Raw genomic sequence first — 229,053 nt, 5'->3', positions numbered from 1 at the left:
ACCGCCTGCAGATCAAACTGCGCGAAGGCATCGTCTTCCATGACGGCAAGCCGTTCAAGGCTGAAGATGTCAAGGCAACCTTTGAATACGGCTCGGGCGCAGATCGTCCGGCACAATGGTATCCCGGCCCGACCGAAACCCTGACTATCGAGACGCCGGACGATTACACGGTCATCGTCGACACATCGAAAGGCGGCTATCCGGCCCACCTCTTCATATTCCTCGCATCCTTCTTGCCAATCATGTCGGCCAAGGATATCGCCGGTGGGGCCGGTGGACCACTCTCCCAGCGGCTAAACGGCACCGGCCCGTTCAAGTTTGTCGAACAGCGCGGCAACGACACCGTGATGGAGGCCTATGACGGCTATTTCAAAGGCAAACCCGTTATTCCCGGTATCAATTTCACCTTCACCGGCGACTCTACCACCCGAATGCTGTCGTTGATGAATGGTCAGGCTTCGATTGTCGAGCGGCTGGAGCCGGAACAGGTGGACTCGATCAAGGACAATCCAGCGATATTCATCAACAAGGTCGTTTCGGTTGAAAACAAGTATCTGTGGTTCCGCTGCTCGAAACCTCCTTTTGACGATCCGCGTATCCGTCTAGCAGCCTGCCATTCAATCGATCGGGACATGATTATGGAATTGATGGGTTCGGCCGGCCACGCTTCATCCAACTTCGTATCTCCGGTCAAGTTCGGTTACGTCGACCTGCCTGACTACCCGAAATTCGACCCGGAAAAAGCACAGGCCATGCTGGCCGAAGCCGGTTTCCCGAACGGCAAAGGTCTACCGCCGCTGGAATATATCACCTCCGTCGGCTTCTACCCGAAGACCAAGGAGTACGGCGAAATGATCACCGCCATGTTGCAGGAGCAGGGCTTCAACGTCAGCCTGACCGTGCTTGAGCCCGCGGCCTGGAATGAGCAGCTTTATCACCGCCCCGGTGGCGGCCCAGGTCATATGGTCGATTGCGGCTGGTCGACGGCATCTCCGGAACCGGACCTCGTGCTGCGCACCCATTTCCACTCCACCTCTCACCGCATCTGCGGCATCGAGGATAAGGATATCGATGCCAGCCTCGACAAGGAGCGTTCGGCACCGACACTGGAGGAACGCAAGAAAATCCTCCAGGAAGAAACCATGCCGCTCATCGCCTCAAAAATGCCGGCGCTTTCTTTGTTTACCTCGGTGATGATCCACGCCATGCAGAAGGACTTTGAAGGCATGTACATCTATCCGGACGGATCGATAGACGCCGCCAAACCGGCTGCCTGATGGCGTATATCTGCACGCCACCTGACCTTGGGGCGGCGTGCAGACTTCCACGTGAATTTCCGAGCGGAGTGGCTGAATGTTTGCCATCAACTTCTTGATGCGGCGCCTTTTCCAAGGCGTCATCATCATATTCCTCGTCTCCCTGCTGATCTTTACCCTATTGCGGGTGGTGCCGGGAGATCCGGTACGCCTGATGGCGGGTGGCATGGCACCCGAGGCACTAATTGAGAAGATCGCAACTGATATGGGCCTGCGCGATCCTATCCCGGTGCAGTTCGGCAGGTATATGAACGGCGTCGTTCGCGGCGATCTTGGTCAGTCCTTCGTGCGCCCGGCGAACGGCGCTTCAACAGGCGGGGCGACGTTCAACGACACGACGCGTGGTGAGCGTGCGAAGGTCTTCGACCTGGTTTTCGATGCCCTGCCGATGACGCTCCAGCTTGCGGCTGTCACGCTGGTGATCGCTCTGATCTTTTCGGCAATTGTCGGCATTGCCGGCGGACTGTCGATCGGCAGATGGCCCGACAAACTGGCATTCTACATTTCCTCGGTCTTCATCTCACTGCCGAATTTCTGGCTCAGCATCGTTCTGGCACTGCTGTTCTCAGTCAAGCTCGGCTGGCTGCCTGCGATCGGCTATCAGGGCTTTGCCTACACGATCCTGCCCGCCATCGTACTGGCGGTGGAATTGTCGCCGGTTCTGATCCGCACGCTGGTCAGTTCCGTGTCGGGGCAGATGATGGAGCCTTATGTTTCGGTTGGCCGCGTGCGCGGCTTGAGCAAGGCGCGGATCATTTCCAACCACGCGCTACGCAATGCCTCGGTGCCATTGCTCAATCTGCTCGGCGTGCAGTTCTCCGGCCTCCTCGGCGGCGTCATTATCGTCGAATACATCTTCGATTATCCGGGACTTGGTCTTCTAACCATCAACGCTGTGCTGCAGCGCGACTTTCCCCTGATCCAGGGCATTGCCATCGTGACCAGTGCGATTTTCGTGCTGATCAACATCATCGTTGATCTTGTCGCAACCACCATCGATCCGAGGCTAGAATACTGATGTCCATCACATCTGCACTCGACACCCCGCTCGTATCGAAGGCCGCAAGCCGCTCTATTGCACGGCGCATCTTTGACCGCGCCGCCTCGACGCCCGGTTTTCGCATCGGCCTTGCAATCTTCCTTCTGCTTGCGATTGCAGCCGCTCTTTACCCTGAAATCAGCGGCATCGATCCCACCAAGATGGATGTGAAGGCGCGTCTCCTGCCACCGCTTTTCATCGGAGACAACTGGAGCTGGGCCCATCCGCTCGGCACTGACCAGATCGGCCGCGACATGCTGGTTCGCTCGCTTGTCGGCCTGCGCTATTCTTTCCTGATCGGCATCGCTTCTGTTGCCGTGACGCTCATCATTGGTTGCGCTCTCGGAACCATCGCCGGATATTTCGGTGGCCGCATAGACATGCTGATCATGCGCCTCACCGACGCGCAACTTTCAATACCGATGATCATTCTGGCAATCGCCGTCCTGGGCGTCTCACGCCCGACGATTCCCGCTATCGTTCTTGTTCTTGGCCTCTCGAGCTGGCCGGTCTATGCGCGCATCATGCGCAGTATCGTCATGACGGAGAGACAACGGGAATACGTGCGCGCCGCAAAACTGGGTGGCTCGACCGATATCCGCATTATCGTGGGCTTGCTCCTGCCACTGCTCCTCCCGCCGGTAATCTTCACCTCCGTGCTTGATGTGGCCCGAATGATGATTTTTGAATCGACCCTCGGCTTCTTGGGCCTGGGCGTCCAGCCACCGACTCCGACCTTCGGCAACATCATTGCGGATGGCCGAAAGTATCTGCTCAATGCCTGGTGGATCGCCACCATGCCCGGCGTGTTCCTCGGCCTGACATTGACCAGCATCAATCTTATCGGTGCCTCGCTGGAGCGCGCCCGAAACACCATTCACGGAGGATCAGAGTGATGAGCCAGCCTCTTCTCCAACTCAGGAATGTCACGGTTGCTGCCCGACGCGGGGCCCAGGCGAAGATCATTCTCGATGATATTTCTTTCAACATCGCACCGCGCGAAATCGTTGGCGTCGTCGGCGCCAGCGGTGCTGGCAAGACGGTTCTGTCAAAAGCCGTCGTCAACTGGCTGGAAGCGCCACTCGCCCTGCAATCCGGCAGCGTGCTCTTCGAAGGCAAGGATATTTACGCCATTACTGAGAGCGAGATGCGCGTCCTGCGCCGGCGTGTCGCCTATGTTGGCGCCAACCCAATGGGCGCCTTGGATCCAACCTTGCCAGTCGGTTACCAGATCGTGGAGAAACTGCGTGCCGTCGCGCCAGGCACCTCCCGGCAGGAAGCGGAAAAAAGAACAATCGAGTTACTTGAGGCGGTCCGTATTCCATCTGCCCGCAGCCGTTTCAGCGATTACCCCTCGCAGTTTTCCGGTGGTATGATGCAGCGCGCCCTGATCGTCGATGCTCTGGTTACCAATCCCGCGCTTCTCATCGCCGACAACGTGACTCAACCGCTCGACGTCACCGTTGCCGCTCAGGTCATCCGTCTGATGAAGGAACTGACTTCGAGCTTCGACACGGCCGTCTTGTTCGTCTCCTCTTCCCTGCCGGTTGCCCGCGAAGCCTGCGACCGTATGCTCGTGATGGAGGAAGGCCGCATCATCGAAGAACAGGAGACCGAACGACTGATCGCGGCGCCCGCCCACGCCTACACGAAGGACCTCGTCCAGCAGACACCGAAGATCTGGATCGAGAAAAGCGAAATCCCACGCCTGAACGACAAGCGCGAAACTGTCCTGAGTTTGCGCGACGCATCGCAAATCTACAAGGTTAGAAAGAAAACCGGCTTTGGCGGCTTCAATCACGTGTGCGCCGTCAGAAACGTCACCTTTGATGTCCGTCGCGGCGACAGCTTTGCGATCGTCGGTGAATCCGGTTGTGGCAAATCCACCCTGATGAGGCTTCTCAGCCGGTTGGAATTGCCAAGTTCCGGTCAGGTCCTGTGTGGTGACAAGGATATCGCAACCCTTAGCGGCAAGGACCTTCTTTCGTTCCGCAAGAAGCTTCAGATGGTTCTGCAGGATCCCTTCGGCTCGCTTCCGCCACGCACTTCTGTCGGCAAGATGCTGGAAGGCCCGCTTCGCACCCACGGGTGGAAAGACGGCGCCAAAATTCGAGAACGTGTACTCAAGGTGATGGGCGAGGTCGGCCTGTCCACCGATCTCTATGAAGAGCTGCCGATTGGGCTGAGTGCCGGCCACCGGCAGCGGATCAATGTCGCCCGAGCGCTCGTTCTGGAGCCGGAAATCCTCATCATGGACGAAACATTGTCTGCACTGGACCAGACGGAACAATTCAAGCTTCTCGATCTTTTCCAGAAGCTGCAGAAAGAATACGACCTCACCTACATCTTCATCTCCCACGACCTCGCTATGGTCCGCAAGGTTTGTAACCGTGTCGCTGTGATGTACCTCGGTGAGGTCTTCGAACTGGCTGACAATGAGCGGTTGTTCTTTGATCCTGGCCATCCCTATACCATGGCGCTTTTAAGCGCGATGCCGACGCTTGAGGAACGCCGTTACCAGCCGGAAGATTGCCTTCTCGAGGGCGAGCCGCCAAGCCCGATCGACATTCCCACTGGCTGCAGCTTCAAGTCGCGCTGTCCGCATGCAATGGAGAAATGTGGCAATCTTCAGCCTGTTCTGACTGTAAGAGGCAGCCAGGACTTCGCCGCCTGTCATCTGGTACCGTCACTCGCCGGCGGTGATACGCAAATACCTCAAATGGCTTCGGCCTGAACGTGGTCGCGCGCCCGGCAATGTGGTTCCGACCGTCGCTAGCATCCAGGGAATATTCATGAGTTTCACGGAACATCGCCTCAAGCTTATCCTCGACACGCTGAAACAGTCCCAGCGCGTCAACGTGAAGGAACTCTCCGATCATCTGCATGTCAGTCAGGAATCAATCCGGCGTGACCTGAAGGAACTGGAGGCGCGCGGCTACGCCCGCCGGGTTTATGGTGGAGCAGTTCTCGACCAGCAGGAAAGCGATCAACCCTTTACCGAGCGCCTGCGCGTCGCATCTCGGGAAAAAGCAAGGATCGGCGAGGCAACAGCGGCCCTGGTCGAAGACGGGATGAAGGTGTTCATCGATACCGGTACGACGACCCTTGCCTGCCTGAAACATCTCGAAAGCCGCAAGGATATCACCGTCGTCAGCAATTCTTTGGCTGTCGCTGCCCATTTTTTCCACCTGCCGCAGGCGAGCGTCCGCGTTCTCGGTGGACGTATGCGGCCCGAATACCAGGCGACTTACGGACACGAAACCGTTGCCGCTCTGAAAGAGCATTTCTTTGATCTGGCCATCATCGCCATTAGTGCGATCCACTCCGACCGGGGCTTCATGGACTTCGGTGAAGACGAGGCCGTCTTGCGCCGCGTTGCCAAGGCGCAGGCAAAACGCTCGGTGGTCGTTGCCGACAGCTCGAAATTCGGCCGCCTCGGCTCCATTCACACCTTTGGTCTCAATGACATCGATGCGGTCGTGACCAGTGGCGTGGTGGCCCGGGAATTCTCGGAACAATTCAATCAATCAAACGTGGAAATCATACATGCCTGACGCTCCTTCCTCACCTGCCCCAATCAATCCCAATCGTCTTCAGGCGCTGATGGAGGCTGTGTCCACCTTTGGCGGTGGTCCCGACGGATCGATGACACGCCTTACACTGTCCAGAGAAGACGGCATGGCGCGCGATTGGCTGGGTCGCTGGTTTGCCGATAACGGCTTCACGCAGTCCATCGATGCCATTGGCAACCAGTTTGGCAAGATGACGCTGGCTGGCGCCAATGCTCCGGTGATCATGGTCGGTTCGCACATTGACAGTCAGCCGAACGGCGGGCGCTTCGACGGCGCGCTTGGCGTTATTGCCGGCTGCGAAGCGGTTCTCGCCGTGACCGAGCGCCTCAAGGCTGAGGGCCGGCTTTCCGCCTGCAACTTTCAGATCGTCAACTGGACAAACGAGGAGGGTGCACGTTTCCAGCCCAGCCTTTTGGGCAGCAGTGTTTTTGCCGGCGCAGCGGAACTCGAATGGGCGCTCGACAGGGCAGACGGGGACGGCATCACCGTGCGCCAGTCGCTGGAAGAGATCGGTTATGCGGGAAGAGACAAGGTCGAGATTCCCGACGCCCTGATCGAGCTGCATATCGAGGGAGACACGACACTCAGCAACGCCGGCGAGCGGTTCGGTATCTTTACGCGCTTCTGGGGCGCCACGAAATATCGCCTCGCCTTCCTCGGCCGTCAGGCCCACACGGGCGCTACTCCGATGGCAGACCGCAAGGATGCGTTGCTTGCTGCTGCCTATCTGATCGCCGACCTTAAACAACTTTCGACCGAGCATGGCCTCGACCTGCATACCTCGGTTGGGCGACTGGAAGTCTTTCCCAATTCGCCGAATGTGGTGCCAGCGGAGGCAGTGCTGTTCATTGAACTGCGTTCAGCGTCGCCAGAAGTGCTGGCGGATGCAGAGCGCAAGATGAAAATCAAGATCGACGAGGCCGCGTTAAAGGCCGGAGTAACCTCCGAAGTGCGCTCGATTGACCGCCGCAAGGCTGGAAAATTCGCGCCTGGACTAATTGCCCTGGCTGAAAGTGCAGCAGCAAATCTCGGGTTGAGCGCTCGCCACCTCGATACGATCGGCGGCCATGACTCCGTTGCGATGTCAGCGGTTTGCCCGGCGGTGGTACTTGCGGTGCACAGCCGTGATGGCGTTATCCATCATCCAACCGAATACACCTCTCCGGAAGACCAAGCCGTTGGCACGCAGATTCTTGCCGACATGCTCTACCGGATCGCTTGTGAAGGCCTGCAGGCGGCAGAACTCGTCGAGGCTGCAGAATGAAGAAAGTGGGATCGCCGCAAAACCCGGTGGAAGAACGCGCAGAAAACGCGCTTCTTGCGTTTTCTGCCGTGGTCGGAACCAGACCGGCCTACACTCCGTCAACGGCTGCTGTCGCATCACCGTCTTACCACGCCGTCGAGTCCAGCGGCTTTGCAGTCGCAAGCCCCGAAGGGGAAGCGGAATATTTCCTGCGGCTTGGTGCTGATGAAGTCGCCGATCTGGTCGATGGCGAAGTGGCGTTTGCTGCCGCAACCCGTTTTCACGAGCTCGGCTTCTCTCCTGAACCTATCGTGTACGATAGTAAGACCCGTGCAGCGCTGTTTTGCCGACTTGGAGACGGCTGGCGGACGGCCAAGATCGACGATCTCATGCAACTGGCAAGGGCTGCCCGACTGTTAGAGATGCAGAAAACAATCGCAGCCGGTGTGCCCTTCGGGCACACATGGTCGGTCTTTGAAGGGATCGACGAGCTATGGTCGATCGTCTCGGCTGGCGATGCCGATCTGCCCGGTGATGCAGAGTGGATGCTGTCCTGGATGAGGCCGATCCGCGAGGCCGTTACGGCAGCAGGGGTGGATGTGAAACCGGCCCACGGGGATCCGCAAGCTTCGAATGTCATGCTTGGCCCCAACGGGTCTTTGCAACTCGTTGATTTCGACATGGCCGCTGATATCGACCCCTATTATCAGCTTGGTGTGCAGATGAACGAGCTTTACCAGTTCGAAAGCCAGATGAAGCCGCTGCTCGAGATGCATGATGGCGCGTTCACCGAAAAGGCGTTCAGTCGCTGCCGTGTCTATGCTGCGGCGGACGATCTCTACTGGGCCCTGCGCAGCCTCGTGTTGGAGCTTCGGTCACCACCGAAGGGTGTTGAATTCCTGAAACATGCTGGCTGGCGTTTTCTGCGCTGCCGAATGCTGCTTGGCCATCCGGACTTCGAGGCTAGACTACGGGCGCTCTAAGCAGAGACTTATAACAACGGGCTAAAAACGATAACGGGAACAAGCCTATGAACGAACTGGGAACGGCACGATCCGATGCCGAACGGGCGCTGGAGGCCGCAATCATCCAGGTTAAACCATGGGAAGGCAGGCGGTTGCGCTACCGTCCGGTCTCCGGAGGCATCAGCAACACCAATTTTCGCATCGAGGTCGAAGGTGACGACCTGGGGTATTTTCTGAAAATCCCTGGCCGGGGCACGGAGATGTTCATCAACCGCAAGGCTGCGGCTGCGGCGAGCAAGCAGGCTGAAGCGATCGGCGTCGGGCCGAAGACATTCGATTATCTCGATCACCTCGATATCGAAATCGCTGAATTTATCGACGGCCGCCGCGCCTCGACCCATAAGGATTTCGCAGACCCCGCGATCAGAAACGAGGCGGTGCGTGTGTACAGGCAGTTTCACGAAGCCCCTACGCTGCCACTGACAAAAACCGTCTTCGACATGATTGAAGAGCATTTTGATCAAGTGAGAGCACTTGGCGGCCATTGGCCACTCGACCACGACTGGCTGTTCCGGTCCTACAAGCATGCGCGCGCGGCACTTGAGGCTTCCGGGCTTGATCTCGTTCCGTGCTTTAACGATCCGATGCCAGGAAACTTCCTGATCGGCGACGACAAGTCGATCAAACTCATCGACTTCGAATACGCCTCGAACAATGAACGTCTCTACGATCTGGCGATCTGGAGCGGTGAAATGTTCTATTCGGAGGACATCGACTGCGAAATCATCGAGGAATATTTCGGCCTCTACAACAAGGCATCTCACGCCCGTTTCATTGTGCACAAGGCGCTGGCAGACATCAAGTGGAGCACATGGGCGATGGTGCAGAACCGGATTTCGACACTTGATTTTGACTTTTACAAATACGGGATATGGAAACACATGCGCGCCCGCTCGATCATCCATGACCCTCGCTGGCCCCTTTTCCTGAAAGCGCTCTGATGACCACCCAAGATATCCACCTGCGAGAAGTCGCACCTTACATCGCCTTTGCCGAAGCGCTCGCCAACGCCGCACGCCCGCTGGCGCTTTCTTATTTCAGGACGCCACTGGACGTCATCTCAAAACTCGACGACAGCCCGGTCACGATCGCCGACCGCGCAATCGAGAAACATCTGCGCGAGATGATCGAGGCGCGTTTTCCAGACCATGGAATTTATGGCGAAGAGTTTGGCGTCAAGCAAGGCGACGCCTTTACATGGGTGCTCGACCCAATCGACGGTACAAAGAGCTTTATCACCGGCTTTCCGCTGTTTGGCACGCTCATCTCGCTAGCCTATCAGGGAAAACCATACTGTGGCGTAATCGATATTCCCGCAACCGGCGAGCGGTGGCTGGGACGGCCGGGAGGAACAGTATTTGCCGGAAAACCGGCACGAACCAGCAGCAACGAAAACCTTTCTGACGCCCGGTTCTATACGACCTCACCCGACATGTTCGTAGGCGCCGACATTGCGTGCTTCGAACGCCTGTCCAGGACAACGAAGCTGCGACGCTTTGGAGGCGACTGCTACATTTACGGCCTCCTCGCATCGGGCCATTGCGACATTGCGCTCGAAACGGGTCTGCAGCCCTATGACTACATGGCTCTCGTGCCGATCGTGACCGGTGCAGGCGGTTCTATCACCGACTGGCAGGGCAACGCGCTGTCATTTCATTCGGATGGACGGGTTTTGGCATCGGCCAACGCAAAGCTCCACCATAAAACCCTGGCACTCATCAACCGGTAATCCATTCGATGCCCTACACTATGACGATCGAAAAAACTGTTTTTCGTTTTGATAACCTGAAGGTTCTCATGGCGAAGGCAACGCCGGAGCGTTCCGGCGATCAACTGGCACGAATCGCCGCAGAAGGTCCTGTCGAGAGGCTTGCCGCACAGATGGCGCTGGCCGAACTGCCGCTCAAGGCATTTCTTGGCGAAGAACTGATCTCATCCGATAAAGACGAGGTGTCACGGCTGATCGCTGACCGGCATGATGCGGCGGCGTTTGGGCCGGTCTCTTCGCTCACCGTTGGCGAATTCCGCGAGTGGCTGCTGAGGCCCGAGACGACGCAGGACCAGCTTGAGGCGGTGACATGGGGCCTCACCCCGGAAATGGTCGCTGCGGTGTCTAAAATCATGCGGCTGCAGGACATGATTACTGTTTCGGCCAAGCGACGTGTAGTGACGCGTTTCCGAAACACGATAGGTCTGACGGGCCGGCTTTCCACTCGAAATCAGCCCAACCACCCGACGGATGACAGCCGCGGCATCATCGCCTCTGCAATCGACGGACTCCTTATGGGGTCCGGAGATGCCGTGATTGGTGTCAACCCGGCAACCGACGCGACCGATGACTACATTCGTATCGTCTCTCTGCTCGACGAATTGCGGGAAAAGCTTGCTATCCCAACCCAGACCTGTTGCCTTGGACATATCACGACTGCGATGCAGGCAATGGAAAGAGGCGCGCCCCTCGACCTCGTCTTCCAGTCGGTGGCCGGTTCGGAAAAGGCAAATCGCGGTTTTGGCATCGATCTGGCGTTGCTCAAGGAAGCGCATGAGGCGGCGCGATCGCTCAAACGCAGCCCACCCGGTGCCAATGTCATGTATTTTGAGACAGGTCAGGGAGCTGCTCTTTCGGCGGATGCACATTTTGGCATCGACCAGCAGACGATGGAGGCACGCGCCTATGCGGTCGCCCGCGAGTTCGACCCGCTGCTCGTCAACACGGTCGTTGGCTTCATCGGACCGGAATATCTGTTCAACGGCAAGCAGATTATCAGAGCTGGCATTGAAGACCATTTCTGCGGAAAGCTCCTTGGCCTGCCGATGGGTGTTGACGTTTGTTACACAAATCACGCGGACGCCGATCAAGAGGATATGGACACGCTGCTTACTCTGCTTTGCGCCGCGAATGTCAACTTCGTCATCACCGTTCCTGGCGCCGACGACATCATGCTCAACTATCAGTCGCTATCGCATCACGATGCCGTCTATTGCCGGGAGACGCTGAAGCGACCACCCGCACCGGAATTCGAGAAATGGCTGTTTGATATCGGGCTGACCGATCGCCACGGTGCGATGTTTGGCGAGCCTGTTGCGCTGTCCAATTATGTCCGAAACAGCGAACTGATTGGAGGCTAAGATGGTGAAAATGTTCAAACCGGCAGCCAGCGATAAAACTGTAAACCTCAAGGACATGACCGATGCGCGTGTTTCGCTTGGCCGCCATGGGGCAGGCCTTCCGACACGCGCACAGCTCGCCTTTCTTCTCGACCACGCGCGGGCGCGTGAAGCAGTCTGGACAAGCGTCGACCGGCGCTCGCTAGCGGATAGGCTCGATCGCCTTGGCCTTTCGGTTGTCAATGTTGACAGCATGGCACGTGACCGCAGCATCTATGTGCGGCGGCCTGACCTTGGACGGCAGCTTTCAGCAGAATCTACGGCCCGTCTCAAACAGAAAAGGACAATCGAAGGCTACGATGTCGCAATCATCGTCGCGGACGGCCTTTCGTCTAGCGCGGTTGACCTCAATGCAGTGCCTTTGATCGAGGCGCTTGTTCCGAGGCTGGCATCTCTTAACCTGGCGTCCTCGCCAATTGTCCTTGCTAATCAGGCGCGCGTCGCAATTGGTGATCCTATCGGTGAGGCATTAGGCGCAGAATTGACGATCGTGCTTGTGGGCGAACGTCCCGGGCTTTCATCTGCCGACAGTCTCGGTGCCTACATCACTTTTGGCCCGGCGTCGGGAAACCCGGATTCCAACCGCAACTGTGTCTCCAACATCAGGGATGGCGGCTTACCAACCCGCGAAGCTGCCGACATTATTACCGCCCTTACAAGGGATATGATGAGCACCCGAGTCAGCGGTGTAGGCCTCAAGGCTGCCATCACAGCGCTTCTTGAAAACCAGAACGGTGCGGTGCCGCCTAAAGAGCTGGTGATAATTGCCGGAACTCCTTCAAGCCAGCAAAAATGAGTACCGTTGCTTTTTCACGAAACTCGTCATTTGATATGAGTCCGACGCGGATTGGGGGGGCATATGGACGGCACGCATCTGTTCGAACTCGTGATCGCGATGTTTCTCGCCATTATCGTGCTGCATTACATCGCCCATCGCATGAGCCTGCCGCCATCCGTAGCGCTTCTGATGGGCGGAGGAACGTTGGCATTCGTCCCCGGTTTGCCCACGATCTCCGTCAATCCGGAACTGGTTCTGGTGATTTTCTTACCGCCACTGCTGCTCGATGGAGCGTGGTCGATCGCCGTGGACCGTTTGAAACGGCATGTCTTCGGCATTGCGTCCCTCGCAATCGGCGCGGTGTTGTTCACGACAGTCGTCATTACCGTTGTTGTTCACCTCCTCATGCCGTCCCTGCCGTGGGCTGCCTGCGCTGCCCTTGGGGCTATCGTCTCACCTCCTGACGCAGTTTCGGCTCGTGCCGTGCTGGAAAGGGTCAAGATACCCAGACGCCTCCAGATCCTTCTGGAAGGAGAAAGCCTCCTGAATGATGCCAGCGGGCTCGTACTCTTTCGTTTTGCCGTGGCAGCTGCGGCCGGCAGTACATTCAGCACCACCGAAGCACTCGCTGCATTCGTCTTTCTGGCTGCAGGTGGCGCGGCAATCGGTGCGGTTGTCGGTTTCGCGTGGGTAAAGCTGGTCCGGCATCTAGGCGACGAATATCTGATGATTGCTGCGACGGCCATTCTATCGTGGGCCGCCTATCTTTTGGCGGAACAGATGCATGCGTCCGGTGTGATCGCTACGGTGACCGCCGGATTGATTGCATCATGGCATCAGCATACTGTGCTGTCTGCCGCGACGCGTATGCGCGGGACGTCATTCTGGAACGTTCTTGTTTTCCTCATGGAGGCAATGGTTTTCATCCTGATAGGACTGTCGCTACGGGACGTCGTTGAACGTGGCGGTGGCTTTGGCTCACTGGTTGGCTCGATGGCCCTCCCCGCGGTGACGATCCTCGTTACGCTCGTCATCGCGCGGTTCGTGTGGATATGCGCATCGGATTTCGTCATCAGGTTATTTCATGGCTTGCAACTCGCTCGCTCGAAACCCCTCGGACCAGGAGGGGTGACAGCGCTCGGTTGGGCAGGCATGCGCGGCGTCGTCACGCTGGCGCTTGCTCTCAGCCTGCCGGAAGATTTCCCGGGACGCGACTTCATTCTGGTCATGGCCTTCGCGGTGATTGTGGGAACGGTCCTCATACAAGGAACGACGCTCGGACGGATTATAGCTTGGGTTGGGCTTGGCAATATCGAACCAGAGAGCGCACCGATGACGATGAGTGAGGCCGAAGCCTCAATGGCGCAGGTCCAGTTTGCAACTGTTCAGGGGCTTGCTTATGATGGAAACGGAGAACTGATCCATCCGCAACTCCTGAAGAGATACGAACATCGACTGGCGGCAAGTGTCAAATATGCCGAAAGCACCGAGAAATATTCGCCACTTCTTCATGCCCATTTCGATGTCGTTCTTCAGGCTGTCGCCGCCGGCAGAACGGAACTCATTCGCTTGCGCCGAGAAGGAAAGATCGATGACGAAACGCTAAGAGAGCTTGAGCATGATCTCGATCTTGAAGAGCTCAGCGCAATTTCTGCGAAGGCGTGACTCAGGGGCGACTCCTGCGTCCCTCTCCAGCGAAGCTTATTACTTTTACGACTTCCCCGAATTATCGTCTATCGCTCTTACGGGTGACCCAGAAGGTGTCGACCGCGTTTACATCGACCCTAATATTCCACTTGAAAAATCTTTTCAACATACTGATAAATATTAAAACAATATTGTAATTATAACCGAAACATCGATATCGCCCCTGTTCGATTCTGATGCAGCAGCATGACAGCATGTTCTCAAGATGTGGCTTTGATCTTCCGTTGACCCCGTTGGTCGACCCAGCAACCTCATGCCATGATCCTAACCGAACACGCCGAACTTGTCCGCGATCGAACAGGCTGGATCACCTCCATGGCTATCAGAAGCGACGTATACTCGAACGGGCAGTCACAACTATCCGCGACATGCGCGAAACAATAGCCATTCCCTCCGGTCCCGGCCGTGACTGTCTACTCGACATCCACACCATCGCTATCTCCTTCTTCGTGCGGAGAAAAGACCAGACGCAATCGTCGACTACAACTTGAAATTTAGCAAATGTGGCCAGCCCTAATACCGTTGTCGTTGTCCCCATGGGTCGGCAATCGAATACGACGTTCCAAGCTTGGGCCATGTCGGCACAGCAAATAGGAATAATAAGACCATCGGCGACAGCTTAAACAAACAAGCCGTCTGTGACCGCGAAACCGCTCTTTTGCAAATCGCTCAGTGTGGTGTCGAGGAACTGGATCGAACCGCCATCCGGCGTCGCAACCAACAGTTCATTTGCCGAAACCACCGTTACGGCCGCCAGCAAAGCGGCCTTGGACACAAAAAGATCGCTGGTGAATACCAGGGTGTCATCGGCCCGCAGCTGATGCACGATATCGGCACCGTGACCGCTGCCGAACCAGAAGGCATCGGCACCCGCACCACCCTTCATTTGGTCATTGCCGGTTCCGCCATAAAGTACATCGTTGCCTTCATTGCCCTCCATCGTGTCGTTGCCGGAGCCGCCAACGAGTACGTCATCGCCGAGCCTGCCCTTGATGACATCATTGCCGCCCCTGCCTTCGATGATATCGTTGCCCGCCAGGCCGGATATCGTTTCGCCCGCGTCTGTCCCGACGATGGTCGGGGTTCCATATCCCGTTCCGCCGCCAGCCGGCGCGCCCTTGACCGTTAGGGACAGCGTCGCCGTCGCGGTTGCCCCCTGGCTGTCCCGGATCGTGTAGCGAAAGGTATCTGTGAGACTGGAGGTTTCCGACAGGCTTGCAACTGAAGGATTGGTCTCGTTTACATCGTAACTCCAGCTCCCATCCGCTTTCAGAAGAAGCGTTCCGAAGCTGCCGGAAATTGTGCTGCCCGCGCCCGTGATGTTGACGGCTGCGCCGGTGCCGCTGGCAGACAGGACCGTCAATGCGTCTCCGGTATCGACGTCGCTATCGTTGCCGAGAACAGTTCCTGTCGCATTGGTCGCGGCTGCCGTCGCTGTCGCCGTATCGTCGGCGGCAACCGGCGCGTGGTTCGCTCCCTTGATGGTGAAAACCAGACTGGCCGTCGATTGCAGACCCGTCTCATCGCGAATGGTGTAGCTGAAGGTCTCGGTCAGCGTCGAACCGCCAGAAAGGCCGGAAACCGCCGGGTTGGAAACATTGGGAACGTAACTGTACGTTCCGTCGGAATCGATGACCAACAGGCCGTATGTACCCGCCAATTGTGTGTCGTTTTCGGTGACGGCTACGCTTAACGAGCCATGCATCACGCGGGTCACCGCCATGAAATCACCGGCATCGGGATCTGTGTCGTTGGCGACGACGTTGCCGGTCACGCTGGCATTGACAGACACGGTGCCGGTGTCGCTGACCGCCACCGGCGCATCGTTGCTGCCTGCAATCGTGATCGAGAGGCTCGCCTTTGCGGTTCCGCCGCGACCATCCGAAACGGTGTATTCAAAACTCTCGACCAGATTATCGAAATATAGCGCGTTGACGATCGGATTGGTTGCGGATGGCGTAAAGCTATAGTCACCATTGGGTGCAATCGTCAGCGCGCCATAACTGGTCTGAATGCTTTGCGACGCGCCAAGCGAATAGGCCACGCCCTTGATCACGATCGAGGCGACCGAGAGGATATCGTCGTCGCTATCCTGATCGTTGGCAAGCAGGTTGCCAGAAACCGTGTTGCCCGGACCATCTTCCGAAACGGATCGGGCCTCGCCTGTCGCGGACGGCGCGGTATTGGCAGGCCCGGACGGAACCGATGGCGTGACGATGAACTGCGCCGGCTTTACACTCGACGCCGTAATCCCGCTGAGCGTCGCAACCGTTGCGAAGGCGCCGGGACCGGAGGCGCCGTCCACGTCCACCTCGACGAGGGTATCCGCGCCCGATTGTGAAAGACGGATATAGCCCGCCGCAAGTGCGCTCGCGCCCGTCGTTCCGGTCGGCATTGCCAGAATGCCGGAAAGATCGAGGAAGTCGTCGGACCGAAAATCGGAAACGATATCTCCTATCTCGCTCATGCTGCTGATAACGAAGGTATCCGCACCCGCACCACCTTTCAGCGTATCGACACCTGCACCACCGACAAGCCGGTCGTTGCCCTCGTTACCCTCCAGATAATCGTTTCCGTCGCCACCGATGAGGATATCGTCTCCGGTAAGCCCCTTGATCGTATCGTTGCCGCCCAGGCCGGCAATCACGTCTGCGCCTGCCGTGCCGCGCAGCGTATCGGCTGCCGCCGTTCCGCTGATCGTCGGTTGGGGCTCGCCACCTGTGGAGGAGGCGCGAATGGAAACCGTCAGCGATGCCGAGGACTGGAGACCCGCGCCGTCGCGGACGGTATAGTTGAAGACTTCCGACAACGATGCGGAGCCCGAAAGTGCTGCGACGGCAGCATTGCTCTGGTTCGGTTGATAGATCCAGCTTCCGTCGCTTTTCAGGATCAGCGATCCGTAACTGCCGACAATAGTGGTTCCGCCGGTCGTCACGCTCTGCATCGCTCCGCCGGCGGCGCTGCCGGAAAGCACGGAAAGAACGTCGCCGGTATCGGGATCGAGATCGTTGGTCAGAAGATTGCCATTGCCCGAAACGGTTTTGACGATCGAGGCGGTGTCGGCAACCGCCGTCGGCGCATCGTTCAGACCGGTGATCGTCACCGTGACGACGGCGCTGGCTGTTCCACCGCGCCCGTCGGAAATTCGATAGGTGAGATTGTCTTCCGCGGTCTGCCCGGCCGCGATGGCGTTGGTGGCGGCGAGGGTCGGGTCCACCTTGTAATAATAGCTGCCATTCGGACTGATATAAAAAGTGCCGTATTTGCCGGCGACGGCGGTTTCCGCTGCCTGAATGGCGGAAGCCTTGGAGCCATGGGTTGCCTGCGTCACCCGCAGGACGTCACCATCCACATCACTGTCATTGGCAAGCAGATTGAACGTGCTGCTGACCGTCGTCCGGTTCTCGGTCACGGTAATGTGGCTGTCGGCAACGGCAACAGGCGCCGTATCGCCGGGCTCCATCACCTCATCCGGGTCCGGCGAAGGACGCGGCCCTGAAATGGTGCCGGTCAACCCTTCCGTATAAGCGATGTAATTGGCAAGCCGGCCTCCAACCACTTCGTAGGATTCGTTATCCGTATGGACCTGATCCTTCAGCGGCAGATCTTCGGTGATCGAACCGATATAGATGTCGTCGCGACTGGCCGCGATTTCGCGCTGCGCCTCGCGAACGATATCCTGCCCTCCGTTCCAGCGGGCATCAGAACCCGTATAGGCCGTATCGGCGACCTCCTGTATGAAAACCGGTGCGGCAGGATCGGTCTGGGCGCGGATGTAATCCAGCACCTCGACCGTCGCTTCCTTATAGGTCTCGACGTCGCTCGTGCCGTCCATGATGCGCTTGGCATCCGCCTCGCCCTGCGCCCAGACGATTTTCAGCTCGACCGTATAGCCTTGCGCCTCAAGGGCGGCAATCGAGGCATTGATGCCCTGTATCGCAGCCTGTGCCAGTGCTCCGGGCGTGTTCGTGTCGGGATACCACCAGAGAAGATCCGCGCCCGGCGCATCGGAAGCATTGCCATCGACGCCGCTTGCCCCCTTGGCAAAATCCTGGACCACCACATTGTTGGCGGTCGTAAATTTCGACGACGTTCCCGTGCCCTGGATCGTTGTTTTCAGCGTGGACGCCGAAACACCGCCGGAGATGCCGAGATAGGACGAAAGCTCGGCCGCAAGAACCGAAGCGCCGGAATCGTTGTCCCCATAGAGGTTGAACATATTGTCCGCGTTGGATTGCCCCATAAACGCAATAAACTGGATAGCTGCCATGGACCCCTCCGGGCAAACGCCTTTTTCGTTAACTGATTGCCTTGTCTGATACCGGGCGGAAATGATTTCTCTTGTCCCGGCTCAGTCCTCCCTGAAAACATGATTGAGCTGATCCGTCAGCGGCTTGACAAGATAGGAGATCACGCGCCGCTCCGCCGCCGGCATCAACACATCCGTTGGCATTCCCGGATAGAGTTTCAGGCCTCCCAACCCTTCCAGGCTCTCTGTCTCAGGCCTGATCCGCACCGCGTAAAACGGCTGTCCGGTTCTTTGATCGGTCAGCACATCCGGCGAAATGGAGACAACCTCGCCCACCACCATCGGTGTCGTCGTGCGGTCGAAAGCGCTAAAGTGCACCTGTGCCCTTTGACCTGGCGTCACCTGATCGATATTGCGCGGCGAGATTTTCGCCTCCACTATCAGGCCATCGCCACGCGGCGCGACCAGCATCAACGTCTCCCCTGGCTGAACGATGCCGCCGACGGTGTGAAGCTGCAGTTCGAAAATACGACCGCTGACGGGAGAACGGATGTCCAATCGGCCAAACTGTTCTGTCACATCGACACGTCGCGCTTCCATTTCGGTGATCTTCGCTTCGGTCTCCGCCAACTCCTTGGCATTTTCTCCACGGCGGTTTTCATCGAGCTGAAGAATTTGTAGTTCCACTTCGCTGATGCGCCCCTCGGCCTGCGCTCTCGATGCCAGTCGTTCACCCAGATTGCCCTGCAACTCGGCGCGACGCTGTTTGAGCGACGTCAGGCGCTGCAGCGTGACAAGCTGTTGCCGGTACAATCCGTCGACAGAGGCAAACTCCTCATCAACCGCCGCAATCGACGCTTTAACCGCCTCGATCTGGACGTTTTCGCCCTCGATCTCATTTGCAAGCTGGCCCTTGCGTTCGGCGAGCTGGCGCTTCATGCCTTCAATGCCGTCTCGCCGTGTTTCGAGAAGGTTCTGCTCCAATGCAACGAGCTGGCCATAGGCAGGCCTGGTCAGCCGCTTCTCTCCCAGAAAATCCGCCTCGAACGTTCTTGTGCCGGCAAGCTCCGCTCTGAGGCGCGCAGCGCGTACCAGAGACTGCACCAGCGCATTCTCGACAATTGCCAGATTGGCTTCGACAGTCGTTCGGCTGAGACGCAACAAAACATCGCCGGCCGCAACCTCACTGCCCTCTTGCACCAAAAGTTCGGACACCGTGCCGCCGCTGAGATGCTGTATTTTCTTGACGTCGTTTTCGATGACGATGAAGCCCTGACCGCTGACGGCTCCCGCCAGCTTCGTCGTGGCCGCCCAGCCGCCAACACCGCCGAACAGGGCAAGCCCCAGTCCGATAACAACCGCGATATGTCGCCGGAGTGAACGGCGCCAGAAGGCGATAGAAAGCTCATCGCTCATCGCGACACCTCCAGCTTTCCGGTTGCCCCGACAACCTTCAGGATCTTTGCAGAGCGCGCAACCGGTTTGCGAAGGACCTGCCCCATGATCGCCTCACGCGGGCCGAAGGCTGCCATCTTGCCCTCTTTCAAGACCAGAATCTCGTCCGCTTGAGCAAGAATACCGGGTCTATGGGTGATGACGACTGCAATGCCTCCGCGCATCTTGATGCTGTCGATGGCGCGAGACAAAGCCTCTTCCCCCTCAGCGTCGAGATTGGCGTTCGGCTCATCGAGAACGACAAGGAATGGTTGGCCGTAAAGCGCACGCGCCAGAGCGATACGCTGCCGCTGACCGGCCGAGAGTATCGGAAACTGGGGATCGATCAGGGTGTCGTAGCCATCCGGCAATTGCAAAATCAGATCGTGCACGCCGGCCGTTTTCGCTGCAGCAATGACTTCCGCAGAGGGAATGTTCTTGCGAAACCGGGCAATATTCTGGGCGATGGTTCCTCCAAACAGCCCCACCTCCTGCGGAAGGTAACCCATATGGCTGCCAAGCCGATCAACGTGCCACTGGTCCATCGTCGCTCCGTCGAAACGCAGCGTGCCGGAACTGACGGGCCAGATACCCAGAAGTAAACGGGCAAGCACCGTCTTGCCGGATCCGCTATGTCCGATCACTCCGAGAACCGTTCCCGCCTCCAGCGAAAACCCGATCTCCGATATGATGGGTTTTTGGGTTTCCGGCGGACCTCCCGCCATGGCCTCGACCGTAATGTTGCGGGATGGCAGCGGTAACTCCGACAGGATTTCCCGGTCCGTCTCTGCCGCAACGATAGCCTCGAGGCGGAGCCAGCTATGTCTTGCTGCGGCAAAACTCCGCCAGTGGACAATAGCCGCCTCAACCGGCGCAAGCGCCCGCGACGTCAAAATCGAGGACGCCAGAATGATACCGCCGGACGCATCCCCCCTTATGACAAGAACGGCTCCAACCGCCAAAACGGCAGATTGCAGGGCAAGCCGGAGAATTTTCGTCAGTGTCGCGTAAGTATTGGCCACATCGGCATGACGGGTGCCGAACAGCCGGAATGCCGCATTATGGGCGGCCCACCTTTCCGCCACATCGCCAGTCATGCCCATGGCCCTCAGCGTCCCGAAATTCAGCCTGACGGAATCTGAAAAGCCCCTGCGGTTTGCGGTCAGCACCGCGAGATCGCGTTGAGATTGCTGTAGGCTGAAATGTGCAAGTGCGGTTAAAACCATCAAGACCAGCACGCCTGCCAGCGCCACGAAACCAATGACGGGATGAAGCAGAAAACAGATCGCCAGATAGACGGGCAGCCAGGGAAGATCAAAAAGCGCCGATGGCCCCGGCCCGGAGAGAAAACCGCGCACCATGTCGAGATCGTCACTTGTCGAGACGAGTGCTTGTCTGCCGCACAGCAGCAGCGATCGCCGATAAAGGACCCGATCGAGAGTGACTTCGAACAAGGCGGCGAGACGTGACAACATGCGACTTCTGACGATTTCAAACGCGCCCTGACAGACGAACAGCATGCCCGCCAGCAGACACAGTGCAATGAGCGAGCCGATGCTGCCGCTTGGGATGATGCGGTCATAGACCTGCAACATGAAAAACGGGCTCGTCAGATATAGCAGATTGATGAAACCGCTGACGACGGCAACGACGGCAAGCCCGCCCCTGCACCGGGCAAAAGCCTGATGCAGGAGCGAGGCGCGGGCGATTCCCCCACCCGTTTCACGATCAAACGCGCCGTCTTTCGGCATACTCATTCGCCTGCTGCTGTTATTATTGCACAAAATCCGCGTTACCCGGCGTGCCGCAAAGCCTCGTCAATTGGCGGGATGGGGCTCGTCATGGAGGGTGCTTTCCGGCACCATGTTGAGATCGAAGGCTGACACATCGGCCTCGACGGGGATGAGGTCGAGAACCGTGTCTGCGGTAAAACTCTGCGGCGCGATGGCCAAATTCCGCCCGGAACTGCGCTGCCGGGTGACGACGATGGTGGTTTCCCTGGCCGCGCCGTTATAAAGCGACAAAATCTCGCCTTCTGTCGGCGAAAGGCTGGCCATCGGCACCAGATGGCGAACGAAGCCACTGAGGATGATGTCGATCTTGCCGGAGGATACCGCCCAGTTCTCCCAATAACCATCGGGAATGCGCAGCGCTATCGTCGCGTTGCTGCGCAACGTCACCGTGAATACCGTCAGGTCGCCCTCATCGCTGAGCAGCCGGACCTTTCCCCAGCCATATAGTTGTTCTCGCGTGGCGCGCGATTCCGGCATCTCGTTCTGCTTAAGAAGATTGACGGCATCCTTGACCTTCTGCGCCAGCGACATTTTCGTAACAAGGATGGCATCGCCGTCATCAATCACGATCATGTCTTCAAGCCCGATCAGGACGACCTTTCTGCCACCGCGCGCATAAGCAAGGGTGTTGCTGGAGCCGATCGACAGCACCGGCCCGGAAAGGGCGTTGCCGTTGGCATCCTTGTTGCGGGCGATCTCATGCAGGGCCGAAAGAGAGCCGATGTCAGACCAGCCGATGCCCTCGCAGCGCACCACCGCACCGCGCGACGTGCGTTCCATGATCGCCGTGTCGATGGGAACATCTGGTGGCGAAGCCCCAAACGCCGAAGCTTCCAGCATGATCGCGTGTATGTCATCGAACATGTCGATGGCGGCATTTTCAAACGCCTCTTCCGCAGCCTGCAGGGTTTCCGGCGCGTGACGCGCCAGTTCTTCCAGCATGACGCCGGCCCGGAACATGAAGATGCCGGCGTTCCAGCAAAAACCCTCCTCCACGTAACGCTTCGCATTTTCAAGCGATGGTTTTTCCAGAAAATCGCCGGCGCCGATGGCGTATCCCCTGACCTCACCGTCTATTTCGATTGCATCGCCCGGGCGGATATAACCAAAGCCGGTTTCAGGATGCTCGGGACTGATACCGAAGGTGACGATACGGTCGGCGAAACGTGCAATCGGCAGAGCGTCCGCGACGATCCTGTTGAAGATTTCGGGTTCCGCAATGATATGATCCGAAGGGGCGACGAGAAGAACGGCGTTGCTTCCCGCTGCATCGATGCGCGAGATGGTGACGGTCAGCGCGGCAATCGCCGCGGCCGTTCCCTGCATCGATGGTTCAACAATAAGTCCGTCGACGGAAAATCCGCCGCTGGCGACCTGTTCTTCCGCATGAACCAATGTGTCGCGTGCACACATCAGCCATGGCAGACTATATCCGGGTACAGCAAAACGGCGCAGCGCCTGCTGGAAAAAGCTGTCATGCCCGTCGCCACCCAGCGTGAGAAACTGCTTCGGTTTGTTCGAGCGGGACAGCGGCCAGAGCCGGGTTCCGGACCCACCGATCATGATGGCGGGAACGATCCGGGTGTTCTCGCCTGCAACAGCGGTCAAATCCTGACGCATATGAAACCCTCGCAAAACCATAAAATATATTTTCGCAAAAAATCGGCCCGCGCTGTCGCCAACTCACCAGCAAAGTCCGTGATAGACAATGTGACCGCTGCGATTGGGCACCTCCACGCGCGCAAGATCCACCACCACAAGCGGTCTGCCGGCCGCTTCGATCGCCCCGGTCAGACCCGCATATTTGTGGCCGACCACCAGAATATCAGCGTTGTCGATGACATCGTTGATCGACGGCCGGACCCGTGGCGCAATATGGCGCAGATAGGTTCGGCCTTCGCTTTCATCCCTCACAACGTTTGGATCGAAGATCGACACTTCTTTGCCGTTGCCGATAAAATTCTCCACAAGGCTCAGCATCGGGCTTTCGCGCATATCATCGGTGTCGGTCTTGAACGTAATGCCGATGAAGCCGATGCGATCCTTGCGCGCATCGGAGATGAGCTGTTTCGCGCGATCGATCTGCACCAGGTTTGCCGCCTTTGCGGCGTCAAGCATCGGTGTCGCAACGTTCATTCGCCGTCCGAAGCCGGACAGAGCCCGCAGATCCTTGGGAAGGCACGAGCCGCCGTAAGCAAAACCCGGTTTCATGTAGGCCTTGGAAATATTCAGCCGGGTATCCGCGCACACGACATCCATGACCACATGGCTGTCGATGCCCTTGGCCTTGCAGAGATTGCCAATCTCGTTGGCAAAGCTGATTTTTACCGCATGCCAGCAATTGTTGACATATTTGACGATCTCGGCGCTCCGCAGCGGAATAACATGTGGAACGACGCTAATATGGGCGACCATTGCCTTAAGAACGTCGATCGAGCGCGTATCATCGCCATACTGACCGAAAACGATGGCGCCTGGCCGGTAGTAGTCCGCAATCGCCGAGCTCTCGCGCAGGAATTCGGGATAATAGGCGACGCCGAAATCCACTCCGGCGATTTTCCCGGACGCCTCCTCGAGTGCCGGTATGACAACCTCCTCCATCGTGCCGGGCAGGATAGTGGAACGCATGACGACAACGTGGAATTCGCTCTTATTGCGCAAGGCTCTGCCGATCTCAAAAGAGACCTGACGCACGTAGTCGGTATTGAGTGTGCCGTCGAGAAGGCTGGGCGTACCCACGCAGCAGAGCGACACATTCGTCATTTCGACCGCTTCATCCGCCGAGGTTGTCGCGGTCAGCATGCCGTTGAGGTTGGCTTTTTCCAGAAACTCGGCAAGGTCAGGTTCAATGATCGGCGCTTCGCCACGGGCAAGGCACGAAACCTTGAAACTATCCGGATCGACCGCCACGACACGGAAACCGTCGTTGCTCAGACAGGCGGCTGACACGCAGCCGACATAACCGGCCCCGAAAACACTGACCCTGAGACCCATTGCACTGACGTTAATATCAATTTTGGTCATGTGAACCCCTGAAAGCAACTAAGGAAATACTTAAATAACCATGAGAAAAATCTGAAAATTCAGAATACACGCGCCACCGGACCGAGCAGGAATGAGGCGATCAAAAGCAATGCAGGACCAGGCTCGGCAGAATCCGCTGGCAACATAAAACTTATATTTTATCGCAAAAGTGCTTCGCCGAAAGCAAATGAGCAAACAGCACAAATCTAACAAAACATGACAACGTATTCATATGACTGCACAAAAATGTGTACATCATTGAAACAGCCAAATTGGCAAAATTTCAAATAAACATATATGAAGGCAAAACCGACGGTTCACAAAGAATGATACGAGCTTGCCGGCTCCGCTATTAATTACAAAAACATTAAATATGAATATACAAAGCAGTCAACAAATATTTAACGAAGAATACAAAATAAATCCGAAATTCCATAATATTCGCAACTATTTACCCGCCCGTTGCTTAGGCGCGTCAATCAATCCGCCTCATTAACCGGACGTTTCCTTGAATCTGCTTCAATGGCCGCTTTCCTTGTCGGGAAGTGAACCATGTTGCGTTTTGCGTTGATTGCCTTTTCCGCCTCCTTTCTGTTCAGCTTGCCTATGCTGGGCGTCGGCAACGATTCAGGCTCAAGTAAAGCCGCACATCAAATCCTCAAACCGGACACCTCGTCTGTACGCACGCCCACCGTTCAGGTGAAACTGGAAAGATCCGGCAGCGCAACGATCTCGAACGGCAAGAAGGAAACGGGCATGAGTTGCGGCGTGGCGGCTTCCCAAATCGAAACACCGCCGCAAAAAATTGCCACAAGCTCGAAATATCTTCCGCGAGATGCGATGGAGAGCGAGCGGCAGGACGCTTCCCATATCGCCGTTTTCAAGCCGATCTGGCGTTCTATTCGTGAGCTGGAAAACATTGAGACGCGCTTTGGAGCTGAATGCGCCATGCGTGTCCTTCATCAATGGGCCACCTCCCGCGCCCTGATCGACGCTGCGACGCCCGACGCCAAACTGACCCGCGCTCGCGTGCTTGCAGAAATATCCGGTCTTGTCGCCGCTTGGGGTGTTGCAGGCGATCTCGACAGACAGAAATCCATAACGGATTGGCTGAACATCATGGCAGACGATACCATGGTGTTTTTCGACGTCGAGGCCGGCCCCAGGAGCGCCCGCAACAACCACCGCTATTGGGCAGCACTTGCCCTTGCCACAGTCGGGAGCCTGACGGGAGACCAAAAAAAGATCGACTGGGCCCGCCAGTCTTACCGGATAGGCGTGTGCCAGGTCACGGAAGACGGCACTTTGCCGCTTGAAATGCAAAGGGGAGCGCTTGCGCGCAACTACCATCTCTATGCTTTTCGTCCGCTGGCTGGCACATTCGTCACGTTCCGCAAGATCGGTCAACCACTCGATGACATTTGCTCCGGATCTCTCGAAAGACTGGCCAAAGCCGCGTTGAGGGGTGTTGATGACGCCACGCTGTTCGAGGCGGCGACCATGAAACAGCAAATCAAGCCGCCGCGTGAAGACAGCTACCCCGCCCATCTGAGGCTGGATACGCTTAAACGCGACCTCCAACAGGGATGACACCGGCAACACCATCATCATCTACCTCGCCATGCCGTCTAGCGAAATAAGCGCGGATCGCGCCAAAAGGTAGCCGCCGTCGGCCGATTGGGTCAGCCAATATTTGGCCTGTCCGATATCCTTGACGACGCCGGTCGCCTGCGCATACATCAGACCAAGCAGGTATTGCGCCTCGCTATCCCCCTGCGTTGCAGCCAGTTTTCGATAGGCGGCTGCCTTTTCGAACGACCGGCTCGTACCGCGCCCCACGAAATAGGCCTCGGAGACCGCACGGATGGCCTCCATATCCCCCCGGTCGGCATAGGGTTCGAGAATCTGCAAAATCCGGTCATGCATGGTCGCCGGCACGCCAGAACGGTTCAATGCCTTGGCCAGGAAAGGCACGGCTTTTTCGTCGCCCGCCCTGGCGGCCTCGGCAAACATGTCCACACCCTTGCGGATTTCAGCCGGGTCGTTGCTGTTCCACAAAGCGCGGGCGATCTTGCCTTCCTCTGAAATAGGGCCGCCCTTCGGCGCGGCGGCGATGACTGCCTGCGCCTTTTCCCGTGCCGCCGCGCTGAACCGCCCGTCGGAAAGTTTCGTGGCAGCGGAAAGGCTTCGCTCGGGTGAGAGATCGATCGCCGAGAGCAGGAGCTTCTCGGCGCGTGCCGTTGCGTCCGGGTCGGCGCCTTGCATGAGCAGGGACGCGGTTTCGACATAACGGGCTCCGCGCCGCGCCGGCTGCAACTTGTCCAGCAAGGCAATCGCTTCGTTCACATCCCGGGTGACGCCGCGCCCTTCCAGCAAGGCAAGCGAGGTCTCCTCAATGCCGCGGAGATTGCCCACCAGCGCTGCCCACCTGTACCATTTGTAGGCAAGGGCATCGTTTTTGGGAACATCGATGCCGAGCTGCATGCGCGCCCAGGCGATGACGCAGCTGGAAGACCCGCGCATGGCCTCCTTCGCCAGCAGGTTCATGACCTTGCCGGTATTAGCGCCAAACGAATAATCGTTATTGACGATCCCCTTGGCCAGCAGGCGCACCGCCTCGCGGCTCCTGGGGGCCGCCGATATCAGAAGGGAAAAACCGAGGTCAGGGTTACGAAGATCGCGGCGGGTTTCATTCAGGGCGGCCGTCGCGATTTCCAGCTGTCTGGCGACAGGAAGCTTTTTTGCCGCTTCAAGCGAAGGCAAGCGCGTTGCCGGTAAAGCCTGCGGGCTGACGGTGATCGTCGCGCGCACCTTTGGAACAGGCACACTGCTCTTTCCTGCAGCCTGAGCCACCATCGTCGCTGCCGGCAAAACCGTAACCAGGGTGAAAATGACTGAAAGTTTCATCGAGCGGTCCTTTCTCCACCATCCGAATATCGTGACGGAGGTTTTGCTATTGAGTGATGGTTGCAGCCTTACCCAGCCACCGTTCCGCTTCTTTCGGATCGGAGGGGATGCCGTAACCAATCTGCAGTGCAATGGCGTAAGGTTCGAAAGCCTGGCGATAACCGGAGATCGCCGCCCGCGCGAGCCAACCCGTACTGTCAGTGGCCGAAAGGGGAAAACCACTGGTGCCAGTCGCAAAAGCGTCGGCGACCGTCACCATGGCAGCGCCGTCGCCGGTTTCAGCGGCTTTTATCATCCAGACCCTGGCCTTCTCCGAATAGGCCGCGTCCTCTTTGGCCAATGTCGAAAGAACGCGCGCCAAAGCCTGAATGGCATTACCGGAGCCTGCCTTCGCGGCATCTTCAAGCGCCGGCACGGCTTCGGCAACCATTGACGGATTTGTCGATGTCTTCGGCGCGTCGTCGCCCACCAACTGCTCGACGAGCGTCTTCAAAGCTCCGTCGTCTCCGGCGCGAACCGCAGCAAGCAACCACCGCGTCGCTTGCCGCGGATCGGCGTGGGGCGGCAGGAGGTACATGCGACCGGCTTCGCGCATCGCTTCCACCTTGCCCGCCTCCGCAGCCTTGACCATCGTCGCAAGCGCCAGTCCGGGGTTGGCAACGCCGCGTTTGTCGTCGTTGAGCAAATTTGCGAGTTGATAAAGTGTGCTCGCGTCATCCGTTTCGGAAGCAATCGCCCGTTCAACCAGGGTGCGGGTCTGTATCGCGTAATTGGCATCCCGCGATATGGCATCGGCCAGCGCAACCTCGTCCTTGGCACTGCACAGCGGTTGTTTCAGGGCCATGTCGAACATGGCGCGGCGCGATGTCTGGTCGCTCGCACGGTCGGCTGTTTTCAGTATCGCGCGGATATCTCCGTCGTCCACGGCCTGCCTCAACCACAAATCCGCTGCCCTGCCGCCACCGGTTTTTGTGTCCACGCCGAGATCGGCGAGCTGGATCATTGAAGCCGTGTGACCCAAACGTGCAGCCTCGACAAGAAGTTTGACCCCTTCCTCGGGTTGAGGCGTGAAACCTGCCGCCCCCTTCAGATAAAGCTTGGCAAGATCATACCGCACCGAGGTATCGCCGGTTGACAAACCATCTCTGAGAAGTTCGACCGCCGCCTTCACGTTCGCCTTGTCGGCGTTTTCAGATGAAAGCTGCAATCGCGCCAGCAGAACCAGCGCCTGGCCGCGTTCCTGACCCGCCGCCAATGCCTTTTCGTACCATTGGCCGGCCTCACGGGTATCGACAACGGTGCCGACGCCGTCGCGATAGGCCAGCGACAGGAGAACCATAGCCCGCCGGTCCCCAAGAGCCGCCGCGCGACGAATATTGCGGAAATACATCAGCTTTCCATCATCACCGGACTGCTCCGCCAACGCCTGTCTGGCGACCGCGATCAGGCTGGGACGGTTACCGGCGGCAGCGGCACGCTCCTGCCAGCGTCGCCCGATACCCACGTTGCGTTCGACACCGATACCGCAGCCATAGGCGTCGGCCAGTGTGGCCATCGCTTCGCTCAGGCCGTTATTGGCGGCGCGCCGCAATATCGCAACCGGATTGACGCTTTTTGAAATATTGTGCGTGCTGTCGACCATCAGTTGGTAAAGCTCGAGAGCGGCCGTATCGGAGCCCAGAGCAACCGCACGCGTCAGATATTCCACGGCCTTTTCCGTGTTGCGCGCCGTTCCCGTGCCGCTGGCATAAGCACTGCCCAACTGCTTCAGAATATCCGTATCAACGACAGGATTGCGCGCGGCCTGTTCGAGATAGCCCACCATGGCGGAATAGTTGGGCTTGCCGCCAAAATCTCCATGGGAGATTTGCGCCAGAAGTTCCAAAGCGCGTACGTTTCCGCGCTGAGCCTCCTGTTTAAGCACCTGTGTCGCCTTTGGAAGTGCATCCTTGAGATCGAGGTTTGCCAGCAACAGGCGAGCCAGCGAAATGCGACTACCTGGGTGTCCTTTCGCAGCAGCGGTTTCCAGAAGTTCCACCGCCTTGTTGCGATCCACCGGAACGCCGTCGCCGATCACGTAACGCTGTGAAAGACGTTCGACCGCAACGAAATTTCCGGCCTTTGCGGCAGCCATCAGCCACCTCGCGGAAAGCTGGGGATTATAAAGGCCGAATTCTTCATTGGCATAAATGCCGGAAAACAGGTTGAGAACGTCGCATTCCCCGGCGCCGAGCGACTGGCTAAGTCTGTCGATCGCCTGATTGAAAAGAAGCTGAGGCGCATTCTCCGATGGCGCCAGATCCGGATTGTTGCGATATAGCCGCGCAAGCAACAGAGCCGCATCCGGGTCACCGTTTTGCGCACCCATCTTGAGGTATTTTTCGCCCTTCAACTTGTCCTGCGGCACCACTTCGCCCGTGGCATAAAGACGACCCAGAAAGGTCGCCCCTTCCATGAATCCACGCGCTATCGCCTCATCCTGGAGTGAGAGACCCCGGCCAAGATCGGGCGAGCCTGACGTAGCGTCGAACATCAGGCGACCCAATGTGTGGGAGGCGCGGCCAGCCAGTTCATAATTGGCGTTTTTCAGATATTCGAGCATGCGGCGCGCAAGCACCCTGTCACGCGGGGCATTGCCGGTTCCGCCGATATAAGCCTGCGCATCCAGCAGCATATCGTCCAGATTGCTCGAAACCGACCCGCCGTCCCACTTGCTCCAGTCGAAGGAGAGATTGCGCTGTTGTTCCCTGACCCTGCAGATCGGCGCGTAGTCGAAATCAGGACTAGGCATAAGACCGTCCTGCAGCGGCAAGGTCGTCTGCGCCTGCGCCGGCTGCGCCGCAAACACCAGCGCGACAAACAACATGCCGGCGCCAAACCCCGTCTTTTCCCGCCGACCGGAGAGGAGGGATGCCAAGCTTTTGAATGTTGTCATGTACCTGATCCCTCTCATCTTTCTGCTCCCGATCAGGCTTTCGCCGAAACGGATGTGAGAACGATATCGTTCGGTCCGCTGCCCAGAACAAAGATGGACGTCACCGAACGGCGTTTCAGCGTCGTTTTTTCGAAAGTCCTGGCAATCGCCCCTGAAATCTCGACGTTCAGATCGATTGCAACCGCATTGACCTCGATGGAGACGCCACTCATCGGTGCGACGGCCTTGATGACGGGCGAGCGTTTGGCGAGCGCCGTCAGTGAAACCGGCGATGTCGTGAGGTTGTAGAGCGCAAGCGCACATTTCGCCGGGTCCGACGTAAATACATCCGCGACGACGACCGGCTCTTTTGTGTTCGCGCCCGCGAGAACCGTCAGATATTGTCCCTGCCCCACCGAAAGCGGCGAGGACTGTCCTTTGACCAGCAGGGTGTAGTCCCCGGGAGCTCTGGCGACATAGTCCGAAATCCCGCCTGCAGAAACCTTGAACGGCGTCTCGCCAATAGTCGCTGTTGCAACGGCCGACGGATCGGTCGCGGCAATACGGATGAAGCTCCAGTCTTTCGGAACATCCGCATCATAGATGCCGGCATCGTCGCCAGCCGCCAAAACGGACCGGTTTGCCGCCAGCAGACCCGCAAAAGCGGTAACAAGGCGAACGAACCGGCGTCGATCTATTTTAAAGGCAATCTCATCCGAAAACATCTGCTTCAGCCCTGCTTCTTGATGAATTGATCGGGAACGCGGCACAGACGTGCGGTAACCGTGGTGTCGCCGAAGTTTCCGTTGACGGAGACGCCCGTAATCGGCGTCGGAAACTCGTCGTTCAGCATCAGGTAAAACGTGCCGTCATCGACGAAACGGGGAAAGCCGCCTAGTGTCAGCGTATCCTCATCGCCATCGCGATAACGCACCGTGACAGTCATCTGGTTCAGGCCAGCCTGGGAGGCAGCGAACTCCAGATACGCCTCTCCATATTGCTGCACCTTGAGTTCTCCGGCGGCAAGCAGCACTGTCTCGCCGTCAATTTTCTTCGGCTGAGAGTTCGCGATACTGCCATTACCCTCACAGGAGCCGTAGACCGCCGCCAGCAGTTGGCGCGATGCCTGGAACATGGTCTGGTCCACGGCATAATATGACGGCGCCTCCCAGATGATCAGCGGGGCCGGCTTTTCGTGAAAGCCTTTGGAGAAGACGAGAGTCGCAAGAGATGAGATGAACTGCGCGCCGTTTTCGGCATAGTTCGTAATGTCCAGACCGGTTTCCTGCGCAAGAAATCCCGCAAAGTTGAATTCAGGCGTAGCGCTGAAGGAGGAGCCGACAAGAGCAACCGGTGGCGAGGTTTCCGCCGCATTTCCCAGAAGATCGCTGGCATCATCTGCCGATCTCGTTGTCTGCCAGACCGTTTCTTTCTCAGGCTCCACCGCACTGCCGCACAATGCCTGAATTTCGTGACCCATCGGCGCGATGTAATCGAGACTTCCGACAGCCTTTGTCTCGAAATTGTAGGTAGACAGGGATGGGTATCCAGCGAGCTTCTTCATCGTTTCCGCCGCGGCGGAAGCAACCAGATGGGCGCCGGATGACGTCCAGTGATGATCCCGCGCAAAGAAGAAATTGCCCCTTGCCTGATGATCGTCAATCGCCTTGAGAACATCTACCGTCGTGATGCCGTTCTTTTGCAGCTGCATGACATAGTGACGGAACTCCTGTTCTGCGACGGGGGCGTTGTAGCGCGCCTGGATCTCGTCGCTATCATCGAGTTTCGCTTGCTGCACGATGCCGCGGGACGGCAGCGGCAGGAAAACAAGTTCCGTTCCCTTGACGCGCAACGCATCGGAAATGGCGCGCAGGGAGGCCATCGTTTCCGACGTTCTGACGAAGAACTCCTCAAAATCCGTATTGGTACGGAAAAACACGCCATCGAGCCCTTCGGCCAGATTGAATTCAGATTTTTTGTTGCCGATATCCGGGCAGGCCATGCCCGCAAAGGCTGGCGTTGCGGCGAAAACGAACAGAGCACTCATGAAGCGGAGGGCAAACCGGCTCACCTCACCTGTACCGCACAGATGGAAAACCTCAAGGCTCTTCGTTTTCATCGACCACCTCCATCTTAGGTATCTCGAAATGGGGATCAGCCGCCGCCATCTTCGTGAGAATTTTGTTGGCCTGATTGTGCTTGAGCACCTGCGCGCGCCTCAGCCAGAGGAGCCCCTCTGCCTGAAGGGCCTGCGAACTGTCTGCGCGAAGGACGAGCGCCGTCTGAAACATGGCGGACGGATTGTTGGCGGCGGCGGCTCGGGCGAGCCATTCATTCGCCTTGTCCGCGTCCCGTTCGACGCCTTGCCCCGACCTGTACGCCTCATAGAGCCGATACATGGCAAGCGGACCTTCTTCCGTGCGTGTCGCCGCGGCTTTCTCCAACCAGCCAATGCCCGCCTCACCATCATGCGGAACACCGAAGCCGGAAAGCAGGGACAGCCCGACGTCGATCATCGCTGCCGCGTCGCCGCGCTTTGCACCCTTGTAATTAAAGGCAAATGCCGCTTCCGGATCGACAGGCGCGGCGAAACCGGAGCTTTCCAGCGCCGCGAGATCGTGCCATGCACGATCAAAACCGGCATCTGCCGCCGCCTGTAAATTCTCCTTTGCAAGCTCCCTGCTCTGCGGCACGCCTGCACCCCAGAGATAAGCGAGACCGAGTTCGCGCTGCGCCGAACGGCTGCCAGCGTCGCTTGCGGTGCGCAGGTAGTCGGCGGCGCGTTTCTTGTCGATGTCGACGCCAACGCCATCGGCATACATGCGGGCAAGTTTCAGGTTGAGCGATGGGTTTTTCGGCTGCACTGCAAGTGCCCGATCGTAATAGGACAAGGCCTTGGACGGATCGGCAGGTGTATGAACGCCATCAAGGAGAAGATCGGCCATCATGATCGTCGCTTCGACGTCGCCATTGGCGATCCCTTCTTCGAGAACACGCTGTGCCTCTCCAAAATTCCGTTCGCTTTTCCCTCCTTCGAGATATGTTGAAGCCAGCATGGCGGCCGCACCCGGATATCCCGCACCTGCCATCTCCCTGGCGAGGTTGGCGCCCCGCAGGCTCAACAGCGGATCTGTTGATTTCAGCAGAGCACCGGCGAGCAGGAAACGGTCGGCAGACGAGAGATCGGGAATGTTGGCAGCAAGTTCCAGAAACTCCCTCGCCTTGCCGCTCTCTCCATCTTCCAGCGAAAGAACATCGAAGAGATCGATCGCCGCAGAGAAACTCCCGGCTCGCGCCGCTGTTTCCAGAAGCGGAACTGCTTCTTCCAGACGGCCATTTGCCCTCAGAAAGCGTGCCATCTCGACCGATGCCTCGACATCGCCCCTATCGACCGCTCTCTGGAAAATCGCATGTGCCTTTTCAAACGCATTCGGGCCGCCGACGCGCATGTGCAGATTTGCAAGTTCGATCAGACCATCCGTCCTGCCCCTTGCAGCCGATCTTTCCAGATATTCCGTCGCCTTGCCAATATCGACCGGAACGACCTGCCCTTCTGCGTAAAGCTTGCCGAGCTTCAGCATCGCCGCATCGCTGCCAAGGGCCTCGGCCTTCTCCAGCCATTCCACGGCGAAAATTTTTCGTTTCGGGTCTGAAGAAAGAAGAGCAGCCTCCGCCAGCCTGTTCAGCACGCGAACCGACGGCCGCACCGCAAGCGCTTTCGAATACCACGCCATGGCATCGTCGATATCGACCGTCTGGCCAATACCATGAAGACTGAAATCGCCCCGCAGCACGATTGCGTTGATGCTGCCGGCGGCTGCGGTGGCGACAAGCCCGTTGCGTGCCGCTGTCAGACTTTCTTCCGTTCGCAATTCAGGCTTTTCGAGAAGCAATTGTGCTAAAAGGGTAGTGCCATCCTTGGATTGTCGCGCCAGCGTCAACCCATAGATATCCAGAGCTTTTCGCGCATCGGCGATAACGCCATCGCCATCACGGAACATCGTGCCGATGCGCAGAAGCGCATCCACGTCGCGCGTTTCGCCATTCATGACCTGGGCGAACAGATCGTCAGAAAGCTTCTTGCGGTTTTCCAACGTGTTCTGAAGCTGCACGGAGAAATAGAGCACGGCCTTGGCATCTTTGATGCCAGCAAGACGCCGCATCCATTTATCGAAGATCGGTTGATCGACATTGATGTCGCCGCTCTCGGTAAAGTCCTTGACCAGTTCCTGCGCCGCTTCTATATCGCCGGCTTCGGCTGCCCGGTTAAGATAATCCGCCGCCTCAGCGGAATTGAACAGGCCGGTCGCGGGATCCATTTGCAGGCGCGCGATCCAGAAGATCGATCGCTTATGCCCGAGCTCGCTGGCTTTCCGATACCAATTGAGTGCCGCGTGCAATGCCTCGTCGGAATTCGCATTTTCCCGGTAGTAGGTCGCAAGGTCGTAAGCCGCGCGCCCATCGCCGGACGCCGCACGCCGCTCAAGCAGCCCGATGCCGAAGCGGGTCATCGACTGTGCTTCGGCCTCAGGCGTTCCGGCCAGACCGGCCAACTCGAAAGCAGCCCCGCCATAACCCAGCCTCAGCGCCAGTTGCAGCCGGGCCTTCGCATCGGCGGCACCCAGCTGCCGCTCCACCATCGTTCGCCCGGCAATATAGGCTGCCTCGGCGACCCCCGCCCGGCCAGCCTCTTCCAGGAGCGACAAGGCGCGATTGATATCGAATGAACCGCCCTCTCCGGCAAGCAGCATCTTCGCCAGCGTCAATTTGGCTTCAGACTGGTGCGGGCCGGGTATCGTCAGCGCGGCTTCGAGGACTGTGCGCGCCTTGCCGAAGTCAGACACGAGCAAGGGATTTTGCGCATCGACCGGCACGCCGGCCCGTAGCACTCTTGCATAATCCAGCATGCCCTGCCCGTCGCTGCGCTGCGAAAGCGCGGTCGCGGCTTCGATAAGCCTGCCCGCCACCTGCGCTTCAGCGGCAGATACTGGAAAGCCGTTCAAAAACGTCGATCCGACCGTAAGAGCAAGGGTGAAAAGGTGACGCTTCATCATCACTTCCCCCAGAAACAGGTGGCGTTGCCACCGACAAATTCATCGATCAACGGTCGTTCGGTCGCGGCATCCTTTTGCAGCAGCGCAATCGCACGCTGCACGGAGATATTCTCGGCAGGAACCGCCGCCAGAGCTTCAAGGAATGCGAGATAGTGGCGACCATTGCCACGGTTATCGAGAAAGCCCGTATCCTGGTGAAGATAATCACGGCTTGGACCGGGAATGTAATTCTCGGCCGCATAGGCATTGACGAGCACCGGATCGTTGATGCCGTTCAGCCAATAACCAAAAATCGTCCAGATCGACCGTTTGACGGGGCTGGCATCGCCGGATGTCTTCACATAGAGATTTTCGCCGTGTCCGCGGGCAACCTCTGCCATCACCACCATGCTGGTCAGCGACTGCCGCATATACCAGAGCGCCCGCGCACCCCGGCGCGTTTCAAGCGGTAGTCCGCCATTAGCGCGGGCCTCATCGAGAATGGAGAGAAAGCGCGACCTGCCTTTTTCATAAAGACCGTCATCCCCGACGATCCCGCCCCATGTCATCAGCACGCTATCGGCCAGATACCGGTGGTTGTTGACGTCGACGTCACCGTTGAATGTTTGGTCGACCCGTCGAACCAGCGGATCGAGCCATTTCTGGATTTTCGACCGTTCCGCGTCCGGCAGCTCGTCGCGGATGATCGAAAAAGCCGTGATGGTCGGCAAGAGTGCGCGCTTCAGCGCATAATAAGCGTCGTGCCCGACCTCCGTTTTTTTCGAAGGCGCCTCGATCCGCCCAGGTGTTCAGAAGGCTACGCAGCATCGTGGTCGATGAGGCGTCACCGCCAAGCGCACGCCCGGAAAGTACCATCACGGCCCAGGCGAACTGGGCACCGGCACGATCGCTACCGTAACCGGCGGTCGGACGAAATCCTTCGACGACCTCGAGATCAAGCCATTTGCTATCGGCCTTGATCGCAAGGCATTGTTTGCGAAGACGTCCCGATGTATCGGCCGCGATTGCCGCCTTGCGGGCCGAAACATCGAAAAGACCGTCATAGGCAGGTGCTGCGGTTGCGGCAGAGGTGGTGCAAAACCAGACACCGAAGGCTACAAGGATACCGCGTCTCAGGGGGATTTTTGGGCCCAGAATCCCGGAAAACATTGCCATCAGCTTCGGCCTCCCGTCCCGTTGAAGTTCTCGTACTGAACGGAGTTTGAAACATTCGTGCAGGTGTCGGTCAGTGCATCTTCCGCGAAGATTGCGGATTGACCGTCGCCATTGAAAAACCCTGCGTCGCGGAAACGGCAGCTATAGGCTTCCGGGCGTTTCGGTCGGCACACCGTCGAGGTTATCAACACGCTTTCGCGCTCGTTGAAGCGCAGCATATGGCCTTCCATCGCCCGACCATCGCCATCGATCAGCCGGCCGACCTGATTGAGATAATCGTTGCCGGAAAGGCTGAAACCCGACGTCCCGTCAACCTTGATGCCGCCGCCATTTCCGTGGATGCGGTTGCCGCTGGCCGCGAAGGTCGTCAGCGGCAGATAGGGATCAAACTCGAAATCGCGCAATGCGTTAGCAGGAGATGCTCGCAAGTTACTTATATAGCCGTGGATCGCATCCTGAGCGTTGTTTTCCAGAATATTCTCATGAACGCCAACGTCCCAACTGTTGCGAATCTTGATGCCCGCACGCTTGTTGTCGAAGAACCGGTTGCCGACAGCCAGATTGCAGCTGCTCTCAAAGAGGGTCAGGCCATCCTGATTGTTGTCGAAGGCGACATTGGCATAGATGAAATTGTCGACGCTGTTGCGGTCGATCATGAAGCCCGAGCCGGCATTGGTGTGGGATACATTGCCGACGATCCAGGAAAAATTCACCTCACGCGAGACGATGATGCCGTGTTTGGCCTTGGTGTCATAGGCAGTGTTGAGGGCAATCAGCAGCCGATGGGAGCGATCGTGCGGGTCGATCGCGTAGAGCACGTTGTCGCGATATTCGTTGCCCACGAGACTGACATCGTCGGCCTCATAGGAGTAGAATCCATATTCGAAATTGTGGAAGAAATTGTCGACAACGATCCCCGTAGGCGCACGCGCGCCACTTATCCGCTGCGCCACGGTCTTGGGACCGGCAGAAAAGGCCAGGCCGAAGGACTTGGGTGCCGCGTAACCCAGCGCGTCCAGCACGGAGCCACCGATCATCAGCCGTGAATTGCTCCAGCCGATGATATAGGGCCGGAAAACATGACGCTTTTCTTTATCCGAGTAACGCGGCGTCCCGGTCACCTCGTCCCAGGATGTGACGGTCGTATCCTGGACGTAAAGCGTTCCAGCCACGGAAATGAAACTGCCGGCCGTCGCAGAAAGACGATAGGTGGCCGCCTCCTGTCCGGAAAGGATCAACGTCGCGCCCTCCGCCACCAGAACCGGCGCGCGCAGCGTCACGACATCGTTTTCGCGCGTTACCAACGGAAAACCGTCGCCAGCATCCAGTTCACTTGCCAGACTGCCAAGAGTGTAGACGCCGCTCTGGATAACGATGATGCGCGGATAAGGAATGCCCTGCGCTTCAGCCGCGAAAGACAGCCCCGTATTGCCCGCAGCGAGATCCTCCATGAATTTGTCGCTATAGGGACTGAGATTGGCAAGCGTAACGGCAGCATGACCGGGCTGCGGCAAGGGCACATTCTCCCGCACCATGCCGGCACGCACGGAAATGTCGGAATAGGTGTAGGTCTCGGGAAGGCTCATCCTGCCTTCCTGCCGGGCAAGTGTCAGCCTGCCATCGCTGAAGGCGGCAGCGGGTGTTGCTTCTGCCGCAGCCTGAAGCTTCGGTGCCTGTTGCATGGCCAGGTAATCGACCGGGCTTCCTTTGCCCCAACCGAGATTACGCACATCGAGAGACCGGAAATTGGCTTCCGCGATGGCACGCGCCGTGCGGACACGCAACATGTGATCCTTCAGGGTCCTCGCCTGAACCGATGCGAATTTGAGCATCGCCGGATTTGCCGCAGCCGCAACCAGAACGTCGGCCTTGAGCGTCTCATCGTCCGCTGCACCGGAAAATGACGCGAGATAAGTCAATGCCTCACCGCCGAAGCCATCCAGCGCAGCACGTTTTCCAATCATGCTGGCGGCCCGCGCCTTGATCTTCTCGTCGGCAATACGATCAATCAGTTGCTTGGCTGCATCGGTCTTGCGCGCGTCGGTCAGCACTTCGACGATCTTCAGATACCCCTTGTCGCGGCTATCTTTTTTGTCCTCACCGGCTGCAACTTTCACCGCTTCGCCGACCAGCGCATCGAAATCACCGTTACCCTTGCTGTCATTGGCAACCGAAGCCAGCCGCAGCAACGCCTCTATCCGGAATTCCGTGTCCTGAATGGAAAGGGCGACTGACTTCGCATCATCCGTCTCGCCCTTTTTGGCGAGCGTACGCGCCAGTTCGGACTGTACGCGTCCCCTGTCACGGCTATTGGCGATGATTTCGAGTGCACTCTGGGCCGCCGCAATATCACCTTCCCGCGCCTTCACGCGGGCGATCCCGGCAACAGCCTTGTCGCGGTCATTGCCGCCCTGGAGAAAGGGCAGCAGCGTCTCTGCGTCCTTCACCCTGTCGGCATCTGCCAGGCTTTTGGCAAGATTGGCAATCGTGTTGCCGCCGTCCTTGGCCGCGCGCAATTCCTGCACCAGCGCCAAGGCATCATCCAGTCGCTGCAGGCTGATGGCGCTCTCGGCCGCCGCCACTACCGCCACTCCCCGCTCAGGGTCGGACAGGCCGGCAAGAACGGCGTTTCCATTGGCATAAGAAGCATCGGCCATCTTCGTCAGATCGTTTTTGGCGAACACGGTTGCCAGCGTGAAATCAAGCTCGGCGCGCAACGCGCTTTCCGGCAAATATTCTGCCAACTTTGCTGCATCCAGCCCACGCCCGGCCTCGATACGCTGCTTGACGATCTTCTCGATCAGATCTTCCTGATCGCTGTTGTCCGCAAGGCTGGTGGCCAGCACTGGCATCCATTCCAGCTTGCCTTCGCTGACGGCCAGATCCGCTACATTGTCGATTGCCTTTTTACGCGCTTCGGAATCTTCCGGATTGATCGCCAGCGCCCACAACAATGCCGACTCCAGATCGTCTTTCTTGAGGGCGCCGGCGCTCTGCGCCACAATGGCATCCGTGGCAGCGCCGCTGACCGGTTTACCGTCGATCTGCTTGCCCGCAAGAATTCGCAAGGCCAGATCGTAGCGGGCATAGCCACGCATGCGTGTCGGCCACATGCGCGAAATCGCCTTGTCGGCAAGGACAGAGGACATTTGAGGATCGATGATCGTCGCCGTTTGCGCCAGAGTGTTCAGCGCCGCGTTCTTTGCCGTCTCGTCCTTGATGAGATCGACACGGTCGGCCGCCTTCTCCATCAGGCTTATGGCATTCGGCTTGTCGCCCTTGGCAACGAGAGCCGCATAGCCCCCCAAGGCCGCGACCTGCAATTCCGGCAGAGAAAGGGCCTCGATCAGCTCCATTATCCGCACACGCATCTCGGTTCTTTGCTCCGGGTCCGCGATACGGCCCTTCATCTGCTCCTGCAATGCGGAGATACTGGCGGAAACCAGACTGTCGGCATCTATTCCATCGGAGGCCAGCCTGCTCAATGCAGTCTTTGCCTCGACGGAATCCGCCGCCACCCACGATTTCAACTGTGTCATGCCAGCATGCGCCGCATCGAGAAATGCGAGGCGCTGCCGGGCGTCCGTCGCACCATCGGCCTTCAGAACATTCGCGGTAATGTCCGACATGACGGCATCGGCTTTGGCCAGCGCCGATGATGGCGTGGCCGGGGACTGCTGGGCGAAAGCGACCGAGGAGGCGCCCGGCCAGTGTCCGGAGGGAAAGACCAGCCAGATCGACAACGCCGCCACGCGCAGCGATACCAGGGTGCTCCCCGTTTTCGGCAGCCGCCGGCGATTGTAACTTGATAGGTGGATGATGTCGCGTGTCATCATGCTTCCTTCGTCAGGTCTGTGTCGTAAAAGCTGCTCGATAATTGCGTTCAGAGAACCGGAATGCAGGCAACGGATCGCCGTCGGAGACCGAGACGGTCCCGCCTGCACATGAATTTCCTGCAACTGTCATTCAATATGGCAGCCGACCAGCCGCCATTGGCAGAGGGAGGTATAACCTCCCACGACCACTTACTTCGGCAGGATTCTGCCCGTCATATCCGCAATCCATTGGTTCAGGCCGAACCATGGTCCGTTGTCGAAGCGAACGACAGCGGGTGTACCAATTTCGGCCGTCAGGTCATGTCCGCCAAGATCGATCTTTACTGCGACCCGGTCGCTGGTCGCAGCGGACTGTTCGCTGACTTTCGGCAGTTGAGACACCGCCACATCATGCAGAACCGTGCCTTGCGGCAGGTCGACGCTGACATGCGGCGCCTTATAGAGCGCCATCAGATGGGAGCGATCCACCATGGCAACCACATGCGGTTTGGCATCCGCATGACGCAGCCCCAACACCTGCGCTCCGACCTTGATCTGCGTATCGACAGCCGGACCTATGGGCTCGGCGGTGCAATCGCATGATGCGACGACCGACGTGCTCTGTCCGCTCTCGGTCAGAACAGTCAAAATCCGCTCACCACTTTTTACCGGACCGGTCACCAGATTGGTGATGATGCCGTTGGCAGGTGCAAGAACCGGAACCGTATCGACCGTAACAACCGCACTATCGGCCTCGAAAACCCAGAGACGTGTATAGAGACTGCTTGCCAGAAACGCTGCAAGCGCGAGCGACAGGACCAGCGTGGCGACAATGCCCACGGCCTTTCGGAAGTTGCCAGCGCCCGGTACCGCCTCGCCCGATTTTCGTGGCCGCAGTTTGACCTCGCCGGAAGCGCGCCTGGCGAAATCGAGAATATCGTTACCCTCGACGAGCTCACCACTGATGTAGGAATCGTGAATATAACGCAGCATACGCTGCGCGGCCGGAGACGTACCGACAAATTTGAAACCCGTACGGCCGGTTTCCACGCTGGAATGACGGACTTCCGCTTTCACGGGCAACATCATGTCGAAACCATCGAGAGGTATCTGCAACTGCAGGGGCAGCACTTGTCCTTCTTCGAAGGTGGCATCGCCTGTTGCGACGCCCACCCCGCCCAAAGACCAGTCGATCGATGAATATCTGTGCTGATCGATGACGCATTTCAGCGGCAACTTATAGCGCGCATGCTGGCGTTGCTCATCCGCTTCGAAACTCACGATGCTCATGTTCATTTTGGGCTCCTTCGCGGGTCAGCGCATACCGAAAATCGCAGTGGTCGCCTCAATGCCTGGGACCGACAATTGACCGACGAGCAACGATATGAGGGTTACAAAAAGGGTAATCGATAAAACATGCATGTAGGTGGAAGAGGCGTTTTTTAGCGCTGCGGCTCGGCCGGAGCCATTGGCGGACAGTGTCGTTTTCTGCCGCGTCCACTTCTGGCGATCGAGGTGGAAGAAAATGTAGGTTTTTATGATCGAGCCGAAAACCTGATTGAAATAGATGAAGAAGGGATAGAAAATCGAAACCCGCGGTCGGGAATTGAACAACATCAGCGTCATGATGTAACGGGTCAGCAGAACCCAGGCGAAATAGGCCGGGAAAATGAACGGGTTGTCGAAAAGCCCGATCAGGATGACCATGACGAGGCCGGCAAGCGACGTCCACATCGAGATGCGCTGATCGAAAATCGTCCACCACGTAAAATAACCGATATGCCAGGGACCAAGCGCCAGTGCGCGGCTGTTCGTTCGCAGCATGTTGCCGAACCATCGCGTCATCAATTGCGCCGCGGCCTGGAAAAAGCCTGAGGTCGGTGGGTCTTCGACTGTCGCGACGGTGACGTCGGGCACATACAGCATGTGATAATTGTTGCGCAGCAGCCAATACCAGCTCGACTTGTCGTCGCCGGTCAGGAACTTCAACCTGCCAAGACGCCAATGCTCGATATAGTCCCGTTCCACCTGCAGAATGAAATCGGAATTGGTGACGACCGAGGCGCGGAACATCGACATTCTCCCGGTCAGTGTCAGAACGCGTCTTGAAAGCCCGTTCGACGACATGAGAATATGGCGTTGCGCAAACCGCAACGAATACCAGACGTGAAACGACGATTTTCCACGCACCCGCGAGGTTTCATCCGTGGTCAACGCACCAACGCGACCATCCGCGAAAAAACCGGCGCACCGATCGACGAGGTTTTCGGGCACGATGGAATCGCCGTCGATCACTGCCACGACGTCATCGCCTCGCGGCTCCAGCTTGGAGACGGCCCGAAAAGCGTAGGCCAGCGCATCCCGCTTGCCGCTGCCATTGATGCGGACGATCACCAGACGGATATCCGTGTTCTCGCCGCAAATAAGGCGGTGCATCGAACGGATCAGGCGCTGGTCGGACATTTCGACGATGGATGCGATGACCGTCGCCCCGCCGCGAGAAGCAAGCGCTGCCCGGAACGCGGCGCGATACACCTCGGCTGTCGTGTCGCCGTCGATGCGAAAACTGGTGACGATGAGATAGGCATGAGGCGCTTGGCCGTTTTCCGCACTGTGCTCGAGATGACGATCCGCTCGAATGCGCATTTTCGGGAAGACAGTGCGACGATAGATGTTGGACCGCACGAAATGCAGGACACCCCAGAAATACCGCCAAACGGCCAGTGCGCCCAGACCGAACAAAAGACCCGCGTTCGCCCCAAAAAGCACGCCCTCCGGGACGATCACGATCAAGCTGGCGAGGCCAAGCACAAACAGCAAATGGGCCGGAAAGCTCTCGCTCCAATCGACGATAGCGGATTGCTCTCCTGCCCGAGAAACCGGCACTGTCGACAATCTATCGACAGGCAATACTTCATCAGGAAGACCGAGCACTCTCTTTTCGAGATAGTGTCTCATCCAATAATCCATCAATGAAATAAAGTTACGATCAAAAATCGAAGTAAGTTACATATAATACGATATATATATCCACATTATATATTTTTTTGACTTAATCAAACTCTAAATTACAATATATATGCGTAAAATGGATATATTTATACGATATCATCCAGATAACGTACCGGTATCTCCCACAACACGACTTTTGGCGCCGCTTGCGAGCGAAGTTTCTCCAGAAAATCCTGCATGGGCACAAAAGGCCCCTTTCCTTCCCTGGCGTAGTTGAGAACATCCACCTCGCACGTCGTTTTCAACTGATCTTCAAAAGACCAAAGTGGGTTCGCGCTATAGCTCGTCCCGACCAGGACGACCTGATCCGCCGGTGCAGCTCCAGCCTCGCCATCACCAAACAACGCATCGGCGTTATCCGCCCTGGCGGCAGCCGATATCGGCTGGATGATGTCGAAGCCCGTACCGGCTCCGGGCAACATCCAGCCGGCATCGACGAACTTTGCGAGGTCGCCGACATGGTTGACATCGTTTTGGGATACGCTGTCAAAAGCAGTTTTCATCAACTGATCGCGACGGGGAATGGCGGCGCACGCCGCCTTTGCCGCCAGACCGCTGCCTTTGACCGTCCAGTGCGTATCCGATCGCAGAAAAAGTTCTTCAGGCTTTGCGGAACCGAACGTCGCGGCCACGTCCGCGGCCGCTATCCCCTTCTTGTTCAGGAAGGCCATGAATCTCTCATAGAGATCGGCATTGGTTTCAGGCAAAACGTTACTGCCCAGCTGCCCGGCCACGACCTGCGCTTTAGGCGGGATCGGCACGATAACCAGAGTAGTGCCTTTTTCCGCCAATCTGGAGCGAACATCCACAATCGTCTGGAAAGAGGTTGCAAGATTGGCCTCCGATGTCCGGCTCCAGGCAAACTCCTCTGCCGTGAAAAGCCAGCCGCTCCGGCCAACGATTGCACCTTTCCTCGCCTCCCCGAAAACACCGAGAGAAACTGCATTAAAAAACTCGACAGCGAAATTGCTGAACGGCAATTCCCGTTCGTAGCCTTCTTCAAGCCGACTGGCGACCTTCCCGGTCCAGATATCGGCGAGTTCATCCACTTTCAGGTCTTCATCCGGGATAGTAACCACATAATTCGCGGTAATTCCGGCACCGGCCAGCAAAAGAAAGAGAACCGACGCGGTTGAAAGCAAACGTGGTGAGATCATGCGCCGTACTCCCTAAAACTGAAAATAGAGGAAGGGTGAATCATTGTCGGCCGTCAGCTTCAATATCGAAATCAGACCAAAAAAGCAGACGATGCCCGTTGCCGCCAAAGCTACGCCCGCGGTCGATGGACGAAGCGGCATATGGATCAATCGCTCGGCCGGGAAAGTCCGGTTGAACCACGGCTCAATAAACACCACCGCCACGCCAACGGCCAGCGAAGCAAGAGCGAAGTTCTTGATCTGCCACGCAATATCCGGCTGGATATGAAATCCGTTGAAGCCTGACATTCCGCGATACATGTCGACCGCGCTGTGCACGTCGAGCGATCGGAACATGACCCAACCGAGCATGACCAGCATCAGAGTACCAACCAACGCCACGAAAGAGCGCTTATCGGACGGCTTGATCCCGAGCAGACGCTCCAATGCCAGAAGCCCGCCGTGCCAGACACCCCATAGGATGAAGGTCCAGTTGGCGCCATGCCAAAGCCCGCCCAGCACCATGGTAATGAACAGGTTGAAGTAAGTCCTTGCGGTCCCGAACCGGTTTCCGCCGAGCGGAATATAGAGATAATCCCGCAGCCAGGCCGACAGGCTGAGATGCCAGCGACGCCAGAATTCCGTGATGGAACGGGACACATAGGGACAGTCGAAATTTTCGATAAAGCGGAATCCCATCATCATTCCCAATCCGATAGCCATGCTGGAATAGCCCGAAAAATCGAAATACAGCTGTATCGAATAAGCGATGGTTCCAAGCCAGGCCTCGGCAAATGTCGGGTCGGCTTTGGCGAATATCGCATCCGCTATGGGTGCCACGGAATCCGCAATCAGTACTTTCTTCGCCAGGCCGGAAAAAAACCGAATGCCGCCTTCGGCAAAAAGCTCAAGCGAATGCTGGCGATAGGTGAACTGATGGGCAAGGTCCTTGTAACGCAGGACCGGGCCGGCAACCAATTGCGGAAACAGAGCCTTGAATGCTGCAAAATCGAAGAAGTTCTGCGCCGGTGGCGCGTCTTCTCTATAAATGTCGATCAAATAAGAGATCGCCTGAAATATATAAAACGAGATGCCAATCGGTAGCAGGATTCGCGCATGCCACGACGTGAATGGGTCACCGCCGTTGAAGAGGTCGGCGAGGCTGTCCATGAAGAAATTGCAGTATTTGAAATAACCGAGCACAAGTAGAGGCCCGGAAATCGCAACAATCAGCAATCTTTTTCGCGCTTGCGCCGTCCGCTCCACATCGATCAGCTTTCCGAAGATATAGCTCCAGAGCGTCACGAGAAAAAGCAGGGCAAGGTAATCTATCCTCCACCATCCGTAGAACAGGTAGGAAAACAGAAGTATAACGAGCGATTTGTACCGGAATGGAACGGAAAAATAGACACCGAGCGCAATCGGTAGAAACATAAATATGAATAAACTTGATGAAAAAACCATCTTTATCGACTTTCTTCATGAAGGTCGAACTTAATATTCACATATAAGAATATGAATTCATGCAGGAGTCAATAAGCTGTTAATAAAAAATTAAACCACTTGATGTGTCGGGCAGACTTTCGAATCACAGTTGTGAAGGGAGATGGGACGAGCGTTTCGATCACAACACCAACCACTCTCATGACCCACGATATCGGGACGGTTTTATCCCGCCACGAAAGAAGCACCCCAGAGACGACGGGCGTATATTTTGCGGGACAACATCCCGACCACGCGTGCCGATTGCCGCTCGCTATCTATTGAGACCGCGAAACGTGACACTTTCGAAAGTCACCCCTTGTTGGCAACTTGCCCCGAGAGGACCATCAAGCCTTGTGGGGGCCGCGCTTAGACGGTACTATTATGGCGTCGTATTCATTTAGAGAGAGCACTATGGCAACAGGTACGGTTAAATTTTTCGCACAGGACAAGGGCTTCGGCTTTATCACTCCCGACAACGGTGGCCCGGACGTTTTCGTCCACATCTCGGCTGTAGGGTTTGGTGGTTCGCTTCAGGATGGCCAAAAGGTCAGCTACGATGTGGGACAAGACCGGAAGACGGGAAAGTCCAAGGCCGAAAACGTCAGCGTCCTGTGATTGGTTTCTTGGCTCAAAGATTCCCACGGGCAAGAATCCGTCACCGACTTGAGCCTTGATGGGAACGGAACGCGACCAACATCTCGGATCCGCTAAGCAACCATAATTACGATGAGTAATGCAAAGCGCCGTATGTAGGCTGATGGCCTGCCGAGATATCGCTCGGCAGGCCATTTCTCGTTAATTTACGAGATCAGCTCTCAAATGAGTACGCGAAGAAGCAGGCATCGCATACCCGACAGCAATACGGCTCGCCATCTTGCTACCACATGGCCAGTTGCAGCGTTCACTGGGACCGCAATCGGAACTGAACCGCAGTTCACTACCGTCACGGAGCCAAAGTCCGCGACAACCGTCGATCAAACTGATGTTCTTTTTGTATACCATTTCAAATCGCTCACCTATTGCAGCCACTCGCAACGATAGGCCAGCACCGGCTCGGCAAATCCTTTCAGCCGGTAACGATCACCATGCACGAGGACATCGGCGCTGCCATATTCCTGCAAGGTCTTGTCCGATATCAGGATCTGATCACTCTCAGCGGCGGCACAAAGCCTTGCTGCCAATTGCACGGTCGTACCGAAGAAATCATTGCTGTCTTCGATTGGCTCACCACAATCCAGCCCAATGCGGATGTGAATGGGCTCGCCTCTGTCGCTGTTGTAGCGATGGAACTCACGTTGGATATCAATGGCGCAGTCCACCGCAAATGGCGTGCAGGAGAACACTGCCATTATGCCATCACCGGTGTGCTTGACCTCCCGTCCCGAGCGTCGCCCCAGACAACCACGAACAAGAGCATCGTGCGCCCGGACGAGTTCAGCCGACATACGATCACCGAGGCGGGCGGTCATTTCGGTTGAGCCGACGATATCAGTGAAAAGGATCGCACGGTGGCCGGCGTCCATATCTTTCGCGACAGGCCCGGCCGCTACCGGATCCTGTATTCGCCCGAGAAATGCTTCTACGGCCGAGAGAGCGACTTCCACCACTTCACTGGCGATAAAGCCGTGCGCTTCCCGATGCACGCACTGCGCGGTTTCAGCATCCGGGGCATCGATCAGGCAAAAGGCAGTACCACGCCTTTCATCAAACCAATAGGTTAAGAACCTGACGCCATACTGATCCTGAATGTTGAGATCTTTAAGGTGTGCCGCGGCAATATCCGCCGCTGAAACTCCGGCAAGCTCGTGCCGGTCCATGAAGATAGGCATTGGTTTCCTCCCGAGAGTATATCGTTGCCTGCTCTTCCAGCCAGTTTACGACTTCCCCGAATTATCGTCTATCGCTCTTACGGGTGACCCTGGACAGGAGCGGACCACCAAAAAGAGCGATGTTCGTTTGCGTGACAATTTCGGGGCATTCGGCTATGTTACATGGCCTACGAGCATTCACTGACGCATCAATTTGCGGTCAGCCTTTGCCCGCCAACGAAGCGATTTGGGGGGAATGCGATGACACAGCTCGACGAGACAAAACTACATTCTTTCATTGGCAAAATGCTGGGCGACCTTGGAGGAGCCTTCAGCGTTCCAACCGTCAGGATCGGCTTGAGACTGGGCCTGTTCGATGCGCTGCATCGCGTTGGACCGGTAACGCCCGCAGGCCTGGCGGCGGCCTCTGGTGGCCTTTCGGAGCGATATGTCAGGGAGTGGGCGCTGGCACAGGCGGCAAACGGCTATATCGACTACGACAGCGGTTCCGAGATGTTCAGCCTCTCACCCGAGCAGGCGATGGTGTTCGTCAACAGGGACAGCCCCGTCTATCTGGAAGGCGCTTTCGATCTGGTGGCCGCGATGATCGAGGGAGAGCCGAAGGTTGAGCACAGTTTTCGGACCGGTGGCGGGGTGCGGTGGGGAGACACCGCAGGTTGCCTGTTCTGCGCAACGGGCGCGTTCTTTCGTCCGGGATATGTGAACAATATCGTGCAATCTTGGCTGCCTGCCCTTCAGGGCGTTGAGGAAAAACTGGAGACCGGGGCCAAGGTGGCCGATGTGGGATGTGGCGTTGGCTTCTCGACAATTCTTATGGCCGAGGCATACCGCAACGCCAGATTCATCGGCTACGACTTCCACGAGCCCTCCATAGAAGAGGCAAACAGGCATGCCAAAAGCCATGGGGTGGACGACCGGGTGAAGTTCGTGGCGGCGACGGCCAAAGACATCAAGGATACGGATTTCGATCTCATCACCAGTTACGACTGTCTGCACGATATGGGCGATCCGCGCGGGTGCGCGGGGCACATGTCCCGCATTCTCAAGAAGGACGGCACCTGGATGATCGTCGAGCCCATCGCGGGCGATCGCCCGGCGGACAATATGAACCCTGTCGGCCGCCTCTACTACAATGCGTCAACCATGATCTGCGTGCCGACGTCGCTTGACCAGGAGGTTGGGGAAGGATTGGGGGCGCAGGCCGGCGAAGCGAAGCTTTCCGAGGTCATTCGCTCGGGTGGTTTTACCCACGTCAGGCGAGCCTTTACGGGGCCTTTCAACATGGTGCTGGAGGCGCGGGCTTAAGAGGTTCCGCAGGCGGGAACCGTGCGGTATCTGCCTTGAGCCCGGCCTCAGCCGCCTTGCCGGGAGCGCCGGGGAAGACGTCGTCCCGACGCGAATCGATCGCGGCCAACGCTTCGATTGCGACCTCCAATGGCTGCACCTTGGGACTAGGCCACCGTAGAGCGTGGCAGGATTGAGATCGGAGAGAGGTGCGCCGGTCATCAGACGCTCTACGAGGTCGGGATTGGCGATAAAGGGATGGCCGAAGGCGATCAGGTCGGCCTTGCCTTCTTTCTTACGGCTGTGCGTGCAGGGCACGCCTTGAGGAACGCGTTTTCTTCTGAGGTGCCATTCGGGACTGGAGGCGCTGAGCGGCCCAGCAATTCACAACATGGCTAGGTGTTGACATCGACCACAGTGCGGCCCTGAACCTTGCCTTCGAGGACACGCTTCGCGACGTCCGGCACTTCGGCCAGACCAATCACCCTGGTCGTCCGAGCAAGCTTCTTGAGATCAAGATCGCGCGCCAGGCGTGACCAGGCCTCAATGCGAACCACCTGCGGTGCATTGACGGAATCGATGCCGGCAAGCGTGACGTTGCGCAGGATGAAGGGTAGTACCGTTACAGGAAGATCGACACCCTGAGCAAGGCCGCAGGCGGTGACCACGCCGCGATACTGGGTCTGCGCCAACACGTTCGCGAGCGTATGGCTGCCGACGGAATCGACCGCGCCAGCCCAACGCTCGGTCGTGATGGGCTGACCCGGTTCAGAAAGCGTACGGCGATCAATAATCTCCGCCGCTCCGAGCTCGCGCAGATAATCGGACTCTTCAAGACGCCCCGTAGACGCGACGACACGATAACCAAGTTCGGACAGAAGAGCGATTGCAACGGATCCGACGCCGCCATTGGCGCCGGTGACAAGGATATCGCCCCGGTCGGGCGTGATACCGCCATGCTCGAGTGCCAGGACACTCAGCATGGCCGTGTAGCCTGCCGTACCGATGGCCATGGCGTCCTGTGTCGAAAGGGGTTCGGGGATTTTTACCAGCCAGTCGCCGCTTATACGTGCTTTTTGGGCATAGCCGCCATGATGCGTCTGGCTGAGACCCCAGCTGTTGGCGACAACCCGATCACCAACCTCAATGCCGGGGTAAGACGAGGCTTCGACAACGCCGGACAAATCCACGCCGGGGATCAGCGGGAATTTCTGAATGATCCCCCTGTTGCCCGCCAAGGCAAGCCCGTCCTTGTAGTTCACGGTCGAGTAGTCAACGGCGATCGTGACGTCGCCGGGCATGAGGTCTTTCTCATTCAATTCGACCAGGTCGGTCGAAAGCGTGTCACCGTCCTTGGTGGCCAGAAGTGCTTTGAAGCTCATGGGCTTTTCCTCCGATATTCGATTACTGACTGCGTCGAGCCGGATCAGCCGGCCGACCGATACCGCTCGGCCGCATTCGCCTGTCTGACGTTGGGAAGCATGGCCTGCCGCGCCGCCTGATAGGCGTCCCACTGTCCGGCATCGGGAAGCGGCGGAATGGTGACGAGTTCGCGGCGATCGAAGCCGACCAGTGCTGCATCGACAAGCTCGTCGACCTCCATAACCCCGGTCATCGTATTCACATCGACACCCGAATGCTCCCATATCTCGGTGCGTGTTGCCGAAGGAAGTACTGCCTGAACGTAGACACCCCTTGGACCAAGCTCCAGGCTAAGCCCTTGGGACAGAAATGTGACGAATGCTTTGGTGGCGCCATATACCGACAGGCCAAACTCCGGCGCGAACCCGACAACCGAGGAAATATTGACGATCGCCCCCTCACCCGCCTCGACAAACCGCGGCGCCACAGCCGTGGTGAGCCGAAGGACAGCGGTGGCGTTCAAGGCGACCAGCCTTGAAACGTCCTCGACCTTTTGCTCGACGAAGCTTCCGGGAAGGTTTCCCCCGGCATTGTTGATGAGGACACCAATATGGCGATCGTCGCGCAGCCGGGTCTCGACCGCTACAAGATCATCAAGGTCGGTGAGGTCGGCCTGCAGGATATCGATAGCGACACCCGTTTCATCGCGCAGCCGCGCCGCGACCGCCTCCAGCCGGACCTTGTTGCGAGCGACCAGAACCAGGTTATGGCCGCGACGGGCAAAACGATCCGCATAGGCGGCGCCGATGCCGGTTGACGCTCCGGTGATAAGGACTGCAGGACGCTCGGTCACGATATGGATCTCACTTTCGCTTGGCAATTAATAAACATGATAACTGTCATCATTAATACCCAATATGATAGGCATCATCAAAATGTCAACGCCGTAGCGAATTTTTTTGGAGCGTTAGACGCACGCTGAAAACCGACAGACAATCTCGCCGCGCTAAACAACTGATTGGGTGGGCCGCGGCGTGGAGCGCGATCCTGCGCGCATGCCCGGTCGGCCAGTTCTACGCCAAACCCACACATCGCAGACTGCCGAAGCGTCTCTCGCGACGAGCCCCAACATGAATAGCGCCCGGCATTGCTCTTTTGCACGCCGGAGCCTATATATATGACGGTAATCATGATTGATCGAGAACATGATCGCCATCATGACAACGTGAACGGCGGTCGCGGAGTTATTTGAAATGAAAGTCAGTCGGGAGCAGATGGCGGAAAACCGCCTGCGGATTCTGGATTCGGCCAGCCGGTTATTTCGCGAGAAAGGTTTTGAGGCGGTCACCGTCGCTGAAGTGATGAAGGAGGTCGGCCTCACACATGGCGGCTTTTACGGCCACTTTAAATCCAAGGACGAACTGGTCGCCCAGTCGCTCGCCCATAGCCTCGCAATAGACCCGGACAGCAAATTCAACCTCGATAGCTTTATCGACAGCTATCTGTCGCCCCGTCATCGCAATAACCCCGCCACGGGCTGTCCGACTGCCAGCCTGGTTGCGGACACGCGCCATCAGAGCCCGGCAGCACGGGCGGCGATGACAGAAGGATTCCAGGCGCAGGTTGACCGGATCAGCAAAGCCTGCACGGGAAGAACCGCGGCCGACAAACGCCGCGCAGCCATAGGAAGTTGGGCCGCCATGGTCGGCGCGGTGATCCTCGCCCGCGCGCTTGATGATCCTGCGCTTTCTGACGAAGTGCTCGAGCAGACACATGCCTGGATCGATTCCGCCGCCGGCCAGAAACCCACTGCACGGTAGGTCCGCGCCGCGAAAGGGAGCATGGGGCAAAAGCTAGGCCGCTGGCCTGCCACAAGGATTGTCGAATGTCCGTCCCAATGCCTCCAAGCCCGCAATGCCCCGATTACCGGCAACAATAAGGATATTCGGTGCAATCGGCAGAGCCCCACGAAGTTCTTCGAAGCGGGAAAGGCCTATATCGATGTCATTGATGACGTGGGGCGACCAGTAATCGCAGACGATCGATGCGGCTAGAGATATTTCATAGGTGGTTATCGAGCCGCGTCACCCGCAGAAATCTGCGCAACTGGTTGGAGCAGGCCTTTTCATTTGCCATGTTCGAAGATCAGCAAGGTCGATGTTGCCGTCGCACATAACCGGCCCGCCCCATCATGAAGCGTGGCCTCAGCGAACGCGACGCGCCTGCCCATCGACGTAACGCGCCCGACGGCACGCACCGTACCGCTGTCAGTGCTCAAACCGCGAAGATACGAAATCTTCAATTCAAGCGTCGTATAACCCTGCTCCGCGGTTAGCTTTGAATGAACAGCAACCCCGCAGGCGCTGTCCAGCAGGGTGGCAGCATAGCCACCATGGACAGATCCAATCGGATTATAGACGCTATCATCCGGCGCGCCCTCGAAAACAGCATGACCGCGCTCAACCTCGACCAGGGAAAAATCAAGCTTTCTGCCGATAGGAGGCTGATGCCCTTCCCTCAGCATCGCCTGAAGTTGTTGAAGTCCGTCTGCGGGAGAAGGGATAATCGCATCCATTTGATTCACCATGGCTCTTTGAAGGGACGCACCTCTGCGAGGAACGACCACGCATCGCGTGGCTGGTGCGCCAGATGGAAGACCTCGGCCGCAATCGAGGCCGGGGAAATGAAGAAATCATCGGGGGCATCGGGCAGACGCTCGCGCTGCCAGGGCACGTCGATCACCGCGTCGATGATGAGATACGCGACATGAACGCCTTTGGGGCCAAGCTCGCGCGCGAGCGATTCTGTCAGGATGCGCTGCGCGGCCTTGGTCGGCGCGAACCCCGCAAAATTGGGTTTGCCCCGCAAGGCGGCGGTGTTTCCCGTCACGATCAAGGCGCCCTCACCAGCCTCGATCATCGCCGGCGCCGTCAATCTGGCCAGATGCAGCAGCGCCGTAACATTGGTCGCAAGATTGCGATCCAGCACCACAGGGTCGATGTCCATGAAACTGCCGAACGCCCCGCCGACTGCATTGTGAACTACGATCTTTGGCGATCCGACGCCGGCAATGGCGCGCTCGAGCGCAGCAGGGTCGGAAACATCGCAGGCTATCGCTATCGACTCCGGGATTTCGCTTTCCAACACGGCAAGCCGCGTCACGTCGCGCGCAATCATGGCGACACGATAGCCGCCTGCTGAAAAACGCCGCACCACTGCGGCTCTCGTTCCCGGCCCGACACCCGTGACGAGCGCAAGCGGTTTCGTCGCTGACGTGCTCATAGGGCTCTCTCCTCCCCGAACGATGCTGTCAGGCCCCGTGGGGCGGTCATCGGACGGCATTCGCGTTGAAGCGGTCTACGAGAGTTCGGACATCGTCATCCGCGCCCTCCAGAGCGCGCAGCCGCGCGCACTCACTCGGAACGACCCTGCCAGTTTCCGAATCGACCAGCGCAAGGCTGAGCGCATGTCCGGTTTTATCGTCGATCGTTTCGATCGCTGGAGCGCCTAGTCCTGTGGCATCCCATCGATCACCCCATTCCCGCAGAGCCAATATAACCTTCGACAGATCAAGTCCCTTAGCCGTCAGCCGATATTCGTCCCGAGGCGGGCGATCCTGGTATCGCACTCGCGCAACAAGACCGTGATCGATCATGTGCTTGAGACGCGCTGTCAACGTGGCGGTCGGTATGCCGACCTCGCCACAAAGCTCATCAAACCGGCTAAGGCCAAGCGACAGGTCCCTGATCAGCAGCAACGTCCAGCGATCTCCGACCAGGTTCAAGGCGCCAGCGACCGAGCAGCGCGTTCCCGCGAACGATTTAGGCCTCATATGCCCTCGGCATTTCGTTGACTTCAATAATTAAAGTAACGTAGATGCGCTTCCATCGCAACCGTTGTGACACTGGTGCCCGGCCGCCATCGCTCGGCAAGCAAAAGATCGATGCGCACGTATGGCACACCGCGTCGATCCCTTAACTTTTGGCCCTTGACCGAACATTTATTCTCGTACTGATGCTACTGGCGGTACGTCGCTTGCCTTTTTAGCAGCAATGCCCCGCGCGTACGCAAAGCCTTCAGGGCCTCATCAACGTTTTGTCCAGGTGCTTTCTATAAAGCGAACCGCGTCTCCGACGGTGCGAATAGTCTCGCTGGCACTATCCGGAATCTCAATTCCGAATTCCCCTTCGAACGCGATGACCATCTCCATCATCTCCAGTGAGTCGGCGCCAAGGTCGTCCGAGAAGCTGGCATCCTCCGAGATTTTATCAATCTCGACGCCGAGTTGCTCGGCAACGATCTTATACAGGCGACTTGTGATCTCACTCATGAAAATTCCTTGCAATCTGGTAGCTCATCATCCAGCGCTTAAATTGGCAACCATGCCATCAATCAGCAAGACGCTTGGCATTTTTTTGTTGCTGCAATTCGTGGGAGTTCACCCGAATGGCGACACCTCGGTTTTTTATGTGGTAGCAGCTTGAACGCTGTCGCAGGCCGCCTGTCACACGCGAAAAGACAAATGCTGGCTGCCCCCACTAAGTCCCTGCGAAACCTCCGCTAGACCCTTTAACCCCATACCGGACGCATAAAGGACCTCTCGTAGCTGACGATGCTACGATTGCGCTTGTCCAATTCATAGGCTGCGATGCACTCGGGGTCAGACGCCATCCTGATCCGATAGTCCTCGTAGGCCGCAAGACTTGGGAAGCTGAACAGAGCCAGCGCAATATTGCTGGCACCCTCGCTCGGCAGAAAATACCCATGATGCGTCCCGCCCATACGATTGACGATCGGGATCCACAGCCGCGCATAATCCTCGAACGCGGAAAGCTTGTGCGGGTCAATGGTGTATCTGAGGTAACAGGTAATCAATCAAGAAACTCCTTCGATATATATTCGCGTCAGGCATGCGCCTCTCTGCTTTTGGGCCCGTCGCCGGCTAAGAGCAAGCCGGAAATCGAGTTGCCGATTGTTCGGTCCAGCGCTGTCTTGACAGGACATGCAGAGGGCGTTGCGCAAGATAGCATTGACCTGACCCAGTTCGCGGTTCTCCGGCTACAGAGCCTGATCCCCTGCATCCATCGCTGCGTCACGAATACGGGATAATATTTGTTTTTCGACCCTCGGCTGCTCCGAACTCAGCCTGTATGAGGCGGCCGATCTGGCAGAGCGCCATGGCATCGCAAGCGTGGAACTGCGCGGTCGGCGACCTGGTAAACATTCTTCTCTGCCATGCCATGTCCTCGTTCTGATCCGCTCTTTAACCGGGCTATCGCCCCGCGTGGTCGTTGCCACCGTGCGCGGCGATGAACATGGCAACGGCTGAGCGGCAATAGGATTCGATTTCGTTGTCGTCCGCGGCTCTCGCCTCATCGAAACGTGCGATAATCAGGAGATCCGATCCCTTGAAAAGCGCGCCAAACAAACGGGCGGATCGGAGGGGATCCGGTACGTTCAGAACCGCTTTGGCGTGCAACTGACGCAACAGGGCTTCGATTTGGGCGATCACATGGGCGGGACCGGCTTCGTAAAAGAGCTTGCTTAACGACCTTTGGTTCGTCTTGTCGGCCATGACCATAGCTTCGACACTGCGGACATCCGGGCTCAGCAACGTGCGCAGCAGCGATGATCCCGCCGCCATGAGTCGCTCTTCGGCCGAACCGCCGACGCCATCAGAAAGGGCCAGTGGTGCAAACTGATGGCAGCGGGCCGCCATGGCAGCGCTGAACAGCGCCTCCTTGTTCTCGAAGTGCTTGTAGATGCTGAGCTTGGATATCTTCGCCCGCTGGGCGACCTTATCCAATGTCGTCGCTTGAAAACCCAATTCCACAAAGAGTTCGTATGCGGCGTCGACAATCGTTTGGCCAAGCGCTTCGTTGACGGGCCGGCCGCGCCGGGCCTGGCTGTTTTTTTCGGTCACAGTTATTACGGTCCTTGACAGTATCCTAATTACTGAATAACGATACCACATAGTTTCCAAAATGTGCAAGCCATTGAATAGGTTTCAACCATGTTCTCCAAATTCCGGCCGCCCGGCGGTATCGAATGCGGCAACATCCGGTCGGCCAACACAGTGATGGGCGACTTTCTCGCCGATGCCGAAGCTCTGCTCGCTGCCCGTCTCGCGCGCATATCGCTGGACGATATTGCGCCGACCAAAACACAAGGTGACTTCCATGCAACGACGAGCCCTGCTGAAGTTGGCCGCGCTTTCCACCATCGGCCTCGCCGGCGCCCAGGCCGCCGCCAGCGCCGGCCTATCCCCCTCCACCCACAACAAGGAACCCATCACCATGAATGACGTCATCATCATCGGCGGCAGCTTTGCCGGTCTCGCCGCCGCCCTGCAGCTCGGCCGTGCCCGCCGCAAGGTCACCGTTCTCGATACCGGCCTGCCGCGCAACCGCTTCGCCGGCCACTCGCATGGCCTGCTCGGCCACGATCATAAGCCGCCGCTGAACATCCTGGCCGAAGCGCGCCAGCAGCTGGCGCGTTATCCCACGATCAAGCTGGTCAATGCCCGGGCCGACAGCATCTCCGGCACCATCGACGATTTCTCCGTCCTCACCGGCGATGGCGAAAGCCTTGGCGCGCGCCGCCTGATCCTGAGCTATGGCGTTACCGACCAGATGCCTGCTGTTTCGGGTTTTGCCGAAAGCTGGGGCACGTCCATCGTACCCTGCCCCTATTGCGATGGCTTTGAAGTCGCCGGGCAGCATTGGGGCCTCGTCTGGTCCGGCCCGCAGTCGCACACTTATGTCAGGCTGTACCACGACTGGACCGACACGTTGACGGTCTTCGCCGATGGCCACGACATCGCACCCGATATCCGGGCCGATCTGGCACGCCGCAACATACCTGTCGTTGATGGCCGGATCACTGAAATCGTCCGTCACGGGGGCCATAACGCCACCGTCAAGCTCGATACCGCCCCCAATGTCGCAGTCGATATCCTGTTCGCGCATCCGCGCAACAAGCCATCCGCAGTCCTGCATGAATCCCTGGGCCTCGCCACCGTCAATACACCCCTCGGCATCGCCCTCAAGGTCGATGAGCGCCGCGAAACCAGCATACCCGGCATCTACGCCGCCGGCGATCTTGCCAACCCAGCGATGGCGTCGGTCACAACGGCAATATCGCACGGCGCGACGGCGGGTATCTCCGCCCAGCAGTCGATGCTGGTTTGAGGACCATCCGCCGGCCACGAAACCCTTCCTTGCCGAACTTGGCCGCCGTGGTCGTCACCTCCTCCCGCCCTGGCCCCGCGTTCTTGCGGTTGGATGAGCAGGACGGACATGCGGGATCGGAATATCCGACCCCGACATCTGCGTGCGTGATCCGTACCTCAATTGGTCGGGATATGCCCGACCTCAGATCGCCGCGCTGACGGCCTTCTCCAGGTAGATTTCGCGCAACCGGCGGCTGACGGGACCGATCGTTCCGTTGCCGATGACATGACCGTCGATCGACAGGACCGCGGTAACAAAGGACGTCGCCGAGGTAATGAATGTCTCTTTCGCCTCGAGCGCCTCGGCAATCGTGAACGAACGCTCCTCCAGGGTGTAGCCCTCTTCCGCCGCAAAACGCAGCACTGCGGCGCGGGTAATCCCGTGCAGGATATCGCTGGAGAGCCGGCGGGTAACGATCTTGCCCTCGGAGGTGACGATATAGGCGTTTGCCGATGAAGCTTCCGTCACATATCCGTCCTGCACCAGCCAGGCGTCGTCTGCGCCAGCTTCGCTCGCCGCATTCTTGGCCATGGTCGGATAGAGCAGCTGTACGGTCTTGATGTCGCGGCGGCCCCAGCGGATATCCGGCAGCGAGATGACCTTTAGTCCACGCTTGGCAAGCGGGCTCTCGATGACAGGCCGTGCCTGGGTGAACAGGACGACCACCGGCGGCGTATCCCTGGGCGGAAAGTTGAAATCGCGATCCGCGTTGCCGCGCGATATCTGCATGTAGATCAGGCCTTCATCGACCTGGTTTTCGATGACCAGCTTACGGTGGATCGCCAGCAGCTCTTCGTTGCTCATGGGCGTCGGGATATCGAGTTCTTTAAGCGATCGCTGCAGCCGCACCATGTGCCCTTCGAAATCGACGAGCTTTCCGCCGATCACGCAGGTAACCTCGTAGATGGCATCTGCAAACAGGTAGCCACGATCGAAGATCGAAACCTTGCCTTCGGATTCCGGGCAATAGCGTCCATCGACATAGACGATACGTTCAGGTGAAGTCATGTTCATTCAATTCCCTAGAAAATTCGTGGTTGATCGTTCGGGATGACGCACAAGCGTCAATATCCCCGAACCAGATCGACGGTGGGTGGAAGTTCGCCGGTGTCGCGGTAGTTCCGGATGTTGGTGGCAACGATCGCGGCCGCCGTTTCCCGGTCTGTGGGAGCGGAGATATGGGGCAACACAGTGACACACGGATGATCCCAGTACGCAGCCTGTGCCGGCAGGGGCTCGACATCGAAGACATCGAGTACTGCATGTTTCAGCTTTCCGGCGTCCAGTGCGTTCAGCAGATCGTCTGCGACCACGATGGGGCCGCGGGCGAAATTGATCAGCGAGGCATTCTTCGGCAGCTGTGAAAGCCGTTCGGCATTCAGCAGCCCCCTGGTGTCTTCCGTCAACGGCAGAAGGCAGACGAGTATTTCCGATCGGCTTAGAACCTCGTTCAGGCCACTTTCGCCGTCAAAGGTCTCGACACCTTCCAAGGTTTTGGCCGACCGGCTCCAGCCGATAACGTTGAAACCCGCTTGCGTCAGACGATCCGCTGATGCGGCGCCCAGTGCGCCGAGGCCGAGAAGGCCTATCGTGACCTGCTGCGGCCGCCTGTAGGCGAGCTGCTGCCATACATGCTGTCGCTGAAGCCGGGCATAGGCAGGCATGTCGCGAAACAGGTAGTAGGTCCAGGCGAGCACCGCTTCCGCCATGGTGCTGCTAAGCTGCGGATCGACCAGCCGCACGATCGGCACACGGCTTTCCCCGAGCTCGGCGACCATGCGTTCGACACCGGCCCACACGCTGTGTATCCATTTCAGGCGTGGCAGCAGAGCTATATCGGCCGGTGCCGGATTGGCGACGATAGCGATGTCGATCCCGGATCGAGATCGCTCATCGATCTGCCGGAACGGGACGATCGTCTCGCCCGGCATAGTCTCCGATAAGGCCTTCAGCCAGAGCTGTTCTGCCTCATCGGGCATTCGCGTTACAAGCGCAATCATGGTGCGACCCTCGCTCTCCCGGTTAGTGCGCGAAAACGCTGTCGAAATCCTTGAAACCCTTGACTTCGATCGGATTGCCGCTCGGATCGAAGAAGAACATCGTGCGCTGTTCGCCCGGCTCGCCTTCGAAGCGCACCACGGGAGGGATATCGAATGCAATTTTCGCATCCTCAAGCCGCTTGGCGAGAGCCAACCACGCATCCAGTTCGAGAACGACCCCGAGATGCGGCATCATCACCATGTGATTGCCGACCTTGCCGGTCCGCGTCGTTTCGAATGGCTTGCCGAGATGCATGGAAATCTGATGCCCGAAGAAATCGAAATCGACCCAGGTGTCGGTACTGCGTCCCTCCTTGCAGCCGAGAACACCGCCGTAAAAGCGGCGGGTTTCATCGAGATCGGTGACATGATAGGCGAGATGGAAAAGTGAGCGCATGGATGTTTCCTTTATTTGTATGGTTGATTGCGTGGTTTACGATGCAGTTGACTGGTAATTGCGCGTCGCCGCCTGAAGGAAGGCAATGATCAGCGGATGAGGTGCGCCCGAGCGCGAAGAGAGTTCCGGATGGCCCTGCATGCCCATGAAAAAGACATGCCCAGGCACTTCGATCGCATCGACAACGGCACCGGACAGGCCTCGCGCGGACACCCGCAGGCCATTGGTCTCCAGGTCCGGAACAATCGTTGGGTTCAGTCTGAACCGATGATTGCAGCGCACCGGCGCGACGGATGAGATGACTTCGGACAAATATGTATTGGCCATCGTCTCCATGGTCTGATCGCCGGTGCGATGCGAAGGCAAGCTCATGCCGCTCGCATCCGTTTCGCCTGCCATGGCGACAAACGTCTTTATGGCGACGTCGGGATCGGCCTCGGCCAGATTGGCATTGCGCCGGCCGAAGGTCTTCCATGCCACCGCCGTTGCCATTGTTTGCATGCCGAGGCAAAGACCCACCGTCGGCAGCGCGTTTTCGAGAGCAAACGCCGCGACTGCCGTCTGTCCGGGCACATTCTTCATGTCGGCACCGCCGGGCAGCAGAACACCGGAAAGGTCCCGCAAGGTTTCCGGGTCGTCGCTCCGGGCGAATTCCACCGGGTCGATGAAGCGTATGTCGATCGCCAGGGAAAGTGCGTCGGCCGCGTCGGCCAGGCAGGCAAGCACTGCCGGATAGACATCGTGGTGATCGGTTTCCGCACCAACAATACCGATCGTCAGATCCGTCGGCGGCTTACCGGAAGACTTAATCAGCGTGATGCGGCCGAACCGGTCACGCCAAGCCAGGACGGATTGCGTCGAAACATCCCGGAATGTGTCCCCATCATCGACGACCGTAATGGTTTCCACGTCAATTCCCCGAGCTTTCGCGCCGGAGGACAGGGCCGCAACGATATTCTGCTCCACAAGAAATACGGGATGGATCGGTACGACGATATCGGCGGAACGGGCCGCATCGAGGATCGCGTCGGAGGTGGCCTCGGGCGAAACGGGCTTTCCCGACAGTCTTTCGAACCAGCAGAGGCCGCTCGCCGCAAGCCCACCGCTTGCGACCACATGCTGTATGGCATCCGCATGGCGTATCGTATCGAACCGGGCGGAGACATGCATGAAGCCGCTTCCCCTGGCCGCTGCGACCGCTGCCGCGGCCGCTCCGTAAAGTGCGGGGACTTCGGTATCGTGATAAACGAGGATCAGGCTCATCATCAGCTCCGTTCGATCCGATCGTCTTACACGATCAGGAGATCGCGATCGATCGTTCCCAGAGCGCGATAGCCCGTTTCCGTGATGACGATCGTTTCGCTGACACCGACCGTGAAGCGACCGTAAATGCGCAGCGCCGGCGGCAGGTGGAAGGTCATGCCGGGCTGAAGTTCCGCCGTCACGCCTGCATTCAGGCTGAGGATGGCGCCCTCGCCCCAGTCGGGCGCGAAGGAAATGCCGACGCTGTAACCCAGCCGCTTCTTGAAATTCTCGGTATAACCGGCGCGATCGATGACCTTCTGGCAGGCGATATGCGGCACTTCGCAGGCCACGCCCGGACGGATCGTGTCAAGCGAGACCTGAAGCGCCTCCTGGCAGACCTTCATCATGTCCGCTGCTTCCTTCGGCGGCTCGCCGATCCAGGCGGAACGCATCAGCGCCGCGTGGTATCGGTCATGGCACGCGGCCATTTCCAGGAACGCCGGATCACCCGCATTGATCTGGCGGCGGCGCCAGGTGCCATGCGGCACGCCGGTGCGCGGACCGACCGAGACGAGCGGCTCCATGCCGAGATATTCCGAGCCCGCAGCGATTGCCGAGCCCATCATTGCGGCCACGAGATCATTCTCCGTCGCCCCGATGCGGACGGCAGAAAGACCGGCGCGCATGCCTTCATCGACATAGGATGCGGCGCGCTCGAGCTTCTCTACCTCGAGCGGCGACTTGATCGCACGCTGCTTCTCGATGACGCCCGCACCATCGCCGATCGTGCCCAGCCGCGCCTGCAGCGCCTCATAGACCGCAATCGGCAGGAACCATCCCCGCTTGTCGATGGCAATACGCTTGGAAGCCAGGCCGCGGCTCTCGATCAGCTTTACCAGAAGGCCGAGCGGGTCCTCTCCATCCTGATAAACGACGGCATCGGAGATGAACGTATTGGCGATGAAATTGAAATATTCAAGCTGGCGGATCAGGAAGACGGGATCGCCATCAGCCGGCAATATCAGCGCCTGGAACGTGTAATAGCCGGGGGTCTGCTGGCCGGTGAGATAAAAGATGTTCTCAGGCCCGGTCACGACCATCGCATCGATGCCCGCTGCCGAAAGCGCTTCGCGGGCAGACGCCTGCCGACGGGCATATTCCTCCCGCGGGAATGCCGATTCCTGTCCCTGAACGATATCGCTGGGTATGCTCATAATCCAAACTCCTTGACGAGATGCGCCTTCGACGCATCGAATTTCAAACCCAACCCGCTTGTGGCTGGTCCCTCGACGTCGCCGTTTGCATAAACGAGACCGGCTGCGGCATCGTTCTCCAGCCCGTCGGCACCATAAAGTTCGGCAAAGCGGGGCTGCACCGCGCAGCTGAGATGAAGTGCGGCTGCCGTTGCGACCGCGCCTTCGTTCATCTGGCCCACCATGAACGGAATGCCCGCATCCGAAAGGCGCTTGGCAGCCGCAAGGCTTGCGGTGAGACCGCCGAGTTTCACAAGCTTCAGGTGCCCCCACAGCCGGCCGCCGGCAACGATGATCGCATCGATGTCGGATGGGGTGGCGACGCTTTCGTCGAGCATCAACGGCAGCGGGCTTTTCTCGGCCAGCCGGTTCAGCATGTCCCAGTCACCTGGCGCCACCGGCTGCTCGACATACGTCAGCCCGAAACGGGCAAGTGTTTTCAGGTTCTCTTCCGCTTCCGCCTCGCCCCATGAGCCGTTGGCATCGATCGCCAGTTTGACGCCGTCGCCGAAACGCTGCCGCAGAGCTGCCAGGCGCGCAAGATCATCGGCAAAATCACCGCCGCCGACGCGCACTTTCAGGTCGTGAAAACCTCTGTTCACGTAAGCTTCGGCCTGCATGAGAAACTGCTCGGCCGAAGATATGAAAAGCGTCTGATTGGTGGCATAGCGGACCGGCTGACCAGCCTCGCCGCCGAGTATCGCACTGACGGGAACATTGCTCTCGCGCGCCATCAGGTCATGGAGAGCCATGTCGATCAGCATGCGCACCGGCGCGATGACATCCGTCCGTTTCGAAAGGACAGCCTGGATTATCGACGACCCGACCGACCAGTTGATATCCTCCAGAACGGCCAGAGCCTGCTCAAGGCACATCTCCGGGCTGAGGCCGTTCAGATAGGCGATATTGATGCGGACTTCACCGATACCGACATGTTCGCCGCGCTCCAGCCTCAGATAAAGTGTGTCCAGACCGCCCACCGGTCCCGACGACGCGGTATGGAGAAGCAGGCCGCCGCCATATTGCAACATGGCTCTGTAGAGAGTGGCTCTCATTGGTTCGGCTGCAGCATTTTTCTGGCGACGTCGCGATAGATGACGCTGCAGGTGACGAATTCGTCCAACGGCACGAACTCGTCAGGCTTGTGCGCCACCGAAAGACTGCCCGGACCGATCACCGTGCCCTGAGCGCCGAGCGAGCGGAAATGCACCAGGTCACAGCCACCCTGGAAGCCGAAGGGACCGGGATCGGTAGTTCCATTTTCCCTGCATGCCTCAAGGCTCGCGACGACGATCGGCTGGTCACCGGCCGTTTCCGTCGCGCTTCCGGTCGTCGCCTTGTAGTCTACGATCTCGGCCTTGACGCCAAAGCGATCGTAGGCGTCCTTGAGAAGACCGGCAAACTCCTGCTTCACCGCATCCTCGTTTTCGCCAGGCACCATGCGGCGGTCGAGGAGAATTTCGCATGAGCCCGGCAAGACGTTGTCGGCATGGCCGCCGGAGATGCGGGTCACGGTCAGGCTCGCCTCGCCGACAAGCGGGCGCGTGCGGGTGCGGACGACCTCGTTGTGATAGGCCTCCACCAGTGTCAGCAACTGGCCTGCACGGTAGATGGCATTGTCGCCGAGGTGAGGCGTGCCGGAATGCGCCACGACGCCATGGACACGCACGACCGGTCGCAGACTGCCCTTGTGGGCGGAATAGGTGGTGTTGGACGTCGGCTCCCCAACCACGGCGAAATCGATTTTCGGACGGGTCGAAGCATAATATTTGGCACCTTCGCTGGCGATTTCCTCGTCGCCGACAAACACACCGAGAAGCGTGCCTGACCATGCCGTGCGATCGGCGACCAGCATGCGCATGGCCTCGATCATCGCGATCAGCGGACCCTTGCAATCGCAGGCACCACGGCCGAACAGCTTGCCATCCGTTTCGCGCAGCGTGAAGGCGTCGGAGGTCCAGCCTTCGCCGGCAGGCACGGTATCCATATGGGTGTTGAAGGCAAAGACGGGGCCCGGACCATTTTCCAGCCTCGCTTCGACGTTGAAGCGGCCCGGCTTGTACTCGGTCACCGACACGGCGAAGCCTTCGGCCTTCAGAAGCCGCTCGACATAAGCCGCGACCGCAGCTTCGCCACCTGGCGGATTTTCGCTGGGAATGGCGATGATTTCGGCAAGCTCACGCTTCATGCGTGCGATGTCTGGCATATTTGTCATAATGGCATTTCACCTAGTGCAGGATTTGGTCGAGGAAGTGTGTCGCCCGCTCATTGACGGCTCCACCGAAGAAGGCGTCACGCGGGGCATTCTCGATCACTTCGCCGTTCTCCATGAAGACGATCTGATCGGCCGCGCGTTTGGCGAAGCCCATTTCGTGGGTCACGACGATGCTGGTCATGCCTTCACTGCTGAGGTCGGTCATGACATCCAGCACTTCACGGATCATCTCCGGGTCCAGCGCGGACGTCGGCTCGTCGTAGAGCATCAGCTTTGGCTTCATGGCGAGGGCGCGGGCGATCGCGATACGCTGCTGCTGGCCGCCGGACAGTTCGTCGGGAAAGAAGTCGGCACGCTCGGGTATACGGACCTTGCGCAACAGGTCCATGGCAATATCGTGGGCATCGCTACGGCTCATGCCGAGCACTTTCATCGGTGCCAGCATGATGTTTTCGATCGCCGTCAGGTGCTGGAACAGCTCGAAGTTCTGGAAGACCATGCCGATCTCACGGCGGATTTCCGGAGCGCGCCTGATCTCACCCGCAATGTCACGGCCCTCGAAAAAGATGTTACCGTCATCGGCGGGTTCCAGCAGGTTGATGCAGCGCAGCAGGGTGGACTTGCCGGACCCCGACGGACCGATGATGACCATGGTTTCGCGGCTGCGCACATTCAGGCTGCAGGCCTTCAGGATCTGAAGATCGCCGAAGCTTTTGTTGATCCCCATGATCTCGAGAACTGGCTTGTCTTCGGAAGGTCTCATGATTGTCTCCTTCAGCTGGATTAGCTTTTTGCAGTAAGCCTGGTGAGACGCGCAGTCAGCGAAACGGGTCGGCGTCTTTCACGGGTCCGCTTGCGGTCCAGCGAGCGTTCGAGGAGATATTGCAAGACCATGAAGATGGTCGTCAGCAGCAGGTAATAGATGCCGGCAGCCGTCAGAGCCTCGAAATATTTGAAATTGGAACTCGCCGTCTGGTTGGCGACCAGCAACAGTTCCTCGACGGCGACGACCGATACAAGCGCACTTGTTTTCAGCATGCCGATCATCTGGTTACCCGTTGGCGGCAGAACGATGCGGGCGGCTTGCGGAATGACGATATGGCGCATCACGGCGAAACGGCTCATACCAAGCGCAAGGCCCGCCGTACGCTGTCCCTTCTTAACCGCCTGAAGGCCGGAGCGAATGATCTCTGCCATGTAGGCCCCTTCATTCAGCGACAGGGCGATCACCGCGCTGACGAAGGCCGACAACATGATGCCGAAGGTTGGCAGGACATTGTAGATGAAGATGATCTGGAACAGGACCGGCGTGCCGCGGAACAGCCAGAGATAGATGAGCGTGACGACCTGCAATACCTTGATGCCGGATTCCTGCAGCAAGGCCACGAGCAGACCCGCCACCATGCCGAAGAACAACGACACCACGGTGATGAGAAGCGTCAGAAGAGCGCCGTGAAAGAAAGCGGGCGAGAAGACGTAGCCGAAGACCAGATCAAGTGACATCCCGCTCTCCTTTTCCTGTGGTTTCGAAACGTGTCACTTGAAGATCGCAACCGATGCCGGCAGCTTCCACTTTTCGATCAGCGACTTGTAGGTACCGTCGCTGACGACCTCGCTGAGAGCATCCTTGATGGACGTCTGCAGCGCCGTATCGCCCTTGCGTGTTGCCATGCCGATGCTGGTGTTGGACTCGAACTCTTCGCCGACCGTCTCGTAAACGCCGGGAACCTCGGTCTGCAGGACGACTGCACCCGGCGTTGAGTCAAACGTTGCGTCGGCGCGCCCCTGGCGCAACGTCAACGCGGAATCCTGTGCCGTCGGGAAGGTCAGGACCTTTACGCCTTCAAGGTTCTTCGCCTTGCAGCGCACATCGTCGGCACGCGCCTGGCTCTCCTGAATGCCGCCCAGCGTGACGGCGACGGTTTTACCGCACAGGCTATCGTCACGACCGGTGATCTTCTTCGGGTTGCCCGCCTGAACGATCACCATGTTGCCGATCTTCAGGTACGGAATGAAATCGACCTGCTCCGAGCGCGCCGGATTGATGTACATCGCCGAGTTGATGAGATCGATGCGACCGCCGATCAGGGCGGGAATAAGCCCCTTGAATTCCATGTTCATCGGCTTGGCCTGCGCCTTCAGCTTTGCCGAAAGCGCTGCGATCAGATCGATATCGAAGCCCGTAAGTTTGGCGTCTTTCTGAAACTCGAAAGGCGCAAACGTCGCGGCGACGCCATAGGTGATGGCCGTCGCCTCGACGAGCCCCGACTTGGGAAGCTCCGCCGCGGAAACCGCTTGAGCGAGCGTGAAGGACAATGCGAATGCGGCCACTGCAGATCGAAGCATGACGGTTCCCCTTATCTATTTATCAGGCTATGATTGCTCTGATTGACAACATCAGTACAATGCAAATTCAGGGCTAGTCAAGCATCAAAACCTAAAAAATCAGCACATCAAACAGATGGCTATTTTTTGAGCTTTATGTGCGTTTTTGAAGCATCTTTTGATCGAAAAATCCCTTGACGCGCCAGACAGTACACAACATCCATCGATACGATTTCTATTCTTACGGAAATTTGTGCGTGTTAACGCCAATCAAGGATTGCCAGAAATATCGATTATATCGTACTAGTGGTGTGTATTTAGTACAATTTACGGATATTCCGGTGACCAGCATTCCGCGGCAAGGTCGATATCGACTTGCAAATCAAATTCTTGACCTCGCCCGTGATGCGCGCTTTGAGCCGGGGCATCATATGCGTGAGCAACAGCTCGGCGATATGATCGGCGTATCGCGAACGCCGGTGCGCTCAGCGCTGCTGCTTCTTGCCGAGCGCGGCATTGTCGAGGCGCGCAAGAATCAGGGTTTTTTCCTCAAGGCTCTGCCGGAGGAATTGCAACGTATCGAAGTCGAGATTCCAACGACGGCTGATCAGGATCTTTATTCGCGTATCGTGGAGGAACGCCTGTCCGGCGCGCTTGCCGAAACCTTCACCCAATCAGACATTGCACGTCGCTTCGATGTCGACCGGATCCTGCTGCAGAAAACGCTCACCAATCTCGTCAATGACGGCCTTCTGGCACGCAACAGTGGCCGCGGCTGGACTTTCCTACCGACACTGGACACGCAGGTAGCCCTGCGCAACAGCTACGATTTTCGCAAGACGATAGAGCCTTCAGGTTTTCTGCTAAGCAGTTTCCGGCACGATCCGGCGGCGCTTGAGCGATCCCGGTTGCAGCATCTGTATCTGGAAGCGCATCCCGACATAGGCTCTGTCGATCCGCGCCAACTGTTCGAAACCGATGCAAATTTTCACGAGATGATCGCCGAATTCAGCGGCAATATATTCTTCCTGCAGGCGATTCAGCAGCAGAACCGGCTGCGCCGACTGCTGGAATTCGGCGGCTACACCAACCGCCGGCGGGTCAAGGACTGGTGCCGCGAGCACGTCGCCATCATAGAAGCGGTTGGTCTGGGGGAGCTTGAGCGCGCAGCGGAACTTATGGCGGCACATCTGAAAACGGCCCTGTCCGCCGCGCCTCAATACTCAGCAAAATGAGGCCAAAGCCTCAGCGGTTCGACATCGTGCGGGTTCAGAGCAACTGCCCGCCGGAGATATCGAAGGTCGTTCCGTTCGCCCACGCCAGATCATCGGAAAGAATGGCTGCGACCGCGCCACCGATATCGTCCGGCTGCCCGACACGACCAAGGGCGATGCCCTGAGCGACGTAGGCATTAACGCCTTCATTGTCGCGCACCGCTCCGCCGCCAAAGTCAGTCGCGATGGCTCCTGGTGAAATTGCGTTTACGCGGATCTGTCGTGCTCCAAGCTCGACTGCCAGGAAGCGGGTCAGCACCTCAATCCCGGCCTTTGCCGCCGCATAAAGACTGTATCCGGGGAGCGTGAAACGCGTGAAGCCCGAGGAAACGTTGAGGATACGTCCACCATCTTCAATGAGGGGCAACAGCTTCTGCGTGAGGAACACAGGCCCACGCAGGTGTGTCGCTATCAAGGATTCGAATTGTTCTTCCGTCGCTTCCGTGAAGTTGGCGAACAAACCGTTTCCGGCATTGTTGACGAGGAAGTCGAAGCGCTCACGGCCGAACTCCGCCACGAGAGCATTTGCCACCTGCCCCGCGAATGCAGCAAAGCTCGCCACATCAGTGACATCGAGCGCCAGCATCACAGCCTTGCCGCCCAGAGCTTCGATCTCGTGACGCAATGCCTCCGCTTCTGCCGAGCCGCTGCGATAGGTGCCGATGATATGGACACCACGTTTTGCGAGATGAAGCGCGATGTTACGGCCAAGGCCGCGGCTGGCGCCGGTAATAAGTGCGATCTGGTTGGTCATGGTTGGGTCCTTTCAAGTCATCCAATTGTGAGACGGCGACAAGAAGCGCCCTCTCCATGCCGCCAACCTACTTGATGACGCTTCTTCAAACCCACCTGATCCTCTCAACGTTTTGCCTGATTGTCTCAATCACTTTACGCATACGAACAACGATGCCATAATATCGAAATGACAGACGAGCTTCCTCAGCACATCGACATTGCACTTCGCCACGCATCTCCAGGTTTGGTCGTCACATCGATCCCGCGGCTGGAGCTCAGCATAGGACGGGCCACGACCGGCAAAGCACCATGTCTCTACCGTTCCATGATTTGCTTCATTCTGCAGGGGTCGAAGCACGTCGCGATTAACGACCAGCGTTTGTCCTACGATCCCTCACATTACCTGATCAGCGCGCTCGATTTGCCGCTAATCGGCCAAGTTATGGATGCGGGCGACGGCAAACCCTATATTGCCGTCTCGCTGATCCTCGATCCTGCGATCCTGGCGGACGTCGCGTCCACAATGCCGCAGGTCCGGGACGCCGATCCGCGCGGTGTCGGCATATCGATCAACCCGATGACCCCTGCGTTGCGCGATACCCTGCTGCGCCTGCTGTCGTTGCTCGATACCCCTGCCGACATTCCCGTTCTTGCTCCGATGGCTGAGCGGGAATTGCTCTATCGTCTCCTGCAAGGTCCGCAGGGTCGTCTATTGCGTCAGATTGCCCAGCCCGAGGGCCCACTGGATCGCATCAGGCGCGCGGTAGCCTGGATAAGGGACAACTACAACGCGCAGCTGCGGATTGAAGAGCTTTGCAATGCAAGCGGAATGAGTCGAGCAAGCCTGCATCGGCACTTTCTGGCCATGACTGGCCTTAGCCCTCTTCAATATCAAAAGCAGCTCCGATTACAGGAAGCACGCCAGTTATTGCTCGCAGGCGATCGCAACGCATCGGACGTCGCCTTCGCGGTGGGCTACGAGAGCCCGTCCCAGTTTAGCCGCGAGTATCTGCGGCAATTTGGTACGCCTCCCGCCCGGAGTGCTCGCCAGATAAGACAGTCCATTGGACACTCGGCAATGAGTTGATCTGGAGGAGTGCCGGCGGGGTAGCTGATTCGCACTGAAAGACCGAAATAAGCGCCCGACATCGTGTCGAGCGCTTCTTCTGTTTTGCTTGATGGAGCGGTGACCTAGCTGCGATCCAAACCAGTCGCGACTTGTTTGAACAAGCTGTCATCGCAGGCCGAAATTATGCGGCTGCCACGTTCTCCGCTACGGGATCATGGACACTGAGCCCTCCAGATTTCCTGAGAACCCAGGAAGCGACGATCGGAGCCAGAACCGCCGTTACCAGAACTGCCGTCGCGGTTTGCGCCGTTGCCGACTCGACGAATGGCAGAAAGCGCGGATCGGCGACGGCCACCGCCATCGGCACGGCCACGGCGTTTCCGGCAGTGGTGCCCGCGGCGAAACCGATACCGCTTTTGGGACCGCGACGCAGTATATGACGATATCCGAGATATGTGAGGCCGCCGGTGAACAGGACCACACCGACGCCGAGGAAAAGACCCTGCAACCCACCAGTAAGAACGGCGCCCAGGCTGATGCCGGTGCCCACGGCGAACGACATGAAGGGGATTGTAATGCTCGGCACACTATCGAGCACTCGAGTCCACTCGCGATCGACAGCGCCGACAAGCAAACCCAACGCAAACGGTACGATCGCTGCCACCAGAGCCATGACGGGGATCTGGCCAAGCCCCGAAGCCCCAAGGAAAATCATGGCGAGGAAGGGGCCATCATCGAAAGCGCTGGCAACGTAGGCGCCTGTGTCCCGTTCGTCTCCGTACTCACCGGCGAAAGCCAACCACAAGGCTCCATTGCTGTTCCCCATGATCGCAAGCAACGCCAGGATGGATATTCCCCAGAAGCCCTCCAGACCGAAGATCAGCCCCAGAATGACGGCGATCGCGGCGGGAATGAGCGTCTTGCAGACCAGCACCACGCCGGTGGTAGCGGCGGCCGCCTTGCCGCTGTGGCTTCCGGTAATCTGTGCACCGGTGGCAAAAATCAGCAAGCCTATGAGCGCCAGAGCGCCGTCCTTGAACAAGGCTTGGGTGAAGCCGCCAATCTTCAGCGCGTCCGGCGCAAACGAGTTGATGAGCACGCCCATAATGAGTGGAATGAGCATCATCCCCGCCGGGACTGCCTGCATGGTCTTGAAGAATGGAACTGATGAAGAGCCTTTTCTGAATTGCAGCTTTTCCATAAGGCATACTCCTTTTGCGCGCGATACCTCCCAGGTTACGCACGTCGATGAGTTGATCTTGAAACTTGGCTAGGTTTTCCGCCACTTGAGCGGATGCATGTCATCTAAAGTACCGGCCAACCGGGGAACCTTCTGAAAGGTCGGACGGCTGGCTCATCCGGGCAGCGGATGCCGACCTCTAGACCGGAAGCGCACCGGCTGCGAGAAAGCCGCCGTCTACGGGAATGACCGCGCCATTCACATAACCCGCCCCATCGGAAGCGAGGAAGGAAACCGCCGCCGCAATCTCGCTGGGCTTCCCATATCTTTTTGCGGGAATTGCTGCGGTGTATGTTGCCCGGAACTCCGCGGAATGCAGAACTTCCGTCAGCGGAGTATCCACTGGCCCTGGCGCAACGGCATTGCTGGTTATCCCATAGGTCGCCAGCTCAGCAGACATCTGCCGCGTGAGCCCGATGACCGCCGCCTTTGAAACACCATAAGCGGTTCGACCATGGCCCACGGCGCGTTCGCCCGCGACCGACGCAATGTTGATGATCCTGCCCCAGCGTGAGCTCTGCATTAATCTGGCGGCATGTTGACTGCACAGAAACGTGCCCGTGACGTTGATGTTGAGCGTCGCGGCCCAGTTGTCGTACGGAAAGTCGATGAACGGAAAGGTCTTTGCTATCCCGGCATTATTAACGAGGACATCGCAACGACCATACTCTCTCGCAACGACGTCGAAGGCGTTCGCGATCGAATCGGGGTTGCCGACATCCATCACGACGGACCGGGCTTTTAAATTTACCGCTCCAAGCTCGCTAGCAGCTTTATCTGCTGCCTCCTCGTTTATGTCGGCAATAATGACGGTGTATCCATCCGACGCAAGCTGATGAGCAATGGCGTAACCAATCCCCATTGCGGAACCCGTTACAAGGGCAACCCTCGTTTTCTTCTCTTGCGGCATGTCGTTCTCCTCCCAAAAGCCAAAAAATATGCGCCAACTCCGGCCGTGATCGCACAGGCTCACCCGCTCGCCAGGGGCCTAGGTCCGGCCGTTCCTTGCCGCGACGAAGTAATCGGCCGCTCCCACCTGCCCACCCTTCATTGCAATCTCAATCCCGTTCCTCGACGGGTCCGTGGAATGAGCCCGGCACAAGGGACCGCCCGGAGCGAGCTTCGCCACACTGGTCAACGCGTCAATTTTCAGGTGCAATGCGGCGTGGCTCGAAGTGTCGCCTCCAGACAGCACCACCCGAGTAAGGCCGGTTTCCGTGATCAGCCTATCCAATATCTGGCCAAGGCTGCTGCCAATGAGATCATTCACCGCTTCGGCGGTTTTCCGATCGCTGTAGAATTTCTCCCTGAACTGCCGCACTGCCGGGTCGTCAGGCCCTCTCGCCGTGAACACCAGCGGATCCCGGCCGGCGGACAACACAGCCTTTGACTTGTCCACCGCCTGGTTGATTTCCGCGTTCCATGCATTCCGGTCGGACACCCGGTCCAAATCGAGCCGTATTGCTTCATAACCATGCGACGTTGCGTGCTCGATCTGTGTAGCGGTCATGGGGGAAACGGAACCAGAGACCACCGCAATCCGGTCAACGGCCCGGATCGACGTTTCGACAGGCGGATCCGTCAAGAGTCCTTCCGAACGCCAGTAAGATGCAAGAGCCGCTTGAACGCCCTGGGATCCTATGACGAATTTTTGCGCCTTCCCCATGGTCCAGATGGCTTGCCCTGCGGCGCGCAGTGTCTCCACATCGAGCAAATCGATCGAGTAAATTTGCGAGTTTTCCGGAAGCTCCCAATTCGCGGGGTCATCGGCATCCCGCCTTAACTGGTGCATGTCGATGTTCGACACCGGCAAGTTTGTCTGGGAAGCCAGATGGCGCGCCAGATCCGATTCCCGCATAGGTGTTGATGGATGTTCTGCCATCGTTGGATGGCGATCCAACCGATAATAAACGCCATCGGCCTGAGCAAAGAGATTTCCAAAAATCTGCACTCGCCCCATTCCAAGATCCCCCACCAACATCGGTATCGGACCGGGGAACAGCTTTGCACCTATATCGGCGGCCCTTCCGATGGAGCCGATATGCGGGGCAGAGTCAAAGGTTGAGCAGACTTTATACTGTATGACGGGTGCGCCAGTCTGCGCCAGTCGTTCGAAGATGGCCGGCAAGTGAGCGTCCATCCAGGACGGGCTCTTTGATCGTGCAATGCCAGCAATACCGATGCAGCGATAGTCGGGAAACTCGGCGAGGCGTTCCGCTGAAGGAACCCCCAGAAAGAGCACCGTCTTGATCCCCTGCCAGGCGAATGCTTCCATCGACGCGGACGATCCCGTAAAGTCATCGCCATAAAAGGACACCAGGGGGCCTGGCGGGAGTGGTGAAATGGCGCGCTTCATGCTCGCATTTCCATAGCAAGCTTGAGTTCGTCGCTCCGTCTGGCGGCAGACTCCAGGCTTTCTCCAGTGATGGCTGCCTGATAAGCATCTCGAAGAGCTTGAACGCCTGCCGCAGGTCCTTTCGGATGAGCGACGATCCCTCCTCCCGCAGTTACGATCAAGTCCTCCGACTGCAACCCCGCATATGTGCCATGGGCCTGACGCGCGGTCTGACCGCTCGAGAAAACCGGCACGGCCAGACATGGCTTGTCGGCGGACATTGGTGTCAGGCATTCGCGCGCCGACCGAAGTACGGAGTCATTGTCTTCTGAAAACTTGTTGTCGATGCCGTTGACGTGCATATGGTCGGCGCCAGCGAGGCGCCAGATCTTTTGCCACGCTATGTAAGACCAGCCGAGCGAAGGATGCCGGCTCAGATAGCCCCATCCATTTCGATGCGCGTGGATGGGAAGCTCACTGCTCGACCTTAGATCCAGAAAGCCCGCAAGGCCCACCGAGTTCAGGCTTACCATCATGCATGTCGCACCGGCCGCCACGAGTTTGTCGTGACGATGACGCATCTCATCCATATCACCGGTAAGGTTGAACGCATACATGACCTTCTTGCCGGTTCGGTCAGCAGCATTATTGATTACACGCATGACACTATCGACGCGGGCGTCAAAGGGGCAGATCGTGGAGTCGCTCTGAAGCTCGTCATCCTTGATGAAGTCGATGCCACCATCCACGAGTTCCTTCACAAGTGAAGCGGTCTGCTCGGCGGTCAGGCCGACACTTGGCTTGACGATGGTCCCGATGAGCGGTCCTTTGGCAACGCCACTTAGGTCTCGCGTACCCGCGATCCCGAAGGCCGGGCCTTTGTATTTCTGGAAGAAGGGAGGCGGAAGCCTTATGTCGGTGATGCGAAGTCCAGTGACGCAGGCGAGTTCAAACAGATTTCCGGCGACCGTTGCGATCACGTTGGGAAGCGAGGTTCCGACGGTCTCACAGGGCCAGGAAAGGGTCATTTCGACACGATGCAACGACATGGTCTCGTTCGCCGCATAACGCCCTTCGAGAGCGGGGGTGCCGTTGTACGTGGCGATCGGCTCCAGACGTTCCACCCTTGCTGCCGATCGAGCTTTCAACTCGGGCGTTTCGCCTGGCACCGCGACAAACGTGCCGCTCGACTGTTCGCCGGCAATGATTGCCGCTGCCTGCTCCGGCGGCAGATATGTTTCGAGGACGTAATCGGCCTCGATGCGTGTTGGACTTGTCAAGATGTCTCCTCCTCGACCGGGAAGCAGCGGACCCTCCTCCGCACTTCCTTGATCAGTATCGTCAAAATATAGGCCTCGAGCGAAAAAAACATGCATAATGCGCGCATGATGATGTGAGTTTTACTCACAGGTGGAAGATCATAAGCGAGTTAGAACATGATGATTGACGCGATTTTACGAGGATTTTTGCATGAAAAAGCGGCTCTGCAATATTTTCGGGCTGGACGCTCTGCATTAAAATGACATGACTGTCGCAGGCCGAAGGGCAGACCTGCGGCTAAACCGGAGGGCTTTCATGTCGTATTCAAATCTTCCATTGCATGCGTTGCGGGCGTTTGAGGCGACGGCGCGGTTGGGAAGCATGACCAAGGCGGCTCGGGAGCTGGAGGTAAGCCACGGGGCCATAAGCCGTCATATCCGCGAATTGGAGCGGCTGTACGGTACAAGACTGCTCGAGCGCCTTTCCAAGTCATCAGAGCCGACACCCGCCGGGGCCGAGATGGCGCAAAGTCTAAGTGAGGGATTTCGCACCCTGAACCTCGCAGTGGCGCGTCTGTCCGTTGGTCCGCTCACCCTGTCCTGCTCCGCAACCATCATGCAACACTGGTTGATCCCGAAACTCCCTGATTTTCGAATGCAGCATCCCAACGTCCAGTTTCGTCTTAACGTGAATTACGGAGAGGTCGATTTCGCAAAGGACGGCATCAGCGTTGCGATACGAAACACCATGTATACTCCTCCCGACGATGTGGTGATTGTGGACATGATCGCAGAGGAAATCGGACCGGTCTGTAGTCCCGAATACCTCTCACGGAACCAGTTGCGATCATCGAACGATCTGAAATCGGCAAGAATACTGGGAACAGCCACACGGAAAGGCGCTTGGGCGGAGTGGCTCGTGGCCTTTGGGGAAGACACGCCTGAGATCGAGATCAGCGAAGAGTATGAGCATTTCTATCTCATGCTTCAAGCCGCGGCCTTCGGTGCGGGGGTTGCGATCGCACCAAGATATCTCGTTCAAAGAGAGATTTCAGCCGGACTGCTCGTTGCTCCGTTCGGGTTTGTCCTTGGACCCCACAAATTGCAATTATGGATCGCCCATCATCTGAGGCTCAACCACGAGGTCAAAGCTTTGGCGAGATGGATTGAGGCGAAAATGATGGAAGCGCTATAGCCGTGCAGGAAGGGAGCTCGCACTTATTCGTCTCGAAGGACGGAATGCTCCCCCTCTGCTCTTGATGCAAATTAGAGTGTACACCCCAACAGATTTCAATTTTCAGCGAGATGTCGACCCTTCGACATGATGGACATGCCGCGAAACGGCGACCATAGTGCCCCAAAAGAGCAGCATGCCCGTCTCACATTAACGGGTTGCGCCGCTCTGGAGGATAAGGCCATGAAGATGAGATTTCTCGGTGAGGCTGTTCTCGCCTTAGTATTTTCCACCGCAATCGCCTCCGCGCAGCAGGCGTCTGACACGGTGGCGCCCGAGAAAGCGACCGACGTTGCGACAGCCAGACGTGTCGAGTCAAAAAGCTTCATGGTCGCAGCGGCCAATCCGCTGGCGGCCGAGGCGGGGCGCGACGTGATCGCCGCGGGCGGCAACGCCATCGATGCGATGGTGGCGGTGCAGACCGTGCTGGGCCTCGTTGAACCGCAGAGTTCCGGGCTCGGCGGCGGTGCCTTCCTCGTCTATTACAATGCGAAAACCGGCAAGCTGACGACGTTGGACGGCCGGGAGACGGCGCCGATGGAGGCCACGCCAAAGCTGTTCCTGGACGACAAAGGTCAGCCGCTCAAATTCATGGACGCAGTAATCGGCGGCCGCTCCGTTGGTACGCCGGGAACGGTGCGACTTATGGATGAGGCCCATAAACGCTATGGAAAGGCGGAGTGGGCAAATCTGCTCAAGCCGGCGGAAAAGCTGGCAACCGAGGGCTTCAAAGTGTCGCCGCGCCTCGCCTCCCTCATCGCGTCCGAAGGCGACCGGTTGAAGAAATATCCAGAGGCCCGGTCCTATTTTTTTGACACCTCCGGCGCAGCCCTGCAGACCGGTGCCCTGTTGAAAAACCCTGACTATGCCGAGACGCTTTCGGCCCTCGCCAAAGGCGGCGCAGACGCCTTTTACAAGGGGAGAATTGCCGAAGCGCTCGTTAAGACTGTGCGCGAGGCCACCGACAATCCCGGCGTGCTGTCGCTTTCCGATCTTTCCAACTATCGCGTCATCGAGCGCGAGCCTGTCTGCTTCATCTATCGTGCGCTTGACGTTTGCGGCATGGGACCGCCATCGTCGGGCGCCATCGCCATCGGCCAGATGCTCGGCATGGCGGAGAATTTTGATCTCAAGTCACTGGGGCCGAAAAATGTCGAAAGCTGGCGCATTATCGGCGATGCGCAACGTCTCGCCTTCGCCGACCGCGAGCGTTACGTCGCTGACACCGGTTTCGTGCCGCTACCGGCCAAGGGCCTGCTGGACAAGACCTATCTGGGCGAGAGAGCAAAGCTGCTCGACGGCGACAAGGCACTGGCCAAGGATGCCGTCAAGGCCGGCGAGCCGGAATGGGACCACGCGCTGCTTTTCGGCCGGGATGCCGCGCTCGAATTGCCCTCTACCAGCCATTTCGTCATTGTCGACAGAGAAGGCAACGTGGTCTCGATGACGACGACGATCGAAAACGGCTTCGGTTCGCGTCTGATGACGAACGGATTCCTGCTCAATAACGAGTTGACGGATTTTTCCTTCAAGACCCATGACGGCGGCTTGCCGATCGCCAACCGCGTCGAACCCGGCAAACGGCCGCGCTCCTCCATGGCGCCGACCATCGTGATGAAGGATGGCAAGCCACTGCTCGCCATTGGTTCACCCGGCGGTAGCCAGATCATCGGCTACGTGGCGCAGGCGCTGATCGCCTATATTGACTGGGGCATGCCGGTTGAGGCGATCGTCGCCCAGCCGCATCTCATCAACCGGTTCGGCATCTACGACATCGAGGCCGGCACCAGCGCGGAAGAACTGGCCGGGCCGCTGAAGGCGCTGGGTTACGAGGTGAAACCGGGTGAGATGAATTCCGGTTTGCATGCCATCGAAATAACTGCCCAAGGTTTGGCCGGCAGCGCCGATCCACGACGCGAGGGGGCGGTTACAGGGGGCGGGATCTGAAACTTCGGCTCCAAGGCTTTAACCCTGAAGGCGACTATCCATGCATTCCGACCGCTCGGTCCACAGGCCGCTTACGGACTGCATAACCTGGCAAGCTGCGGATCGCTTCCGGCGCAATTTGGTCCGGCTGCGACCGAACGGCAACAAGCGATCCAACTTACGCCAATCAAAAGTTGCATAAATGATTGACTCTTTGAACCGCGTGGGCGAGCTTCGGTCAGAAAATGACGGGGAACATAACAAATCATCATGTCGCCAGATCGCTTCAACGAATGCCTGCGGGTGATCCGCTGGACGCCAATCAATATTGCCTCTGCCTTGCAATGCGAGCTCTCATGGATCGAAGCGCTGGAGACCGGCAATGAAGCCGTTCCTGAGGGGCTGGCAACATGGCTGGAGACGCTGGCACAAGCCCATGAAGCCCTGCCGCCGCCCACGACCTACCGGGGAAAACGGTCGTCGTTCTGACGCGGGCAACAGCTGAAAACCTTCACCAACAATCGGATCATACCCATGAAATCTCTTATCGCAGCCCTTGGCCTCATCGCCTTCTCAAGCCCTGCCTTCGCGGCGTCCTGCGAGAAAAACTTCACCGTTTCGGGCGTGCCAATGGTGACGGCCGTCTCTTACAAATCCTGGCAGGAACTGCCGAAAGCCAAGGCACCCGCGGTGCTTCAAAAGCTTGCCCAGGCCGTCGCAGCGGAAGGTTTCTCCGGCATCCAGATCAACAAGGCACTTTCGTCGATCGATGCCCATCAGGAAACCAGCGGTAGCGGCAGAATCCAGACGTTGCGGGTGGTCGCGCGGCAGAAGGGCAATGCTGTCCGGATCGACGCCGTTTTCAATATCCAGGCAGGACAGATCGCCGACAAGAACGTTATTCGCGAGGGCATCTGCAATATCATGAAGGGCGTGTAAGGCGCTGCTCAACCCCATCTGACGTCGGTGGCATGATGCCTTTTATGCACCAGGGCACGTCTTTGCGTTGGCCAAAGGCACTCGCTGGCCCCTTCTCGCAGACCGAACACGACAGCGCTAGAACAGCCCTGTCGCAAAAGGCAGACTTGGTTTGGCAAGCCCAAGTCCTTCTGGTAACGGAAGCTCTGGTCTTTGGCCTCTGGTCGGAGATTCCCACGACGAACGAAGGATTGCTTTGTGCATCCATCTGTTCGTCCGTGTGGGTCTCAGCTTGGAGAAAGGCTCCGGTCGAACATCGACTTGAAGGAGCCCGACCGTGCATACACCCCTATTTATCTTCATGACGTGCTGATTAAAGCCAATCGAGAGCCTTCGCTGCACGAATGGCTTCGGAACGCCGCTTGCAATCAAGCTTACGGAAAAGGTTGCCCAAGTGAAACTTTACCGTCACTTCCGAGATGTTCAGCGTCTGGGCGATCTTCTTGTTCGACATACCGCTGGCAAGCAGCTGCAGCATCTGCGCTTCCCGCTGGGAAAGCCCGCCATGCAGGGCGCGTGCCTGCGGGGAGTTTACCGAGTCGGCGAATATCGACAGCGCGGTACGGACATCGGAAGAGGTCTCGATGAAACTGCGGATGCGACGGTTGTTCAAAAGCGGTGACAGGAAGATACGCTCCTCCGACAATACACCTCTGCAGCCAAGGCGGGTCGCAGATTCAAGGGCTGTGAGGATATGCGCGCGGGCAGCGGCATTGTCGCGGCGCTGATGCGCGGCATAGCTCTGCCATATCCTGAGCGCGACTTTTTCCCGGTTGGTAACTTTGGGGTTGGCGATCATCGCGTCTATCTGGCGAGAGAGATAGGCGCGCGGCGTGAAAAGATGCACGGCGTCACGCAGCCACGCCATGACGTAGGCGATTTCGTCTCGGCGCGCGAGCCTTGAAAGGTCCTCATGCGCGCTTTCCACCCAGTTGCGGCCCATCGGCATGCGGATTGCCGAAAGAGTGGCGGCAGCATCCGCCCAGCGATTGGCATTCTGGTAGGCGATCGCCGTCCTGATCTCCATCATCGCATGGAATTGAAGGCCTTCCGACAGGTGGATCCAGAGACCATCCAGAAAACCCGCACGAACGGTCATCGGAAAATGGTCGATGAGCACCTGCGAGGCGTAAAACAACGCAAATTGCATCAGGCTTGGCCAGATTTCGGCGGCGGCGAAGTGATCGAATTCGTGCTCAACGAAATGCAGCAGATCGCGCGGCTTTCCCGCTTCATAGGCGAGACAGGCTTCTGCAAGCCGCAACATCCGGAACTCCTGCGCGGCATCATGCGGCACCTGTTCCAGCCTTGCGCGAGCATCCTGCGCCGCCCGGCGCGCCAGAAGCACGTCACCGCTCATCATCCGCAGCACGATCTGATGCAGATGGATGAAGAATTCAAGCAGGGGCTGCCCACCCATCTTGCGCAGATAGATGAGGGCGCGGGCGGCAGCCGCCTCCGCCTCGCGAAAATTGCGGCGGCGGATTTCGAATTCAAGCAACGCATTGTAGTAGGACGCCCACTTGCCATGATCGTCCAACGGATAATCGGCCATGAACTCGCCGAGGCGCGTTATCATCGCGTCATTGGGCGTCAGGTCCTCGGCGATCATCAGGTTCAGCCGGAAGGTTCGGGCAGCGAAGGAAAACCTTGAGTCCCGGGCAAGCACCTTCAGCGGATCGAGATAGTCCGATCCAAGGCTTTTGCCGACCAGATGTCGCACGCGCTGCAACTCGCCCTGTTTCAGCAGGGCGCGGGTCACAGCGAAAAGCACGGTTTCATTCGTTGCAATCATGTCCTGTGAGAACCGCATGATGATCTCGCGAAACCTGTCGATGCTGCTTCGGTAGATCAGTTCACGGCCGTGGGCGCGTTCAAGCATTTGTGCGGCGTGGGTCTCATAACCCCGGTCGAGCAGTATCGCCATTGCCGCGAGCGAGTTCCCTGCCCTTTCAAAAGCGGACGCGACCTCCACCACGGCGCTGCCAGCCTGCAAGGTGGCGAGGCGGTCCCGTGCCGCCAGGGTCAAAAGCCGTATGAGCGTGGGATGTTGTTCGGGGCGTCCGGTAAGGAAAGGAGGGAGCAATTCCCTCCACCCCGCCTTGGGTTCCGCAGACGGATTTTCGAGCCAGAAGCAAAGCTCGACTGTCTGAGCAGGAGAAAGATGCGGCAGATAGTTCTCCCGCAGATACTCTGCGCACAGTGTGTCGTCCGGGTGCCGGGCCAACGCCAGGAAGGCTGGCCATCCCGCAAAATCTTCAAGAGCAATACGTCGCTGTTCAGCTGGGAGGCTTTCGGCTTCATCGTTCCCCAGCGCCAGTTCATCCGGCCCGATGGTGCGCGATCCGCGATGCAGGATTTGTCGCGCCAGCCCGCTGATCCGTTGATCGGGACGGCAGGCGATGACCACAAAACGCACCGATTCCAGAATGCCGGCAGGCATGCGCACTGCCCGCGCAAAAACCGGGACGTCCCAAAGAAGGCAGCCGTCGACCACCTCGTCGCTTCGCGGCTGGTGGGTGTGGCATATGGTGGCGCCCAACTCTTTCGCGAGCATCTCCAGCAGCACACTTTTTCCCGCTCCCGCCGGGGCACGCAGAAAAATGACACCGGCGGTTTCGCGGGCGATATGACGGCAAAGGCGGGCTCGGGGCAAAAGCATCATTCGCGAGGGATAAGAGATTTAAGCACCAAAACCTATACCAATCTTCCAAAAAACTATACCTTTTAGAGATTGTTGAAATGTGTTGACGATGAAAACTTGGGCTCAGGCAACTGATGCACAAGGAACGTTCCACCGATGCAGCAACATCCGCTGGTCGCGATTTTGAACAGGCTCGGCACCTTCATGCTGGTCATGATCGCCCTGTCCATCATGATTTTCGCTCTGGCCCGTGTGGTGCCGGGTGACCCCGCCCGCATGGCGCTCGGCCCTGCGGCAACGCAGGAGCAGGTGGACGCGTTGCGCGGCGAGATGGGTCTCGACAAGCCGCTCGCCGTCCAATATCTCGATTATATCGGCAATGCACTGCATGGCGATCTTGGTTTCTCGCTGGTGTCGCAGCGTCCCGTCACCACCGATCTGGCGCAGACCGTTCCTGCGACCGTCGAACTGGTTCTGGTGTCGGTTGTCTTCATGTTTGCCGTCGCCATCCCGCTCGGCGTCATCACCGCGCATTACCGTGACCGGCCGCTCGACCATATCGGTCGCATTTTGTCGCTCACCGGCGTGACGATCCCGAGCTTCCTCTTCGCCATCACGCTGCAATTGCTGGCCGCCCGCTTTATTTCCGGCTGGCCGATCATCGGCAGGCTTGATCACGGGCTCGGCTGGCAGGGTGGTCCGACCGGTTTCATCCTGATCGACGGCATGCTGGCCGGACGTTTCGACGTCGTACTCGATGCGCTAAAACATCTTGCGCTGCCGGCATTTGCGCTTTCCATGGCCGGCATCGGCCAGATTACCCGCATCACGCGTTCCTCGATGATTGAAAACCAGCGCAAGGACCATGTTCTCACCCTGCAGAGCTTCGGCGTGCCGGAACGGGTGATCATCTTCCGTTATTTGCTGAAGCTCTCCTCCATCGCGCCGCTGACGATCATGGGGCTCGAATTCGCCTCGCTGATCGGCAATGCCTTCGTGATCGAGATGGTCTTCGCTTGGGGCGGTTTCGCTTCCTACGGGCTGAACGCCATCCTGCAGAAAGACCTCAATGCCGTCACCGCCGTGGTGCTGGTGGCCGGCCTGTTCTTCATCGTTGCGAACCTGATCGTGGATGTCCTGATCTCGATCATCGACCCGCGCCTGCGCCGCAAGGAGGCTCGCTGATGGCTGATATGAAAATGCTCGAACCCACCGATCGGGGCTTAAGCGCCGGTTACATGATGTGGTATCGCTTCAGCCGTAATCCGGCAGCCGTCATCGGTTCGCTGATCCTGCTATCGGTGCTGGTGCTGGCGGTCTTTGCGCCTTGGCTCACGCCCTATCCGAAACATATCGGTGCAGTGGTCGATTTCCGCGCCCGCCATATGCCGCCGGATTTGGAGCACTGGTTCGGCACCGACAAGGCCGGGCGCGATATCTTTTCCCGCACCATCTTCGGGCTGCGTGTTTCCCTCCTTCTCGTCATCGGCGTGCTCGGTATTTCCGTGCCAGTCGGCACCGTGCTTGGCCTCGTCGCCGGTTATTTCGGTGGCTGGACTGAAAAGCTCATCAGCGGCCTGACGAATGTGATGCTGGCCATGCCGCCGCTCGTCATGGCGCTCGCGGTTTCCAACCTCCTGGAACCGACACTGATGAATGCCATGATCGCGATCACGCTGCTGTGGTGGACCTGGCATGCGCGGCTGATCTATTCGGTGTCGAAGTCCATCGCCTCGGAAGACTATATCGAGGCCGCACGCCTTGCCGGTGCAGGCCCGCTGCACATTCTCTTTCGCGAAATCCTGCCCAATTGCGTCTCGGTCATATCGGTCAAGACGACGCTGGATGCCGCCTTTGTCATCCTGTTCGGTGCGACGCTGAGCTTCCTCGGTTTCGGCGTTAAACCGCCGACCCCCGACCTCGGATCGATGGTTGCCGACGGTCGCCAGTTCATGCCGGATTTCTGGTGGGAAGTGCTCTGCCCCGGCGCGGCTGTGCTTTACGTGACGCTTGGTTTCAATCTGCTGGGCGACGGCCTGCGCGACATGTTCGACGTGGAAAGCTAAAGTCATGACTGAACCGCTTCTCAAGGTCGAAAACCTCAACGTCACCTTCACCAATTATGGCCGCACCCGGCAGGTGCTGCGCGATGTCGCCTTCACGGTTGCCGCCGGCGAACGCGTGGCGCTGATCGGCGAAACCGGATCGGGCAAATCGGTCACCGCCAAGGCCATCATCGGCACTTTGCCGAAGAATGCCGCGATCACGTCAGGTGCGATCGCCATCGATGGCCGGGATGTGCTGTCCATGCCGCGAAGGGAGCGTGAGGCGCTGAAGGGCACGGCGTTTTCGCTGATCATGCAGGACCCGCTGTCCTCCTTCAATCCGGTCTTCAAGATCGGCACGCATCTCGATGATGTCATGCGCTTTGCCGACAAACGCGATGGCATCTACTCGTCGAAAGCGGAGCGACGCAACCGCATCGCCGCGGTGCTGCGCCGGGTGCAGCTTGCCGATACCGAGCGGGTGATGAATGCCTATCCCTCCGAGCTTTCGGGTGGCATGCGCCAGCGTGTGCTGATCGGGCTTGCGCTGCTGCACCAGCCGAAGCTCCTGATCGCCGATGAGCCCGGCACCGCGCTCGACGTGACGACGCAGGATGAAATCCTCAATCTCATCAACCAGCTGGTTGCCGAAGAAAACATGGCGCTGCTGATGATAACCCACAATCTCGGTGTCGTGCGCAAGGTGGCAGACAGGGTCGTGGTCATGCATCACGGTGACATCGTGGAGACCGGCCCATGCACGCAAATCCTGCATGCCCCTGCTGCGGATTATACGCGTTCGCTGCTGGATGCGGTGCCGCCGCTCTACGGCGAGCGCGTCACCGATCTGGCGCAAAGCACGCGCTCGCCGATCGTCACCATCGAAGGACTGAACAAGATTTATGGCAGACGCAACGGTTATCACGCCGTGCGCGATGTGAACCTGACACTGAAGGAAGGTGAAGTTTTCGGGCTCGCGGGTGAATCCGGTTCGGGAAAAACCTCGGTCGCGCGTATGATCATGGGTCTTTCACGCCCCACCTCCGGCAATCTCTTGATAGACGGCCCGGCGCCTGAGCGCGGCAAGCGGCTGACGCAGATCGTTTATCAAAATCCCGGCACGTCCCTCAATCCGAAGCGCACTGTCAAACAGACGCTGGCACTGCCGCTGAAATCCATCGGCCTGGACGGTGAAGCGCGCGAAAACAGGATGCAGGAACTGTTGGGGCTGGTGCGATTGCCGCAATCTTATCTCGGCAAATACCCGCATGAGCTTTCCGGCGGACAGAAGCAGCGTGTGGCGATCGCCCGTGCGCTGGCCGCCGAGCCGAAAATCCTCATCCTCGATGAGCCGACGGCGGCACTCGATGTCTCCGTGCAGAAGACGGTGATCGATCTTCTGCTGCAGCTGCGCGAGGAGCTTGGCCTCACCTATCTGATGATCTCGCACGACCTGTCGCTGATGCGCAATTTCTGTTCGCGTATCGCCATCATGCTGCGCGGCGAGATCGTTGAGGAGGGCGTGACATCCGCGGTCTTCGCCGAACCGTCCCATCCCTATACCCGCGCCCTGATCGCGGCCATCCCCGTCGTCACCGACGAGGAAGAGCGTCTGAAACCCACCGTGACCGAGGAAGAGCGCATGCGCTTCCTCGTAAAAACGACCGATTGATGAAAGAGGAGCCTGACGTGTATCGCGTTGGAATTGACGTCGGCGGCACGAATACCGATGCCGTTGTGTTGCAGGAAAAGACCGTTCTGGCGGGGGTGAAGGCCTCCACGACAGAGGATGTGACGTCCGGTGTCATCGAAGCCCTTGAAAAGGTCATCGAGGCGTCGGGCATCGACCGGGCGCGCATTGGCGCCGTGATGATCGGCACCACGCATTTCACCAATGCGGTGATCGAGCGCCGGCATATGGATGAGGTGGCCGCCATCCGTCTCGGGCTGCCTTCCGGCGCCGGCCTGCCGCCCATGGTCGACTGGCCCGATGATCTGAAGGAAATCGTCGGCAACCACGGTTACCAGGTGCGCGGCGGTTACGAATTCGACGGCCGCGAAATTTCGCCGCTCGATGAGGACGAAATTATCCGCATCGCCGCCGATATCCGTGCCAAGGGCCTGAAGGCCGCCGCCGTCACCTGCGTTTTCAGCGGCATCAACGATGCGATGGAACTGCGGGCGAAGGAAATCCTGCAGGAGCGTTGCCCCGGCCTGCCGGTGGTGATGTCCAAGGATATTGGCCGTCACGGTCTGCTTGCGCGTGAAAGTGCTGCGATCATGAATGCCAGCCTTCTCTCGCTTGCCGACCGCACCGTCGCCGCTTTTGGCGAGGCGCTGAAGGCAGCGGACATAACCTGCCCGTTCTACATCACCCAGAACGACGGCACGCTGATGGCGGCGGATGTGGTGCGCGGTTTCCCCGTGCTCACCTTCGCTTCCGGCCCGACGAATTCCATGCGTGGTGCGGCTTTCCTCACCGGCCTCAAGGATGCCGTGGTCGTGGATGTGGGCGGCACCACCTCCGATGTCGGCTCGCTGTCGCACGGCTTTCCGCGCCAGGCGTCCACGACGGTGGATATTGGCGGCGTGCGCACCAATTTCCGCATGCCTGATGTTTTCTCCATCGGTCTTGGCGGCGGTTCGCTGGTGGTCAATGGCGATCATGGCCTGACCGTCGGTCCCAAATCCGTCGGTTACCGGGTTCGCCGCGAGGCGCTCTGCTTCGGCGGATCGACCCTGACGGCGACCGATATCGCGGTTGCATCCGGCAAGGCGGATGTGGGCGAAAAGGCACTGGTCTCCAGTCTCGACAAAAAGCTCGTGGATGCGGCGGTCGACAAGATCAACGACATGCTCGAGGCTTGCGTGGAGCGCAGCCGGATCTCGTCCTCACCGGTGCCGGTGATTGCTGTTGGCGGCGGTTCCATCCTGATGCCGGATCGTATTGGCGATCTGGAGGTCATTCGGCCTGAGAATTTCGCGGTGGCCAATGCTGTAGGTGCAGCGATCGCGCAGATCAGCGGTGAGACGGACCGGGTCTTCTCGCTGATCGAGGGCCGCACGCGTGAAAGTGCGCTTGCCGAGGCCGAGGCCGAGGCACGCGAAAAGGCGATTGCCGCCGGCGCGGTTGCCGAAACGCTTGAGGTCATCGAGCGCGAGGATATGCCGCTGGCTTACCTGCCCGGCAATGCCACCCGCATTCATGTGAAAGTTGTTGGAGAAATGGGAGCCAATCATGGCTGAGACACGCAAGCTGAAATATGACGACGCGGCATTGCGGACGCTGACCCGTGAAGATCTCGACGCGCTGGAAATCGGCGCAGGCATTCTCGGCACGGGCGGCGGCGGCAACCCCTATCTCGGCAAGCTTCTGGCGCTGGAGGCCATGAAGGCCGGTTATGAGATGAAGATCCTCGCAACCGATGCCATCGAGCCGGATGCGCTCTGCATGTCCATCGGTGGCATCGGCGCACCCGTCGTCGGCGTCGAGCGCATTCGCGAAGGCCGCGAAGGCCTGCGCTGCCTGCGCGCGATGGAAGAGCTGATCCGCACACCCGTTGACGCCATCGTCTGCGAGGAAATCGGCGGTTCCAATTCCATGAACCCGCTGGTGACGGCGGCGCTCGGTGGCCTGCCGATCCTCGATTGCGACGGCATGGGCCGGGCATTTCCGGAAATGCAGATGACCACATTCTCCATCTACGGCCATAGTTCCACGCCATCGGTGATGTGCGATCTGCACGGCAATGCCGTCATTTTCAGCCATGCCGTTTCCGAGGTCTGGCACGAGCGCATGGCACGCGCCTGCGTCGTCTCGCAGGGCGGTGGCGCGATGCTGGCGACCGCGCCGATGCAGGCGCACTACGTGCACCAGTATGGCATTCCGAAAACCTATACCAAGGCGATCGCCATCGGTGAGGCGGTGATCCGTGCCCGCAAACAGCAGGAAGACCCGATTGCCGCGGTCTGCGCACTGGAAGGCGGACGGCGCATCTTCAACGGCAAGATCACCGATCTGAAGCGCCATCTGCGCGGCGGTTTCGCGGTCGGCGATCTCACGCTGTCCGGTTTCGACGATTGCGCCGGCCAAACGGCGGGCGTCGCCATCCAGAACGAATTCCTGCTGTTTTCCCGTGACGGCAAGGTGGAGGTGACGGTTCCCGACCTGATCGTCCTGCTCGATGTGGACACGGGTTATCCGATCACCACTGAAGTCCTGCGTTATGGCCAGCGCGTGGCCGTCATCGCCATCCCCTGCCATGACCTGCTGCGCAGCGCCCGCGCTCTAGAGGTCGTCGGGCCGGCGGCCTTCGGTTACCCGGACATTCCTTTCTCACCGCTGCCCGTTCCGGTCAGCAAGGCCGCCTAACCATAAGCGGGGCCAATGACCCGCAATAAAGAGGAGAACAAAAATGAAAATGCCTGTACTTTCTTCCCGTCTCGCCGCACTGGCGCTCGGCACGGCGCTCGCGTTGCCGGTCCTTTCTTCTGCGGCCCTTGCGGAAGACAAGGTGTCGGTCGCGGTCAACACCATGCAGATATTCAGCTCGCTCGACCCGGCGAAAGTGACTGACTACACCGGCTACATGGCCATCGTGAATATGTATGACGGTCTGACCACGGTGAACGCCAAGGGTGAAATTGTGCCACATCTGGCGAAATCCTGGGAGATTTCCGACGACGGCCTGATCTACACCTTCCACCTGCGCGACGATGCGAAATTCCAGGACGGCACGGCGGTGAAGGCTGCCGATCTTGCCTGGTCGATCCAGCGCCTGCTCGGCATCAACAAGGGCCCGTCGAACCTCATCGTTGGCGTGCTCAAGCCCGAAAACGTCACTGCCCCTGACGATGCGACGCTGGTGATGAAGATCGAGCGCCAGTTCTCGCCCTTCATGGCGGCAACGCCGCTGATGATGGCGATGAACAAGACGCTGATCGAAGCCAATGCCAAGCCCGAGGACAAATGGGGCGAGGCTTATGTCGGTGAACATTCCGCCGGTTCCGGCCCCTACAAGCTCGTCAGCTACAATCGTTCCGCCGATATGGTCATTGCCCGCAATGCCGATTATTTCCTCGGCTGGACCAAGGGCAAGCCGATTGACGAAGTGCGCTTCGTGCAGACCAGCGACGACGCCACCGTCAAGGCGTTGGCGGAAAAGGGTGAACTCGGCCTTTCCTCGCACGGTCTTGGCAACGACACCTATGAATCCATCGGCCGGATGAAGGGTTACAAGCTGATCCAGACCCGTACCGCCGGCGGTTTCGTCATCAAGCTCAACACCAAGGTCTATCCGACCGACGACGTCCACGTCCGCCGCGCCATCGCCTATGCGACCGACTACAAGACGATCCAGGAAGTGATCTATCCGGGCTTCGATATGAAGGGCCCGCTCTCTGACGCGTTCAAGGATGCGCATAACGGCGATATCCAGCCGGGCGTCTACGATCTGGAAAAGGCCAAGGAAGAACTGGCGAAGTCGAAATATGCCGGCCAGAAGATCACGCTGGTCAACAGCTATGTCGCGTCGCTCGCCTTCGAGGCGGAAGTGGCGTTGCTTCTGCAATCGAGCCTCGAGCAGATCGGCATCACGCTCGATATCAAGCCGGAGCCTTGGAACCGTATCGTCGAGCTTTCTTCCAAGCCCGAAACGACGCCTGCATCGACGCAGGTGAACATCTCGCCGACCTATCCGTCGCCGGATTCGATGTTCTACAACCAGTATCATTCCAAGGCGTCCGGTACCTGGATGTCGATGGAATGGTTGCAGAATGCGGAGATCGACGGGCTGATCGACAAGGTCCGCGCCACAACCGATGTCAACGAGCAGAACGCCACCTACAAGGAGCTGCAGACGAAGATCGTTGACCTTCAGCCTGACGTCTGGGCGGTTGCGCCGAACCGCCGTTATGCGGCGAACAAGTGCCTTCAGGGTTACGAGTTCATTCCCATGCAGAGCTGGGACCTGAACTTCTCCAACTTCCATTGGGACTGCAAGGCGGAGTGATCTCCGCCTCAGGAAAACCGGCCCCGCCTCAGGGCGGGACCGATGAGACCAGAACGACAAAGGGAAGGAGCATCGCCTGCGGCCGGAACGGCTGTGGCATGCCCGAGGATGACGCATGATCGAGGAATTTTCCGAAGACGATATCGAACCTCTGGCCACCGGTGCCTGGATTCTGGGAACGGGTGGCGGCGGCAACCCCTATATCTCGACGCTCAATCTGCGGCGTCTCTATGCCGAGGGCAGACGGGTGAAGGTCATGGATCCCATGGCGCTTGCCGATGACGACATGGTGGCCGTCGTCTCCAAGATGGGTGCGCCGCTTGTCGGTCAGGAGCGGCTGGGAGACCCCGTGCATCTCGCCCGCGCTGTTGAGGTCATGGAGGATTATCTCGGCAAGCCGTTCCGGGCGATCATGAGCGTGGAGATCGGCGGCTCCAATGCGCTGTCGTCTTTCCTCGCCGCCGCCGTGCTCGACCGGCCGGTCGTTAACGCAGACGCCATGGGACGGGCCTATCCGGAAGCGCAGATGACGTCCTTCGCCATCGGCAACCTGCCGATGTTTCCGCTGTCGCTGGTCGATGTGCGCGACAATGAGGTAATCGTGACGCGCGCCGCTTCATGGAAATGGATGGAGCGCATTTCGCGCAAGGTCTGCACCGAGGTCGGTTCCACCGCCGCCACGTGCAAGGCCCCGCGCACCGGCAAGGAAGTGAAGGAGTGGGGCATTCATTACACCGTCACCAAGGCGACCGAACTCGGGCGCGCGGTGATGGAGGCGCGTGCGCGCCATGACGATCCGGTTCAGGCGGTTCTCGGCCACGAGGGCGGCAAGCAGCTGTTCCGCGGCAAGGTGGTGGATGTAGCTCGCGAGACCACGGGTGGTTTCCTGCGCGGCAGCACGACCATTGAAGGTATCGATGCCGACCGTGGTTCGCGCATGGAACTCGCATTCCAGAACGAATGGGCGGTCGCCTTCCGAGATGGCCAGCCAGTCGGCATGACGCCTGACCTGCTCTGCCTTCTCGACACGGTTTCCGGCGGCGCCATCGGCACGGAATCCGTGCGTTACGGCCAGCGTGTCACGGTTGTCGCCCTGCCCGCGCCGGAACTTTTGACGACGCCTGCCGGCATCGCCGCCGTCGGCCCGCGCGCCTTCGGTTATGACATTGACTTCAGATCGGTATTCCCATGAAACGCATCGGTATTGACGTTGGCGGCACCAATACGGATGCCGTTTTGATCGATGGAGACACCATTGTCGCCTCCATCAAGGTTCCGACCACGCAGGATGTTCTGTCGGGCGTAAAGGCCGCGCTCGCGCATGTGTCTGGCCATGTCGGCGCGGCGGACCGACCGATCGATGCGGTGATGATCGGCACCACCCATTTCACCAATGCGGTGGTGGAGCGCGCCCGGCTGGAACGGATTGCCGCCATCCGCATCGCTCTGCCGACCGGTTCTTCGCTGCCGCCCATGTGCGACTGGCCAAAAGATTTATACGATGCTGTCGATCCGTTGATCTTCATGGTCCATGGTGGCCATGAATATGACGGCAGCCCGTTGGTGCCGATGATCCCCGATGAAATTCGGGAGGCCGCGATGAAAATCCGCGATGCGGGCATCACCTCCATCGCTATTTCGGCAACCTTCTCGCCGCTGACAACCGCATGCGAAGTGCGGGCAGCGGAAATCGTTCGCTCGGTCATCCCCGACGCGCGTATCACGCTCTCCCATACGCTTGGCCGCATCGGGCTTCTGGAGCGGGAAAATGTCGCCCTGCTGAACGCGGCACTCCAAACACTTGGCAAGACAACCGTCCAGGCATTTTCGGATGCGTTGCGCGAAGCCGGTGTGAAGGCCCCGTTCTATCTGACCCAGAATGACGGCACCGTGGCGCTCGCGAATGTCGCCGCTGCCAACCCGGTGCACAGCTTCGCTTCAGGCCCAACGAACTCGATGCGTGGTGCAGCCTTCCTCACCGGGCTAACCGATGCCATGGTGGTGGATGTCGGCGGCACTACCTCCGATATCGGCTGCCTTGTTGGTGGTTTTCCGCGGGAGGCGAACAATATCGTTCATATCGGCGGTGTGCGGACTTTGTTCCGTATGCCCGATCTTCTGCCGATTGCGCTGGGGGGCGGCACCATCGTTGACCCTGAGACGGGCAAGATCGGCCCGCGCTCGGTCGGTTATCGCATCCTCACGGAAGCCCGTGTTTTCGGCGGTGAGACGCTGACAACGTCGGATATCGCCGTTGCCGCAGGTCTGATCGAGATGGGTGACCGCGATCGTGTGAAAGGTCTCGATCCGTCTTTCGTGCGGGCCACGCTTCAACGTATCCGCGACATGGTGGCCGACAGTTTCGATCAGATGAAAACGTCTGCCGAAGACGTGCCGCTGGTTGCCGTGGGCGGCGGGGCGTTCCTGATTCCCGAGACGGTTCCGGGTGCGTCGGAAGTGCTGCGTGTGGAAAATGCCGGCGTCGCAAATGCACTCGGTGCGGCGATGGCGCAGGTTTCCGGCGAGGTCGATCAGGTGTTTTCCGGACTGAGCCGCGATGAGGCACTTGCGAAAGCCGAGACCGAGGCGCAGAACGCGGCGGTTGCTTCAGGCGCGGAGCGGGCGAGCCTCAAGACGCTTGAGGTGGAGGATATTCCGATCGCCTATCTGCCTGGCGGTGCGCGGCGTGTTCGCGTGCGGGTCATCGGCGATATCGCCTTTCATTGATTGTAAGAGGCACTGCCGGTGGCAGGGCGACGAGGGAGTGAGCATATGACGAAGATCGCACTGGCCATTCACGGTGGTTGTGGCGTGATGCCGGAAGACAGCATGACTTCAGAGGAATGGGCGGCCGCACGCGACGATCTGGCAGCGGCGTTGCGGGCCGGATATGGAGTGCTGAAAGCGGGCGGGACAGCGATTGAAGCGGTCGAGGCAGCGGTCGTCGTCATGGAGGACAGCCCGCATTTCAACGCCGGGCATGGTGCCGCACTCAACGAAAACGGCATTCACGAACTCGATGCCTCAATCATGGATGGGGCCACGCTGGCGGCAGGCGCAATCAGTGCATCCCGCGCCATTCGCAATCCGGTGAAGGCGGCCCGCGCGCTGATGGCGGATGAACGTGCCGTCTATCTGACGGGAGAGGCCGCGGATCGCTTTGCCGAGGAAAAGGGTCTGGCCACAGAACCCCAATCCTATTTCACCACGCAAAAACGCCTTGAGGCGTTGGCGGCCATGAAGCGCCATGCAGCCACGGGTACGGAAGCGACGGAAAACGAAAAGCATGGAACCGTGGGTGCGGTTGCACTCGATGCGGCAGGGCATCTTGCCGCAGCCACCTCGACCGGCGGCTACACCAACAAGCCGGACGGCCGCGTGGGTGACAGCCCGGTGATCGGCGCCGGCACCTATGCGCGTGATGGCGCCTGCGCGGTCTCCGGCACCGGCAAGGGCGAATTTTTCATCCGTTATGTCGTCGGCCACGAGATCGCGTCCCGCGTCGCTTATCTCGGGCAGGATCTGGAGACCGCTGCCGGAAATCTCGTGCATAAGGATCTGGCTCCCCATGATATCGGTGCCGGGCTTGTGGCGATTGATGCCGAAGGCGGCATTGCCGCTCCGTACAATACACCGGGCATGTTCCGCGGCTGGGTGACGGCGTCTGGAGAGGCGTTTGTGGCCACTCACGACGTAGCATATAAGATTATGCTCTAGGTCAAAAACCTTGGATCGACATGCTCCAAACTAAAAGACCGATATCTCCTGCTCCAGCGATATGGCCTGGCCCACCTCACTTGCGCTTGACCATTCTGCGAAGCATGGACCCCGCTTTGGCCTTTCGCGGAATGAGTTCAATATCGCTGACAAGCTTTGCGCCGCCATCGCGGCGTTCCAGCGTGATCTTCCGGCTGTGAAATGCTTCCAGTTCAGCACGGTGCGCAACGCTTATGATCGTGGCATCGGGCAGTTCATCGATCACCGTCTGCATCATCTTGTCCTGGCTTTTCTCGTCCAGCGCTGCCGTCGCCTCGTCCATGACGATGATATCAGGAGCATTCAGCAACAGGCGTGCAAAAGTCAGCCGTTGTTTTTCGCCGCCGGACAACGTCTGGTCCCAGGGCGCCTCGTCCTCGATCTTGTCCTTGAGTTGGCCGAGACCAACCTTGTCGAGCGCAGCGCCGATCTCTTCCGATGTCCAAGTTTCGGCTGGCTGCGGATAACAGACAGCGCGACGAAGCGTGCCGGCGGGGATATAAGGCCTTTGCGGCAGCATGAACAGCCGGCTGCCGGCGCGGAAATTGACGCTTCCTCCACCCCAGGGCCAGAGGCCTGAAATGGCTCGCACCAGCGTGCTCTTGCCAGATCCGGACTCCCCTGCGACCAGCACTCTCTCACCGGAGCCGATTTCAACGTCCGTCTCCTTGACGACGGCCGTGCCGTCACCCAGGGAAACGGAAACATCCTTGAGGCTGAGCATCGTCTCCCCTTCCGTTTCGCCGCGCACTATACGGCCGAGCGTATCGCTCTTTTCAGCCCGTTCGAGACCATCGAGCGACATCATCAGCGATGCAGCACGTCGGGCGCACGCATTCCAGTCCGCAAGACGCGGATAATTGTCGACCAGCCAGCCAAACGCGGACTGGACGATCGTGAAAGCGGAAGCGGCCTGCATGACTTCGCCGAGCGACATGCTTCCATCGAGAAACTTCGGGGCACACAGAAGAAGCGGCACGACGGGTGCAATCAGCATCGATCCATTCGAGACGACCGTTGTGCGCATATATTGCTGCGCCATGAGACGCCACTGCCGCCGGACATTGCCGAACCTCTTGTCGAGATCGCTTCGTTCTTCCTCCTCGCCGCCTAGCAGGGCGATGCTCTCACCATTTTCCCTGACGCGCGTGAGCGTGTAGCGGAATTCAGCCTCAACCTGGTTTTTGACTTCGGAAACCTTGACGAAGTTGCGGGCAATGAAGGCTATGGCGGTGGATGTGATGGACGCATAGATAACGGCTGCGACGACCAGAAAACCCGGGATCGTGACCCAGACACCGCCGATCGACAGCGTCAGGGCGCCGCCAATCGTCCACAAGACAACGATAAAGGTGGAGGCAGAGACAAAGGCTGCGATGACACCGGAAACAAAGTCCACCGGCGCCTCCGTCGCTATCCGCATATCCTCCGAGAGCCTTGCTTCGGGATTCTGGTGGTCACCGTCGATCAGGTTCAGCTGATAGTAACGGCCATTTGCGATCCACCTGCCAACGAGCCCCTTCGTGAGCCAGGAACGCCAGCGCCGTTGGATACGCATCCTCACATAGACCTGTGAGGTGACGATGACGACGCTACCGAGGACCAGCGCGGGGAATATGGATGCGAGGAAATAAACCGTCGATGCGTCCCGTTTTTCGATGGCGTCAAAAATCCCGCGATTCCAGATGTTGATGCCATACTGGAAGCCGACATTTATACCGATCATCACCAATAGTCCGAGCGTGAACGGCCATGCGAGCGCATCGCCGCGCCGGCTCCAGAAACCTCGGGCGCTGATCCAGAAGCGTTTCAGCAGATATTTCCTGCGAACCTCCTCCGCCTGCTCCGGGGTCAAGTCCGAAGCAGGTTCCATCTCCTCCGGCGGAGGCGGATCATCGGTGTCAGGAGCACCCTTTGCGGATGCGGTTTGGGTACCAGTCTCGTCGGCACCAACGACCGGTTTCGGTCTTGCGTCATCGTCATTCATGGGCGCTTAACGAACGATGTGTTGAAAGGTTTCACGGCTTCGTGATGGCGCGTAAAATTTAATTTTCGGGTTGCGCAGACCACTGTAGAACCGGCCACATCTGCCACGCTCCCGTGGTTGCAGACACGCCCTCACCGCACGAATGACGCGATTGTCGACAGACCTTGGTTGCCACAGATCACATGGACGGTTAACCGCATGTTGACTTCCCGTTTGACGGCGTGGCCTAGAACAACCAGACTCCAAATCACACTCCGCCCCTGAGGTTAGTCAGAATGTGCGGTTAGCAGACGGCATCATCATGCGACTGAACACCATCACGAATCTGGCTTATGCCGTTACGCTGATATTCACGACGGTATCGGCCACCACGTTCATATTATCGGCCAGAAGCGCTTCGCAGGAGCGGGCGGCGATACAGGATCACCTTGACCTCAACGATCTTGCCGAGGAGCTGGCGATCACCGCAGATCAACGCTCCGAGGAAGCGCGCCTTTATGTCATGCGCGGTGACGAGCAGCATCTGGCAAAATTCCACGTCGATGAAGACCAGGAAAAACGTCTCGAAAGCAATCTTGATAAACTGGCCGCACACGGCGTTTCCTCGTCAGAGGAAAAATTGTTTCAGACCATAAGAACAAGCGCCGACGCACTTGATGACATGGAGCGCGAAGCCGTGGGCCTATATCGGGCCGGGCGTCAGAACGATGCGCAAGGAATTTTATTCGGCGATGAATACTATCAGCGACATTCGGGCCTGCTAAACACCGTCGCGACACTCAGGGAGACGATCGCGGCCCGCACGCAGGCAACAATCGAGCAGGCGAAAAATCGGAGCGATTTTTACGGATCGATCGCCAAGGTGATGCTCGCCCTGACTGCCCTGATGTTCCTGGCGGTTCTTTATTTTGTCCTCAGCAGACGTGTTGCAGTACCCCTTATAAAAATGAGCAACATCGTCAAGCGTCTTGCCCGGCAGGATTATAGCATCGATGTGCCCGACGAGGGGCGGCGTGACGAAATCGGGGAGATGAACGAGGCAATCAGGATATTCCGCAGCAACGGGCTGGAACGGGAACGGCTTGACGCGGAGCACCGCAAGAACCAGCGTATCAAGGATCTCATCCTGCAGATGATGCACCGGATCCAGGCATGTCAGAACCAGCCTGAACTATCCGACGTCGTTTCAAAGTTCATGCCGCAGATTTTCCCGGCGATAGCAGGCCGCCTGCTCGTGCTGAAGGAAAACAGTTCACTCCTCCACTCGACCGGGCAATGGTCCGCTCCGTCGTTCTCCGCGCCGGATTTTGCAATCGATGACTGTTGGGCTCTGCGTCGCGGGCGTCCGCACATCAGCAACCCGGATGGAGACGACGTCGTCTGCCATCATATTCACGGTGAATTCGGAACCGGACTTTGTATACCGCTGACGGCATTGGGCGACACCGTGGGCCTTTTGTATCTCGAGGTTTCCGAGAAATCCGCAACGCTGGAGACGGAACGTTTATATCTCGAGCTGCTTGCAGAGAATATCGGCCTCGCCGTCGCAAACCTCCAGCTGCGGCAGCGCCTGGTCGGCATGGCAAAGCAGGACGCCTTGACCGGCCTTCTGAACCGTCGCTCTCTCGATGAGGCTCTGAACCGGCATATTGAGAAGCCAGATGATCCACTTGCCTGCCTGATGGTCGATATCGACCATTTCAAGCGCTTCAATGACCGTTTCGGCCATGACGCCGGTGATGCGGTGATGCAATATGTCGCCCAGGTCCTCTCGGAAGCGATCGGCGACCGCGGTGAACTCTTCCGTTTCGGCGGCGAGGAGTTCACCGTCTTGATGCCGGGCGCGAGTATCGAGTATGCAAAGGCTCTGGCAGAGAAGCTCAGACACGCCGTCGAGCGCGCGCCCTTCACGTACCGGGGCCGCTTGCTTGACCCGGTTACCATATCCGTCGGTGTAGCCACGGCGCCCGGCGCCGGGACTGTAACAAGCGTATTGGAACGGGCGGACGCGGCGCTGCTAAACGCTAAAGAAACTGGTCGGAACAGGTGGGTGTCTTTCGACACAGCCTGAGCAGACCGCCGGGGTATCGGATCACAAAATCTGTTGCGGGAACCAGAATGCAACCATCATATAGATTGCCACCGCTGGAGGCGCTCGTTGTTTTCGAGGCCGCATCACGTTTAGGCAGCTTCTCCCGGGCGGGCAACGAGCTGGGGCTGACGCAAAGTGCGGTCAGTCGACAGATCGGCAAGCTGGAGGCATTCATCGGCTCCAAGCTCTTCGAACGTGTGCCGACGGGTGTGCGACTGACGACCATCGGAGAGAACTATTCGATCGATATATCGCGGCTGATCCTGGATATCGCAAGCGTAACGGACGGTGTCCGCTCCTGGACAGGTGCGAGCCAGATCACCATCGCCTGCTCGCGCGGGATTGCCGATCAGTGGTTCATGCCCCGCTTGCAGAAGCTGAAACGAGATATTCCCGGTATAGAGTTGCGCGTGCGTGTGACTGATGACGTGGCGCATCTGCGTCTGGACGAATTCGACCTCGCTATATTTTATCGAAAGGAAAGACCAATTGGCGTCTGGCTTTCCGAACTCGGACAGGAAGAGGTCGTTCCCGTCTCTGCGCGCGGCATGGGCGATCTCATGGAGCAGAAAGCACCCGTTTTGATCTCCATCGAAGACTCGATGCGGGAATGGCAGGATTGGAGCGACTGGTGGCGCTCGTCCCAGCTGCTGCCGCCCAAGGATGCAGTCCAGTGGAAACTCGGAGATTATGGTCTCTGCGTGGCGGCAGCCTCGCAAGGGCTTGGCGCAACGCTCGGCTGGACCTGGCTCATCCGCGATCAGCTGGATAGCGGCATGCTCGTTCCGGTACATTCCCACGCCATGCGCTCGGAAGGCAAATTTTACCTGATGCGCCCGGCAGATCGCCACCAGCGAAAAATCGTGCGCGAGGTTTCCGACTGGCTGATCGCAGACAATCATAAAACCGCGCGCTGAAGACTATCAGGCGCTGACAGAAAGTGCCTTCCGGCGGCGGTCCAGGAGAAACCGGGCGTATCCGATGATGGTGAAGAGCAGCCACGCGACTTGCGAGATGAGCGAGCCGAGATTAAAGTTCCAGATCAACGAATAGATCAGGAACACACCGCCCAGAACGTTCAAGAGAGTGTATCGCCAGTCTTCTATCGTTAGAAATCGAAGCTGCAACAAGGCATAGGCGAAGAGATAGAAAAAGGCTCCTGCAAGGCCGACAATATCCGCTAGCCCCATTTGTATTCACTCCATGAACGCTCTCGCCGGGCGAGAATTGCTGCACCGGATCGGCTCCGGCGCCCCCCTTTACTCCGCTTCGCAAATAAGCGGATGCGCTCAGATTTCATGACCCCATGCGCAAAAATCATACCCCCCTTTGCTTGTCTCTATCTAGTGCCGAACCGTTGAGTACGATACGCCACTGCCAGCCGAGCCTTGACCGGCCCCGATAAAAAAACAGGGAACCCAGACATGACTTCCTCCCCCTTTTCCTTCTCACTCGATCGCCGGCACTTCCTTGCCGGTGCGGCGAGCCTCGCCGCGCTTTCTGCCGGTTTCATCACAAATGCCAGCGCACAAAGCGCCGAGACGCCCAGGAAGGGTGGTGTTCTGAAGTTGGGCATTGGCGGCGGCAGCACCACTGATAATCTCGATCCCCGAATTTTGAAGGACTGGGTTCCGGTCAATCAGGCATTCATGATCATGAACGGCCTCGTCGAGATCGACACCAACAATCATGCTGTGCCGGAACTGTTCGAAAGCTGGGAAGCGCAGCCGGGTGCCGTGGAATGGGTGTTCAAGCTGCGTCAGGGCGTCACGTTCCATAACGGCAAGTCATTGACGGTAGAAGACGTCATCTATTCCATCAACCTGCACCGTGGCGATACCACATCCGCGGCGCGCTCGGTGGCATCTGCCTTGAAGAGCGTCGATAAGCTTTCCGACACCGAAGTCAAGATCGTGCTCGAAAGCGGCAATGCCGATCTTCCCTACATCCTTTCCGACTATCATTTCCTCGTTGTTCCCGAAGGCTGGACAGACTTCAACAAACCGGTCGGCACCGGGCCATTCGTATTCGAGAGCTACGATCCGGGTGTGCGTTCGCGCTTTACGCGTAATCCGAACTACTGGAAGCCGAATGCCGCCCATGTTGACGCCGTGGAAGTCATCGTCATCAACGATATTGCCGCGCGCACCAATGCGATGATGTCGGGTCAGGTCCACGCCATCAACCAGCTGGATTTCAAAACCGTGGATTTGCTTCGCCGCAATCCGAACCTCAACATCGTGCAGTCGGCGGGCGGTCAGCACTTCACTTTCCTGATGGACTGCACGCAGGCGCCCTACACGGACAACAACATTCGTCTCGCCATCAAACACGCCATCGACCGCGAGCAACTTCTGAAAACCGCATTGCGCGGCTATGGTCGCCTCGGCAACGACCACCCGATCCCCAGCTCAGACCGCTTTTATGCGGCGGACCTGCCGCAAAGACCCTACGACCCGGAAAAGGCAAAGTTTTATCTGAAGCAGGCCGGCCTTGACGCCCTCAAAGTCGAGATTTCCGCTTCCGACGCCGCATTCTCAGGCGCTGTGGATGCAGCAGCGATCTTCCGCACCAGCGCGGCCAAGGGCGGGATCGACGTTTCGATCAAGCGCGAACCCGCAGACGGCTACTGGGACAATGTTTGGATGAAAGCGCCCTTCTGCATGTCCTATTGGGGCGGACGTCCGACGGCGGATCAAATGCTCACCATCGCCTACCAGTCCACCTCGGCACAGAACGACACGCACTGGAAGAACGAGACCTTCGACAAGAAGCTGATCGAAGCGCGTGCGCTTCTCGACGATGCCAAGCGCAAGGAAATCTATGCCGAGTTGCAGGCGCTCATTTCCAATGAAGGCGGCGCGATGGTCCCAATGTTCGGCGACTATCTCGACGCCACATCCAAAAAACTCAAGGGCGTGACCACCCATCCCATGTTCAATTTCATGGGTGCCCGCCTTGCTGAAAAAGTCTGGTTGGACGCATAATGACTAAGCTTATCCTGAAGCGCGTTGCTTTGGGTATTTTGACGCTTCTGCTGGTGTCGGCGCTTATTTTCGCCGGCACACAGCTTCTTCCCGGTGACGTGGCGTCGGCAATACTCGGACAAAATGCGACGCCTGAATCTCTTGCCGTGTTGCGCGCCGATCTCGGTCTCGACCAGCCCGTTCTGCACCGTTACCTGTCCTGGCTCGGCGGCTTCGTGACCGGCGACCTCGGAAACTCCCTCGCGAACCGTCAGCCTGTTGCCGATCTTCTCTGGCCGCGGTTCTGGAACACCATGGCATTGGCGCTTTATGCGGCCGTCGTCTCCGTTCCGGTCGCCGTCATTCTCGGACTGTTCAGCGCAATCTGGCGCGGCAGCCTGTTTGATCGCGCCGTTAACATCGCGGCCCTCGCCTTCGTTTCCCTTCCGGAGTATTTTCTGGGCCTGCTGCTGATCCTGTTCGTGTCCGTGCAATATAATCTCCTGCCGAGTCTGGCCGATACCTATCCGGGCATGGGTTTTGGGGATTGGCTGAAGGCAACGACGCTGCCGGCCTTGACGCTCGTTCTGGTGACCGTGGCGCAGATGCTGCGCATGACCCGAACCGCCGTTCTGGCGGTGATGGATCAGGCCTACGTCGAAACCGCCTATCTCAAAGGGCTTCGAACCAGACGCGCGGTTCTTCGCCACGCGCTTCCCAACGCCGCAGCACCCATCGTCAATGTCGTGTCGTTCAACATCGCCTATCTCATTACAGGGGTGGTGCTGGTGGAGGCGGTGTTCAACTACAACGGGCTTGGCCGTTTCATGGTCGATGCGGTTTCCAAACGTGACCTGCCGCTGGTGCAGGCCGCGGCCCTCGTTTTTGGTGCTGCCTACGTCATCTTGAACATCATTGCCGATATTTCGGCAATCGCGCTTAACCCGCGCCTGAGGCATCCCCGATGAAAATTCTCCGCTCCATCACCCCGACCGCGTGGATCGGTCTTTTCATCATCTCCCTCAATCTCATCCTGTTCGTCGCCGGCCCGCACATTGCGCCTTTCGCCCAGGAGGAGATCGTTGGATCGCCTTTTGATCCGCCGTCGGCTGCACACTGGTTCGGTCTGGATCAGAATGGTCGCGACATGCTCTCGCGCCTCCTGGCAGGCGCGCAGATGTCCATTGGTGTTTCACTGGCAGCATCGCTGCTATCCTTCATGATCGGGATTACACTGGGGTTCATCGCTGCCATTTTTGGCGGCTGGCTGGACATGGTTCTGTCGCGCATCGTCGATACGGTCATGTGTATTCCGGTGTTGATCTCGGCACTCGTGGTCTTGCAGGCACTTGGCTCGTCAATTCCCGTGCTCATCGTCACCATTGCTCTTCTGGATTCAACACGCGTCTTTCGCCTGGCCCGTATCGTCGCGCAGGGCATTAATGTTCTCGAATATGCCGAGACGGCGCGTCTTCGCGGCGAAGGTCTCTTGTGGCTGGTATTCAGGGAGATTTTGCCCAATGCCCTGCCGCCACTGATTGCGGAATTCGGCCTTCGCTTCTGCTTCACCTTCCTCTTCGTCGCCGGCCTTTCGTTCCTTGGGCTTGGCATCCAGCCGCCTTTCGCAGACTGGGGCGGCATGGTGAAGGATAACCAGCAGGCGATCCTCTATGGTCTCTACGCTCCGCTTTACCCGGCTGCCGCCATCGCGATCCTTACCATTGGCGTCAATCTCGTCGTCGATTGGCTGCTTGCCGGCCGCAGCGCAATTCAGGGAGCGGACCGATGAACGACAACAGGGTTTTGCAAATTCGCGGGCTCAAGGTTGCCGCACCAAATGGCGCCATCCTCGTCGACACTATCGATCTCGACCTGAAGCGCGGCGAGGTCAAGGGGCTCATTGGTGAATCCGGCGCGGGCAAATCCACGATCGGCCTTGCTGCGATGGGATACGGCCGCAACGGGTGCCGCATCGTCGGTGGTGAGATCATCGTGAATGGTGTGTCGCTGATGACGATCGATCGCGCCGGGCGTGAAGCCGTGCGAGGTGCAAATATCGCTTATGTTGCGCAAAGTGCGGCCGCCGCTTTCAACCCGGCGATGAAAATCGGCGAACAGATCATGGAGGGGCCGCTTTATCACGGCCTCATGAACCGTCAGGAAGCGCAAGCCTGGATGCTGGAATTGCTGCAGGCGCTGCAGCTTCCAGATTACCAGAATTTCGGCGACCGTTACCCCCATCAGGTATCGGGTGGCCAGTTGCAGCGCGCAATGGTGGCCATGGCCATGTCGTGCCGTCCCGATATTCTGGTTCTGGACGAACCGACCACGGCGCTTGATGTCACAACGCAGATCGAGGTTCTCGCCCTCCTTCGCAGCCTGATCCAGCGTTATGACACAGCTGCGCTCTACATCACCCACGACCTTGCAGTCGTGGCGCAGATTGCTGACAGCATCATGGTGTTGCGCCACGGCAAGGAGGTCGAAGCCGGTTCCGCAGAACAAGTTCTGGAACATCCGCAGCAAGACTATACGCGGCGTTTGGTTTCCGAACGAAAAGCCAGCACGTCGGGGGAAGGCGTCCACCATAAAAATGGCGAGTTGCTGCTCGAAGCGCGGGATGTGACCGCCTATTACGGGCGCAAGAAGGTCCTCGATAACGTCCACTGCCTGTTGCGAAAGGGTGAGACTCTGGCGGTCGTCGGTGAATCCGGTTCGGGAAAATCCACTCTCGCCCGGGTTATTGCCGGCTTACCACCCCATTCCTCCGGCGTCGTTTCGCTCGCCGGACACAGGCTTGCCGACAGGTACACCCAACGCAGCCGTGAAGAGCTACGACGCATTCAGCTCGTCTATCAGCTTCCGGATGTCGCGCTGAACCCGCGCCATACTGTTGGCGAGATCATCGGCCGTCCGATGTCGTTTTATTTCGGAATGAACGAAGAGCAGCGCGCATCCGAAGTGAACCGCCTGCTGGATCTCATCGGCCTGCCACGGGAGTTTGCGGAACGCCTTCCGAAAGCGCTTTCCGGCGGGCAAAAGCAGCGGGTGTGTATTGCGCGCGCCCTTGCAGCGCGTCCTGATCTCATCATCTGCGACGAGGTTACCTCGGCGCTGGACCCGCTCGTGGCCGACGAGATTCTCACATTGTTGCAGTCGTTGCAGGACGAACTGGGTGTCTCCTATCTGTTCATCACCCATGATCTCGGCGTCGTGCGCAGGATTGCCGACAGGACCATGGTGATGCAGCACGGCCGTATCGTCGAAACCGGCACCACCGAGGAGGTTTTTGCGCCGCCTTACAAGCCCTATACGGAGCAGCTTATTACATCGGTTCCCGAGTTGCGGCGCGACTGGCTGGACGGTGTCCTCGCAAAACGCGGCCTCCCGACCGCCTGAGTTCAGCGGCGGCCTATTCGCTGGAGCCGCCGCCGTTCGTCGTTAATGACCTTCTGCTGCAATGCCAGCATCAAATAAACTGACTGGAATACCCAAATGACAGTGCGTGTTGAAGAACATATCTGGATTCCTATGAGCGATGGCGTGCGCCTTGGCGCACGTCTTTGGCTGCCGGAAAGCGCGGAGCAATCGCCGGTGCCGGCCATTCTCGAATATATTCCCTATCGCAAGCGCGACGGAACCCGCGGGCGCGACGAGCCGATGCACGGTTACTTCGCGAGCCAGGGATATGCCGCAATTCGCGTAGATATGCGTGGCACCGGCGAATCCGACGGCCACATGGCGGACGAATATCTGCAGCAGGAACAGGACGACGCGCTTGAGGTGATCGACTGGATCTCCCGCCAGCCATGGTGCAGCGGCAATGTCGGCATGATGGGCAAGAGCTGGGGCGGCTTCAACGGGCTGCAGGTTGCCGCCCGCCGTCCGCCGGCACTGAAAGCCGTCATCACCGCCTATTCCACCGACAATCGTTATACGGACGATATCCACTACATGGGTGGCCTGTTGCTCAACGACAATCTCTGGTGGGGCACGATCATGCTTGCCTATCAGAGCCGCCCGCTCGACCAGAAGATTCTCGGCGAAGAATGGCGCGATCGCTGGCTCGAGCGGCTGGACAAGCTCCCCTTCTTTCCCGGCCTTTGGCTCGAACATCAGCGTTACGACGCCTACTGGAAACACGGTTCGGTCTGCGAGGACTGGAGCGCGATCCAGTGCCCGGTTCTTGCCATTGGCGCATGGGCGGATAGCTATACCAATGCGGTTCCTCGGCTTCTGGAAAACCTTCAGGTGCCCCGTCGCGGCATCATTGGTCCCTGGGGTCACATCTATCCCCAGGACGGTGTACCCGGTCCGGCAATTGGCTTCCTTCAGGAAGCGACGCGCTGGTGGGATCACTGGCTGAAGGGCAAGGACACCGGCGTGATGGACGAGCCCATGTTGCGCGCTTTCGTCAGCGACACCATTGAACCGACAGGCACGCGCACGACGACGCAAGGCCGCTGGGTGGGCGAAGCCAAATGGCCTTCATCTGAAATTTCAACCCGGTCACTATACCTCGGTGCCGCCGAGGAACTGCGCAAAACGGCAAGTGAACCTGCAATTCTCAACATCCGCTCGCCGCAAAGCCACGGCAAGGCGGGCGGGGAATGGATGGCGACCGGTTGCCCCGGCGAACATCCGACGGATCAGCGGCTCGACAACGGAGGCGCGCTTGTTTTCGAAAGTAACTTGCTGGAAGAGGATTTCGATGTTCTCGGTGCGCCGGTAGCACGTCTGCGCATTGCCGCAGATTGCCCCGTCGCCCAGATTTCGCTTCGCCTCAACGATGTCCTTCCCGATGGTCGCGTCACGCGCGTCAGTTATCAGGTTTTCAACCTGACGCACCGTGACAGCCACGAGAATCCCGAAGCATTGGAACCCGGCGAATTCTACGACGTCGCGATCAAGCTCAACGATTGCGGGTATCGCTTCGCCAAAGGCCACAAGCTGCAACTCGCCATCGCCACCGCATATTGGCCAATGGTGTGGACATCGCCTTACGATGCAACGATCAGCCTTTCCGTTGCGGAAAGCGCGCTTGACCTGCCAGTGCGCGCCGCAGGCGACGCCCAGCCCGTGCGTTTCGAGGCCCCTGCCCATGGCCCCTTCACCCCCATGACACAAATCGACCCCGGTTCGGTTCGCCGCTGGACCGAGCAGGACCATGAAACGGGCATCAACACCTATATCACCGAAGGTGTGGGCGGCCTGTTCGGCGAGGGCGTTCTGCGGTTCGATGAAATCGATACCGAACTCAGCCACAGCCTGCGCCGTGAACTGACCATTCGTGACGGCGATCCGCTTTCCGCGAAATACGTCCTCACCCAGACCTACGAAATGGGCAGGGACGGATGGCGCATCAAAATCGAGAGCCGCACCGAGATGCATTCCGATGAGGAGAAGTTCTATCTGAGCGGAGAACTGTCGGCGTTCGAGAACGGCAGCGTCGTCAAGACGCGACAGTGGGATGAAACCTGCAAGCGCGATCTCATCTGAGATTGTGCGGCCGCTGCAGCACCGGCGGTAGGGCCAATTGAGTGCCCGAGACGGCTGGAGACCTCCAAATGCGGTCTCCGCCCCTTCCCCCTGGTAGCACCGATAATCACTCGACACAAACGAACGGCAGTTATCGACGCAAGCAAAAGTCGCCTGCGCATACTTTCGCGCCGGGGTGCCTTTCTGCGAAAGGCCCCACATAATCCGCGCCTGCCTCGATAGGCGCCGTAGTTTCCTGAGCTCGACCAACGCTATCCCGAAGCGCCGGGTCCACCAGACAATCCGACAAATCTGAAAAACAACGTTGACAGCTCAGCGTTTTTATATTTCCTTGTAAAGCGGTTTAGTAAATCGCTTTACAAACCATATAGAGGTCGAAAAGGCCCGGATTGAGCGGAACAGAAAGCGGGAGTTCAATGGCGCGTAATCATGCGACCAGTCTCAAAGATGTTGCCCAGGCGGCAGGCGTTTCCGTCGCGACCGTATCGCGGCTGTTGAACGGCACGCTGGAACTGCCCTCGGAAACGAAAACGCGGATCGAGACCGCCATTCGTGAGCTCAATTACGTTCCCAATCCCCACGCCAGACGCTTGAGCCGGGGCCGCTCGGATACGATCGGTCTGGTCGTTCCAGACATTGGCAACCCCTTTTTCGGAATGCTGGTCGCAGCCGTGGAAGAAGAAGCCGACAGGCGCGGCCTTGCCCTGTCGCTGTTTGCGACGCTGAACCGCAAGGGTCGCGAATTGTCGTATCTGAGATTGCTCGCGCGCAATCACGTCGATGGCCTCGTCTTCATCACCAACCATCCAAACACGGATGAACTGGCGGAACTGATCAACACCACCGGCAAGGTCGTGGTCGTCGATGAAGACGTTCCCGGCGCAACCGTGCCGAAACTCTTTTGCGACAATGAACAGGGTGGCCGCCTGGCCGGGGAGCATCTGGCGGAACACGGGCACAGCCGGGTTCTCTATGTCGGCGGGCCGGAGGACATGGTCAGTACCGAACGCCGTTTTCGCGGCCTGACATCCGCCCTTGCAGAACGTGTATCTGCGGCAGAGCTTTCCATTTCCCGATATTGCGGCGCCTATACGGTGGAATTCGGCCGGGCTGCTGCCCGCCGGTTTCTGGATGAGGGCCGGCCTGCAACAGCGGTGTTTGCGAGTTCAGACGAAATCGCTATCGGCTTCGTGGAAGTGCTGCGTTCCGAAGGCGTGCGTATCCCGCAGGATGTCTCGATGATCGGTTTCGACGATGTCGGACCACTGCATCTGTTTGCGCCACCGCTCACCGCCATTCGCCAGCCTGTCAGCGCAATCGGCCAGCGCGCTTTGTCGCTTCTGCTTGAAACCAATTGGGATCAGGACACTCCGCCGCTGTCGGAGGAACTGCTGCCCGTCGAAATCGTCGTGCGTGAATCCGTTGCGCCGCCCGCGATCAAATAAAAAGCAACGAAACCAACAGAGGAAGAACGATAATGCCAAATTTTAAACGTCGATATTTTTCCGCAGCCCTCGCTGCGACCGTTCTTGCCGGCGCGACCTTGTCTGCCGGTCTTGCCAACGCCGCCGAAAAGACAATCGCCCTGGTTCAGATCAACCAGCAGGCGCTGTTTTTCAACCAGATGAACGAAGGCGCGGAAAAGGCGGCCAAGGAAGCCGGCGTCAAGCTGGTGATCTTCAATGCCAACAACGATCCCGCCGCCCAGAACAGCGCGATTGAAACCTACATCCAGCAGAAGGTTGACGGCATCGCCGTGGTCGCCATCGATGTCAACGGCATCATGCCGGCTGTAAAGCAGGCGGCCGCCGCCAATATTCCCGTCGTCGCGATTGACGCCATCCTGCCGGAAGGTCCGCAGAAGGCGCAAATCGGCGTGGATAACGGCAAAGCGGGCGCGGACATCGGGAAATTCTTCCTTGATTACGTGAAGTCCGACATGGGCGCCAAGGCCAAGATCGGTGTCGTCGGCGCGCTGAATTCCTTCATCCAGAACATCCGCCAGAAGGGCTTTGAAGACACCATCAAGGACAAGCCCGGCATTACGACCGCCGGCGTCGTCGATGGCCAGAATGTTCAGGACACCGCACTTTCGGCAGCGGAAAACCTGATCACCGGCAATCCTGATATGACCGCAATTTATGCCACGGGTGAGCCGGCCCTTCTTGGCGCTGTCGCCGCCGTTGAAAGCCAGAGCAAGCAGAAAGACATCAAGGTCTTTGGTTGGGACCTGACCAAGCAGGCAATCACCGGCATCGATGCGGGTTATGTTGCAGGCGTCATCCAGCAGGATCCCGCCGCGATGGGCGCAGCAGCGGTCAAGGCGCTCAAGACCGTCTCCGATGGCGGCACCGTCGAAAAGACCATCGCCGTGCCGGTCACCATCGTCACCAAGGCCAATGTCGAACCCTACCGCGCGGTTTTCAAATGATTGCCGCCGGACAGCACACAGGCGCTGTCGACGGCGCCGGGGGAGATATTCTCTCCCGGCAGCCCGATCGTGAAGCGCGTATCTCCCTGCGCAATATCCGCAAGACATTCGGCTCGCATCAGGCGCTTCGCGGCGTCGATCTCGATATTTTTCCCGGCGAGTGCCTTGGCCTCGTCGGTGACAATGCGGCAGGCAAATCAACCCTGACCAAGGTGATCTCCGGAACCTACATCCCGGACGACGGCACGATCACCATGGAAGGCGAAAACATTCGCTTTTCAGGCCCCGCCGATGCCCGCAACCGCAATATCGAAATGGTTTTCCAGGATCTCAGCCTGTGTGACCATATTGACGTCGTGGGTAATCTCTTCCTCGGGCGGGAAATTACCAAGGGTCCGTTTCTCGACCGTCCGGCCATGCTTTCTGAAGCCCGCAAGATGCTGGATGCACTGGAAATCCGCATTCCGCGTCTTACCGCCAAAGTGGAGAAGCTTTCCGGCGGCCAGCGGCAGGCAATCGCTATTGCGCGGGCGGCCTCTTTCAACCCGAAGGTCCTGATCATGGACGAGCCGACATCGGCGCTTGCCGTGGCGGAAGTGGAGGCCGTGCTTTCGCTCATCAATCGCGTCAAGGCGAAAGGCGTGTCGGTCATCCTCATCACCCACCGCCTTCAGGATCTCTTCCGTGTCTGCGACCGCATTGCCGTCATGTATGAGGGCACCAAGGTGGCGGAGCGCCAGATCAACGACACCAGCCTCGAGGATCTCGTGCGGCTGATCGTGGGAGGGCAACGTCATTGACCGTCTATACTGAACGCGCCAAAGGCTCGCCGCTCTCGGATTTCTTCGCCGAGAATGCACAGGTGCTTTCCATCGCGGCCTTTTTTGCCCTGTGCATGGTGTTCTTCTCCGCAACCACGGATACGTTTCTGACGGCCGGCAATCTTCTGAATGTCGTCCGTCAGGCCGCACCGATCCTGATCGTCTCCGTCGCCATGACATTCGTCATCATCACGGGCGGCATCGATCTGTCCGTCGGTTCGATGGTCGCCCTGATCAACGCTGTCGGCGCCATCCTGCTTGCGGCCGGTTACCCCTGGCCGCTGGTTGTCGTCGCCATGCTGGTGCTCGGCGGCGGGCTTGGCCTCGTGCAGGGCTGGTTCATTGCCTATCAGGGTATTCCGGCCTTCATCGTAACGCTTGCCGGTCTCTCCATCCTGCGCGGTGTCGCCCTCTACATCACACAGGGCTATTCCGTGCCGATACCGGAAGCGCCGGGGTTCTTTTACCTCGGCAGGGGTGATTTCCTCGGCATGCCGGTCCCTGCCCTGATCGGCGTCGTCGTCACCATTATCGCCTATATCGTTCTTTCGAGCACCCGATATGGTCGTCGTGTGGTGGCCGTCGGCTCCAATCCCGAGGCGGCGCGCCGCGTGGGGATGCCAGCCAAATGGATTCTCGCCTCCGTCTATCTGGCCGCGGGCGTGGCGTCAGCCATTGCCGGTCTCATGATTGCGGCGCGGCTGGGGTCCGGATCGTCGAATGCAGCTGTCGGTTTCGAGCTTCAGGTGGTTGCGGCCGTGGTTCTGGGCGGCACATCGCTGATGGGCGGACGCGGCACCATTCTTGGCACGGTGCTGGGCACCATGACCATCGCCGTGATCGGCAACGGTCTTATCCTCATGCACATCTCTCCCTTCTTCACCCAGATCGTGACAGGCGCCATCATCCTCGCCGCAATCTGGCTCAACACACGCATCTTCACCGCGAACTTCCGCCTTGGCGTGAAGAGAAAGGGCTGATGCGATGAACTCGGAACTGTCTGAAGGACATATCCGATCGGGAAAGATCATGACCGTGCGCGGCCCGATCGCCGTGGATCAACTCGGCGTCACGCTGATGCACGAGCATATTCTCAACGATTGCCGTTGCTGGTGGCACGCCCCCAAGACACCGGAGCGGCAATATCTCGCCGAAGGTTTCGTCTGCATGGAAATCCTCGGCGAGTTGCGTCAGGATCCCTTCGTCAACAAGCACAATATCACGCTGGATGACGAACCGCTGGCGGTTGCGGAGCTGAAGGATTTCGTCGCCGCCGGTGGACAGACGATCGTGGAACCGACCTGTCAGGGCATCGGCAGAAATCCTCTGGCGATGCGACGGATTTCACAGGCAACCGGGCTCAACATCGTCATGGGAGCGGGTTATTACCTTGCCTCCTCCCACCCCGAAAAGGTGGCCGGGCTCACGGTCAATGCCATAGCCGACGAGATCGTGCAGGAGGCGCTCCACGGCGTCGATGGCACCGATGTCCGCATCGGGCTGATAGGCGAAATCGGTGTCTCGGCGGATTTCACGGCAGCGGAGGAAAAATCCCTGCGGGGAGCGGCGCAGGCGCATGTTCGCACAGGCCTTCCCCTGATGGTTCATCTGCCGGGATGGCTTCGGCTGGGGCATAAGGTTCTCGACATCGTCGCGGATGAGGGAGCGGATCTGAACCACACCGTTCTCTGCCACATGAACCCGTCCCATGCCGATATCGCCTACCAGAGCGAACTCGCAGACCGCGGCGCCTTCATCGAATATGACATGATCGGCATGGATTTTTTCTATGCCGACCAGCAGGTCCAGTGCCCCAGCGATGAGGATGCGGCCCGTTCGATTGTCATGCTCGTGAAAGGCGGTTATCTCGACCGCATTCTGCTTTCCCACGACGTCTTTCTGAAAATGATGCTGACGCGATATGGCGGCAATGGCTACGCCTATATTCTCAGGCATTTCCTGCCGCGCCTGAAACGGCACGGGCTCGATGACGCCACTCTTCAAACCCTCATGCGGGACAATCCGCGCTCGGTCTTCCAGGCGAAGACCTGACGAACCTATGGAAATGGAAAGATCATGACTAAAAAAGTGCTCCTCGTCGGTGAAAGCTGGGTCAGCTCCGCCACCCACTACAAGGGCTTCGATCAATTCGGCAGCGTCACCTTTCATCTGGGTGCAGAACCGCTGGTCAAGGCACTCGAAGGCAGCGAATACGAGCTGACTTACATGACCGCCCATGATGCGGTGGAGAAGTTCCCCTTCGAGATGGCAGGGCTCGACGCCTATGACGCCATCATCCTCTCGGATATCGGCGCGAATTCGCTCCTGCTGCCGCCGGCCGTCTGGCTGCAATCGAAAACCGTGCCGAACCGGCTGAAGCTCATGAAGGCGTGGGTGGAAAAGGGCGGTGGCCTGCTGATGGTCGGCGGTTATTTTTCCTTCCAGGGTATCGACGGCAAGGCCCGCTGGCGCCGCACGCCGGTGGAAGATACGCTGCCCGTTACCTGCCTTCCGTGGGACGACCGCGTGGAAATCCCGGAGGGTTCGACGGCCGATATTCTGAAACCCGACCATCCGACCGTCGCGGGGCTTTCCGGCGAATGGCCGCTTTTGCTAGGGGTGAACGAGGTCGAGGTGCGTGATCGCGCCGATGTGGAGGTGGTCGCCCGCCTGCCGGAAGATCAGGGGTCCCATCCCCTGCTCGTGACCGGACGTTTTGGCAAGGGCCGCACGGCCGCATGGACCTCCGACATCGGGCCGCACTGGCTTTCTCCCGCCTTCTGCGAATGGGACGGTTATGGGCGCCTGTGGAAGAACATTCTCGGCTGGCTGACGGAAAAGCCGTGATCGGCAGGCTCAAGCCCGCAGAATGGCCATCAGCTCTTCATGGCTGGGAAAGGCATCCTGCGTGCCACGGCGACCGACTGTGATGGCTGCGGCCCTTGAGGCATCCGCAAGGGCGCGCGCATCCACGGCGACGCCGCGAAGCATGGCGGAGGCAAGCGCAACACCCGTGAAGCAATCGCCAGCACCCGTGGTGTCGATGATCGTGGCGGGCGCAGCCGGCACCTCGAGAGCACCATCGGCGGACACGAGCACGCAGCCTTGTCCGCCGAGTGTGACGATGACGAGGCCGACGCCGGCACGCAGCAGAAAAGCGCCTGCCCCGGCGCCGCTCTCGCCGGTCAGCGCCTCTGCTTCGATGCGATTGAGGACGACGATGTCGATGAGCGGCAGGCCCCTTGCGAACCACGGCTGCAGGGGCGAAGGATTGAAGGCGGTCGTCAGCCTCTTCGATCTCGCCGCGTTGAGAATGGCGAGGGTTGTTTCTTCCGAGAGATTACCCTGAAGGACGACGAGGTCGCCGGATACGGCGTCACCAAGCGCCTGCAGGGCAGCGTTTTCATTGAGCGACGCCGCCGCGGACCGGGTGGTGATGATTGAATTTTCGCCGTCCGGGGTCGTCAGAATGATGGAGATATCGCTGGTGGCGCTGTCGACGGAAATGAGATTTGGTGTCAGGCGCTCGCGGGTGAGCGCTTTTGCGATTGCAGCGGCGCGGTCGTCCCTGCCGATGGCGGCAACCAGAGTGGTTTCGACACCACACCGTGAAAGAACAATGGCCTGGTTGCAGCCTTTGCCACCAAGACTGCGCGAGGCCTGCTCGCCGAAGATTGAAGCGCCTGCCTCAGGCAGTGCGGAAATGGAATAGGTTTCATCAAGTGCGATATTGCCGATAACAAAGGCGCGCATGGAGAACTTTCGAAAGGGACTGAAATGCAGACCATATCCGACAACGCGGCCAATGCTATCAAGGAAATTTTCGGTCGAGGCAAGGCGCTGATCGGCATGATCCATTGCCCGGCCTTCCCCGGAGCGCCGCGTTATCGGCAGGCCAGCATGGACACCATCTATGATGCCTGCATGCGCGATGCGGAACGCCTCGTCGAAGGGGGCATGCATGGTCTGATGATCGAAAACCACGGCGACGTGCCGTTTTCCAAGCCAGAGGATATCGGGCCGGAAACATCAGCCTTCATGAGCGTGGTGACAGACCGTATCGTTCGCGCCGCCGGCGTTCCCGTTGGCGTCAACGTGCTGGCCAATGCGCCCATCCCGGCCTTCGCCATCGCCATGGCGGGCGGGGCAAAGTTCATCCGCGTCAATCAATGGGCAAATGCCTATGTGGCCAATGAGGGTTTCATGGAGGGGCGTGCAGCCGAGGCGATGCGCTACCGTTCGCTGCTGCGGGCAGAGCATATCAAGGTTTTTGCCGACAGCCATGTCAAGCATGGAGCCCACGCCATCACGGCGGATCGCAGCATTGATGAACTGACGCGCGACCTCGCCTTCTTCGACGCCGACGGCGTCATCGCGACGGGCCAGCGCACCGGCAACAGCGCGACCCTGGAAGAAATCGAGGAGATCGGTGCGGCAACACATCTGCCGCTGCTGGTCGGCTCAGGTGTCAATGAGGGCAATATTGTCGACATCCTCAAACGCACCAACGGCGTCATCGTGGCCTCATCGCTGAAGGAAGGCGGAGTCTGGTGGAACCCGGTTGAACTCGCGCGGGTACGTTCTTTTGTCGCCGCAGCCCGCCCCGGCCTTGAAGCCTGAGGGGTAGAAAGCGATGGCAAAGTTTTCGATCAACGGTGAAAGACTGCTGGCAAATCTGGACCGGTTCGCTGCGATCGGAGCCACCGAAAAGGGCGGCGTCAACCGGCAGGCGCTCACCGGACTGGATCGCGAGGCAAGACGCCTGCTGGCGAGACTCGCCATGAACAGGGGATTTTCCGTGTTTCAGGATCCCGTCGCCAATCTCTTCATTCGCCGCGGCGGCCGCGATGAAACACTTCCACCGCTTCTGATTGGCAGCCACCTTGACAGCCAGCCCGCCGGCGGCCGGTTTGACGGGGCGCTCGGGACGCTTTCGGCATTCGAGGTTCTCGAAACATTCGAGGATTTCGGGATCGAGACGGAGCGGCCCATTGAGGTCGTCGCCTTTACCAACGAGGAAGGCTGCCGTTTCGCTCCGGGCTGCATGGGATCAATGGCTTTCGCCTCCCGAAAAATACCGCAGGACTGGCTGAAGCTCCTTGCAACCGATAACGGAGCCGATTTTGCGGGTGAGCTTTCCGCAACCCTGGAAAGTCTGCCGGAAGCCACCATGCGCGATCTCGGCTTTCCGGTATTTGCGTTTATCGAAGTGCATATAGAGCAAGGTCCATCCCTCGAAAAAAAGGGGCTGCCCATCGGGATCGTAACCGGTATTCAAGGTACACGCTGGCTGGAGGTAGCGATCACCGGCCAGACCGCGCATGCTGGGACAACGGCGCTCGCGTATAGACGCGACCCATTTCACGCTGCGGTCAATGCGCTGGCATCGCTTTTCCCCGCCATGATGCCGCAGGATCCCGACGCACGCTTCACCGTCGGGCGAATGTCATTGCAGCCCGGCGCCGTCAATGCCATCCCGCAGACCGTCACCTTTACCGTGGATATCAGACACCCATCATCCGAAACGCTCGACAAGATGGAAGATAAAATCCACTCAGCCGTGCAACAGGCAGCAAAAGACCAAAACTGCGAAGCGACGATCAGGCAGATATTCGACATGCCGCCCGCGATTTTTCAGGAAGGTATCCTCTCGGCCTTGGATCGCGCCGCGCAGGACCACGATTTCGCGACCGAGCGCATGGTGTCGGGTGCATTTCACGATGCACTCTTCATGAACCGCGTCGGGCCATCGGCGATGATTTTTGTCCCCTGTCGCGATGGTCTCAGCCATAATGAGGCCGAGCACGTCGAACCCGAACACAGCATAGCGGGATGCAACATGCTTTTGGCTTCGGTGCTTCAAATTCTTGCATAGGTCACACAGCGTCATTCCCGTTTTGCATGGCGCGCTGGCTTCGCGATAGTTTGCCGTTGCGGGCCCCTCAAACCAGAAAACGAAACAGCCATGAAAACAGAGACAATTCTCTTTGATGCCGGTGATCAGATTCCCAACAATCAGACCTTTCCCGTCATCATCTATCGGCAAATCAATTCGCAACCTGACACAGGCGCGTTCGAAGCGATGTTTTCCCGAAACGGCTGGACAGGCATCTGGCGTAACGGCGTCTTCGCCTACCACCATTACCACAGCGGCGCGCATGAGGTTCTCGGCGTGGGGCGTGGTGAGGCAACACTGCAGATCGGCGGACCGGATGGTCAGGTTCTGGAGATCAGCCAGGGCGACTGTCTGATCTTGCCCGCAGGCACTGGCCATATGAGGCTGAAATCCTCTGCGGATTTTCAGGTGGCGGGTGCATATCCACCCGGACAACATGCTGACATTCAGACCTCTGCGCCAACCGAAGAAATGCTCGCGCGGATAAAGTCCCTGTCCAAGCCGAAGACCGATCCCGTGCACGGAGCATCAGGCGGTCTGGCCGAGCTGTGGTGACGCCTCGTCAGGCAAGCAGCAATGGCGGCAGAGGTGACCGAACGCGCAGGCGTTCCGGGTCTCAACGCTTTCTCGGCTTTGCCGGCACCCGCCGTTTGAGGATCAGTTGCGCGACCTCGCTCATGCGGTACGCACGAGCTGGGCCTGAGCCCCCCCCACGATGTTCCGGCGGGCAGCGTCTCGCCCCGCTGCCTTTCACCCTCAGACCAGATGCGAAGTGCCCCGACGACTGCGTCGTGCGGGGCAACTGCTGAAATCAAATCCGCGCACCACCCGTCGCGTCGATCATCTGCCCGGTCGTCCAGCGGGCATCATCGGAGGCGAGGAATGTGATGACGTCAGCGATATCCTCGGCACGGCCGATCCGTGAGAAGACCGACAGGGCTTCGGCACCGGCACGCGCTTCCGGCGCCGCCAGCCATTCGGCGTTCATGTCGGTTTCCGTCACGCCCGGAAGCACCGAATTGACGGTAATCCCGCGCCGACCGAATTCCGGTGCAAGCGCCAGCGTCAACGTTTCAAGCGCGCCCTTGGAAGCGGCATAGGCCGGATGCGTCGGTGCGGCAATGCGGGTGAAACCGGTTGAGACATTGATGATGCGGCCATTCTCACGCAGATGGTCGGCGACAGTCTGGATGAGGAAGAAGGGTGCCTTGAAGTTGATCGTCATCAACTCGTCGAAAGCGGCCTCGGTCATCTCCTTCAACGGTGTCGCCGGCGCAATACCCGCATTGTTGACGAGAATATCAAGCGATGGTGTGCCCGCGAAAGCGATGGACGCTTGCTTGAACTGCTCCCACAGGCTGTCCGTCGCCGCTTTACCCTCGCGTAGATCGGCCTTGAGGGCCACCGCCTTCGAGCCGAGAGCTTCGATCTCCCGGACTGTTGCCTTTGCGGCATCGGGATTTGCACCATAGTGAACGCCGATAAGACCTGCACCCTCCTTCGCGAAGGCCAGGGCGGCGGCACGGCCGATGCCCCTTGAGCTTCCCGTTACGAGGGCGACTTTGTTCGATAGTTTCCGAGACATTGATCTCTCCGTTGCGATTTAACTAGCGATCGATATAATAAAAGCCGAACATGATCTGTCAACATTTTTATAGTGATCGATATAATAATGACTGAAACGACGCGAAAACGCGGCAGACCGCGCCTGCTCGATCGGAATATCGGGCTCGACATCGCAGCAAGGCTGTTCTGGGAACGGGGATATGAGGGAACCTCGGTAGCGGATCTCACCCATGCGATGGGGATCACGCCGCCATCTCTTTATGCGACCTTCGGCTCGAAGGAAGAACTATTCCGGCTGGCGCTCGATCATCATATCGCGCAGCAAAGCGAGCGCCGTGCCAGAATCTTGCAGGCGAAAATACCGGCCCACGAGGCGCTCGCCGCTTATCTTTACGACATTGCGGAAGGCGACACCCAGCCGGACAAGCCGCGCGGATGCATCGTTTCGACCGCCGTTCTCCAGCATTCGGAAGAAAACGCCTCCGTCGCCCGCGCCACGGCAGCATTGCGCGAGGGGGCGATACAGGTTCTCAAGGCGCGGTTCGATCGCGCCCTCCATGACGGTGAGCTACCGGAACAAACCGATACGGACACCCTTGCGCGCTTTTATGGCGCCATCATTCAGGGCATGTCTGCGCAGGCTTGTGACGGGGCGTGTACGGCGACTTTGAAGGCCGTGGTTGACGTGGCGCTGATGGCGTGGCCGGGAAAGCAAGGCACCACCGGCCGTCAGGGTTGAATCCGGAATACCTTGAATAGAGGCGCGATAGAATACTCAATCATGGCCGTTCAGGCATAGATTTTCGCACCATATGGTGCTATTTAAAGTGATAGAGGCTGGAGATTATCAATGCGATCCACCATCAATCTCGATGACAAGCTCATGGAACGGGCCAAATCTTTGACCGGCACGAAAGAGACCGCAGCCCTTGTCCGCCAGGCACTGGAGACACTTGTGCGTGTCGAGTCTGGCAAGCGATTGATTGCTCTCGGCGGCTCCATGCCTGAGGCCGAAGCGGCCCCTCGCCAGCGAAGTGACGTCAACAAGTGATCCTCGTTGACACGTCAGTGTGGATTGATCATTTTCGCCAAAGGAACGTGGAATTACGTGAGATCATCGAGAATGACAGGCTGCTTTGCCATCCGTTCATTATCGGTGAACTTGCGCTGGGAAGTCTTCGAGACCGCGAGGCCGTGATAGGGTTTCTGCAGGCACAGCGTGAAACAGTGGTTGCAACTCATGATGAAGTCATGACTTTCATCGACCGTTATTCAATATTCAGCATGGGAATTGGCTATACGGATGCGCACCTATTGGCTTCCACGCTTCTCGACCGGCGCGTGAGCTTGTGGACAAGAGACAAACGATTGTTGGCTGCGGCTCAGAAGGCGGGCGCCTCGGTCCACATGGCTGCTAGCAATCCTCACTAGCCGACCGACTACGCCTGCCCTCTCAACCTATTGCTTTGTCCCTCAGCGTCACTTGCCCTGCGCCGCTTTGCCGAGACCCAGTAGATGGTAAAAGACAATCGCACCGATTGTCGCCGTGCCGATGCCATCCAGCGTGAAGCCGGCGACATTGAGCTTGAAGTTGCCGGCACCCAGAACCAGCGCGATGCCCACGGTGATGAGGTTGCGCGGTTCGGAGAAATCCACCTTGTTTTCCACCCAGATGCGCCCTGCGGTCGCCGCGATCAGGCCGAAGACCACCACCGACAGGCCGCCGATGACCGGTCCCGGTATCGTCTGGATGAGTGCGCCGAATTTCGGTGAGAAGCCGAGGATGATGGCGACCAGCGCCGCGACGACAAAGACGAGCGTCGAGAAGATGCGGGTGATCGCCATGACGCCCATGTTTTCGGCGTAGGTTGTCATGCCGGTGCCGCCGAAGGCGCCGGAAAAGATCGTCGCGATGCCGTCACCGATAAAGGCGCGGCCGAGATAGGGATCGAGATTGCGGCCGGTCATCGCACCGATCGCCTTGATATGCCCGAGATTTTCCGCGACCAGAATGACGACGACCGGGGCGATCAGGGCAATCGCGGGTGCGGAAAACACCGGCGTGGTGAAGGTCGGCAATCCGAACCAGGATGCAGCCGCAACGCCTGCAAAATCGACGGGCTTGCCGAGACCGTAGCCGTTTGCGAGCACGACATAGGCGAGATAGGCAATCGCGCCGCCGAGAAGAATGGGCAGCCGACGCGCCATGCCGGGCGCATAGACAGCGATCGCACCGACCGACATCACCGTCAAAATCGCAATCCAGCGCGACAGCTGGTCGCCATCGGGATTGCCCGGACCGGTGCCTGAGGCGCTTGCGATCGCAATGGGTGCGAGCACGAGACCGATTGCGGCGACGATAGCGCCGGTCAGAACCGGCGGCATCAGTTTTTCGATCCAGTTATGGCCGACAATCATAACGATGACGCCGATCAGCGCATAAAGCACGCCGGCCGCGATGATGCCGCCGAGTGCCAGCGCGATATTAGGGCTGGCCGCACCCGCGGCCGCCCCCGTCGCCACCAGCACGGGACCGATGAAAGCAAAGGACGAACCGAGATAGCTCGGCACACGCCCGCCGACGGCGATGAAGAAGATCAGCGTCGAGATGCCAGAAAACAGAATGGAGACGTTGGGATCGAAGCCCATGATCAGCGGCGCAAGAACGGTGGAACCGAACATGGCCACCACATGCTGCAACCCAAGCACCGCTGTTTGCCCGGCGGGCAAACGCTCGTCCGGCATGATGCGCCCTTCGGTTTTCAGCCGCCAGCGAGGAAAATAACCACCTGTATCGCTCATCGTCGTCCCCCCAGGAAGTGCCCGGCATGCATCTTCCGGGCTTTCCCGTCCCGGTTCGTAGCCGTGCAAAAAAGATCTGCTCTTTGTGATTTGCGCCCGTCGCCCGAGACCGAATCGGTTGCCGGCGCATCTTTTCCCGGTTAGCGCGATTGCCGGCCGCTGTCATGGGGATAGGATCGTTTCCCACCGTTACGCGTTTTGGCGCAGGAGCAATCATCTCCAGCGCCAAAACAAAGACATCGAAAGGGCGTATCGCGTTATTCCGCCTTTTCGAGCGCCGTCAAAATCTCATAAGCGGCAGAGACCCGCTCCTCATTGGGATAGTTTTTATTGGCCAGAATGACGATGCCCAATTTCTCCCTGGGTACGAACGCCACATAAGCGCCGAAACCATTGGTGGAGCCGGTCTTGTTGATGAAGACGTCCGCGCGCGGTTTCATCGGTGGTGATATTTCGGAAACCGGCACCGTCTTCAGGAGGGCGCCGGCATTCAGGTCCCTCAGTGTCTTCAGCGGTGCCGGATGGGAATATTGTTCCCAGACCATGTCCTGTGTCATGGCGCCGACGCTGAAATATCCCGTATGGGTATTAGTGACGGCCTGCTGGATTTTTCCGTCCAACTTCTCCAGACCCATATTTGCGTTAACGAAGCGGATCATGTCCTCCGCCGTCGATTTGACGCCATAGGCTTCCGAGGAAAGAACGGCCGGTGTTACGCGGGCCGGTTCGCCGTTTCTTTTATAGCCCTGCGCATAATCATCCATCTTCGCCTTGGGCACCACGGTGAAGGTGTTCTTCAGCCCAAGCGCGGGAAAAAGCGTGTCCTGCATGGCGTCATCGAACCCCTGCCCCATCGCCTTTGCGGTGATATAGCCGAGCATGCCGATGCTGGGATTGGCATAACTTCTGTGGGTGCCGGCCTTATATGAGGGTTTCCAGGCCCTGAGATAGGCCATCAGCTGCTGTTCCGTCTTCACCTTGTCAGGCACCTGAATGGGAAAGCCACCGGCGGTATGGGTGCCGAGATGCATCAGCGCGACATCGCCGAAAGGTCTTCCCTTCATGGATGGAAGATAGTCGCTGACCTTACCGGACAGTGACAGCTGGCCATTCAGTTCCGCATAGGTGCTGAGGGTGACCGTGAAGGTCTTGGAGATGGAGCCGAGTTCGAACAGCGTCTGCGGGGTGACGGGCTTTTCCGTGCTCCTGGAGAGGACGCCATAGGTGAAGATATGGTTTTCGCCGTTGATGCTGATACCGACGGCCAGACCCGGAATGCCGTTTTTCTCCATGACGGGTTTGATTGCGGCATCCGTTATCGCTTTCAGCCTGGCGTCATCGGCGGCAGAAGCCTGCGTGACGAGGCCCGTCGAGACCAGGGCAGCCAGTGCGATATGTCTGCGATTAAATTTCATCTTTCGCGTTCTCCAAAACCTCAGGTGGATTTTCGGCGTGTCCGCCATCCCCAGCGAAAAGACGTTTAACCGCCCTACATTGCACGAACAAACCATGATATCTCGGAGGAGACACAAGAAAATCTAGGTCTTGAATGGTTCGGCAATTTCTTCCCTTAAACGGTCTGCGAGCCTTCGAGGCGTCCGCCCGGCACCTGAGCTTCACCCGCGCGGCCATTGAACTCTGCGTGACGCAGGCGGCTGTGAGCCAACAGGTGAAAGGGCTGGAAAAGCGGCTCGGTGTGGCCCTTTTCCAGCGGCTTCCGCGCGGCTTGAAGATCACCGCCGAAGGTGAGGCCCTGTTGCCAACGGTGACCAGTTCCTTCGACCAGATGGCGACGACGCTCGACCGGATCGAGGCCGGACAGGTGCGCGAATTGCTGTTTCTTGGCGTCGTGGGCACCTTCGCCGTCGGCTGGCTGCTGCCACGGCTGGCGGCATTTCAAAAGCGGCATCCGTTTATCGATGTCAGGGTTTCCACCAACAACAACCGGGTGGACATGGCGGCGGAGGGGTTGGATTTCGCCATTCGTTTCGGCCAGGGCTCCTGGCATGGCACCGATGCCTTCCGGCTGTTCGAGGCGCCGCTTTCGCCGCTCTGCACGCCGAAACTGGCGGAAATGCTGAAAGAGCCCGCCGACCTGATGGATGCAACATTGCTGCGCAGCTATCGCGCCGATGAGTGGAGCACATGGTTTGCCGCGGCGGGCGTTTCACCGGCGGCGCAGGTGAATGCCGGTATCGTCTTCGACACGTCGCTCGGCATGATGGAAGCGGCGCTTCAGGGGCTGGGCGTGGCGCTCGCGCCGCCATCGATGTTTTCGCGGCATCTGGCGTCGGGCGCGGTCATGCAGCCCTTTCCCGTCACCATCTCGCTTGGAAGCTACTGGCTGACCCGCCTGCAATCGAAACCGCAGACATCAGCCATGCAGGCCTTTTCCGACTGGCTGTTCGAGACCATCGGGACGGCGTGACCGCCACTATCACAGCAAGGCGAGCAGAACGCCGCCGACTGCGCAGAGCAGGACCACGGCCCATGGCGGCGTTTTCCACACCGTCAGCAGGATGAAGCCGGTTAGCGCAAGGGTAAAATCCTTCGGCGTGAAGATCGCGCTCGTCCACACCGGATCATAAAGGGCGGCACCGAGAATGCCGACGACGGCGGCGTTTGCCCCGCGCATGGCGGCCTGCACCGTCAGGTGTTTGCGGAAACCTTCCCATAAGGGAAGAGCGCCGACGAGCAGCAGCATGCCCGGCAGGAAGATCGCGACAAGAGCGATCGCCGCACCCACAATGCCGTTAGGCTGCGGGCCCACCACCGCACCGATATAGGCGGCGAAGGTGAAGAGCGGGCCGGGCACCGCCTGCGTCGCGCCATAACCGGCAATAAAAGCGTCTTTCGTGACCCAGCCGGTCGCGACGACTTCCGATTGCAGCAGCGGCAGCACCACATGACCGCCGCCGAAAACGAGCGCGCCGGCGCGATAAAAAGCGTCAAACAGGGAGATGCCCTGTGACGACGCCTCTGCCGAAAGCAACGGCAGAAAGCCGAGAAGCAGGGCGAAGGTGGCAAGTGCACCATATCCGACGCTTTTCGACACCCGGAAGCTCAGGTGAGTGGCCTGTCCCACGGCACCGGAGCGACAGAAGACAAGCCCGGCGAATGCGCCAAGGCCAAGCGCCAGAACCTGCCCGAAGGCGCCCGCGACGAACACCACGCAGACGATGCCGGCAAGCGCAATGCTGGCACGCTGACGATCCGGAGCAAGGCTTTTCGCCATGCCCCACACGGCCTGCGCCACCACGGCGACGGCGACGATCTTCAATCCGTGCAACAGACCGGTGCCGACCGGCCCTTCGATCGAAGCGGCGACCATGGCGAAAAGAACGAGGAGAATGGCCGATGGCAAAGTGAATGCCGCCCAAGCCGCCAGTGCACCGAGCGGCCCTGCCCTGAGCAGCCCCAGCGCAAACCCCACCTGGCTGGAGGCCGGGCCGGGCAGAAACTGGCAGAGCGCCACGAGATCGGCATAACCAGCCTCGTCGATCCATTTGCGCCGCACGACCAGTTCGTCGCGGAAATAACCGAGATGGGCGATGGGGCCGCCGAAGGAGGTGACCCCGAGCTTCAGGAAGGCTGCGAAAACCTCGCTTGGCGTGCCCTGCGGCGCTCTTTTACCTTCACGTTCCTGCGATGCCACGTCTCTCTCCATACCGTGCCGCGGCGACTCGTCGGCACTGGGTGGATATCAGACACTATTGCAACAGGAACATGAAGGGCCCGTCCCCAAGACGACCAGGTCTCAGGCGATCAGGCCCTTCAGGGGACGGATGAGATCAGATCCGGGAAACACAAGCTTGTCCAGGGTTCCGGCGCTTGCGCCAAGATGATCGATGGCGAGCCCTTTGATGACGGCGCGTAGATCGGTGGTCGCGGCAAGGTCGCGGCCGTCACGCAGTTGCGCTTCCTTCAGGCCCGGCCAATCGGCGATAACACGGCCGCCGCGGATGCTGCCACCGGCCAGAAAGGCGGTGGTGGCGGTGCCGTGATCTGTCCCTTCTGTGCCGTTGATGCGTGCGGTGCGGCCAAATTCCGTCGCCACGAGGATCACCGTATCCTTCCAGACCGGCCCCAGCTCCTGTTCGAAAGCCGCAAGGGCATTATCGAGACCGGACAAGAGCTTGGCGAGGCGATCGACCTCCTGCGCATGGGTATCCCAGCCCTCGAAGGCGAGCGCTGCCACACGGGGGCCTTCCGGATGGGCAATCAGCCGTGCCGCGCCACGCGCCATCTGCTCCATTCCCTGCGGATCACCGGGGCCACCGCGCGCCTTGATGTCGACACCCGATGCGATCCTGCCGGTCTCCACACCTTCCGCCAACAGGGCGGCGAGCATCGGGTCCGTCTGGCCATAGAGATCGGCAAGCCGGGGGGCGAGATCGCCATCGGCGGGTCTGAGCACCGAAGGCGCCCATCCGAGGATCGGTGCCTTGCCACGAATGACGAGTGGTGCGCTGGCCCCGATGGCAAGCCCGCTTACCCGGTCGCCGGCGGCGGGATTGATCGTTTCTCCCGCCGGCATCTGCTCCAGCAGCCGGTTGAGCCAGCCGCTTTCGACATGGCCGGGTGTCGCAAAACCGGATTCGAGCACATCCTGTCCGTCAAAGTGGGACCGGTCACGATAACCGGTGGCGCTGGCATGCACCACGGCCGCCTCACCCTTGCGGTAGAGCCGCTGGAAATTGCGCAGCGAAGGATGCAGCGCGAAATATCCATCCAGCGCCAATGCCGGGTTTTCGCCTTCCGTTCGCAGCGTCAATTGCTGCCTTAGCGCTTCGTAATCGGGATCGCCGACCGGTGGAGCGGCAGTCAGCCCGTCAAGCGCGCCACGCAGGATGATCGTCACGAAACGCGGATCGCGCCCTGAGGCCGCATGGGCAAAACGCGGCATGAAAGCCCAGGCAAAAAGAGCGCCGGTTGCACCGAGAACGGCGCGGCGGGTGGGGGAGAAATCTTCGCACAGCATGGTTAGCGCCTCTGGAATTCGGGGGAAAGGAAAGCGATGGTCAGGCCCTGCGGCTTTGTTTCCGCACGCTGGACAGCCTGTGCGGTCTCGCGCGTGAGAAGCGGGCCAAACCGATCGGCCACGAAATCTCGGGGGTCGATGCCGCCTGCGACCTGATGGGCAAAAAGGCTCGCGGCATCGATCCGCGTCGCAAGCCCCTCGGAGGAACCCCAACTGTCCGTCACGTCGGAAAACCCGTTGGGACCGGATGGGTCCCAGAAGGGTTGCCCAAGCGCCTTCAGCACCGAAACAATCTGTTCGGGTTTCGGCTTGACGTCGCTGCTGCGCAGCATGGCGGTGACGAAATCGAGCGGCGGCCTCAGCTTCTTCAGAGCGGGATCCCAGGCCTCCTCGGCATCCAGCACGGCGAGATAGGTGGCGGCGAGGTCACCGTGGGATTTGGTGTAGGCAGCGGCGATCTTTGCCACCAGCGCCACAGGCGGCTGGTCGCTGACGAAGTGCCGCGCCAGCTTGAAGGCAAGGTGACGGGCGGTGGATGGGTGATGGGCGAGATCGCGCAGCGCCCGCCTACCCTGCTCCACGCCTGCATCGGCATAGGTGATGCCCATCACCGCATGATCACCCGGCTCGTGGCTGTTGGCATTGAAACTGAAGCGCCCGACCGGCCCCGGCTTGTTCTCGTCGCGGTAAACGGTCCAACCGGTGATGATGCGGGCAAGCTCCGTCACGTCAGACTGATTGTAACCGCCATCAACTCCCAGCGTGTGAAGTTCCATGATCTCGCGGGCCAGATTTTCGTTCAGGCCGCGCTTGCCGTTTTTGTTGGCCGGTGAGTTGGGACCGATCGACTGCTGGTTGTCGAGAAAAAACAGCATGGCCGGATGGGTTTCCACGGCAAGCAGCATGTCCTCGAAATTGCCGAATATATGCGGGCGGATCGCCTCACGCTCGAAGGCGCCGGCGAGCATGTGCACATCGCCCCCCTTACCGACGGCGACGGAGAAGTGGTTTGCCCAGAACATCGCTAGACGTTCGCCAAAGCCGATCAGAGGCTGGCGGATGGTGCCATTGAACCGCGCATCGACCTCTGCCAGCAATATCTGCTGTGGCAGATAGGGTCTCTTATTGGCCGCTTCGGCCGGTTTGTCTTTCTGTATGGTTGGCGCGACTGCCATACCGCCCATGCCCGTCTTGTTATCCGGGCCCGCCATCGCCTTGTCCACGGAAACGGCCGTCACCGCCGGCTTCTCACGTTCGGCTTTCACCTGCTTGTTGAAGGCGATGAGCGAGACCATGAGATCGGCGCTCGAGTGCAATTGGGGGCCAACAGGGATTGGGACGGCGTGCTCGGTTACTTCTGACCGCAAGAGATCGCGTGGATCATCCGCAATTGCCTGCAGGTCTCCCTGCCGGGCTCCCAGGCCGAAGCGCCAGAGGCACAGCGCAGCATCCACTTGCCTGGAATTGGGCGTCGTATTTGACATGGCCGATACGAACTCCGTTTCGTTATCGGCCCTTTAACGGCGTGGATATCGCAAATCCGTCGCCGCCGAATTGTGATCATTTCGTGGCAGGCTTTGGCGCCTCGCGGGAGAGCAGACCTTCCGCGAGGCGTCGTCTTGCATCGAGCGACAGCGTGCGGGCGAATTCCACGGCCTGTAGCTCGACTGCGGCACGGACCGCATATTCCGCCATGCGGGCGCGCTCCAGCGCGTCGGATAACGCTTTTGTATCCAGATCGTTGGCGCCCATCAGCGAAGCAGCCTCGATGCGGGCCTGCCGCGCCTCGGCCGAGGTCTCGCGCATGGGTTTGCGTGCATCGCCGAGCGCCTGGCGAAAGGCCTCCCGCTCCGCCTTTGGCAGTTGCTCGCCGGCCAGCGGCATCCTTGAAGTGGAAGCTGCGGTATCGTTGCGCAGATAGACGAAACCGGCACCGGCAAGGGCGCAGACGAGGAATGTATTGACGACGAGTAGCACAACGACAATCCAGCGGAAATTCTGATCGGTCATTTCGCGTCCTCAGCCAACTCGTTTTCACTTTGCAAATTTCCGAATGCCGTCAGATTGTCGCCGAACGAGAAGGACGGCGGCGGGGTGAGATTGATGACGGCGACAGCACCGGTCAGGGCACCCGCAAGGCTGATGCCGACCATGCCGGCACCAAGCCCGAAACGGACGAACCGCCGGTGGCGTGACAGCCGGGATGTGCCTTCCGCGAGAATTCGTCCCTGAAGGGCGGCGGAGGGTGCGGCCTTGGGCCGGAAAGCAGCCAGGGCGCGGTCCAGCTGCGCCGCGTCGCTGAGCAGACGCTGGCCCTCGGCTGTTTTAGAATAAAGCTCGGCTTTCGCGCGACGATCCTCGGGCCAGCGTTTTGGATCGGCGCCATATGCCGAAACGAGGGCGGAAAATGCCTGCCCATCCATGCCGTCTTCCATCGACCCGCTCATGTCTCATCCTCGTTCAAGATTTTCTGCAACGCTCTGCGCCCACGCGACAGAAGACTTTCCAGTGCGTCGACGCTGACATGCATGATGTCGGCGGCCTCCCGGTTCGACATTTCCTGATAATAGACCAGAATGATCGCCTCCCTTTGCCGCTCGGGAAGAAGGGACAGCGCTCGCCCCACGGCCTCGCCTTCGTCCATATCAACTCCAGCAGTCTCCGACGACATACGCGCATCGACGAGGTCGGACGGCTGGGCGACGGATACTTCACGGCGCTTCCTCAGCCGGTCATAACACAGGTTCAGCGCCACGCGGTGTATCCACGTATCAAACCGCGCAGCGCCCTGCCGCCATGTTCCCGCGTGTTTCCATATCCGCAGAAAGGTTTCCTGCGCAACATCCTCCGCCTCGACCGGATCACCCAGCATGCGGCTTGCCAGCGCCATGATCCTCGGCAACTTTGCCTCGACCAGTGCCCGCATCGCCCTGATATCTCCGGCCGCGACATCTGCCACGAGCTTTGCATCGGGGTCGCTCACCATGCTTCGGTCGAATCTCCGTTGCGGTCCTGCAAAGCCGGACAAGGAATGTCGATAAATGACGCTTTACACGCGATTTTCGACTTTAACGGGGAAAGGCGCGAAAATCCGTCGCGGAGTTTTGAAATTTTTTCAGCAACGATGAAGGCGGATTCACACCGTCATGCGGTCCGGCTGGAATGCCTCCAGCAGGCCGTGATAGGGCTTGGCGACCGGCGTGGCATAAGCGCCGCTTTTGGCGGTGGAAAGCCCCATGGAAACAAGCGATTCCGCCTGTTTGACGGCGGCTGCGACACCATCGATGACAGGCACGCCAAATTCGGCGCGCAGCTCGGCGGTCAGGTCTGCCATGCCGGCGCAGCCGAGAACGATCGCCTCCGCCCGATCCTCCGCAAGCGCCAGCGCAATCTCCTGCCGCAGCCTCTCCCGCGCATTCGAAGCGGGGTCCTCAAGCGACAGGACCGGAATATCGGCGGCGCGCACATTGCAGCGGGCGGACATGCCGTAACGATAAACGAGATGTTCGAGCGGCAACCGTGAACGCTCCATCGTCGTGACGACGGTGAATTTCTGCGCGATGAAGGCGGTGGCGGAGACCGCCGCCTCGCAGAGGCCGATGACGGGTATATCGCAAAGCGCCCGCGCCGCATCGAGCCCGGTATCGTCGAAACAGGCGATGACGGCCGCGTCAACGCCGAGCGCCGGAGCCTTCGCAAGTTCCAGCAGCAGGCCGGGCACGGCAAAAACCTCGTCATAATAACCTTCGATGGAGACGGGCCCCATGGAGGATGTCACGCCGAGAATTTCCGTATCCCGGCCGACCACCCGCATGGCGGCGTCAGCGATCGTTGCGGTCATGGATTGCGTGGTATTGGGATTGACGACGAGGATGCGCATTGGACGTTTCTTTATCCGCGTGAATGGCGGCGGTTGAGGGTGACGATCAGGCCAAGCGTGGCCGCAATCACCAGAAGGGAAAACAGCGTCGTGACGGCACCCAGCGCATAAAGCACCGGCGTCGTGACATTGGTGGTCATGCCGTAGATTTCCAACGGCAGCGTGTTGTAGGTGCCCGCTGTCATCAGCGTGCGGGCGAACTCGTCATAAGAAAGCGTGAAGCCGAAAAGGCCGACGCCGATCAGGCTGGGCGCGATCATCGGCAGCACCACATGGGCGAAGGTCTGCCAGGAGGACGCGCCGAGATCGCGGGCCGCCTCCTCATAGGAAGGCGAGAAGCGGTTGAAGACCGCGAGCATGATGAGCACGCCGAAGGGAAGCGTCCAGGTGAGATGCGCGCCGAAAGCTGATGTATACCATGAAGGTTCCAGCCCAAGCTGCTGGAAAAGAACACCAATCCCAAGCGATATGATGATCGACGGCACCACCAGACTGGCGACAGACAGGTAAAAGAGCGGCGTCGCACCGATGAATTTGCGGCGGAAGGCAAGGCCTGCCAGCAGCGAGACGAGGACGGTGACGGCCATGACCATCAGCCCAAGCCCGAAGGAGCGGCGGAACGAGCCGCCGAAATCGCCGACCGCCTGCTGCTCGAACAGATTGCCGAACCAGTGCAGCGAAACGCCGTTCAGCGGAAAGGTCAATCCGCCATTTGGCCCCTGAAAGGCAAGGATCAGGATGGCCGATAGCGGGCCATACAAAAACAGCACGAAGAGAACGAAAAAGAACGCGAGAATGTAGAATTCGCGGCCGCGTTTTTCCTGATGCATGGATCAAAGCTCCTTGCGGATATCGACGATGCGCAGGATGCCCGCGACCATCAGAAGAACGAGGATGAGCAGGATGACGGCGTTGGCGGCCGCCGCCGGATATTGCAGAAGCGACATCTGGTTCTTCATCATCAGCGCCACCGAGGCGCTCTGGCCGCCGGACATGACCTGAACGGTGGAGAAATCGGCCATGACCAGCGTCACGACGAAGATGCTGCCGATGGCCATGCCGGGCTTGGCGAGCGGAATGATGACATTGCAGAGTGTCTGCCACCCCGTTGCACCGGCGTCACGCGCCGCCTCGATCAGCGATTTGTCGATGCGCATCAGCGTGTTGAAGATCGGCGTGACCATGAACAGCGTATAAAGATGCACCATGGCCAGCACCACGGCGAAATCGGAATAAAGCAGCCACTCGACCGGTTCTGGAATGATGCCGGTGCCGACCAGCGCGCTGTTGACCAGACCGTTTCGCCCGAGAACAGGAATCCACGAAATCATGCGGATGATATTCGATGTCAGGAACGGCACGGTGCAGACGAGGAACAGCGCCATCTGCATGGTGGTGGTGCGAATGTGGAAGGCGAGGAAATAGGCAACCCAGAAACCGCAGAACAGCGTGATCGCCCAGACGATGGCGGCGTATTTCAGCGTGTTGAGATAGGTCTGCCAGGTAACCCAGGAGCCGAGCGTCTCTAGATAATTGAAGGTGACAAAATCGGGATACATCTGGGCGAAGTCGTAATCCCAGAAGCTGACGACGGCGATCATGAGGATCGGCAGGGCCAGGAAAAAGCCGAGGATCAGGAAAAGCGGCAGGGCCTGAACATAGGATACGAGCTTTTGCGGCAGCGCGAAGCTGCGCACCGGTCTGTCCTTCTTCTCGCTGACGCCGATGAGTCTGACCGTCACCATGGTGGAGCCTTTCGCTGGATTTGCAGAAGTACCGGCAGCTTTCGCGCCGGGTAGTGTGTCAGGCAAAGCTCTCTTCAAACGCGACGTCATCCTCGGGCTTGTCCCGAGGATCCAACCACGTTTGATGTGGTGGGTCGTTAGATCCTCGGGTCAAGCCCACTGCTGTCCGGTTTAAATTTCCATTCCGAGAAGTGTCATCTGTCTTGGATCGGCGGTTTTAGCTGGTGGCGGCCTTGTGAGGCTGTCGGTTCTTCGGCGATGCATAAGATTGGCGCGCACCAGGCGTGCGAATGCCAGTGGGCTTTGGACGAGTTTCTGGTCTGCCTGCGCCATGCGCAACAATAGATAGGCGATGAGCGCCACGGCGATCTGGATGCGCACGGCGTTCTCGCTGTTGCCAAGGAAATGCCGGATCCTCAGCGTCTGCTTGACCCAGCGAAAGAACAGTTCGATCGCCCAGCGCCGTTTGTAGAGATCGGCGATCTCCTGTGCGGGCGCGTCGAGATCGTTGGTCAGCAGTCGCAGCACCTTGCCCGTCTGCGTCCTGACTGTGATCTCCCGCACGGGGTCGCCAAACCGATTGCGGCGGCTTGCCGCCATGCGGGCGGGCAGAAGCCCGATGCGATCGAAGAGGACGATGCCATCGCCGCTGACAGCTTGCTGGCTTGTTACGGTCAGCTTCGTATGGGACTTGAACCGCGTGACGATGCGGCAGCCGGCCTTGTCGAGCGCCGCCCACCAGCCGAAATCATAATAGCCAAGATCGAACACATAGGTCGCACCCGCCGCGATCGGCATGGCCTTGGCGGCTGTGATGTCGTTGACATTGGCGGGCGTGACCGCCGCATAGATCGGTCGCTCGGCATCGGCGTCGTAGACGACATGAACCTTGGCGCCGCAGGCCTGATGGGAAAACCGTGCCCAGTCGCACCCGGCCCCGCTCAGCCGAACGCCGGTCGCGTCGATGAGATAGGTGGCCTCCGACACCGACCGGCGCAACCCGCGGCCCGCGCGGGCGACCATCTCGCGAAACAGACCGGCAAAGACCTCGCTTGAGCGCCGTGCATTGGCATCGCACAGCGTCGAGCGCGACACCGGCCTTCCACCGACGTGATAAAGCCGCGCGGCATGGCTTTCGAGGCCGCCGACGATCTCGCGCAGACTGACGGCTCCGGACAACTGGCCGTAAAGCAGGGCGATGAACTGGCTCTTCGTTGACAGCCGGCGCACATGCTTGTCGGCGCCATGCTCATCCACAAGCCTGTCGAACCTGCTCCAAGCCACCCGCTTCAACAGATCGTGGAATACGCTATTGTAGTGCCGCACGGTGTTTTTCCTGTTCGTGTCCGAGATCGTCGCCAAACGTTCGAATACGAGTAGAATCAACACCGTGCGCCATGTCTACAAATTTAAACCGGACAGCAGTGGGTCAAGCCCGAGGATGACGGAGAGTTTAGAGGCTCTGTTGCTGTCAAGATCGGCGACCTTTGCCGCCGATCCTGTTCGTGCACGTTATCAAGCGGCGATGAATTCGTTCCAGCGGCGGACCATGTAGCGGTCTTCGTCCATGACGGAGTTCCAGCAGGCGACCTTGCCCATGCGCTCCTCGAAAGAGCCGCCATCGCGCACGGCACCGGCCTTCTCCATGACCTTGCCATCGGGCGCGATGATATCGCCCTGCGCGGGCTTGCCTTCCACCCAGTAACCCCACTCGTCGGCGGACATGTGTTCCTTGGCCGTTTCCATGGCGGCGGAATAATAACCCTGACGGTTGAGATAGGCACCGACCCAGCCGGACGTGTACCAGTTGATATATTCATAGGCCGCGTCGAGCTTCGCACCGGAGAGGTGCTTGGCGAGACCAAGACCGCCGCCCCATGAGCGATAACCTTCCTTCAGCGGCTGGTATTTGCAGGCGATGCCCTTGGAGCGGACCGCTGCGACGGCCGGCGACCACATGGACTGGATGATCACTTCGCCCGATGCCATGAGGTTGACGCTTTCATCGAAGCTTTTCCAGAACGCACGGAACTGGCCGTCCTTCTTCGCCTTGATGAGGAAGTCGATGGTCTTGTCGATCTCCGCCTTGGTCATGTTGCCCTTGTCGGCATATTTGATGTTGCCCATGGCTTCCATGATCATCGCCGCATCCATGATGCCGATGGAGGGAATGTTGAGGATCGAGGCCTTGCCCTTGAACTTGGGGTCCATGATATCGGCCCAGCTGGTGATATCGCGACCGACGAGATCGGGACGGATGCCGAGCGTATCGGCGTTGTAGATGGTCGGGACCATGGTGAAATAATCGGTCTCGCCCTTGGCGAACTTTTTATCACCGGGCTTTTCGACGAAACCGACCGTGTGCGGCGCGGTGCCCTGCGCCACGACGCTGTCCGGCGTCAGCTTGCCGTTTTTGAACAGCGGCACGATCTTGTCGTAATATTTGAGCTTCTTGATTTCCATCGGCTGGATGACGCCGGCGGGATAGACCTTCTTCAGGATCCAGTATTCGATATCGGCGATGTCGTAGGAATTCGGCTGGGTTACGGCGCGCTGGGCGGCTGCATCCGAATCCGTCGCGGTCATCTCGAGCGTGATGCCGAGATCGGCCTTGCACTTTTCGGCGATGGCGTTGAGGTTCGACACACCGGTGCCGAACTGGCGGATGGTGATGGGGTTCTGCGCCCAGATGGTGGGGAAGCCGGTGATGAGGCCGGAGCCGATCGCCGCACCTGTCGCGGCCGCGCCTGCCTTCAGAAGGCCGCGGCGGGACAGGCCCTTCTTGTTGTTGATGGTATCGGTCATTTCAAAGTTCTCCTCTGGTTATTATTGGGGTCACTTCTCTACCCGGCCGAGCACGATGGCATCGGCCGCATTCCATGAAAGCGGTATGGCGTCACCGGTCCTGACCGGGTTTTCGAAGAAGGCGGCATCGCTGAGGATGACGTTGAAATCCTCTATGCCCGCGCCCGTCACGGCGATCTTCACGCTCGCACCGCGATATTCGACATTCGAGACGATGCCGGTGAAACCGAGGCCCGGCTGCTCCGCCTCGCCGACGCGCACGCGGTCGGTGCGCACGGCAATATCGACCGCACCGTCATCCGGGGCCGTGCCGCTGGAGATAAATGTGCCGCCGCCCGCCACTTCAAGCGTCACGAGATCACCCGATTTTTCGCGATAGCGGCCGGAGATGACGTTATGATCCCCCATGAAACGGGCAACGAAAGCGGTGGCCGGGCGCTCGAACACCTCACGCGGTGTGGCTGCCTGCTCGATGCGGCCGTCATTCATGACAACGACGATATCGGCAAGCGCCATCGCCTCTTCCTGGCTGTGCGTGACGTGCACGAAGGTGATGCCGAGCGAGGTCTGCAACTTCTTCAGCTCGGCGCGCATGCGGATCTTGAGAAAGGGATCGAGCGCCGAAAGCGGCTCATCCAGCAACAGCGCCTCGGGATCGGTAATCAGCGCCCGCGCCAGTGCGACGCGCTGCTGCTGCCCGCCCGAAAGCTGGGCCGGACGGCGGCTGGCATAGGGTTCGAGCTGCATCAGCTGCAACATCTCAAGCGCCTTTGCCCGGCGAGTTTCCTTGTCCGCACCCTTCATCTTGAGGCTGAAGGCGACATTGTCGACGAGATCGAGATGCGGAAACAGGGCGTAGGACTGGAACATCATCGCCGTGCCGCGCCGCGCCGGCGGCAGATCGGTAACCACCACATTGCCGAGCCTGATATCGCCGCTGGAAATGCTCTCGTGGCCGGCAATCATTCTGAGCGTTGAGGTCTTGCCGCAGCCCGAGGGGCCAAGCAGGCAGCAATAGCTTCCCGCCGGTATCTTGAGACTGATCGCATGCACGGCCGTGGTGGTGCCGTAAATCTTGGATACGGACGCGATGTCGATTGCTGCGGCTTTGCTCATGAACACTCTCCTGCGACATCTTTGTCATGCAGGAGGCGTGCCAACTGGCTTAGCCATTGATATAAAACGGAGTTTTTAAAGAGGCCGCGTCGCTATTCAACCGGCTGCTTAAATTTGCAGCGATTGTTTTCGATCGATTGGCAAAATTGTATTCAATCTAGCGCCGGATTGTAGATATTCTCCGCGGGCAAACACCTGTCGCGGCAGCGACCGGAAACCGCCTCCCTATCCCGCCCTGAAGCGGTCGAAGGCCGTGAGATGTTTGACGGTTGGATCGGCATCCCAGCGGTAGATTTCGGTGCGCAGGAAATGCAGTTCCTCTTCCAGCTTCTCTTCCGGCAGTTCCACCCACCAGGATTTCGGCCGGCCATCGGAACCATCGGACCAGCGATACCCACGCTTCTTCAGATGATCCTTCATGTCGAAAGGGCTGTTTTCCGCGTAAATCCGCACCCGTGAACGCCCGCTTGCTTCATAAAGCTCGGCAAAAGGCGTGGTCTTCTGGCCGGGGCGGGTTTGTTCCAGCACCTCCAGGAGGGCGAAACAATCATCCACCGCGCGATGGCCGTCATGGAAATAGCCTGATTGCCCGATCAGATAACCGAGCTTGTTGCCTTCGAAACCACGCACCTGCCAGTCAATTTCCGAAACGGAACAGGCCCAGGCTTTGTTACGGAAGATCGGCGAGAAGGCCTCGCAGAATGGACGATCAAAGCCGGCATTATGGGCGATGATCAGATCGGCATGGGCAATGAGAGAGGTCAGCCGCGCCATGTCGATCGACTGTCCGGCCACCATCTCGTCGGTAATCCCCGTCAGGCGAGTGATGTCTTCGGGAATGGCAATACCCGGCTGCCGCAATCCGCCATAGATGCCGGTGACATCGCCGATCGCACCCTGGTCATCGAAGGTGAAGGTGATAACGCCGACTTCGATGATCTCATCGGTACGATGATCAAGGCCCGTCGTTTCCGTATCGAGGATCACGCCCTGACGCGGAAATTCCGGCCTTGGCCGATCGACGACAGGACGCGGCTGCAGCCTGCGCAGAACACGATAATTGCCGGTTGCTTCAAGATGCGCGGCAACTGCTTCGTTATCCATGCCGGTCTTTGGCGTCACTTCGCGACCAACCGACTTTCGTCCCCTTTCAGCCTGAGGAAGCCGCGCGGCCGCGGGGGCAAAAAAATCCAACTGGGAGGTCATTATGCGCGTGTCCGCCGTGCCCGGAAATCAAGATTCAGTACTCCAACATATGCGCAGAGGCTCACAGTAACAACAGCGCTCACCATCATCCACAGGAACGGGATATTTCCCGCACGCGCGAACGGACGAAGGCCACCGAAAATATGCTGGCCATCAAGATGGAGCTTTGAGACATCCGCTAACCGGGGCGGTTGCGACGAACCGCCTCAGGAAGCCGGACGACTGAGAAGGTCTTCGCAATTGGCGGGATTGCCGATGATCTCGCTCGTTTTGATGGTGGAGGCGGCATCGGCAGTGATCTTGATGATACAGTCGCGGCGATGTTCCTTGATCTTCATGCCCTCGGTTTCCGAAATCTGTGCCTGCCCGTCCACGGTCCTGACTTCCCGCCGGTTGCTAAGCCCGGCATAGGTCTCCACATCGACCTTCAGCCAGTAGGATTCGGTTTCGCCGTTTTCGATGATTACCTTGTTCGGGCGGCCAAGCCGGGCAATTGCGGCCTCACGCGGTCGCCCCACGAAACCCGCAACCGTGCGGGAAATCTCCGTCTCCCCGGTGCTGGTGCACGCCGCAACGATGACCATAACGGCCGCCAGACATCCGGTTTCAAACCACTTCATTTCCAGAACATTCCCCACACCTGCAGCCGACCCCTGTTGGCCACCATTGGCGGTAAATCTATGAACGATCATGCCGCCCGGAAAGATGAGACGGCCGCAAAGCCGATCAACTTGTTATGATCGATGCGCCTGCAGAGAGAGTAATATCGGTCCGGCACTCGCCGCTGCTAACGGTTGCTGAACACTGTGCAGGGAACTCCTGCCCGCCTGATCTCGCCACACAGCGTGTTGGCCTCGGTGCGGGTCTCGCGGCCGATGCGGGCGGCATAACGCGGCCGCGAACCGAAATTTCCGCCCCGCTGCCGCACGATCAGGGCTCGTTCGGCATTCAGCGGTTCCGAAAGCCGCAATATCGCGCGGGTGAAAAGCCGGTTAGCTACACCGGGATTATAATGCGCGGCAAGCTGCACGCCCCAGGGCGCCCAGTCGGCAGAGGCAATAAGGACGGGATCGTTCATGGTGCGGGTATCGGCCAGACGCACGCAGGCATCAAGAAAGGAGCGACTGTCATCCAGCGCTGGCGCCGCCTTTTCCGGCGGATTGTCCTTCCAGTTTTCCACGGGATATCCGGTGATCGCAAATACATAGTCGCGGGTCTCCGTCGGCAGGCGGCCGGTGGCGATGAAACTCCGCAGGCCCGCCTCCCCCGCATTATAGGCTGCGGCGGCGAGGCCGAAATTGCCGAACTGCACATTCAGTTCCGACAGGTAACGCGATGAGGCCTCAAGGGCGGCGATAATGTTGAAACTGTCCTCAAGACCACGCAGCCGCGCCGTGCCGGGCATGAACTGGGCAATGCCCTCCGCCCCTTTCGGGCTAACGGCACTGGCCCGGAACAGGCTTTCCCGCCAGATCAACCGGGCGAAATAGTCAGGCGGAACGGCGTGTCGGGCGGCGAGAACCTCGATGGCGCGGCAAAGATCATTATTGTAACTGCCGGCATTGATGCACAGTTCCGGCGCGATATCATGGGTATAGGCGCAGGCAGTCTTTTTCTGGACGGGCTCTTCGGCTTCCGCCGCGCCGAAGGTTACCGCCAGCAAACAGAAGGCAAGAGCCAAACGGCCTGTCGATATCTCCGCCAAACGAGCGTCCCCGAAAATTCCAAACGCGATGTGCTGATTATCGCTCAATTGGGAAGATATGCCCAGCTTTCGGGCTTGTCATCACATATCGAACACCGAAAAAGAGCCAAACCGATCACGCCGACGTCATGCTCGGGCTTGTCCTCCTCGGCACAAGGCCGAGGAGGACGTCGAGATAATTTGCGCCCTCATTGCCGACTTCGGCCTGCCTTAAAAGTCCTGCCACTCCTCATGCTTGACAGCGACGGCAGCGGAACCGCGTGTCGCAAGCGGGCGAGATGCACTATGGCGCGCACTTACAGGCGCGGCTTGCTGCTCGAAGCGGCTGCGCGAGGACGAGGTTGATCGCGGCGCGTCCTCGAACCTGAATTGCCCGAGAAGCTCAAACAGGGCCGCCGCTTCCCGTGCAAGGCTATGGCTTGCGGCGGTCTGCTCTTCCACCATCGCCGCATTCTGCTGGGTGCCCTGATCGACCGTGTTGACCGCCTGGTTGATCTCGGCAAGCGCCGTGGACTGTTCGCGGGCGGCATCGACGATGGCGACGACATTGGTGTTGATATCGCGCACCTGCTCGGCGATCTCCTGCAAAGCCGAGCCAGCCCTGGTGACAAGACCGACGCCGTTTTCCACCTGCGCGCCCGAGGCATTGATCAGGCTCTTGATTTCCTTCGCAGCGGTTGCCGAACGCTGCGCGAGTTCGCGAACCTCCTGCGCCACAACGGCAAAACCCTTGCCCGCCTCGCCCGCACGCGCCGCTTCCACACCCGCATTCAGCGCCAGAAGATTGGTCTGGAAGGCGATCTCATCGATCACGCCGATGATGTTGGAAATCTCGCGCGACGATTTTTCGATCTGGTCCATCGCGCCGATCGCATCGCGCACCACCTGGCCGGAATGTTCCGCATGGTCGCGGGCGCGGGCGACGATCTTGCCGGCCTCTTCCGCCCGCCGGCTTGAATCATTGACCGCCGTGGTGATCTCCTCAAGAGCGGCAGCCGTTTCCTCGATCGAGGCGGCCTGCTGTTCGGTGCGTTTGGCGAGATCATCGGCGGCAGAGCGTATTTCGTTCGAACCCGAGGAAATCGCACCAGCGTTTTCTGAGACCAGCGTCATGGCCGTCTTCAGCTTTTCCGAAGCCGCATTGAAATCCGTGCGCAATCTTTCAAGAGAGGGAATGAAAGGCTTGTCGATGCTCTGCGCAAGATCGCCCTCAGCGAGATCGGTGAGACATTGCGCCAGCTTCTCGACATTCTCGACGCGGCCGGTCACGTCAGTGGCGAATTTGACGACCTTAAACACCTTGCCGTTCATATCGAAGATCGGATTATAGGAGGCCTGGATGAAGACCTTGCGGCCGCCCTTGCCGAGCCGCATGAACTCATCCGCAACGAGATCGCCGCCGGCAAGCCTCTGCCAGAACTGCTTGTATTCCGGCGACTGCGTATAGGCCGGTTCGCAGAACATGGAATGATGCCTGCCCTGCACTTCACTGAGCGAATATCCCAGCGCCGCCAGGAAATTGTCGTTGGCGGTCAGAACCTCGCCCTCAGGGGAAAATTCGATGATGGCCTGCGCCCGCGACAGGGCATCGATCTTGCCCGCATCTTCCGCCGCTTTCAGCTTGCGTTCGGTGATATCGGTGGCGATCTTGACCACTTTCACCGGCCTGCCACGGCGAAATACCGGATTATAGGAGGCCTCGATCCACACTTCGCGGCCACCCTTGCCGATGCGCTTATATTGCCGCTGGTCGAACTGGCCGGACGCAAGCTTGGACCAGAAGGCCTTGTAGTCCGGTGACGACACGACGGAGGGCTCGACGAACAGGCTGTGATGGCGTCCGACGATTTCGGCAAGCTCATAACCGAGCGCCCGACAGAAACTATCATTGGCCGTCAGAATCTTTCCTGAGAGGTCAAATTCTATGATGGCCTGGGATTTGGAAAGCGCGGCGAGAACCGCGACAGCATTGGCACCACGATCAAGAATAGTCACGCGCAGTCCTCCGATGGAAATAAACTTCTTATCGAAAATTATTCATGAATATTATGATTGCATTATTAAATAATATTTAAGGATAATATTGACTTTCGTCATCAGGATTGAGGCTGCGCGACGAACTCCGGCCTTTCGCGACTTATTTTCACAACTTAACGCATACGCGCATGGCCGATGTCATGACGACGGCGGGGCTGGAATTTTCGGAACGTTTTTCCCACGTCCGCATTTTATGCCGGATGGGGGATGGGCAATCGGCCCTTAAATTTCCACCGGCTGGGAAAGACTTCAACTTGGGAGGATCACGCACATGGAGAAGAACACGATCTGTATCTGGTACGACAAGGATGCGGAGGCGGCCGCCAGATTTTATGCGGAGACCTTTCCCGATAGCGCGGTGACCGCCGTGCATCTTGCGCCGAGTGACTATCCCTCCGGCAAGAAGGGCGACGTGCTGACCGTGCAGTTCACCGTCGCCGGCGTTTCCTGCATCGGCCTCAACGGCGGATCGGCCTTCAAACAAAGCGAGGCTTTCTCGTTCCAGATATCGACCGAAGACCAGGAAGAAACCGACCGCTACTGGAACGCCATCGTCGGCAATGGCGGTGAAGAAAGCGCCTGCGGCTGGTGCAAGGACAAATGGGGCGTTTCCTGGCAGATCACACCGCGCGTGCTGATGGAGGCCATGGCCGCGGGCGGCGCAGAAGCCAAACGTGCCTTCGACGTGATGATGGACATGAAGAAAATCGACGTCGCCGCCATCGAAGCCGCACGTCGCGGTTGACGCGAACCTCCCGTAGCGATCGCTAACAAAACCCAGGGCGGCGGCTGGCAGCGGCCGCGCCTGTCAGACAGCCATCATTTGGCCCGCCGCATCCTGCGAAGAATGCCTCCCTCACCCCTTCACGCCTGATGAGATCATGATCGCTTCCGTCACGCGGCGCTGGAAGACGACATAAGCGATGATGACCGGCAGGGCCGCCAGCATGGCAATGGCCATCAGCCGCGCATAAACGATGCCGAAAGTATCGTTGACCTGCGTGATACCGACGGGGATCGTCATCATGTTTTCTGAAGTGATCACCAGGAAAGGCCAGAAGAAGGCGTTCCATACCGTGATGAAGGTCACGATTGCCAGGGCGGTGGTGATGCCCCAGTTCAGCGGCAGATAGACCTTGAAAAGAATGGTGTATTCGCCGCCTCCATCCAGAACCACCGCTTCGCGCATTTCCTTGGGCACGCTGTCGAAGAACTGCTTGTAGACGATGATGACGATGGGCGTGATGAGCTGCGGCAGGATGATTCCCGCCCAGGTGTTGATAAGGTTGAGGTTCTTCATCAGGATGAACTGCGTGACCACAAGCGTCTGCGCCGGCACCATGAAGCTCGCCAGCACGATGCCATAAAGCAGGCGACGTCCCGGAAAGCGTATCTGCGACAGTGCATAGGCGCACAACATCGAAATCACCAGCACGGAGACAGTGACGATTGCGGCGGTGCCGATGGAATTCACATACCAGGTCAACAGCCGCGTGTTGAAGATGGCATTCACATAAGCCCCCAGCTGGAACTCATCGGGCAACAGCGACATGTTGCCCGCAACATTATTATCCGAGCGTAACGACGTCACGAAACCCCAATAGAGCGGAAAAATCCACACGAGCGCCGCCGAAAATGTCAGCAGGGTCAGAACGACGTTTTCTAGTCTCCTCGTGAAACTCATGAATTCCTCCGGATGCGCAGCAACTGGAACTGAAGAATGGAAACGATGACGATCAGCAGGAAGAGCACGGTGGAAACGGCGGAAGCGTAACCGCCATTGTTCAGCTGGAACGCCTCGCGATAGACCTTGAGCAGAAGCACAAAGCTGGAATTGAAGGGGCCACCGCCGCTCAGAAGATAGATCTGATCGAATATCTTCAGCTGCAGGATCAGTTGCAGGGTGAGAACCAGTGCGGTGACGGGCCAGAGAAGCGGCCAGGTCACCCGCCAGAAGCGCTGCCATGTCGTTGCGCCGTCAAGTGCGGCGGCCTCGTAAAGCTCGGTCGGGATATTGCGTAACCCGGCAATGAACAGCAGCACGTTGAAGCCGTTCGTCCACCAGATGGTCACGACGGCGACCATCGGCATCACCCAATAGGGGTTCTTGAAAACCGCAACCGGCTTGCCGGCAATGAGCGAAATGACAGGCTGGAGAATTCCGAACTGCAGATCGAGCATCCATGCCCAGATTTCGGTGACGACCGAAACCGGCAGCACATAGGGCAGGAAAAACAGGCTCATGGCGATCGTCTGCTTCACGCCAGACAGGCGGCTGACGGCAAGAGCGATCATGAGCGCAATGACTGTCGTCGGCACGACGGTCAAAAGCACGAAATAGCCGTTGTTTTTCACAGAGGTGACAAAGAGGCGGTCGCTCAGCAGCTTTGCGTAGTTCGCGAACCCGACCCAGTCTCCGTCACCGATCAGCGGCGCATCGGTAAAACTGATGCGCACCATCTCTATTAGCGGATAAAGGAAGAAGGTGGCGAAGACCACGATGAACGGCGTCACCATCGACAGCGCGATCAGCGATTTCTTGCGCCGGTTTTCAATCATAGCCATGGAATTCTCCGGGACCTTGCGCATTGCGTGCTGCCCTCCGGCGAGAGGCCGGAGGGCAGGTTTCCGTTACTTCAGCTTGCTTTGCAGCTCGTCCTTGATCTGCGCCACCGCATCCGTGCCGCTCATGAAGCCCTGAATGGCCGGAGCGATGACGTTGAGGGCAGCATCATAGGCGGGTGAGGCCACACCGGTGATCGTGGTTTTCGGATCGAATACCGCCGCTTCCGCCAGCGATGCATAGGTGGCATTCGGCTGCATCGCCTTGTATTCGCTGCTCTCGGTGACCGACTTGTAAGCCGGGATATGGCCCGCGTCAGCCCAGCTGATGGCATGCTTTTCCATCCAGCCGATCACTTTCATCACGGCAGCGCGTTTCTCGCCGGAAACGGTCTTGTCACCCTGGTTGGGGATGGCAAAGGCGTGCGAATCCGCCCAGGTGGCGCGTTTGCCCATGAAGGGCGGCACCTCGACAGCGCTCCATTTGAAGCCCAGCTTGCCGTTTTTCTCCAGATCCTTGTAGGTCGGCACTTCCCAGACGCCATTCAGCTGGAAGGCGGATTTTCCGGCGGAGAACAGCGCAACCGAGGCCGGATATTCGGCCTGCTCAGGCGCCCAGCCGTTTTCGCGCCATTTCGACATGGTGTCGATCGCCTTGGCCGCCTTATCGGCATTGTCGCCGGCCAGCACCTCGCCATTGGTGACGAGTTCGCCGCCCTGCTGCGAGAACAAGGTGTAGAAGACGCGCCAGACACCCGCCTCGCCACCGGATTGGTAGGTGACCGGCGTCTCGACGCCTTTCTCCTTCGCCCAGGCCAACGCCTTCTCAAAGTCATCCATCGTCTTGATGCCGGTGAGCTTGCCTTCGGCATCGATGTACGGCGAGCCTTTGAGAAGATCGGCATTGTAATAAAGAATAAGCGCGTGGATATCGAAGGGCACGGCATAGAGCTTGCCGTCATGGGTAGCCGCCTCAAGCGGGGCGCTGAAGAAATCGTCTTTCTTCAGGCCGGCATCTTCAAGGTCCTTGTCTGTGATCTCGCTCAGCACCTTTTCCTGCAGGGCGAGCGGCGCGCGCGACAGATGATAGGTCATGACATCGGGGCCTTCCCCGACGGCAGAAGCGGTCCGCACCTTGGTATAGAAGGGCACGCCCCATTCCAGCGTCGTACCCTTGACCTGGATATCCGGGTGCTCCTTGTTGAAGGCATCGATCAGCGCCTTCATGCGCACGCCATCCCCGCCGGACAGAAAGTCCCACCAGACGATATCCTGTTTGGCCAGCGCCGGCAGGGCGGTCAAACCCAGAACCGTGCCAACAAGCAATGTCTTGATCAGTCGCATCGTTTACTCCTCCCGTTTATGTGGAAACACCCCTGAAGGGGCGGCCTGCTGCATCGAAAGGCGCCTCCTCGCGCCTATCGCAATCTTTTGCCGTCGCTATCAAAAACCATGATGTGGTCGGGCGAGGCGCTGAGCAGGACGGACCGGCCATCCAGACTTTCGCGCGAGCCCTGCCGTTGCACGATGATTTCCTTGCCCGAGGGCGCGCGCGTGTAGAGATAGGAAACATCCCCCAGCTCCTCCGCCACCTCGACATTGACAGGCAAGGCGCCGTCCTGAGTTATCATCAGATGCTCCGGCCGAACGCCGACTTCGACCCGCTGGCCGACGGAAACAGGCTGAGAAAGCCGCGCTTCGAGAGGTCTCTGGCCACCATCGAGCGAGAGCGTCACGACGCCGTTTCGCTGTTCGACAATCTCCGCCTGCAGGAAGTTCATCGCCGGCGAGCCGATGAAGCCGGCCACGAAGCGGTTATCGGGATCGTCATAAAGGGTGAGCGGCGCACCCGCCTGCTGCACGACGCCGCCCTTCAGCACGAAGATCTTGTCCGCAAGCGTCATGGCCTCCACCTGGTCATGCGTGACATAGATCATCGTAGCGCCGAGCTTGCGGTGAAGACGCGTCAGTTCCAGCCGCATCTGGACGCGCAGCTCCGCATCGAGGTTGGACAGCGGCTCGTCGAAAAGGAAGACCTTCGGCTGCCGCACGATGGCGCGGCCGATCGCCACGCGCTGCCGCTGCCCGCCCGAAAGCTGCGACGGTTTTTTATGAAGATGGTCTCCGAGCTGCAGGATGCGGGCAGCCTCGCCCACCCTTTCATTCACCTCGGCTTTCGGCCTGCGGGCAAGCCGCAGGCTGAAGGCCATGTTCTCGAACACGGTCAGATGCGGATAAAGCGCATAGTTCTGGAACACCATGGCCACACCGCGCTCGGCCGGTTCAACGGCCGTGACATCGCGGTCATCGATGGCAATGCGGCCGCCGCTGGTCTCCTCAAGACCGGCGATCATGCGCAGCAGCGTGGATTTTCCGCAACCGGAAGGCCCGACAAAGACCGCAAAGCTGCCGGTCGGGATTTCCATCGAGACATCCCGGATCGCTGCGAAAGATCCGAAGGACTTGGCTATATTGTTGAGACGGACACCCATGGCCGGCTCACTGAACCTTCAGCCGCAGCACATGATAGGACAGTGCCGGCACGGAACCCTTCAGCGCCCCATCCTCCACACCGACGCCGCTGCCCGGCACCGGCACGACGCGATCCGGCTGATCCGGGCCGTTACCGACGCGCAGATCATATCCCGCCATGGCAAGATGCAGGTCGAGCGTGGCCGACGAGAACCCGGTGAGGCTGACATTGATATCGGCCGCCTCGGTGAGATGCCGGTTGAGCACGAACAGCGTCACCATGCCTTCGGCTTCATCATAAACACCGGCGACGTCGAGATATTTGACGTCATCGGCCGCGTTGCAATCATAAGTCGGGCAATCGACCGCGACATTCAGCGCGACACCACGGCCATAAAGCGAGGCGAACTGATAGGGATAATAGATCGTCTGGCGCCAGGCCGGCCCGTTCTTTTCCGCCCGGATGGGGGCAATGACATTAACGAGCTGAGCAATGCAGGCGATGCGCACGCGATCCGAACGGCGGATGAACTCATTGAGCAGGCCGGCGACAAAAAGCGCATCCTCGAAGTTGTAAGTCTCTTCCAGAAGTGCCGGCGCTTCCGGCCAGTCCCAGCTCTTGATGCGTTTGCCGTCTTCTTCGCGGATGTGATACCAGACGTTCCATTCGTCAAAACAGATGGACACTTCGTTCTTGGCGCGTTTCTTCGCCTTCACGTAGTCGATGACACCGGCAATGGTCTGGATGTAGCGCCCGGTTTCCTCGATCTTGCCGAAATAATTCAGCGTGTCGCGGCTGTTATTGCCGAAATATTTGTGCAGCGAGATGTGATCGACATTCTCGTAGCATTCCTCCAGCACCTCGCGCTCCCATTCGGGATAGGTCGGCATGCCGTCATTGGAGCTGCCGCAGACGATCGCTTCAATTGTCGGGTCGAAGCCCTTGAAAGCCTTGGCGGTTTCGTTGGCGAGGCGGCCATATTCCACCGCCGTCTTGTGGCCGATCTGCCAGGGGCCATCCATCTCGTTGCCGAGGCACCACATTTTCACGCCGTGGGGCTTTTCCGTCCCATGGCTGCGGCGCAGATCGCTGAGCGCCGTACCACCGGGGAAATTCACATATTCGAGAAAGTTGCGGGCATCATCCAGACCACGGGAACCGAGATTGACGGCAAGCATCATCTCGATGCCGGCCATTTGCGCCCAGTCGGCGAATTCGTTGATGCCGATCTGATTGGTTTCCTTCGAACGCCAGGCAAGGTCGAGACGGATGGGGCGCTGGTCGCGCGGGCCGATGCCGTCTTCCCAGCGATAAGCAGACACGAAGTTGCCGCCGGGATAACGGATGGCCGGGATTTTCAGGTCCTGCACGAATTTCAGGACGTCCTTGCGAAAGCCGTTCGCATCCGCCTGCGGATGGCCGGGCTCGTAAATCCCGCCATAGATCGCACGCCCCATATGTTCGATGAAGGCGGAATATAGGCGATCGTCGATACGCCCAATCCGGAAGTCCCGGTGGACTGAAACCCGCGCTTTCATAGGTTCTCCTCCCATGCGCATTTATATCGTAAAATATGATATTAACCATATTTGATAATATAGTTGCCGAGGGAATCCGCGCCTGTCAACCGCGAAAATCATACTTTTGAAAATTGAGAGCTCAGCCCGCGGTGCGCAGGCGCAGGACGATGTCCTGATCGTAATTGCCGAAACCGCGGCCGAATATATTCAACCCGCCGGGATGTTTTGCATCAGCCTTGACCTCGATGCGCAACCGGATGGAACGGTGGCTGACGAGGTCGATATCCGCAAGTGTGACATCCGAAATCCGCGTCCCGTCGACATAGGTTCCCTGAGGGGTGATACGCCAGGTTTTCAGCATGCCATATTGAGAACCGGACAGTTTCCACCAGTCCGGCGTGAAGACGCCCCGCTTGTCGCCAAAGTCTCCGGGCGAGGTCCAGACACCGATTTCCTTGCCGTTGACGGACAGCGTGATATCGGACGGCCAGTTGCTGTGGGTTCCCGGCACCTCGGAACTGACTTCCATCGAAAACTCGATTTCCTCGACGTCCCGGCCTTGAATCTTGGCATTATTGGGGAATTGATACTCCACGAAACCCGAGGTCAGCCACAGCAGTGCCGTCTTCATGCGGTCCGGATCCATGAATGTATCGGGCACATCCAGCAGCCCGATAATGCCCTCCGGCGAGCAGATGCCGCAGGGCGCGGTGACCGAACTCTGCGTATAAAGGCCGAGCGGCATGGCCACCGCAATGTAATTGGAAGCCGCCGGCGTCTCCGGTTTCCGGAAGGAAACGATCAGCTCGTCGCAGGTGGCGAAACAGATTTTCTGGTTGCCCTTGCGCGCCTTGCGCGTCTCGGTTCTCAACAGCCCCGCCTCTTCGAGAACCGCCACACCGGCCGATACGGTGGATTGCGGCAGCGCCAACCTCTGGGCGATCTCGTTGACGTTCAGGCCGCTCGCCTCATGCAGCAATTTCAATATCTGCACGCGGATCAGCGACGCAGCCGCCTTCAGCACATCGAATTCTTTTTCAGCATCAACGAGGAGGAAATTGGGTGCCATTGTCTAATCTTCAGATTTATCGATCCAGATCAGAATTTCTGGCTTAAATGCCCTGCCCTTGTCCAGTCCTGTTTGTCATAAAGCCGTAGTAGAGGGTGTAAAGCGCCGCTCATCTCGTCGCGATCCCCCTCGCGATCAACGAAAAAAGCACCGCCACGCGGCTGCGAGACCGCGTGGCGGTGCCCTTTTTGTCGTCAACCGCGCTTGCGCAGGGTCCGCGTGCCGGTGTCGACAAGATTCTGCGCCGCCTCATCGACGCTGGCGCGACCGAAAGCGAGCGAATCGGCAATCGGCCGCATCACACCGCGGTCGAACTCATTGGCGCCGATCGGGGCGGGCTCCGGATAGGGATCGAGCTTGCCGGACAGGCCCTCGATATAATCCACCGTCTTGCGTTCGGTCTCGTTGAGGCTGGGCAGCACCGCCTCGCGCACCTTTTTCGCCGGCGGTACGCCACGCTCGACACCGAGAACCTTGCCGGCGTCGATATCGTTGACGAAGAAGTTGATGAACTTCGCCGCCGCTTCCGGATTGGTGGAGGTGGAGGAAATGCACCAGATAAGTCCCGGCCGGTAATAATGCCCGGTCGGTTTGCCTTCCCCCTCGCCCGGCAGCATGCCGATGGACAGCGTCTTCTTGTTGAGCGCCTGGTAACCCACGAGCTGGTTGGAATAGGCAAAACCGATAGCCGAATTGCCAAGCGTCAACGCGTTGGATTCGATGGTATTGTCATCACGCGTCTGGATGTCGGCTGAAACGCAGAGCTTGTCCTCGCGCAGCTTCTCCCAATAGGCGAACCATTCCTTGGCATCTTCCTTGTTGAAACCGATGGTGCCGTCCTGGAACAGGAGCTTGCCGCGCTGGCGCAGCCAGACATCGAAGACATAATGATACCGCGCGCCATAGGGCACCGCCCAGTAGTTTCTTTTTGCCGGACCGTTCTTCTTGAAATCCCGCGCCAGTTCCGCCAGCGCCGTCCAGGTGATCTGCCCCGCCGGCATGGAAACGCCCGCTTCCTTCAGCGCCTCGGCGTCATACATCATGCAGAAGGAGTTGAGCCCGAGGCCAACGCCGTAGAGCTTGCCATCGATACGGCAAAGATCGATCTCGCTCTTGCCGAAATTGGAAAGATCAAGCGCCGAGCCGACGAACTGGTCGAGCTCCATGCAGGCGCCACGGCCGGAATAATCGGCAATCGTGGAAGGCTCGAGCTGGAAGATATCGGCGACATTGCGCCCCGCCATCGAGGTCGCAAGCTTGGTCCAGTAGTCGGAACCGGCAATCATCTCGCCGCTCACCACCGTTTGCGGATCGGCCTTCTGGTAAAGCGAAATCACCTCATTGGTGCGCTTGTTGCGGTCCGCCGAGCCCCACCATACGCAACGAAGCCGGGTTTCCGCCGCCATCGCGCGAAAACCACCCGCCGCCACACCCAGGCCGGCCAGCGCCGCCGTCACCAGAAATCCACGTCTATCGATCATTTGCATCTGCTCCTCCCGCGTTTTGCAAATTTTTCAGATGTCACTTAAATTCTTGCAAATTTTCTTAGTTTGCAATATTTGCATCACAATAGATTTTTTTGCAAGCGCAGGAGACGATATGAACGATACGCCCGACATCAGCCGCCCGCGCCAGTCGGATATCGCCCAGCGCGCCGGCGTCTCCATCAGCACCGTCTCGCGGGTTCTGGCAGGCGAAAAGGGTATCAGCGCTTCGATTCAGACCAAGGTTCTGGGGGTGGCGGCGGAACTCGGTTATCCGCTACGGCCGGTCACCAGCCAGACGGGCAGCGTGCCGCTGGAAGGCAAGAAGGTGCTCGCCCTCATGTCCGCCGAGCGGGCGACCGGCGATATCGGCGCGTTTTATCACGATATTTTCGACATGCTGCGCGGCCTGGCCCAGACGGATGGGTTCGAACTCGATATCCGGCTCCTGCACCAGAAACAGGTGGATGATGCCCTGACGCAGCGTGTCTGCGAAGCGGACGGCCTTCTCGCCATCGGCCTCGACCCTGAAGATGAGATCATCCATCGCATTACGCAGGGCGTGCTTCAGCCGGTTCTGGTCAACAGTGCCGATCCTTCGATGATGCTGGATTGCGTTTCGCCTTCCAATTTTTACGGCGGCGCGCTGGCGGCACGGCGGCTGCTGGAACTCGGCCATAGCAAAGTCGCCTATATCGGCCCGCACCACCGCCACACCATACGCGAACGCATGCGCGGCTTCCGCCAAACCATCCTTGAACAGGAAGGAACTCTCTATGAAGAATTCCTGCTCACGACAGTGGATAGCGGCTTCGGTCAGGCGGGCGATGCGGTTCGCCAGCTGCTCGCCAAAAACCCCGACCTGACAGGCATTTTCTGCATGAACGATGCGATTGCGCTCGGTGCCCTGGGCGCGGCACAGGAGCTTGGCCTTGCCGTGCCGGACGATCTTTCCATCATCGGCTTCGATGACCTGCCCTTTGCGGAACTGTCCACTCCCCGCCTCAGCACCATCCGCGTCGACCGCCGCGAAATCGCCCGCGAGGCGGTGGAACTGATGCGCCGCCGGCTGACGGAGCCTTCTGCCACTGCCCGGCAGGTGCAGCTGGGCGTGCAACTGGTGGTGGGAGAGACTGCCGGCAAGGCGAAAAAGACGGGAAAGGCAACGCGTAATGCATGAGGCGGCAAACAATGATCCGATGACCCGTTTCAACCCGCTGCATGGCAATCCGCTCAAGACCCGCGCCGATGTCCGGCGTGCGCTCGATGACAGTTTCGCGCCGTTGCTTCCCTATTTTTCAGAAAGCGGTGCAAGGGTAACCCTCAGCGGCACCGCCGCGCATTTCGATCGGGCTGCGGCCGATCTGGAAGGTTTTGCCCGGCCGCTCTGGGGCATCGCGCCGCTCGCGCTGAGCGGCGACAGTTTTGAGCATTGGCCACTTCTGGCGAAAGGCATTGCCAATGGCACTGATCCCGCCCATCCCGATTACTGGGGCGACGTGCGCCAGAAGGACCAGCGGCTGGTGGAGCTTGCAGCACTTGGTTTCGCATTGCGGCTTGCGCCGCAACATCTCTGGGAGCCATTGTCCGACGCGCAGAAAGACAACTTGAGCCGCTACCTGTTGACGGCGCGCGAGCGCAATTATGCCGACAATAACTGGAAGTTCTTCCGGGTTATGGTCGACATGGCGCTCGATCATCTCGGCATCGGTTTCGACCACAGCCTGACGGAGACATTCCAGAGGGAACTGGACGATTTCTACATTACCGATGGCTGGTATCGCGATGGCAACTATCGCCGCATCGACCACTATATCGCTTTCGCCATGCATTTTTACGGCCTGATCTACGCGAAACTCAGCAAGCCTGATGACGCCTATGCCGAACGCTACCGCGAACGCGCCCGCCTGTTTGCCGGCGATTTTGCCAGCTGGTTCGATGAGGATGGTGGCGCACTCGCCTTCGGCCGGTCCATGACCTATCGTTTCGCCTGCGGTGGCTTCTGGGCAGGCCTTGCCTTCGCCGATGAGGAGGCGCTGCCCTGGAGCGAAATCAAGGGGCTTTATCTGAGCCATCTGCGCTGGTGGGCGAACAAACCGATTGCCGATCGCGATGGCGTGCTTTCCATCGGTTATGCCTATCCGCAGCTGACCATGTCGGAAAGCTACAATTCGGCCGGTTCGCCCTATTGGGCCTTCAAGGCCTTCCTTCCGCTCGCCTTACCGGAAAGCCACCCCTTCTGGCAGGCGGAGGAAAAACTGCCCCGGGCGATCTCAAAACCCCGGCCGCTCGTTCATCCCGGCATGGTGATGATGGCGACCAAGGGCAACGTCACCGCACTTTCCAGCGGGCAGGAAAACCTCTCCATGCGCGGCGGGCCGGAGAAATACGCCAAATTCGCCTATTCCTCCCGTTACGGCTTCGGCGTCGAGGTGGATGAGCGCGGTTTCAAGACCAATGGTTTTGACAATATGCTGGCCTTCTCCGACGACGGCCTGCATTACCGGGTGCGGGAGACCAATCAGAAGGTTCTGCTGGCCGAAGCAAATCTGCGCGCGACGTGGAAGCCATTTCCGGATGTGACGGTTGAAACGACGCTGGTTGCGGCCGGTGACTGGCATATCAGGCTGCACCGCATCGCCTCCGCGCGCCCTCTTTCCGTGACCGAAGGTGGCTTCGCAATCAACCGCAACGACGGCGACCGCGATGCCGTCAGCGAAACAGGCGGACGGGCGACAGCCGATTGCGGCACCGACATATCCGCCATCGTCGATCTCAATTCCACGATAAACCGCCAGGGCGTGGCGCTGAAGGCGCTGCCCAACACCAATCTCATCAACGCCAAAACCACCGTGCCGCAATTGCGGGGCGAGATTCCGGCTGGCGAAACCCTGCTCGCCTGCGCCGTCTTTGCGGGCGTGGCCGGAGCTGAAAGCGAAAAAGCACTTGCCGCCGTTCCGGCACGCCCGGACCTTGAGGCCCTTGACCGCCTGTTTGCGGAGGCGGGCGTTTCCGTCAGCGCCATGGCGGGAGAGCCGCAATGACGAACCCGCTTCCGCGTCTCAGCCTTGCCATGGACCCGGAGCGAACGCAGCATGTGCTGACACCGCAGGCGCTCGAGAGGCTGTCGCAAAGCGTTGAAATCCTCGATGTGGCGCGGATTTGCGATTTTCACGATCCATCCGTGAAAGACCAGCTGGAACGGACGGATATTCTCCTGACCGGCTGGGGCTGTCCCGATATCGGTGCACGGGAACTGGCGCTGATGCCACGGCTGAAGCTGATCTCTCATGCTGCCGGCACGGTCAAATATTTCCTCTCGCAGGCGGTCTTCGAACGCGGCATCACCGTGTGCAGCGCTGCGGAGGCGAATGCGCAGCCGGTCGCCGAATTTTCGCTGGCGATGATCCTGCTCGCAGGCAAACGCACCTTCGGCTTCAGACGCGTTTATCGGAATGATCGGGGGCGGGAAAATGTCGATCGCCTGCAATCTCAGGCCATCGGCAATCTCGGCCTGACGGTCGGCATCGTTGGTGCATCGCGCATCGGGCGGCGGGTCATCAACCTGCTAAAACCTTTCGATCTCGACATCATCCTTTTCGACCCGTTTTTAAGCGCAGCAGAGGCGGAGTGCCTTGGTGTGCGTCTGGTAACGCTTGATGCGCTGATGGCAATGAGCGACGTCATTTCGCTGCATGCGCCGTCGCTGCCGCAGACCCGGCATATGATCGGCGCGGAAGCGCTCGCCCGGATGAAGGACGGCGCAACCCTGATTAACACGGCGCGCGGCGCGCTTGTCGATGAAGAGGCGCTCCTGGCGGAACTGAAAACAGGCCGCATCGAAGCCGTGATCGACGTGACCGACCCGGAAGTGCCGCCGCCGGACTCTGCCCTCTACAGCCTGCCCAACGTATTCCTGACGCCGCACATCGCCGGCGCCGTGGGCCTCGAACGCGCCAGGCTGGGCGACATGGCAATCGCGGAAATCGAACGCTTTTGCCAGGGCGCGGCACTTGAACAGCAGGTGCGGCCGGAACATCTGGAACTGATCGCATGAGAATCTTCGAGCCGGGCCTCTGCTCCGTCACCTTTCGCTCCCTGTCGCCGCAGGCCGTCATCGACCTTGCCGTCGCAAACGGCATCAAGGCGATCGAATGGGGCGCGGATATCCATGTGCCATCAGGCGACCTCGAAAATGCCAGGGATGTGGCCGAGCGGACCGCAAAAGCGGGCCTGACCGTCTCTTCCTACGGTTCCTACATCTTCGCGCCGGATTTTGCGCGGGAAGACCTGACCGCCGTTCTTGAAACTGCGAAAGCGCTCGGCACCGCCCATATCCGTATCTGGCCGGGCCAACGCAAAAGGCCCTCCACCGACTACTCTCCCGCCGAGCGCCGCAGGGCCACCGAGGCACTGGCAGAAATCGCCCGCCATGCGCAAGATTACGGCATGACGATCGGCCTCGAATATCACCCCAGTTCACTGACGGACACCCTGCCCTCGGCCCTGCAACTGGCGCAGGATTTGGCCGTGCCAAACCTCTTCTTCTACTGGCAGCCGGCACCCGGCCTGCCGCTCGAAAAGGCTCTCGCTGAAATATCGGAAATCGGCTCACGTATCTGCCATCTGCACGTCTTTGCATGGCTTGCCGACACCAGCCGCCTGCCGCTTGCCGACCGCGCGGATTATTGGCAGTCGTGTGTCGCGGCGCTGCCACTGAGCGAATGGACGAAACCGGCTTATGCGATGCTGGAATTCGTCAGGGGTGATGATGTCAGTCAGTTTGCGGAAGATGCGGTGGCGCTACGCGAGATTCTTGATAGGTTATAAACCCGACCGACCTATGCGCTCCTCTGCAGACAAACAGACCACGCCATGACGCCACGTATCAAAAACATTGTAACGAAGCGGCCAGGCATCCTTAAAATCAACTGGACAGATGGCGGCCAATCAACGGTCGATCTCTCCGGATGGATAGCAAGCGGCGGAGAATTACTAACTCCACTTCTTTCAACGGATGTCTGGAAAACCGCAACGATTGCCGATTATGGAGCGAGCGTGGAATGGGATAGCCAGAACCTAGAAATAGATGCCTATCATCTCTATCAAATCGTCAAGAATCAGCGACTAGCTGAAAACTAGAACACCCTCGCGCGATAAGCATCAATTGCATCCATCAAGGCTTGTTGCTTCTTCCTTGCCGCCTCGGGCCGGCCGCTCACTAGCATGGCTGCGATCCAGTACCAGCCGAAAACCCATTGCGCAGCTAACACGACTACTAAAAGGATAGGGAGACCAGCAATCAGCAGAAAAACTTTTGCGATATCGTCGGAGTATGATTGCAGCAAAATATACGGCAATACGAATGGCATTGCCATCATAAACCACCAGAATGATACTACCGCCCATATCGGAAAGACTGCCATGAATGGCGTCCGTTGCGCCTTATTGAGCGACCAAAACTCGCTGAGATGACGATAATATGTCACTCGTTGCCATAATCCGCGCATTCATCTCTCCAGCCCCAATGCCTCCAAATTGACGAGATTTGCCTTGTTTTGCAATCGGACTTTACAAGCGCATCTGTCATTGCAGTTTGCGGCCGTTCAAAGGAATGATGTCATCACCCATATTCCGTTACCCCGGACCTGCTCCGGGGTCCAGAGTGAGCAAGCTTTTGATCGCGTGGGGCTTTTTTTGCTACACAAAAGCACTGGATGCGAGCTCAAGGCCGGCATGACGGAATAGTGTTTTTCCCTTTGCGGTCAACACGTTGATGCAAGTGTCATATCCGCCGCCCATCCGCCCCGAACAGGTGCGTTTTCGCTAGATCGAACGCAAAGGGAATGGTCTCGCCGATGCGGATCTGGCGCTGGCCGTCCAGCAGCACGGTGGCCGGTTGGCCGTCCGGGGTGTTGGTGTAAACCACCGTCGAGCCGCCCAGATGTTCCACGAGCTGGATGGAAGCTTCGCCGAGCGAGGATTGCGCCTGCGGGTTGACGTGTTCGGGGCGCACGCCGAAGGTCAGTGGTTCGCCTTCGCCGGCCGCAACCGGTTTTTCCAGCACGATGCGCTGGCCGGCCACCTCGATGGTGCGATTGGAACTGTCGCCGGAAACCACTTTGGCAGAAAGGAAATTCATCTTCGGCGAGCCGATGAAACCGGCGACGAACTGGTTGGCCGGATTATTGTAAAGATCGAGCGGGCGGCCGACCTGCATGATGCGGCCGTCTCGCAGGACCACGATCTTGTCGGCCATGGTCATGGCTTCCACCTGGTCGTGCGTCACATAGATCATGGTGCTGCCGAGCGTCTGGTGCAGCTTGGCGATTTCGACGCGCATCTGCACGCGCAATTCGGCATCGAGATTGGACAAAGGCTCATCGAAGAGGAAGATTTTCGGCTCGCGCACGATGGCCCGGCCGATGGCGACACGCTGGCGCTGGCCGCCCGAAAGCGCCTTCGGCTTGCGCTGCAAAAGCGGGCCGATCTGCAGGATATCGGCGGCCTTCTGCACCCGCGCCTCGACTTCCGGTTTTTTGTAGCCCGCGGTTTCCAGCCCGAAGGCGAGGTTCTTGTAGACGCTCATATGCGGATAAAGAGCATAGGACTGGAAAACCATGGCGATGCCGCGTTTGGAGGCGGCTGTTTCGTTAACCCTTTCGCCATCGATGCGAAGATCACCCTCGGAGATTTCCTCCAGTCCGGCAATCATGCGCAAAAGCGTGGATTTGCCACAGCCCGAGGGGCCGACAAAAACGGTGAATTCGCCCGGCTCGATTTTCAGATCGATGCCGTGAACGACCGGAAAAGCGCCGAACCGCTTGACGATTTTTTCCAGAGTAATGCTGCTTGCCATGCTGTTTCTCCCGACTGCCGCGCCGCGCAAAGGGCGGCGGCGACAGTGTTGATGGTCTTATAAAATGCGTTCCCGATCCGTGTTCCGTTCAGCGTTTCATTCCTGTCGTGGCGATGCCTTCGATCAGCAGCCGCTGGAAAAACAGGAAGAACAGGAAGACCGGCACCAGTGACAGGTTGGACATGGCGAAAAGCGAGGTCCAGTCCGAACTTCCGGTGGAATCCACGAAGGATCGAAGGCCGAGCTGCACGGTGTAGGTGTTGATGTCGTTCAGATAGATCAGCGGCCCGAAGAAATCGTCCCAGGTCCAGATGAAGGAAAAGATGGCGGCCGTCGCCAGCACCGGCAGCGACAAGGGCAGCATGATCTTCCAGTAGATACGGAAGGGCGAGCAGCCATCCATCACAGCCGCCTCGTCCAGTTCACGCGGGATACCGCGGAAGAACTGCACCATCAGGAAGATGAAGAAGGCGTCCGTCGCGAGGTACTTCGGCACGATCAGCGGCAGCGACGTGTTCACCCAGCCCATTTCCAGAAACAGGATATATTGCGGGATAAGCACGACGTGATAGGGCAACATCAAGGTGCCGAGCATCAGCGCGAACCAGAAATTGCGTCCACCGAACCGCAGCCTTGCAAATGCGAACGCGGTGAGCGAGCAGCCGACCACATTGCCGATGGTGGCCAGCACCGAGATGAAGAAGGAGTTCCAGAAGAACTGCCCGAAACTCACCTGCAGCCCGGTCCAGCCACGGATATAACCGCCGATATCCACCGACGAAGGAATGAGCGAGGAAGAACTGAACAGCTCATCCTGTGGCCGGAAGGAACCTGAGATCATCCACAGGATCGGATAGAGCATCGCGAAGGAAGCAATGATCAGCGCCGTGTGGAGCATCACCGATTTTAGCGGTGTGCGTTGCGGGCCTTGTCCGGGCCGAGGGGCGGTAACAGCGTCAGTCATCGTAATGCACCCAGTATTTCGCGCTGAGGAACGAGAAGGCCGTGAACAGCGAGATGATGATCACCAAAATCCAGGCAAGCGCCGAGGCATAGCCCATGCGGAAAAAACCAAAGGCTTCCTGATAGAGGTAGAGCGTGTAGAACAGTGTCGAGTTGATCGGCCCGCCGGTCCCTTCGGAAATGATGAAGGCGGGCGTGAAGGCCTTGAAGGCATCGATCGTCTGGATCACGGCGTTGAAGAAGATCACCGGCGTCAAAAGCGGCAGGGTAATGCGGAAGAACTGCCGCACCTTGCTTGCACCATCGATTTCGGCGGCCTCATACATATCCTGCGGGATTTGTCTCAGACCCGCGAGGAAGATGATCATCGGCGAGCCGAACTGCCAGACCGACAGTATGACCAGCGTGTAGATCGAATAATCCGGATTGGAAATCCAGCTTGGCCCTTCATAACCGAAGGCCTGCCAGAGGATCATGTTGACGAGGCCATCAGAGGCGAAAAGCTGGCGCCAGAGGACGGCGATCGCCACGCTGGAACCGAGCAGCGACGGCAGGTAGAAGATCGCCCGATAGAGCGTCAGGCCCTTGATACCGCGATTGAAGGCAAGTGCTACCAGTAGCGCGAAGATCAGCTTCAGCGGCACCGACAGCAGCACATAGGTAAAGGTGACCTGCATTGCGGCGGCAAATTTCGGGTCGGCGGTGGCGATACGCACATAGTTTGCCGCCCCCACCCAGTCCGGTGACTGCAACAGGTCGTAATTGGTAAAAGACAGATAAAGCGACGCAAGCGCCGGGCCCAGCGTCAGGCCGAAAAAGCCGATAAGCCAGGGCAGAAGAAACAGGTAGGCATGAATGTTGCGGTCAAACATCCGCCTCATGCCGCCCCGCTTCGGGAGAGCCGCGCCACGGCTCTCCCCCACAAGAGTTTCAGATCGAAAGGCCATACGCCATCACTTCCGTTTGATAACGGTTTCAGATTCCTTGACGAGGCGGTCACCGCCCTGTTCCGGCGAAATCTTGCCGAAGCCGACCTCTTCCGCCGTGCGTTTTAGGACAAAGGCGAATTCGCCCGCACCCGGGGGTGGCGCCGGCGGCAGATCGCCGACGCCGGGGGTAATCTCGGCGATATATTCCACCATGATCTTGCTGACCTCATCGAGCTTGGGGGTCAGCGCATTGCGCATGGATTCCGATGCCGGAACGCCGCGCTCGACACCGAGAATGTCGATACCCTCAGGTTCGGCGACGAGGAAGTTGATGAAACCAACCGCCTGCTCGATGCCGGCACTGCCATTGGCGACGCTGATGAGCATGGAGGGCTTCAGGTAGTGGCCGGATGGGCCATCCTTCTTGCTCTTCGGATAGGAGCTTATGGCAAGCTTGGACTTGTTGAGCTTCTGATAACCGACGAACTGGTTGGAATGGGCGAATGCAGTGGCCGCCTTGCCGGTCGTCAAAGGGTTGGTTTCGATATTGAGCTGGTCCAGCGCCTGAACATCGGCCGGCACACAGGCGCCGCTCTTGCGCAGGTCGGCCCACAGGGTGAACCACTTGGTCGCGTCAGTAGGATCAAAGCCGATGACGCCATCTTGCGTGTAAAGCGACTTGCCGTTCTGGCGCAGCCAGTTTTCGAAGCTCGGCTCCACGCCGCTCGCATCGGCCGTGGCATAATAACCGGGTTTCGGCTTGTTCTTGCTGAGCTTGGCGGCATTCTCGGCAAACTCTTCCCAGGTCTGGCCGATGGACGGCGGCGTCGCGCCAGATTTTTCCCAGGCCGCCTTATCGAAGAAGACCGCGCTGGAATTGACCCCGAGATTGATGCCGTAAAGCTTGCCATCGACCCTACCGGAATCGATGTTCATCTTGCCGAAATCCTCGATCTTCAGGCCCTTGCCGATATAGTCGTCAAGCGGGGCCAGCGCGCCGCGACGGCCATATTCGAAGATATAGCGATAATCCATCTGGATCAGGTCGGGCGCATTGCGGCCGGCCACCTGCGTGGCAAGGCGCGGCCAGTAATCGCTCCAGCCGGCAAATTCGCCGGCAATGTCGAGATCGGGCTTCACCTGTTTATAGGCCGATATCGCCTTGTTGGTACGATCGGCTCGCTCCTGTGACCCCCACCACAACATGCGAAGGCGCGCGGCCTGCGCTTGCGCCGACCCTCCCCCCAATGTTGCAAGCGACAGGGCCGCAAGCCCTGTTGAAAGCACAGTTCTCCTCTTAAGCATCATGGGCATTGGCAACTCCTCCCTATTGACTGCCAATTGATGATGAACGTAAACGACACTTGCCGTTTTATAACTAATTGGTTACATGGGAACACCGATCACCAACATTGTCAAGCGGGTGCTGAAATGCAAGAAACGACAAAAAACCAGCCACTCGATGCGGCCCCGGAAGAAACACTGCCGCCCAAGCGCAAACGCGCGACGACACAGGTGCGAAACCCTGAAAGAACCCGGGCTGCGATCCTCGAAGCAGCCCGCCGCGAGGTGGCGGCGAAGGGTCTGGCCGGCGCTCGAATCGATGTCGTCGCCCGCCGTGCCGGCACCAACAAACGGATGATCTATCATTATTTCGGCGACAAGGACGCGCTTTACCTTGCGGTTCTGGAGGATGCCTATCGCCATATCCGCCACACCGAGAGACGGCTTGACCTGACCCGCAAGGCCCCTTCGGAAGGTTTGCGGGAGCTGGCGCTTTTCACCTGGCACTACTTCCTCGACCATCCGGAATTCCTGAGCATCCTCGCCACCGAAAATCTCAACAAAGCCCGCTATCTCAGGCAATCTCCGGCGATTACGGCAATGCATTCGAATTTCATTTCGGAACTTGAAGATGTGCTGCGGCGCGGCAGCGACGCTGGCGAATTTCGCAATGGCCTCGATCCGATCGACGTCTATCTGACTATCGCTTCGCTCGGCGCCTTTTATCTGTCGAACCGGTTCACGCTCTCGACCATCTTCCAGCGCGACCTGACCGACCCTGCCGAACTGGAACGCTGGGGCCAGCACATCGTCAACACCCTGCTTGCTGCGGTGCGGCCGCTCTGAACCAGCCGAACCGAATTCCCCTTTAACAACAGTGACGACGCGTCATTCGCAACCGCGAAGCGCGTCGTTTTCTGTTGCGGCGCGGCGAAGACGCGCGATGACGGCGGCACGCGATATCCAGATTTTTCCCGTCAAAAACACCTTGACAGATCGCATCCTTCACGACCACAAATAACCAAATGGTTACAAATTGCCATGTTTGACGGAAGCGGCTTTCGGGAAAAGGCCGCCTTGGGAGGAAATTCATGAAACGTATCGGCGTCATCATGCACGGCATCACCGGCCGCATGGGTTACAACCAGCACCTCGTGCGCTCCGTTCTCGCCATTCGCGATCAGGGCGGCGTGCTTTTGAAGAACGGTGAAAGGGTCATGCTCGACCCTATTCTGGTCGGCCGTAACGGCGCGAAGATCGAGGAAATCGCCAGAAAGCACAATGTCGCCCGCTGGACGACCGATATCGATGCGGCGCTTGCAAACCCTGACGATACGCTGTTCTTCGATGCCGGCACGACGCAGATGCGCGGCAGCCTGCTGGAAAAAGCCATCAAGGCCGGCAAGAACGTTTATTGCGAAAAGCCGATTTCCGACACGATGGAAGAGGCGCTGGCGATTGCCCGGCTCGCCGAAAGCGCCGGCATCAAGCACGGCGTGGTGCAGGACAAGCTGTTCCTGCCCGGGCTGCGCAAGCTCGCCATGCTGCGCGACAGTGGCTTTTTCGGCAAAATTCTCTCGGTGCGCGGCGAGTTCGGTTATTGGGTTTTCGAAGGAGACTGGCAGCCGGCGCAGCGCCCGTCATGGAACTACCGCCTGAAGGATGGCGGCGGCATCATTCTCGATATGCTGTGCCACTGGCGTTATGTGCTCGACAATCTGTTCGGGCCGGTCAAATCCGTCAGTTGCCTCGGCGCCACCCATATTCCGGAACGTTTCGATGAACAGGGCAAAGCCTATAAGGCGGATGCTGACGATGCCGCCTATGCGACCTTCGAGCTGGAAGGCGGAGCCATTGCCCATATCAATTCCTCATGGGCCGTTCGCGTGCGCCGTGATGATCTCGTGACGTTCCAGGTGGACGGCACCCATGGTTCGGCGGTGGCGGGCCTGACCAAATGTTTTACCCAGCACCGCACCAACACGCCGAAGCCGGTGTGGAACCCCGACCAGCCGCAGACCATCGATTTCTACAAGACCTGGCAGGAGGTGCCGGACAATGTCGTCTACGACAACGGCTTCAAGGCGCAATGGGAGATGTTCGTGCGCCACCTCATCGACAACGAGCCGTGGCCCTATGGGCTGATGGAAGGCGTGAAAGGCGTGCAGCTTGCCGAACTGGGACTGAGATCGTGGAAGGAACGCCGCTGGCTCGACGTTCCCGCCATTTCGTAAGGAGGCTGATGTGAGCGAACTCAAGCTTCCAAAAGAAGATCGCAGCATCGAGGTCTACAGATTATCAGGCACGCCGGTCGCGGTTGAAAAACGAAGTGCCGCGGATTTCAACCGCGTCGCTTTCGCCGCCGCCCATGTGGTGGCCGATCCGCTTGCCGACAACGCCCCGTGGTTGACGCCCGCCATTGACTGGGAGGCGACCTTACGCTTCCGCCATCGCCTATGGGACCTCGGTCTTGGCGTTGCCGAGGCGATGGATACGGCGCAGCGCGGCATGGGGCTGGCATGGCCGCAGGCGCAGGAGCTGATCTCCCGTTCACTGAAGGAAGCAGCCACCCGCAAGGATGCGCTGATTGCCTGCGGCGTCGGCACCGACCATCTTGATAGTGGCAGCCATGACCTCAACCATATTATCGACTCTTACCTCGAACAGCTTGATTTTGTTCAGGGAGAAGGCGGGCTTGTGATCTTGATGGCCAGCCGCGCGCTGGCCACTGCTGCCCGTTCGCCGGATGATTATCTCAAGGCCTATGCGAAGGTCCTCTCCCATGCGGGCCAGAAGGTTGTGATCCACTGGCTGGGCGAAATGTTCGACCCGGCGCTTGAGGGTTACTGGGGGTCTGGCGACCACATGGCCGCCATGGAGACCTGCCTCGCCATGATCGAGGAAAATGCCGACAAGATTGACGGCATCAAGATTTCGCTTCTCTCCAAGGAAAAGGAAATCGTCATGCGCCGCCGTCTGCCGGCTGGCGTGCGCATGTATACCGGCGACGATTTCAACTATGCCGAACTGATCGCTGGTGATGAACAGGGCCATTCGGACGCGCTGCTCGGCATCTTCGACGCGATTGCGCCGGCCGCCTCCAAGGCTCTCGCCAGTCTGAAGCGCGGCGCGGACAATGAATTCTTCGACATTCTGGAGCCGACGGTGGCGCTGTCACGCCATATCTTCAAGGCTCCCACCCGCTTCTACAAGACCGGCGTGGTGTTCCTCGCCTATCTCAACGGGCTGCAGGATCATTTCACCATGGTCGGCGGGCAGGAAAGCACCCGCTCCACACAGCATTTCGCAGAGCTTTTCCGGCTGGCGGACAAGGCCAATGTGCTTGCCGAACCGGATCTCGCCACGCACCGCATGAAGGCGTTTCTGACTGTGCGGGGCATTAGCTAAAGCAGAACGAGGGAGGATAAAAGCATGAGCCTTGAAGGCCTTTCCATCAATTTCGCCACCGTGCGGCAGGGCGGAAATTTCAGCGCGATCGTTGATGCCTGCCTAGCGCATGGAATAACCGCCATCTCGCCCTGGCGCGAGCAGGTGCACGGCGTCGGGCTAACGGAAGCCGCGCGCATCGTTGAGCAGAACGGCCTTCGCCTCAGCGGCCATTGCCGCGGTGGATTTTTTCCCGCTCCCACTGCCGAAGGCCGCCGGCTCGCCATTGAGGACAATAAACGCGCTGTCGATGAAGCGGCCGCCATGAAGGCTGACTGCCTCGTGCTTGTCGTGGGCGGCCTGCCCGCCGGCTCGCGCGATCTCAAGGGCGCGCGGCAGATGGTGGAGGACGGCATGGCCGAGCTTCTGCCCTATGCGCGGGCCGCCGGTGTGCCGCTTGCCATCGAACCGCTGCATCCCTTTTATGCGGCCGATCGCGCCTGTTTCAACACGCTGAAACAATCGCTCGATCTCTGCGACCGGCTGGGTGCCGGCACCGGTGTCGCCATCGATGTCTACCACGTTTGGTGGGACCCGGAACTGGAAGAACAGGTGGCACGCGCCGGCAGGAACGAGCAGATACTGGCGCACCATATCTGCGACTGGCTGGTGCCGACTACCGATCCGCTCAATGATCGCGGCATGATGGGCGACGGCGTGATTGACCTCAAGGCATTTCGCGCCATGATCGAGGCCGCCGGCTTCCACGGTCCGCAGGAAGTGGAGATTTTTTCGCATCGCTGGCAGGCACGTCCGATGGATGAGGTTCTGTCCACCGTGGTCGAGCGTTTCAAGACCGTTTGTTGAGATATCCGGGAGAGTGACAATGCCTGAAAGGCTGAAACGCAAACGTTATGCGCTGGTCGGCACCGGCAATCGCGGCACCACCATGTGGGGCCGCGAACTTTTGGCCGGCTGGAGCGATTATGTCGAACTGGTCGGCATTTGCGACCTGAACCTGATGCGCGCCGAACGCGCCCGCGCCATGATGGGATCAAGCGCGCCGCTTTACGATGATTTCGAGCGGATGATGGTGGAGCAGCGGCCCGAACTGGTGATCGTCTGCACCCCTGACGATACCCATGACGACATCATTATCCGCGCGCTGGAAGGCGGGGCCGATGTCATCAGTGAAAAACCCATGACCACCACCCCCGAAAAGATCGACCGCATTCGCGCGGCGGAAGCCAAAAGCGGCCGCCGTGTCGATGTGTCCTTCAATTACCGTTTCTCGCCCACCGCCGCGCGGATCAAAGAACTGATCGACGACGGCGCCATCGGCACGGTTACCTCGGTCGACTTCCACTGGTATCTCGATAATCAGCACGGCGCGGACTACTTTCGCCGCTGGCACGCCTTCACCGAACATTCCGGCAGCCTGTTCGTGCACAAGGCCACGCACCATTTCGATCTTCTGAACTGGTATCTCGATTCCGACCCGGTGGAAGTGAAGGGCTTCGGGCAATTGCTGCATTATGGCAGGAACGGCCCCTTCCGCGGAACGCGCTGTCGCACCTGTCCGCACCAGGGTGAGTGCGATTATTTCATGGATCTCGGCGCCGATCCCTTCCTTGATGCACTCTATGAAGACCCGTCAAGCATCGATGGCTATATGCGTGACGCCTGCGTCTTCCGTGAGGAGATCGACATTCCCGATACGATGAGTGCCTCGATCCGCTACGCCAGCGGCGTGCAGGTTTCCTATTCGCTGAACACCTATATGCCAATCGAAGGCCATCACATCGCCTTTAACGGCCACAAGGGCCGCATCGAGATGCGGCAATACGAAAAGCAGCCGTGGACGGAGCCGCCGGCCGATGAAATCCTGCTGGTGAAAAGCTTCGGTGGCGGCGTCGAACGCATATGGGTGCCGCATGAGCCGGGCGGCCACTATGGTGGTGATAACCGCATGCGCGACATGATCTTCAAGCCCGGCTCCAACGACCGGCTGAGGCAACGGGCAGGATCACGCGCCGGCGCCATGTCTGTCCTCTGTGGCGTGGCGGCGCTGAGAAGTGCCCGCGAGGGCGGCTCCCAGCCGATAAAATCGCTGCCGCTGTGACCGATTCTGGCCCATGGGGTGTCAAGCCACGGGCCAAGGGCGGCAATTGCCAAAAAGAACAGACGATATTCCGCAGATTACGCGCTTCTTCCATGCCGGTAAAATGATCGCCGGGGGAAGAAAGAGTGAATCATGTCCAGTTTTGAATCCTTCGTTCCGCTCATCGTCATCGGCGTCAGCCTCTTCCTGTTTTTCAAATGGGTCGGACGCGATATGAACCGCGAAGAGAAAAAGCCGCGATCCCGCCGCTGACGGCTCATTGTCGGTCCGCAGCTTGCACGGTTGCGGAACTTCGCCCCCTTCCCGGCGTTTTCCTGCCAAAGGAGAACGCGCATGACGCAGCAGCAAAAACCGAAAACCGCCGACAAGACGCCATCGAAGGCAAGCGACATTCCGGCCGCCGGTCCGCACGCCAAACCCTCATTGACCGACCATGAAAAGACGCCGGGCGCAGGCACCCTGCCGGATGAGAAAAGCCCGGACGTGACCCCTGGCGCGGGCTGACAACCAGCCGCCCGGGAGTATCGTCAGGCAATTATTTCTGTAGGAAAACAGTAACTTAGATGATCAAATCGAGCGCAAACCCAATTTTCCGGACCCGGTCATTGCAAAATCGAAAATTGTGCCTATATTCATCTCATCGACCATTGCTTGTGACGTCGTTACCGGAACCTAGTGTTCCCCGTCGGATTTCCTCTCAAAAATCGATCTAATCCCGCAAGGTATCGCGGGAACCACAACGATTCTAAAAAGGAGATCGTTATGAACACTGGTACTGTTAAGTGGTTTAACGCCACCAAGGGCTTCGGCTTCATTCAGCCTGACAACGGCGGCACGGACGTTTTCGTTCACATTTCTGCTGTTGAGCGCGCTGGCATGCGTTCGCTGAACGACGGCCAGAAGATCAGCTACGAGATCGTTCAGGACCGCCGGTCCGGAAAAAGCTCTGCTGATAACCTTCAGGCAGCTTGATATTCGTCATTTTGGCCCCGCAGACCACGGATGTACTGGCTGCAGGTGCAAATGACTGTGAGAGGTCGGGTTAAAGCCCGGCCTTTTGTTTTTGGGCCATGGAGGTCCTCATGCGCAAAAAATCCTACCAGTGCGGCGACACGGTTTTTCTAAAACCTGGTGTTCTGGGTAACAGTCAGCCCAAAGGACCCGCCCGGGTTATATCGGTCATGCCCGAAGGACAGGGAGTCGTTCGCCTCAGGGTGCGTTTCCAGCATGAAAATTTCGAACGCAGCGTTGCGGTCGATGAAATAGATGCGCCCGCATCTGCAACCTCGGCACCACGCGCGAGCGAAGGCCCCGTGGTACGTGAGGCGGGATCGAGCTGGATCAACCTGAATTCCATCAAAATCAGAAAATAGCAGCCCTGGCTGCCTAAGGAGAAGCTTTTGCAAGTACTCGTCCGCGACAACAATGTAGAACAAGCCCTTCGCGTCCTGAAAAAGAGAATGCAGCGTGAAGGTATCTTCCGCGAAATGCGCGCGCGGGAATCCTATGAAAAGCCTTCAGAAAAGCGTGTCCGCGAACAGGCCGAAGCCGTACGCCGCCACCGCAAGCTGGAGAAGAAGAAGATGCAGCGCGAAGGCCTGCTGCCTGCGCCCAAAAAGGCCGCCCGTACCCGGTAATCGTTCGATACCGTTCTTCCGTGAAGGAGACTGCCATGGCCGCTACAAAAGAAGCTTTTTTCAAGCCCGGCAAACTATCCGCGCAGGACAAGGCGTCATTGACTGATAGCGCGGCAAAGCAGATCATCAACGCCGAAGCCGACCAGCGCGCCCGCAAGACGGAACGCCTTCGCCAGCTTCGCGAAGCACAGGAAGCGACTGTTGTTGCTTCCGAACCTGTGCCCGCGAAGAAACGATCCGGCGGGAAATAGCGGGCGGTTTTTTACCACCATCCGGTCAACACAGGAGGACGACGTCATGGCAAAGGGTCAATTGCGCAGCAACAAGGAAGTCCGCAAGCCGAAGAAGGACAAGACGAAAGCACCTGCAGCGACGCCAGCCGGTTCGCAGGTGAAGTTCGCGAACGCCACGACAGCGGACGGCAAAAAGAAATAGGGTGCAGCATTGGCCGACAAGTTGCGACAATAAAAGTATCTTTATGGATGCCGGACTTGTTTTGGCCACATTGCCCCACTAAATAATCTCATGGCAACTGCTGGTGAGCGCGGATGAAATCGTCGTTCGCAGTTGTTTTAGTCGCCTTAGACTTTTGACCACGGATGTACTGGCACTGGTGTTGAGAGCGATATGAGGAAGGTCGGTGCAATATTGCCCCGGCCTTTTTTGTTGCCTGTAGCGGCGCCATTTCAGATATTCCGCAGCCTGCACCGCTTTCCGAATTCCCTTGCCTATTCCACCCAACGGGCGCACTCTGCTTTATCGGTAATTAAAGGGCGTTGCCGCCGTCAGGCCTGTATGCCGTCCCCCAGCCCCTGTTCTGCCCCTTTTCATCGACCGGCAGGAACTACCCGGCATTTACATGACATTACATGACGGCAAGGGCCGGGAAAGGTTTCCCTGGCGCGCCCGTGTTTCGAAGCGTTGAAGCGTCAGGGCATCGCCTGCCCGACGCTCCGGCTTTTGTGAACTCACAAGAAAGGAGGACATCATGTCTTCCGCTTATGAAAATTGCATCATCACGTCGCAGGACCTCAAAATGCTCCAGTCCGTGCTGCAAGGCCTCGGCTATGATCGCCACACCATGGATGACGAAGTCGTTCTCTACAACAATGCAGCCCGCAAGGTGATCGAGCTTTTTCAGGATGGCTTGACCGACCCCGCCGATATTTCGGAGGAAATGCTGTTTCTGTTCGGCGTTCACAAATATGAACGCGTCAAACCATGGAAACCGCTGCCGCGTTACGCCATCCAGGGCCTGCCGCCCCTTTACCGGTGATTTAGAGCATTTCCGGACGCAAAACCGAGCGCATTTTTGCTGGAAATGCCCTGAGTGCCGGCAACTCGCGGCCAACCCGCGATTGAGCCGTCAAAATCACCGATGAAAATAGCGGCTTGGCAAAAGCCGTATATCAGGCAACACTGAAATTGGGCGTCCCGCGCGCGATTAGGCGTGCCGGGGGTGCTTGGGAATGGACTATGCTTCCGGCTGAGTTGCGCAAGACCATGACCGGTCTGCGCTGAGCCCGAACGATTTCCATACCGGCGTTGCGTCTGCGTGGAGGGTTAGTATGACGTATGACTGGAGCGGCCGCAGAATGCGGCGCATGCGAGCGGCAAAACTGACGATCATCAGCCTCGTCGCAGCCTTCGTGCTGACGGCTCCGATTTTCGCCCATATTTGAAATCTGCGGCCCGCCCGCTGGACTAGACCGGCTGGCGGATTTCCGCGTGTTTTCTCAGGCGGCTTTTCAGCCATTTCTGAACGGGCTGGTCGTAATAGACCGTCAGCCACCATGACAGGCAGGTTACGGCAACAAGGAAAACAATGCCGGCCGGCAGGGCGATGGTTTCCCGCGTGGCCGCCGGCACCAGAAACTCCGTCCAGGCCAGAAGCGGAATATGCAGCACATAGACCGCGTAGGATGCCGTGCCGAGAAACACCGACACCGCACCCACTTTCGGACCCGGCAGGGTCTTGCTGGCCACGAACAGCAGCAATGGCCAGACGAGCAGCACAACAACGAGATCGAAAAATGGCCGCAACTCCCGTGACATGGGCACCGCGAGGACCAAGCAGACCAGCAGCAGGCAAAGGGTGGCCTGTACGGGCTTCAATGCCGGCACGCGATTGCGGAAACGGTAGATCAGCACGCCGGCAAAGAATGAGAAAAACACCCGGCCCATGCCGGCATACATTTCCTGCCAGCGGAAACCGGCATGCAGCTTGCCGAATTCCGCCGCCGCCACCATCAGCACGATGGCGCTGACAGCAAGCACCAAAACAGTCTGCTTCATCGTCGCCCGTACACCCCAGCGGGCATAAAACGCATTCACTACCAGTTCGTTGAACAGCGACCATGCAGGGCTGACCAGAAACAGCGCGCCGTTCAGGGTCAGCGTGAAGGGTGCCGGCAGGAAAAGCAGCCCTGTGACGAGGGCAAAAGCCAGCTCGCCGGGATAGATGCGGCGATGCAGATCATCGATCGGCGTCGGCAGGCCCAGCACATAGAGGCAGACGAAATAAGCAGCCATCAACGCCAGCGCCAGCACATAGAGCGGATAAAGACGGGCAAAGCGCGCCTTCATGAAAAAGCCCGGAGTGATTGCCCCCTCATACAGCTTCTTGCCATAGGCATGGGCCAGCACGAAGCCGCTGAGCGCAAAAAACAGGTCAACGGCGAGATAGCTCGAGGCCGGATCTCGACCGAAAAACTGCTCCGCATGGCGGTGAACGATAAAAAGCGCAGCCACACCCCTTATGCCGTCAAGCAGGATGAAGCGTTCCGGGGGTGACTGAATCATGGCATTGGGGCTCGGTGACACTGGATTCCGGTTATATCGCAAAAACGAGGTTTATCCCGCCGCGGTTCATTTCTTCCAGTCACAAACCGGTCAGCGCAACCCGGATTTTATCCGCGCCGCCCATATATCACCGGATTCGGCAAACATTCGGCTTCAGCGAGCCAGAAGCAGGCTTTCCGCATAGGCCATCATCAGCGGCCCGACACCCTTCGCATCGTCGGATACGACCGGCTCCGTCAGATAATAGTCCGGCGTTCCATCGCGATAATTGCCATCGAAACCGCCGAGCCCGGCGACATGCACGATGCCGGTCAGTCGGACAACACCCTGCTCTTCCGGCTCAAGGCGTGTCTCCAGAAGTGCGGCAAGCGCTTGGCGACCAGCTAAAAGGGCGTTCGCTGCCTCCTCGCCCTGCAAGAGCCCGAGCCGCACCGCACGCAGCAGGGCATAAGCGAACATGGCGGAGGCGGATGTTTCCGCGTAATTGCCGGCAAGGCCCGGATTGTCGAGCACCTGCATCCAGAGACCGGCCTGCGTTTGCCGTGCGATGATATCAGCCAGAAGACGTCGCGTCCTCTCGCGAAGCTCGGCCGTCGCACCGTCGTCCGGCAAGATGACCAGCGCATCCACCAGCGCCATGGCAAGCCAGCCCACCGCCCGCGCCCAGACGGCTGGCGATTTGCCGGTCGCGGGATTGGCCCAGCGTTGGCTGCGGCTCTCATCATAACCATGAACGTAAAGACCACCGGCATCCGCCGTCAGTGCAAGCGCCGCTGAAAACTGCCGTAGCGCGTCCTCGATCAGCTCGGGGCGGCCCATCGCCTGCCCATATTCGATCTGGAATGGCAGCCCCATATAGAGGCCATCGAGCCAGACCTGATGCGGATAACGCTTCTTGTGCCAATAATTGCCGGCATTGGTGCGCGGATGGCTCTGGAGCTGGCCTGCCAGATGCCCTGCAGCTGCCAGATAACGTTCATCGCCCGTTTCCGCCGACAGGGGAAAGAGAATACGCCCGGCAAGAATATGGTCGATATTATATTCCTGCGGATCATAACCGGCGAGCGTTCCGTCCGCGGCGATCTGGGTATCGGCCAGACGGTGCAAATGGTCGTTCCAGCGGGCCTCGCCTGTCGCCTCGAACAGCTGCTGCAGACCGCGATAGATACAGCCATCCTCGTAACACCAGCTCCCGCTCTTGTAGTACTCGTATCGAATAGAGAATTGATCAAAATATTCAGTGGCTTTCATGGATTTTCTCAATCGAAATCTGACGAAATGGAAACAGAGGCGTCACTCAGAAGCGCCGGATCATCGCAGACGACATCCGCCTGCTCGAAAACAATCGCCTCGTGGCGCATGGGGCGCACGCGGTCGGCCATGATCGGCGGCGTCGCGACGGCCGAAGGGTCATGCGAGACGATGGTGAGGTTGCGGAGAAGGATGTTGCGGATGGGAGCCTCCGGCAGACCGAGGAAGGCGCCCGCCGCATGGGCGAGATTGCGGATTTCGACGTCTTCCACGGTGATGCCATCGATAAACGGCGTGCCACCATTGGCCAATGCCGGGTTTCGCGACTGCACCCAGTCATCATGCCCATCGGCGTCACAATGGTAGTGAGCATTGGCTGAAAGTGCGGTCTGCACACCGTCCAGCAACACCCGGCGCATGGCGATGTTGCTGACCGTACCGCCGCGACCGCGCCGCGTCTTGAGGCGCAGGCCGCGATCCGTGCCGATCATATCGCAGTCCTCCACCGTCACATCATGGACCCCGCCGGACATTTCCGAGCCGATGACCAGCCCGCCATGGCCGCGCTGCATCAGGCAATGGCGCACGCTGACGCCGCGCGTCTCCGCCAGATGGTCTTGCTCGCCATTCGGCCCGCGTTTTCCCGCCTTCACCGCGATGCAATCATCACCCACGGAAAAGCGCACGCCTGATATCATCACGTAACGGCAGCTTTCCGGGTTGAAACCATCGGTATTGGGGCTGTCATGGGGGGCGATGATGGTGAGACCGGCGGCCGCCAGATCGTCGCAGCCCTGCGGGTGGATCGTCCATGATGCAGCATTGCGGATCGTGAAACCCAGAAGCTGTGTTTTGCGGCAGGACACGAGATGCAGGCCGCGCGGCCGGCGCGCGCCATCACGGGTTTCCTTCGGCCAGCTCCACCAGTCGCCCTTGTCGCCGGAACCATCCAGGATGCCCCTGCCCTCGATCACGAGATTATCCGCCCCGACCGCATAAACCGGCGCGGCGAAACAGGCATCCGGCAATCCCTCCCAGCTGCCGAGCATTCGTCCGGCCTCATCGCGAGCGGGAAGGATCGGCCAGCCGTTGCGGATGGAGGGCGCGCGCAGCACGGCACCCTCCGCAAGGTGCAGCGTCATGTCGCTTTTCAGCCGCACCGGAAACGCCGTCCAGATACCGGGACCAAGACGCAGGGTGCCGCCGACAGGCACGGCAGCGACGGCGTTCTCGAGCGCCCGCGCATTGGCGTGTGCGCCCTCTTCATCGTCAAGCGCAATATCCGACCGCAGGGAAAACGCTGTGGCTTCGACAAGCCCGGCACAGGCAACGGTCCTGAATTCTAGACTGCCGGACCCCTCGGCTTCGAAGACATAGCGCGTATCCGGGCGCAGATCATGCAGCAGCGTCACCACGGTCGTGGTTTCGCCGTGCTGCCTGTCGCCATCCGGCGAGGACAGTCGCCATGCCGTTTTGGACGGCAGGTGATAGCGCGCACCCGGCGCAGCAAGGCAAAGCGCCGCCGTTCGCGCCGAAAGCGCGATGATAAGGGGTTCGTTCATGCTCTCTTCTCTTCTTTCACGCATGTCCGGTCAATCTCCTGCCGGACATGTAGCCTATCACCCGGCAACCGGATAAACGGCCCGCCGCAGTTGCGCGGCGGGACCTTCTGCTTCAATCGAACTTGGCCAGAACGTCATTGGTGGAATCGACGATCTGCTCGGCCGCCTCTTCTGCCGTCAGTTGGCCATAGGCATATTCTTCCAGCGTATCGATGAAGGCCGAACGGATTTCCGGATGTTCGTTAAAAGGCGAAACCACCGGTCCCGATGCCGCCATGACGATGGCGTTGGCGACACGCACTTCCGGTTCACCCTTGTTGCCCAGACGCTCCGCCGCAGCCTTGGAGGCTGGCAGGCCGCGGGAGGTGCCGAGTGCATCAATGCCCTCGGGTTCGTTCAGCAGGCAGTTCAGGATTTGCGCGGCCGCTTCCGGATTCTTCGAGTTTTTCGAGATCGAAAACACCATGGAAGGTTTGCGATAGACGCCTTCGGTCACCGCTCCGGCAAGCTTCAGCATCGGCACGGGTTTCAAAACCTGCCCCTCCTTCAGGGGATCGGCATATTTCGAATAGGTCGAATCCCATTCGTAGGAGCCGGCAATGCGGCCTTCGGACCATGACGGTTTTTCATAGAGATTGACGTTTCCATCAGCCGCTTCCTCTTTCTGGGAGCGGATGGAGCCGGTTTCGACGAGCTTGCCGACAAACGAGATGCCTTCAGCCAGCTCCGCCGGTGTCCAGGCGACGCGGTTCGTCTTGGGATCGACCAGATCCTTGCCGGTCTTCTGCACGACGGCCAGCGTTGCAAGCAGCTGGGCGGTCTCCTTCACGGCGTTGAAGGTATAATGGTCCTTGCCGAGCTTTTCCTTGATGGTCTTCGTTGCCGCGAAGAACTCATCCCATGTCTTCGGGATTTCGACACCTGCCTTTTCGAAGGTAGTGGCGTTGAAGAAAAAGACACGGCCAGTGGTGGAGAGGGATAGCCCCTGCAACACGCCGTTCATCGAGCCCGCCTCCAGATCGCTCTTGGCCCATTGCGACAGATCGAGCGGTTTCAGCTGGCGCAGATCGGCAAAACCCTCGCCGTTCTTGGAAAACAGCGGCAGCCACGGCCAGTTGACCTGAACGATATCGGCCTCCGTCTTGCCCGCCATCTGCGTGGTGAGCTTTTCGAGATAACCGTCGAAACCGGTGAACTCGCCCTTGACCGTGTGGCCATATTTCTCGCCGCAGGCGGCAATCGCCTTCTGGGTGGCGACATGGCGGCTTTCGCCGCCCCACCACGACATGCGCAGTTCCGCAGCACCCGCCGCCGGCGCGGTTGCCATCGCCACATAAGCGGCACCGGCGAGCATCGCCATCATTCTGGTCATCATCTTCATTGTTCTTCTCCTCCTCGAAAAATCAGGCACGCCCGTCCCCTCCTCACAGTGAGACGTTGCGGCCATCGGCCTTGTCGAAAATATGCAGCTTCTCCGGGTCCGGCTTCAGCCGCAGGATGCCGTCGCGCCCGAGCGCCTCGAATTCGGCCGCCCCCACCACGCTCACCAGCTTCTGCCCGCCAAGATCGGCGTGCAGATAGACCTCGTGCCCCATGAATTCTGCATTGGTGAGTTTCGCCTCCAGCGCCGGACCATCAGCTTCCCCCGCCAGCGAAAGATGCTGCGGGCGGATGCCGATGACGGCATCCGCCGGTTTTGCCGAAAGACGCCTTTCAAGATGCTCGCCGATGGGCAGACGCTGCCCGCCGATGACGAATTCCGCACCGTCGATCGCCACATCCACCAGGTTCATTTCCGGCATGCCGATGAAACCGGCCACGAACAGATTGGCGGGGCGGTTATAAAGCTCCTTCGGCGTCGCGACCTGCATGATGCGCCCCGCCTGCATGACGCAGATACGGTCGCCCATGGTCATGGCCTCCGTCTGGTCATGGGTGACATAAATAACCGTCGAGGACAGGCCTTCCGCTTTCAGCTGGCGATGCAGATCGGTAATGCGCACCCGCATCGAAGCACGCAGCTTGGCATCGAGATTGGAAAGCGGCTCATCGAACAGGAACACGCCCGGTTTCTTGATGAGGGCGCGGCCCAGCGCCACGCGTTGCGCCTGCCCGCCGGAAAGCTGCTTCGGCAGACGATCCAGCAGCGGCTCGATTTCCAGAATGCGGGCGACGTTGTCGATTGCCTTTGCGATCTCGGGCTTGGCGACACCGGCGATCTTCAAGCCGAAGGCCAGATTGCCGCGCACCTTCATATGCGGATAAAGCGCATAGTTCTGGAACACCATGGCAATGGAGCGCTTGCCTGGCGGCAGGTCGTTGACACGCTGGTCGCCGATCAGGATTTCGCCGCCGGTGATTTCCTCCAGCCCCGCCACCATACGCAGCGTCGTGGATTTGGCGCAGCCGGAAGGGCCGACGAACACCATGAACTCACCATCCTCGATTTCGAGGTCGATGCCGTGTACCGCCTTGAAGCTGCCGCCATAGACTTTTTCGAGATTTTTAAGTTGAACGCTTGCCATTTTCAGCCTTTGACCCCGCCAGACGAGATCCCTTCAATGAAATACCGTTGCGCCGCGAAGAACACGATCAGCGCAGGCGCGATCGTCAGCACCGACATCGCCAGGATGCGGTTCCATTCAAAGGCTTCGGTGGTGTCGATGGAGAGTTTGAGCGCCAGGCTCACCGGATATTTATCGACCGAGGACAGGTAGATCAGCGGTCCGAGGAAATCGTTCATCGTCCACATGAACTGGAACAGGCAGACCGAGATCAGCGCCGGCGCCAGCATCGGCACGACGATATAAACCAGCGTCTGCAGGCTGTTGGCGCCGTCCACCCGCGCCGCCTCTTCCATGTCCGATGGCAGCGAGCGCAGGAACTGCACCAGCATGAAGACGAAGAAGGCATCGCCCGCGAGTGCCGATGGCACCCAGAGCGGCAGGAAACTATCGAGCCAGCCGAGATCGCGGAACAGGATATACTGCGGAATGCGGGTGACGACATTCGGCAGCAGCAGAATTGCTATGACCGAGCCGAACAGGATTTTCTTCAGCGGAAAATCGAAGCGGGCAAAAGCATAGGCCGCCATGGTGCAGGAAATCGCGGTGCCTATGACCTTCGGCAGAATAATCAGGAACGAATTCCAGAAGAACCGGCCGAATGTGTAGGGCGTCGAGGTTTGCCAGCCGCGGATATAGCCGTCCAGCGTCGGGTTGTCGGGGATGAAACCCGCACCGGAGAAGATTTCCGAATTGGTCTTGAAGCTTGCGCCCACCAGCCAGATCAGCGGGTACAGCATGACGAGGCCGACCGCGAAGAGAAGCACGTAGCGCACAGAGGTGGAGAGCAGCCTGAGCCTTGCCCGGCGGGCCGCCTGCATCTCGTTTAGGGTTGCGATATCGGTCATGGCATCAGTTCCGCTTGTCGCCGGCGTAAAAGACCCACTTCTTCGAGGACCAGAAGGCCACGAGGGTCAGCACGGTAATGATGGTGAAAAGCACCCAGGCAATGGCAGAGGCATAGCCCATGTTGAACTTCTTGAAGGCCTCGTCATAGATGTAGAGAGGCAAGAGGTAGGTGGACTTGAGCGGCCCGCCCTGGGTGATGATGTAAGGGCCGTTAAACTCCTGAAACGCCTGCACCATCTGCATGATGAGGTTGAAGAAGATCACCGGCGTCAGAAGCGGCAGCGTGATGAAGAAGAAGGTCTTCACTTTGCCCGCGCCATCGATGGCGGCCGCTTCATAGAGCGACTTGTCGATGGATTGCAGCGCGGCGAGGAAGATTACCATGGCCGAACCGAACTGCCAGCAGCGCAGCAGCGTGATGGTGAAAAGCGCATTGCCGGGATCACCGAACCAGTCCACGGGCGAAAGGCCGATTGCCGCCAGCGCCATATTGGCGAGCCCCTCGCTTGCGAAAATATAACGCCACAGAACCGCAATCGCGATCGAGCCTCCAAGGATGGATGGCACATAAAAGGCGGTGCGGAAGAAATTGATGAATTGCAGCTTGTAATTGAGTATCGCCGCGATGAAGAGCGCGAATGCGAGCTTCAGCGGCACCGTCAGAAACACGTAGAACAGGGTGACGTTCAGCGATTTCATGAAGGTACGGTCGCGGGTGAAGAGCCGCTCGTAATTGGCCAGTCCAGTCCAGCTGGGATCGCTCATCAGGTCGTAACGGGTGAAGCTGAGATAGAGCGAGCCGAGAAACGGTATCGCGGTGAAGACCAGCAGCCCGATGATATAGGGCGTCAGATATCCCAGCCCCAGGAAGCGCTGAGATTTCACGATGCTCCTCCCCGCACCCCGATGGGACGCGAATGACAGAATACAATTTCGTACAAGTGATTCTCCTGGAACGGCCGGCGGCGGACGCGCGAAAGCGCGTTCTATCGCCGCGACCGATCTCCTCCCTCATTGATACGGCGCGTAAAAGCAATTTGTTCGATGACAAAACCAAATTTCCGCGCCAAGGTGAATTAACAAAGATGAGGAAAAAGATGGACGAAATCGAAGGCGGCATTCTATCCTCCATTCCGCCCGCGGCGCTCAACCTCAACCTGACGCGCGCGACGATCAAGATGGAGCATTCCCGTACCTGGCAGATCGACAAATCCAATCAAGTGGACGATCTCATCATCTGTCTGGAAGGACGCGGGCATTACCTGGTGGATGGCGAAGCGCGGGTGCTGGAGCCGGGTGACGCCATGCTGATTTTCAGGGGGCAGCGCTTTGTCGGCTGGAACGAGCAGGCCGTGACCTATCGCGGCGTGGCGCAGCATTTCTCGCTCGATATTTACGGCCGCCACAACCTGATCGCGCAGATGGATTTGAAGCCAAAGGTGAGGCTGAGCCGTTGGCCGCTGCTGGAACCACTCGTTCGCCACTACCGGCAGACCGCCCCGCCCTCCTCCGTCACACTCGGCCAGCACCATCTCTTCATGGTGCTGCTGATCGCCTTCATTGACGATGCCTTCCTCGGATGGGTGGACCGACCGAGTTTCCAGCCGGAGGGCACGGAAGGCCTCGACCTCGCCGTGATGAAGGCGATCACCATGATTTCGGCCAATCCGCTCGACCCCGACATTGCCGGCAGGGCAACGGAGGCCGCACCCTATAATCGCGATTATTTCCTGCGCGAATTCCAGAAGCGGGTCGGTCGGACGCCTCGGAAATATCAGGAGTTCAAGCGCATGGAACGCGCCATGCATTTTCTCGAGGCGGGGCTTTCGGTCTCGGCCGCGGCCGCCGAAGTGGGTTATGGCGACCCCTATTATTTTTCGCGCATGTTCAAACGAACGCTGGGCTTAAGTCCGCGCGACCATATGAACCGGATACGCCGCAGCCGGCACGGCAATCTCATGGCCTTTGACGAACACGAACAGCAGAGGCTGCTTGCCACTGAGACGGAAAAGGCCCCGGCATAGCGGGGCCTCCTCGTTTGGAAACGCTGGGATTACCGGAACAGCGACGGCAACCACAGGGACAGCGACGGAATATAGGTAACGGCCAGCAGCACGGCGATGCTGGCTCCGAAGAACGGCCAGATCGTCCGCATCGCTTCCCGTATCGATATGCCGCCGACCGCGCAGCCGACAAAGAGCACCGTCCCCACCGGCGGCGTGTTGAGGCCGATGCCGGCATTCAGGATCATCACCACGCCGAAATGTACGGGATCAATGCCGAAGGCCTTCACGACAGGCAGAAGCACCGGCGTGGAGATGATGACCATCGGCGCCATATCCATGAAGGTGCCGAGCAGCAGCAGGATGACGTTGATGACGAGCAGCACGATGATCGGGTTATCCGAAATTGCGCTGATTGCGGCAATCATCAGCGTCTGCACCTGCAGGAAGGCCATCAGCCAGCCGAAGGACGCCGCCGTGCCGATGACGAGCAGAACCATGGCCGTGGTACGGACGGCCCCCATCACGGCTTCCACGAAACCGTCCCAGTTCAGCTCGCGATAGACCAGCATGGCGACGAGGAAGGCATAAAGCACGGCAATGCAGGAACTTTCCGTGGCCGTGAAGACGCCCGAACGCACACCGCCGAAGATGATGCCGATCAGGAGAATGCCGGGGAACGAGGCCAGCAGATAATACATCAGCTTGGAGAAACCCGGGAACGGCTCTGACGGATAACCCTTGCGCCGGGCGACGATATAGGCCGTGACCATCAGGGCGGCAGCCAGCAGCAGGCCCGGAATGATGCCGGCGGTGAAAAGATCGGCCACCGAGACATTGCCGCCCGCCGCGATCGAATAGAGGATCATGTTATGCGAGGGCGGGATCATCAGCGCGATGATGGCGGCATTGACGGTGACGTTGACGGCATAGTCCCTGTCATAACCGCGCTTGGCCATTTGCGGGATCATCAAGCCGCCGACGGCCGACGCATCGGCGACGGCCGAGCCGGAAATGCCGCCGAACAGCGTCGAGGCGACGATATTGACCTGGCCGAGGCCGCCACGCAGGTGCCCGACGAGACCGGCGGCAAACCGGATGAGGCGATGGGCGATGCCGCCGCGCACCATCAGGTCCCCTGCGAAGATGAAGAACGGGATCGCCATCATCGCAAAGACATTCATGCCGGAATTCATCTGCTGGAACACCACGATGGGCGGCAGGCCGAGATAAAGAACCGTGGCGAAGGAGGCGATGCCGAGGCAAAAGGCGATCGGCGTGCCGATCAGCATCAACAGGGTGAAGACACCGAAGAGAATGGTGTAAGCCATTATGCGGCCTCCTGCACGATCACGTCTGCCGCTATGTCCTCACCAATGGCAAGATCGACGAAACGTTCGGCGGCAAACAGCGCGATGAGGAAACCGCCACCGATCAGCGGGAAGAAATCCGTTCCGCCCGGCCAGCCGAGAACTGGAATGGTCGCCGTCCAGGTGCCCATGGAAAGCGACGTGCCATACCAGGCCATGCCGGCGCCGAAGAAGAAAATGAGCGCGAGGCTAGTGAGGTCCATGCCCTTCTGCACACGGGGCGGCATCATGTAGCGCAGAATATCGAGCCCGAGATGCACGCTCTCGCGCACGCCGACTGCGGCCCCCAGCATGATGAACCACGACATGAGGTGCAGCGACAGCGGCTCCGACCAGCTGGGTGAATCATTGAGGATATAACGGGCAAAGACCTGCCAGCCGACGATAAGCGTCATGGCGATCATGCCGATACCGGCAATATAAAGCGACGCGTGGCTGAGCGCGCCGAGAAAAGGGCGGATTGCCCGCATGAAATTTCGCATTGTCTGTTCCTCCCGCGTCAACGGCGACAAAAGAAAACCGGCCCTGTTTCCAAGGCCGGTTTTCCGCGCGTTACTTGACCGCTTTCACCCGTTCCAGAAGGTCTTTCATCTTCGGATCGGTGACGAACTTGTCGTAGACCGGACCCATCGCCGCAGCGAATTCCTCCTTGTTGACCTTGATGACGTTGGAGCCGCCGGCGTGGACCTTTTCTTCCGACGCCTTTTCGCGGGCACTCCAGAGTTCGCGCATCTTGCCGACGGAGTCCTTTGCCGCCTGGCGCAGCAGCTTCTGGTCTTCCGGCGACAGCTTGTCATAGGAGATCTTGGAAATGACGAGGATTTCCGGGTTCAGCGAATGTTCCGTCAGCGAATAATTCTTCGCGACTTCATAGTGGCGGGCGGATTCGTAGGACGGCCAGTTATTTTCTGCGCCATCGACGACCCCGGTTTCAAGCGAAGAATAGACCTCGCCCATCGGCATCGGCGTCGGGTTGGCGCCGAAGGCCTGCATCATCGAAATCCACAGATCCGACTGCTGCACGCGGATTTTGAGACCCTTCAGGTCCGCCAGTTTTTCGATAGGCTTCTTGGTGGTGTAGAAGGAACGCGCGCCGGAATCGTAAAAGGCAAGACCGATGAGGCCGTGCGGTTCAAAAGCCGCCAGAACCTCATCGCCAATCGGGCCGTCGACGGTGTTATGCATGTGCTCCGTCGAACGGAACAGGAAAGGCAGCCCGAGAACGGTGGTTTCCTTCACCAGATTGTTGAAAGGTGCTGCGTTGACGCGGTTCATGTCGATGACGCCGAAGCGGGTCTGCTCGATGGTGTCTTTTTCACCGCCGAGAACAGAATTGTTCATGACCTGCACCTTGATGCGGCCATTGGAGCGCTCCGACAGAAGCTCGCCCATATATTTCACGGCTTCAACCGTCGGATAACCGTCCGGGTGGATGTCTGCAGAGCGCAGGGTGATTTCCTGCGCGCTGGCGGACGCGCCTGACAGCGCGATCCCCATCGCGACGCACATCATGCTTGCAATCTTTTTCATGCTTTCCTCCTCCATTGTTGAAACGGCCCAGCCCCTCCAAGGCTATCGGACCGATTTTTTCACGCCCATCCGGGCCGGCATGCAAAGTCCTTTCACTTGAACAAGATGATGAGGCCTCCCTTCCCCAACCATCCCGAATAAAACTAGGCCGCCTTGACTGGCGACAACTTGAACAACGCTTCCGGGTTTTCGACCAGCGCCCGATCGCGCGCCGCCTCATCCGGCAACCAGCCGAGCGTCAGTTCCGCAAGGCGGGCATCGTCGGGATAGGCGGCCGTTTCGCGCACCGAATTATGCGGCCAGTTGGTGCCCCAGACGATGCGCTCCGGCGCGTGTGCGGCGATCACCCGCGAAAAGGCGGCGACATCCTCATAGGGCCAGCTTTCGCGGGAGCTTTCATAAACGCCGGCGAATTTGAACCAGAGATTGCCACGATCGATAAGCTTTAGAAGCGCCGCCATTTCCGGCCCATCCGTCTTGATGCCCTTGAAGAACTTGCCGTGATGATCGAACACCCAGCGCGAGCGGATTTTCTGAAGGCGCGGCAGATGGTCGAGAAGACCGTTGCCATCGAACTGCACCGCCACCATCCAGTCGGCCGCATGTGCCCGCTCATCCACCGCTTCCAGCTCGGAAAGGTTCACCGCACCGCCCGGCAGATCCATGATGCGCGCACCGACCGCACCGGCGGCGATGAGCTTTTCCATGTCCTTTTCGGTCGTGGTCGCATCGATGATGACCACGGCGCGGGCCACCTCGCCCATCTCGGCAACGCAGGCGAGCGTGTTGCCATTGTCGCGCTGTTGGGCGTTGCCCTGCGTGATGATGACCCTGCCTATGCCGAGCCATTGCATGAGGCGACGATAATCCTCCGGCCCCGGCAGGGCGCCCGGCGGCAGGCCGGGACCGCCCGGCAAGGCGGGATAGTGGGGCAGATACATGTGCATCTGCGTATCGACCGCTCCTTTTGGGAAAGTAGGGTTCGGCGCTGTGCCGCTCAGTTTTCTGACGAGTTCGCTCACGGGTCTGGCATCCTGAATTCACTCAATGCATCGCGGTTGATCTCGATGCCGAGACCGGGACCATCGGGAATGGCGACAATGCCGTTCACGGCCTCGAGAGGCTCACGCAACACGGCCTGGCGGAACGGATTATGGGTGCGGTCAAATTCCATGATCGGCTCGATGGGATTGACCCGCACCGGATCGGGCGTCATCGCCGCCATGAATTGTAGTGCTGCGGCAATCTGCACGCCGGTGCCCCAGACATGCGGCACGATGCGCACGCCGTGCAGTGTCGCGAGCGCGGCGATCTTCTGGGTTTCGGAAAAACCGCCGCAGCCGCAGAGATCGGGCTGGAGAATATCCACGGCACCGGCGGAAAGCGCCTGCCACATGCCGTAACGTCCATGCCAGGTCTCGCCACCCGCAATCGGGATCGGCTGGCCGGCCCGCACCCGGGCATAGGCATCCAGCTGTTCGGGAACCACCGGCTCCTCAAACCAGTCGATACCGAATTCGGCTGCGCGATTGCCGAGCATGATGGCTTCGGTAACGGTATAACCGTGATTGGCGTCGATCATCAGCCGCATATCCGGCCCGATCGCGTCACGCACGGCAGCGATGACCCGGAGGTCTTCTTCGATGCCGAAGCCGATCTTGATCTTGCAGGCGTGAAAACCTTCCGCCCGCCGCTCCGCCATCTCCGAGGCATTGTCGGAGACGCGGTCCACCTTGTCACGCTTGAAGCTGCCGGTGGCATAGGCGCGCACGCTTTCGCGCCAGCGCCCGCCAAGCAGCATCGAGACGGAAGCGCCGTAATGTTTGCCCTTGATATCCCAGAGCGCGATATCGATGCCGGACAAGGCCGTGAGGCTGAGGCCGCGCTGGCCCTGATCGCGCAGGGCATTATAAAGCACGGCCCAGATTTTTTCGGTCTGGCGCGGGTCCTGGCCGATGAGCCAACCGGCGTAAGCCTGAACCACGGCGGCGTTCGGTCTTGCCGGGCCGAGGCATTCGCCCCAGCCGACCGTTCCGTCATCGCATTCGATCTCCACCAGAACATGGGCGCGACGATCAAAGCGCATGGATGCGCTTTCAAACGGCGTGTCCAGCCGGTGTTCGAGCAGATGCGTGCGCACCGCCGTTATTTTCATGGCTCCCCTCCCGTTATGCCGTGATCAGGCCCCCTAATCAGGCTTTGCGCTTGTGCGTGCCGATCAGGGCTTCGAGCATGCCGATTTCCTCATTCGTCAGGTCCTTCAGCGGTGCGCGCACCGGACCGGCATCAAAGCCCTGCAGTCGAACGCCGGCCTTGACGGCGGAGACGGCGTAACCCTTGGCGCGGTTGCGGATCGCCATGAACGGATAGAAGAACTCCGTCAGGATGCGCTCGCAGGTGGCGCGCTCGCCGGCACGCAGCGCCGCGTAGAACTCATTGGCAAGACCCGGCACGAAGTTGAAGACAGCAGAGGAATAGGTGGTGAAACCGGCGCCGAGATAGGCTTCGGCAAATAGTTCCGCCGTCGGCATGCCGCCGAGATACATCAGGCGGTCGCCCATCTTGGCGGTGATCTGGCGAACGAGGCCGATATCGCCGGTACCGTCCTTGAAGCCGACAAGGTTCGGGCACTCGTCGCAAAGACGCGCCAGCGTATCGGCCTGCAGCACGGAATTGTCGCGGTTATAAACCATGACGCCGATACCGACCGACTGACACACCTTTTTGATGTGGGCGTAAAGCCCTTCCTGCGGCGCATCGATGAGGTAATGCGGCAGAAGCAGGATACCGTCAGCACCGACCTTTTCCACGGAGCGGGCAATATCGACGGCAATCTCGGTGCCGTAACCGCAGCCGGAAACGATGGCTGTTTCGCCGGCCACTTCCTTGGCGGCGGCGACGATTGTGGGGATTTCATCTGGCTTCAGCGAGAAGAATTCGCCCGTGCCGCCGGCGGCAAACAGCACCGGTGCTTTATAACCGGCGAGCCATTCGACATGCGCCCTGTAGCTGTCGGGTGCAAAACGGCCCTCGGAATCGAAATGGGTGACCGGGAAAGACAAAAGACCGGAGCCGAGCGCCGTCTTGATTTGTTCAGGGTTCATGAGCGAAATTCCTCTGCAAGTTCGTTGACTGAAAGCCACCTAAACCGCTTGCCGTATATTTGTCAACAAGTCATCATACAAGTTATATGATGAATTTTGAAAACTGGCGCGGATCACCGCGCCAGCCAGCCACCATCGACATTGAGAATGGCGCCATGCACGTAATCTGCAGCCGCAGATGACAGGAAAACTGCCGCCCCGGCGATATCTTCCGAATGCCCCCAGCGGCCGGCCGGAATGCGCTCCAGAATGGCCTTGTTGCGGGCTGCATCGGCGCGTAGCGCCTCGGTATTGTTGGTTTCGATGTAACCGGGCGCTATGGCATTCACATTGATGCCCTTCGCCGCCCACTCATTGGCCAGAAGCTTGGTGAGACCGGCCACGCCATGTTTCGCCGCCGTATAGGACGGCACACGAATGCCGCCCTGGAAGGATAGCAGCGAGGCGATATTGACCACCTTGCCGGAGCGACCTTTCGCCAGCAGCTCTTTGGCGAAGGCCTGCGTGGTGAAAAACAGCGCCTTGAGATTGACGTCCATCACCTCGTCCCAGTCAAGTTCGGAAAACTCGACGGAATCGGCGCGTCGGATGATACCGGCATTGTTGACGAGAATATCGAAACCGGCGTCAGCAAAGCTGTCCTTCGCCGCCAGCGGATCGGAAAAATCGATGAGCAGCGCACTCGCTTTGCCGCCTTCCTTGGCGATGATATCCAGCGTTTCATCCGGCGCGCGGCGCGCGGCGCAGACCACCTCAGCCCCGGCGGCGGCAAGACCCACCGCAATCGCCTGGCCAAGGCCCGTATTCGCCCCCGTGACGAGCGCCTTGCGCCCTTCAAGCGAAAAGGGATTTCTCATTTCAGATCCCCCGGCTGGATGAAGTCCATGTCGGTATAATCGACATTGTCGCCGGCCATGGCCCAGATAAAAGTGTAGGAGCCGATGCCCGCGCCGGAGTGGATCGACCAGGGCGGCGAAATCGCTCCCTCTTCATTCGAAATAAACAGATGGCGGGTTTCCTGCGGCTCGCCCATCAGATGCAGCACACGCGACTTTTCATCCATGCCGAAATAGAGATAGGCCTCCATGCGGCGGTCATGAATGTGCGAGGGAATCGTGTTCCAGACCGAGCCGTCCTCCAGCATCGTATAACCCAGCACCAGCTGGCAGCTTTCCATGACCAGTGGATGGATGAACTGGTTGATGGTGCGCTTGTTGGAGGTTTCCGTCGCGCCGAGCTTGACTTCCTTGCTGTTGGCAAGCGTGACGAGCTTGGCTGGCAGGCTGCGATGGGCCGGGCAGGAGGTGATGTAGAATCGGCCTGCCCCGTCAAAGGTAACAGCACCGCTGCCCGCGCCGAGATAAAGCACGTCGCCGCGATTGAGTGTGTAGGTCTCGCCGCCGGCGCTGACAGTGCCGGTCTCACCAATATTGACGATGCCCATTTCGCGACGGTCGAGGAAGGACGGCGTTTTGGTTTCTTCCACCTTGTCCAGCGTCAGCGGCGCGCCATTGGGCACCGCACCACCCATCACGAAACGATCGTAATGGGTGTAGATCAGCCTGACTTCACCGGACCGGAACATGTCGTTCGCAAGGAAATGCCGGCGGAGCCCTTCGGTATCCAGCGTTTTTGCATATTCCGGGTTCACGGCCTGCCTGGTTTCGACGGTCAACATCAAACTCATCCTTCATGATTGTTGCGTATGGCACATAATATATGTTATCCGCTTTTTGTACGATCTGTATGACAAGGTCAAGAGGCGGCAACGCTTTGGGCCACACCGAAGACGCAGAAAAGGCTTGGAAGAATGGCGATGAAACGGCTTCTTGTTACCGGTGCGGCAGGCCAGCTTGGTCGCGTGATGCGCGAGCGCCTCGCGCCGATGGCGGAGATAGTGCGCCTTGCCGATCTCTCCTCGCTCGATCCGGCCGGGCCGAACGAGGAATGCGTGCAATGCGACCTTGCCGATGCGGCGGCCGTGGATGCCATGGTTGCCGGTTGCGACGGTATCGTGCATCTCGGCGGCATTTCGGTGGAGCGGCCCTTCGAGCAGATTTTGCAAGGCAATATCATCGGGCTTTATAATCTCTATGAGGCCGCCCGCGCCCACGGACAGCCGCGCATCGTTTTCGCCAGTTCCAATCATACGATCGGTTATTATCCCCAGACCGAGCGGCTCGGTCCTGACGTTCCCGTCCGACCGGACGGTCTTTACGGCGTCTCCAAATGTTTCGGCGAGAACCTCGCCCGCATGTATTTCGAGAAATTCGGGCAGGAGACGGCGCTGGTGCGCATCGGCTCCTGCACCCCTGAACCCACCAATTACCGCATGCTGTCCACCTGGTTTTCGCACGATGATTTCGTGTCGCTGATCGAGGCGGTGTTTCGCGCGCCGGTGCTCGGCTGCCCGGTTGTGTGGGGCGCGTCGGCCAATGACGCCGGCTGGTGGGACAACTCGCATCTCGGCTTTCTGGGATGGAAACCGAAGGACAATGCCGAGGCCTTCCGGCAGCATATTGCCGAGACAACGCCACAACCGGACCCGAAAGACGTCATGGTGCGGTTTCAGGGCGGCGTGTTCGTCGACAACCCTATCTTCAAGGAAACATGATCCTCCCGAGCAGATGGCGGGATTGCAAGCCGGGCCACGAATAACGTATCGAGGACATCCGGACGCAATCCTGCACACTTTTTAGAACGGCGATGAAGATGACAAAAGCGACAACCTCCGAACCGGCAGCTCCGCAAGCCAAAACGCTTGTGGTGAAGGTTTCCGAGGAACTCCGCAGCCAGATCGCCAAGGGCCGTTACAAGACCGGCGACCGCCTGCCCTCCGAAGCGCAGCTGACACAGGAATTCGGCGTGAGCCGCACCGTGGTGCGCGAGGCGATCGCCTCGCTGCGCTCCGATGGTCTCGTCGAGCCGCGTCAAGGCGCCGGCGTCTTCGTGCTGGAACCGGCACCCGTGGAGCGACGACCGTTTCACAATGTCGATCTTGCGCGCGTCTCTTCACTGATCGAAATGCTGGAACTGCGTACCGCCGTGGAAGGCGATGCCGCCGGCCTTGCCGCCATTCGCCGCTCCCCGGCGCAAGAGGAAAAGATCATCGAGGCTTTCGACGCGTTCCGCGCCAGCGCCGCCAAGGGCAGCCCGACGGCCGAGGCCGATTTCGCCTTTCATCTCGCGGTGGCCGAAGCGACCAACAATCCCCGTTTCAGCGAATTTCTGCAGGTGCTTGGTCCCACCGTCATTCCCCGCCGTGCTGTCGCTGAAAACGGCTCGGAAACTGTGCTTTCACCCAATGATCTCAGCCGTCTCGTCGGCGAACATGAAGCAATCCTGATCGCCATACAGGACGGCAATGAGGAGGAAGCGCGAAGCGCCATGCGCAACCACCTGAAAAGCAGCCAGACGCGTTACCGCGCCATGTTGCGTGCACCACGCTGAGACAGCTTAGCTGAACCGCCCTGAACCGCATTGCAAGACTGAGGAGAACGACATGCAGCAGCTTCCGACATTTCCCACCGTTTCACCCGACGATGGCGTCGAACGCACCGTGCTTTCCGAAGCGCCCGAGCTGATGGTCGTGTCCTTCCGCTTCAAGACCGGTGCCGAGGGAAAACTGCACAGCCATCCGCATGTGCAATCCACTTACGTCGCCAGCGGCAGCTTCCGCTTTTACCGCGACGGCGAGGCCTATGACCTTCAGAAGGGCGACAGCCTTGTCGTGCCCGGCCACATCGAGCACGGCTGCCTGTGTTTGGAAGAGGGCGAGCTGATCGACTGCTTCACCCCGCGCCGCGACGATTTTCTCTGAACCGGCGTTTAGTTCGCGGATAAATCCCTGAGAGTGCGTGGCAGGTTGTTCATGCACTCTGCGCCGGACGATGTGACAAGGAACTGATCCTCGATCATCAACGCGCCCAGCCCCTCCCCATAAAAAGGCGCTTCGAGCGCGACCACCATGCCGGGAAGAATAATTTCCGCATTGTCATGGGAAAAGAACGGCCATTCCTCGATGCCGACGCCGCCACCAACGGAATGGCCGAAATGGCCGCGATAATATTCGCCGAAACCTTGCCCGCGCATCGAGGCCAGCATGGCGGCATGCACCGCGCCGAAGCTGTTGCCGGGACGAAGCGCTTCCAGCCCGGCGACAAAAGCCGTTTCCAGCGCTTTGAAGATATCTGTAGCCAAGGGCGAGACCGGCCCCCATGAGAAGGTTCTTGCGCCATCCGAGGAATAACCATCGACCAGCGTGCCGACATCGGCTTTGATCAATGCGCCCGGCGTCACCACGGCCGCCATATCCGACAAGGCGGGTCCAACTGATATGTAGTCCCAATGTCCGCTCAGCGAAAAACCTGATGTCGTGGCATGTGCCTGTGCGCCTGCCTTCCAGGCGGCGGAAAGCCCGCCAAGCGCCGCTCCCGGCCTGACGGCTGCCGCCATTGCGACCAGCCCTGCCTCAGCCGCCGCCGCCGCGCGTCGCAGAAGTTCGATCTCGCGTTCGGATTTCACCGCGCGCAGACGCCGCAGCACGGCCGAACCATCAATCCAGTCGATATCGGGAAGCGCCTGACGCAGGGCGAAAAAATCGGCGGCCGGCATGAATTCGAGATCGGCACCGATGCGCGCCGATGATAAACCGCGCTCCCGCAGGAGATCCGCGAGAAGGTTGAAACAGGCGGCGCGGTCAAACGTCTCCGGCCTCGGCCCACCCGAATTGTTGCGGCGATAAGCGTCATCCACCTGCTCGACATTTTCGGCACCGGACAGATCGACCATGTCGATCCAGATACGATGGCTACGCAGATCGATATCAGGCGCGGCCCGTCTGACAAGCGGGGCGGCGTGATCGCTGACGACGGCGGCGAGCCCCACCCCGGCATCGGCCGGCACCAGCGCAATCGCCGAACCCGCCCTGCCCCACATCGTCGCCACGCCGGCGTGAGCGCCGACCGCATAACGGAAGGCTTCTGGCTGGAACAGCACCAGCGCATCGATATCGGCTTCCCGCATCAGCTGCTGCGCACGGCTTCGGTCGATATCGCCCATGGGAACTCCGGTAGATCGTTTGCCTGCCGTGTTTCGCGGCGCGTTGTATGAACCTCCGCTTTAGCAGTCACCGGGAGAGGAAGGAAAGTGGAAGATAACAACTTGGCTGGGAAGGTCGCCAGTTGAAGCGAGCGGGTGCCGCTTGTTTCTTCTCCCCGCCGGGGAGAAGTCCGCGGCAGCGGGATGAGGGGCGAGGTCTCAGAATTCCGGCAACGTTGCCCCCTCATCTGCCCTTCGGGCATCTTCTCCCCGACCGGAGAGAAGAAACACGCGGCGGCTTCTTGCCCTATCCAAACGAGGCGGCGGAAAACACGCCGCCTCATTACTTTCACGCCTCCAGCCATTTCACCTGCTCAGCCGTCAGCGCGATATCCAGCGCCGAAAGACTGTCTTCCAGCTCCGCAATCGTGCGCGGCCCGATGAGCGGGATGACCGGGAAGGGCTGGGCGATGACATAAGCGAGCGCGATGTGGATCGGGTGGCGCCGAAGTTTCTGCGCAAGCTCGATTGCCCGGTCGCGACGAACAAAGTTGCGGTCGGAATACCAGACGCGGACGATCTCCTCGTCATCCTGCTTGTCCCGCCCGGCACGCTCGGTGAAGAAACCACGCCCCTGGCTGGACCAGGCAAAGTTGGGGATCTGGCGGGATTTTAGCCATTCCTTCCACTCATCATCCGAAGCCGCCACGCAGCCCGCCCAGATCGGATCGAGCATTTCGGCAAGCGAGAAATTGTTGGAAAGCGCGCCCGGGGCCTGTTTGCCGTTTTTCTCAGCATAGGCGGCCGCCTCATCCATGCGCTCGCGCGTCCAGTTGGAGCCCCCGAAAATGCCGCGAATGCGGCCGCGCTTGACCTCGGCATCCATGGCATCGACGAACTCGCCGACGGGAACATCCAGATTGTCGCGATGCATGAAATAGGCATCGACATAATCCGTCTTCAGCCGCTCCAGCGACTGATCGAGCTGCCTGGCGATCATATCCGGGTAGCAGAGTGGCGAATGCGCGCCCTTGCCGATCAGCACGATCTCCTCGCGCGGCACGTTGCGGCTGGTGTGCCAATCGCCGAAAATCGCTTCGGTCTTTCCCGCGCCATAGACATAGGCCGTATCGAACAGATTGCCGCCCGCCTCGTAATAGGCATCCAGCGTCAGGGATGCGGAGGCGAAATTGGGGAAGAATTCGAACCCCAGCGCGACCACGGAGGCAGGCTTGGCAAGGCCCGGTATCTGCCGCTTCGGAACCGTACTTCCGGCCACAACCTTGCCACCGGCAATATTGGCGATGCGCGATGTCGCCTTTTCGACGCTATATTCAAGGCCGACCGAGGCGCGCCATTGATCCATGACCCGCAGGTTGCCGAGGCTGTCGGCCCAGGCCATGCCGGGTGCAGCGAATTCGTTTCTGCCCTGGCGGATTGCCTCACCCGCCGCATCGACCTCGAAGGAATAGAGCCAGCGATCCTCCGGCACTTCGATGGTCTCGACCTTGTCGCCGCGGATGATGTCAATGCGGCCGGTGCCGCCCTTGTGGCCAGAAGCGAACCAGAAATCCTTGACCTCGATGCGGCCTTCCGAACCGATGATGCGCAGTACATTGTCCTGCGCCGCCATGATCGAGCACGAGACTTCGGCGACGATGCCATTGGGGAATTTCAGCACGGCCGAGGCCCATTCATCCACCCCCGACTGGCCGAGATGGGCCACACCTGCCACCTTTTCCGGCTCGGCAAAGGGCTTGTCCTCGACTGCACCGGCAATCAGCCGCACCATGGAGACCGGATAACCGCCGACATCGAGAATGCCCCCGCCCGCCGTTTCATTGGCAAACAGCCGGTGATCGGCCCGGAATGAGCCCATGCTGAAACCGAAACTGGAGCGGATGATGCGGATATCACCGACCGCACGGGCTTTCACCAGTTCCAGCAACTTCGCCGTCTGCGGATGCAGGCGATACATATAGGCTTCGCCGGCGAAAACGCCGGCCTTTTTCGCTTCGTGGAAAATGGCGTCGGCATCATAGGCCGAGAGCGCGATGGGTTTTTCCACCAGCACGTTCTTGCCGGCCCGGATCGCCTTGATCGCCCATTCGGCATGGCCGGTATGGGGTGTGGCGATATAGACGGCATCGATATCGGGATCGGAAAGCAGCGCGTCGTAACCCTTGATGATGCGCGCGCCGGCGAAGGCCTCGGCAAGGCCGGGCTTGCCCGGATTGCGGGTGGCGATGGCCTCCAGCCTGCCGGTGCGGGAATGGGCGATACCATCGGCAAAAGTCTTCGCGATGGTGCCGGGACCGATGATGCCCCAGCGGATCGGTTGTTCGGTCGTCATGAAATCCTCGTCTTACATTGGTGCTTGGGAAGAAATCAGCGCAGGCGTTCGCCCTTGCTGTCGAAAAGGAAAGCCTTGCGGGCGGAAAGACCGACCGTCAGCCGGTCGCGATTGCCGACATCGCGCGATTCCGGCCGCTCGATGATCAATTGCTCGCCGCCTTGAGCGCGCGCATAGACATAGCTGGTATTGCCGAGATGCTCGGCGACATCGACATGCACGGTGAGATCGGCATCGCCCGCACCCGCATCGGCAAAATGCTCCGGCCGGATGCCGAGCGAGACTTTGGCGCCCTCGTTCAAACGGTCCTTTACGGGCACGGTCAGCCGCACCGCGGGATCGCTATCGAGCGAGAGCGTGACGCTTTCCGCGCCACTGCCGATGATGGTAGAGTCGAGAAAATTCATCTTCGGCGAACCGACGAACCCGGCAACGAAGCGGTTGGCGGGATCGTCATAGAGATCGAGCGGCGCGCCGATCTGTTCGATATTGCCCGCCCGCAGCACCACGATCTTGTCGGCCAGCGTCATTGCTTCCGTCTGGTCGTGGGTCACGTAAATCATCGTGGTGCCGAGCTGTTTGTGCAGGCGGGATATTTCCACGCGCATCTGCACCCGCAGTTCCGCATCGAGGTTCGACAACGGCTCGTCGAACAGAAACACCTGCGGTTCGCGCACGATGGCGCGGCCGATGGCGACACGCTGGCGCTGGCCGCCGGAAAGCTGCTTCGGCCGGCGCTGCATCAATTCGTTGATCTGCAGAATTTCGGCGGCGCGGTTGACCCGCTTTTGCGTATCGGCCTTGGGGTTGCCGTTCATTCTAAGGCCAAAGGAGAGGTTTTCGGCCACCGTCATATGCGGATAGAGCGCATAGGACTGGAACACCATGGCAATGCCGCGATCGGCCGGGTCGGCATCACTCACCGTTCTGCCGCCAATCACGATATCGCCACCGGAAATATCTTCCAGCCCGGCGATCATTCTGAGAAGCGTGGATTTGCCGCAGCCGGAGGGGCCGACGAAAACGACGAACTCCCCGTCCTTTACCTCCAGATTTGCGCCATGGATCACTTCCAGCGCGCCGTAACGCTTGACCACGTTGTTGAGCGAAAGTTCCGCCATGCGGCCCCCTTACTTGACTGCCCCGGCGGAAATGCCGGCGATGAAGTGACGCTGCAATGCCACGAAGACCACGAGGATGGGTGCGGTGAGCAGCACCGCCCCGGCCATGATGCCGCCCCATGACACTTTGGTGAGCCCGATGAGGGTGCCAAGCGCCACGGGTGCGGTCATCATTCCTGGGCGGGAATTGATGAGAAGGGGCCAGAGGTAATTGTTCCAAGAGGCCAGGAAGAGAATGATCGACAGCGCCGCCATGGTGGGTCGCGCCAATGGCAGGGCGATGCGCAGGAAGATCTGCCATTCCTTGACGCCCTCCACCCGTGCCGCATCGAAAAGCTCGGTCGGCATCATCGAGAAGGATTGCCGCATGAACAGCACGCCGAGCGAATTGAAGAGCGGCGGCACGATCAGCGCCACCCATGTGTTGGCGAGCTTGAATTCCCGCGCCACCATGATGAATTGCGGAATGACGACAACCGCAAACGGCAAAGTGATGGTGCCGAGAATGATGGCGATCACCACCCCGCGTCCGGCAAAACGGTAACGCGCCAGCGCCCAGCCGGCCATCGACGTCAGAAACACCGAAAGAACCGTGTAGATGACGGCGACGGTGATCGAGATGAACATGGCCCTGAGGAAATTCGTATCCGCCTGCAGGTTGTTGAAATTCTCGACGAAATTGGTGGACGGCACCAGAACAATGTCCGGGCTGAAAATCCCGTAATCCGGCATGGTCGAGAACACGAACATCATCCACAGCGGAAACAGCCAGATGATGGCAAGCGGCGTCAGCGCCGCATGCAGTGCGATCTTCTGCCAGAAAAGCGATCTCGATTTCGATCTCATTTCGGCTCCCTCCCGACCCAGAGATTAAGCAGCGAAATGGCGATGGCGAGCGCCGCCATGGTGTAGGCGATGGCAGAGGCGTAACCGAAATTGAGCGAGGTGAAGCCCTGCCGGTAAAGGAACAGCCCCAGCGTCTCCGTGCCGCCGCCCGGCCCGCCCCTGTTGGTGATGAGGAAGGGTTCGGCAAACAGCTGCATGGTGCCGATGACCGACAGAACGACGCAAAAGAGGATGATGGGCTTGAGCATCGGCAGGGTGATGTAAAAGAACTGCTGACGCTTGCTCACCTTGTCCAGCGTCGCCGCCTCATAAACGTCACCCGGAATGGATTGCAGACCGGCGAGGATGATGATGGCGTTATACCCCGCCCAGCGCCATGTCACGGCGATGATGACAAGCGCCATGGCCGCATTGGCATTGTCGAACCACGAGATGGGCGAAAGGCCGACGGAGGTGATGAGCTTGTTGATGATGCCGAAATCGGCGCTGAACATCAGCCGGAACACCGCCGCATAGGCGACCTCGCCAACGACGACAGGCGCAAAAAAGGCAAAACGATAAAGCGGCCGCGCCTTCAGGAGCGGCGAATTCAACAGCACCGCCATGACGGTGGCGAGCGCGATCATCACGGGCACCTGAATGACCAGAATGATCAGCGTATTATAAAGCGCATTATAAAAGGCCGGATCGGAAACCAGCCGCCCCCAGTTCATCGAGGGCGCGAACCGCCACGGGTTGATGCGCGTGTTCTGGAACGACAGCATGAACGAGCTGATGATCGGCCAAACCCAGAAGGTGGCGAAAATCAGGAGATAGGGCGCGAGGAACGCATAAGCGATCCTGTTCCTGGACGGCATGACGACCTCCATATGCCGGATGATGGCCGGATAAATGGAAAAGCTTGGAGGCCTGCCCCAGTTTGAGGGCGAGACCATTGCAAGGCGGTGCGGCCTATTTCTTCTCCCCAAGGGGGAGAAGGTGGCCCGAAGGGTCGGATGAGGGGGGCTGGCTCACCGAATATCGCTACCCTCGCCCCCTCATCCCGCTGCGGCGGACTTTTCCCCCTCGGGGAGAAGAAACCCGTGGCAACGCTCGGTCCCTAAACCGCTGGCTTATTCCGCAACCGGCAAACCCGTCGCCGTTTCGATCTGCTTTGCTGCATCGTCGAGTGCTGCTTTCGCATCGGGATATCCGCCCGCGAAATATTTGGTCTGCGTCGCCTTGTAGATCGCATCCGCATCCGACTGGAACGCCGTGCCGCGGCTCGGAACGATCTTCGGCAGGGTGGCGAGAATATCGGTCCACACCGCCTGCCCGCCCCAATAGGGCTGCTTTTCCTTGACGAAAGGATCGTCGATGGCTGAGAGCAGTGAGGGAACGAGGCCGAAGGATTTCAGCATCGTCACCTGCCCTTCATTGGTGGTGAGTGCGTAATCGATATATTTCCACGCGGCTTCCTTATGCTGAGACGTCGAACTGATCGCCAGCGACGAACCACCGAGATTGGCCGCATGCGGACCATCCGCCGTCAGGCTCGGCATCGGATAAACGCCCCACTTGCCGGAAAGATCGGGAGAGCCGGAACGAACCGTGCCTTCATACCAGGCGCCATACATCTGGCTGGCGGCCTTGCCGGCCGTATTGGCCTGGATTTTCTCATCCCAGATCGCGGCCGTGATGATGCCCGCATCCTTCATCTCCTTAACCTTTTCAAGGGTCGCGACACAGGCGGGCTTGTTGATGGTGATGTTCTGGCCATCGGTCGAAAAGTAACCGCATCCCTGCTCATTGGCGATCATGCGAAACCATTCGCTGTCACCGTTGAAATCGGCCTGCGCCATGACGGTGCCGGGATTGGCAGCCATGACCTTCTTGCCGGCGGCAATGAAATCATCCCAGCTCTTGATTGTGGCCGGATCGACGCCGGCCTTCTCATAGAAGTCGCGGCGGTAGAACACCGCCACCGGACCCGAATCCCACGGAACAGCATAGGCGGTGCCATCGACTTCCAGCTCGGTGCGCTTGAAATCGGGAAAAAGCGCCTGTTTTTCAGGCGTATAGCCAAGCTCGGTCAGATTGGCGAAACAATCGGGAAACCGGCTCCAGAACAGCTCCGCCTCGAAATTCTCGACGGTGACGATGTCAGGCAGCCCGTCGCCACCGGCCGCACATGCCGCTAGCGTCTTGTCGAAAACCTGATTGTTTCCAAGGTCTTCAACAACGATCTTGATGTCAGGATTCTGCTTGTTGAAACCTTCGACCGTGGATTTCAGCGCGGAAGCCGCGACATTCCAGCTCCAGATGGTGACGGTCTCGGTTTGCGCGAAAGCCGGGGCCGCAAGAAGCAGCATAGCCGTAGACGCGCCAAGAAATTTAAAGCACATTGAAAACCTCCCTTTTTCAATTGCCGTTCTTCAGCGAACATGGGCACATTAGCGGCGGCGAAAAATCTGTCTCGTAAAAAGGGAACATCGATTTGGCGGAAAGTAAGATTGCTGAAAGAGCCTTTTACCAGCCGGGTGCGAGCAGCATCGAAGGCATGCCGACAACGCTTCAGCTATTCCACAACCACCCGCCCATCATGCTTCGCCCCCACTGGCACGCGCAGGTGGAGGTGAATTACGTGATGTCGGGATCGGTACATTACCGCATGGGCGACCACGAACTGACGCTTGAGGCCGGCCAGATGTGCATTTTCTGGGGTGGCCAGCCGCATCAGATGGACCGCTCCTCCGACGATTCCTTTTATGCCGGCGCGCATCTACCGCTCGTGCATTTCTTTCGCATGCGCCTGCCGGCCGCTATCTCCAGCCAGCTGATGGGTGGCGCGACGATGGTGAGCGCTGAGACCGACAGGGCCGATGCGGAAAATTTCGGCCGCTGGTTCCGTTACGTCACCTCGGGCGATCCGGCAAAGGCGCAGCACGCGGTGGAGGAATTGCTGCTGCGGGTAGAGCGGATGTTTCTCGAACCTTATTCCGTCATATCGTCTGCCGCCAATGGCAAACGCAGGGAGGATGACGAGGGCATGGCGCCCTCCATCGGCGTTGTCCGCATGTGCGACTTCATCGCCGCCAATTTCCTCGATGACATCGATGCAACGGAAATTGCCCGCGCCGCCTCGCTGCATCCGAAATATGCGATGAACCTGTTCCGCAAATCCACCGGCATGACGCTGATCAAATATCTGACCCTGCTCCGGCTTTCCCGCGCGCAGGCAATGCTGATGACCGGCAAGGACAATATCCTGCAGATTGCCATGGAAAGCGGCTTCGGCTCCGTCAGCGCCTTCAACAAGGCGTTCCGCCAGATATCAGGCATGTCACCTTCCGATTTCCGCCGCGACATGCGGGCGGCTGCGGCTTAATCTTCGCTATCGGCGAAAGCAGCACTACGCTGCCTCGCCGCATGACGGTAAGCTCGCGGCGAACTGCCCAGCATCCGCCGGAACATGGTGGTGAAGGCCGGTATGTTTTCATAGCCCGCATCCAGCGCCACATTCGTCACCGCTTCGCCGGCCGCCAGTCTTGGCAGGGAGGCGAAGATACAGGCCTGCTGCCGCCAGGTGACGAAGCTCACCCCCAGCTCCTTGCGGAACAGCCGTGTAAACGAGCGCCGACTGATGCCCATGGCGGCTGCCCAGTCGTCGATCTCCACCCGCGCCACAGGCCTGTTCAGGAAATCGCGGCACAATCCGGCAAGGCGCTGATTGCCGGGAAATGGCAATCCCAGCGGGCGTTCCGGCAGACGGTTGATTTCGTCCAGCAACAGCGCCCGCACCAGACCGCGCCGATGGAAAGCGACCGGTTGATGCTCTTCGCTCAGCAATTCCGCAATCAGGCTGGAGGCAAGTGCGGTGATTTCCACCACCCTTGGCACCTCCGCCTGAAACAGGTCGGGATGAACATAGATCGAATGCATTTCCACCGTCGAGATAGTCTCCGATTCGTGTTCCAGCCCGGCGGGAATAATAAGCCCGTGTCCGGGCGGTATCATCCAGCGGCCATCTGCGGTGCTGACCAGGACGACGCCCTGATGCGCGTACCAGATCTGCGTCCGGCGATGGCTGTGGACCGGCCCCAGATGTCCCTTGGAATAGGTGCGGCAAAGCGCCAGCACCGGTTCGTTGGTGCCGTCGATCAGGTTTAGCATATAGTTGTGGTCTTCGGCCGAGAAGGAGCCGTAGATCAACGACTTGATTTTTGTCATTTGGCCCACTCACAAAGAAACTCGTCCAGAACACAGATGCAGGCCAGAAACAATATGAATAAAAGCGGGAAGAAAGAAAGACATGTTTCCCGCTGATCGAGCGGGAATCTGAAGAGGATTTACCATGGCCACCGTCACCAGCGCCGGCTTCAACCCGCAACGCACGGCGTTTTCAATCATCGCAGCCGCCAGCTTCTGCCACATGCTGAACGACATCATGCAATCGCTGCTGACGTCGCTTTATCCATTGCTGAAGGCGAATTACGCGCTCGATTTCATGCAGATCGGCCTGCTGACCTTTGCCTTTCAGGTCACCGCCTCGCTGTTGCAGCCGGTCGTCGGCATGGTGACGGACCGCTGGCCCATGCCGTTCTCCCTGCCCGTCGCCATGCTGTCCACCTGCGCGGGCCTCATCACGCTGGCCTTCGCCCATAGTTTCGAGGTTCTGGTGATCGGCGCCTGCCTCATCGGCATCGGTTCGGCGATCTTCCATCCGGAAGCCTCCCGCGTTGCACGCCTGGCATCCGGCGGTCGTCATGGTCTGGCGCAATCCTTCTTCCAGGTCGGCGGCAATACCGGCACGGCCATCGGCCCGTTGCTCGCCGCCTTCATCGTCATTCCGCTCGGCCAGACGAGCCTCAGCTGGTTCTCGCTGATCGCGCTCGTCGGCTTCGGCGTGCTTTCCTGGGTCGGCGTCTGGTACACCCGTCATCGGCGCGCAACGGTCGGCAAGGCGCCGGCCAGCCGCACACTTCCCCTTGCCCGTGGCACGGTCATGATGACGCTTGCCGTGCTGGTGGTCCTGACCGCCACCAAGAATGCCTATCTCGCCAGCCTGTCGAGCTACTTCACCTTCTACACGATCGAGAAGTTCGGGCTTGGCGTGCAGGATGCGCAGGTTCTGCTGTTCCTCTTCCTCGGTGCCTCGGCGCTGGGCGTATTCTTCGGCGGCCCGATCGGTGACCGTTTCGGTTCGCGCGTCGTCATCTGGTTCTCGATCCTCGGCGTCATCCCCTTCGCGCTGATGCTGCCCTATGCGAACCTGTTCTGGACGGCCGTTCTGGTCGTCGTCATCGGCTTCGTCTTCTCCTCCGCCTTCTCGGCCATCGTCGTGTTCGCGCAGGAACTGGTGCCGGGACGCGTTGGCCTCATCGCCGGCATGTTCTTCGGTTTCGCCTTCGGTTTCGGCGGCATCGGGGCTGCGGTTCTGGGTGTCTATGCCGATAAGGAAGGCATCGAATTCGTTTACCGCATCTGCTCCTACATGCCGCTGCTTGGCCTGTTGACGGTGCTTTTGCCAAAACTGCCGAGCCACCGGTAAGAGCTTCGCGTTCAACGCTTTTCAACACGGCGGTCACCTGTGATACTCAGGTGACCGCCGTAATTCGTTGAGCAAAGCTACCCATGCAAATCCCGATAAAATCGATCCTTGTTTTCCACGCCGCAGCAAGGGCGGGCAGTATTTCGCGGGCGGCGGAAGAATTGAGCGTCACGCCCTCGGCCGTTTCCCAGCAGATCCAGCTGCTGGAAGGCCAGCTCGGCACGACGCTGATGGCGCGGACCGGCCGCAAGGTGACGCTGACGGAAGCGGGCGAGCGATACTTCTCGATGATCACCGCCCAGATCGAGCAGATATCAGACGCCACCGACAGCATTCGCGGCTTCCGTTCTGTCACCACATTGACGATCAGGGCGACGCCGACCGTTTCCAACAAATGGCTGCTGCCCCGTCTCGGCTCGTTTCTGGAGGAGCACCCGGAACTGGAAGTGCGCCTCGACGGCACCAACGAACCGACCGATTTTTCGCAGGAACTCGTCGATATAGAGCTGCGCCATGGCGATGGCCGCTGGCCAGGCCTCTTCGTGGAAGGGCTGGTGGAGGAGGAATTCCTGCCGGTCTGTTCGCCAAATTATAACGGTGCCGGTAAATTTCTGCCCGAGGAATTGCAGAACCAGCGGCTGATCCATTCGGTCAAGGCGCAGGCGCAATGGAACCACTGGTTCCCGCTGGCCGGTGTCACGGCTGAGAAGCGCTGGCGGCGGGTCCTGTTCGACCGCAGCCACATGGCCATCGATGCCGCCGTTCTCGGCATCGGCGTGGCGCTGGAAAGCACCTTGATGATGGAGCGGGAGCTGCAGGACAAAATGCTGGTGCCGGCCGTGACGGACGCGCCGCGCATCAAGCTCGTCACGCAATGGATCGTTTGTCCGCATTCCCATTTGCGGCAGAGAAAGGTCATGCTGTTTCTGGAGTGGATGCGAAAACAACGCGACGAGTGGCAAACCCGTCGCGTTGTCTGATGTTTCAGGCTTCCTGTTTCCGGCTCAATAAAGCCCCATCAATCGTATCGGCCCAAGCGTCAGCACCGGGAACAGCACCAGCGCGAAGATGGCAAGCGTCAACACCGTCATCGGTGCAAGCGAACCGCGAATGACATCCTCGATCTTCATATTCGCCACCTGTGCCGCAGCAAACAGGCAGACGCCGACCGGCGGCGTCACCAGCCCGAGCGTCAGCGTCATGACAGTCACGATCAGGAAATGGATCGGATCGATGCCCAGTGCCTCCACCGGCGGCATCAGCACGGGGATGAGGATGAACATGGCCGGGATCGCTTCCATGAAGATGCCGATGATCAGCAGGAACACGAAGATGACAAGCATGCCCGTCATGGGGCCGAGGTTCATGGCCTTCAAAAGCTCGGCGACCTGTTCGGGCAGGCCATCGAAGGTGAAGACCCAGGCGGCAAGCTGCGAGGTGGCGGCGATGAACAGGATGGTGCCGGAAATGCGTGCCGTGGAGATCAATATTTCCGGCAGTTCCCGCACCGGCAGGGTGCGATAGACGATGACGCCGAGCACCGCCACATAGACCACCGCGATGGCTGCTGCTTCCGTTGGCGTAAAGAGGCCGCTGGCGATGCCGATGATCAGGATCAGCGGCGTCAGCATCGGCAGGATGGCGCGCAAACCGGTGACGACGACCAGACGGAAATTAAACGGGGTCGGCGGATTGTAGCCGTAATGCACCGAATAGAAGTGGTTGAAGACCAGAAAGGCCAGCGCGATGAAGAGGCCGGGCACCAGACCGGCGATCAGCAGCGTGCCGATCGAGACATTGGCGATGGAGCCGGCAATCACAATGAGGATCGACGGCGGAATGATCGAGGAGAGCGTCGAGGTACAGAGCGTCATGCCGACGGCATAGCCCTTCGGAAATCCGTGCCGCTCCATCGCCTTGATCTCGATGGCGCCGACCGAGGCGATATCGGCGACGGACGAGCCGGAGACGCCGGAAAAGATCACCGAGGAGATGACGTTGACGTGGCCAAGCCCGCCGGGAAGCCAGCCGACCATGGCCTCCGCGAAATCGAAGATGCGCTCCGCCACCCGCCCCCGCTCCATGACCGTCCCGACCAGAATGAAAAGCGGCACGGCGACGAGAAGGAAGGAGTTCATCGACGAGAACATCGTCTGCGACAGCAGGTCCATGGGCATGGAGGTGAAGAGCCAGAGCGTGCCGACACTGGCGAGCGCGAGCGCAATGGCAAGCGGCACGCCGAGCATGCTGAGACCGAAAAAGGCGATGAGAAGAAAAACCGACATGGCTCAGTGTCCTGCTGAAATGGAGATATCGGCGTGGGCGATCTCGTCCGCGGGAAGGCCAAGCTCGGGAAGCGCGATCAGATCCCGCCGGCTGCGCAGCGATTCGATGATGGCAAGCACGGCGATGATGGCGGAAACGGGCAAAACCATGCCGATGGCCCACATCGGGATCGGCAGGGTGGCGGCGGTCTCGTTCATCATGATCTGCTGGCGCACTAGGGTGAAGCCCGTCCAGCCCATCATGCCGAAGAAGAACACCGATGAACCGACATAGATCGGCACCGCCAGCCGCCGGAAGAAGCGGTGGAACAGCACCAGAAACACCACGACACGGGCGCTTTCCACGGTGCGGAAACCGGCGGCAAGGCCGAGGAAGACCATCCAGATGAAGAGAAAGCGCGTCGCCTCCTCGGTCCAGGGAAGCGGGCTGCCGATGAGGCGGCCGATCACCTGAAGAAGAACGACGATAAGAATGCCGGCACAGGCTGCCCCTGCGGCTATATCGGCGATGAGTTTTACGATGGTGCCGAGCACCGAAGGTTTCGTATCGCGCATGACAATACCCTTCCACTGCTGAAACCGGATATCCGGTGAAACGAATGCCACCCTGCCTTACCGGCAAAGCAACGCCTGCTGACGTTTGGGGACGGCCGGGCTTGCCAAAAGATGCAGGCCCGGCGTCCAAGTGCGGGAAACGTCAGTTCGTCTTCAGGAAAGCCTGCGTCTTGTCGAAGAACGCCTGATCTTTCACCAGCGCCGAGAACTTCGCCGAGAGACCGGCCGCGACCTCTACGAAGGCCTTGCGTTCGTCATCGGTCAGCGTGTTGACCTCCATGCCATTCTTCTTCAGCGTTTCGAGCGACTTGTCGATATCGGCAGCGTCGTTCTGCGCTTTCCAAAGCTCGGTTTCAGTCGCTGCTTCCTTCAGCGCCGTCTTGAAGCCCTCGTCGAGGCCTTCGAAACGCGCCGGGTTCATGCCCAGCACCCAGGCGTCAGCAATGTGGTTGCTGATCGTCAGATATTTCTGCACCTCGTAGAGCTTGGCGCTGACAGGCACGTTGACCGGATTTTCCTGTCCATCGACAACTTTCAGCTGGAGCGCATTGTAAACTTCAGCAAAAGCCATCGGCGTCGGGGCAGCACCCATGGCGCCGAAGAATTCCACCCAGAGCGGATTATTCGGCACGCGCAGCTTCATGCCCTTCAAATCGGCCGGCGATTTGATCGGCGCCTTGGAATTGGTGATCTGGCGCAGCGGCCGCGACCAGAGATCGAGCCCGAGAATGCCGATCTTGCTCAGATCGGTGGAAAGCTCCTTGCCGAGATCGCTGTCGAGATAGACGCGCAGCTGGTCGATATCGCGGAACTGGTAGGGAATGGCGATGGCGGTGAACTTCGGATTGAACGTCGCATAAAGCGAAGTCGAGTTCAGAAGCATGTCCAGCGAACCGCCAGCCAGCTGCTTGACACCCGCTGAAGGGTCGCCGCCATAAAGCGTGCCGTTCGGAAATACCTTGATCTTGAGCTTGCCGTCGGTCTTTTTCGACACCAGTTCCGCGAATTTGTTGGCGGAGAGCGTGATTTCCGACGTATCGGAATCGGGCGTCGAAAGCGTCAGCGTTTCGGCCTGCGCGATGGATGCGACCAGCATGGTGGCGGCGAGAGCCAGCCCGTAAAGTTTCGAAATTTTCATGTGTTCCTCCCTTGTTATCTCTAGACAGTTTCGAGCGTTCCTCCGAACGCATTCATGCGCTTAATCTCAAGGATCACACCGCTGTGATCAAGCTCACCCGCGCCATGCTCGACCATGGAGCGGAACAGCCGGTCAACCTCCTCGCCGACCGGTAATTTCAGGCCACGACTTTCGGCGAAAGCCAGCGCCGTGGACGTATCCTTCACTTGATATTTCGCCGGGCCGCCGGGGCGAAAATCGCCCTCTACCATGCGTTTTCCGTGCTGACGGATGACGGTGGAATCGGCAAAACCGCCGAGTAAAGCCTGCCGCACCTGCGCCGGGTCGGCCCCACCCGCTTCTACGAGGGTAAGCGCCTCGGCGACGGCACAGATTGTCGAGGCGACGATCAGCTGGTTGGCGAGCTTGGCGAGAGAGCCGCAGCCCACCGGACCGACATGGGTGACGCGGCCGAGGCAATTCGGAAGTGGCCGCAGCGCATCCACATCCCGCTGTTCGCCGCCGGCCATGATGGCGAGCGTTCCCTCAATCGCGCCCTTCTCACCGCCGGAGACCGGCGCATCGACATATCTCACACCGTGAGCCCTGGCGGCCTGCGCCTGTTCCCGCGCGCTATCGACGGGAATGGAACTCATCACCAGCAGCAGTGCGCCGGGCTTCATCGCTGAAACGACGCCCGAGGCCCCGAGCAGCACCTCGTCGCAGACAGGCCCCGAACTCAGCATGCAGATGACGACATCCGCTTCCGCCGCCGCCTCAGCGGCTGTCGCCCCCATCCGCACGCCTTTTTCCGCCAGAATAGCGGCTTTTTCAGCACTGCGGTTCCAGGCACGGACGGCAAAACCGGCCTCAGCCAGACGGGCCGCTATGGGCGCGCCCATGATACCCGTGCCGATGACGGCGATGTCGCGGATGTCGTGCATTTTCTCCATCCTCAAAGCCACTGCCGGTTCAGAAAACGCACCGGCAGTTCTTCCTCGATGAGGGCGGGAAACGCCTCGCGGAAACGGTCGAGATGCGGTGTTTTCAGATGGTCGTCGAAAGCCTGCCTGTTATCATAGACTTCGTAGAACACCACATTGTTTCCCGTTTCCGGCCGCACCACATCGAATTGCCGGCAACCCGGTTCGTCCTCAACCGAATGCTTGGCGTCATCGCGCGCTGCATCGAGAAACGCATCCATCGCATCGGGCTTAACCCGAAATTCCGCGATCACCACAAAAGCACCATTCGACATGTCCGCTTCTCCGCCCATCACGCAGCGGCGTCTTTTTGCGGACGGAAGCTATTTTCCATGTCCTGGCGAAGTTTCACCACATCAAGATCGCTCACCAGCTCCACATCATCGAAGCTGACGATCTGGTCTTTCTTGATGGGGCGCTTCAGCTTGACATTATGGGCAAGGCCGATCGGCAGCGCCTTGATATCGAGGCTGCGGGTGGCCGGAATGGCGTTGGCCCAGACCGCGTAACCGCCCTCACCGTCAAGCATCTCGCCGGGCTGCATGTCCTTCTTCGCCGTTGCGACGGCATCGCCGCGGAACTCCTTGGAGCAACCGGTTGCCTCATTGCGCAGCACGGCCGAGAGCACGCTGATCGAGGTTTCGAGACCGATGATGTGGAACGGACGCCACATGGAAGCATACCAGCCCGACGGATCGGTCAGGAGGCCATATTGCTTGAAGCAGGCGCGGGCATATTCATTATGCGCCTTGAAGGTGACGAACACGCCGTAGCGAATGTTGTTGAACACCTCGCGCCCATCCGGTTCCTGGCTCGCGGCAATGTCCACGAGACCGGACCGCGACATGCGGCCGCCATCGGCAGCAGGGCGGAAGACGCGGGCGAGATCGTGCAGGCCGGCGGGCGGGAAGGCCAGACCGTCATCCGGGCAATCCAGTCCCGTGCCGTTGGCGACGGCCGCCATTTCGATGGCCGCTTTGGTGCCATCGGTGAAGGAATTGTACATTTTCGGATTGAAGTCGCCCTTGGCCACTTCCTCATCGGTCCAGCCGAAATAGCTCCAGACGGTATCCGGCGTCGAATAACGGTAACGCGGCTCGAAATTCATGCCCTTGCCGGCGGAAACTACCTCGAAACCGGTGGCGCGCGCCCAGTCGACCAGCTCGCAGATCAGCGCCGGCTGGTCGCCGTAAGCCATGGAATAGATCAGGCCCTTGGCCCGCGCCTTTTCGGCGAGGATCGGCCCGACCATGACATCGGCTTCGACATTGACCATGACGACATGTTTGTTGTGCTCGATGGCGCCGAGCGCATGGCGAGCGCCGGCCAGCGGGTGGCCGGTCGCTTCGATGACGCATTCGATCTCGCCGCAGGCGAAAAGCTCGTTCACATCATCGGTCACATAGGTCTTGCCGCTCTTCAGCGCATCGGCGCAGCTCGTCGCGTCATAACGCTCCCTAGGCCAGCCGACGCGATCAAACGATTCCCGCGCCTTGCCGACATTGAGGTCTGCGACAGCAACCATGTGGAAACCGGCGATGCGCTGCGCCTGCGCCAGCACCATGGAGCCGAATTTGCCGGCGCCGATGAGACCGACCCGCACAGGCTTACCGCCGGCTGCGCGCTGAGACAGAAGAGAATAGAGATTCATATTTTGACATCCTTCGCTGGGGAAATTGCTGGCGAGAATGTCCAGTCCGTCCAGCGAAGGCCATGCGCTGCCGAGGCTGCGAAGGCTTAATCTTCGCGGCACCGACGACATGACGTTTCTGCGTTCCTCCCGGATCCCGGCACACACTTGCACCGGCTCTCGCGGTCGCCTCCCAAAGCAACCTTGGGAACAGAGTAGGAGCGTTCAAATATTAGTTCTATTTAGAAAATCAGATTTTTTGTTTAGATAATCTAACAAATCATCAGGCCGATTTGCGCAGCATCAGATCGGCGCTGAGAAGAATGCGTTCCCGCATCCGCGTCGTGTCATCGTCCTCCCCGTTCATCTTCTGCAGCAGAAGCTCGATCGACAGTCTGCCGATCTCGTTATAATTCTGCGCCACCGTGGTAATCGGCGGGCAGGCATAACGCGACAGCGGATGGTCGTCATGGCCAGCCACCCGGAGGTCATAGCCGGCGCCATGGCCAACCTTGAGCCCTTTTTGGAAGGCTGCCGCGATAACGCCGAAGGCTATGCGATCATTGGCGCACAGAATGGTGCGGGTTGGCAAAAGCTCCACTTTCTCGAATAACCGACTGGCCTCGTCGAACGCAAACCGTTCAAAATCCCACCGTGCAGGCTTTGCGACATCAAGCAGCGTTGGTTCGAAGCCCAAACGCTGCATCGCCGCCACATAAGCCATACGGCGCGTCACGGAGTTCGTATTGACCTGTGGCATATCAAAATAGCTGGGCGGCTCACCCGAGCGACAGAGATAATCAACGATCAGGTCAACGCTCTGGCGATTGTCGGTGCCGACAAAGGCCGACCGCTCATCGAGCGGCGAATCGACATAAACGATGGGGATGGTGGCGGCGAGCTGTTCGAGCGTCGAACAGTGGGAAGTGACACCCAGCGGCGCGATGATGGCGCCGGCCACATTCATCGACTTGAATGTGCGGATGGCGCGGTCTTCGATTTCCGGCTTACCGTCCGAAGACAGCACGAAGGCAAGAAAACCGGCCTCGTTGGCAATGGATTCGATGCGGTTCGTCAGAGCCATGTAGAACGGATCGGCATAGTTGGGAATGACGATGCCGATAATGTTGCTGCGGCGGCGATTAAGATTGACCGCGAAAATATTCGGCCGGAATCCCGATTTCTTGAGCGCTTCCTCTATGGCATCGCGTGTTTTCTTGCGAACCGACGACGGGTCATTGAAGTATTTCGAGACCGTGGGGCGGGAAAGTCCGACGAATTCCGAAAACTCTTCCATCGTCCTGATAGTTTTGACCAAATGCTTGCCCCCATGAAGATTACATGCGGCACTTTATATCGACCAACCTTCAATGGAAAAGCCGGTCGACGGCGGTTATCAACCGCCAAACGATCATCTGGTCACAGATTGTACTTTCACTGCCGCTGGATTGGATGGGTGTCAGGCCTCGCCGATCCTGACCCCATTCCTGTCGAACACATGCAGCCGCTCCTGCGGGAAACCGACTCGCAGGGATTTGCCCGGCTGCAACAGCGCCCGGTCCGATGAAAACAGCTTGAAGGGCAATCCATGCACGGTGAGATGCAGGATGATGCCGAGGCCGGTCGGCTCGACCAGATCCACCGTCGCCTCGACGCTGCCTTCGTCTGGTGAGGCGGTAACATGTTCCGGCCGGATGCCGAGCGTCACCGCCTCGCCATCTGCGAGGTCTATATCGCGGCCGAGTGCGAGGCGCGTGCCATCACCCAGCACCACGAGACTGCCGCCATTTTCTCTGATGATCCGTCCTTCGAGGAAATTCATGCCCGGCGAGCCGATGAAACCGGCGACGAAAAGATTGGCGGGGCGGTCGTAAAGATCGAGCGGCGCGCCGATCTGTTGCACATGGCCGGCATTCATCGCGACGATGCGCGAGGCAAGCGTCATGGCCTCGATCTGGTCATGGGTAACGTAAACCGAGGTCGCGCCGAGATCGGCATGCATGCGCTTGATTTCGGCACGCATCTGCTCACGCAGCCGAGCATCGAGGTTGGAGAGTGGCTCATCGAACAGAAAGGCCTTGGGCTGGCGCACGATGGCCCGGCCCATGGCGACGCGCTGGCGCTGGCCGCCTGACAGCGCCTTCGGGCGGCGGGCGAGATAGGGGTCGAGACCGAGCTTGGCGGAAGCACCTGAAACCGCCGCCGCGATGGTTTCCTTGGGGCTGCGGCGCAGGCGCAGGCTGTAGCTCATATTGTCGGCGACACTCATATGCGGATAAAGCGCATAGGACTGGAACACCATGGCGATGTCGCGATCCTTCGGCTTGCGGTCGTTGACGCGTTCGCCGTCGATGGACAGGTCGCCGGACGTTATCTCTTCAAGCCCGGCGATCATGCGCAGCAGCGTCGATTTTCCGCAGCCGGAGGGGCCGACGAGGACGATGAACTCGCCATCCCTGATATCAAGATCGACGCCGTGCAGCACGGCGAGGTCGCCATAGGTCTTGCCGACATTCTTCAGCTCGATGGAAGCCATGGGATTATCCTTTCACCGCGCCGGCCGTCAGGCCCTGCACGAGATAACGTTGAATGAGCAGGAAGAAGAGGCAGGCCGGAATGAGCGCAAGAACGCCCGCCGCCATCATCTGCCCGAAATCGACGGAAAATTTGGAAACGAAGGTCAATAGCCCGACCGGGAAGGTGGCGCTCTGGTTGCCGGAAATCAGCATCAGCGCAAACAGAAGCTCGCTCCACGCAGCGGTGAAGACGAAGCCGAGTGTGGCGGCGATGCCCGGCAAAGTCAGCGGCAGGATGATCTGGCGAAACGCCGTAAACCGGCTCGCCCCGTCAATCATCGCCGCCTCTTCCAGATCCTTCGGAATGCCGTCGAAGAAGGACTGCATCAGGAAGGTGGCGAAAGGCACGTTGAAGGCGGTGTAGACGATGACGAGGCCCGTCAGGCTGTTGGTGAGGCCGAGGGGCGACAGCATCTTGAAGATCGGCGCGACCAGCATGACCAGCGGAAACATTTGAGTGATCAGCATTAGCGCCACGATCCAGTATTTGCCCTTGAAACGGAAGCGTGACAGCGCGTAACCCGAGAGCGAAGAAAGTATCGTCACGGCAATTGCCGTGGAGCCCGCGACGATGACGCTGTTCTTAAAAAACGTCGGGAAAGCACTGTTTTCAATGACGAAACGATAATGATCCCAGGTCGCCCGCGACGGCCACATCCGGACACCTTCGCTATAAAGCAGATCATTCGGCGTCACGGAAACCTTGAGCAGCCAGAACAGTGGAAACAGCGCAAAGGCAATATAGGCGAGGATCGCCAGACGATGGGCAAGGGTGAGAAATATCCTTGATGTCATCGGTCAGTCCTTCTCGATCAGGCGCTGGCGCAGCAGCACGATCAGCATGGAATAGGCAAGCAGCAGCACCAGAAGCACCAGCGCAATGGCCGAGGCATAACCGAAATCCAGACGCCGGAAGGCCTGCGTGAAGATGTAGCTGGCGACGATCTGCGTGCGGTCCGCCGGTCCGCCATTGGTCATGACGATGATGAGATCGGCGAAATTGGCGATCCAGACGGTGCGCAGCAGGATGGTGATGGCGATGGTGGGCGCCAGAAACGGCAGGGTGATGGAGGTGAAACGCTGCAGCGGGTTTGCCCCGTCGATTTCCGCCGCCTCATAAAGATCGCGCGGGATGGCCTGAAGTGCGGCAAGCAAAGTGATGGCGAAAAAGGGAATGCCCCACCAGACATTGGCGATGATCGGCCCCCACATGGCAAGCTGCGGATCGGCGAGGATATTGTTGGGCGCGGAGAGAAGTCCGAGGGAAACCATCCAGTGCGGCAGCGGCCCGATGACCGGGTTGAACAACCATGCCCAGTTGAGGCCGGCGAGAAAGGTCGGCACCGCCCATGGCAGGAACACCAGCGCCTGCGCCAGCCCCCTGCCCGCAAAGGGTTTATCGAGCAGCAGCGCCAGAATGAGGCCGAAGAAAAATTGCAGGAAGACCGAAGCGCCCGTCCACCACAGCGTATTTTTCAGCGCCCGATAAAAGGCCGCATCCTGCGACAGTGCCTCCAGATGTTTCAGGCCGACGAAACCGCCGGAAAACGGATTGAGCAGCTGCACATCGCGAAAGGCATAGGAGAGGCCGAGCACCAGCGGCACCAGCATGACGGCGACGATGAGCACCAGCACCGGAGCGCTGTAGAGCCAGGGTTCGGCCCAATCGGCAAACCGTCGCATTGCCGGCTTGCCAGCGCGGTTGCGCGCGGCCACGGGTCCGGCGCCATGGGCATAGGACATGATTGATCGCTCCTGATCGGACGGCGGGGCAGACAGGTTTCTTTGAAGGCCTCTGGCCAGCCGGTCCGCACGTTTTCAAATCGGCCTGCCTTTTTTGGCAGCCCGGAAGAACGGCCGCGCGGATTACCCCCGCGCAGCCGGCCCCAAGTCGTTTATTTCGAGGCGAGGAACTTCTGCTGCGCCTTCGTCATGTAATCCGCCCATTGCTTGGCCAGATCTTCCGGCGAGATATCGCCGAGCAGCGCTTCCTGCGATGTCTTGATGACAAGCGAATCCTTGAAGAATGCGAATTCTTCAAGATAGGTCGGCATTTTCGTCGGCACGGCGTTCTTGTCCGCCAACTCGTCGAACCAACCCTTGAACTGCTCGCTGGCATAGAAGGGGTCCTTCTCCGCCGATTTGTGCACCGGCAGTGCGCCTGTCTTCTTGTTCCACTCGATATTGCCTTCCGGCCCTTCGAGCGTCTCGACCAGCTTCCACGACAGGTCCTTGTTGGCGGAGGCCGACATGATCGACCAGCCGGCAAAACCGATGGTCGGGAAAGTCTTGCCGTCAGGCCCCTTCGGCATGGTCATGACACCGAAATCTTCCGGCTTCATGCGCTGGGCAATGGCGATCAGCGCATCCGGGTCCTGATCGAGGAAGGCGCAGGTGCCGGAATAAAAGCCGGCGACGATCTCGTTGAAGCCCCAGTTGACGCTGTCCTTCGGCGCCAGACCGTTCTTGTAGAGATCGATCACATAGGTCAGGCCCTTCACCCAGCCGGGGCTGTCAAAGGTGGAGGTGCCATCCTTGGTGAAGAACTCGTTCGAGCCTGCCATCGACGCACCGAACATGACCCAGCCGTTCAGGCCACCCGGGCCGCCGCGCAGGCAATAGCCGTATTTGCCGGGAATGGCCGCGACCTTCTTGGAGGCATCGGCAAACTCCTCGAGCGTCTTCGGCGGCTCCTTCACGCCGGCCTGTTCCAGCAGCTTTTTGTTGTAGAACATGGCGCGCAGGTAAAAGCCGTAGGGCAACATATAGGCCGTGTTCTTCACGTCGCGGCCGAGTTCGAGCGTGCGCTCGCTCAAGCCCGCCGTGTGCTCCCACTTGGCGAGATAGGGCTCGAGGCTTTCGAGCATACCGTTATTGGCATAAAGCGAAAGCCAGGTGTCGGGCATTTCCATCACGTCAGGCACATCGCCGGCCGAGACCATGGTGGCGAATTTCTGGAAGGCTTCGCTCCACGGCAGGGAGATGATTTCCACCTTGGTGCCGGGATTGGCGGCCTCGAACTTCGAGACGATGCCCTTCAGCGTTTCCGTCCGCTCCGGGCTGGTGATGACCTCGACCAGTTTCAAGGTCATGTCCGCCAGCGCCGTTCCGGTCATCAGGGCGGTGAAGATTGCTGCTGTTACCAGTTTTTTCATGTCGTTCTCCCCTTTTTTGTGGTCAGTTTAAAAACACGTCAGGCGGCAGACGCCGCCTTGATCGCGGGTTCGAGATCGTTCCAGAGCGCCTCCGTGCCCTCCAGTCCGACATGCAGGCGCACCGAACGCGCACTGATGCCGAACGTATGGGCGGAGTTTGGCTGCGCCTTCTGTTCAAGCACCACTTCTCCGGGAACGATGAGGCTTTCATGCCCGCCCCAGGAAACGCCGAGTTTGAAAAGCTTGAGGCGGTCTGCAAAAGCGCGCACATCCACCCCTTCCCTAAAGATGAAGGAAAACAGGCCCGAGGTGCCGTGAAGGCCGGGCGGCAGGCGGTTCGCCAGCCCCGGATGGCAGACCTTCTCCACCACATCCAGCGCCTGCAGGCGGGTTGCGATCTCAAGCGCCGATGCCTGATGCGCCTTCATGCGCAGCGGCAGGGTGCGAAGCCCGCGAATGAGCAGCCAGGCATCGAAGGGCGACATCTTGCCGCCGAGATAGGGATAGGTTTCCGCCCGGATGCGGTCGATCATCGCCTTGGAACCGGCCACCACGCCGGAGACCACATCGCTGTGACCGCCCAGATATTTCGAGGCCGAATGCACGACGAGATCGACGCCAAGCGAGATCGGCTGCTGGAAAACGGGGCTTGCCCAGGAATTGTCGATGACGGTGACCGCGCCATGACGCTTGCCAATGGCGGCCAGCGCGCCGACATCATGGGCTTCCATCACCCAGCTCGTCGGGCTTTCCATGTAGAACAGCTTTGCGCCCGGCATCGCCTTTTCAACCGCCGCCTCATCACGACCATCGACATAGACCACCTCGACATTCATCCGCTGCATGAAGGTGCCGAACAGGCGGAAGGCATCGGGATAGACATGGCGCACCGCGACAATGCGGTCGCCCGGCGAAACGAAGGAGAGCACGGTGGAGGAAATGGCCGACATGCCGCTGGCGAACCCCAGCGCATCTTCCGCACCTTCGAGCTTGGCCAACATTTCTTCGAACATGCGCACCGTCGGGTTCAGCCCCCGCGTATAAACCGGCCGCACCTTTTCGCCGCGATAGGTGGAGACCATTTCATCGTAGCTGGAAAAGGTGAAAAGCGAGGTCTGCACGAGGGGCGGCACCACCGCCTCGAAGGCGTGGGCTTCATCATGGGCGACGATCAGGGAGGCGGGATCGAAGAGATCGTTGCCTTGGTTCATTTCGACATGTCCTTGATATCATCCTCGACGACGGCGAGGATTTTCAGTGTTTCTTCACGCGCGGTCTCGGCATCACCGGCGGCGATGGCGTTGAACAGCGTGCGGTGAAAGGGAAAGGAGCGGCCGGCGAAATCCGGGCGGTCGAACGGCTTCGACCAGAAGCGTTCGAAGCCTTCGCGCATCTGCTCCAGAAGCTGCTTGAACAGCGTATTATGGGTGGCGTCGTAGATCGACAGATGGAAGGCAAGGTCGGCCTTGCCGGAGGTTCCCTCGGCCAGATGCACCCGCTCCATCTCATCAAGCCGCGCTTCCATCGTGGCGATATCGTCTGCCGTGCGGCGGCGCGCAGCCGCCATGGAGGCTTCCACCTCGATGCCGCGCCGCACTTCCAGCGTCATCAGCAGCGCATCGCGCAGGCTTTCGGCATCGATGGAAATCGGCATATGCACGGTCGCGGCGGAAATCGGCTTCAGCAGATAATTGCCGCTGCCCTTGCGGCTGTCGATGACGCCCAGCGCCTGAAATTTGCGGATGACCTCGCGAATGGTCGAGCGGCCGACGCCCAGCGCCGCCATCAGCTCCCGCTCGGCCGGCAGCCGCTCCCCGGCCTTCAGCCCTGCCCTTTCGACATAGTCGGAAAGCGCCGCCTCGACCTGACGCACACGGTCGCTCGGCGGAATGGGCTGCATCAGTTCCCGGCTGGACCTGTCCAAGACTTACCCTCTAAATTGGTCTGACATCTTACCATTTCAAAGGGCAAATCGATTGTCAACCGCTAAGGAAGGGGGAAGTGTCACTCTCCCAACATGCGCCTGCGAAACGACCTAAAAACACCTGAAACGATTCAAAGGGCCGCGCGTGACTAAGTCGGGTTGAAGGTGCGGTAAAATGAAGAGCTTAAGGCGCCGAGCGCCCGTGACTGAGCCGCCGGTTAAGTCGCCATCGCATGGGCGATACCACGCGCCAATGCATCGGCATGCTCATTGCCGGCCAAGCCGGAATGCCCTTTGCACCATTCCACGGCCACATGGGGATGCCGCTCGAGCAGCTTGTCGAGCTGCTGCCAGATTTCCCTATCGGGGATCGGTCTTCGGCGGGTGCGCTGGTTGGGCGTGATCCGCTTCCAGCCGTTGTTGCGCCAGATCGCCCTATAACGGCGGCAACCCTCAATCACATGGACGGCGTCCGTCCAGAGCGTGACTTCACGCGTGGGCGCTTCGGCGGCGACCCAGGACATGGCGTTGAGGACGGCGAGGACCTCGAAACTATTGTTCGATGTGCCAACCGCCTTGCCCGAAGCGTGATGGACCTGGTGGCCTTCTTCATGAACGACGAATGCCCATCCTCCGGATCTGGAGGCTTCGTCGAAGGAGCCGTCGGTGAAGATGTGAAGCGCATCGGACATGAAAATGTGTGTAGCACCGAAATGGAAATCGCTAAAGGAAACAGGTCATTGTGAAGGGTATCTTTCGTTCCGATGCCACCTCGCGTTCCTCGGCAAGCGGCAGGGGTGTCACGACAAAAGCAAAGAGGGCGGCGCAAGCCACCCTCCCCTTGGATCAAGGCAAAACCGCCCGTTTTACTGACCGAGAACAGCGGCCGTAATCGTCTGCATATTGTGGTTGACCATATCGATATAGGTCGCAGCCGGGCCGTCGGCGGTGGAAAGCGCATCGGAATAGAACGTGCCACCGACCTTAAGACCGGTTTCGCTGGCGATCTGATCGATCAGCCGCTTGTCGGTGATGTTTTCGACGAAAATGGCCGAAGCCTTGTCGTGCTTCACCTGATCCACCAGCTTGGCGACATCTGCCGCCGAGGCTTCGGATTCCGTCGAGATACCCTCGGGCGCGAGGAAGTTGAGCCCATAGGCGTGCTCGAAATAACCGAAGGCGTCATGCGAGGTGATGATGACGCGCTTCTCCGGCGGAATGGCGGCGATCTCCGTCTTCACCTTCTCGTTCAGGGCAGCGAGCTTGCCGATGTAGGCCTCGGAATTGGCGGTGTAGGTGGCGCAACCGGCCTTGTCGACCTCGCAAAATGCACCGGCGATGTTCTTCACGTAGATTTCGGCGTTGTTGATCGACTGCCAGGCGTGCGGATCGTATTCGCCGTGATGATGTCCCTCGTGATCGTGATCATGGGCTTCGGCCGTCTCGTGTTTGTGGCCGGCTTCTTCGGCCTTATGGTCATGGCCTTCTTCTTCAGCTTCCGGATGGGCGTGACCGGCCGGCTCGTCGGAAAGCTTGAGCGGCTCCACACCCTTGGTCAGTTCAACGACGGGGGCCTTGGTGCCGCTGGTGTCGATCAACCGCTTCAGGAAGCCTTCGAATTCCAGGCCATTCACCAGCACGACATCCGCCTTGCTGACGGCGACGGCGTCGGCCGGGCGCGGTTCATAGACATGCGCGTCGCCATCCGGCCCGACGAGCGTCGTGATCTCGACGCGGTCGCCGCCGACATTTTTGGCGAAATCGGCGATGATCGAGAAGCTGGCCACGACCTTGAGTTCGGCAGCCGAAGCCTGCGCCATCAGGACCGGCGAGAGGGTAAGAAGGCTTGCGCAGGTGGCAAGACGGAAGGTTTTGAACATGAGAGGTTCTCCTTTTTCGAACACTGTTTTCAGGCCGTTCTGTGACGGCCGGAACCGAGAAGATCGCCGAGCAAGCCGCGCGTGCCGACGAGAATGGAGAGCGCGTAGATGACGCCCGCGGAAAGGATGATCGCCGGGCCTGAGGGCAGCGACGCGTGATAGGACAGGAGGAGGCCCGCAAAGCAGGAGACCATGCCGATACCGATCGAGATGAAGCACATGGGTGCCACACGGTTGGACCAGAAGCGGCTGGCGGCGGCGGGCAGCATCATCAGGCCCACCGAAAGCAGCGTGCCAAGCGCCTGAAAACCGCCAACCAGATTGAGCACGACAATGGCGAGGAAGAGGAAATGCACCGGGCTGCCCCAGTTGCTGACCGAGCGCAGGAACAGAGGATCGAGGCACTCCGCCAGAAGCGCCCGCCAGAAAGTGATCATCACCAGAAGCGTCACGGCGCAGATGCCGCCGATCAGGCCGAGCGCCTCGTTGTTCAGCGCCAGCACCGTGCCGAACAGCACATGCATGAGATCGACGCTGGAGCCGCGCCAGGAGACGAGCAGCACACCGAGCGCCAGTGAAATCAGATAAAGGGCGGCAAGCGAAGCGTCTTCCTTCTGGACGGTGAAACGCGATACCGCACCGGCACCGAGCGCCACCACAAGGCCGACAACCAGCCCGCCAATGGTCATCGGCAGGATTTCCAGCCCGTAAAACAGAAATCCGACCGCCGCGCCCGGCAGGATGGCGTGCGCCATGGCGTCGCCCGTGAGGCTCATGCGGCGCAGCATCAAGAACACCCCGACGGGCCCGCAGCTGATGGCGAGGATCAACGCGCCGGCAAGGGCCCGCTGCATGAAGACATATTGAAGGAAGGGTTCGATGAAGATTTCAGCCATGGGCATTCGAACTTGCGTGTGAGTGGACGTGAGGATGGGATGATGCCGCTCGTGGGTCTGCATTGAGCACACCGGCCATCGGCGCATCGCCCGGCCCGCACCACGGCGCATTTTCCGCCCATGCCTCGTGGAAATGCCGCGCCTGCTGCATGTTTTCCGCCTTGAGAACATCGGCTGTAGCCCCCAGTCCAACCAGCCTGCGGGCAAGGAACAGGGTCTGTGGAAAATGCTGCCGCACCAGCTGATGGTCATGCAGGACGGCGAGAACCGTGCGCCCTTCCGCAACCCAGGCCTTGATCAGCACCAGAAGATCGGTGACCGTGCGCTCATCGACGGCGTTGAAGGGTTCATCCAGCAGGATAAGCTGCGCATCCTGCAACATGGCGCGGGCAAACAAAGCGCGCTGCATCTGGCCGCCGGAGAGCGAGTCGATATTGCGCTTTTCAAAGCCGGAAAGCCCGACCGCCTCCATCACCCGGCCCATTGCCGCCTTGTCCTCGGAACGATAGCGACCGAGCAGGCCGCGTTTCGGCCATAGACCGAGAGCAACGAGATCACGCACCTGAGCAGGGAACGACCGGTCGAGTTCCGACTGCTGCGGCAGATAAGCGACGGAAATGCCTGAACTGATCCGGCATTCACCGCCAAGGGGCTCTAAAATGCCGGCAATGCCCTTCATCAGCGTCGATTTTCCCGAGCCATTGGCGCCGACCACCGCAGTCAGCGATCCCCTGGCAATAGCGCCATCCAGATGGTGCACGGCCGCGCGGCCGGCATATCCAAGCGTTAGATTGGTGAAGGTGAGGCACGGATCGCTCATCGATCCCTCCGGGGCAGGATTTCATTCATTGGCCCCTTGATATGTAATGTTATTACATTCGTCAAACGAATATGTAATGAAATAACATTAACTATTGGAAAGTTGGCCTTGCCCGGCCTCTGCATTTTTTCCACACCGGGTTGACATACAACATTGATGTAATGTTATTACGTAACAGTGAGAGAACGAAATGGCTGTTAGCCGTCGTTTCCAAACCGCTCGCCGTGGCCGCTGTGAAGCCCACGCTGCCTTGCTGATAAAACGAGGTCCCATGTTGAAAAAACTACCTGTCACCGTGCTTTCCGGCTTTCTCGGCGCCGGCAAGACTACGCTTCTCAACCACATTCTCGCCAACCGCGATGGGCTGCGCGTGGCGCTGATCGTCAACGATATGAGCGAGATCAATATTGATGCGGCGCTGGTGCGCGATGGCGGCGCCAATCTTTCCCGCACCGAGGAACAGCTGGTGGAAATGACCAATGGCTGCATCTGTTGCACCTTGCGCGACGACCTTCTGACCGAGGTGCGCGCGCTCGCCGAACAGGGTCGTTTCGATTATCTGCTGATTGAATCCACCGGCATCGCCGAGCCGCTCCCTGTGGCCGCTACCTTCGATTTCCGCGATGAGAATGGCCGCAGCCTGTCGGATGTCGCGCGGCTGGATACGATGGTGACGGTGGTGGATGCCGCCAATCTTCTCAAGGACTACGGCTCGTCCGATTTTCTGGCCGACCGGGGCGAAACGGCAGGCGATGGCGACAACCGCACCATCGTCGACCTTCTGGTCGAACAGATCGAATTTGCCGACGTGGTCGTCCTCAACAAGATCGGCTCCGCCACGCCGGAGGAACGGGATGCGGCCCGCAAGATCATCGTCGGGCTGAACCCGGATGCAAAACTCATCGAGGCCGATTTCGGCAAGGTGGAACTGAAGGAGGTGCTTGGCACCGGCCGCTTCGATTTCGCCAGAGCCGAAGAACACCCGCTGTGGTTCAAGGAGTTGCACGGCTTTAAGGACCACATTCCCGAAACCGAGGAATATGGCATCCGCTCCTTCGTTTACCGCGCCAAAAAGCCATTTGACCCCGTGCTGTTCCAGCGTTTCATCGATCGTGCCTGGCCGGGGGTGGTGCGCGCCAAGGGTTTCTTCTGGCTGGCGACACGGCCGCGTTATGTCGGTGAGATCAGCCAGGCGGGCGCCCTGGTCCGCACCGGCAAAATGGGCCTCTGGTGGTCCGCCGTGCCGAGGGAGCAATGGCCGCGCGAAAAGCAGTTCCTCGATATGATGCAGCCCCATCTCGACCCGGTCTTCGGCGACCGTCGGCAGGAAATCGTCTTCATCGGTTCCGACCCGATGAGCGAGGCCCGCATCCGGGCGCAGCTGGACGCGTGCCTGATCGACACCGAAGCCTTCACGCCGGATGCCTGGCGGCATCTGCCGGACCCCTTTGCCAGCTGGGACCGACAAGCGGCCTGATTGTCCTCACCGCCCTTGGTCTGGATGAGCGCCAGCGGTTTTCGCCTTCTCCCCGCCGGGGAGAAGGTCGCGGCAGCGGGTTGAGGGGGTGACGGTAGAGATATACGGAGAGCTTGCCCCCTCATCTGACCCTTCGGGCCATCTTCTCCCCGGCGGGGAGAAGAAACGGGAAACTCAAAGAAAATTCAGCGTCACCAGCGCCAGCACGACGTATCTTCCGACCTTGGCAATGGTGACCAGCAGCAGAAACACCGGAAGCGGTTCCTTCATGATCCCGGCTGCAACTGTCAGCGGGTCACCGATCAGCGGCGCCCAGCTGAGAAGAAGCGACCATTTGCCGTAACGCCTGTACCAGTTCTGTGCCCGTTGCAGCGCAGCCTCCCCGACGGGAAACCAGCGTTCATGGCGGAAACGCTCGATGCCACGGCCGAGCAGCCAGTTGGCGAATGAGCCGGCGACATTGCCAACGCTGGCTACCGCGACCAGCAGCCAGACAGGCTGGGATTTCAGAAGGATGAGACCGGCAAGCGCCGCTTCCGACTGCATGGGCAGGATGGTCGCCGCGATGAACGCCGTCAGAAACAAACCCGCATATACCGCCAGATCGGCCATTGCCTGCCCTTCATCATCCGAATCCTACCGTCCACTGAAGTGGCGGATGAGGGCAGCGACGGTCAAGCGTCTCTAAGGTTCGGAAACAGCATCTCAAGCGGAATTCGCAGCGATGGCGCACACGATATCGTCATGATCCACCTCCAGCAACGCCTTGTGGATGGATATCTGCCTGATATCGCCAGAGGCGGACAGGACGACGATCACCGTTTCCCGCGGCGGGCAATCCGGCAGCGCACAGGAAAGCTCGCTGACGGTGACGATGTCTTCGGCACGAAGATGCAGCAAGTCGCGCGACCACTGTTTCAGAAGGCGGGCTTTCGAGATGATCGCGGAACCGTTGCGTGCAAGCGGGTTGTTCATGCCCTGCCCTTTCGCCCCGCCTGCGCGGCCAATGTGTTGAAGAGATCGCGGATCGGCTGCTGCGGCATATCCATGCCGATCATGACGATGCGTGTTGAACGGTCTCCATCCGGCCAGCCATCCAGCCGGGTCAAGGGATAAAGCCGGTGCTGCACGGCATGGGCGACAACCGGCCGCGCCGGGTCGTCAGTCGCGCCGAAAATTCCCTTGAGCCGCAGCAGGCCGGAATGCACGTTGCTGGTAACAAGTTCGAGAAAGGTGACGATCGCCTGCGGATCGAGCGCGCCCTCGAAGGTGAGATCGAAGGCCTCCACCCCGGCGCCATGGCGGTCGATATCGTGATCATGACCGGCATGGAGACCCAGCCTGTCGGCCGCCAGCCATCCCGGCACGTCATCCGTCTTGCCGCGCAGCGAATAGTTCTTCGTTGCAAAAAGCGACATGAGATCGAAACCGGCCGCATTGCGGTCATGCAGGCGGGCGGCGGGGTTGAGATCGGTGAGGCTCTCGTGATCGATTGCCGCCGCATCGGTAAGATCGGTTTTGGTGAGGGCGATATGGTCCGCAAAGGCCAGCTGTTTCCAGCCCTCAACGAAACTGTCGAGCATCGCCCGGCCCGAGATGACATCAAAAACTGTGACCACGCCCGAAAGATGAAAGTGCCGGGCAACGATATGGTCGCGCAGACCAAGCGCCGGCGTGCCGCCGGCAATCAGGCTGTTGATAATAGGTGCGGGATCGGCAAGACCGGTGGTCTCGATGACGACACGCGATATTCCCGGCGTCACACCTTCGAGAAAAGCCTGATGCAACTCGTATAGCGAGGTGCGGATATCGCTGGTGGCGGTACAGCAGATGCAGCCCGTCGTGGTCTGGAAATAACGCTCCGAACCCGTTCGAACCAGACCGTGATCGATAGGGACCGAGCCGAATTCATTGACGATGACCGCCGCATCGCCCATGGCAGGCTCGGCCAGAAGCTCGTTCAACAAGGTGGTCTTGCCGGCACCGAGAAAGCCGGTGAGCAAGGTGACGGGCACCGTCTTAACAGGTGTCTGGTCTGCCATACCCTCTTTGCGTTCAACCACCTTCTTTCGCGTCATTCCAAACACATCTGCACCTTGAGATTTTTTAAATTCACCGCACTTTAAAATGTAATGTAATAACATATCAATAGCGTTTATGCATTCCACATATACATGGCACTGCCATAACGGTGTTCGTCCGCATAACCTTCCCTCATCAAGTCATACCGACGAACACACGAAAAAACCGGAACGCCCCGAAAATGGAATAATAAAATCATTCCATTCACTTTCGTTTTATTCGTTCCACGCTCTATTGCATTTTCGTTAGAGTTCGCTTTTAATCGGCAATGCTAATACAGAAAAGATCGCCCGCAGCCTGATCGAGGAGGATAGGCTGCAATAAGGGGCTGTATCTTTTACTGTTTTTAAAACGGGAGGAATGACCTTGAAAAAACTCAGCTACCGCCTTGCTGCGGCATCCGCGCTTTCGTTTTTTGTCACATCGAATGCTTTCGCTGCGACGGAAATCCAGTGGTGGCACGCCATGACCGGCGCCAATAACGAGGTCGTGGACACGCTTGCGAAAGAGTTCAACGACAGCCAGAAAGACTACAAGATCACGCCCGTGTTCAAGGGCACCTATCCTGAAACCCTGAATGCCGGCATTGCCGCCTTCCGCGCCAAGCAGCCGCCCGCCATCATTCAGGTCTTCGACGCCGGTTCCGGCGTGATGATGGGCGCCGCCGGCGCCATCAAGCCGGTGGCGGACGTGCTGAAGGAAGGTGGTTACACCTTCAACAAGGATGAATATCTGGCCGGCATCGTCGCCTATTATTCCAAGCCCGACGGCACCATGCTGTCCTTCCCCTATAATTCGTCCTCGCCAATCCTCTATTACAACAAGGACGTCTTCCAGAAGGCCGGCCTCGACGCCGCCAACCCGCCGAAGACCTGGCCGGAAGTTTTCGAAGCAGCCAAGAAGATCAAGACCAGCGGTGCCGCCCAATGCGGTTTCACCTCCACCTGGCTCACCTGGATCCAGACCGAAAACTTCGCCGCCTGGAACAACGTGTCCTATGGCAGCAATGAAAACGGACTTGGTGGTACGGATGTGAAGCTTGCGGTCAATGCGCCGCTGTTCGTCGAGCATTTCCAGGCGATTGCCGATCTCGCCAAGGACGGCACCTTCCGTTACGGCGGCCGCACCTCGGAAGCCAAGCAGCTGTTCATGTCCGGCGAATGCGGCATTCTCACCGAATCTTCCGGTGGTCTCGGCGATATCGTCAAGACCGGCATGAATTACGGCATCGGCCAGCTGCCCTATTATGAAGGCCATGGTCCGCAGAACACCATTCCCGGCGGCGCCAGCCTCTGGGTGTTCGGCGGCAAGAGCGACGCCGAATATAAGGGTGTTGCCGAATTCTTTCATTTCCTCTCGCAGACCAAGATCCAGTCTCGCCTGCATCAGGTCTCCGGCTATATGCCGGTGACGATCGCGGCCTATGAGGAAACCAAGAAATCCGGTTTCTACGACAAGAACCCCGCCCGCGAAACGCCGCTGCTGCAGATGATGGGCAAGCCGCCGACAGAAAACTCCAAGGGCGTACGCCTCGTGAACCTGCCGCAGGTGCGCGACATCATGAACGAAGAGTATGAGGCAATGCTGGCCGGCAAGCAGGATGCGAAAACGGCGCTCGACAAGATTGTCACGCGCGGTGATGCGGCCATCAAGCAGGCCATCGGCAACTAAACGATCCCTGCCCCGCCCGCATCCTTATCCGGTGCGGGCGGCACTTCCATCTCATCAGGAGATCGCCGTGCAAAGCGTCGTATTCCCCAACAAGATCCTGCCCTATCTGCTGGTCGCCCCGCAGATCATCCTGACAGTGATCTTTTTCTTCTGGCCTGCAAGCCAGGCGCTCTACCAGTCGACCATGCGCGAGGACGCCTTCGGGCTGAGCAGCAATTTCGTCGGGCTGGCCAATTTTTCCGCGGTCCTTTCTGATGAAAGCTATCTGAACTCGCTGAAGGTCACGGTCATTTTCAGCGTGCTCACCGCACTCGTTTCCATGGGGCTGGCACTGCTTCTGGCAACGGCTGCCGACCGCGTGGTGCGCGGCAAGGGCTTTTACCGCACCATGATGATCATGCCCTATGCCGTGGCGCCTGCTGTCGCCGGCATGTTGTGGCTGTTCATGTTCAACCCTGCCATGGGCACCTTCTCCTATATCCTGCGCCGCAACGGCATCATGTGGGACCCGCTGCTTGATGGCAATCAGGCCATGCTGCTGGTCGTCGCCGCCGCTGCGTGGAAACAGATCAGCTATAATTTCCTGTTTTTTGTCGCGGGTTTACAGGCAATTCCGAAATCATTGCTGGAAGCGGCTTCCATTGATGGTGCGCGCGGTTCGCGGCGCTTCTGGACCATCGTTTTCCCGCTGCTGGCGCCGACAACTTTCTTCCTGCTGGTCGTCAACACGGTTTACGCCTTCTTCGATACCTTCGGCATCATCCATGCCGTCACCGGCGGCGGCCCCGCCAAGGCGACGGAAACGCTGGTCTACAAGGTCTATAATGATGGCTTCGTGAACCTGAACCTCGGCTCTTCCGCCGCGCAGTCCGTGATCCTGATGGTGATCGTCATTGCGCTGACCGCCTTCCAGTTCCGCTTCGTCGAGAAGCGCGTGCATTACGGCTGAGGATCACCGATGATTGAAAATCGTCCCATTGCCCGCGTGATCGCCCATCTGATGCTGGTTCTCGGCATCATCATCGTGGCCTTCCCGATCTATTACACCTTCATCGCCTCATCCATGACGTCGAATGACATCATCCGCCCGCCCATGTCGCTGCTGCCCGGCGATCATCTCAGCGCGAATTACACCGAGGCCATGGCCGGCGGTGTCGAAAGAGTGGTCGGCGTCAGCCTCGAGCGGCTGCTGTTCAACAGCTTCGTCGTGGCGCTCGCCATCGCCATCGGCAAGATCGTCATTTCGTTCCTGTCAGCCTTCGCCATCGTGTTTTTCCGCTTCCCCTTCCGCATGGGCTTTTTCTGGATGATCTTCATCACGCTCATGCTGCCGGTGGAAGTGCGTATCCTGCCCACCTACAAGGTCATCGTCGATCTTGGGCTGATTGACACCTATGCCGGCCTGACACTGCCGCTGATGGCGTCTGCAACGGCGACGTTCCTGTTCCGGCAGTTCTTCCTGACCATTCCCGGTGAACTGGTCGAGGCGGCGCGTATCGACAATGCCGGCCCGTTCCGCTTCATGCGCGATATTCTGCTGCCGCTGTCGAGAACCAATATCGCCGCTCTTTTCGTGATCCTGTTCATCTATGGCTGGACCCAATATCTCTGGCCGCTGCTCGTGACCAACGATGCCAAGATGAACACGATCATCATCGGCCTCAAGCGCATGGTGGATTTCACCGACGCTTCGACGCCCTGGAATTATGTGATGGTGACGGCGATCCTCGCCATCATCCCCCCTATTATCGTTGTGGTGCTGATGCAGCGCTGGTTCGTCAAAGGTTTGGTGGAGACCGAGAAGTAATGGCAAAAATTGCGCTGAAAGACGTCCGCAAGGTTTACGGCGGTAATGTCGACGCCATCAAGGGCGTATCGATGGAGATCGCCGACGGCGAGATGATCGTGCTCGTCGGCCCCTCCGGCTGCGGAAAATCCACCCTGCTGCGCATGATCGCCGGCCTGGAAGGCATTTCCGGCGGCCAGATCATCATCGGTGACCGTGTCGTCAACGATCTCGAGCCCTCTGACCGCGACATCGCCATGGTGTTCCAGAACTATGCGCTTTATCCGCATATGACGGTGCGGCAGAACCTTGCCTATGGCCTGAAGAACCGCAACACGCCGAAGGAGGAGATCGACCGGCGCATTACCGAGGCGGCCAAGGCGCTGGAAATCGAGCAGTTCCTGGAGCGCAAGCCACGCCAGCTTTCCGGCGGCCAGCGCCAGCGGGTGGCCATGGGCCGCGCCATCGTGCGCAAGCCGGCAGCCTTCCTGTTCGACGAGCCGCTCTCCAACCTCGATGCCAAGCTGCGCGTGCAGATGCGCGTCGAAATCCGCCGCCTACAACGTTCGCTCGCCACGACAAGCGTTTATGTCACCCATGACCAGATGGAGGCCATGACGCTGGCCGACCGGCTGGTGGTGCTGAATGCGGGCCGCATCGAGCAGATGGGCACGCCGATCGAGCTCTACGAAAAACCGGCCACCACCTTCGTCGCCACCTTCATCGGCTCGCCCTCCATGAACCTTCTCGCCCATGGTGCAGCCTCGTCCAATGGCCCGGCCGGCTGGTCGGTGAACGGCGCTGCCGCATTGCCGCAGACCGCCGCCACGCTCGGCATCCGCCCGGAAGACATCACGCTGGCGGAAGCCGAACCCGCCGATGCCGCCTTCACCGGCACGGTACAGGTGGACGCCGTGGAACTGGTGGGCGCGGAAAGCTATGTGCACGGCTCGTTTACAGACGGCACCACCATCGTCTTCCGCGTGCCCGGCCGTTCCCAACTGCGCATAGGCGAGATGCTGAAGATCGCCGCGCAGGCAAAGGATTTCCACCTGTTCGATGCGGCGGGCAAGCGCATCTAAGACGCCGTAGCTATGATCGACACCCGCCCTTCGGCGGGTGTCCTTTCGCTTCGGAAACTTTACCCGGCTATTTTACCACACCAGCTCCACCTGCGGCCGGCCGTTGGAGGTTTTCTCCACCGTGCGGCCGGATGCGTCAATATTGCAGTGGACGCGCTGCCGGAAGGCGGAGAAGCTCTCGAAGGTCACGACATCGACGGGGTCGTCGAGATGGAGAGTGAGCCGGTAGCGTTCCGGGTCACCGCCGAGCGCCTGGACGCCGAGCACAGAGGCGACGAAAGGCTGGCCGAGGTAGAAGCCTTCCACCCTTGAACCCAGCAGATAGGGATTGAAGGCGGGGCGATTGCCGGCGGCCGCGTGCAGGGTGTTCCAGTCGCGGAAGCCATATTGGGCGGCGATAAGTTCCAGAGCTTTTGAGTGGGTAACTGTCTGCCCCTGCCCTTCAAGGGCGGCCCGCAGGCGTTTTACCTGCTCCTTCAGCCCCTCAAGTGCCGGAAGCGGTTTGGACACGTTCATAACGGTTCTCCAACATTGACATGCCGAATTTTCCGAAGGGTGTCCGCGTTGCCATCGACGACATGCAAAACATGGTGATGACCGTTATCAGGAAAAGAGCTTCACCAGGGGCAAAATGCCTGCGGACGGCCGGGGCTCTCTGCCCGTGGCCGTCCGTATAACTCAGAAAGCACCGCCCGTCAAAGGTGGGGCTCAGGCCTATCCGGGGTCAGAAGCGATAGGTGATACCCGCGCCGATCAGCCAGGGATCGAGCTTGGCCTTGCCGCTAATCGGCGTACCGCCGAGTTCCGCCGTCCAGTCGGTCTTGAGGAAGATTTTCTTCACATCAAAGTTCACGCCCCAATGCTCGTCGAGCATATAGTCGAAACCGACCTGCACGGCAGCACCGAGCTTGTTCTTGACATCGAGGTTGCTGAAGCCGGGCTTTTCCGACTGGTTGTAAAACAACGAATAGTTCACGCCTGCACCGACATAGGGCTTGAAGGCGCCGAAATCGGTGAAGTGATATTGCAGCGTCAGTGTCGGCGGCAGCAGCCATGTCTTGCCGACCGGCGTGCCGGCCAGTACACCCTCACCGTTGATCTTGGCATAGGTGGTGCCGAGGATGAGTTCGGCGGCAAAATTCGGCGTGAAGAAATAGCTGATATCGAGTTCGGGGATCACGGTATCCGAATAGGACAGGCCCGCACCCGGAACGCCATCGACGCTGCCGCTGTCATTGGTGATGACGCCGAGGCCGCGCACGCGCAGCATCCATGGGCTTGCCGCCGCAATCGCTTCTTCGGCGGTGGGGGCCGGTGCTGCCGGGGCCAGATCGGCGGCCGCCACGCCGTTTGCCATCATCATTGCCGCAACGCTGGCCAGCAGGGCGGTCTTGCTGTTCATCTTCGTCATTCCATCTCTCCTATAGCGCAGTACAGCCGGGCAAACCCCGAACCGGCTGATGACGGCGGGCCGGCGACTCTTCGCCTGCCGCACCGGATCGCAGCCACTATGGCGATGGACGGGGCGGGCCGATTGAGATGGATCAAATGGGAACGACGATCGCTCGTCAGGCCAAAGAAGCAAGCGGAACTGTGACAGTTGCGCAACAGGCGTTGTCCTGTGAAGCCTGCTTCATACACCCGAAAAGCGGGAGGGCGCCGGTCTGGCGCCCTCTTTTACCCTCAGGCCGCCTGCGGCGTCAGGGCGGAGGAACCGGGCTTCCTGAGAAGCAGCACCGAGAAAGCCGCGATCATGCACATCAGGCCGGCAATCTGCAGTGCGGGCATATAGGTATCGAAATCGCTCTTGAAGAAGCCGGCGCCGAAAGCGGCGGTGGCGGCCCCCAGCTGGTGGCCGGCAAAGACCCAGCCGAAAACCAGACCCGCTTTTTCACGGCCGAAATTTTCGGCGGCCAACTTCACCGTCGGCGGCACGGTCGCCACCCAGTCCAGCCCGTAGAAGACGGCGAAGACCGAAAGCTCGACGAAGCTGAAACCGGAGAAGGAGAGATAAATCAGCGAGAGGCCACGCAGACCGTAAAACCAGAACAGCAGGAACCGGTTGTCGAAACGGTCGGAAAGCCAGCCGGCGAAGATCGTACCGAAGAAATCGAAAATGCCGATCACCGCCAGCGTGCCCGCCGCCGTGACCGCGGCCATGCCGAAATCACCGCAGATCGAAATCCAGTGGGTCTGGATCAGGCCATTGGTCGAAAGACCACAGACGAAGAATGTACCGAACAGGACCCAGAAGACAGGGTTCCCGGACACGCTTTTCAGCGTCACCAGCGGTGAGGCCAGCGTGGCGAGAAGATTGTGGTCCTGCTTCGGCGGTTTTACCACCGCCGTTTCGCCATAAGCCGGCAGGCCGACATCGGCAGGGTGGTCGCTCATCAGAAGCAGAACGAGGACCATGGCGGTTGCAATCACCGCAACGGAGAGCGTCAGGGCCGTCCGCCAGCCATAGGCCTCGGTCAGTGCCGCCAGCAGCGGCAGAAACACCAGCTGACCCGTGGCGTTGCTGGCCGTCATCAGGCCGATCACGAGGCCCCGGCGTTTGGAAAACCAGCGTGACGCCACCGTCGCACCCAGCACCAGTGCGGTCATGCCGGTGCCCACACCGATCACCACACCCCAGAGAAGCAGCAATTGCCAGACCTGCGTCATGAAAAAGGATGCGACGATGCCACCCATGATCAGGGCGAGCGCCGTCGATACCACCTGCCGGATGCCGAAATGGTTCATGAAGGCGGCGGCGAAAGGCCCGAGAAGACCAAAAAGCACCAGCCGCACCGCCATGGCGGAGGAAATATCGGCGATATCCCAGCCGAATTCCTGGTGCAGCGGCTGGATCATCACCCCCGCAGATCCCATTGCACCGGCGGTGGCCAGCATGGTCAGAAAGGTGGTGAGCGCAACGACCCAACCGTAATGCAGGTTTCTGCCGGCCATCCAGCTGGCAAGGCGTGTGGAGAGCATGTTCAAGGTCCCTTTCCATGGCCTTCGGCCGAGTCTTACGGGCATATACCCGCTTCATGATCAAAAAATTACAGGGCTGCGAGCAGTTCCTGCAATTGTGCGGTCTTTTCCGGGCCCAGCCGGGCCTCGATTTCGTCCTGCACGCCGTCCCAGAGCGGTGCGCCCGTCTTCAGGATCGCCTGCCCCTCCTCCGTCACGGTCAGCATCGCCTCTCGCTGGTCCTTACCGTGACCGATGGCGACCAACCCCATGCGGGCCAGCACCCTGGCATTGCGGCCGACGGTGGAGCGATCCAATTCCACCCGCACGGCAAGGTCGGTCAGCGAAACAGGGGCCGTGCGGTTGATGTTCCGCAACAGGCTGAACTGGCCGATATTCACGCCAAGCGGCGCCAGCGCCTCGTCATAATAGGACGAAACCTTGCGGGATGCTTTGCGCAACAGAATGCAGTGGCAGCTATCGTTTGGCATTTGTCTCGGGTATATACCCGTAAATTATCGCAGGCAAGAGGCGTCTGGAAAATTATATGTAAGGAGTCACGCATTCTGACCGGGAGTCACCGAAGTGACCTGAGTATAATTTGATTTTATTTAGTAAAATTTCAAAAAAACCGAGCAAAACAGCGACAATACCGCACGCTTTGGATTTTTAGTATATATTTTTAAGCACATTATGTCTACAATGGCGAATAAATCAACATTTGCACTCAGAAACCTAAGATAACATTCACTTATACTCATATTACATATGATTTCTGAGATTTATACATTTCACTACGCCAACGAATAAGGCATAAGATCGGCGACAGCGCTTTTCAGCACGAACGAACCATCATCGAATTCTCCATGCCACCCTTTTAGACTACCAAGAATTCTGGTCGACAATTCTTCTGGCAACAACTGATTGTCGACTGCGATGTTGGCTATTAGCGGGAAAACACTGATCTGGTTAGCCGAGATCAAATCGCTGATATCTTGTGCAATCTCCGGCGGAAATTCTTGTTGATGCGCTCGAAAGCTCTTCTCAATTTTCTCTTTATGTGTTTTCCACGCGCCACGGGTTGGGCGAAAGCCAAAAGCCCCCCAAGTTACGCGCCCATCGTGAACAGCGTACAGCGTCATTTTGTTGAAGCTGATTAGGTGAAGCGAGCGACAGAGTTCCTGCGTGAAACGCCGGCATCGGCCTTATCTGCGTAGATCGGGTTCGACAAACACCTCATCAATGTCCGCGATCAGGTCCCCCGAATAGAAGCTGGACCTTTAACTTGATGCTTCCGGTAGTTCGGACCGTAAACACAAGCGGCCTGTCCTGGGTAACGGTGACCTAGATACCGTGAATCTCGTTGTTCAGATGAACGGCCACAGTTTGTGCCTTCTCGGCAAACGAAGGTCCTGTCCGAGCCACCGGCGTCTCTGAATCAGGGACGTGGGGTGCCTTTGCCTTAGCAGCAGGTTCTTAAAATGACGTCGGGCTCTGGAAATACGTGTGGAAGGGGAGTGATACTACTTGGTGGTGAATGTGCGGAGGCTTAGTGTGGTCTTCGGTTTCGACTCACTACTGAGGTGTACCTTGGCATTAAGCGCGTTTATCTCCTATTCGCACGCTGATGAGAAGTATCTCGACAGGCTGCATAAGCATATGTCGCTTCTTCAGCGTGAAGGCTCCGTTGAAACCTGGACCGATCACCAAATCGTTGCAGGTGCGAAGCTGGACAAAGCGGTGATGGACGCCTTGCGATCGAGCGATCTGTTCATCGCTCTGGTCAGTCCCGATTACATCGCTTCCAACTACTGCTACGAAAAGGAATTCGAGGAGGCGCTCCGACTTTTCGAGAACGGTAAGCTCCATATCGTTCCGGTGATCGTCGAGCCGTGCGACTGGCTTTCTTCCCCCTTTCGACAATTCATGGCTTTGCCTAAGGACGGCAAGCCGATATCCGAATGGACCAACGCGAACGTCGCCTATCTTGACGTTGTTTCCGGCATCCGTCGGCTGGTTTCTACGGGTAAAACGGATACCGTTCCGGTCGGCACGGGACCGTCGGCCGCGGTGACGTCAGGCCGTCGGATCAAAATCAAGCAAGAATTCGATTCAATTCAGCGAGGAGAGTTTATTGATCAAGCCTATGAGGTTATCCGCGACTACTTCAAGAGCTCGTGCGATGAACTCAGCGGAATTGACGACCTGAAAGCCAAGTTCCACAGGATGAGTGATAGCTCCTTTACCTGCACCGTCGTGAACCGGGGCATAAAAGGTGGCCGGGAAGCACACATTACCGTTCACAACAGCAAAGGCAGCAGGCACCATTTCGGGGACATCAATTACGTGTTCGAAGCCCATGCCGGCACTAACACGTCGAACGGTTCGATCCGCGTCAATGCCGATGACTACAATATGTACCTGACCTTAGGCTTTGGTGGCCTTATGGGACGTGACAACAGCAAGTATGACGCTCAACAGGCTGCGGAAGCCCTTTGGCTCGAATTCATCGGACACGCGGGGATCGAATATGACTGAACTCAAACGCTTCCAGTGCTTGAATTGCGGACATCGCTTCGAGGTTGAAGTTCTGACTCCTGCAGAGCGACAGGAGGCGAAGCGCGAGGACAGACGAGTATCGGCCGTTGCATGTCCCGAGTGTCGGCGTACCGACATTCGCGGTGGTTGGGGCTAACGGTGGATCACCACTTGCGGGTTGACACACGTGCCGCCCGGACGAATTCTAGTACAACAGTTCTCGGGTAACGATATGCGAAAAACCGATTCAAGTTCTGACTCTCGGACGTCCGACGGTTTCTTGCCTTTGGTGAAGCCGCCACTTCGACTGATCGATGCGCAACCCGTTGACCTTACGAAACACCCAATGTTGGACACGGCTGAAAAGCGCCGCGCC

The 229,053-nt window shown here is 59.1% G+C and carries 208 protein-coding genes and 1 pseudogene (1 of these 209 cut by a window edge); 83 read left to right on the top strand and 126 right to left on the bottom strand.

Annotation, left to right across the window (positions count from 1 at the left end):
• The 12 genes from CFBP5499_RS25250 to CFBP5499_RS25195 form a co-directional block, all read left to right on the top strand.
• Window positions 1-1,277: the 3' portion of an ABC transporter substrate-binding protein gene (locus CFBP5499_RS25250; protein ID WP_080827604.1), read on the top strand. It extends 307 nt beyond the left edge of the window; 1,277 of the gene's 1,584 nt are visible here — the last part of the coding sequence; its start codon lies beyond the left edge, outside the window; its stop codon occupies window positions 1,275-1,277.
• 76 nt (window positions 1,278-1,353) lie between these two features.
• Window positions 1,354-2,334, top strand: a complete 981-nt coding sequence (locus tag CFBP5499_RS25245; RefSeq protein WP_080827605.1) for an ABC transporter permease — start codon at window positions 1,354-1,356, stop codon at window positions 2,332-2,334.
• Entirely contained in the window at window positions 2,334-3,251 is a 918-nt protein-coding gene (locus tag CFBP5499_RS25240; RefSeq protein ID WP_080827606.1) for an ABC transporter permease, read from the top strand. Before CFBP5499_RS25245 ends, CFBP5499_RS25240 begins: the two co-directional genes overlap by 1 nt.
• Window positions 3,251-5,089 carry an ABC transporter ATP-binding protein gene (locus CFBP5499_RS25235; protein WP_080827607.1) on the top strand — a complete coding sequence of 613 codons (1,839 nt, stop codon included), beginning with the start codon at window positions 3,251-3,253 and terminating at the stop codon, window positions 5,087-5,089. The genes CFBP5499_RS25240 and CFBP5499_RS25235 overlap by 1 nt, the downstream gene beginning before the upstream one ends.
• Before the next feature lie 58 nt (window positions 5,090-5,147).
• Complete coding sequence (locus CFBP5499_RS25230) at window positions 5,148-5,909, top strand: DeoR/GlpR family DNA-binding transcription regulator (protein ID WP_080827608.1); 762 nt, start codon at window positions 5,148-5,150, stop codon at window positions 5,907-5,909.
• Window positions 5,902-7,191: a Zn-dependent hydrolase gene (locus CFBP5499_RS25225; protein WP_080827609.1), complete on the top strand. Its 1,290-nt coding sequence runs from the start codon at window positions 5,902-5,904 to the stop codon at window positions 7,189-7,191. Before CFBP5499_RS25230 ends, CFBP5499_RS25225 begins: the two co-directional genes overlap by 8 nt.
• On the top strand, window positions 7,188-8,153 hold the full coding sequence (locus CFBP5499_RS25220; protein ID WP_175416891.1) for a phosphotransferase: 966 nt from the start codon (window positions 7,188-7,190) through the stop codon (window positions 8,151-8,153). The genes CFBP5499_RS25225 and CFBP5499_RS25220 overlap by 4 nt, the downstream gene beginning before the upstream one ends.
• Window positions 8,154-8,200: 47 nt before the next feature.
• On the top strand, window positions 8,201-9,136 hold the full coding sequence (locus CFBP5499_RS25215; protein WP_080827610.1) for a choline/ethanolamine kinase family protein: 936 nt from the start codon (window positions 8,201-8,203) through the stop codon (window positions 9,134-9,136).
• Window positions 9,136-9,924 (top strand): histidinol-phosphatase, encoded by a 789-nt coding sequence (gene hisN / locus CFBP5499_RS25210; protein ID WP_080827611.1) that lies wholly within the window; start codon window positions 9,136-9,138, stop codon window positions 9,922-9,924. Before CFBP5499_RS25215 ends, hisN begins: the two co-directional genes overlap by 1 nt.
• A gap of 8 nt (window positions 9,925-9,932) precedes the next feature.
• Window positions 9,933-11,324 carry an ethanolamine ammonia-lyase subunit EutB gene (locus CFBP5499_RS25205; protein ID WP_080827612.1) on the top strand — a complete coding sequence of 464 codons (1,392 nt, stop codon included), beginning with the start codon at window positions 9,933-9,935 and terminating at the stop codon, window positions 11,322-11,324.
• 1 nt (window position 11,325) lies between these two features.
• Window positions 11,326-12,159: an ethanolamine ammonia-lyase subunit EutC gene (gene eutC / locus CFBP5499_RS25200; RefSeq protein ID WP_080827613.1), complete on the top strand. Its 834-nt coding sequence runs from the start codon at window positions 11,326-11,328 to the stop codon at window positions 12,157-12,159.
• Window positions 12,160-12,222: 63 nt separating this feature from the next.
• Complete coding sequence (locus tag CFBP5499_RS25195) at window positions 12,223-13,806, top strand: Na+/H+ antiporter (RefSeq protein WP_080827614.1); 1,584 nt, start codon at window positions 12,223-12,225, stop codon at window positions 13,804-13,806.
• A 661-nt stretch (window positions 13,807-14,467) separates the two neighbouring features.
• On the opposite strand, the gene CFBP5499_RS25185 is transcribed toward CFBP5499_RS25195, so the two are convergent.
• The 5 genes from CFBP5499_RS25185 to CFBP5499_RS25165 form a co-directional block, all read right to left on the bottom strand.
• Window positions 14,468-18,118, bottom strand: coding sequence for an Ig-like domain-containing protein (locus CFBP5499_RS25185; RefSeq protein WP_080827615.1), 3,651 nt, complete (start codon window positions 18,116-18,118; stop codon window positions 14,468-14,470).
• Between the two features lie 81 nt (window positions 18,119-18,199).
• Window positions 18,200-19,513, bottom strand: coding sequence for an HlyD family type I secretion periplasmic adaptor subunit (locus CFBP5499_RS25180; RefSeq protein WP_137066467.1), 1,314 nt, complete (start codon window positions 19,511-19,513; stop codon window positions 18,200-18,202).
• On the bottom strand, window positions 19,510-21,282 hold the full coding sequence (locus tag CFBP5499_RS25175; protein ID WP_080827616.1) for a type I secretion system permease/ATPase: 1,773 nt from the start codon (window positions 21,280-21,282) through the stop codon (window positions 19,510-19,512). Before CFBP5499_RS25175 ends, CFBP5499_RS25180 begins: the two co-directional genes overlap by 4 nt.
• Before the next feature lie 66 nt (window positions 21,283-21,348).
• Complete coding sequence (locus CFBP5499_RS25170; RefSeq protein ID WP_158523282.1) at window positions 21,349-22,944, bottom strand: mannose-1-phosphate guanylyltransferase; 1,596 nt, start codon at window positions 22,942-22,944, stop codon at window positions 21,349-21,351.
• A gap of 63 nt (window positions 22,945-23,007) precedes the next feature.
• Window positions 23,008-24,348 carry a nucleotide sugar dehydrogenase gene (locus CFBP5499_RS25165; protein WP_080827618.1) on the bottom strand — a complete coding sequence of 447 codons (1,341 nt, stop codon included), beginning with the start codon at window positions 24,346-24,348 and terminating at the stop codon, window positions 23,008-23,010.
• A 552-nt stretch (window positions 24,349-24,900) separates the two neighbouring features.
• On the opposite strand from CFBP5499_RS25165, the gene CFBP5499_RS25160 reads away from it, so the two are divergent.
• Complete coding sequence (locus CFBP5499_RS25160) at window positions 24,901-25,938, top strand: alginate lyase family protein (RefSeq protein WP_080827619.1); 1,038 nt, start codon at window positions 24,901-24,903, stop codon at window positions 25,936-25,938.
• Between the two features lie 21 nt (window positions 25,939-25,959).
• Here the strand turns inward: CFBP5499_RS25160 and CFBP5499_RS25155 are convergent, their stop codons facing one another.
• The 12 genes from CFBP5499_RS25155 to CFBP5499_RS25105 form a co-directional block, all read right to left on the bottom strand.
• A complete protein-coding gene (locus CFBP5499_RS25155) occupies window positions 25,960-27,255 on the bottom strand; it encodes a tetratricopeptide repeat protein (RefSeq protein WP_080827620.1) in 1,296 nt (431 codons plus the stop codon).
• 46 nt (window positions 27,256-27,301) lie between these two features.
• A complete protein-coding gene (locus CFBP5499_RS25150) occupies window positions 27,302-30,190 on the bottom strand; it encodes a tetratricopeptide repeat protein (protein WP_080827621.1) in 2,889 nt (962 codons plus the stop codon).
• 32 nt (window positions 30,191-30,222) lie between these two features.
• A complete protein-coding gene (locus CFBP5499_RS25145; protein WP_080827622.1) occupies window positions 30,223-30,894 on the bottom strand; it encodes an alginate O-acetyltransferase AlgF in 672 nt (223 codons plus the stop codon).
• 5 nt (window positions 30,895-30,899) lie between these two features.
• The gene (locus CFBP5499_RS25140; RefSeq protein WP_080827623.1) at window positions 30,900-32,288 is read right to left on the bottom strand and encodes an alginate O-acetyltransferase; all 1,389 of its coding nucleotides are present in this window, start codon (window positions 32,286-32,288) and stop codon (window positions 30,900-30,902) included.
• Complete coding sequence (locus CFBP5499_RS25135) at window positions 32,269-35,220, bottom strand: tetratricopeptide repeat protein (RefSeq protein WP_158523283.1); 2,952 nt, start codon at window positions 35,218-35,220, stop codon at window positions 32,269-32,271. The genes CFBP5499_RS25140 and CFBP5499_RS25135 overlap by 20 nt, the downstream gene beginning before the upstream one ends.
• Before the next feature lie 2 nt (window positions 35,221-35,222).
• Window positions 35,223-35,933, bottom strand: coding sequence for an alginate lyase family protein (locus CFBP5499_RS30585; protein ID WP_233284554.1), 711 nt, complete (start codon window positions 35,931-35,933; stop codon window positions 35,223-35,225).
• The gene (locus CFBP5499_RS30580; RefSeq protein WP_233284553.1) at window positions 35,815-36,378 is read right to left on the bottom strand and encodes a hypothetical protein; all 564 of its coding nucleotides are present in this window, start codon (window positions 36,376-36,378) and stop codon (window positions 35,815-35,817) included. Before CFBP5499_RS30580 ends, CFBP5499_RS30585 begins: the two co-directional genes overlap by 119 nt.
• Window positions 36,378-40,214 (bottom strand): right-handed parallel beta-helix repeat-containing protein, encoded by a 3,837-nt coding sequence (locus tag CFBP5499_RS25125; protein ID WP_080827625.1) that lies wholly within the window; start codon window positions 40,212-40,214, stop codon window positions 36,378-36,380. The genes CFBP5499_RS30580 and CFBP5499_RS25125 overlap by 1 nt, the downstream gene beginning before the upstream one ends.
• A 189-nt stretch (window positions 40,215-40,403) precedes the next feature.
• The gene (locus CFBP5499_RS25120) at window positions 40,404-41,489 is read right to left on the bottom strand and encodes a PilZ domain-containing protein (protein ID WP_080827626.1); all 1,086 of its coding nucleotides are present in this window, start codon (window positions 41,487-41,489) and stop codon (window positions 40,404-40,406) included.
• An 18-nt stretch (window positions 41,490-41,507) separates the two neighbouring features.
• The gene (locus CFBP5499_RS25115) at window positions 41,508-43,151 is read right to left on the bottom strand and encodes a glycosyltransferase (protein ID WP_233284242.1); all 1,644 of its coding nucleotides are present in this window, start codon (window positions 43,149-43,151) and stop codon (window positions 41,508-41,510) included.
• A gap of 140 nt (window positions 43,152-43,291) precedes the next feature.
• Window positions 43,292-44,362, bottom strand: coding sequence for an alginate O-acetyltransferase AlgX-related protein (locus tag CFBP5499_RS25110; RefSeq protein ID WP_080827628.1), 1,071 nt, complete (start codon window positions 44,360-44,362; stop codon window positions 43,292-43,294).
• Between the two features lie 12 nt (window positions 44,363-44,374).
• Complete coding sequence (locus tag CFBP5499_RS25105) at window positions 44,375-45,805, bottom strand: MBOAT family O-acyltransferase (protein WP_080827629.1); 1,431 nt, start codon at window positions 45,803-45,805, stop codon at window positions 44,375-44,377.
• 432 nt (window positions 45,806-46,237) lie between these two features.
• Between CFBP5499_RS25105 and CFBP5499_RS25100 the strand changes: the two genes are divergently transcribed.
• Window positions 46,238-46,441: a cold-shock protein gene (locus CFBP5499_RS25100; RefSeq protein ID WP_080830080.1), complete on the top strand. Its 204-nt coding sequence runs from the start codon at window positions 46,238-46,240 to the stop codon at window positions 46,439-46,441.
• Between the two features lie 401 nt (window positions 46,442-46,842).
• Here CFBP5499_RS25100 and CFBP5499_RS25095 read toward each other — a convergent pair whose 3' ends face one another.
• Window positions 46,843-47,655, bottom strand: coding sequence for a nickel-binding protein (locus CFBP5499_RS25095; RefSeq protein ID WP_080827630.1), 813 nt, complete (start codon window positions 47,653-47,655; stop codon window positions 46,843-46,845).
• A 240-nt stretch (window positions 47,656-47,895) separates the two neighbouring features.
• Here CFBP5499_RS25095 and CFBP5499_RS25090 point away from each other — a divergent pair, with 240 nt between their 5' ends.
• Complete coding sequence (locus CFBP5499_RS25090) at window positions 47,896-48,960, top strand: class I SAM-dependent methyltransferase (protein WP_080827631.1); 1,065 nt, start codon at window positions 47,896-47,898, stop codon at window positions 48,958-48,960.
• Window positions 48,961-49,110: 150 nt separating this feature from the next.
• Here the strand turns inward: CFBP5499_RS25090 and CFBP5499_RS30575 are convergent.
• From CFBP5499_RS30575 to CFBP5499_RS25075, 3 genes and pseudogenes are all read right to left on the bottom strand, one after another.
• Window positions 49,111-49,239, bottom strand: a pseudogene (locus tag CFBP5499_RS30575) (alkene reductase); the annotation flags it as partial.
• Between the two features lie 95 nt (window positions 49,240-49,334).
• On the bottom strand, window positions 49,335-50,321 hold the full coding sequence (locus CFBP5499_RS25080) for an MDR family oxidoreductase (protein ID WP_080827632.1): 987 nt from the start codon (window positions 50,319-50,321) through the stop codon (window positions 49,335-49,337).
• Window positions 50,322-50,365: 44 nt separating this feature from the next.
• Window positions 50,366-51,154 carry an SDR family NAD(P)-dependent oxidoreductase gene (locus tag CFBP5499_RS25075; protein WP_080830081.1) on the bottom strand — a complete coding sequence of 263 codons (789 nt, stop codon included), beginning with the start codon at window positions 51,152-51,154 and terminating at the stop codon, window positions 50,366-50,368.
• 400 nt (window positions 51,155-51,554) lie between these two features.
• Between CFBP5499_RS25075 and CFBP5499_RS25070 the strand changes: the two genes are divergently transcribed.
• Window positions 51,555-52,121, top strand: coding sequence for a TetR/AcrR family transcriptional regulator (locus CFBP5499_RS25070; RefSeq protein WP_080827633.1), 567 nt, complete (start codon window positions 51,555-51,557; stop codon window positions 52,119-52,121).
• A 305-nt stretch (window positions 52,122-52,426) separates the two neighbouring features.
• On the opposite strand, the gene CFBP5499_RS25065 is transcribed toward CFBP5499_RS25070, so the two are convergent.
• The 7 genes from CFBP5499_RS25065 to CFBP5499_RS30180 all read right to left on the bottom strand — a co-directional run bounded on the left by CFBP5499_RS25065 (window position 52,427) and on the right by CFBP5499_RS30180 (window position 56,482).
• Window positions 52,427-52,876, bottom strand: a complete 450-nt coding sequence (locus CFBP5499_RS25065) for a PaaI family thioesterase (protein WP_080830082.1) — start codon at window positions 52,874-52,876, stop codon at window positions 52,427-52,429.
• Between the two features lie 5 nt (window positions 52,877-52,881).
• Window positions 52,882-53,583 carry an SDR family NAD(P)-dependent oxidoreductase gene (locus CFBP5499_RS25060; RefSeq protein ID WP_080827634.1) on the bottom strand — a complete coding sequence of 234 codons (702 nt, stop codon included), beginning with the start codon at window positions 53,581-53,583 and terminating at the stop codon, window positions 52,882-52,884.
• A gap of 46 nt (window positions 53,584-53,629) precedes the next feature.
• On the bottom strand, window positions 53,630-54,133 hold the full coding sequence (locus CFBP5499_RS25055) for a winged helix-turn-helix transcriptional regulator (protein WP_080827635.1): 504 nt from the start codon (window positions 54,131-54,133) through the stop codon (window positions 53,630-53,632).
• Window positions 54,134-54,388: 255 nt separating this feature from the next.
• Complete coding sequence (locus CFBP5499_RS25050) at window positions 54,389-54,631, bottom strand: acyl carrier protein (protein WP_080827636.1); 243 nt, start codon at window positions 54,629-54,631, stop codon at window positions 54,389-54,391.
• Between the two features lie 239 nt (window positions 54,632-54,870).
• Entirely contained in the window at window positions 54,871-55,176 is a 306-nt protein-coding gene (locus CFBP5499_RS25045) for an NIPSNAP family protein (RefSeq protein ID WP_080827637.1), read from the bottom strand.
• A 397-nt stretch (window positions 55,177-55,573) separates the two neighbouring features.
• On the bottom strand, window positions 55,574-56,275 hold the full coding sequence (locus tag CFBP5499_RS25035; RefSeq protein ID WP_080827638.1) for a TetR/AcrR family transcriptional regulator: 702 nt from the start codon (window positions 56,273-56,275) through the stop codon (window positions 55,574-55,576).
• Between the two features lie 33 nt (window positions 56,276-56,308).
• Window positions 56,309-56,482: a hypothetical protein gene (locus CFBP5499_RS30180; protein WP_175416890.1), complete on the bottom strand. Its 174-nt coding sequence runs from the start codon at window positions 56,480-56,482 to the stop codon at window positions 56,309-56,311.
• Between the two features lie 115 nt (window positions 56,483-56,597).
• Between CFBP5499_RS30180 and CFBP5499_RS25030 the strand changes: the two genes are divergently transcribed.
• A complete protein-coding gene (locus CFBP5499_RS25030) occupies window positions 56,598-57,491 on the top strand; it encodes an NAD(P)/FAD-dependent oxidoreductase (RefSeq protein WP_080830083.1) in 894 nt (297 codons plus the stop codon).
• A 183-nt stretch (window positions 57,492-57,674) separates the two neighbouring features.
• Here CFBP5499_RS25030 and CFBP5499_RS25020 read toward each other — a convergent pair whose 3' ends face one another.
• Genes CFBP5499_RS25020 through CFBP5499_RS24975 form a run of 10 tightly spaced genes read right to left on the bottom strand, consistent with a single transcriptional unit; the run spans window position 57,675 to window position 67,028 of the window.
• The gene (locus CFBP5499_RS25020) at window positions 57,675-58,547 is read right to left on the bottom strand and encodes a D-amino-acid transaminase (protein WP_080827640.1); all 873 of its coding nucleotides are present in this window, start codon (window positions 58,545-58,547) and stop codon (window positions 57,675-57,677) included.
• A 50-nt stretch (window positions 58,548-58,597) separates the two neighbouring features.
• Window positions 58,598-59,533: a 2-hydroxyacid dehydrogenase gene (locus CFBP5499_RS25015; RefSeq protein WP_080827641.1), complete on the bottom strand. Its 936-nt coding sequence runs from the start codon at window positions 59,531-59,533 to the stop codon at window positions 58,598-58,600.
• Between the two features lie 22 nt (window positions 59,534-59,555).
• Window positions 59,556-59,969 carry a VOC family protein gene (locus CFBP5499_RS25010; protein ID WP_080827642.1) on the bottom strand — a complete coding sequence of 138 codons (414 nt, stop codon included), beginning with the start codon at window positions 59,967-59,969 and terminating at the stop codon, window positions 59,556-59,558.
• Window positions 59,970-60,005: 36 nt separating this feature from the next.
• Window positions 60,006-61,232 carry a glutamine amidotransferase-related protein gene (locus tag CFBP5499_RS25005; protein ID WP_080827643.1) on the bottom strand — a complete coding sequence of 409 codons (1,227 nt, stop codon included), beginning with the start codon at window positions 61,230-61,232 and terminating at the stop codon, window positions 60,006-60,008.
• A 26-nt stretch (window positions 61,233-61,258) separates the two neighbouring features.
• Window positions 61,259-62,428 carry a M24 family metallopeptidase gene (locus tag CFBP5499_RS25000; protein ID WP_080827644.1) on the bottom strand — a complete coding sequence of 390 codons (1,170 nt, stop codon included), beginning with the start codon at window positions 62,426-62,428 and terminating at the stop codon, window positions 61,259-61,261.
• Window positions 62,425-63,522, bottom strand: coding sequence for a mandelate racemase/muconate lactonizing enzyme family protein (locus tag CFBP5499_RS24995; protein WP_080827645.1), 1,098 nt, complete (start codon window positions 63,520-63,522; stop codon window positions 62,425-62,427). Before CFBP5499_RS24995 ends, CFBP5499_RS25000 begins: the two co-directional genes overlap by 4 nt.
• Window positions 63,519-64,682, bottom strand: coding sequence for a M20 family metallopeptidase (locus CFBP5499_RS24990; protein WP_080827646.1), 1,164 nt, complete (start codon window positions 64,680-64,682; stop codon window positions 63,519-63,521). The genes CFBP5499_RS24995 and CFBP5499_RS24990 overlap by 4 nt, the downstream gene beginning before the upstream one ends.
• Window positions 64,683-64,695: 13 nt before the next feature.
• Window positions 64,696-65,445 (bottom strand): amino acid ABC transporter ATP-binding protein, encoded by a 750-nt coding sequence (locus CFBP5499_RS24985; RefSeq protein WP_173988285.1) that lies wholly within the window; start codon window positions 65,443-65,445, stop codon window positions 64,696-64,698.
• A gap of 20 nt (window positions 65,446-65,465) precedes the next feature.
• Window positions 65,466-66,185: an amino acid ABC transporter permease gene (locus tag CFBP5499_RS24980; RefSeq protein ID WP_080827648.1), complete on the bottom strand. Its 720-nt coding sequence runs from the start codon at window positions 66,183-66,185 to the stop codon at window positions 65,466-65,468.
• Window positions 66,186-66,218: 33 nt separating this feature from the next.
• Window positions 66,219-67,028: an ABC transporter substrate-binding protein gene (locus tag CFBP5499_RS24975; RefSeq protein ID WP_080827649.1), complete on the bottom strand. Its 810-nt coding sequence runs from the start codon at window positions 67,026-67,028 to the stop codon at window positions 66,219-66,221.
• A 320-nt stretch (window positions 67,029-67,348) separates the two neighbouring features.
• On the opposite strand from CFBP5499_RS24975, the gene CFBP5499_RS24970 reads away from it, so the two are divergent.
• Window positions 67,349-68,242: a GntR family transcriptional regulator gene (locus CFBP5499_RS24970; protein WP_080827650.1), complete on the top strand. Its 894-nt coding sequence runs from the start codon at window positions 67,349-67,351 to the stop codon at window positions 68,240-68,242.
• A gap of 34 nt (window positions 68,243-68,276) precedes the next feature.
• On the opposite strand, the gene CFBP5499_RS24965 is transcribed toward CFBP5499_RS24970, so the two are convergent.
• Window positions 68,277-69,035: an SDR family NAD(P)-dependent oxidoreductase gene (locus CFBP5499_RS24965; RefSeq protein WP_080827651.1), complete on the bottom strand. Its 759-nt coding sequence runs from the start codon at window positions 69,033-69,035 to the stop codon at window positions 68,277-68,279.
• A 168-nt stretch (window positions 69,036-69,203) separates the two neighbouring features.
• On the opposite strand from CFBP5499_RS24965, the gene CFBP5499_RS24960 reads away from it, so the two are divergent.
• A complete protein-coding gene (locus CFBP5499_RS24960; protein ID WP_080827652.1) occupies window positions 69,204-70,103 on the top strand; it encodes an AraC family transcriptional regulator in 900 nt (299 codons plus the stop codon).
• 163 nt (window positions 70,104-70,266) lie between these two features.
• On the opposite strand, the gene CFBP5499_RS24955 is transcribed toward CFBP5499_RS24960, so the two are convergent.
• From CFBP5499_RS24955 to CFBP5499_RS24940, 4 genes are all read right to left on the bottom strand, one after another.
• A complete protein-coding gene (locus CFBP5499_RS24955; protein ID WP_080827653.1) occupies window positions 70,267-71,286 on the bottom strand; it encodes a 2-keto-3-deoxygluconate permease in 1,020 nt (339 codons plus the stop codon).
• A gap of 178 nt (window positions 71,287-71,464) precedes the next feature.
• On the bottom strand, window positions 71,465-72,235 hold the full coding sequence (locus CFBP5499_RS24950; RefSeq protein WP_080827654.1) for an SDR family NAD(P)-dependent oxidoreductase: 771 nt from the start codon (window positions 72,233-72,235) through the stop codon (window positions 71,465-71,467).
• A 78-nt stretch (window positions 72,236-72,313) separates the two neighbouring features.
• A complete protein-coding gene (locus CFBP5499_RS24945; RefSeq protein WP_080827655.1) occupies window positions 72,314-73,681 on the bottom strand; it encodes a four-carbon acid sugar kinase family protein in 1,368 nt (455 codons plus the stop codon).
• The gene (locus CFBP5499_RS24940) at window positions 73,678-74,940 is read right to left on the bottom strand and encodes a ribulose-bisphosphate carboxylase large subunit family protein (protein WP_080827656.1); all 1,263 of its coding nucleotides are present in this window, start codon (window positions 74,938-74,940) and stop codon (window positions 73,678-73,680) included. The genes CFBP5499_RS24945 and CFBP5499_RS24940 overlap by 4 nt, the downstream gene beginning before the upstream one ends.
• A gap of 295 nt (window positions 74,941-75,235) precedes the next feature.
• On the opposite strand from CFBP5499_RS24940, the gene CFBP5499_RS24935 reads away from it, so the two are divergent.
• The 4 genes from CFBP5499_RS24935 (at window position 75,236) to CFBP5499_RS24920 (ending at window position 79,018) form a co-directional block, all read left to right on the top strand.
• Entirely contained in the window at window positions 75,236-76,114 is an 879-nt protein-coding gene (locus CFBP5499_RS24935; RefSeq protein ID WP_080827657.1) for a LysR substrate-binding domain-containing protein, read from the top strand.
• A gap of 222 nt (window positions 76,115-76,336) precedes the next feature.
• Complete coding sequence (gene ggt, locus CFBP5499_RS24930) at window positions 76,337-78,100, top strand: gamma-glutamyltransferase (protein WP_080827658.1); 1,764 nt, start codon at window positions 76,337-76,339, stop codon at window positions 78,098-78,100.
• A 249-nt stretch (window positions 78,101-78,349) separates the two neighbouring features.
• Window positions 78,350-78,568, top strand: a complete 219-nt coding sequence (locus tag CFBP5499_RS24925) for a hypothetical protein (RefSeq protein ID WP_080827659.1) — start codon at window positions 78,350-78,352, stop codon at window positions 78,566-78,568.
• Between the two features lie 45 nt (window positions 78,569-78,613).
• Window positions 78,614-79,018 (top strand): hypothetical protein, encoded by a 405-nt coding sequence (locus CFBP5499_RS24920; protein WP_080827660.1) that lies wholly within the window; start codon window positions 78,614-78,616, stop codon window positions 79,016-79,018.
• A 352-nt stretch (window positions 79,019-79,370) separates the two neighbouring features.
• On the opposite strand, the gene CFBP5499_RS24915 is transcribed toward CFBP5499_RS24920, so the two are convergent.
• Window positions 79,371-81,722 carry a helix-turn-helix transcriptional regulator gene (locus tag CFBP5499_RS24915; RefSeq protein WP_175416888.1) on the bottom strand — a complete coding sequence of 784 codons (2,352 nt, stop codon included), beginning with the start codon at window positions 81,720-81,722 and terminating at the stop codon, window positions 79,371-79,373.
• Window positions 81,723-81,857: 135 nt separating this feature from the next.
• Here CFBP5499_RS24915 and CFBP5499_RS24910 point away from each other — a divergent pair, with 135 nt between their 5' ends.
• The 9 genes from CFBP5499_RS24910 (at window position 81,858) to CFBP5499_RS24870 (ending at window position 93,474) form a co-directional block, all read left to right on the top strand.
• A complete protein-coding gene (locus CFBP5499_RS24910; RefSeq protein ID WP_080827661.1) occupies window positions 81,858-82,886 on the top strand; it encodes an ABC transporter permease in 1,029 nt (342 codons plus the stop codon).
• Window positions 82,886-83,767, top strand: coding sequence for an ABC transporter permease (locus CFBP5499_RS24905; protein ID WP_059753285.1), 882 nt, complete (start codon window positions 82,886-82,888; stop codon window positions 83,765-83,767). The genes CFBP5499_RS24910 and CFBP5499_RS24905 overlap by 1 nt, the downstream gene beginning before the upstream one ends.
• A gap of 4 nt (window positions 83,768-83,771) precedes the next feature.
• Complete coding sequence (gene nikE, locus CFBP5499_RS24900) at window positions 83,772-85,418, top strand: nickel ABC transporter ATP-binding protein NikE (protein WP_080827662.1); 1,647 nt, start codon at window positions 83,772-83,774, stop codon at window positions 85,416-85,418.
• 17 nt (window positions 85,419-85,435) lie between these two features.
• The gene (locus tag CFBP5499_RS24895; RefSeq protein ID WP_080830085.1) at window positions 85,436-86,992 is read left to right on the top strand and encodes a hydantoinase/oxoprolinase N-terminal domain-containing protein; all 1,557 of its coding nucleotides are present in this window, start codon (window positions 85,436-85,438) and stop codon (window positions 86,990-86,992) included.
• The gene (locus tag CFBP5499_RS24890; RefSeq protein WP_003524599.1) at window positions 86,985-88,118 is read left to right on the top strand and encodes a DUF917 domain-containing protein; all 1,134 of its coding nucleotides are present in this window, start codon (window positions 86,985-86,987) and stop codon (window positions 88,116-88,118) included. Before CFBP5499_RS24895 ends, CFBP5499_RS24890 begins: the two co-directional genes overlap by 8 nt.
• A gap of 43 nt (window positions 88,119-88,161) precedes the next feature.
• Window positions 88,162-89,757 carry an ABC transporter substrate-binding protein gene (locus CFBP5499_RS24885; RefSeq protein ID WP_175416887.1) on the top strand — a complete coding sequence of 532 codons (1,596 nt, stop codon included), beginning with the start codon at window positions 88,162-88,164 and terminating at the stop codon, window positions 89,755-89,757.
• A 115-nt stretch (window positions 89,758-89,872) separates the two neighbouring features.
• On the top strand, window positions 89,873-90,949 hold the full coding sequence (locus CFBP5499_RS24880) for a DUF917 domain-containing protein (protein WP_080827664.1): 1,077 nt from the start codon (window positions 89,873-89,875) through the stop codon (window positions 90,947-90,949).
• Window positions 90,946-92,484: a hydantoinase/oxoprolinase N-terminal domain-containing protein gene (locus CFBP5499_RS24875; protein WP_080827665.1), complete on the top strand. Its 1,539-nt coding sequence runs from the start codon at window positions 90,946-90,948 to the stop codon at window positions 92,482-92,484. Before CFBP5499_RS24880 ends, CFBP5499_RS24875 begins: the two co-directional genes overlap by 4 nt.
• Before the next feature lie 45 nt (window positions 92,485-92,529).
• The gene (locus CFBP5499_RS24870; protein WP_080827666.1) at window positions 92,530-93,474 is read left to right on the top strand and encodes an isoaspartyl peptidase/L-asparaginase family protein; all 945 of its coding nucleotides are present in this window, start codon (window positions 92,530-92,532) and stop codon (window positions 93,472-93,474) included.
• Window positions 93,475-93,550: 76 nt separating this feature from the next.
• Here the strand turns inward: CFBP5499_RS24870 and CFBP5499_RS24865 are convergent, their stop codons facing one another.
• Together CFBP5499_RS24865 and CFBP5499_RS30565 are read right to left on the bottom strand one after the other, a co-directional pair.
• Entirely contained in the window at window positions 93,551-95,500 is a 1,950-nt protein-coding gene (locus CFBP5499_RS24865) for an ABC transporter ATP-binding protein/permease (protein WP_080827667.1), read from the bottom strand.
• A 379-nt stretch (window positions 95,501-95,879) separates the two neighbouring features.
• Window positions 95,880-96,023 carry a hypothetical protein gene (locus tag CFBP5499_RS30565; RefSeq protein ID WP_233284239.1) on the bottom strand — a complete coding sequence of 48 codons (144 nt, stop codon included), beginning with the start codon at window positions 96,021-96,023 and terminating at the stop codon, window positions 95,880-95,882.
• Here CFBP5499_RS30565 and CFBP5499_RS24860 point away from each other — a divergent pair.
• Window positions 96,003-97,571, top strand: coding sequence for a diguanylate cyclase (locus CFBP5499_RS24860; protein ID WP_233284238.1), 1,569 nt, complete (start codon window positions 96,003-96,005; stop codon window positions 97,569-97,571). The two genes, CFBP5499_RS30565 and CFBP5499_RS24860, sit on opposite strands and share 21 nt — an antisense overlap.
• 47 nt (window positions 97,572-97,618) lie before the next feature.
• A complete protein-coding gene (locus tag CFBP5499_RS24855) occupies window positions 97,619-98,509 on the top strand; it encodes a LysR substrate-binding domain-containing protein (protein ID WP_080827669.1) in 891 nt (296 codons plus the stop codon).
• Window positions 98,510-98,515: 6 nt separating this feature from the next.
• Here the strand turns inward: CFBP5499_RS24855 and CFBP5499_RS24850 are convergent, their stop codons facing one another.
• Window positions 98,516-98,782: a CBU_0592 family membrane protein gene (locus tag CFBP5499_RS24850; RefSeq protein WP_080827670.1), complete on the bottom strand. Its 267-nt coding sequence runs from the start codon at window positions 98,780-98,782 to the stop codon at window positions 98,516-98,518.
• A 234-nt stretch (window positions 98,783-99,016) separates the two neighbouring features.
• Between CFBP5499_RS24850 and CFBP5499_RS24845 the strand changes: the two genes are divergently transcribed.
• The 11 genes from CFBP5499_RS24845 to CFBP5499_RS24795 all read left to right on the top strand — a co-directional run bounded on the left by CFBP5499_RS24845 (window position 99,017) and on the right by CFBP5499_RS24795 (window position 112,156).
• Window positions 99,017-100,579 carry an ABC transporter substrate-binding protein gene (locus CFBP5499_RS24845; protein WP_080827671.1) on the top strand — a complete coding sequence of 521 codons (1,563 nt, stop codon included), beginning with the start codon at window positions 99,017-99,019 and terminating at the stop codon, window positions 100,577-100,579.
• A complete protein-coding gene (locus CFBP5499_RS24840; RefSeq protein WP_080827672.1) occupies window positions 100,579-101,526 on the top strand; it encodes an ABC transporter permease in 948 nt (315 codons plus the stop codon). Before CFBP5499_RS24845 ends, CFBP5499_RS24840 begins: the two co-directional genes overlap by 1 nt.
• Window positions 101,523-102,347, top strand: coding sequence for an ABC transporter permease (locus tag CFBP5499_RS24835; protein ID WP_080827673.1), 825 nt, complete (start codon window positions 101,523-101,525; stop codon window positions 102,345-102,347). The genes CFBP5499_RS24840 and CFBP5499_RS24835 overlap by 4 nt, the downstream gene beginning before the upstream one ends.
• On the top strand, window positions 102,344-103,957 hold the full coding sequence (locus CFBP5499_RS24830; protein WP_080827674.1) for an ABC transporter ATP-binding protein: 1,614 nt from the start codon (window positions 102,344-102,346) through the stop codon (window positions 103,955-103,957). Before CFBP5499_RS24835 ends, CFBP5499_RS24830 begins: the two co-directional genes overlap by 4 nt.
• A gap of 96 nt (window positions 103,958-104,053) precedes the next feature.
• The gene (locus tag CFBP5499_RS24825; protein WP_080827675.1) at window positions 104,054-106,057 is read left to right on the top strand and encodes a CocE/NonD family hydrolase; all 2,004 of its coding nucleotides are present in this window, start codon (window positions 104,054-104,056) and stop codon (window positions 106,055-106,057) included.
• A gap of 416 nt (window positions 106,058-106,473) precedes the next feature.
• A complete protein-coding gene (locus tag CFBP5499_RS24820; RefSeq protein WP_080827676.1) occupies window positions 106,474-107,502 on the top strand; it encodes a LacI family DNA-binding transcriptional regulator in 1,029 nt (342 codons plus the stop codon).
• A 32-nt stretch (window positions 107,503-107,534) separates the two neighbouring features.
• Entirely contained in the window at window positions 107,535-108,488 is a 954-nt protein-coding gene (locus tag CFBP5499_RS24815) for a substrate-binding domain-containing protein (RefSeq protein ID WP_080827677.1), read from the top strand.
• On the top strand, window positions 108,485-109,288 hold the full coding sequence (locus tag CFBP5499_RS24810) for an ATP-binding cassette domain-containing protein (RefSeq protein ID WP_080827678.1): 804 nt from the start codon (window positions 108,485-108,487) through the stop codon (window positions 109,286-109,288). Before CFBP5499_RS24815 ends, CFBP5499_RS24810 begins: the two co-directional genes overlap by 4 nt.
• Window positions 109,285-110,289 (top strand): ABC transporter permease, encoded by a 1,005-nt coding sequence (locus tag CFBP5499_RS24805; RefSeq protein WP_080827679.1) that lies wholly within the window; start codon window positions 109,285-109,287, stop codon window positions 110,287-110,289. Before CFBP5499_RS24810 ends, CFBP5499_RS24805 begins: the two co-directional genes overlap by 4 nt.
• 4 nt (window positions 110,290-110,293) lie before the next feature.
• Window positions 110,294-111,361: a phosphotriesterase family protein gene (locus CFBP5499_RS24800; protein WP_080827680.1), complete on the top strand. Its 1,068-nt coding sequence runs from the start codon at window positions 110,294-110,296 to the stop codon at window positions 111,359-111,361.
• A 24-nt stretch (window positions 111,362-111,385) separates the two neighbouring features.
• Window positions 111,386-112,156: a glutamine amidotransferase gene (locus tag CFBP5499_RS24795; protein WP_080827681.1), complete on the top strand. Its 771-nt coding sequence runs from the start codon at window positions 111,386-111,388 to the stop codon at window positions 112,154-112,156.
• A 9-nt stretch (window positions 112,157-112,165) separates the two neighbouring features.
• Here the strand turns inward: CFBP5499_RS24795 and CFBP5499_RS24790 are convergent, their stop codons facing one another.
• Entirely contained in the window at window positions 112,166-113,062 is an 897-nt protein-coding gene (locus CFBP5499_RS24790) for a ribokinase (protein ID WP_080827682.1), read from the bottom strand.
• A 24-nt stretch (window positions 113,063-113,086) separates the two neighbouring features.
• On the opposite strand from CFBP5499_RS24790, the gene CFBP5499_RS24785 reads away from it, so the two are divergent.
• The 3 genes from CFBP5499_RS24785 to CFBP5499_RS24775 all read left to right on the top strand — a co-directional run bounded on the left by CFBP5499_RS24785 (window position 113,087) and on the right by CFBP5499_RS24775 (window position 115,760).
• Entirely contained in the window at window positions 113,087-113,929 is an 843-nt protein-coding gene (locus tag CFBP5499_RS24785) for a BtpA/SgcQ family protein (RefSeq protein ID WP_080827683.1), read from the top strand.
• A gap of 13 nt (window positions 113,930-113,942) precedes the next feature.
• Window positions 113,943-115,184 (top strand): Zn-dependent hydrolase, encoded by a 1,242-nt coding sequence (locus CFBP5499_RS24780; RefSeq protein WP_080827684.1) that lies wholly within the window; start codon window positions 113,943-113,945, stop codon window positions 115,182-115,184.
• 90 nt (window positions 115,185-115,274) lie between these two features.
• Entirely contained in the window at window positions 115,275-115,760 is a 486-nt protein-coding gene (locus CFBP5499_RS24775) for a cupin domain-containing protein (RefSeq protein ID WP_080827685.1), read from the top strand.
• Between the two features lie 256 nt (window positions 115,761-116,016).
• Here CFBP5499_RS24775 and CFBP5499_RS24770 read toward each other — a convergent pair whose 3' ends face one another.
• Window positions 116,017-116,790, bottom strand: coding sequence for an SDR family NAD(P)-dependent oxidoreductase (locus CFBP5499_RS24770; RefSeq protein WP_080827686.1), 774 nt, complete (start codon window positions 116,788-116,790; stop codon window positions 116,017-116,019).
• Window positions 116,791-116,877: 87 nt separating this feature from the next.
• On the opposite strand from CFBP5499_RS24770, the gene CFBP5499_RS24765 reads away from it, so the two are divergent.
• From CFBP5499_RS24765 to CFBP5499_RS24755, 3 genes are all read left to right on the top strand, one after another.
• Window positions 116,878-117,510: a TetR/AcrR family transcriptional regulator gene (locus CFBP5499_RS24765; RefSeq protein ID WP_080827687.1), complete on the top strand. Its 633-nt coding sequence runs from the start codon at window positions 116,878-116,880 to the stop codon at window positions 117,508-117,510.
• Between the two features lie 111 nt (window positions 117,511-117,621).
• Entirely contained in the window at window positions 117,622-117,822 is a 201-nt protein-coding gene (locus CFBP5499_RS24760) for a type II toxin-antitoxin system VapB family antitoxin (protein ID WP_080827688.1), read from the top strand.
• Window positions 117,819-118,202 carry a type II toxin-antitoxin system VapC family toxin gene (locus CFBP5499_RS24755; protein WP_080827689.1) on the top strand — a complete coding sequence of 128 codons (384 nt, stop codon included), beginning with the start codon at window positions 117,819-117,821 and terminating at the stop codon, window positions 118,200-118,202. Before CFBP5499_RS24760 ends, CFBP5499_RS24755 begins: the two co-directional genes overlap by 4 nt.
• 48 nt (window positions 118,203-118,250) lie before the next feature.
• Here CFBP5499_RS24755 and CFBP5499_RS24750 read toward each other — a convergent pair whose 3' ends face one another.
• Window positions 118,251-119,573: a solute carrier family 23 protein gene (locus tag CFBP5499_RS24750; protein WP_080827690.1), complete on the bottom strand. Its 1,323-nt coding sequence runs from the start codon at window positions 119,571-119,573 to the stop codon at window positions 118,251-118,253.
• A gap of 257 nt (window positions 119,574-119,830) precedes the next feature.
• Window positions 119,831-120,988 carry a class C beta-lactamase gene (gene ampC / locus CFBP5499_RS24745; RefSeq protein ID WP_080827691.1) on the bottom strand — a complete coding sequence of 386 codons (1,158 nt, stop codon included), beginning with the start codon at window positions 120,986-120,988 and terminating at the stop codon, window positions 119,831-119,833.
• 134 nt (window positions 120,989-121,122) lie between these two features.
• On the opposite strand from ampC, the gene CFBP5499_RS24740 reads away from it, so the two are divergent.
• Complete coding sequence (locus CFBP5499_RS24740) at window positions 121,123-122,001, top strand: LysR substrate-binding domain-containing protein (RefSeq protein WP_006311937.1); 879 nt, start codon at window positions 121,123-121,125, stop codon at window positions 121,999-122,001.
• Window positions 122,002-122,010: 9 nt separating this feature from the next.
• On the opposite strand, the gene chrA is transcribed toward CFBP5499_RS24740, so the two are convergent.
• The 16 genes from chrA to CFBP5499_RS24660 form a co-directional block, all read right to left on the bottom strand.
• Window positions 122,011-123,240, bottom strand: a complete 1,230-nt coding sequence (gene chrA, locus CFBP5499_RS24735; protein ID WP_175416886.1) for a chromate efflux transporter — start codon at window positions 123,238-123,240, stop codon at window positions 122,011-122,013.
• Window positions 123,241-123,330: 90 nt separating this feature from the next.
• On the bottom strand, window positions 123,331-124,554 hold the full coding sequence (locus tag CFBP5499_RS24730) for a DUF1501 domain-containing protein (RefSeq protein WP_080827693.1): 1,224 nt from the start codon (window positions 124,552-124,554) through the stop codon (window positions 123,331-123,333).
• A gap of 2 nt (window positions 124,555-124,556) precedes the next feature.
• Window positions 124,557-126,038, bottom strand: coding sequence for a DUF1800 domain-containing protein (locus CFBP5499_RS24725; protein ID WP_080827694.1), 1,482 nt, complete (start codon window positions 126,036-126,038; stop codon window positions 124,557-124,559).
• A 76-nt stretch (window positions 126,039-126,114) separates the two neighbouring features.
• Complete coding sequence (locus CFBP5499_RS24720; protein WP_080827695.1) at window positions 126,115-126,564, bottom strand: periplasmic heavy metal sensor; 450 nt, start codon at window positions 126,562-126,564, stop codon at window positions 126,115-126,117.
• Entirely contained in the window at window positions 126,561-127,001 is a 441-nt protein-coding gene (locus CFBP5499_RS24715) for a hypothetical protein (RefSeq protein WP_080827696.1), read from the bottom strand. Before CFBP5499_RS24715 ends, CFBP5499_RS24720 begins: the two co-directional genes overlap by 4 nt.
• The gene (locus tag CFBP5499_RS24710; protein ID WP_080827697.1) at window positions 126,998-127,540 is read right to left on the bottom strand and encodes an RNA polymerase sigma factor; all 543 of its coding nucleotides are present in this window, start codon (window positions 127,538-127,540) and stop codon (window positions 126,998-127,000) included. The genes CFBP5499_RS24715 and CFBP5499_RS24710 overlap by 4 nt, the downstream gene beginning before the upstream one ends.
• A gap of 150 nt (window positions 127,541-127,690) precedes the next feature.
• Entirely contained in the window at window positions 127,691-128,434 is a 744-nt protein-coding gene (locus tag CFBP5499_RS24705) for an aspartate/glutamate racemase family protein (protein ID WP_080827698.1), read from the bottom strand.
• Window positions 128,435-128,445: 11 nt separating this feature from the next.
• A complete protein-coding gene (locus CFBP5499_RS24700; protein WP_080827699.1) occupies window positions 128,446-129,264 on the bottom strand; it encodes an ABC transporter permease in 819 nt (272 codons plus the stop codon).
• 3 nt (window positions 129,265-129,267) lie between these two features.
• Window positions 129,268-130,179, bottom strand: coding sequence for an ABC transporter permease (locus CFBP5499_RS24695; RefSeq protein ID WP_080827700.1), 912 nt, complete (start codon window positions 130,177-130,179; stop codon window positions 129,268-129,270).
• Between the two features lie 171 nt (window positions 130,180-130,350).
• A complete protein-coding gene (locus CFBP5499_RS24690) occupies window positions 130,351-131,505 on the bottom strand; it encodes an IS4 family transposase (protein WP_137066283.1) in 1,155 nt (384 codons plus the stop codon).
• 189 nt (window positions 131,506-131,694) lie between these two features.
• Window positions 131,695-132,984 (bottom strand): ABC transporter substrate-binding protein, encoded by a 1,290-nt coding sequence (locus CFBP5499_RS24685; protein WP_080827701.1) that lies wholly within the window; start codon window positions 132,982-132,984, stop codon window positions 131,695-131,697.
• A gap of 30 nt (window positions 132,985-133,014) precedes the next feature.
• Window positions 133,015-134,100, bottom strand: coding sequence for an ABC transporter ATP-binding protein (locus CFBP5499_RS24680; protein ID WP_080827702.1), 1,086 nt, complete (start codon window positions 134,098-134,100; stop codon window positions 133,015-133,017).
• Window positions 134,101-134,325: 225 nt separating this feature from the next.
• Window positions 134,326-135,306 carry a 3'-5' exonuclease gene (locus tag CFBP5499_RS24675; RefSeq protein WP_080827703.1) on the bottom strand — a complete coding sequence of 327 codons (981 nt, stop codon included), beginning with the start codon at window positions 135,304-135,306 and terminating at the stop codon, window positions 134,326-134,328.
• A 206-nt stretch (window positions 135,307-135,512) separates the two neighbouring features.
• On the bottom strand, window positions 135,513-135,926 hold the full coding sequence (locus CFBP5499_RS24670) for a hypothetical protein (RefSeq protein WP_175416885.1): 414 nt from the start codon (window positions 135,924-135,926) through the stop codon (window positions 135,513-135,515).
• Between the two features lie 167 nt (window positions 135,927-136,093).
• Entirely contained in the window at window positions 136,094-136,987 is an 894-nt protein-coding gene (locus tag CFBP5499_RS24665; protein ID WP_080827705.1) for a lytic transglycosylase domain-containing protein, read from the bottom strand.
• Window positions 136,988-137,221: 234 nt separating this feature from the next.
• Entirely contained in the window at window positions 137,222-139,006 is a 1,785-nt protein-coding gene (locus CFBP5499_RS24660) for a methyl-accepting chemotaxis protein (RefSeq protein WP_080827706.1), read from the bottom strand.
• Between the two features lie 313 nt (window positions 139,007-139,319).
• Between CFBP5499_RS24660 and CFBP5499_RS24655 the strand changes: the two genes are divergently transcribed.
• Window positions 139,320-139,793, top strand: coding sequence for a VOC family protein (locus CFBP5499_RS24655; protein WP_080827707.1), 474 nt, complete (start codon window positions 139,320-139,322; stop codon window positions 139,791-139,793).
• Between the two features lie 111 nt (window positions 139,794-139,904).
• Here CFBP5499_RS24655 and CFBP5499_RS24650 read toward each other — a convergent pair whose 3' ends face one another.
• The 7 genes from CFBP5499_RS24650 to CFBP5499_RS24620 all read right to left on the bottom strand — a co-directional run bounded on the left by CFBP5499_RS24650 (window position 139,905) and on the right by CFBP5499_RS24620 (window position 148,159).
• Complete coding sequence (locus tag CFBP5499_RS24650) at window positions 139,905-140,732, bottom strand: carbohydrate ABC transporter permease (RefSeq protein ID WP_080827708.1); 828 nt, start codon at window positions 140,730-140,732, stop codon at window positions 139,905-139,907.
• Window positions 140,729-141,613, bottom strand: a complete 885-nt coding sequence (locus tag CFBP5499_RS24645; protein ID WP_173988420.1) for a carbohydrate ABC transporter permease — start codon at window positions 141,611-141,613, stop codon at window positions 140,729-140,731. The genes CFBP5499_RS24650 and CFBP5499_RS24645 overlap by 4 nt, the downstream gene beginning before the upstream one ends.
• Before the next feature lie 66 nt (window positions 141,614-141,679).
• Window positions 141,680-142,954: an extracellular solute-binding protein gene (locus tag CFBP5499_RS24640; RefSeq protein WP_080827709.1), complete on the bottom strand. Its 1,275-nt coding sequence runs from the start codon at window positions 142,952-142,954 to the stop codon at window positions 141,680-141,682.
• Between the two features lie 74 nt (window positions 142,955-143,028).
• Window positions 143,029-144,102 carry an ABC transporter ATP-binding protein gene (locus CFBP5499_RS24635; RefSeq protein WP_080827710.1) on the bottom strand — a complete coding sequence of 358 codons (1,074 nt, stop codon included), beginning with the start codon at window positions 144,100-144,102 and terminating at the stop codon, window positions 143,029-143,031.
• 7 nt (window positions 144,103-144,109) lie between these two features.
• Window positions 144,110-145,621: an alpha-N-arabinofuranosidase gene (locus CFBP5499_RS24630; RefSeq protein ID WP_080827711.1), complete on the bottom strand. Its 1,512-nt coding sequence runs from the start codon at window positions 145,619-145,621 to the stop codon at window positions 144,110-144,112.
• A 121-nt stretch (window positions 145,622-145,742) separates the two neighbouring features.
• Window positions 145,743-146,672, bottom strand: coding sequence for an ArsR/SmtB family transcription factor (locus CFBP5499_RS24625; protein ID WP_080827712.1), 930 nt, complete (start codon window positions 146,670-146,672; stop codon window positions 145,743-145,745).
• A gap of 194 nt (window positions 146,673-146,866) precedes the next feature.
• Window positions 146,867-148,159 (bottom strand): ABC transporter substrate-binding protein, encoded by a 1,293-nt coding sequence (locus CFBP5499_RS24620; protein WP_173988435.1) that lies wholly within the window; start codon window positions 148,157-148,159, stop codon window positions 146,867-146,869.
• 112 nt (window positions 148,160-148,271) lie between these two features.
• Here CFBP5499_RS24620 and CFBP5499_RS24615 point away from each other — a divergent pair, with 112 nt between their 5' ends.
• Genes CFBP5499_RS24615 through CFBP5499_RS24595 form a run of 5 tightly spaced genes read left to right on the top strand, consistent with a single transcriptional unit; the run spans window position 148,272 to window position 153,298 of the window.
• On the top strand, window positions 148,272-149,336 hold the full coding sequence (locus CFBP5499_RS24615; RefSeq protein ID WP_080827713.1) for a LacI family DNA-binding transcriptional regulator: 1,065 nt from the start codon (window positions 148,272-148,274) through the stop codon (window positions 149,334-149,336).
• On the top strand, window positions 149,329-151,200 hold the full coding sequence (locus CFBP5499_RS24610) for a DUF2264 domain-containing protein (protein ID WP_080827714.1): 1,872 nt from the start codon (window positions 149,329-149,331) through the stop codon (window positions 151,198-151,200). The genes CFBP5499_RS24615 and CFBP5499_RS24610 overlap by 8 nt, the downstream gene beginning before the upstream one ends.
• Complete coding sequence (locus CFBP5499_RS24605; RefSeq protein ID WP_080827715.1) at window positions 151,197-152,213, top strand: hydroxyacid dehydrogenase; 1,017 nt, start codon at window positions 151,197-151,199, stop codon at window positions 152,211-152,213. The genes CFBP5499_RS24610 and CFBP5499_RS24605 overlap by 4 nt, the downstream gene beginning before the upstream one ends.
• The gene (locus tag CFBP5499_RS24600; RefSeq protein WP_080827716.1) at window positions 152,210-152,986 is read left to right on the top strand and encodes a sugar phosphate isomerase/epimerase family protein; all 777 of its coding nucleotides are present in this window, start codon (window positions 152,210-152,212) and stop codon (window positions 152,984-152,986) included. The genes CFBP5499_RS24605 and CFBP5499_RS24600 overlap by 4 nt, the downstream gene beginning before the upstream one ends.
• A gap of 45 nt (window positions 152,987-153,031) precedes the next feature.
• Window positions 153,032-153,298, top strand: coding sequence for a hypothetical protein (locus tag CFBP5499_RS24595; RefSeq protein ID WP_130932523.1), 267 nt, complete (start codon window positions 153,032-153,034; stop codon window positions 153,296-153,298).
• Here the strand turns inward: CFBP5499_RS24595 and CFBP5499_RS24590 are convergent.
• From CFBP5499_RS24590 to CFBP5499_RS24570, 5 genes are all read right to left on the bottom strand, one after another.
• Window positions 153,295-153,666, bottom strand: coding sequence for a hypothetical protein (locus tag CFBP5499_RS24590; RefSeq protein ID WP_080827717.1), 372 nt, complete (start codon window positions 153,664-153,666; stop codon window positions 153,295-153,297). The genes CFBP5499_RS24595 and CFBP5499_RS24590 overlap by 4 nt on opposite strands.
• Window positions 153,667-153,941: 275 nt before the next feature.
• Entirely contained in the window at window positions 153,942-155,015 is a 1,074-nt protein-coding gene (locus CFBP5499_RS24585; RefSeq protein ID WP_080827718.1) for an ABC transporter ATP-binding protein, read from the bottom strand.
• Between the two features lie 88 nt (window positions 155,016-155,103).
• Complete coding sequence (locus tag CFBP5499_RS24580) at window positions 155,104-155,979, bottom strand: carbohydrate ABC transporter permease (protein WP_080827719.1); 876 nt, start codon at window positions 155,977-155,979, stop codon at window positions 155,104-155,106.
• A complete protein-coding gene (locus CFBP5499_RS24575; RefSeq protein ID WP_080827720.1) occupies window positions 155,972-156,859 on the bottom strand; it encodes a carbohydrate ABC transporter permease in 888 nt (295 codons plus the stop codon). The genes CFBP5499_RS24580 and CFBP5499_RS24575 overlap by 8 nt, the downstream gene beginning before the upstream one ends.
• A gap of 72 nt (window positions 156,860-156,931) precedes the next feature.
• On the bottom strand, window positions 156,932-158,221 hold the full coding sequence (locus tag CFBP5499_RS24570; protein WP_080827721.1) for an ABC transporter substrate-binding protein: 1,290 nt from the start codon (window positions 158,219-158,221) through the stop codon (window positions 156,932-156,934).
• Between the two features lie 117 nt (window positions 158,222-158,338).
• Here CFBP5499_RS24570 and CFBP5499_RS24565 point away from each other — a divergent pair, with 117 nt between their 5' ends.
• The 12 genes from CFBP5499_RS24565 to CFBP5499_RS24515 all read left to right on the top strand — a co-directional run bounded on the left by CFBP5499_RS24565 (window position 158,339) and on the right by CFBP5499_RS24515 (window position 166,613).
• Entirely contained in the window at window positions 158,339-159,037 is a 699-nt protein-coding gene (locus tag CFBP5499_RS24565; RefSeq protein ID WP_080827722.1) for a TetR/AcrR family transcriptional regulator, read from the top strand.
• Window positions 159,038-159,282: 245 nt separating this feature from the next.
• Window positions 159,283-160,425, top strand: coding sequence for a Gfo/Idh/MocA family protein (locus tag CFBP5499_RS24560; RefSeq protein WP_175416884.1), 1,143 nt, complete (start codon window positions 159,283-159,285; stop codon window positions 160,423-160,425).
• 10 nt (window positions 160,426-160,435) lie between these two features.
• On the top strand, window positions 160,436-161,599 hold the full coding sequence (locus CFBP5499_RS24555; RefSeq protein ID WP_080827723.1) for a dihydrodipicolinate synthase family protein: 1,164 nt from the start codon (window positions 160,436-160,438) through the stop codon (window positions 161,597-161,599).
• 24 nt (window positions 161,600-161,623) lie between these two features.
• A complete protein-coding gene (locus CFBP5499_RS24550; RefSeq protein WP_080827724.1) occupies window positions 161,624-162,445 on the top strand; it encodes a sugar phosphate isomerase/epimerase family protein in 822 nt (273 codons plus the stop codon).
• A gap of 19 nt (window positions 162,446-162,464) precedes the next feature.
• The gene (locus CFBP5499_RS24545) at window positions 162,465-163,700 is read left to right on the top strand and encodes a Gfo/Idh/MocA family protein (protein ID WP_080827725.1); all 1,236 of its coding nucleotides are present in this window, start codon (window positions 162,465-162,467) and stop codon (window positions 163,698-163,700) included.
• 333 nt (window positions 163,701-164,033) lie between these two features.
• Window positions 164,034-164,204, top strand: a complete 171-nt coding sequence (locus CFBP5499_RS30175; RefSeq protein WP_175416883.1) for a hypothetical protein — start codon at window positions 164,034-164,036, stop codon at window positions 164,202-164,204.
• A gap of 258 nt (window positions 164,205-164,462) precedes the next feature.
• Complete coding sequence (locus CFBP5499_RS24535) at window positions 164,463-164,672, top strand: cold-shock protein (RefSeq protein WP_003508146.1); 210 nt, start codon at window positions 164,463-164,465, stop codon at window positions 164,670-164,672.
• Between the two features lie 110 nt (window positions 164,673-164,782).
• On the top strand, window positions 164,783-165,073 hold the full coding sequence (locus CFBP5499_RS24530) for a cold-shock protein (protein ID WP_080830089.1): 291 nt from the start codon (window positions 164,783-164,785) through the stop codon (window positions 165,071-165,073).
• A gap of 27 nt (window positions 165,074-165,100) precedes the next feature.
• Window positions 165,101-165,337 (top strand): 30S ribosomal protein S21, encoded by a 237-nt coding sequence (gene rpsU / locus CFBP5499_RS24525; RefSeq protein ID WP_080827726.1) that lies wholly within the window; start codon window positions 165,101-165,103, stop codon window positions 165,335-165,337.
• Window positions 165,338-165,372: 35 nt separating this feature from the next.
• Window positions 165,373-165,588, top strand: coding sequence for a hypothetical protein (locus tag CFBP5499_RS24520; RefSeq protein ID WP_080827727.1), 216 nt, complete (start codon window positions 165,373-165,375; stop codon window positions 165,586-165,588).
• Between the two features lie 46 nt (window positions 165,589-165,634).
• Entirely contained in the window at window positions 165,635-165,772 is a 138-nt protein-coding gene (locus CFBP5499_RS30170) for a hypothetical protein (protein WP_173990225.1), read from the top strand.
• 553 nt (window positions 165,773-166,325) lie between these two features.
• Entirely contained in the window at window positions 166,326-166,613 is a 288-nt protein-coding gene (locus CFBP5499_RS24515) for a hypothetical protein (RefSeq protein ID WP_080827728.1), read from the top strand.
• A 428-nt stretch (window positions 166,614-167,041) separates the two neighbouring features.
• Here CFBP5499_RS24515 and CFBP5499_RS24510 read toward each other — a convergent pair whose 3' ends face one another.
• From CFBP5499_RS24510 to CFBP5499_RS24480, 7 genes are all read right to left on the bottom strand, one after another.
• The gene (locus CFBP5499_RS24510) at window positions 167,042-168,139 is read right to left on the bottom strand and encodes an acyltransferase family protein (protein WP_080827729.1); all 1,098 of its coding nucleotides are present in this window, start codon (window positions 168,137-168,139) and stop codon (window positions 167,042-167,044) included.
• A gap of 153 nt (window positions 168,140-168,292) precedes the next feature.
• Window positions 168,293-169,390 (bottom strand): glycoside hydrolase family 88/105 protein, encoded by a 1,098-nt coding sequence (locus CFBP5499_RS24505; protein ID WP_080827730.1) that lies wholly within the window; start codon window positions 169,388-169,390, stop codon window positions 168,293-168,295.
• 8 nt (window positions 169,391-169,398) lie between these two features.
• Window positions 169,399-170,952 (bottom strand): glycoside hydrolase family 28 protein, encoded by a 1,554-nt coding sequence (locus tag CFBP5499_RS24500; protein ID WP_080827731.1) that lies wholly within the window; start codon window positions 170,950-170,952, stop codon window positions 169,399-169,401.
• Window positions 170,953-171,064: 112 nt separating this feature from the next.
• Complete coding sequence (locus tag CFBP5499_RS24495) at window positions 171,065-172,333, bottom strand: ABC transporter substrate-binding protein (RefSeq protein WP_080827732.1); 1,269 nt, start codon at window positions 172,331-172,333, stop codon at window positions 171,065-171,067.
• A 43-nt stretch (window positions 172,334-172,376) separates the two neighbouring features.
• Window positions 172,377-173,477, bottom strand: a complete 1,101-nt coding sequence (locus CFBP5499_RS24490; RefSeq protein ID WP_080827733.1) for an ABC transporter ATP-binding protein — start codon at window positions 173,475-173,477, stop codon at window positions 172,377-172,379.
• A gap of 2 nt (window positions 173,478-173,479) precedes the next feature.
• Window positions 173,480-174,364: a carbohydrate ABC transporter permease gene (locus tag CFBP5499_RS24485; protein WP_080827734.1), complete on the bottom strand. Its 885-nt coding sequence runs from the start codon at window positions 174,362-174,364 to the stop codon at window positions 173,480-173,482.
• 4 nt (window positions 174,365-174,368) lie between these two features.
• Window positions 174,369-175,250, bottom strand: a complete 882-nt coding sequence (locus tag CFBP5499_RS24480; RefSeq protein ID WP_080827735.1) for a carbohydrate ABC transporter permease — start codon at window positions 175,248-175,250, stop codon at window positions 174,369-174,371.
• Between the two features lie 212 nt (window positions 175,251-175,462).
• On the opposite strand from CFBP5499_RS24480, the gene CFBP5499_RS24475 reads away from it, so the two are divergent.
• On the top strand, window positions 175,463-176,389 hold the full coding sequence (locus CFBP5499_RS24475) for an AraC family transcriptional regulator (RefSeq protein ID WP_080830090.1): 927 nt from the start codon (window positions 175,463-175,465) through the stop codon (window positions 176,387-176,389).
• A gap of 29 nt (window positions 176,390-176,418) precedes the next feature.
• Here the strand turns inward: CFBP5499_RS24475 and CFBP5499_RS24470 are convergent, their stop codons facing one another.
• The 8 genes from CFBP5499_RS24470 to kduI form a co-directional block, all read right to left on the bottom strand.
• Window positions 176,419-177,699, bottom strand: coding sequence for a TRAP transporter large permease (locus CFBP5499_RS24470; RefSeq protein WP_080827736.1), 1,281 nt, complete (start codon window positions 177,697-177,699; stop codon window positions 176,419-176,421).
• On the bottom strand, window positions 177,699-178,220 hold the full coding sequence (locus CFBP5499_RS24465; protein WP_080827737.1) for a TRAP transporter small permease: 522 nt from the start codon (window positions 178,218-178,220) through the stop codon (window positions 177,699-177,701). Before CFBP5499_RS24465 ends, CFBP5499_RS24470 begins: the two co-directional genes overlap by 1 nt.
• A 70-nt stretch (window positions 178,221-178,290) precedes the next feature.
• Window positions 178,291-179,268 (bottom strand): TRAP transporter substrate-binding protein, encoded by a 978-nt coding sequence (locus CFBP5499_RS24460; protein WP_080830091.1) that lies wholly within the window; start codon window positions 179,266-179,268, stop codon window positions 178,291-178,293.
• Window positions 179,269-179,411: 143 nt separating this feature from the next.
• Complete coding sequence (locus CFBP5499_RS24455) at window positions 179,412-180,290, bottom strand: D-galactarolactone isomerase (RefSeq protein WP_080827738.1); 879 nt, start codon at window positions 180,288-180,290, stop codon at window positions 179,412-179,414.
• Complete coding sequence (locus CFBP5499_RS24450) at window positions 180,287-181,423, bottom strand: D-galactarolactone cycloisomerase (protein ID WP_080827739.1); 1,137 nt, start codon at window positions 181,421-181,423, stop codon at window positions 180,287-180,289. Before CFBP5499_RS24450 ends, CFBP5499_RS24455 begins: the two co-directional genes overlap by 4 nt.
• A 37-nt stretch (window positions 181,424-181,460) precedes the next feature.
• Window positions 181,461-182,372: a 5-dehydro-4-deoxyglucarate dehydratase gene (gene kdgD, locus CFBP5499_RS24445; protein WP_080827740.1), complete on the bottom strand. Its 912-nt coding sequence runs from the start codon at window positions 182,370-182,372 to the stop codon at window positions 181,461-181,463.
• Between the two features lie 113 nt (window positions 182,373-182,485).
• Entirely contained in the window at window positions 182,486-183,229 is a 744-nt protein-coding gene (gene kduD, locus CFBP5499_RS24440) for a 2-dehydro-3-deoxy-D-gluconate 5-dehydrogenase KduD (protein ID WP_080827741.1), read from the bottom strand.
• Complete coding sequence (gene kduI / locus CFBP5499_RS24435; RefSeq protein ID WP_080827742.1) at window positions 183,226-184,050, bottom strand: 5-dehydro-4-deoxy-D-glucuronate isomerase; 825 nt, start codon at window positions 184,048-184,050, stop codon at window positions 183,226-183,228. Before kduI ends, kduD begins: the two co-directional genes overlap by 4 nt.
• A 138-nt stretch (window positions 184,051-184,188) precedes the next feature.
• Between kduI and CFBP5499_RS24430 the strand changes: the two genes are divergently transcribed.
• The 3 genes from CFBP5499_RS24430 (at window position 184,189) to CFBP5499_RS24420 (ending at window position 186,192) form a co-directional block, all read left to right on the top strand.
• A complete protein-coding gene (locus CFBP5499_RS24430) occupies window positions 184,189-184,986 on the top strand; it encodes an NAD-dependent epimerase/dehydratase family protein (RefSeq protein ID WP_080827743.1) in 798 nt (265 codons plus the stop codon).
• 98 nt (window positions 184,987-185,084) lie between these two features.
• Window positions 185,085-185,822 carry a FadR/GntR family transcriptional regulator gene (locus CFBP5499_RS24425; RefSeq protein ID WP_080830092.1) on the top strand — a complete coding sequence of 246 codons (738 nt, stop codon included), beginning with the start codon at window positions 185,085-185,087 and terminating at the stop codon, window positions 185,820-185,822.
• 52 nt (window positions 185,823-185,874) lie between these two features.
• Window positions 185,875-186,192, top strand: coding sequence for a cupin domain-containing protein (locus CFBP5499_RS24420; RefSeq protein ID WP_003499912.1), 318 nt, complete (start codon window positions 185,875-185,877; stop codon window positions 186,190-186,192).
• An 8-nt stretch (window positions 186,193-186,200) separates the two neighbouring features.
• Here the strand turns inward: CFBP5499_RS24420 and CFBP5499_RS24415 are convergent, their stop codons facing one another.
• The 6 genes from CFBP5499_RS24415 to CFBP5499_RS24390 form a co-directional block, all read right to left on the bottom strand.
• Complete coding sequence (locus tag CFBP5499_RS24415) at window positions 186,201-187,433, bottom strand: M24 family metallopeptidase (protein ID WP_080827744.1); 1,233 nt, start codon at window positions 187,431-187,433, stop codon at window positions 186,201-186,203.
• A gap of 328 nt (window positions 187,434-187,761) precedes the next feature.
• Window positions 187,762-189,765, bottom strand: a complete 2,004-nt coding sequence (locus CFBP5499_RS24410) for an aldo/keto reductase (RefSeq protein WP_080827745.1) — start codon at window positions 189,763-189,765, stop codon at window positions 187,762-187,764.
• A gap of 35 nt (window positions 189,766-189,800) precedes the next feature.
• Window positions 189,801-190,886, bottom strand: coding sequence for an ABC transporter ATP-binding protein (locus CFBP5499_RS24405; protein ID WP_080827746.1), 1,086 nt, complete (start codon window positions 190,884-190,886; stop codon window positions 189,801-189,803).
• Between the two features lie 9 nt (window positions 190,887-190,895).
• The gene (locus tag CFBP5499_RS24400) at window positions 190,896-191,732 is read right to left on the bottom strand and encodes a carbohydrate ABC transporter permease (RefSeq protein WP_046800394.1); all 837 of its coding nucleotides are present in this window, start codon (window positions 191,730-191,732) and stop codon (window positions 190,896-190,898) included.
• Window positions 191,729-192,589 carry a carbohydrate ABC transporter permease gene (locus CFBP5499_RS24395; protein WP_080830093.1) on the bottom strand — a complete coding sequence of 287 codons (861 nt, stop codon included), beginning with the start codon at window positions 192,587-192,589 and terminating at the stop codon, window positions 191,729-191,731. The genes CFBP5499_RS24400 and CFBP5499_RS24395 overlap by 4 nt, the downstream gene beginning before the upstream one ends.
• A 255-nt stretch (window positions 192,590-192,844) precedes the next feature.
• Entirely contained in the window at window positions 192,845-194,116 is a 1,272-nt protein-coding gene (locus CFBP5499_RS24390) for an ABC transporter substrate-binding protein (RefSeq protein ID WP_080827747.1), read from the bottom strand.
• An 86-nt stretch (window positions 194,117-194,202) separates the two neighbouring features.
• Here CFBP5499_RS24390 and CFBP5499_RS24385 point away from each other — a divergent pair, with 86 nt between their 5' ends.
• The gene (locus CFBP5499_RS24385) at window positions 194,203-195,099 is read left to right on the top strand and encodes a helix-turn-helix domain-containing protein (protein ID WP_173990249.1); all 897 of its coding nucleotides are present in this window, start codon (window positions 194,203-194,205) and stop codon (window positions 195,097-195,099) included.
• Here CFBP5499_RS24385 and CFBP5499_RS24380 read toward each other — a convergent pair.
• Window positions 195,096-195,941: an AraC family transcriptional regulator gene (locus CFBP5499_RS24380; RefSeq protein ID WP_080827749.1), complete on the bottom strand. Its 846-nt coding sequence runs from the start codon at window positions 195,939-195,941 to the stop codon at window positions 195,096-195,098. The genes CFBP5499_RS24385 and CFBP5499_RS24380 overlap by 4 nt on opposite strands.
• A gap of 124 nt (window positions 195,942-196,065) precedes the next feature.
• Between CFBP5499_RS24380 and CFBP5499_RS24375 the strand changes: the two genes are divergently transcribed.
• Window positions 196,066-197,262, top strand: coding sequence for an MFS transporter (locus CFBP5499_RS24375; protein ID WP_080827750.1), 1,197 nt, complete (start codon window positions 196,066-196,068; stop codon window positions 197,260-197,262).
• 83 nt (window positions 197,263-197,345) lie between these two features.
• Window positions 197,346-198,242, top strand: coding sequence for a LysR substrate-binding domain-containing protein (locus CFBP5499_RS24370; protein ID WP_080827751.1), 897 nt, complete (start codon window positions 197,346-197,348; stop codon window positions 198,240-198,242).
• A gap of 24 nt (window positions 198,243-198,266) precedes the next feature.
• On the opposite strand, the gene CFBP5499_RS24365 is transcribed toward CFBP5499_RS24370, so the two are convergent.
• The 17 genes from CFBP5499_RS24365 to aztA all read right to left on the bottom strand — a co-directional run bounded on the left by CFBP5499_RS24365 (window position 198,267) and on the right by aztA (window position 215,083).
• The gene (locus CFBP5499_RS24365; protein ID WP_080827752.1) at window positions 198,267-199,547 is read right to left on the bottom strand and encodes a TRAP transporter large permease; all 1,281 of its coding nucleotides are present in this window, start codon (window positions 199,545-199,547) and stop codon (window positions 198,267-198,269) included.
• Window positions 199,548-199,550: 3 nt separating this feature from the next.
• Complete coding sequence (locus CFBP5499_RS24360) at window positions 199,551-200,102, bottom strand: TRAP transporter small permease (protein WP_080827753.1); 552 nt, start codon at window positions 200,100-200,102, stop codon at window positions 199,551-199,553.
• 142 nt (window positions 200,103-200,244) lie between these two features.
• The gene (locus CFBP5499_RS24355) at window positions 200,245-201,240 is read right to left on the bottom strand and encodes a DctP family TRAP transporter solute-binding subunit (protein WP_080827754.1); all 996 of its coding nucleotides are present in this window, start codon (window positions 201,238-201,240) and stop codon (window positions 200,245-200,247) included.
• 20 nt (window positions 201,241-201,260) lie between these two features.
• The gene (locus CFBP5499_RS24350; RefSeq protein WP_080830094.1) at window positions 201,261-202,163 is read right to left on the bottom strand and encodes an NAD(P)-dependent oxidoreductase; all 903 of its coding nucleotides are present in this window, start codon (window positions 202,161-202,163) and stop codon (window positions 201,261-201,263) included.
• 11 nt (window positions 202,164-202,174) lie between these two features.
• Window positions 202,175-202,477, bottom strand: coding sequence for a putative quinol monooxygenase (locus CFBP5499_RS24345; protein WP_035215458.1), 303 nt, complete (start codon window positions 202,475-202,477; stop codon window positions 202,175-202,177).
• A 17-nt stretch (window positions 202,478-202,494) separates the two neighbouring features.
• Window positions 202,495-203,853, bottom strand: coding sequence for an NAD(P)H-dependent oxidoreductase (locus tag CFBP5499_RS24340; RefSeq protein ID WP_173990179.1), 1,359 nt, complete (start codon window positions 203,851-203,853; stop codon window positions 202,495-202,497).
• Window positions 203,854-204,115: 262 nt separating this feature from the next.
• On the bottom strand, window positions 204,116-205,129 hold the full coding sequence (locus tag CFBP5499_RS24335; protein WP_080827756.1) for a LacI family DNA-binding transcriptional regulator: 1,014 nt from the start codon (window positions 205,127-205,129) through the stop codon (window positions 204,116-204,118).
• A gap of 162 nt (window positions 205,130-205,291) precedes the next feature.
• The gene (locus CFBP5499_RS24330; RefSeq protein WP_080827757.1) at window positions 205,292-206,368 is read right to left on the bottom strand and encodes an ABC transporter ATP-binding protein; all 1,077 of its coding nucleotides are present in this window, start codon (window positions 206,366-206,368) and stop codon (window positions 205,292-205,294) included.
• Between the two features lie 4 nt (window positions 206,369-206,372).
• Window positions 206,373-207,203, bottom strand: a complete 831-nt coding sequence (locus tag CFBP5499_RS24325) for a carbohydrate ABC transporter permease (protein ID WP_035228147.1) — start codon at window positions 207,201-207,203, stop codon at window positions 206,373-206,375.
• A gap of 3 nt (window positions 207,204-207,206) precedes the next feature.
• On the bottom strand, window positions 207,207-208,151 hold the full coding sequence (locus CFBP5499_RS24320; RefSeq protein WP_130932524.1) for a carbohydrate ABC transporter permease: 945 nt from the start codon (window positions 208,149-208,151) through the stop codon (window positions 207,207-207,209).
• Between the two features lie 152 nt (window positions 208,152-208,303).
• Complete coding sequence (locus CFBP5499_RS24315) at window positions 208,304-209,563, bottom strand: ABC transporter substrate-binding protein (protein ID WP_080827758.1); 1,260 nt, start codon at window positions 209,561-209,563, stop codon at window positions 208,304-208,306.
• Window positions 209,564-209,601: 38 nt separating this feature from the next.
• Window positions 209,602-210,774, bottom strand: a complete 1,173-nt coding sequence (locus CFBP5499_RS24310; RefSeq protein WP_080827759.1) for a PLP-dependent transferase — start codon at window positions 210,772-210,774, stop codon at window positions 209,602-209,604.
• A complete protein-coding gene (locus CFBP5499_RS24305) occupies window positions 210,771-211,463 on the bottom strand; it encodes a FadR/GntR family transcriptional regulator (RefSeq protein ID WP_175416909.1) in 693 nt (230 codons plus the stop codon). Before CFBP5499_RS24305 ends, CFBP5499_RS24310 begins: the two co-directional genes overlap by 4 nt.
• Window positions 211,464-211,705: 242 nt before the next feature.
• Window positions 211,706-212,179, bottom strand: a complete 474-nt coding sequence (locus tag CFBP5499_RS24300) for a ribonuclease H family protein (RefSeq protein ID WP_080827761.1) — start codon at window positions 212,177-212,179, stop codon at window positions 211,706-211,708.
• 174 nt (window positions 212,180-212,353) lie between these two features.
• Entirely contained in the window at window positions 212,354-213,367 is a 1,014-nt protein-coding gene (gene aztC / locus CFBP5499_RS24295) for a zinc ABC transporter substrate-binding protein AztC (RefSeq protein WP_080827762.1), read from the bottom strand.
• A 29-nt stretch (window positions 213,368-213,396) separates the two neighbouring features.
• Window positions 213,397-214,263 (bottom strand): zinc ABC transporter permease AztB, encoded by an 867-nt coding sequence (aztB, locus tag CFBP5499_RS24290; RefSeq protein ID WP_080830095.1) that lies wholly within the window; start codon window positions 214,261-214,263, stop codon window positions 213,397-213,399.
• Window positions 214,256-215,083: a zinc ABC transporter ATP-binding protein AztA gene (gene aztA / locus CFBP5499_RS24285; protein ID WP_080827763.1), complete on the bottom strand. Its 828-nt coding sequence runs from the start codon at window positions 215,081-215,083 to the stop codon at window positions 214,256-214,258. The genes aztB and aztA overlap by 8 nt, the downstream gene beginning before the upstream one ends.
• 271 nt (window positions 215,084-215,354) lie before the next feature.
• On the opposite strand from aztA, the gene zigA reads away from it, so the two are divergent.
• A complete protein-coding gene (gene zigA, locus CFBP5499_RS24280; RefSeq protein ID WP_175416882.1) occupies window positions 215,355-216,560 on the top strand; it encodes a zinc metallochaperone GTPase ZigA in 1,206 nt (401 codons plus the stop codon).
• Between the two features lie 174 nt (window positions 216,561-216,734).
• Here the strand turns inward: zigA and CFBP5499_RS24275 are convergent, their stop codons facing one another.
• From CFBP5499_RS24275 to CFBP5499_RS24265, 3 genes are all read right to left on the bottom strand, one after another.
• On the bottom strand, window positions 216,735-217,172 hold the full coding sequence (locus CFBP5499_RS24275) for a YqaA family protein (protein ID WP_080827764.1): 438 nt from the start codon (window positions 217,170-217,172) through the stop codon (window positions 216,735-216,737).
• 93 nt (window positions 217,173-217,265) lie between these two features.
• Window positions 217,266-217,535, bottom strand: coding sequence for a hypothetical protein (locus CFBP5499_RS24270; protein WP_080827765.1), 270 nt, complete (start codon window positions 217,533-217,535; stop codon window positions 217,266-217,268).
• Complete coding sequence (locus tag CFBP5499_RS24265) at window positions 217,532-218,638, bottom strand: CobW family GTP-binding protein (RefSeq protein ID WP_175416881.1); 1,107 nt, start codon at window positions 218,636-218,638, stop codon at window positions 217,532-217,534. Before CFBP5499_RS24265 ends, CFBP5499_RS24270 begins: the two co-directional genes overlap by 4 nt.
• A gap of 364 nt (window positions 218,639-219,002) precedes the next feature.
• On the opposite strand from CFBP5499_RS24265, the gene ugpB reads away from it, so the two are divergent.
• The 4 genes from ugpB to CFBP5499_RS24245 all read left to right on the top strand — a co-directional run bounded on the left by ugpB (window position 219,003) and on the right by CFBP5499_RS24245 (window position 223,181).
• The gene (ugpB, locus tag CFBP5499_RS24260; RefSeq protein ID WP_080827766.1) at window positions 219,003-220,313 is read left to right on the top strand and encodes a sn-glycerol-3-phosphate ABC transporter substrate-binding protein UgpB; all 1,311 of its coding nucleotides are present in this window, start codon (window positions 219,003-219,005) and stop codon (window positions 220,311-220,313) included.
• A gap of 67 nt (window positions 220,314-220,380) precedes the next feature.
• Window positions 220,381-221,262, top strand: a complete 882-nt coding sequence (ugpA, locus tag CFBP5499_RS24255; protein WP_080827767.1) for a sn-glycerol-3-phosphate ABC transporter permease UgpA — start codon at window positions 220,381-220,383, stop codon at window positions 221,260-221,262.
• A gap of 9 nt (window positions 221,263-221,271) precedes the next feature.
• The gene (gene ugpE / locus CFBP5499_RS24250) at window positions 221,272-222,120 is read left to right on the top strand and encodes a sn-glycerol-3-phosphate ABC transporter permease UgpE (protein WP_080827768.1); all 849 of its coding nucleotides are present in this window, start codon (window positions 221,272-221,274) and stop codon (window positions 222,118-222,120) included.
• The gene (locus CFBP5499_RS24245) at window positions 222,120-223,181 is read left to right on the top strand and encodes a sn-glycerol-3-phosphate import ATP-binding protein UgpC (RefSeq protein WP_080827769.1); all 1,062 of its coding nucleotides are present in this window, start codon (window positions 222,120-222,122) and stop codon (window positions 223,179-223,181) included. The genes ugpE and CFBP5499_RS24245 overlap by 1 nt, the downstream gene beginning before the upstream one ends.
• A 72-nt stretch (window positions 223,182-223,253) precedes the next feature.
• Here CFBP5499_RS24245 and CFBP5499_RS24240 read toward each other — a convergent pair whose 3' ends face one another.
• From CFBP5499_RS24240 to CFBP5499_RS24220, 5 genes are all read right to left on the bottom strand, one after another.
• The gene (locus tag CFBP5499_RS24240; protein ID WP_080827770.1) at window positions 223,254-223,697 is read right to left on the bottom strand and encodes a glyoxalase superfamily protein; all 444 of its coding nucleotides are present in this window, start codon (window positions 223,695-223,697) and stop codon (window positions 223,254-223,256) included.
• A gap of 208 nt (window positions 223,698-223,905) precedes the next feature.
• Window positions 223,906-224,592: an OmpW/AlkL family protein gene (locus tag CFBP5499_RS24235; RefSeq protein ID WP_080827771.1), complete on the bottom strand. Its 687-nt coding sequence runs from the start codon at window positions 224,590-224,592 to the stop codon at window positions 223,906-223,908.
• 272 nt (window positions 224,593-224,864) lie between these two features.
• Window positions 224,865-226,160, bottom strand: coding sequence for an MFS transporter (locus CFBP5499_RS24230; RefSeq protein WP_080827772.1), 1,296 nt, complete (start codon window positions 226,158-226,160; stop codon window positions 224,865-224,867).
• A gap of 68 nt (window positions 226,161-226,228) precedes the next feature.
• A complete protein-coding gene (locus CFBP5499_RS24225; protein ID WP_080827773.1) occupies window positions 226,229-226,630 on the bottom strand; it encodes a MarR family winged helix-turn-helix transcriptional regulator in 402 nt (133 codons plus the stop codon).
• Between the two features lie 303 nt (window positions 226,631-226,933).
• A complete protein-coding gene (locus tag CFBP5499_RS24220) occupies window positions 226,934-227,281 on the bottom strand; it encodes a hypothetical protein (protein ID WP_080827774.1) in 348 nt (115 codons plus the stop codon).
• A gap of 388 nt (window positions 227,282-227,669) precedes the next feature.
• Between CFBP5499_RS24220 and CFBP5499_RS24215 the strand changes: the two genes are divergently transcribed.
• Window positions 227,670-228,677 (top strand): toll/interleukin-1 receptor domain-containing protein, encoded by a 1,008-nt coding sequence (locus CFBP5499_RS24215; protein WP_336470688.1) that lies wholly within the window; start codon window positions 227,670-227,672, stop codon window positions 228,675-228,677.
• Window positions 228,678-229,053 lie beyond the last annotated feature (376 nt).

Origin of the sequence: Agrobacterium tumefaciens, from assembly GCF_005221325.1 — a bacterium.
In the GTDB taxonomy this organism is placed as follows: domain Bacteria; phylum Pseudomonadota; class Alphaproteobacteria; order Rhizobiales; family Rhizobiaceae; genus Agrobacterium.
This window is presented reverse-complemented; position numbering and strand designations above follow the sequence as displayed.

Bases quoted from the DNA above. Each gene is read 5' to 3' on its own strand.
- CFBP5499_RS24355 (WP_080827754.1), bottom strand. From the start codon at position 201,240: ATGAAAATTTCGAAACTTTACGGGCTGGCTCTCGCCGCCACCATGCTG.
- CFBP5499_RS24790 (WP_080827682.1), bottom strand. From the start codon at position 113,062: ATGCGCGCCTTTGTTATCGGCAATATCGCACTTGATGAAACCTATTCC.
- CFBP5499_RS25120 (WP_080827626.1), bottom strand. From the start codon at position 41,489: ATGAACATGAGCATCGTGAGTTTCGAAGCGGATGAGCAACGCCAGCAT.
- CFBP5499_RS25215 (WP_080827610.1), top strand. From the start codon at position 8,201: ATGAACGAACTGGGAACGGCACGATCCGATGCCGAACGGGCGCTGGAG.
- CFBP5499_RS25050 (WP_080827636.1), bottom strand. From the start codon at position 54,631: ATGAGTGAGATCACAAGTCGCCTGTATAAGATCGTTGCCGAGCAACTC.
- CFBP5499_RS24890 (WP_003524599.1), top strand. From the start codon at position 86,985: ATGGCTGAGACACGCAAGCTGAAATATGACGACGCGGCATTGCGGACG.
- CFBP5499_RS24850 (WP_080827670.1), bottom strand. From the start codon at position 98,782: ATGGGGCTAGCGGATATTGTCGGCCTTGCAGGAGCCTTTTTCTATCTC.
- CFBP5499_RS25060 (WP_080827634.1), bottom strand. From the start codon at position 53,583: ATGAGCACGTCAGCGACGAAACCGCTTGCGCTCGTCACGGGTGTCGGG.
- CFBP5499_RS25055 (WP_080827635.1), bottom strand. From the start codon at position 54,133: ATGAGGCCTAAATCGTTCGCGGGAACGCGCTGCTCGGTCGCTGGCGCC.
- CFBP5499_RS24730 (WP_080827693.1), bottom strand. From the start codon at position 124,554: ATGCTGTGCGAAGATTTCTCCCCCACCCGCCGCGCCGTTCTCGGTGCA.
- CFBP5499_RS24920 (WP_080827660.1), top strand. From the start codon at position 78,614: ATGAAATCTCTTATCGCAGCCCTTGGCCTCATCGCCTTCTCAAGCCCT.
- CFBP5499_RS24975 (WP_080827649.1), bottom strand. From the start codon at position 67,028: ATGCTTCGATCTGCAGTGGCCGCATTCGCATTGTCCTTCACGCTCGCT.
- CFBP5499_RS24345 (WP_035215458.1), bottom strand. From the start codon at position 202,477: ATGTCGAATGGTGCTTTTGTGGTGATCGCGGAATTTCGGGTTAAGCCC.
- CFBP5499_RS24995 (WP_080827645.1), bottom strand. From the start codon at position 63,522: ATGAGAGCCACTCTCTACAGAGCCATGTTGCAATATGGCGGCGGCCTG.
- CFBP5499_RS25005 (WP_080827643.1), bottom strand. From the start codon at position 61,232: ATGAGCCTGATCCTCGTTTATCACGATACCGAAGTCCCCGCACTTTAC.
- CFBP5499_RS24470 (WP_080827736.1), bottom strand. From the start codon at position 177,699: ATGGCTTACACCATTCTCTTCGGTGTCTTCACCCTGTTGATGCTGATC.
- CFBP5499_RS24630 (WP_080827711.1), bottom strand. From the start codon at position 145,621: ATGAAAGCGCGGGTTTCAGTCCACCGGGACTTCCGGATTGGGCGTATC.
- CFBP5499_RS24880 (WP_080827664.1), top strand. From the start codon at position 89,873: ATGATCGAGGAATTTTCCGAAGACGATATCGAACCTCTGGCCACCGGT.
- CFBP5499_RS25225 (WP_080827609.1), top strand. From the start codon at position 5,902: ATGCCTGACGCTCCTTCCTCACCTGCCCCAATCAATCCCAATCGTCTT.
- aztA (WP_080827763.1), bottom strand. From the start codon at position 215,083: ATGAGCGATCCGTGCCTCACCTTCACCAATCTAACGCTTGGATATGCC.
- CFBP5499_RS24560 (WP_175416884.1), top strand. From the start codon at position 159,283: ATGAAACGTATCGGCGTCATCATGCACGGCATCACCGGCCGCATGGGT.
- CFBP5499_RS24815 (WP_080827677.1), top strand. From the start codon at position 107,535: ATGCCAAATTTTAAACGTCGATATTTTTCCGCAGCCCTCGCTGCGACC.
- CFBP5499_RS25010 (WP_080827642.1), bottom strand. From the start codon at position 59,969: ATGCGCTCACTTTTCCATCTCGCCTATCATGTCACCGATCTCGATGAA.
- CFBP5499_RS24515 (WP_080827728.1), top strand. From the start codon at position 166,326: ATGTCTTCCGCTTATGAAAATTGCATCATCACGTCGCAGGACCTCAAA.
- CFBP5499_RS25000 (WP_080827644.1), bottom strand. From the start codon at position 62,428: ATGAGCATACCCAGCGATATCGTTCAGGGACAGGAATCGGCATTCCCG.
- CFBP5499_RS24390 (WP_080827747.1), bottom strand. From the start codon at position 194,116: ATGTGCTTTAAATTTCTTGGCGCGTCTACGGCTATGCTGCTTCTTGCG.
- CFBP5499_RS24810 (WP_080827678.1), top strand. From the start codon at position 108,485: ATGATTGCCGCCGGACAGCACACAGGCGCTGTCGACGGCGCCGGGGGA.
- CFBP5499_RS24415 (WP_080827744.1), bottom strand. From the start codon at position 187,433: ATGGGCGATATCGACCGAAGCCGTGCGCAGCAGCTGATGCGGGAAGCC.
- CFBP5499_RS24680 (WP_080827702.1), bottom strand. From the start codon at position 134,100: ATGAGCAAAGCCGCAGCAATCGACATCGCGTCCGTATCCAAGATTTAC.
- CFBP5499_RS24720 (WP_080827695.1), bottom strand. From the start codon at position 126,564: ATGACCGATCAGAATTTCCGCTGGATTGTCGTTGTGCTACTCGTCGTC.
- CFBP5499_RS25135 (WP_158523283.1), bottom strand. From the start codon at position 35,220: ATGAAGCGTCACCTTTTCACCCTTGCTCTTACGGTCGGATCGACGTTT.
- CFBP5499_RS24550 (WP_080827724.1), top strand. From the start codon at position 161,624: ATGAGCCTTGAAGGCCTTTCCATCAATTTCGCCACCGTGCGGCAGGGC.
- CFBP5499_RS25125 (WP_080827625.1), bottom strand. From the start codon at position 40,214: ATGATGACACGCGACATCATCCACCTATCAAGTTACAATCGCCGGCGG.
- eutC (WP_080827613.1), top strand. From the start codon at position 11,326: ATGGTGAAAATGTTCAAACCGGCAGCCAGCGATAAAACTGTAAACCTC.
- CFBP5499_RS24750 (WP_080827690.1), bottom strand. From the start codon at position 119,573: ATGAGCGATACAGGTGGTTATTTTCCTCGCTGGCGGCTGAAAACCGAA.
- CFBP5499_RS25245 (WP_080827605.1), top strand. From the start codon at position 1,354: ATGTTTGCCATCAACTTCTTGATGCGGCGCCTTTTCCAAGGCGTCATC.
- CFBP5499_RS24845 (WP_080827671.1), top strand. From the start codon at position 99,017: ATGACTTCCTCCCCCTTTTCCTTCTCACTCGATCGCCGGCACTTCCTT.
- CFBP5499_RS25110 (WP_080827628.1), bottom strand. From the start codon at position 44,362: ATGATCTCACCACGTTTGCTTTCAACCGCGTCGGTTCTCTTTCTTTTG.
- CFBP5499_RS24405 (WP_080827746.1), bottom strand. From the start codon at position 190,886: ATGGCGGAACTTTCGCTCAACAACGTGGTCAAGCGTTACGGCGCGCTG.
- CFBP5499_RS24775 (WP_080827685.1), top strand. From the start codon at position 115,275: ATGAAAACAGAGACAATTCTCTTTGATGCCGGTGATCAGATTCCCAAC.
- CFBP5499_RS24905 (WP_059753285.1), top strand. From the start codon at position 82,886: ATGGCTGATATGAAAATGCTCGAACCCACCGATCGGGGCTTAAGCGCC.
- CFBP5499_RS24500 (WP_080827731.1), bottom strand. From the start codon at position 170,952: ATGAACGAACCCCTTATCATCGCGCTTTCGGCGCGAACGGCGGCGCTT.
- CFBP5499_RS25080 (WP_080827632.1), bottom strand. From the start codon at position 50,321: ATGAGCTTCAAAGCACTTCTGGCCACCAAGGACGGTGACACGCTTTCG.
- CFBP5499_RS24765 (WP_080827687.1), top strand. From the start codon at position 116,878: ATGACTGAAACGACGCGAAAACGCGGCAGACCGCGCCTGCTCGATCGG.
- CFBP5499_RS24980 (WP_080827648.1), bottom strand. From the start codon at position 66,185: ATGTCACTTGATCTGGTCTTCGGCTACGTCTTCTCGCCCGCTTTCTTT.
- CFBP5499_RS24335 (WP_080827756.1), bottom strand. From the start codon at position 205,129: ATGGAAGAGTTTTCGGAATTCGTCGGACTTTCCCGCCCCACGGTCTCG.
- CFBP5499_RS24310 (WP_080827759.1), bottom strand. From the start codon at position 210,774: ATGAACCAAGGCAACGATCTCTTCGATCCCGCCTCCCTGATCGTCGCC.
- ugpB (WP_080827766.1), top strand. From the start codon at position 219,003: ATGACCTTGAAAAAACTCAGCTACCGCCTTGCTGCGGCATCCGCGCTT.
- CFBP5499_RS25235 (WP_080827607.1), top strand. From the start codon at position 3,251: ATGAGCCAGCCTCTTCTCCAACTCAGGAATGTCACGGTTGCTGCCCGA.
- CFBP5499_RS25230 (WP_080827608.1), top strand. From the start codon at position 5,148: ATGAGTTTCACGGAACATCGCCTCAAGCTTATCCTCGACACGCTGAAA.
- CFBP5499_RS24830 (WP_080827674.1), top strand. From the start codon at position 102,344: ATGAACGACAACAGGGTTTTGCAAATTCGCGGGCTCAAGGTTGCCGCA.
- CFBP5499_RS24425 (WP_080830092.1), top strand. From the start codon at position 185,085: ATGACAAAAGCGACAACCTCCGAACCGGCAGCTCCGCAAGCCAAAACG.
- CFBP5499_RS24230 (WP_080827772.1), bottom strand. From the start codon at position 226,160: ATGCTCTCCACACGCCTTGCCAGCTGGATGGCCGGCAGAAACCTGCAT.
- CFBP5499_RS25145 (WP_080827622.1), bottom strand. From the start codon at position 30,894: ATGTTTTCGGATGAGATTGCCTTTAAAATAGATCGACGCCGGTTCGTT.
- CFBP5499_RS24340 (WP_173990179.1), bottom strand. From the start codon at position 203,853: ATGAATCTCTATTCTCTTCTGTCTCAGCGCGCAGCCGGCGGTAAGCCT.
- kduI (WP_080827742.1), bottom strand. From the start codon at position 184,050: ATGTTGACCGTCGAAACCAGGCAGGCCGTGAACCCGGAATATGCAAAA.
- CFBP5499_RS24655 (WP_080827707.1), top strand. From the start codon at position 139,320: ATGGAGAAGAACACGATCTGTATCTGGTACGACAAGGATGCGGAGGCG.
- CFBP5499_RS24620 (WP_173988435.1), bottom strand. From the start codon at position 148,159: ATGCAAATGATCGATAGACGTGGATTTCTGGTGACGGCGGCGCTGGCC.
- CFBP5499_RS24410 (WP_080827745.1), bottom strand. From the start codon at position 189,765: ATGACGACCGAACAACCGATCCGCTGGGGCATCATCGGTCCCGGCACC.
- CFBP5499_RS24875 (WP_080827665.1), top strand. From the start codon at position 90,946: ATGAAACGCATCGGTATTGACGTTGGCGGCACCAATACGGATGCCGTT.
- CFBP5499_RS25070 (WP_080827633.1), top strand. From the start codon at position 51,555: ATGAAAGTCAGTCGGGAGCAGATGGCGGAAAACCGCCTGCGGATTCTG.
- CFBP5499_RS24545 (WP_080827725.1), top strand. From the start codon at position 162,465: ATGCCTGAAAGGCTGAAACGCAAACGTTATGCGCTGGTCGGCACCGGC.
- CFBP5499_RS24800 (WP_080827680.1), top strand. From the start codon at position 110,294: ATGAACTCGGAACTGTCTGAAGGACATATCCGATCGGGAAAGATCATG.
- CFBP5499_RS24395 (WP_080830093.1), bottom strand. From the start codon at position 192,589: ATGCCGTCCAGGAACAGGATCGCTTATGCGTTCCTCGCGCCCTATCTC.
- CFBP5499_RS24885 (WP_175416887.1), top strand. From the start codon at position 88,162: ATGAAAATGCCTGTACTTTCTTCCCGTCTCGCCGCACTGGCGCTCGGC.
- CFBP5499_RS24610 (WP_080827714.1), top strand. From the start codon at position 149,329: ATGCATGAGGCGGCAAACAATGATCCGATGACCCGTTTCAACCCGCTG.
- CFBP5499_RS24865 (WP_080827667.1), bottom strand. From the start codon at position 95,500: ATGAATGACGATGACGCAAGACCGAAACCGGTCGTTGGTGCCGACGAG.
- CFBP5499_RS30565 (WP_233284239.1), bottom strand. From the start codon at position 96,023: ATGCTGCTCGTCACCGCGCATGACATAAAGGCGCGCTTCCTCGGAGCG.
- CFBP5499_RS25165 (WP_080827618.1), bottom strand. From the start codon at position 24,348: ATGACCAAAATTGATATTAACGTCAGTGCAATGGGTCTCAGGGTCAGT.
- CFBP5499_RS24725 (WP_080827694.1), bottom strand. From the start codon at position 126,038: ATGTCAAATACGACGCCCAATTCCAGGCAAGTGGATGCTGCGCTGTGC.
- CFBP5499_RS25095 (WP_080827630.1), bottom strand. From the start codon at position 47,655: ATGCCTATCTTCATGGACCGGCACGAGCTTGCCGGAGTTTCAGCGGCG.
- CFBP5499_RS25240 (WP_080827606.1), top strand. From the start codon at position 2,334: ATGTCCATCACATCTGCACTCGACACCCCGCTCGTATCGAAGGCCGCA.
- CFBP5499_RS25035 (WP_080827638.1), bottom strand. From the start codon at position 56,275: ATGTGGTATCGTTATTCAGTAATTAGGATACTGTCAAGGACCGTAATA.
- CFBP5499_RS24265 (WP_175416881.1), bottom strand. From the start codon at position 218,638: ATGACGCGAAAGAAGGTGGTTGAACGCAAAGAGGGTATGGCAGACCAG.
- CFBP5499_RS30580 (WP_233284553.1), bottom strand. From the start codon at position 36,378: ATGGCAATGTTTTCCGGGATTCTGGGCCCAAAAATCCCCCTGAGACGC.
- nikE (WP_080827662.1), top strand. From the start codon at position 83,772: ATGACTGAACCGCTTCTCAAGGTCGAAAACCTCAACGTCACCTTCACC.
- CFBP5499_RS24460 (WP_080830091.1), bottom strand. From the start codon at position 179,268: ATGAAAAAGATTGCAAGCATGATGTGCGTCGCGATGGGGATCGCGCTG.
- CFBP5499_RS24400 (WP_046800394.1), bottom strand. From the start codon at position 191,732: ATGAGATCGAAATCGAGATCGCTTTTCTGGCAGAAGATCGCACTGCAT.
- CFBP5499_RS25015 (WP_080827641.1), bottom strand. From the start codon at position 59,533: ATGATTGCGCTTGTAACGCGAATGCCCGATGAGGCAGAACAGCTCTGG.
- CFBP5499_RS24710 (WP_080827697.1), bottom strand. From the start codon at position 127,540: ATGGTGAGCGACCCCGATGCAAAGCTCGTGGCAGATGTCGCGGCCGGA.
- CFBP5499_RS24420 (WP_003499912.1), top strand. From the start codon at position 185,875: ATGCAGCAGCTTCCGACATTTCCCACCGTTTCACCCGACGATGGCGTC.
- CFBP5499_RS24795 (WP_080827681.1), top strand. From the start codon at position 111,386: ATGACTAAAAAAGTGCTCCTCGTCGGTGAAAGCTGGGTCAGCTCCGCC.
- CFBP5499_RS24645 (WP_173988420.1), bottom strand. From the start codon at position 141,613: ATGGCTATGATTGAAAACCGGCGCAAGAAATCGCTGATCGCGCTGTCG.
- aztB (WP_080830095.1), bottom strand. From the start codon at position 214,263: ATGGCTGAAATCTTCATCGAACCCTTCCTTCAATATGTCTTCATGCAG.
- CFBP5499_RS24615 (WP_080827713.1), top strand. From the start codon at position 148,272: ATGAACGATACGCCCGACATCAGCCGCCCGCGCCAGTCGGATATCGCC.
- CFBP5499_RS25205 (WP_080827612.1), top strand. From the start codon at position 9,933: ATGCCCTACACTATGACGATCGAAAAAACTGTTTTTCGTTTTGATAAC.
- CFBP5499_RS24530 (WP_080830089.1), top strand. From the start codon at position 164,783: ATGCGCAAAAAATCCTACCAGTGCGGCGACACGGTTTTTCTAAAACCT.
- CFBP5499_RS24740 (WP_006311937.1), top strand. From the start codon at position 121,123: ATGGTTCGGCAATTTCTTCCCTTAAACGGTCTGCGAGCCTTCGAGGCG.
- CFBP5499_RS24235 (WP_080827771.1), bottom strand. From the start codon at position 224,592: ATGACGAAGATGAACAGCAAGACCGCCCTGCTGGCCAGCGTTGCGGCA.
- CFBP5499_RS24780 (WP_080827684.1), top strand. From the start codon at position 113,943: ATGGCAAAGTTTTCGATCAACGGTGAAAGACTGCTGGCAAATCTGGAC.
- CFBP5499_RS24270 (WP_080827765.1), bottom strand. From the start codon at position 217,535: ATGAACAACCCGCTTGCACGCAACGGTTCCGCGATCATCTCGAAAGCC.
- CFBP5499_RS24715 (WP_080827696.1), bottom strand. From the start codon at position 127,001: ATGAGCGGGTCGATGGAAGACGGCATGGATGGGCAGGCATTTTCCGCC.
- CFBP5499_RS24840 (WP_080827672.1), top strand. From the start codon at position 100,579: ATGACTAAGCTTATCCTGAAGCGCGTTGCTTTGGGTATTTTGACGCTT.
- CFBP5499_RS25105 (WP_080827629.1), bottom strand. From the start codon at position 45,805: ATGGTTTTTTCATCAAGTTTATTCATATTTATGTTTCTACCGATTGCG.
- CFBP5499_RS30180 (WP_175416890.1), bottom strand. From the start codon at position 56,482: ATGGAAGTCACCTTGTGTTTTGGTCGGCGCAATATCGTCCAGCGATAT.
- CFBP5499_RS24695 (WP_080827700.1), bottom strand. From the start codon at position 130,179: ATGGTGACGGTCAGACTCATCGGCGTCAGCGAGAAGAAGGACAGACCG.
- CFBP5499_RS25100 (WP_080830080.1), top strand. From the start codon at position 46,238: ATGGCAACAGGTACGGTTAAATTTTTCGCACAGGACAAGGGCTTCGGC.
- CFBP5499_RS24820 (WP_080827676.1), top strand. From the start codon at position 106,474: ATGGCGCGTAATCATGCGACCAGTCTCAAAGATGTTGCCCAGGCGGCA.
- CFBP5499_RS24520 (WP_080827727.1), top strand. From the start codon at position 165,373: ATGGCCGCTACAAAAGAAGCTTTTTTCAAGCCCGGCAAACTATCCGCG.
- CFBP5499_RS24760 (WP_080827688.1), top strand. From the start codon at position 117,622: ATGCGATCCACCATCAATCTCGATGACAAGCTCATGGAACGGGCCAAA.
- CFBP5499_RS24590 (WP_080827717.1), bottom strand. From the start codon at position 153,666: ATGCGCGGATTATGGCAACGAGTGACATATTATCGTCATCTCAGCGAG.
- CFBP5499_RS24220 (WP_080827774.1), bottom strand. From the start codon at position 227,281: ATGACGCTGTACGCTGTTCACGATGGGCGCGTAACTTGGGGGGCTTTT.
- CFBP5499_RS24360 (WP_080827753.1), bottom strand. From the start codon at position 200,102: ATGCGCGATACGAAACCTTCGGTGCTCGGCACCATCGTAAAACTCATC.
- CFBP5499_RS25150 (WP_080827621.1), bottom strand. From the start codon at position 30,190: ATGACAACATTCAAAAGCTTGGCATCCCTCCTCTCCGGTCGGCGGGAA.
- CFBP5499_RS24640 (WP_080827709.1), bottom strand. From the start codon at position 142,954: ATGCGACTGATCAAGACATTGCTTGTTGGCACGGTTCTGGGTTTGACC.
- CFBP5499_RS24835 (WP_080827673.1), top strand. From the start codon at position 101,523: ATGAAAATTCTCCGCTCCATCACCCCGACCGCGTGGATCGGTCTTTTC.
- CFBP5499_RS25030 (WP_080830083.1), top strand. From the start codon at position 56,598: ATGAATGACGTCATCATCATCGGCGGCAGCTTTGCCGGTCTCGCCGCC.
- CFBP5499_RS24935 (WP_080827657.1), top strand. From the start codon at position 75,236: ATGTCGTATTCAAATCTTCCATTGCATGCGTTGCGGGCGTTTGAGGCG.
- CFBP5499_RS24320 (WP_130932524.1), bottom strand. From the start codon at position 208,151: ATGTCCTATGCCCATGGCGCCGGACCCGTGGCCGCGCGCAACCGCGCT.
- CFBP5499_RS24605 (WP_080827715.1), top strand. From the start codon at position 151,197: ATGACGAACCCGCTTCCGCGTCTCAGCCTTGCCATGGACCCGGAGCGA.
- CFBP5499_RS25185 (WP_080827615.1), bottom strand. From the start codon at position 18,118: ATGGCAGCTATCCAGTTTATTGCGTTTATGGGGCAATCCAACGCGGAC.
- CFBP5499_RS24510 (WP_080827729.1), bottom strand. From the start codon at position 168,139: ATGATTCAGTCACCCCCGGAACGCTTCATCCTGCTTGACGGCATAAGG.
- CFBP5499_RS24240 (WP_080827770.1), bottom strand. From the start codon at position 223,697: ATGAACGTGTCCAAACCGCTTCCGGCACTTGAGGGGCTGAAGGAGCAG.
- CFBP5499_RS24225 (WP_080827773.1), bottom strand. From the start codon at position 226,630: ATGCCAAACGATAGCTGCCACTGCATTCTGTTGCGCAAAGCATCCCGC.
- CFBP5499_RS30175 (WP_175416883.1), top strand. From the start codon at position 164,034: ATGACGCAGCAGCAAAAACCGAAAACCGCCGACAAGACGCCATCGAAG.
- CFBP5499_RS24315 (WP_080827758.1), bottom strand. From the start codon at position 209,563: ATGAAAAAACTGGTAACAGCAGCAATCTTCACCGCCCTGATGACCGGA.
- CFBP5499_RS24495 (WP_080827732.1), bottom strand. From the start codon at position 172,333: ATGAAGATGATGACCAGAATGATGGCGATGCTCGCCGGTGCCGCTTAT.
- CFBP5499_RS24375 (WP_080827750.1), top strand. From the start codon at position 196,066: ATGGCCACCGTCACCAGCGCCGGCTTCAACCCGCAACGCACGGCGTTT.
- CFBP5499_RS24670 (WP_175416885.1), bottom strand. From the start codon at position 135,926: ATGAAGTGGTTTGAAACCGGATGTCTGGCGGCCGTTATGGTCATCGTT.
- CFBP5499_RS24595 (WP_130932523.1), top strand. From the start codon at position 153,032: ATGACGCCACGTATCAAAAACATTGTAACGAAGCGGCCAGGCATCCTT.
- CFBP5499_RS24965 (WP_080827651.1), bottom strand. From the start codon at position 69,035: ATGACCAACCAGATCGCACTTATTACCGGCGCCAGCCGCGGCCTTGGC.
- CFBP5499_RS24770 (WP_080827686.1), bottom strand. From the start codon at position 116,790: ATGTCTCGGAAACTATCGAACAAAGTCGCCCTCGTAACGGGAAGCTCA.
- CFBP5499_RS24635 (WP_080827710.1), bottom strand. From the start codon at position 144,102: ATGGGTGTCCGTCTCAACAATATAGCCAAGTCCTTCGGATCTTTCGCA.
- CFBP5499_RS24300 (WP_080827761.1), bottom strand. From the start codon at position 212,179: ATGTCCGATGCGCTTCACATCTTCACCGACGGCTCCTTCGACGAAGCC.
- CFBP5499_RS25220 (WP_175416891.1), top strand. From the start codon at position 7,188: ATGAAGAAAGTGGGATCGCCGCAAAACCCGGTGGAAGAACGCGCAGAA.
- CFBP5499_RS24925 (WP_080827659.1), top strand. From the start codon at position 78,350: ATGTCGCCAGATCGCTTCAACGAATGCCTGCGGGTGATCCGCTGGACG.
- CFBP5499_RS24915 (WP_175416888.1), bottom strand. From the start codon at position 81,722: ATGATGCTTTTGCCCCGAGCCCGCCTTTGCCGTCATATCGCCCGCGAA.
- CFBP5499_RS24910 (WP_080827661.1), top strand. From the start codon at position 81,858: ATGCAGCAACATCCGCTGGTCGCGATTTTGAACAGGCTCGGCACCTTC.
- CFBP5499_RS24675 (WP_080827703.1), bottom strand. From the start codon at position 135,306: ATGACCTCCCAGTTGGATTTTTTTGCCCCCGCGGCCGCGCGGCTTCCT.
- CFBP5499_RS24430 (WP_080827743.1), top strand. From the start codon at position 184,189: ATGAAACGGCTTCTTGTTACCGGTGCGGCAGGCCAGCTTGGTCGCGTG.
- CFBP5499_RS24370 (WP_080827751.1), top strand. From the start codon at position 197,346: ATGCAAATCCCGATAAAATCGATCCTTGTTTTCCACGCCGCAGCAAGG.
- CFBP5499_RS24700 (WP_080827699.1), bottom strand. From the start codon at position 129,264: ATGCATCAGGAAAAACGCGGCCGCGAATTCTACATTCTCGCGTTCTTT.
- CFBP5499_RS25090 (WP_080827631.1), top strand. From the start codon at position 47,896: ATGACACAGCTCGACGAGACAAAACTACATTCTTTCATTGGCAAAATG.
- CFBP5499_RS25065 (WP_080830082.1), bottom strand. From the start codon at position 52,876: ATGGATGCGATTATCCCTTCTCCCGCAGACGGACTTCAACAACTTCAG.
- CFBP5499_RS24860 (WP_233284238.1), top strand. From the start codon at position 96,003: ATGCGCGGTGACGAGCAGCATCTGGCAAAATTCCACGTCGATGAAGAC.
- CFBP5499_RS25175 (WP_080827616.1), bottom strand. From the start codon at position 21,282: ATGCCGAAAGACGGCGCGTTTGATCGTGAAACGGGTGGGGGAATCGCC.
- CFBP5499_RS25170 (WP_158523282.1), bottom strand. From the start codon at position 22,944: ATGCGTCAGGATTTGACCGCTGTTGCAGGCGAGAACACCCGGATCGTT.
- kduD (WP_080827741.1), bottom strand. From the start codon at position 183,229: ATGAGAAATCCCTTTTCGCTTGAAGGGCGCAAGGCGCTCGTCACGGGG.
- CFBP5499_RS24825 (WP_080827675.1), top strand. From the start codon at position 104,054: ATGACAGTGCGTGTTGAAGAACATATCTGGATTCCTATGAGCGATGGC.
- CFBP5499_RS24960 (WP_080827652.1), top strand. From the start codon at position 69,204: ATGACAGACGAGCTTCCTCAGCACATCGACATTGCACTTCGCCACGCA.
- CFBP5499_RS24535 (WP_003508146.1), top strand. From the start codon at position 164,463: ATGAACACTGGTACTGTTAAGTGGTTTAACGCCACCAAGGGCTTCGGC.
- CFBP5499_RS24575 (WP_080827720.1), bottom strand. From the start codon at position 156,859: ATGAGGCGGATGTTTGACCGCAACATTCATGCCTACCTGTTTCTTCTG.
- CFBP5499_RS24585 (WP_080827718.1), bottom strand. From the start codon at position 155,015: ATGGCAAGCAGCATTACTCTGGAAAAAATCGTCAAGCGGTTCGGCGCT.
- ggt (WP_080827658.1), top strand. From the start codon at position 76,337: ATGAAGATGAGATTTCTCGGTGAGGCTGTTCTCGCCTTAGTATTTTCC.
- CFBP5499_RS25155 (WP_080827620.1), bottom strand. From the start codon at position 27,255: ATGAAACTTTCAGTCATTTTCACCCTGGTTACGGTTTTGCCGGCAGCG.
- CFBP5499_RS24625 (WP_080827712.1), bottom strand. From the start codon at position 146,672: ATGGCACCCAATTTCCTCCTCGTTGATGCTGAAAAAGAATTCGATGTG.
- aztC (WP_080827762.1), bottom strand. From the start codon at position 213,367: ATGTTCAAAACCTTCCGTCTTGCCACCTGCGCAAGCCTTCTTACCCTC.
- CFBP5499_RS24600 (WP_080827716.1), top strand. From the start codon at position 152,210: ATGAGAATCTTCGAGCCGGGCCTCTGCTCCGTCACCTTTCGCTCCCTG.
- CFBP5499_RS24365 (WP_080827752.1), bottom strand. From the start codon at position 199,547: ATGTCGGTTTTTCTTCTCATCGCCTTTTTCGGTCTCAGCATGCTCGGC.
- CFBP5499_RS24570 (WP_080827721.1), bottom strand. From the start codon at position 158,221: ATGCCCATGATGCTTAAGAGGAGAACTGTGCTTTCAACAGGGCTTGCG.
- zigA (WP_175416882.1), top strand. From the start codon at position 215,355: ATGTTGAAAAAACTACCTGTCACCGTGCTTTCCGGCTTTCTCGGCGCC.
- CFBP5499_RS24490 (WP_080827733.1), bottom strand. From the start codon at position 173,477: ATGGCAAGCGTTCAACTTAAAAATCTCGAAAAAGTCTATGGCGGCAGC.
- CFBP5499_RS24955 (WP_080827653.1), bottom strand. From the start codon at position 71,286: ATGGAAAAGCTGCAATTCAGAAAAGGCTCTTCATCAGTTCCATTCTTC.
- CFBP5499_RS24705 (WP_080827698.1), bottom strand. From the start codon at position 128,434: ATGCGCATCCTCGTCGTCAATCCCAATACCACGCAATCCATGACCGCA.
- CFBP5499_RS24870 (WP_080827666.1), top strand. From the start codon at position 92,530: ATGACGAAGATCGCACTGGCCATTCACGGTGGTTGTGGCGTGATGCCG.
- CFBP5499_RS24855 (WP_080827669.1), top strand. From the start codon at position 97,619: ATGCAACCATCATATAGATTGCCACCGCTGGAGGCGCTCGTTGTTTTC.
- CFBP5499_RS24685 (WP_080827701.1), bottom strand. From the start codon at position 132,984: ATGACCGATACCATCAACAACAAGAAGGGCCTGTCCCGCCGCGGCCTT.
- ugpE (WP_080827768.1), top strand. From the start codon at position 221,272: ATGATTGAAAATCGTCCCATTGCCCGCGTGATCGCCCATCTGATGCTG.
- CFBP5499_RS24380 (WP_080827749.1), bottom strand. From the start codon at position 195,941: ATGACAAAAATCAAGTCGTTGATCTACGGCTCCTTCTCGGCCGAAGAC.
- CFBP5499_RS25195 (WP_080827614.1), top strand. From the start codon at position 12,223: ATGGACGGCACGCATCTGTTCGAACTCGTGATCGCGATGTTTCTCGCC.
- CFBP5499_RS25180 (WP_137066467.1), bottom strand. From the start codon at position 19,513: ATGAGCGATGAGCTTTCTATCGCCTTCTGGCGCCGTTCACTCCGGCGA.
- hisN (WP_080827611.1), top strand. From the start codon at position 9,136: ATGACCACCCAAGATATCCACCTGCGAGAAGTCGCACCTTACATCGCC.
- CFBP5499_RS24245 (WP_080827769.1), top strand. From the start codon at position 222,120: ATGGCAAAAATTGCGCTGAAAGACGTCCGCAAGGTTTACGGCGGTAAT.
- CFBP5499_RS24565 (WP_080827722.1), top strand. From the start codon at position 158,339: ATGCAAGAAACGACAAAAAACCAGCCACTCGATGCGGCCCCGGAAGAA.
- CFBP5499_RS24505 (WP_080827730.1), bottom strand. From the start codon at position 169,390: ATGAAAGCCACTGAATATTTTGATCAATTCTCTATTCGATACGAGTAC.
- CFBP5499_RS24350 (WP_080830094.1), bottom strand. From the start codon at position 202,163: ATGCACGACATCCGCGACATCGCCGTCATCGGCACGGGTATCATGGGC.
- CFBP5499_RS24450 (WP_080827739.1), bottom strand. From the start codon at position 181,423: ATGAAAATAACGGCGGTGCGCACGCATCTGCTCGAACACCGGCTGGAC.
- CFBP5499_RS24950 (WP_080827654.1), bottom strand. From the start codon at position 72,235: ATGCCGCAAGAGAAGAAAACGAGGGTTGCCCTTGTAACGGGTTCCGCA.
- CFBP5499_RS24275 (WP_080827764.1), bottom strand. From the start codon at position 217,172: ATGGCCGATCTGGCGGTATATGCGGGTTTGTTTCTGACGGCGTTCATC.
- CFBP5499_RS30170 (WP_173990225.1), top strand. From the start codon at position 165,635: ATGGCAAAGGGTCAATTGCGCAGCAACAAGGAAGTCCGCAAGCCGAAG.
- CFBP5499_RS24485 (WP_080827734.1), bottom strand. From the start codon at position 174,364: ATGACCGATATCGCAACCCTAAACGAGATGCAGGCGGCCCGCCGGGCA.
- CFBP5499_RS24465 (WP_080827737.1), bottom strand. From the start codon at position 178,220: ATGCGAAATTTCATGCGGGCAATCCGCCCTTTTCTCGGCGCGCTCAGC.
- CFBP5499_RS24330 (WP_080827757.1), bottom strand. From the start codon at position 206,368: ATGGCTTCCATCGAGCTGAAGAATGTCGGCAAGACCTATGGCGACCTC.
- CFBP5499_RS24985 (WP_173988285.1), bottom strand. From the start codon at position 65,445: ATGAGACCTTCCGAAGACAAGCCAGTTCTCGAGATCATGGGGATCAAC.
- CFBP5499_RS25115 (WP_233284242.1), bottom strand. From the start codon at position 43,151: ATGAGACACTATCTCGAAAAGAGAGTGCTCGGTCTTCCTGATGAAGTA.
- CFBP5499_RS24945 (WP_080827655.1), bottom strand. From the start codon at position 73,681: ATGAAGCGCGCCATTTCACCACTCCCGCCAGGCCCCCTGGTGTCCTTT.
- CFBP5499_RS24580 (WP_080827719.1), bottom strand. From the start codon at position 155,979: ATGACTGACGCTGTTACCGCCCCTCGGCCCGGACAAGGCCCGCAACGC.
- CFBP5499_RS25140 (WP_080827623.1), bottom strand. From the start codon at position 32,288: ATGAAAACGAAGAGCCTTGAGGTTTTCCATCTGTGCGGTACAGGTGAG.
- kdgD (WP_080827740.1), bottom strand. From the start codon at position 182,372: ATGAACCCTGAACAAATCAAGACGGCGCTCGGCTCCGGTCTTTTGTCT.
- CFBP5499_RS24305 (WP_175416909.1), bottom strand. From the start codon at position 211,463: ATGCAGCCCATTCCGCCGAGCGACCGTGTGCGTCAGGTCGAGGCGGCG.
- CFBP5499_RS24785 (WP_080827683.1), top strand. From the start codon at position 113,087: ATGCAGACCATATCCGACAACGCGGCCAATGCTATCAAGGAAATTTTC.
- CFBP5499_RS24325 (WP_035228147.1), bottom strand. From the start codon at position 207,203: ATGACATCAAGGATATTTCTCACCCTTGCCCATCGTCTGGCGATCCTC.
- CFBP5499_RS24475 (WP_080830090.1), top strand. From the start codon at position 175,463: ATGGACGAAATCGAAGGCGGCATTCTATCCTCCATTCCGCCCGCGGCG.
- CFBP5499_RS25160 (WP_080827619.1), top strand. From the start codon at position 24,901: ATGTTGCGTTTTGCGTTGATTGCCTTTTCCGCCTCCTTTCTGTTCAGC.
- CFBP5499_RS24650 (WP_080827708.1), bottom strand. From the start codon at position 140,732: ATGAGTTTCACGAGGAGACTAGAAAACGTCGTTCTGACCCTGCTGACA.
- ampC (WP_080827691.1), bottom strand. From the start codon at position 120,988: ATGAAATTTAATCGCAGACATATCGCACTGGCTGCCCTGGTCTCGACG.
- chrA (WP_175416886.1), bottom strand. From the start codon at position 123,240: ATGGAGAGAGACGTGGCATCGCAGGAACGTGAAGGTAAAAGAGCGCCG.
- CFBP5499_RS24990 (WP_080827646.1), bottom strand. From the start codon at position 64,682: ATGACAAATATGCCAGACATCGCACGCATGAAGCGTGAGCTTGCCGAA.
- CFBP5499_RS25020 (WP_080827640.1), bottom strand. From the start codon at position 58,547: ATGAACATGACTTCACCTGAACGTATCGTCTATGTCGATGGACGCTAT.